This window comes from Burkholderia sp. TSV86 (assembly GCF_001522865.1).
Taxonomy (GTDB): domain Bacteria; phylum Pseudomonadota; class Gammaproteobacteria; order Burkholderiales; family Burkholderiaceae; genus Burkholderia.
In genome coordinates this window covers 57,672-284,457 of record NZ_LOWB01000109.1, presented here as the reverse complement: position 1 = coordinate 284,457, position 226,786 = coordinate 57,672, and the positions used below count along the sequence as shown (strand labels likewise).

Annotated in this window: 212 protein-coding genes, 2 tRNA genes and 3 pseudogenes (1 of these 217 running past the window's edge); 106 read left to right on the top strand and 111 right to left on the bottom strand. The window is 65.5% G+C overall.

Going from position 1 to position 226,786, the window contains the following annotated elements:
* Positions 1-973, top strand: partial view of an enolase C-terminal domain-like protein gene (locus tag WS68_RS20745; RefSeq protein WP_059572513.1) — the 3' portion only. It extends 113 nt beyond the left edge of the window; only the last 973 of its 1,086 coding nucleotides appear in the window; its start codon lies beyond the left edge, outside the window; its stop codon occupies positions 971-973.
* A 290-nt stretch (positions 974-1,263) separates the two neighbouring features.
* Here WS68_RS20745 and WS68_RS20740 read toward each other — a convergent pair whose 3' ends face one another.
* From WS68_RS20740 to WS68_RS20730, 3 genes are all read right to left on the bottom strand, one after another.
* Positions 1,264-1,656, bottom strand: coding sequence for a response regulator transcription factor (locus WS68_RS20740; protein WP_059572512.1), 393 nt, complete (start codon positions 1,654-1,656; stop codon positions 1,264-1,266).
* Positions 1,657-1,721: 65 nt separating this feature from the next.
* The gene (locus WS68_RS20735; protein ID WP_059572511.1) at positions 1,722-3,068 is read right to left on the bottom strand and encodes a 3-phosphoshikimate 1-carboxyvinyltransferase; all 1,347 of its coding nucleotides are present in this window, start codon (positions 3,066-3,068) and stop codon (positions 1,722-1,724) included.
* Positions 3,069-3,218: 150 nt separating this feature from the next.
* Complete coding sequence (locus WS68_RS20730) at positions 3,219-3,968, bottom strand: hypothetical protein (protein WP_059517161.1); 750 nt, start codon at positions 3,966-3,968, stop codon at positions 3,219-3,221.
* A gap of 545 nt (positions 3,969-4,513) precedes the next feature.
* Here WS68_RS20730 and WS68_RS20725 point away from each other — a divergent pair.
* Positions 4,514-5,119 carry a flavin reductase family protein gene (locus tag WS68_RS20725; protein ID WP_059572510.1) on the top strand — a complete coding sequence of 202 codons (606 nt, stop codon included), beginning with the start codon at positions 4,514-4,516 and terminating at the stop codon, positions 5,117-5,119.
* Positions 5,120-5,218: 99 nt separating this feature from the next.
* Here the strand turns inward: WS68_RS20725 and gyrB are convergent, their stop codons facing one another.
* The 3 genes from gyrB to dnaA all read right to left on the bottom strand — a co-directional run bounded on the left by gyrB (position 5,219) and on the right by dnaA (position 10,656).
* A complete protein-coding gene (gene gyrB, locus WS68_RS20720; RefSeq protein WP_059572509.1) occupies positions 5,219-7,690 on the bottom strand; it encodes a DNA topoisomerase (ATP-hydrolyzing) subunit B in 2,472 nt (823 codons plus the stop codon).
* A 113-nt stretch (positions 7,691-7,803) separates the two neighbouring features.
* Complete coding sequence (gene dnaN, locus WS68_RS20715) at positions 7,804-8,907, bottom strand: DNA polymerase III subunit beta (RefSeq protein WP_059572508.1); 1,104 nt, start codon at positions 8,905-8,907, stop codon at positions 7,804-7,806.
* 165 nt (positions 8,908-9,072) lie between these two features.
* Complete coding sequence (gene dnaA, locus WS68_RS20710) at positions 9,073-10,656, bottom strand: chromosomal replication initiator protein DnaA (protein ID WP_059572507.1); 1,584 nt, start codon at positions 10,654-10,656, stop codon at positions 9,073-9,075.
* A gap of 451 nt (positions 10,657-11,107) precedes the next feature.
* Here dnaA and rpmH point away from each other — a divergent pair, with 451 nt between their 5' ends.
* The 4 genes from rpmH (at position 11,108) to yidC (ending at position 13,881) form a co-directional block, all read left to right on the top strand.
* Positions 11,108-11,242 carry a 50S ribosomal protein L34 gene (gene rpmH / locus WS68_RS20705; RefSeq protein ID WP_004198824.1) on the top strand — a complete coding sequence of 45 codons (135 nt, stop codon included), beginning with the start codon at positions 11,108-11,110 and terminating at the stop codon, positions 11,240-11,242.
* Between the two features lie 73 nt (positions 11,243-11,315).
* Complete coding sequence (rnpA, locus tag WS68_RS20700; RefSeq protein ID WP_082710189.1) at positions 11,316-11,726, top strand: ribonuclease P protein component; 411 nt, start codon at positions 11,316-11,318, stop codon at positions 11,724-11,726.
* A gap of 203 nt (positions 11,727-11,929) precedes the next feature.
* On the top strand, positions 11,930-12,202 hold the full coding sequence (gene yidD / locus WS68_RS20695) for a membrane protein insertion efficiency factor YidD (protein WP_059517169.1): 273 nt from the start codon (positions 11,930-11,932) through the stop codon (positions 12,200-12,202).
* 8 nt (positions 12,203-12,210) lie between these two features.
* Complete coding sequence (gene yidC, locus WS68_RS20690) at positions 12,211-13,881, top strand: membrane protein insertase YidC (RefSeq protein ID WP_059572505.1); 1,671 nt, start codon at positions 12,211-12,213, stop codon at positions 13,879-13,881.
* A 140-nt stretch (positions 13,882-14,021) separates the two neighbouring features.
* Here the strand turns inward: yidC and WS68_RS20685 are convergent, their stop codons facing one another.
* A complete protein-coding gene (locus WS68_RS20685; protein WP_231753073.1) occupies positions 14,022-14,390 on the bottom strand; it encodes a helix-turn-helix domain-containing protein in 369 nt (122 codons plus the stop codon).
* Here WS68_RS20685 and WS68_RS29055 point away from each other — a divergent pair.
* The 3 genes from WS68_RS29055 (at position 14,316) to WS68_RS20675 (ending at position 18,518) form a co-directional block, all read left to right on the top strand.
* A complete protein-coding gene (locus WS68_RS29055; protein ID WP_231753072.1) occupies positions 14,316-14,501 on the top strand; it encodes a hypothetical protein in 186 nt (61 codons plus the stop codon). The genes WS68_RS20685 and WS68_RS29055 overlap by 75 nt on opposite strands.
* A 279-nt stretch (positions 14,502-14,780) precedes the next feature.
* Positions 14,781-16,184, top strand: a complete 1,404-nt coding sequence (gene mnmE, locus WS68_RS20680; protein ID WP_059572504.1) for a tRNA uridine-5-carboxymethylaminomethyl(34) synthesis GTPase MnmE — start codon at positions 14,781-14,783, stop codon at positions 16,182-16,184.
* 591 nt (positions 16,185-16,775) lie between these two features.
* Positions 16,776-18,518, top strand: coding sequence for a ShlB/FhaC/HecB family hemolysin secretion/activation protein (locus WS68_RS20675; RefSeq protein WP_059572503.1), 1,743 nt, complete (start codon positions 16,776-16,778; stop codon positions 18,516-18,518).
* A gap of 355 nt (positions 18,519-18,873) precedes the next feature.
* On the opposite strand, the gene WS68_RS20670 is transcribed toward WS68_RS20675, so the two are convergent.
* Positions 18,874-19,053, bottom strand: a complete 180-nt coding sequence (locus WS68_RS20670) for a hypothetical protein (protein ID WP_059572502.1) — start codon at positions 19,051-19,053, stop codon at positions 18,874-18,876.
* 170 nt (positions 19,054-19,223) lie between these two features.
* On the opposite strand from WS68_RS20670, the gene speG reads away from it, so the two are divergent.
* From speG to WS68_RS20655, 3 genes are all read left to right on the top strand, one after another.
* Entirely contained in the window at positions 19,224-19,757 is a 534-nt protein-coding gene (speG, locus tag WS68_RS20665) for a spermidine N1-acetyltransferase (protein WP_059572501.1), read from the top strand.
* Positions 19,758-20,248: 491 nt separating this feature from the next.
* Positions 20,249-20,593, top strand: a complete 345-nt coding sequence (gene sap1 / locus WS68_RS20660; protein ID WP_059572500.1) for a surface attachment protein Sap1 — start codon at positions 20,249-20,251, stop codon at positions 20,591-20,593.
* 208 nt (positions 20,594-20,801) lie between these two features.
* The gene (locus WS68_RS20655; protein WP_059572499.1) at positions 20,802-21,356 is read left to right on the top strand and encodes a YaeQ family protein; all 555 of its coding nucleotides are present in this window, start codon (positions 20,802-20,804) and stop codon (positions 21,354-21,356) included.
* Positions 21,357-21,441: 85 nt separating this feature from the next.
* On the opposite strand, the gene WS68_RS20650 is transcribed toward WS68_RS20655, so the two are convergent.
* Complete coding sequence (locus WS68_RS20650; protein WP_059572498.1) at positions 21,442-21,858, bottom strand: VOC family protein; 417 nt, start codon at positions 21,856-21,858, stop codon at positions 21,442-21,444.
* 405 nt (positions 21,859-22,263) lie between these two features.
* Here WS68_RS20650 and ada point away from each other — a divergent pair, with 405 nt between their 5' ends.
* The 3 genes from ada (at position 22,264) to gshA (ending at position 26,104) form a co-directional block, all read left to right on the top strand.
* The gene (ada, locus tag WS68_RS20645) at positions 22,264-23,361 is read left to right on the top strand and encodes a bifunctional DNA-binding transcriptional regulator/O6-methylguanine-DNA methyltransferase Ada (RefSeq protein WP_059572550.1); all 1,098 of its coding nucleotides are present in this window, start codon (positions 22,264-22,266) and stop codon (positions 23,359-23,361) included.
* Positions 23,362-23,390: 29 nt separating this feature from the next.
* The gene (locus tag WS68_RS20640) at positions 23,391-24,317 is read left to right on the top strand and encodes a DNA-3-methyladenine glycosylase family protein (protein WP_156429590.1); all 927 of its coding nucleotides are present in this window, start codon (positions 23,391-23,393) and stop codon (positions 24,315-24,317) included.
* Positions 24,318-24,490: 173 nt separating this feature from the next.
* Positions 24,491-26,104, top strand: a complete 1,614-nt coding sequence (gene gshA / locus WS68_RS20635) for a glutamate--cysteine ligase (RefSeq protein ID WP_059572549.1) — start codon at positions 24,491-24,493, stop codon at positions 26,102-26,104.
* 729 nt (positions 26,105-26,833) lie between these two features.
* Here the strand turns inward: gshA and WS68_RS27885 are convergent.
* Both WS68_RS27885 and WS68_RS20630 read right to left on the bottom strand, forming a co-directional pair.
* On the bottom strand, positions 26,834-27,013 hold the full coding sequence (locus WS68_RS27885) for a hypothetical protein (protein ID WP_156429588.1): 180 nt from the start codon (positions 27,011-27,013) through the stop codon (positions 26,834-26,836).
* Positions 27,014-27,979: 966 nt separating this feature from the next.
* A tRNA-Lys gene (locus WS68_RS20630) sits at positions 27,980-28,055 on the bottom strand.
* A 192-nt stretch (positions 28,056-28,247) separates the two neighbouring features.
* On the opposite strand from WS68_RS20630, the gene WS68_RS20625 reads away from it, so the two are divergent.
* Both WS68_RS20625 and WS68_RS20620 read left to right on the top strand, forming a co-directional pair.
* Positions 28,248-28,652: a PaaI family thioesterase gene (locus WS68_RS20625; protein WP_059572496.1), complete on the top strand. Its 405-nt coding sequence runs from the start codon at positions 28,248-28,250 to the stop codon at positions 28,650-28,652.
* Between the two features lie 32 nt (positions 28,653-28,684).
* Positions 28,685-29,557 carry a patatin-like phospholipase family protein gene (locus tag WS68_RS20620; protein WP_059572495.1) on the top strand — a complete coding sequence of 291 codons (873 nt, stop codon included), beginning with the start codon at positions 28,685-28,687 and terminating at the stop codon, positions 29,555-29,557.
* Between the two features lie 277 nt (positions 29,558-29,834).
* On the opposite strand, the gene WS68_RS20615 is transcribed toward WS68_RS20620, so the two are convergent.
* The gene (locus WS68_RS20615; protein WP_059572494.1) at positions 29,835-30,851 is read right to left on the bottom strand and encodes a D-2-hydroxyacid dehydrogenase family protein; all 1,017 of its coding nucleotides are present in this window, start codon (positions 30,849-30,851) and stop codon (positions 29,835-29,837) included.
* 433 nt (positions 30,852-31,284) lie between these two features.
* Between WS68_RS20615 and WS68_RS20610 the strand changes: the two genes are divergently transcribed.
* Positions 31,285-32,343, top strand: a complete 1,059-nt coding sequence (locus tag WS68_RS20610; RefSeq protein ID WP_059572493.1) for a LysR family transcriptional regulator — start codon at positions 31,285-31,287, stop codon at positions 32,341-32,343.
* Positions 32,344-32,699: 356 nt separating this feature from the next.
* On the opposite strand, the gene WS68_RS20605 is transcribed toward WS68_RS20610, so the two are convergent.
* The 3 genes from WS68_RS20605 to dprA form a co-directional block, all read right to left on the bottom strand.
* Positions 32,700-35,303 carry a DNA topoisomerase III gene (locus tag WS68_RS20605; protein WP_059572492.1) on the bottom strand — a complete coding sequence of 868 codons (2,604 nt, stop codon included), beginning with the start codon at positions 35,301-35,303 and terminating at the stop codon, positions 32,700-32,702.
* Positions 35,304-35,512: 209 nt separating this feature from the next.
* A complete protein-coding gene (locus tag WS68_RS20600) occupies positions 35,513-35,884 on the bottom strand; it encodes a thioredoxin family protein (RefSeq protein ID WP_059572491.1) in 372 nt (123 codons plus the stop codon).
* Between the two features lie 53 nt (positions 35,885-35,937).
* Positions 35,938-37,188, bottom strand: a complete 1,251-nt coding sequence (dprA, locus tag WS68_RS20595; RefSeq protein WP_059572490.1) for a DNA-processing protein DprA — start codon at positions 37,186-37,188, stop codon at positions 35,938-35,940.
* Positions 37,189-37,428: 240 nt separating this feature from the next.
* Between dprA and def the strand changes: the two genes are divergently transcribed.
* The 12 genes from def to queD all read left to right on the top strand — a co-directional run bounded on the left by def (position 37,429) and on the right by queD (position 48,550).
* Positions 37,429-37,932, top strand: a complete 504-nt coding sequence (gene def, locus WS68_RS20590) for a peptide deformylase (RefSeq protein WP_059572489.1) — start codon at positions 37,429-37,431, stop codon at positions 37,930-37,932.
* 42 nt (positions 37,933-37,974) lie between these two features.
* Positions 37,975-38,958: a methionyl-tRNA formyltransferase gene (gene fmt / locus WS68_RS20585; protein WP_059572488.1), complete on the top strand. Its 984-nt coding sequence runs from the start codon at positions 37,975-37,977 to the stop codon at positions 38,956-38,958.
* A gap of 124 nt (positions 38,959-39,082) precedes the next feature.
* Complete coding sequence (locus WS68_RS20580; RefSeq protein WP_059572487.1) at positions 39,083-39,721, top strand: LysE family translocator; 639 nt, start codon at positions 39,083-39,085, stop codon at positions 39,719-39,721.
* A 110-nt stretch (positions 39,722-39,831) separates the two neighbouring features.
* Complete coding sequence (gene htpX / locus WS68_RS20575; protein WP_059572486.1) at positions 39,832-40,689, top strand: zinc metalloprotease HtpX; 858 nt, start codon at positions 39,832-39,834, stop codon at positions 40,687-40,689.
* A 346-nt stretch (positions 40,690-41,035) separates the two neighbouring features.
* Positions 41,036-42,466 carry a 16S rRNA (cytosine(967)-C(5))-methyltransferase RsmB gene (gene rsmB, locus WS68_RS20570; RefSeq protein WP_059572485.1) on the top strand — a complete coding sequence of 477 codons (1,431 nt, stop codon included), beginning with the start codon at positions 41,036-41,038 and terminating at the stop codon, positions 42,464-42,466.
* On the top strand, positions 42,463-43,056 hold the full coding sequence (locus tag WS68_RS20565) for a DUF4390 domain-containing protein (RefSeq protein ID WP_059517930.1): 594 nt from the start codon (positions 42,463-42,465) through the stop codon (positions 43,054-43,056). The genes rsmB and WS68_RS20565 overlap by 4 nt, the downstream gene beginning before the upstream one ends.
* Positions 43,046-45,466, top strand: a complete 2,421-nt coding sequence (gene esaS / locus WS68_RS20560; protein WP_059572484.1) for a sensor histidine kinase EsaS — start codon at positions 43,046-43,048, stop codon at positions 45,464-45,466. Before WS68_RS20565 ends, esaS begins: the two co-directional genes overlap by 11 nt.
* On the top strand, positions 45,467-46,150 hold the full coding sequence (gene esaR / locus WS68_RS20555; RefSeq protein ID WP_059572483.1) for a response regulator transcription factor EsaR: 684 nt from the start codon (positions 45,467-45,469) through the stop codon (positions 46,148-46,150).
* A 59-nt stretch (positions 46,151-46,209) separates the two neighbouring features.
* Positions 46,210-46,285, top strand: a tRNA-Phe gene (locus WS68_RS20550).
* 337 nt (positions 46,286-46,622) lie between these two features.
* Positions 46,623-47,357 (top strand): 7-cyano-7-deazaguanine synthase QueC, encoded by a 735-nt coding sequence (gene queC, locus WS68_RS20545; protein WP_059572482.1) that lies wholly within the window; start codon positions 46,623-46,625, stop codon positions 47,355-47,357.
* A gap of 88 nt (positions 47,358-47,445) precedes the next feature.
* On the top strand, positions 47,446-48,078 hold the full coding sequence (gene queE, locus WS68_RS20540; protein ID WP_059572481.1) for a 7-carboxy-7-deazaguanine synthase: 633 nt from the start codon (positions 47,446-47,448) through the stop codon (positions 48,076-48,078).
* 19 nt (positions 48,079-48,097) lie between these two features.
* Complete coding sequence (gene queD, locus WS68_RS20535) at positions 48,098-48,550, top strand: 6-carboxytetrahydropterin synthase QueD (RefSeq protein WP_059572480.1); 453 nt, start codon at positions 48,098-48,100, stop codon at positions 48,548-48,550.
* A gap of 229 nt (positions 48,551-48,779) precedes the next feature.
* On the opposite strand, the gene rodA is transcribed toward queD, so the two are convergent.
* From rodA to WS68_RS20510, 5 genes are all read right to left on the bottom strand, one after another.
* On the bottom strand, positions 48,780-49,928 hold the full coding sequence (gene rodA, locus WS68_RS20530; RefSeq protein ID WP_059572479.1) for a rod shape-determining protein RodA: 1,149 nt from the start codon (positions 49,926-49,928) through the stop codon (positions 48,780-48,782).
* Between the two features lie 11 nt (positions 49,929-49,939).
* Positions 49,940-52,306: a penicillin-binding protein 2 gene (gene mrdA / locus WS68_RS20525; protein ID WP_059572478.1), complete on the bottom strand. Its 2,367-nt coding sequence runs from the start codon at positions 52,304-52,306 to the stop codon at positions 49,940-49,942.
* A 123-nt stretch (positions 52,307-52,429) separates the two neighbouring features.
* Complete coding sequence (gene mreD, locus WS68_RS20520; protein WP_059572477.1) at positions 52,430-52,942, bottom strand: rod shape-determining protein MreD; 513 nt, start codon at positions 52,940-52,942, stop codon at positions 52,430-52,432.
* A complete protein-coding gene (gene mreC, locus WS68_RS20515) occupies positions 52,942-54,081 on the bottom strand; it encodes a rod shape-determining protein MreC (protein WP_059572476.1) in 1,140 nt (379 codons plus the stop codon). Before mreC ends, mreD begins: the two co-directional genes overlap by 1 nt.
* A gap of 117 nt (positions 54,082-54,198) precedes the next feature.
* Positions 54,199-55,242, bottom strand: coding sequence for a rod shape-determining protein (locus WS68_RS20510; RefSeq protein WP_059517226.1), 1,044 nt, complete (start codon positions 55,240-55,242; stop codon positions 54,199-54,201).
* 356 nt (positions 55,243-55,598) lie between these two features.
* Between WS68_RS20510 and gatC the strand changes: the two genes are divergently transcribed.
* The 5 genes from gatC (at position 55,599) to WS68_RS20485 (ending at position 60,718) form a co-directional block, all read left to right on the top strand.
* Positions 55,599-55,898 carry an Asp-tRNA(Asn)/Glu-tRNA(Gln) amidotransferase subunit GatC gene (gene gatC / locus WS68_RS20505; RefSeq protein WP_059572475.1) on the top strand — a complete coding sequence of 100 codons (300 nt, stop codon included), beginning with the start codon at positions 55,599-55,601 and terminating at the stop codon, positions 55,896-55,898.
* Between the two features lie 43 nt (positions 55,899-55,941).
* Positions 55,942-57,513: an Asp-tRNA(Asn)/Glu-tRNA(Gln) amidotransferase subunit GatA gene (gene gatA / locus WS68_RS20500; protein ID WP_059572474.1), complete on the top strand. Its 1,572-nt coding sequence runs from the start codon at positions 55,942-55,944 to the stop codon at positions 57,511-57,513.
* Positions 57,514-57,515: 2 nt separating this feature from the next.
* Positions 57,516-58,988, top strand: coding sequence for an Asp-tRNA(Asn)/Glu-tRNA(Gln) amidotransferase subunit GatB (gatB, locus tag WS68_RS20495; protein WP_059572473.1), 1,473 nt, complete (start codon positions 57,516-57,518; stop codon positions 58,986-58,988).
* Positions 58,989-59,066: 78 nt separating this feature from the next.
* Positions 59,067-59,906, top strand: coding sequence for a PPK2 family polyphosphate kinase (locus WS68_RS20490; protein ID WP_059572472.1), 840 nt, complete (start codon positions 59,067-59,069; stop codon positions 59,904-59,906).
* 41 nt (positions 59,907-59,947) lie between these two features.
* Positions 59,948-60,718: an exodeoxyribonuclease III gene (locus WS68_RS20485; protein WP_059572471.1), complete on the top strand. Its 771-nt coding sequence runs from the start codon at positions 59,948-59,950 to the stop codon at positions 60,716-60,718.
* A gap of 159 nt (positions 60,719-60,877) precedes the next feature.
* Here the strand turns inward: WS68_RS20485 and WS68_RS20480 are convergent, their stop codons facing one another.
* Positions 60,878-61,942 (bottom strand): NAD(P)-dependent alcohol dehydrogenase, encoded by a 1,065-nt coding sequence (locus tag WS68_RS20480; protein WP_059572470.1) that lies wholly within the window; start codon positions 61,940-61,942, stop codon positions 60,878-60,880.
* Positions 61,943-62,431: 489 nt separating this feature from the next.
* Between WS68_RS20480 and WS68_RS20475 the strand changes: the two genes are divergently transcribed.
* Entirely contained in the window at positions 62,432-63,379 is a 948-nt protein-coding gene (locus WS68_RS20475) for an AraC family transcriptional regulator (protein ID WP_059572469.1), read from the top strand.
* Positions 63,380-63,501: 122 nt separating this feature from the next.
* Here the strand turns inward: WS68_RS20475 and WS68_RS20470 are convergent, their stop codons facing one another.
* The 7 genes from WS68_RS20470 to argB form a co-directional block, all read right to left on the bottom strand.
* Positions 63,502-64,551 carry a M48 family metallopeptidase gene (locus WS68_RS20470; protein ID WP_059572468.1) on the bottom strand — a complete coding sequence of 350 codons (1,050 nt, stop codon included), beginning with the start codon at positions 64,549-64,551 and terminating at the stop codon, positions 63,502-63,504.
* Positions 64,541-65,851, bottom strand: coding sequence for an AmpG family muropeptide MFS transporter (locus tag WS68_RS20465; RefSeq protein ID WP_059572467.1), 1,311 nt, complete (start codon positions 65,849-65,851; stop codon positions 64,541-64,543). Before WS68_RS20465 ends, WS68_RS20470 begins: the two co-directional genes overlap by 11 nt.
* A gap of 21 nt (positions 65,852-65,872) precedes the next feature.
* Positions 65,873-66,487 (bottom strand): methionine biosynthesis protein MetW, encoded by a 615-nt coding sequence (gene metW / locus WS68_RS20460; RefSeq protein WP_059572466.1) that lies wholly within the window; start codon positions 66,485-66,487, stop codon positions 65,873-65,875.
* Positions 66,484-67,629, bottom strand: a complete 1,146-nt coding sequence (gene metX / locus WS68_RS20455) for a homoserine O-succinyltransferase MetX (RefSeq protein WP_059572465.1) — start codon at positions 67,627-67,629, stop codon at positions 66,484-66,486. The genes metW and metX overlap by 4 nt, the downstream gene beginning before the upstream one ends.
* Positions 67,630-67,981: 352 nt before the next feature.
* A complete protein-coding gene (gene slmA / locus WS68_RS20450; protein WP_059572464.1) occupies positions 67,982-68,680 on the bottom strand; it encodes a nucleoid occlusion factor SlmA in 699 nt (232 codons plus the stop codon).
* Complete coding sequence (locus tag WS68_RS20445) at positions 68,647-69,468, bottom strand: HAD-IA family hydrolase (RefSeq protein WP_059572463.1); 822 nt, start codon at positions 69,466-69,468, stop codon at positions 68,647-68,649. Before WS68_RS20445 ends, slmA begins: the two co-directional genes overlap by 34 nt.
* Complete coding sequence (gene argB / locus WS68_RS20440; protein ID WP_059517251.1) at positions 69,465-70,364, bottom strand: acetylglutamate kinase; 900 nt, start codon at positions 70,362-70,364, stop codon at positions 69,465-69,467. The genes WS68_RS20445 and argB overlap by 4 nt, the downstream gene beginning before the upstream one ends.
* A gap of 362 nt (positions 70,365-70,726) precedes the next feature.
* Here argB and WS68_RS20430 point away from each other — a divergent pair, with 362 nt between their 5' ends.
* The 3 genes from WS68_RS20430 (at position 70,727) to WS68_RS20420 (ending at position 72,932) form a co-directional block, all read left to right on the top strand.
* Positions 70,727-70,960, top strand: a complete 234-nt coding sequence (locus WS68_RS20430; protein WP_059572461.1) for a cysteine-rich CWC family protein — start codon at positions 70,727-70,729, stop codon at positions 70,958-70,960.
* A 20-nt stretch (positions 70,961-70,980) separates the two neighbouring features.
* A complete protein-coding gene (locus WS68_RS20425; RefSeq protein ID WP_059572460.1) occupies positions 70,981-72,321 on the top strand; it encodes an ATP-binding protein in 1,341 nt (446 codons plus the stop codon).
* Between the two features lie 68 nt (positions 72,322-72,389).
* Positions 72,390-72,932 carry a response regulator transcription factor gene (locus tag WS68_RS20420; RefSeq protein WP_059517258.1) on the top strand — a complete coding sequence of 181 codons (543 nt, stop codon included), beginning with the start codon at positions 72,390-72,392 and terminating at the stop codon, positions 72,930-72,932.
* 311 nt (positions 72,933-73,243) lie between these two features.
* Here the strand turns inward: WS68_RS20420 and hslU are convergent, their stop codons facing one another.
* The 9 genes from hslU to WS68_RS20375 all read right to left on the bottom strand — a co-directional run bounded on the left by hslU (position 73,244) and on the right by WS68_RS20375 (position 82,394).
* Positions 73,244-74,587: an ATP-dependent protease ATPase subunit HslU gene (gene hslU, locus WS68_RS20415; RefSeq protein ID WP_059572459.1), complete on the bottom strand. Its 1,344-nt coding sequence runs from the start codon at positions 74,585-74,587 to the stop codon at positions 73,244-73,246.
* Positions 74,588-74,596: 9 nt separating this feature from the next.
* A complete protein-coding gene (gene hslV / locus WS68_RS20410) occupies positions 74,597-75,133 on the bottom strand; it encodes an ATP-dependent protease subunit HslV (RefSeq protein WP_059572458.1) in 537 nt (178 codons plus the stop codon).
* 304 nt (positions 75,134-75,437) lie between these two features.
* A complete protein-coding gene (dksA, locus tag WS68_RS20405) occupies positions 75,438-75,854 on the bottom strand; it encodes an RNA polymerase-binding protein DksA (protein ID WP_006024133.1) in 417 nt (138 codons plus the stop codon).
* A gap of 386 nt (positions 75,855-76,240) precedes the next feature.
* Positions 76,241-77,299 carry a CobW family GTP-binding protein gene (locus WS68_RS20400; protein WP_059572457.1) on the bottom strand — a complete coding sequence of 353 codons (1,059 nt, stop codon included), beginning with the start codon at positions 77,297-77,299 and terminating at the stop codon, positions 76,241-76,243.
* 162 nt (positions 77,300-77,461) lie between these two features.
* Positions 77,462-78,826, bottom strand: a complete 1,365-nt coding sequence (locus WS68_RS20395) for a class I SAM-dependent rRNA methyltransferase (RefSeq protein WP_059572456.1) — start codon at positions 78,824-78,826, stop codon at positions 77,462-77,464.
* A gap of 66 nt (positions 78,827-78,892) precedes the next feature.
* The gene (gene xerC / locus WS68_RS20390; protein ID WP_059572455.1) at positions 78,893-79,813 is read right to left on the bottom strand and encodes a tyrosine recombinase XerC; all 921 of its coding nucleotides are present in this window, start codon (positions 79,811-79,813) and stop codon (positions 78,893-78,895) included.
* Positions 79,814-79,847: 34 nt separating this feature from the next.
* Entirely contained in the window at positions 79,848-80,570 is a 723-nt protein-coding gene (locus tag WS68_RS20385) for a DUF484 family protein (protein ID WP_059572454.1), read from the bottom strand.
* A gap of 34 nt (positions 80,571-80,604) precedes the next feature.
* Entirely contained in the window at positions 80,605-81,474 is an 870-nt protein-coding gene (gene dapF / locus WS68_RS20380) for a diaminopimelate epimerase (RefSeq protein ID WP_059572548.1), read from the bottom strand.
* 35 nt (positions 81,475-81,509) lie between these two features.
* Positions 81,510-82,394 (bottom strand): lipid A biosynthesis lauroyl acyltransferase, encoded by an 885-nt coding sequence (locus tag WS68_RS20375; RefSeq protein ID WP_059572453.1) that lies wholly within the window; start codon positions 82,392-82,394, stop codon positions 81,510-81,512.
* Between the two features lie 258 nt (positions 82,395-82,652).
* Here WS68_RS20375 and metK point away from each other — a divergent pair, with 258 nt between their 5' ends.
* Entirely contained in the window at positions 82,653-83,840 is a 1,188-nt protein-coding gene (gene metK, locus WS68_RS20370; protein WP_059572452.1) for a methionine adenosyltransferase, read from the top strand.
* A 232-nt stretch (positions 83,841-84,072) separates the two neighbouring features.
* On the opposite strand, the gene WS68_RS20365 is transcribed toward metK, so the two are convergent.
* Positions 84,073-84,429 carry a hypothetical protein gene (locus WS68_RS20365; protein ID WP_059572451.1) on the bottom strand — a complete coding sequence of 119 codons (357 nt, stop codon included), beginning with the start codon at positions 84,427-84,429 and terminating at the stop codon, positions 84,073-84,075.
* Between the two features lie 364 nt (positions 84,430-84,793).
* Here WS68_RS20365 and WS68_RS20360 point away from each other — a divergent pair, with 364 nt between their 5' ends.
* Complete coding sequence (locus WS68_RS20360; RefSeq protein ID WP_059572450.1) at positions 84,794-85,564, top strand: phytanoyl-CoA dioxygenase family protein; 771 nt, start codon at positions 84,794-84,796, stop codon at positions 85,562-85,564.
* A gap of 46 nt (positions 85,565-85,610) precedes the next feature.
* On the opposite strand, the gene WS68_RS20355 is transcribed toward WS68_RS20360, so the two are convergent.
* The gene (locus tag WS68_RS20355) at positions 85,611-85,817 is read right to left on the bottom strand and encodes a DUF3185 family protein (protein WP_059517282.1); all 207 of its coding nucleotides are present in this window, start codon (positions 85,815-85,817) and stop codon (positions 85,611-85,613) included.
* Between the two features lie 177 nt (positions 85,818-85,994).
* On the opposite strand from WS68_RS20355, the gene mgrA reads away from it, so the two are divergent.
* Positions 85,995-87,041: an L-glyceraldehyde 3-phosphate reductase gene (gene mgrA / locus WS68_RS20350; protein ID WP_059572449.1), complete on the top strand. Its 1,047-nt coding sequence runs from the start codon at positions 85,995-85,997 to the stop codon at positions 87,039-87,041.
* Positions 87,042-87,140: 99 nt separating this feature from the next.
* Here the strand turns inward: mgrA and WS68_RS20345 are convergent, their stop codons facing one another.
* The 3 genes from WS68_RS20345 to WS68_RS20330 all read right to left on the bottom strand — a co-directional run bounded on the left by WS68_RS20345 (position 87,141) and on the right by WS68_RS20330 (position 90,172).
* On the bottom strand, positions 87,141-87,326 hold the full coding sequence (locus WS68_RS20345; RefSeq protein ID WP_059517286.1) for a hypothetical protein: 186 nt from the start codon (positions 87,324-87,326) through the stop codon (positions 87,141-87,143).
* A gap of 326 nt (positions 87,327-87,652) precedes the next feature.
* Complete coding sequence (locus tag WS68_RS20340) at positions 87,653-88,513, bottom strand: DMT family transporter (RefSeq protein WP_059572448.1); 861 nt, start codon at positions 88,511-88,513, stop codon at positions 87,653-87,655.
* 372 nt (positions 88,514-88,885) lie between these two features.
* Positions 88,886-90,172 carry an MFS transporter gene (locus WS68_RS20330; RefSeq protein ID WP_059572547.1) on the bottom strand — a complete coding sequence of 429 codons (1,287 nt, stop codon included), beginning with the start codon at positions 90,170-90,172 and terminating at the stop codon, positions 88,886-88,888.
* Between the two features lie 326 nt (positions 90,173-90,498).
* On the opposite strand from WS68_RS20330, the gene WS68_RS20325 reads away from it, so the two are divergent.
* Genes WS68_RS20325 through WS68_RS20315 form a run of 3 tightly spaced genes read left to right on the top strand, consistent with a single transcriptional unit; the run spans position 90,499 to position 92,072 of the window.
* Positions 90,499-90,711 (top strand): hypothetical protein, encoded by a 213-nt coding sequence (locus tag WS68_RS20325; RefSeq protein WP_059517290.1) that lies wholly within the window; start codon positions 90,499-90,501, stop codon positions 90,709-90,711.
* A gap of 45 nt (positions 90,712-90,756) precedes the next feature.
* A complete protein-coding gene (locus tag WS68_RS20320; RefSeq protein WP_059572546.1) occupies positions 90,757-91,788 on the top strand; it encodes a serine/threonine protein kinase in 1,032 nt (343 codons plus the stop codon).
* On the top strand, positions 91,776-92,072 hold the full coding sequence (locus WS68_RS20315; protein WP_442857179.1) for a hypothetical protein: 297 nt from the start codon (positions 91,776-91,778) through the stop codon (positions 92,070-92,072). The genes WS68_RS20320 and WS68_RS20315 overlap by 13 nt, the downstream gene beginning before the upstream one ends.
* A gap of 103 nt (positions 92,073-92,175) precedes the next feature.
* Here WS68_RS20315 and WS68_RS20310 read toward each other — a convergent pair whose 3' ends face one another.
* The gene (locus tag WS68_RS20310; RefSeq protein WP_059572445.1) at positions 92,176-93,594 is read right to left on the bottom strand and encodes a coniferyl aldehyde dehydrogenase; all 1,419 of its coding nucleotides are present in this window, start codon (positions 93,592-93,594) and stop codon (positions 92,176-92,178) included.
* 21 nt (positions 93,595-93,615) lie between these two features.
* Positions 93,616-95,295 carry an isovaleryl-CoA dehydrogenase gene (locus WS68_RS20305; RefSeq protein WP_059572444.1) on the bottom strand — a complete coding sequence of 560 codons (1,680 nt, stop codon included), beginning with the start codon at positions 95,293-95,295 and terminating at the stop codon, positions 93,616-93,618.
* Between the two features lie 226 nt (positions 95,296-95,521).
* Between WS68_RS20305 and WS68_RS20300 the strand changes: the two genes are divergently transcribed.
* On the top strand, positions 95,522-97,162 hold the full coding sequence (locus tag WS68_RS20300) for a GMC family oxidoreductase (RefSeq protein ID WP_059572443.1): 1,641 nt from the start codon (positions 95,522-95,524) through the stop codon (positions 97,160-97,162).
* A gap of 65 nt (positions 97,163-97,227) precedes the next feature.
* Here WS68_RS20300 and WS68_RS20295 read toward each other — a convergent pair whose 3' ends face one another.
* From WS68_RS20295 to fliF, 6 genes are all read right to left on the bottom strand, one after another.
* On the bottom strand, positions 97,228-98,673 hold the full coding sequence (locus WS68_RS20295; protein ID WP_059572442.1) for a flagellar hook-length control protein FliK: 1,446 nt from the start codon (positions 98,671-98,673) through the stop codon (positions 97,228-97,230).
* A gap of 35 nt (positions 98,674-98,708) precedes the next feature.
* Entirely contained in the window at positions 98,709-99,161 is a 453-nt protein-coding gene (gene fliJ / locus WS68_RS20290; RefSeq protein ID WP_059572441.1) for a flagellar export protein FliJ, read from the bottom strand.
* A gap of 237 nt (positions 99,162-99,398) precedes the next feature.
* Entirely contained in the window at positions 99,399-100,898 is a 1,500-nt protein-coding gene (fliI, locus tag WS68_RS20280; protein ID WP_082710176.1) for a flagellar protein export ATPase FliI, read from the bottom strand.
* Positions 100,892-101,575 (bottom strand): flagellar assembly protein FliH, encoded by a 684-nt coding sequence (fliH, locus tag WS68_RS20275; RefSeq protein WP_059572438.1) that lies wholly within the window; start codon positions 101,573-101,575, stop codon positions 100,892-100,894. Before fliH ends, fliI begins: the two co-directional genes overlap by 7 nt.
* Entirely contained in the window at positions 101,568-102,563 is a 996-nt protein-coding gene (gene fliG, locus WS68_RS20270; protein WP_059572437.1) for a flagellar motor switch protein FliG, read from the bottom strand. The genes fliH and fliG overlap by 8 nt, the downstream gene beginning before the upstream one ends.
* On the bottom strand, positions 102,553-104,337 hold the full coding sequence (gene fliF / locus WS68_RS20265) for a flagellar basal-body MS-ring/collar protein FliF (protein ID WP_059572436.1): 1,785 nt from the start codon (positions 104,335-104,337) through the stop codon (positions 102,553-102,555). The genes fliG and fliF overlap by 11 nt, the downstream gene beginning before the upstream one ends.
* A 264-nt stretch (positions 104,338-104,601) precedes the next feature.
* Here fliF and fliE point away from each other — a divergent pair, with 264 nt between their 5' ends.
* The 6 genes from fliE (at position 104,602) to WS68_RS20230 (ending at position 109,171) form a co-directional block, all read left to right on the top strand.
* Positions 104,602-104,934, top strand: a complete 333-nt coding sequence (fliE, locus tag WS68_RS20260; RefSeq protein WP_059517307.1) for a flagellar hook-basal body complex protein FliE — start codon at positions 104,602-104,604, stop codon at positions 104,932-104,934.
* Positions 104,935-105,120: 186 nt separating this feature from the next.
* Positions 105,121-105,555 (top strand): flagellar export chaperone FliS, encoded by a 435-nt coding sequence (gene fliS / locus WS68_RS20255; RefSeq protein WP_059572435.1) that lies wholly within the window; start codon positions 105,121-105,123, stop codon positions 105,553-105,555.
* Positions 105,552-105,878 (top strand): flagellar protein FliT, encoded by a 327-nt coding sequence (locus WS68_RS20250; protein WP_059572434.1) that lies wholly within the window; start codon positions 105,552-105,554, stop codon positions 105,876-105,878. The genes fliS and WS68_RS20250 overlap by 4 nt, the downstream gene beginning before the upstream one ends.
* Before the next feature lie 436 nt (positions 105,879-106,314).
* Positions 106,315-107,892 carry a flagellar hook-length control protein FliK gene (gene fliK / locus WS68_RS20240; protein WP_059572432.1) on the top strand — a complete coding sequence of 526 codons (1,578 nt, stop codon included), beginning with the start codon at positions 106,315-106,317 and terminating at the stop codon, positions 107,890-107,892.
* On the top strand, positions 107,889-108,224 hold the full coding sequence (locus WS68_RS20235; RefSeq protein ID WP_059572431.1) for an EscU/YscU/HrcU family type III secretion system export apparatus switch protein: 336 nt from the start codon (positions 107,889-107,891) through the stop codon (positions 108,222-108,224). The genes fliK and WS68_RS20235 overlap by 4 nt, the downstream gene beginning before the upstream one ends.
* Before the next feature lie 227 nt (positions 108,225-108,451).
* Entirely contained in the window at positions 108,452-109,171 is a 720-nt protein-coding gene (locus WS68_RS20230) for a PepSY-associated TM helix domain-containing protein (protein ID WP_059572430.1), read from the top strand.
* Between the two features lie 58 nt (positions 109,172-109,229).
* Here the strand turns inward: WS68_RS20230 and WS68_RS20225 are convergent, their stop codons facing one another.
* The 5 genes from WS68_RS20225 to WS68_RS20205 all read right to left on the bottom strand — a co-directional run bounded on the left by WS68_RS20225 (position 109,230) and on the right by WS68_RS20205 (position 115,602).
* Complete coding sequence (locus tag WS68_RS20225) at positions 109,230-110,081, bottom strand: carbohydrate ABC transporter permease (protein ID WP_059572429.1); 852 nt, start codon at positions 110,079-110,081, stop codon at positions 109,230-109,232.
* 9 nt (positions 110,082-110,090) lie between these two features.
* Positions 110,091-111,074, bottom strand: a complete 984-nt coding sequence (locus WS68_RS20220) for a carbohydrate ABC transporter permease (protein WP_442857178.1) — start codon at positions 111,072-111,074, stop codon at positions 110,091-110,093.
* Between the two features lie 52 nt (positions 111,075-111,126).
* Positions 111,127-112,386 (bottom strand): ABC transporter substrate-binding protein, encoded by a 1,260-nt coding sequence (locus WS68_RS20215; protein ID WP_059572428.1) that lies wholly within the window; start codon positions 112,384-112,386, stop codon positions 111,127-111,129.
* A 90-nt stretch (positions 112,387-112,476) separates the two neighbouring features.
* Positions 112,477-114,459: a beta-galactosidase gene (locus WS68_RS20210; RefSeq protein ID WP_059572427.1), complete on the bottom strand. Its 1,983-nt coding sequence runs from the start codon at positions 114,457-114,459 to the stop codon at positions 112,477-112,479.
* 9 nt (positions 114,460-114,468) lie between these two features.
* Positions 114,469-115,602, bottom strand: a complete 1,134-nt coding sequence (locus tag WS68_RS20205) for an ABC transporter ATP-binding protein (RefSeq protein ID WP_059572426.1) — start codon at positions 115,600-115,602, stop codon at positions 114,469-114,471.
* A gap of 182 nt (positions 115,603-115,784) precedes the next feature.
* Between WS68_RS20205 and WS68_RS20200 the strand changes: the two genes are divergently transcribed.
* Positions 115,785-116,840: a LacI family DNA-binding transcriptional regulator gene (locus WS68_RS20200; protein WP_059572425.1), complete on the top strand. Its 1,056-nt coding sequence runs from the start codon at positions 115,785-115,787 to the stop codon at positions 116,838-116,840.
* Positions 116,841-116,847: 7 nt separating this feature from the next.
* Here the strand turns inward: WS68_RS20200 and WS68_RS20195 are convergent, their stop codons facing one another.
* The 8 genes from WS68_RS20195 to WS68_RS20160 all read right to left on the bottom strand — a co-directional run bounded on the left by WS68_RS20195 (position 116,848) and on the right by WS68_RS20160 (position 125,015).
* Positions 116,848-117,666 carry a class I SAM-dependent methyltransferase gene (locus tag WS68_RS20195; RefSeq protein ID WP_059572544.1) on the bottom strand — a complete coding sequence of 273 codons (819 nt, stop codon included), beginning with the start codon at positions 117,664-117,666 and terminating at the stop codon, positions 116,848-116,850.
* A 136-nt stretch (positions 117,667-117,802) separates the two neighbouring features.
* Positions 117,803-118,828, bottom strand: coding sequence for an XdhC family protein (locus tag WS68_RS20190; protein ID WP_059572424.1), 1,026 nt, complete (start codon positions 118,826-118,828; stop codon positions 117,803-117,805).
* A gap of 206 nt (positions 118,829-119,034) precedes the next feature.
* Complete coding sequence (locus WS68_RS20185) at positions 119,035-120,438, bottom strand: amino acid permease (protein WP_059572423.1); 1,404 nt, start codon at positions 120,436-120,438, stop codon at positions 119,035-119,037.
* 162 nt (positions 120,439-120,600) lie between these two features.
* Entirely contained in the window at positions 120,601-121,257 is a 657-nt protein-coding gene (gene rqpR / locus WS68_RS20180) for a response regulator transcription factor RqpR (protein ID WP_059572422.1), read from the bottom strand.
* Positions 121,254-122,096, bottom strand: coding sequence for a sensor histidine kinase (locus WS68_RS20175; protein WP_059572421.1), 843 nt, complete (start codon positions 122,094-122,096; stop codon positions 121,254-121,256). Before WS68_RS20175 ends, rqpR begins: the two co-directional genes overlap by 4 nt.
* Positions 122,097-122,507: 411 nt before the next feature.
* A complete protein-coding gene (locus WS68_RS20170) occupies positions 122,508-123,278 on the bottom strand; it encodes a ferredoxin--NADP reductase (protein WP_059572543.1) in 771 nt (256 codons plus the stop codon).
* A gap of 217 nt (positions 123,279-123,495) precedes the next feature.
* On the bottom strand, positions 123,496-124,305 hold the full coding sequence (locus tag WS68_RS20165) for an endonuclease/exonuclease/phosphatase family protein (RefSeq protein ID WP_059572420.1): 810 nt from the start codon (positions 124,303-124,305) through the stop codon (positions 123,496-123,498).
* Positions 124,306-124,310: 5 nt separating this feature from the next.
* Complete coding sequence (locus WS68_RS20160) at positions 124,311-125,015, bottom strand: hypothetical protein (RefSeq protein ID WP_059572419.1); 705 nt, start codon at positions 125,013-125,015, stop codon at positions 124,311-124,313.
* 356 nt (positions 125,016-125,371) lie between these two features.
* Between WS68_RS20160 and WS68_RS20155 the strand changes: the two genes are divergently transcribed.
* From WS68_RS20155 to WS68_RS20110, 10 genes are all read left to right on the top strand, one after another.
* Positions 125,372-126,352 carry an AAA family ATPase gene (locus WS68_RS20155; RefSeq protein WP_059572542.1) on the top strand — a complete coding sequence of 327 codons (981 nt, stop codon included), beginning with the start codon at positions 125,372-125,374 and terminating at the stop codon, positions 126,350-126,352.
* Positions 126,353-126,467: 115 nt separating this feature from the next.
* Positions 126,468-127,580: an NAD(P)/FAD-dependent oxidoreductase gene (locus WS68_RS20150; RefSeq protein WP_082710173.1), complete on the top strand. Its 1,113-nt coding sequence runs from the start codon at positions 126,468-126,470 to the stop codon at positions 127,578-127,580.
* Positions 127,581-127,873: 293 nt separating this feature from the next.
* Positions 127,874-128,188, top strand: coding sequence for a high-potential iron-sulfur protein (locus WS68_RS20145; RefSeq protein ID WP_059572418.1), 315 nt, complete (start codon positions 127,874-127,876; stop codon positions 128,186-128,188).
* A gap of 191 nt (positions 128,189-128,379) precedes the next feature.
* Entirely contained in the window at positions 128,380-129,675 is a 1,296-nt protein-coding gene (locus WS68_RS20140; RefSeq protein WP_059572417.1) for an MFS transporter, read from the top strand.
* A gap of 160 nt (positions 129,676-129,835) precedes the next feature.
* Complete coding sequence (locus WS68_RS20135) at positions 129,836-131,464, top strand: ABC transporter substrate-binding protein (protein ID WP_059572416.1); 1,629 nt, start codon at positions 129,836-129,838, stop codon at positions 131,462-131,464.
* 112 nt (positions 131,465-131,576) lie between these two features.
* Positions 131,577-132,587 (top strand): ABC transporter permease subunit, encoded by a 1,011-nt coding sequence (locus WS68_RS20130; protein WP_059572415.1) that lies wholly within the window; start codon positions 131,577-131,579, stop codon positions 132,585-132,587.
* 97 nt (positions 132,588-132,684) lie between these two features.
* Positions 132,685-133,602, top strand: a complete 918-nt coding sequence (locus WS68_RS20125; RefSeq protein ID WP_059572414.1) for an ABC transporter permease subunit — start codon at positions 132,685-132,687, stop codon at positions 133,600-133,602.
* An 82-nt stretch (positions 133,603-133,684) separates the two neighbouring features.
* Positions 133,685-134,677, top strand: coding sequence for an ABC transporter ATP-binding protein (locus tag WS68_RS20120; protein WP_059572413.1), 993 nt, complete (start codon positions 133,685-133,687; stop codon positions 134,675-134,677).
* Positions 134,674-135,690 carry a peptide ABC transporter ATP-binding protein gene (locus tag WS68_RS20115; protein ID WP_059572412.1) on the top strand — a complete coding sequence of 339 codons (1,017 nt, stop codon included), beginning with the start codon at positions 134,674-134,676 and terminating at the stop codon, positions 135,688-135,690. Before WS68_RS20120 ends, WS68_RS20115 begins: the two co-directional genes overlap by 4 nt.
* A 40-nt stretch (positions 135,691-135,730) precedes the next feature.
* The gene (locus tag WS68_RS20110; RefSeq protein ID WP_442857180.1) at positions 135,731-136,831 is read left to right on the top strand and encodes a TraB/GumN family protein; all 1,101 of its coding nucleotides are present in this window, start codon (positions 135,731-135,733) and stop codon (positions 136,829-136,831) included.
* Between the two features lie 212 nt (positions 136,832-137,043).
* Here the strand turns inward: WS68_RS20110 and WS68_RS20105 are convergent, their stop codons facing one another.
* The 5 genes from WS68_RS20105 to pxpB form a co-directional block, all read right to left on the bottom strand.
* Positions 137,044-138,000, bottom strand: a complete 957-nt coding sequence (locus WS68_RS20105) for a DUF979 domain-containing protein (protein ID WP_059572410.1) — start codon at positions 137,998-138,000, stop codon at positions 137,044-137,046.
* Positions 137,997-138,809, bottom strand: coding sequence for a DUF969 domain-containing protein (locus WS68_RS20100; protein WP_059572409.1), 813 nt, complete (start codon positions 138,807-138,809; stop codon positions 137,997-137,999). The genes WS68_RS20105 and WS68_RS20100 overlap by 4 nt, the downstream gene beginning before the upstream one ends.
* A 308-nt stretch (positions 138,810-139,117) precedes the next feature.
* The gene (gene pxpA / locus WS68_RS20095) at positions 139,118-139,864 is read right to left on the bottom strand and encodes a 5-oxoprolinase subunit PxpA (protein WP_059572540.1); all 747 of its coding nucleotides are present in this window, start codon (positions 139,862-139,864) and stop codon (positions 139,118-139,120) included.
* Between the two features lie 56 nt (positions 139,865-139,920).
* On the bottom strand, positions 139,921-140,997 hold the full coding sequence (locus tag WS68_RS20090; RefSeq protein WP_059572408.1) for a biotin-dependent carboxyltransferase family protein: 1,077 nt from the start codon (positions 140,995-140,997) through the stop codon (positions 139,921-139,923).
* Entirely contained in the window at positions 140,994-141,650 is a 657-nt protein-coding gene (gene pxpB, locus WS68_RS20085; protein WP_059572407.1) for a 5-oxoprolinase subunit PxpB, read from the bottom strand. Before pxpB ends, WS68_RS20090 begins: the two co-directional genes overlap by 4 nt.
* Before the next feature lie 652 nt (positions 141,651-142,302).
* On the opposite strand from pxpB, the gene WS68_RS20080 reads away from it, so the two are divergent.
* On the top strand, positions 142,303-144,060 hold the full coding sequence (locus tag WS68_RS20080) for a type III effector HrpK domain-containing protein (protein WP_059572406.1): 1,758 nt from the start codon (positions 142,303-142,305) through the stop codon (positions 144,058-144,060).
* 22 nt (positions 144,061-144,082) lie between these two features.
* Positions 144,083-144,544 (top strand): GNAT family N-acetyltransferase, encoded by a 462-nt coding sequence (locus tag WS68_RS20075; RefSeq protein ID WP_059572405.1) that lies wholly within the window; start codon positions 144,083-144,085, stop codon positions 144,542-144,544.
* A 287-nt stretch (positions 144,545-144,831) separates the two neighbouring features.
* Here WS68_RS20075 and WS68_RS20070 read toward each other — a convergent pair whose 3' ends face one another.
* The gene (locus WS68_RS20070) at positions 144,832-145,431 is read right to left on the bottom strand and encodes a 5-formyltetrahydrofolate cyclo-ligase (RefSeq protein ID WP_059572404.1); all 600 of its coding nucleotides are present in this window, start codon (positions 145,429-145,431) and stop codon (positions 144,832-144,834) included.
* A 21-nt stretch (positions 145,432-145,452) separates the two neighbouring features.
* Between WS68_RS20070 and WS68_RS20065 the strand changes: the two genes are divergently transcribed.
* The 4 genes from WS68_RS20065 (at position 145,453) to WS68_RS20050 (ending at position 150,616) form a co-directional block, all read left to right on the top strand.
* Entirely contained in the window at positions 145,453-147,408 is a 1,956-nt protein-coding gene (locus WS68_RS20065; protein WP_059572403.1) for a lytic transglycosylase domain-containing protein, read from the top strand.
* Between the two features lie 256 nt (positions 147,409-147,664).
* A complete protein-coding gene (locus tag WS68_RS20060) occupies positions 147,665-148,624 on the top strand; it encodes a complex I NDUFA9 subunit family protein (RefSeq protein ID WP_059572539.1) in 960 nt (319 codons plus the stop codon).
* Positions 148,625-148,730: 106 nt separating this feature from the next.
* Complete coding sequence (locus WS68_RS20055) at positions 148,731-149,378, top strand: glutathione S-transferase family protein (protein WP_059572402.1); 648 nt, start codon at positions 148,731-148,733, stop codon at positions 149,376-149,378.
* A complete protein-coding gene (locus WS68_RS20050) occupies positions 149,375-150,616 on the top strand; it encodes a multifunctional CCA addition/repair protein (protein WP_059572401.1) in 1,242 nt (413 codons plus the stop codon). The genes WS68_RS20055 and WS68_RS20050 overlap by 4 nt, the downstream gene beginning before the upstream one ends.
* 235 nt (positions 150,617-150,851) lie before the next feature.
* Here WS68_RS20050 and WS68_RS20045 read toward each other — a convergent pair whose 3' ends face one another.
* From WS68_RS20045 to flgA, 3 genes are all read right to left on the bottom strand, one after another.
* Complete coding sequence (locus tag WS68_RS20045; RefSeq protein ID WP_059572400.1) at positions 150,852-151,292, bottom strand: flagella synthesis protein FlgN; 441 nt, start codon at positions 151,290-151,292, stop codon at positions 150,852-150,854.
* A 76-nt stretch (positions 151,293-151,368) separates the two neighbouring features.
* Complete coding sequence (gene flgM / locus WS68_RS20040) at positions 151,369-151,692, bottom strand: flagellar biosynthesis anti-sigma factor FlgM (RefSeq protein ID WP_059572399.1); 324 nt, start codon at positions 151,690-151,692, stop codon at positions 151,369-151,371.
* 133 nt (positions 151,693-151,825) lie between these two features.
* Positions 151,826-153,208 carry a flagellar basal body P-ring formation chaperone FlgA gene (gene flgA, locus WS68_RS27880; RefSeq protein WP_059572398.1) on the bottom strand — a complete coding sequence of 461 codons (1,383 nt, stop codon included), beginning with the start codon at positions 153,206-153,208 and terminating at the stop codon, positions 151,826-151,828.
* Positions 153,209-153,436: 228 nt separating this feature from the next.
* Here flgA and flgB point away from each other — a divergent pair, with 228 nt between their 5' ends.
* The 13 genes from flgB (at position 153,437) to WS68_RS19965 (ending at position 167,535) form a co-directional block, all read left to right on the top strand.
* Positions 153,437-153,922, top strand: a complete 486-nt coding sequence (gene flgB, locus WS68_RS20030) for a flagellar basal body rod protein FlgB (RefSeq protein ID WP_059572538.1) — start codon at positions 153,437-153,439, stop codon at positions 153,920-153,922.
* 139 nt (positions 153,923-154,061) lie between these two features.
* Positions 154,062-154,487, top strand: coding sequence for a flagellar basal body rod protein FlgC (gene flgC / locus WS68_RS20025; RefSeq protein WP_059517386.1), 426 nt, complete (start codon positions 154,062-154,064; stop codon positions 154,485-154,487).
* Positions 154,488-154,555: 68 nt separating this feature from the next.
* Positions 154,556-155,365, top strand: coding sequence for a flagellar hook assembly protein FlgD (locus WS68_RS20020; protein WP_059572397.1), 810 nt, complete (start codon positions 154,556-154,558; stop codon positions 155,363-155,365).
* A 27-nt stretch (positions 155,366-155,392) separates the two neighbouring features.
* Complete coding sequence (gene flgE, locus WS68_RS20015; protein WP_059572396.1) at positions 155,393-156,637, top strand: flagellar hook protein FlgE; 1,245 nt, start codon at positions 155,393-155,395, stop codon at positions 156,635-156,637.
* A gap of 27 nt (positions 156,638-156,664) precedes the next feature.
* On the top strand, positions 156,665-157,426 hold the full coding sequence (gene flgF / locus WS68_RS20010; RefSeq protein ID WP_059572395.1) for a flagellar basal-body rod protein FlgF: 762 nt from the start codon (positions 156,665-156,667) through the stop codon (positions 157,424-157,426).
* A gap of 41 nt (positions 157,427-157,467) precedes the next feature.
* Complete coding sequence (gene flgG / locus WS68_RS20005; RefSeq protein WP_059572394.1) at positions 157,468-158,256, top strand: flagellar basal-body rod protein FlgG; 789 nt, start codon at positions 157,468-157,470, stop codon at positions 158,254-158,256.
* A 199-nt stretch (positions 158,257-158,455) separates the two neighbouring features.
* Positions 158,456-159,127 carry a flagellar basal body L-ring protein FlgH gene (gene flgH, locus WS68_RS20000; protein ID WP_059572537.1) on the top strand — a complete coding sequence of 224 codons (672 nt, stop codon included), beginning with the start codon at positions 158,456-158,458 and terminating at the stop codon, positions 159,125-159,127.
* Between the two features lie 86 nt (positions 159,128-159,213).
* Complete coding sequence (locus WS68_RS19995) at positions 159,214-160,485, top strand: flagellar basal body P-ring protein FlgI (RefSeq protein WP_231753071.1); 1,272 nt, start codon at positions 159,214-159,216, stop codon at positions 160,483-160,485.
* A gap of 11 nt (positions 160,486-160,496) precedes the next feature.
* Positions 160,497-161,441, top strand: a complete 945-nt coding sequence (gene flgJ / locus WS68_RS19990; RefSeq protein WP_059572393.1) for a flagellar assembly peptidoglycan hydrolase FlgJ — start codon at positions 160,497-160,499, stop codon at positions 161,439-161,441.
* 213 nt (positions 161,442-161,654) lie between these two features.
* On the top strand, positions 161,655-162,413 hold the full coding sequence (locus WS68_RS19985; protein WP_059572392.1) for a flagellar brake protein: 759 nt from the start codon (positions 161,655-161,657) through the stop codon (positions 162,411-162,413).
* A gap of 280 nt (positions 162,414-162,693) precedes the next feature.
* A complete protein-coding gene (gene flgK, locus WS68_RS19980) occupies positions 162,694-164,685 on the top strand; it encodes a flagellar hook-associated protein FlgK (RefSeq protein WP_059572391.1) in 1,992 nt (663 codons plus the stop codon).
* Between the two features lie 16 nt (positions 164,686-164,701).
* Entirely contained in the window at positions 164,702-165,934 is a 1,233-nt protein-coding gene (gene flgL, locus WS68_RS19975) for a flagellar hook-associated protein FlgL (protein ID WP_059572390.1), read from the top strand.
* A 293-nt stretch (positions 165,935-166,227) separates the two neighbouring features.
* On the top strand, positions 166,228-167,535 hold the full coding sequence (locus WS68_RS19965; protein WP_059572388.1) for a solute carrier family 23 protein: 1,308 nt from the start codon (positions 166,228-166,230) through the stop codon (positions 167,533-167,535).
* A gap of 144 nt (positions 167,536-167,679) precedes the next feature.
* Here the strand turns inward: WS68_RS19965 and WS68_RS19960 are convergent, their stop codons facing one another.
* Positions 167,680-168,561, bottom strand: coding sequence for a transcriptional regulator GcvA (locus tag WS68_RS19960; RefSeq protein WP_059572387.1), 882 nt, complete (start codon positions 168,559-168,561; stop codon positions 167,680-167,682).
* 97 nt (positions 168,562-168,658) lie between these two features.
* On the opposite strand from WS68_RS19960, the pseudogene WS68_RS19955 reads away from it, so the two are divergent.
* A pseudogene (locus WS68_RS19955) lies at positions 168,659-169,240 on the top strand (chromate transporter); the annotation flags it as partial.
* Between the two features lie 134 nt (positions 169,241-169,374).
* Complete coding sequence (locus WS68_RS19950) at positions 169,375-169,905, top strand: chromate transporter (RefSeq protein WP_059572386.1); 531 nt, start codon at positions 169,375-169,377, stop codon at positions 169,903-169,905.
* Positions 169,906-169,954: 49 nt separating this feature from the next.
* Here the strand turns inward: WS68_RS19950 and WS68_RS19945 are convergent, their stop codons facing one another.
* Positions 169,955-170,296, bottom strand: a complete 342-nt coding sequence (locus WS68_RS19945; RefSeq protein WP_059572385.1) for a hypothetical protein — start codon at positions 170,294-170,296, stop codon at positions 169,955-169,957.
* Positions 170,297-170,387: 91 nt separating this feature from the next.
* On the opposite strand from WS68_RS19945, the gene WS68_RS19940 reads away from it, so the two are divergent.
* The 4 genes and pseudogenes from WS68_RS19940 to WS68_RS19925 all read left to right on the top strand — a co-directional run bounded on the left by WS68_RS19940 (position 170,388) and on the right by WS68_RS19925 (position 173,273).
* A complete protein-coding gene (locus WS68_RS19940) occupies positions 170,388-170,741 on the top strand; it encodes an alkylphosphonate utilization protein (protein ID WP_231753070.1) in 354 nt (117 codons plus the stop codon).
* Complete coding sequence (locus WS68_RS19935) at positions 170,738-171,433, top strand: YoaK family protein (RefSeq protein WP_059572384.1); 696 nt, start codon at positions 170,738-170,740, stop codon at positions 171,431-171,433. The genes WS68_RS19940 and WS68_RS19935 overlap by 4 nt, the downstream gene beginning before the upstream one ends.
* Positions 171,434-171,552: 119 nt before the next feature.
* Positions 171,553-171,923: pseudogene (locus WS68_RS19930) on the top strand (glyoxalase superfamily protein).
* A gap of 216 nt (positions 171,924-172,139) precedes the next feature.
* Entirely contained in the window at positions 172,140-173,273 is a 1,134-nt protein-coding gene (locus WS68_RS19925; RefSeq protein ID WP_059572383.1) for a porin, read from the top strand.
* A gap of 137 nt (positions 173,274-173,410) precedes the next feature.
* On the opposite strand, the gene WS68_RS19920 is transcribed toward WS68_RS19925, so the two are convergent.
* The 4 genes from WS68_RS19920 to hpnI all read right to left on the bottom strand — a co-directional run bounded on the left by WS68_RS19920 (position 173,411) and on the right by hpnI (position 177,481).
* Positions 173,411-174,223 carry a hypothetical protein gene (locus WS68_RS19920; RefSeq protein WP_059572382.1) on the bottom strand — a complete coding sequence of 271 codons (813 nt, stop codon included), beginning with the start codon at positions 174,221-174,223 and terminating at the stop codon, positions 173,411-173,413.
* A gap of 44 nt (positions 174,224-174,267) precedes the next feature.
* Positions 174,268-174,831 carry a hypothetical protein gene (locus WS68_RS19915; RefSeq protein WP_059572381.1) on the bottom strand — a complete coding sequence of 188 codons (564 nt, stop codon included), beginning with the start codon at positions 174,829-174,831 and terminating at the stop codon, positions 174,268-174,270.
* A 321-nt stretch (positions 174,832-175,152) separates the two neighbouring features.
* Positions 175,153-176,193 carry a lysylphosphatidylglycerol synthase domain-containing protein gene (locus tag WS68_RS19905; RefSeq protein ID WP_059572379.1) on the bottom strand — a complete coding sequence of 347 codons (1,041 nt, stop codon included), beginning with the start codon at positions 176,191-176,193 and terminating at the stop codon, positions 175,153-175,155.
* Between the two features lie 28 nt (positions 176,194-176,221).
* Positions 176,222-177,481 (bottom strand): bacteriohopanetetrol glucosamine biosynthesis glycosyltransferase HpnI, encoded by a 1,260-nt coding sequence (gene hpnI, locus WS68_RS19900; RefSeq protein ID WP_059572378.1) that lies wholly within the window; start codon positions 177,479-177,481, stop codon positions 176,222-176,224.
* 674 nt (positions 177,482-178,155) lie between these two features.
* On the opposite strand from hpnI, the gene WS68_RS19895 reads away from it, so the two are divergent.
* Positions 178,156-179,427 carry an NADH:flavin oxidoreductase/NADH oxidase family protein gene (locus WS68_RS19895; protein WP_059572377.1) on the top strand — a complete coding sequence of 424 codons (1,272 nt, stop codon included), beginning with the start codon at positions 178,156-178,158 and terminating at the stop codon, positions 179,425-179,427.
* Positions 179,428-179,813: 386 nt separating this feature from the next.
* On the opposite strand, the gene WS68_RS19890 is transcribed toward WS68_RS19895, so the two are convergent.
* Entirely contained in the window at positions 179,814-181,391 is a 1,578-nt protein-coding gene (locus WS68_RS19890) for a carbohydrate porin (RefSeq protein WP_059572535.1), read from the bottom strand.
* Positions 181,392-181,491: 100 nt separating this feature from the next.
* Entirely contained in the window at positions 181,492-181,752 is a 261-nt protein-coding gene (locus WS68_RS19885) for a hypothetical protein (protein ID WP_059572376.1), read from the bottom strand.
* Positions 181,753-182,804: 1,052 nt separating this feature from the next.
* On the opposite strand from WS68_RS19885, the gene WS68_RS28490 reads away from it, so the two are divergent.
* The 4 genes from WS68_RS28490 to gorA all read left to right on the top strand — a co-directional run bounded on the left by WS68_RS28490 (position 182,805) and on the right by gorA (position 186,827).
* A complete protein-coding gene (locus tag WS68_RS28490) occupies positions 182,805-182,945 on the top strand; it encodes a hypothetical protein (protein ID WP_173678686.1) in 141 nt (46 codons plus the stop codon).
* A 113-nt stretch (positions 182,946-183,058) separates the two neighbouring features.
* A complete protein-coding gene (locus WS68_RS19875; RefSeq protein WP_059572374.1) occupies positions 183,059-184,708 on the top strand; it encodes an NRAMP family divalent metal transporter in 1,650 nt (549 codons plus the stop codon).
* A 369-nt stretch (positions 184,709-185,077) separates the two neighbouring features.
* Positions 185,078-185,302 carry a hypothetical protein gene (locus tag WS68_RS19865; protein WP_059572372.1) on the top strand — a complete coding sequence of 75 codons (225 nt, stop codon included), beginning with the start codon at positions 185,078-185,080 and terminating at the stop codon, positions 185,300-185,302.
* Between the two features lie 163 nt (positions 185,303-185,465).
* A complete protein-coding gene (gene gorA / locus WS68_RS19860) occupies positions 185,466-186,827 on the top strand; it encodes a glutathione-disulfide reductase (protein WP_059572371.1) in 1,362 nt (453 codons plus the stop codon).
* 234 nt (positions 186,828-187,061) lie between these two features.
* Here the strand turns inward: gorA and WS68_RS27875 are convergent, their stop codons facing one another.
* Positions 187,062-187,232: a hypothetical protein gene (locus WS68_RS27875; RefSeq protein ID WP_156429585.1), complete on the bottom strand. Its 171-nt coding sequence runs from the start codon at positions 187,230-187,232 to the stop codon at positions 187,062-187,064.
* Between the two features lie 182 nt (positions 187,233-187,414).
* Here WS68_RS27875 and argG point away from each other — a divergent pair, with 182 nt between their 5' ends.
* The 4 genes from argG to WS68_RS19840 all read left to right on the top strand — a co-directional run bounded on the left by argG (position 187,415) and on the right by WS68_RS19840 (position 190,616).
* Positions 187,415-188,758: an argininosuccinate synthase gene (gene argG, locus WS68_RS19855; RefSeq protein ID WP_059572370.1), complete on the top strand. Its 1,344-nt coding sequence runs from the start codon at positions 187,415-187,417 to the stop codon at positions 188,756-188,758.
* Between the two features lie 152 nt (positions 188,759-188,910).
* On the top strand, positions 188,911-189,414 hold the full coding sequence (locus tag WS68_RS19850) for a hypothetical protein (protein ID WP_059572534.1): 504 nt from the start codon (positions 188,911-188,913) through the stop codon (positions 189,412-189,414).
* Positions 189,415-189,506: 92 nt separating this feature from the next.
* Positions 189,507-190,211, top strand: coding sequence for a hypothetical protein (locus WS68_RS19845; protein WP_059572533.1), 705 nt, complete (start codon positions 189,507-189,509; stop codon positions 190,209-190,211).
* A gap of 204 nt (positions 190,212-190,415) precedes the next feature.
* Positions 190,416-190,616: a cation transporter gene (locus tag WS68_RS19840; RefSeq protein ID WP_059572369.1), complete on the top strand. Its 201-nt coding sequence runs from the start codon at positions 190,416-190,418 to the stop codon at positions 190,614-190,616.
* A gap of 138 nt (positions 190,617-190,754) precedes the next feature.
* Here WS68_RS19840 and glmS read toward each other — a convergent pair whose 3' ends face one another.
* The 6 genes from glmS to WS68_RS19810 form a co-directional block, all read right to left on the bottom strand.
* The gene (gene glmS, locus WS68_RS19835; RefSeq protein WP_059572368.1) at positions 190,755-192,593 is read right to left on the bottom strand and encodes a glutamine--fructose-6-phosphate transaminase (isomerizing); all 1,839 of its coding nucleotides are present in this window, start codon (positions 192,591-192,593) and stop codon (positions 190,755-190,757) included.
* Positions 192,594-192,664: 71 nt separating this feature from the next.
* Positions 192,665-194,026, bottom strand: a complete 1,362-nt coding sequence (glmU, locus tag WS68_RS19830; RefSeq protein WP_059572367.1) for a bifunctional UDP-N-acetylglucosamine diphosphorylase/glucosamine-1-phosphate N-acetyltransferase GlmU — start codon at positions 194,024-194,026, stop codon at positions 192,665-192,667.
* Positions 194,027-194,345: 319 nt separating this feature from the next.
* On the bottom strand, positions 194,346-194,750 hold the full coding sequence (locus WS68_RS19825) for a YybH family protein (protein ID WP_059572366.1): 405 nt from the start codon (positions 194,748-194,750) through the stop codon (positions 194,346-194,348).
* A 211-nt stretch (positions 194,751-194,961) separates the two neighbouring features.
* Positions 194,962-195,990 (bottom strand): tRNA 2-thiocytidine(32) synthetase TtcA, encoded by a 1,029-nt coding sequence (ttcA, locus tag WS68_RS19820; protein ID WP_059572365.1) that lies wholly within the window; start codon positions 195,988-195,990, stop codon positions 194,962-194,964.
* Positions 195,987-196,391 (bottom strand): dihydroneopterin aldolase, encoded by a 405-nt coding sequence (locus WS68_RS19815; protein ID WP_059572364.1) that lies wholly within the window; start codon positions 196,389-196,391, stop codon positions 195,987-195,989. The genes ttcA and WS68_RS19815 overlap by 4 nt, the downstream gene beginning before the upstream one ends.
* Positions 196,392-196,474: 83 nt before the next feature.
* Complete coding sequence (locus WS68_RS19810) at positions 196,475-197,260, bottom strand: short-chain dehydrogenase (protein WP_082710170.1); 786 nt, start codon at positions 197,258-197,260, stop codon at positions 196,475-196,477.
* Positions 197,261-197,273: 13 nt separating this feature from the next.
* Here WS68_RS19810 and WS68_RS19805 point away from each other — a divergent pair, with 13 nt between their 5' ends.
* Both WS68_RS19805 and WS68_RS19800 read left to right on the top strand, forming a co-directional pair.
* Positions 197,274-198,464, top strand: a complete 1,191-nt coding sequence (locus tag WS68_RS19805; RefSeq protein ID WP_059572531.1) for a class I SAM-dependent methyltransferase — start codon at positions 197,274-197,276, stop codon at positions 198,462-198,464.
* A 21-nt stretch (positions 198,465-198,485) separates the two neighbouring features.
* Positions 198,486-198,680 (top strand): DUF2905 domain-containing protein, encoded by a 195-nt coding sequence (locus WS68_RS19800; protein ID WP_059572363.1) that lies wholly within the window; start codon positions 198,486-198,488, stop codon positions 198,678-198,680.
* A 36-nt stretch (positions 198,681-198,716) separates the two neighbouring features.
* Here the strand turns inward: WS68_RS19800 and WS68_RS19795 are convergent, their stop codons facing one another.
* The 6 genes from WS68_RS19795 to WS68_RS19770 form a co-directional block, all read right to left on the bottom strand.
* A complete protein-coding gene (locus tag WS68_RS19795) occupies positions 198,717-198,941 on the bottom strand; it encodes a hypothetical protein (RefSeq protein ID WP_059572362.1) in 225 nt (74 codons plus the stop codon).
* A 413-nt stretch (positions 198,942-199,354) separates the two neighbouring features.
* Entirely contained in the window at positions 199,355-200,263 is a 909-nt protein-coding gene (locus WS68_RS19790) for a carbohydrate kinase family protein (protein ID WP_059572361.1), read from the bottom strand.
* On the bottom strand, positions 200,260-201,744 hold the full coding sequence (locus WS68_RS19785; RefSeq protein WP_059572360.1) for an AGE family epimerase/isomerase: 1,485 nt from the start codon (positions 201,742-201,744) through the stop codon (positions 200,260-200,262). The genes WS68_RS19790 and WS68_RS19785 overlap by 4 nt, the downstream gene beginning before the upstream one ends.
* Positions 201,741-202,760, bottom strand: coding sequence for a LacI family DNA-binding transcriptional regulator (locus tag WS68_RS19780; protein ID WP_059572359.1), 1,020 nt, complete (start codon positions 202,758-202,760; stop codon positions 201,741-201,743). The genes WS68_RS19785 and WS68_RS19780 overlap by 4 nt, the downstream gene beginning before the upstream one ends.
* Positions 202,761-202,939: 179 nt before the next feature.
* Positions 202,940-204,499, bottom strand: a complete 1,560-nt coding sequence (locus WS68_RS19775; protein ID WP_059572530.1) for a methyl-accepting chemotaxis protein — start codon at positions 204,497-204,499, stop codon at positions 202,940-202,942.
* Positions 204,500-204,936: 437 nt separating this feature from the next.
* Positions 204,937-205,980, bottom strand: coding sequence for a bile acid:sodium symporter family protein (locus WS68_RS19770; RefSeq protein WP_059572358.1), 1,044 nt, complete (start codon positions 205,978-205,980; stop codon positions 204,937-204,939).
* A gap of 383 nt (positions 205,981-206,363) precedes the next feature.
* Here WS68_RS19770 and WS68_RS19765 point away from each other — a divergent pair, with 383 nt between their 5' ends.
* The 3 genes from WS68_RS19765 to WS68_RS19755 all read left to right on the top strand — a co-directional run bounded on the left by WS68_RS19765 (position 206,364) and on the right by WS68_RS19755 (position 209,627).
* The gene (locus WS68_RS19765; protein ID WP_059572357.1) at positions 206,364-206,867 is read left to right on the top strand and encodes a hypothetical protein; all 504 of its coding nucleotides are present in this window, start codon (positions 206,364-206,366) and stop codon (positions 206,865-206,867) included.
* Positions 206,868-207,229: 362 nt separating this feature from the next.
* Complete coding sequence (locus tag WS68_RS19760) at positions 207,230-208,306, top strand: porin (RefSeq protein WP_059572356.1); 1,077 nt, start codon at positions 207,230-207,232, stop codon at positions 208,304-208,306.
* 358 nt (positions 208,307-208,664) lie between these two features.
* Positions 208,665-209,627 (top strand): LysR family transcriptional regulator, encoded by a 963-nt coding sequence (locus WS68_RS19755; protein ID WP_059572355.1) that lies wholly within the window; start codon positions 208,665-208,667, stop codon positions 209,625-209,627.
* A 178-nt stretch (positions 209,628-209,805) separates the two neighbouring features.
* Here WS68_RS19755 and WS68_RS19750 read toward each other — a convergent pair whose 3' ends face one another.
* Positions 209,806-210,765: an NAD(P)H-dependent flavin oxidoreductase gene (locus WS68_RS19750; protein WP_059572354.1), complete on the bottom strand. Its 960-nt coding sequence runs from the start codon at positions 210,763-210,765 to the stop codon at positions 209,806-209,808.
* A gap of 380 nt (positions 210,766-211,145) precedes the next feature.
* On the opposite strand from WS68_RS19750, the gene WS68_RS19745 reads away from it, so the two are divergent.
* Complete coding sequence (locus WS68_RS19745) at positions 211,146-212,039, top strand: alpha/beta fold hydrolase (RefSeq protein WP_059572353.1); 894 nt, start codon at positions 211,146-211,148, stop codon at positions 212,037-212,039.
* Between the two features lie 16 nt (positions 212,040-212,055).
* On the opposite strand, the gene WS68_RS19740 is transcribed toward WS68_RS19745, so the two are convergent.
* Positions 212,056-212,544, bottom strand: coding sequence for an Lrp/AsnC family transcriptional regulator (locus WS68_RS19740; RefSeq protein ID WP_059572529.1), 489 nt, complete (start codon positions 212,542-212,544; stop codon positions 212,056-212,058).
* A 110-nt stretch (positions 212,545-212,654) separates the two neighbouring features.
* On the opposite strand from WS68_RS19740, the gene WS68_RS19735 reads away from it, so the two are divergent.
* Entirely contained in the window at positions 212,655-213,557 is a 903-nt protein-coding gene (locus WS68_RS19735; RefSeq protein WP_059572352.1) for a DMT family transporter, read from the top strand.
* Between the two features lie 272 nt (positions 213,558-213,829).
* On the opposite strand, the gene WS68_RS29640 is transcribed toward WS68_RS19735, so the two are convergent.
* The 5 genes from WS68_RS29640 to WS68_RS19710 form a co-directional block, all read right to left on the bottom strand.
* Positions 213,830-214,150, bottom strand: a complete 321-nt coding sequence (locus WS68_RS29640) for a DUF1289 domain-containing protein (RefSeq protein ID WP_442857177.1) — start codon at positions 214,148-214,150, stop codon at positions 213,830-213,832.
* On the bottom strand, positions 214,042-214,548 hold the full coding sequence (locus tag WS68_RS19725) for a YbaK/EbsC family protein (protein WP_059572350.1): 507 nt from the start codon (positions 214,546-214,548) through the stop codon (positions 214,042-214,044). The genes WS68_RS29640 and WS68_RS19725 overlap by 109 nt, the downstream gene beginning before the upstream one ends.
* A gap of 87 nt (positions 214,549-214,635) precedes the next feature.
* Positions 214,636-215,571 carry a hydroxymethylglutaryl-CoA lyase gene (locus WS68_RS19720; protein WP_059572528.1) on the bottom strand — a complete coding sequence of 312 codons (936 nt, stop codon included), beginning with the start codon at positions 215,569-215,571 and terminating at the stop codon, positions 214,636-214,638.
* A gap of 89 nt (positions 215,572-215,660) precedes the next feature.
* On the bottom strand, positions 215,661-216,602 hold the full coding sequence (locus WS68_RS19715; protein ID WP_059572349.1) for a 2-hydroxyacid dehydrogenase: 942 nt from the start codon (positions 216,600-216,602) through the stop codon (positions 215,661-215,663).
* A gap of 4 nt (positions 216,603-216,606) precedes the next feature.
* The gene (locus WS68_RS19710; RefSeq protein WP_059572527.1) at positions 216,607-217,044 is read right to left on the bottom strand and encodes a VOC family protein; all 438 of its coding nucleotides are present in this window, start codon (positions 217,042-217,044) and stop codon (positions 216,607-216,609) included.
* Positions 217,045-217,193: 149 nt separating this feature from the next.
* On the opposite strand from WS68_RS19710, the gene WS68_RS19705 reads away from it, so the two are divergent.
* Together WS68_RS19705 and WS68_RS19700 are read left to right on the top strand one after the other, a co-directional pair.
* Entirely contained in the window at positions 217,194-217,841 is a 648-nt protein-coding gene (locus WS68_RS19705; RefSeq protein WP_059572348.1) for an RBBP9/YdeN family alpha/beta hydrolase, read from the top strand.
* Positions 217,842-217,939: 98 nt separating this feature from the next.
* A pseudogene (locus tag WS68_RS19700) lies at positions 217,940-218,155 on the top strand (HAD family phosphatase); the annotation flags it as partial.
* Between the two features lie 145 nt (positions 218,156-218,300).
* Here WS68_RS19700 and WS68_RS19695 read toward each other — a convergent pair.
* The 11 genes from WS68_RS19695 to WS68_RS19645 all read right to left on the bottom strand — a co-directional run bounded on the left by WS68_RS19695 (position 218,301) and on the right by WS68_RS19645 (position 226,619).
* Positions 218,301-220,418, bottom strand: coding sequence for a phosphocholine-specific phospholipase C (locus WS68_RS19695; RefSeq protein ID WP_059572346.1), 2,118 nt, complete (start codon positions 220,416-220,418; stop codon positions 218,301-218,303).
* A gap of 49 nt (positions 220,419-220,467) precedes the next feature.
* Positions 220,468-220,761: a hypothetical protein gene (locus WS68_RS19690; RefSeq protein ID WP_059572345.1), complete on the bottom strand. Its 294-nt coding sequence runs from the start codon at positions 220,759-220,761 to the stop codon at positions 220,468-220,470.
* 300 nt (positions 220,762-221,061) lie between these two features.
* Positions 221,062-221,190 carry a hypothetical protein gene (locus WS68_RS29305; protein ID WP_269434554.1) on the bottom strand — a complete coding sequence of 43 codons (129 nt, stop codon included), beginning with the start codon at positions 221,188-221,190 and terminating at the stop codon, positions 221,062-221,064.
* A gap of 121 nt (positions 221,191-221,311) precedes the next feature.
* On the bottom strand, positions 221,312-221,644 hold the full coding sequence (locus WS68_RS19685) for a RebB family R body protein (RefSeq protein WP_059572344.1): 333 nt from the start codon (positions 221,642-221,644) through the stop codon (positions 221,312-221,314).
* A 97-nt stretch (positions 221,645-221,741) separates the two neighbouring features.
* Complete coding sequence (locus WS68_RS19680) at positions 221,742-222,074, bottom strand: RebB family R body protein (protein WP_059517518.1); 333 nt, start codon at positions 222,072-222,074, stop codon at positions 221,742-221,744.
* A gap of 106 nt (positions 222,075-222,180) precedes the next feature.
* Entirely contained in the window at positions 222,181-222,939 is a 759-nt protein-coding gene (locus tag WS68_RS19675) for a hypothetical protein (RefSeq protein ID WP_059572343.1), read from the bottom strand.
* A 202-nt stretch (positions 222,940-223,141) separates the two neighbouring features.
* A complete protein-coding gene (locus WS68_RS19670; protein ID WP_231753069.1) occupies positions 223,142-223,522 on the bottom strand; it encodes a hypothetical protein in 381 nt (126 codons plus the stop codon).
* A 658-nt stretch (positions 223,523-224,180) separates the two neighbouring features.
* Positions 224,181-224,420: a RebB family R body protein gene (locus WS68_RS19660; RefSeq protein WP_059572340.1), complete on the bottom strand. Its 240-nt coding sequence runs from the start codon at positions 224,418-224,420 to the stop codon at positions 224,181-224,183.
* Positions 224,421-224,489: 69 nt separating this feature from the next.
* Positions 224,490-225,131 (bottom strand): hypothetical protein, encoded by a 642-nt coding sequence (locus tag WS68_RS19655; protein WP_059572339.1) that lies wholly within the window; start codon positions 225,129-225,131, stop codon positions 224,490-224,492.
* A 118-nt stretch (positions 225,132-225,249) separates the two neighbouring features.
* Entirely contained in the window at positions 225,250-225,819 is a 570-nt protein-coding gene (locus WS68_RS19650) for an RNA polymerase sigma factor (protein WP_059572338.1), read from the bottom strand.
* Positions 225,820-225,929: 110 nt separating this feature from the next.
* Complete coding sequence (locus WS68_RS19645; RefSeq protein ID WP_231753068.1) at positions 225,930-226,619, bottom strand: Crp/Fnr family transcriptional regulator; 690 nt, start codon at positions 226,617-226,619, stop codon at positions 225,930-225,932.
* Positions 226,620-226,786: the final 167 nt, after the last annotated feature.

The window sequence follows — 226,786 nt, the reverse complement described above, 5'->3', positions numbered from 1 at the left end:
CGATCTGCACACCGAGCAGGGCGTAACGGGGCATGCGTATCTGTTCGTATTCACACCGCTCGTTCTCAAACCGCTGTCGACGCTGATCGCATCGTTCGGCGAGCTGCTGGAAGGCAAGCAGCTTATTCCGCTCGATACGCGCGATCTGCTCGAATCGCATTTTCATCTGGTCGGCAATACGGGGCTCATCAGCATGGCGGTGGCCGGTGTCGAGATGGCGCTTTGGGATGCGCATGCTCGTGCATTGGGCGTTCCGTTGTCCCGCGCGCTCGGCGGCGCGCCGCAGCCGATTCCTGCGTATTCGAGTATCGGGATGCTCGGTGTCGACGCCAGTTGCCGGCTCGCGGAGCAATCGCTGGAGCGCGGCTTTCGGGCGATGAAAATCAAGCTCGGCCATATTTCGCTCGAACAGGATCTCGAGGTGGTGGCCGCGGTGAAATCCGTGCTCGGCGCGAAGTCGATGCTGTGCGTTGATTACAACCAGGGGCTGACGGTGGACGAGGCGATTCGCTGCTGCAGGGCGCTCGATTCGTTCGGTCTGGGCTGGATCGAGGAGCCGACTCGGCAGGACGACTACGCGGGACATGCGCGCATTGCGCGCGAGACAATCACGCCGATTCAGATGGGCGAGAATTGTTTTGGGACGAACGAGCTTGGCAAATGCATTGCAGCCGGCGCATCCGATCTGTTGATGTTCGATCTGATGAAGATCGGCGGCGTCTCGCGCTGGATGCAAGGCGCGGCGTTGGCCGATGCGGCGTCGTTGTCAGTGAGCACGCATAACTATCAGGAATTCAGCGCGCATCTGATGGCGGTTACGCCGACCGCGCACTGGCTGCAGTATTACGATTATGCCGATCTCGTGCTGGCTGAGCCGATGCGGATCGTCGACGGCAACGCGGTGCCGAACGACACACCGGGCAGCGGCGTTGAATGGGACCAGGCGGCGCTGGCTCGTTATCGGATCGCCTGAAGCCGCGCGCCACGCCGGGCAGCGGCGGTACCCGCGATCGTTGATATCGGATGCGGCTTGCGCGGCCGCTTCCGGTCCGCTCAGGCCGCTGCGGCGAAGCAACCGGTGGCCGGGCCTGTGTGCCGTCGATATCCGCCATTCATGGCGCCGGAACGGACGCACCCAGGCGCGCCCATTCCGGCGATATGGCGCAAAGCCGGGCAGTGACGCGGGCAATTTGTTTTTTTCGAAGAAATGCGCGGAACCGCATGCGCTGCCAGCAGATGACGCGAGATGCCCCTGGCAGCAGTTCAATATACGTTTGTCGATGCTTTGTCCGCTCTTTCGCGGATCAGATCGATGCCGCGCACGGCCGCCGTGGTGCGGTTTCGGACGCCCAGCTTTTTGAACAGTACGCCGATATGCATCTTGACCGTGACGATTTCGATGCCGAGCAAATGGGCAATCGCTTTGTTTTGATAGCCACGGATGATGTAAATCAGGATTTGCTGCTGCCGGGACGACAGTTTGGGAGGCGCGTGGCCGGATTCGTTATCCAGCATCGGCTGTAAAGTGGATTGCCAGATGGGCTTGGCAGGCGTGCACGAACTTTCCAATGGCATCGTGCGGGATTGCGATCGAGCACGATTGCCGGCCTGCGACGCTTGCGTACCGCTGCTTTCGAGTTTGAATCGCTTGTCCACTGGAATCTCCAAGGTGGTGGGAAGGAAGTATGACGACGCGCGAGGCGTCGTCCGACGACTTCGATTCATTCGTCCGCGGCTGCAACGTAGTAATGGTTTGCAGCAAGACTTTCCACGCCGAGTTCGCGGAACTGATCGATGAAATCCGGAAATGAGCACGACACGTCGGCATAGCCGTCGAGGTTGCACGCATTGTCAAAACGCAATGCCGCGACGAACAGCGACATGAAGTTGCGGTGATCGCCGCAACTGCTGAGCGAAATCCCGCCCGCATAACGATCCCTGCCGCGTGTGACGAAGCCGTCCGTGTGGCCGTTCGGATGCCGGATGATCTCGATGTCCGCGCCGAGCTTGCGGACTTCGCCAACCATCGATTCGATGCGCGACGATTTGTGAAACCGCGTGACCGAGCCGCCCCGCACGGTCAGCTTGCCTTTGACGAAAAGGCTCAGCGCGACGAGTGTCGGAATGATGTTGGGGCCACTGCTGACGTCAAACTCGAAATTGCCCTCGAGGCCGGCATTCGAGCTGTCGACTTCGAGTATGTGGCCGGGCGCGTAGCGCAGCCGCACGCCGAGCGCTTCGACGATGTCGATGAAAAGTTTTTCGCCTTGCAGTGTTTCTTGCTGGATGCCGGCAATCCGATAGGCGCCGGGAAAAAGCGCGCAAGCCAACAGCAGATAGGAAAGCGAAGTGAAGTCGGCATTGATATGCGTGTCGAATGCCCGGTACGCTCCGGGCGACACGCGGTAGGCGGTGTAGTCGGGGCTGGTTTGCACGTCGAGCCCCGCGAGCTTCATGAAATCGAGTGTTTGATCGATATACGATTGGGATAGGACAGGCGGCGTCATCCGGATGTCGATGCTGCGTTGCGCGAGCGGCGCAGTCATGAGCAGCGCGGTGACGAACTGCGAGCTGATGTCGCCCGCCAGCGTGCAGTGCGAGCCGTCGAGCGCCTTACCCCAATTGATCACGGGAGCCTTGCCTTCGTCGCCGAGATAGGTGAAGTTCGCCCCGAGCACATGGAGCGCATCGAACAGCGGTTTCATGACGCGCCGGCGCAGCGTGGCATCGCCCGTGAGAATCGTCGGAATGCCGCGCATGCTGCTCAATGCCATCATCGTGCGGAATACGAGCCCGGAGCCTTTTGCGTCGATGACGTGGACGTCGTTGCTGAAGCGGCCGCCGGTGCCGGTGATCGTCAGCGCACCGGCGGTTTCGTCGATCGTCGCGCCCAGCTTGCGGCAAGCGGTTTTCATGGTTTCCGTTTCCACGCAGCGCAAGTCGTTGCGCACGGTTGAGATACCCTGGGCGAGACTCGCGGCGATGATTGCGCGCTGCGTTTCCGGTTTCGAGGCGGGAACCCTCATATCCCGCCCCAACGTCTTAATCGGTTCGACACGCAAATACATATTCCCTCCAAATGATCTGAATTCTGCGGATCGTGAAATGAGGAATCGGTTCCGGGGATACATACATGATCCGCCTGCCGAACCATCGGCAGGCGGCAAAAACGGCGCTGGCACGTTGGCATCCGGGATGCCGCGCGTCGGCGCTGGCGCTCACGCAGCGGATTTTTGCGGTGCCAATACCGTGTCTTCGTAGATTTCGCGGAAGAACATGGCGAGGATTTCCTGTACATCGTCGATGTACTTGAACACAGCCTCGTAATCCTCCTCGCTGAGAATGAGTTGATTGAGGATCTTCCACATTTCCAGCGAATGATCGTCTCGCGTGTCGACGACGAGATGCGCCTCCTGCCCCTTGATCAGATCGTGGCCAAGCGTGGATTTGAGATTCTTTACGATGTCCGGTTGCAGCTTGGCCTGTGTATATTCGACGAGGTAGTTCGATACCACCGGCGCCATCGGGTGTTCATGTTCGAGGGTGTAATAAAAGAAGCCTTCAAAAAGTTTGGTCGACAGATAAGGCTCGGTATTCAGGATTTCCTCGATCGACACACCGGCTGCTTCGCAATCGCGGATGTAGAGCTTGTCATGCAGCATTTCGTCGGCCTGATAATGCGCATAGTCTTGTGCGGCAGCCGGCGAGATTTGCGCGATCTTATAGATGGCCTTGGCCTGGCTCGCTCGTGACAGGCGAATGCGCCACACGTGCTCGATCAGCGTGCGGCGGTAGTAATTCATGTTGATATTTTTGTCTTTCATGTGCGACGCATAGGGAATCGACTGACGCCATTCCTCCATTTTTTTATCGAGATATCGGTCGATTTTCGCTTTGCGTTCCAGGCTTTCCGATTCGGAGAAGAACGGTGCGGGATGCGTGATGCCGGAATTGCGGACTCGGTTCATGGATGCCTCCAGAGACGATCGCGGGAAAATGAAACTCGGTGAAATGGATAAACGGTCGACGACCGCGCTATTGCAGGGACAATTCGAATAGAAATACCTCGCTTATGGAAGTGTGGCTGGCTGATGTATCTGGTCTCTTTCGAGGGTCTCGATATGTTTTTTTGTTTGGTTTGCACACTCGCCAAAATTGGAGCAAATACGAGAATTGCTCGTTTCAATACGAGTTTGCGTTATTGCTCTTATCTGTTGGTGTTGGTGAAACCATATCGCTCATAATATTCATTTGAACGACTTGGTGAAGATATCCGAAGGTATATGGCGCCGTCGAATCGGCGTGTTGCCGGATATGCCAATTTATTTTGGCAGCCATTTAAGATTTAGATTGAATGGTGACATGAAACTTCGATGAATTAGTCCGTTTGCACCAGAGTGGAGCGTATGCGTCATGCAAAACGATATAGACCGGCGTGCAATAATGAAAGGCTGAGGGCGCGCCGATTAGCTGGATGTTTATCTGAAAAGCGCCTCGTTCTTGAGGAGTGTGAATGAACAACCATATCGCCCGAGTCGAGTTGGCCAAAGCCTACCGGCTCATCAATCACGGGCCGACCGTGCTCGTATCGGCCCGTCACGAGGGCGTGGACAACGTGATGGCGGCAGCATGGGTGTGCGCACTGGATTTCTCTCCACCCAAGCTGACGGTCGTGCTGGACAAGGCGACAAAAACGCGTGCGCTTATCGAGCAGAGCGGCTTGTTCGCGATTCAGGTGCCGACGGTGGCGCAATTACAGCTGACGCATGAAGTCGGCACCGTGAGTGCAGTGGACGAGCCGGGTAAGCTGCAACAGGCGGGTGTGACGCTGTTCGACATCGACGGTTATGCGTTGCCGTTCGTTGCGGGCTGCTCGGCTTGGCTCGCATGCAAGCTTATTCCCGAGCTTCATAACCAGCAGGCTTATGACTTATTCATTGGCGAGATCGTTGATGCATGGTCCGACACGCGCGTATTCCAGGGGGGCCACTGGCGCTTCGAGCGCGCGGGCCCGGCATGGCGGAGTCTGCATCATGTCGCGGGCGGCCATTTTTATGCGATCGGCGAGCCGCTGTCGGCCCGTGCGAACGAGGCGGCCGGGTTGGAGGGAGAAGCGTAGCGAGGGTTGATCGAAAAACAAAAAGCGCGGGTTGCGCGCTTTTTGTTTTGTGGAGGGCCGAAGGGATCAGTTGGGATGCTTATGGGCAAAACACCCCCCTCAAACATCAATATCCCCCGCCCGCAACGCATTCGACTCGATAAACGCGCGCCGCGGCTCGACTTCATCGCCCATCAACGTCGTGAAAATTCCATCGGCCGCGATCGCATCCTCGATCTGCACGCGCAGCAAGCGCCGCACATTCGGGTCCATCGTGGTTTCCCACAGCTGCTCGGGATTCATTTCGCCGAGCCCCTTGTAGCGCTGCTTCGACATATTGCGCTCCGCATCGGACATCAGCCATTGCATCGCGCTCTTGAAGTTCGACACCTCGGAGCTGCGCTCGCCGCGCTTGATCAGCGCACCGTTGCCGATCAACCCCTTGAACGTATTCGCGGTATTCACGAGCTGCTGGTAATCGGCGGTGATAAGAAATTCCTCGTCGATCACCGACACGCGAACGTTGCCATGGTGCGGCCGCTCGATCCGCAGCGACCGGTGCTCGCGCACTTCGTCATACGCCGGCAGAACCCGCACTTCGTTCTTGTGTGCGTCGTCCTCGAGCGCGGCCTGCAACGCTTTCGCGGACGCTTGCATTGCCGTGTCGTTCGACAGATCGATCGATACGCCGTCCATGATCGCCTCGAGCGCCGCCGGGTCGTACAGCCGTCCGAGCCGCTCGATCACGCCGCGCGACAGCAGATACGAGCGCGCCAACTCGCCGAGCGCATCGCCCGAGATGGAGGCGGCGTTTTCCTGCGGCACGAGTTCGGAGTTCTGCAGCGCGAGCCGCAGCATGTGCGCGCTCAGCTCCGCGTCGTCTTTCAGATAGCGCTCGTCCTTGCCAGCCTTCACTTTGTAGAGCGGCGGCTGCGCGATATACACGTAGCCGCGCTCGATCATCTCCGGCATCTGCCGGTAGAAGAACGTGAGCAGCAGCGTGCGGATGTGCGCGCCGTCGACGTCCGCGTCGGTCATGATGATGATCCGGTGGTAGCGGAGTTTGTCGAGATTGTAGTCATCCTTGCCGATTCCGCAGCCGAGCGCGGTTACGAGCGTGACGATCTGTTCGGATGACAGCAGCTTGTCGTAGCGCGCCTTCTCGACGTTCAGCACCTTGCCGCGCAGCGGCAGGATCGCCTGGAATTTCCGGTCGCGCCCCTGCTTGGCCGAGCCGCCGGCCGAGTCGCCCTCGACGATGTAGATTTCCGACTTCGCCGGGTCTTTCTCCTGGCAGTCGGCGAGCTTGCCGGGCAGGCCGACGCCGTCGAGCACGCCTTTGCGGCGCGTCATCTCGCGCGCCTTGCGCGCGGCATCCCGCGCGCGCGCCGCCTCGACGATCTTGCCGCAGATGATCTTCGCGTCGCTCGGTGTTTCGAGCAGGAATTCCTCGAGCGCCTTCGCGACCACTTCTTCCACCGGCGCGCGCACCTCCGACGAAACGAGCTTGTCCTTCGTCTGCGAGCTGAACTTCGGCTCGGGCACTTTCACCGACAGCACGCACGACAGCCCTTCACGCATATCGTCGCCGGTCGTCTCGACCTTCGCCTTCTTCGCGATCTCGTTGTCGGCGATGTACTTGTTGATCACGCGCGTCATCGCCGCGCGCAGGCCGGTGAGGTGGGTGCCGCCGTCGCGCTGCGGGATGTTGTTCGTGAAGCACAGCACGTTTTCGTTGTAGCTGTCGTTCCATTGCATCGCGATTTCGACGCCGACGCCGTCCTTCTCGCCGTTGATGTGGAAGATGGTTGGATGCAGCACGCTCTTCGTCTTGTTGATGTACTCGACAAAGCCCTTCACACCACCGACGAACGCGAAATCGTCTTCCTTGCCGGTGCGCTGATCGGTCAAACGAATGCGCACGCCATTGTTCAGGAACGACAGCTCGCGGATGCGTTTCGCGAGGATGTCGTAGTGGTATTCGACCGTGCCGAAGATCGTCGGATCGGCCATGAAGTGCACTTCGGTGCCGCGGTTTTCGGTGTCGCCGATCAATTGCATCGGCGAGACTTCGACGCCGTCGCGCGTTTCGAGCACGCGGTTTTGCGCGACGCCGCGCTGAAATTCCATGAAGTGCTTCTTGCCGTTGCGGCGCACGGTCAGGCGCAGCCAGCTCGACAGCGCGTTCACGCACGACACGCCGACGCCGTGCAGCCCGCCCGACACCTTATAGCTGTTCTGGTCGAACTTGCCGCCCGCGTGCAGCTCGGTCATCACGATCTCGGCGGCCGAGCGCTTCGGCTCGTGCTTGTCGTCGAGCTTGACGTCGGTCGGAATGCCGCGGCCGTTGTCGGTGACGGAGATCGAGTTGTCCGCGTGGATCGTCACGTGGATATCGTTGCAATGGCCGGCGAGCGCCTCGTCGATCGAGTTGTCGAGCACTTCGAACACGAGGTGGTGCAGACCGGTGCCGTCCGACGTGTCGCCGATGTACATCCCGGGACGCTTGCGCACTGCCTCCAGACCCTCGAGAATCTGGATCGACGATGCGCCATAGCTGTTTTCGGGCTGCGAATTGTGCTGTTCAGTCATGGATTTCTTCCGGTTCTGCTGGCCGCCGGCAAGGCAGCGCGGTACTTCTCAAATCGCCATAAAAACGCCAAAGGGGCTTGCCGCCCCTTGGTATATCGGTCAGTCGCGCGCGCTCAAATGCGCATCGGCATCACGACGTACTTGAATTCGTCGTTCTCAGGCACGGTGATGAGCGCGCTCGAGCTTGCGTCGCCGAGGCTCACCTGCACGGTGTCGACCTTCAGGTTCGCGAGCACGTCGAGCAGATACGTGACGTTGAAACCGATGTCGACCGTATCGCCCTGGTAGGCGATTTCCAGTTCTTCCTGCGCTTCCTCCTGGTCGGCGTTCGTCGACATGATTTTCAACTGGCCGGGCGCGACGATGCAGCGCACGCCCTTGAACTTGTCGGACGTCAGGATGGCCGCGCGCTGCAGCGAGCGCTGCAACTCCTCGCGGCCGATCTCGAACGTGTTCTTGTGGGCCTTCGGGATCACGCGCTGGAAATCGGGGAACTTGCCCTCGACGAGCTTCGAGACGAGTTCGACTTGGCCGAACGTGAATTTCGCCTGCGTCTGCGCGATGTCGATCTTGACGGTGTCGTCGATATCCTCGAGCAGGCGCTGCAGTTCGAGAATCGTCTTGCGCGGCACGATCACTTCCTGGCGGCCGAACGAGCCTTCGATCTTCATTGACGAATATGCAAGGCGGTGGCCGTCGGTCGCCACCGCCATCAGCCGGTCGCCGTCGACGACGAGCAGCATCCCGTTCAGGTAATAGCGAATGTCCTGCTGCGCCATCGCGAAATGCACCATCCCGAGCAGCTGACGGAATGCTTTTTGCGGCACGCTCAGGCTCGCGCCGAAATCCTTCGCTTGCGCCACGGTTGGAAATTCGTCGGCGGCGAGCGTTTGCAGCGCGAAGCGGCTCTTGCCGGATTGCACGGTCAGGCGCTTGTCAGCGAGCGTCAGCGTGACCTGGCCGTCCGGCATCGCGCGCAGGATGTCGAGCAGCTTGCGCGCCGCGACGGTGGTCGCCACCTGATCACCGCCGACGCCGAAATCGGCGCGCGTGGTGATCTGGAGTTCGAGGTCGGTCGACAGAAACGACACGTCCGAGCCGCTCTTCGTGATCAGCAGATTGGCGAGGATCGGCAACGTGTGGCGGCGTTCGACGATACCGCTCACGGTTTGCAGCGGCCTTAGGAGGGTGTCTCGTTCGGTCTTGACCAGTTGCATAGAGTTCCTTCGTTCAAATAACGGCCTGCAAGCCCCGCAGCGCCTGCCCGGACGGGCGGGCGGCCCGCCGCCGGGAGGCGGTCAAACCAGTATTGTGCCTCAAAACCGAACCGCCCCTTTTAAATTGGGGCGGTTTTGCGCTTATCAAGCCAAGCGATCCGAGCATCATCCCTTCAGCGTCTGCTCGAGCACATGCAGTTCGTGATTGAGTTGCGCGTCCTTGCCGCGCTCGTCGGCGATCTTGCGCACCGCGTGCAGCACGGTCGTATGGTCGCGCCCGCCGAACAGCTCGCCGATTTCGGGCAGGCTCTTCTGCGTGAGCTCCTTCGCGAGGTACATCGCGATCTGCCGCGGCCGCGCGATGTTCGCTGGGCGCTTTTTCGAATACATGTCGGCGACCTTGATGTTGTAGAAATCGGCGACGGTTTTCTGAATGTTCTCAACCGAAATCTGCCGGTTCTGCACGGTGAGCAGATCCTTCAGCGCTTCCTTGGTCAGCTCGATCGTGATCTCGCGGCCGTGGAACTTCGAATACGCAAGGATCTTGCGCAGCGCACCCTCCAGCTCGCGCACGTTCGAGCGCAGATGCTTCGCGACGAAAAACGCGACGTCCTCCGACAGGCTCACGCCCTCCGACTGCGCCTTTCTCATCAGGATCGCGACGCGCATTTCGAGTTCGGGCGGCTCGATCGCGACAGTCAGCCCGGAGTCGAAGCGCGAGATCAGGCGATCGTCGATGCCGGAGATTTCCTTCGGGTACGTATCGCTCGTGATGATCACCTGCGCCTTGTTCGCGACGAGCGCTTCGAACGCGTAGAAGAACTCCTCCTGCGTGCGCGATTTTCCCGAGAAGAACTGAATATCGTCGATCAGCAGCAGGTCGAGCGAATGGTAGTAGCGCTTGAAATCGTCGAACGCCTTGCGCTGGTATGCCTTCACGACGTCGGACACGTATTGTTCCGCGTGGATGTAGCGAATGCGCGCGCCGGCCTTGTCGAGCAGCAATTGGTTGCCGATCGCATGGATCAGGTGGGTCTTGCCGAGGCCGACGCCGCCGTACAGGAACAGCGGGTTGTACGAGACGCCGGGATTGTCGGCGACCTGGATCGCCGCTGCCCGCGCGAGCTGGTTCGCCTTGCCGGTCACGAAATTGTCGAACGTGAGCACCGGGTTCAGTTTCGAGCGTTCGTACATCGAATCGGCTTCGCCGTTCGTCGGCGCGCCCGAGCCGGGGCGCCAAGTCCGGCGGCCGGCCGCTGCCTCGTGCGCGGTCAGGCTTGGCAGATCGAGATCGGCATCGTCGGCGGCGCTCAATGCGGCGGCGTTCGCTTGCGCGGCATGCGCGGCGGCCACGGCGGCAGCGGCGGCAGCGGCCGCCGCGCTGGCGCCGGCGGACGGGCTCGTGTCGGCGGCGCTCGGCGAAGAGGCGGGCTGTATCGCAGCTGCAAGCGGCGCGCGGGGGGCGGGCGCCGCCGCGGCCGGGCCGGCGGCGCGCTGGCCCGCTTTCGGATCGAGGACGAACTGGACTTCGATCGGCGCGTTCCAGAAATCCCGGGCCAGATCGGCGATGCGGCCTGAAAACTGGCTCTTGACCCAGTCGAGCTTGAAGCGGTTCGGCGCGGCGATCGACAGCGTGTTCGCGGCGGCATCGAATGCGATCGGGGCCAGGGGTTTGATCCACGTCACGTACTGCTGAGGCGTCAATTCACGCTCCAGCAGGGCGGAACAGTGTTGCCAAAAATCGTTCATCGAAGAAGCGGTCGTTTTTTCGGTTGCACGCACAGGCGCCGCAGCCCTTGTCGCGGATGCGCAACATGCGCAAGCGGACCGGCGCGGCCGTGCGGATATGCCCCGGAGGCTTGCGCAGCAAGGGTTCGAGCGCGGGCGCGGGCCGAGGCGGTGTGTCGGATGGATGGAGATAAGGCGAGATTCTACCGCCAAACGCGTCGCGAGCGGGAGTTATCCACAGGGCCGGGTGATGGGTGGCGCGCATCGCGGCGGCTGGTGAAACCGCGGGGCGCTGCCGCCGTCGCGGCCCGTCTGGTCGTCTAAAGTATTGACCGCCAAGAGAAAAACGGTTTAAATAGCGGGTTCCGCGAAAACCAATCCTTTTTCCGGCGATTGCGTTCGCCCGGTTGCCTCGAAAGAGAGGGCGCGCGGTCCCGTATTCCCGACATTCTCGAACTTCAGTGAGAGCAACATGAAACGTACCTACCAACCTTCCGTGACGCGCCGCAAGCGCACCCATGGTTTCCGCGTGCGCATGAAGACGGCGGGCGGCCGCAAGGTCATCAACGCCCGTCGTGCGAAGGGCCGCAAGCGCCTCGCCATCTAAGGGCGGGCCGCGCGCTGTGTCCGCCGTCCGCAGCGATGCGGGCAAGGCTGCCGCTATTGCGGGTTCGATTCCGTTGCCAGCGTCCGCCGTCTTTCCCAAAGCTGCGCGACTTCTGAAAACGGATGAATTCTCATCCGTTTTTCGTTTGTGTCCGTGGCGGCGCACCGCGCATTTCGTGATCTACGGCAAGCCGACGGGGCGCGACGCGCGCCTTGGGCTCGTGGTCGGCAAAAAGCATGCGCCGCGTGCGGTGACGCGCAACTTGGTCAAGCGGCTCGCACGCGAGGCGTTTCGCGTGCGGCGCGCCGAGTTCGCGGGCTGGGACATTTTGCTGCGCCTGCATGCGCGCTTCGATACGAAAGCGATGCCGAGCGCGGCATCCGCGCCGCTCGCGGCGTTATGCGCGGGCGAGATCCGCGAGTTGCTCGATCGGGCTGCGCGGGAGGTTGCGCGTCGCAATGCGGCCGCGTCTGCGTCAGATTGACGAATGCGCCGGCTTGGATGCGCGCGTTGTTCACGGCGGCCGGTTGGCCGGATCGGGTAGCCGGGGTAGCGCGGCCTGGGCAGGCGAAACGGCCGGACCCTGCCGGCCCGATCGGTTCTGTCTGCTCAGCCAGGCTCGACCGGGCAGAGATCAGGGTAGTCAGGTCGTCGGCTCGAATGCGGCGCATCGGCGCCGCCATTGCTATGCAAACGGTATTGTTCGCGTTGCTGCGCTTCTACAAGCTTGCCGTGAGCCCGCTGCTCGGCAGCCGATGCCGTTTTTATCCTTCTTGTTCGGATTACGCGCGCGAGGCAATCCAGTATCATGGCGCCGCGCGTGGCACTTATCTCGCCGCCAGGCGGCTGTGCCGATGCCACCCTTTCTCCGCGGGCGGCATCGACCTCGTTCCGCCGCCGCCCAACTCCGACGCACGCAGCGCGCCCCGCGAAGCTGACGCGTCGTCCCATCGATTCTGAGACTACGCATGGATATCAAACGCACCGTCCTATGGGTGATCTTCTTCATGTCGGCTGTCATGCTGTTCGACAACTGGCAGCGATCCCACGGGCGCCCGTCGATGTTCTTCCCGAACGTCGCGCAGACGCATACCGCGGCGAACGCGGCTGACGGCGCGCCGGCCGCGAGCGGCGCAAGCAGTGCGGCGGCGGCGGCGTTGCCGGCCGCGGCCGGCGAGGCGCCCGGTTCCACGGCGCCCGCCGCGCAGGCGCAGCTCGTGCGCTTTTCGACCGACGTCTACGACGGCGAGATCGACACGCGCGGCGGCACGCTCGCGAAGCTGACGCTGAAGAAGGAGGGCGACGGCAAGCAGCCCGATCTGTTCGTCACGCTGTTCGACCATACCGCGAACCATACGTATCTCGCGCGCACCGGCCTGCTTGGCGGCGATTTCCCGAACCACAATGACGTGTTCACGCAGGTCGCCGGCCCAACGGCACTGACGAGCGATCGGAACACGTTGAAACTGTCGTTCGAATCGCCGGTGAAGGGCGGTGTGAAGGTAGTGAAGACCTACACGTTCACGCGCGGCAGCTACGTGATCGGCGTCGACACGAAGATCGACAATGTCGGCACCGCGCCCGTCACGCCGACCGTGTACATGGAACTTGTGCGCGACAACTCGTCGGTCGAGACGCCGATGTTCTCGCACACGTTCCTCGGGCCGGCGGTCTACTCCGATCAGAAGCACTTCCAGAAGATCACGTTCAGCGACATCGACAAGAACAAGGCCGAGTACGTCCCGTCTGCCGACAACGGCTGGATCGCGATGGTTCAGCACTATTTCGCGTCCGCATGGATTCCGCAGCAAGGGGCGAAGCGCGACATTTATGTCGGCAAGATCGATCCGTCGCTGTACCGCGTCGGCGTGAAGCAGCCGGTTGCGGCGATCGCGCCGGGGCAGTCGGCGGATGTGTCCGCGCGCCTGTTCGCCGGTCCGGAAGAGGAGCGCATGCTCGAGGGCGTCGCGCCGGGGCTCGAACTCGTGAAGGATTACGGCTGGGTGACGATCATCGCGAAGCCGCTTTTCTGGTTGCTCGAGAAGATTCATGGCTACGTCGGCAACTGGGGCTGGGCGATCGTGCTGCTCACGCTGCTGATCAAGGCCGTGTTTTTCCCGCTGTCGGCGGCGAGCTATAAGTCGATGGCACGGATGAAGGAAATCACGCCGCGGATGCAGGCGCTGCGCGAGCGCTTCAAGAGCGATCCGCAAAAGATGAATGCGGCGCTGATGGAGCTTTACAAGACCGAAAAGGTCAATCCGTTCGGCGGCTGTTTGCCGGTCGTGATCCAGATTCCGGTGTTCATTTCGTTGTACTGGGTGCTGCTCGCGTCGGTCGAGATGCGCGGTGCGCCGTGGATTCTGTGGATTCACGATCTGTCGCAGCGCGATCCGTACTTCATCTTGCCGGTGCTGATGGCCGTATCGATGTTCGTGCAGACGAAGCTGAACCCGACGCCCGCCGACCCTGTTCAAGCGAAGATGATGATGTTCATGCCGCTTGCGTTCTCGGTGATGTTCTTCTTTTTCCCGTCGGGCCTCGTGCTGTACTACGTGGTCAACAACGTGCTGTCGATCGCGCAGCAGTATTACATCACGCGCACCATCGGCAACGCACCGAAGAAAAAGACGAGCTGACGCGGCTGCGTGCAGCGCGGCGAGCGCACCGCTCGCCGTTGCGGCCGTTGCGTCTTGGCGGACGATGTAAAAAAACCGCCCGGTTTGCGCCGGGCGGTTTTTTTTATGGAAACCGTTCGATCGGACGGATGGCCGCGCAATCAGCGCTTGGGCGTTTCGCCGCCGTAGAACTGCTCGATTAGTTCCTGCACCAGATAACGATGATGCGGCGACAGTGCTTCGATTTTCGACGCGAGTTCGATCGTCTCGGGCGTCGGAGGATATTTTTCGTCGCGCGGCAGCGGCTGCGGCGTCGCGCGCGCGGTGCTCGGCGGCGGACCGTAATGCAGCCAATGCAGATCGACGCGCAGCCATTCGGCAAGCGTTTGCAGTTTGTCCTGCGTCGGAATCGTGCGGCCCGTTAGCCATTTGTGCGCGGTCTGTGGAGACACCGGATGCTCGCCGCGATGACGCAAATTGAAATGCAAAGCGAGTTCCGTCGCGCCGGTTACTTTTTCTGGGCTGCGCAACAGGGCGAATTTGAGACGTTCGGTGAACGCCGCTTTTTCTTCGAGTGTCGGCATGGCCAGATTGTGCAGTTCGACCACCGCCAAGAAGACAACCAAATGGGCTATATTTAGCTTAACTGAGCGATTATTTAACTGGCAGGCGTGGGATGTAACGTGTTCATCTGTGAGAACCCCCGCTTTTCACGCGGCGATCAGCGGCGGTTTTTCGATGCCAGATCGCGTATTTGTCGGACAAATTGATTAGCTCAGCTAAGATAAGTGTGGGCGGACGGAAAGCCATCTTTCGATTTCTGCGTGGCCAAGTAGTATAGCGCCGTCAAGCTACAATTCGACATACGAACCTATTTGCCGCTTGCTGATTTCCCGTTCATTTATCGCTGATTGACTGCCATGCTCGCTACCGATTCCGATCCGATTGTTGCCATTGCCACCGCGTCCGGGCGGGGAGGGATCGGTGTCGTGCGCATGTCGTTCGGGCGCGCGGGCGAAGCGGCTGCGTTGGCGCTCAGCGAAGCATTGTGCGGTACGCGGCTCACGCCGAGGCACGCGAGCTATGTGCCGTTTCTCGACGGCGACGGCAATCCGCTCGATCGTGGCATCGCGCTCTATTTTCCCGCGCCGCATTCGTACACCGGCGAGCACGTGCTCGAATTACAGGGGCATGGCGGGCCGATCGTGCTGCAGCTCGTGCTGCAGCGGTGCATCGATGCCGGGCGCGCTTATGGCTTGCGGCTTGCCGAGCCGGGCGAATTCACGCGTCGCGCATTCTTGAACGACAAGCTCGATCTTGCGCAGGCCGAGGCGGTGGCCGATCTGATCGAGGCGAGCACTGAGGCGGCCGCTCGATCGGCCGGCCGCTCGCTGGACGGCGCGTTTTCTCGCGATATTCATGCGCTCGTCGATGACGTGATCTCGCTGCGGATGCTCGTCGAGGCGACGCTCGACTTCCCGGAAGAGGAGATCGATTTCCTCGAAGCCGCGGATGCGCGCGGCAAGCTTGCGCGTATTCGCGAGCGGCTCGCGCAAGTGCTGAACGACGCGCGGCAGGGCGCGCTGCTGCGCGAAGGGCTGTCAGTCGTGCTCGCCGGGCAGCCGAACGTCGGCAAATCGTCGCTGTTGAATGCGCTCGCAGGCGCGGAGCTGGCGATTGTCACGCCGATTGCCGGTACGACGCGCGACAAAGTCGCCCAGACAATCCAGATCGAAGGCATTGCGCTGCATATCATCGATACGGCAGGGTTGCGCGAGACGCAGGACGAGGTGGAGCAAATCGGCATTGCGCGCACGTGGGGCGAGATCGAGCGTGCCGATGTCGTGCTGCATCTGCTTGATGCGAGAAGCGGCCTGGGAGCCGACGACGAGGCGATCGCGGAGCGCTTTCCGGCGAACGTGCCGGTCGTGCGCGTGCTGAACAAGACGGATTTGACCGGCGCGCCAGCGGCGGTTGAGCGCCTCGCCGCGCGCTCGGGCGGCTCGGATCTGTGCGAAGTGCGGTTGTCGGCAAAGCGCGGCGACGGAATCGATTTATTGCGTGGCGAGTTGCTGCGGATCGCGGGCTGGCAGGCGGGCGCGGAGAGTGTTTATCTTGCGCGCGAGCGGCATTTGATCGCGCTGCGAGCAGCGCGGGAGCATCTCGCGCAGGCGGCGGAGCATGCCGAGCAGAATGCCCACGCGCTGGATCTCTTCGCCGAGGAATTACGCCTTGCGCAAGAGCAGTTGAATTCGATTACCGGAGAATTCAGTTCCGATGATTTGTTGGGCGTGATTTTTAGCCGGTTTTGCATCGGGAAATAATCGATCGAATACAAGTGAAGAAAGGCAATTGCTGAACCGATGAAGGTTTCGCCGTCCAGCGAAACTGCCTTGTTGCGCCACCCTCTATCAGTTGGCTGAAGCCAAGGCTAACGCACAATGGCCGAATCCGGTACCGCAACGGATTCGGCCTTTTCATTCGGCTCGAATGCGGCGCTCGCCCGGACGATGGCGGTGAACCGTACAAGAGTCTCATAGGAATGTAGGGAATCGTACATTCGGTATTGATGCGATTTATTACGCTCGCGCTTCAGTGTGGCGCCCGATCCGATTCGACGAATGCATTGCGATAAGCCGACATTTCCACCAGGCCGACGCAAGAGGTAAAAGCATTCGCGCGCCATATTTGGATCTCATTCGTTGGCTCGTTCAACGCCATCCTGACCATTCTGACCATTGCGCGGGGAAGTCATGGCTTTTGCATATCGCCGCCGCGCGCTGTCGTATCCAGAGACCCTGCGATTTGCCGCACGCGCTATCCCCACACGGGCGGCAAACGCTGCTATTTGTTAGCCGCGTTCCGTGATTTTCCACATGATCTTTCGTCAATTCGTGTCACGAGCGGCAACTGCCATGCACTGCGTGTTGCTATGCGTGACAGTGTTAGCCGGTACGCGTCACGCTCACGCGCAATCCTACCGTGACGTCGCGCCGTTGCCGCCGCCTGCCGCCGCCAAGCACTCGTCTCCTGCATTGCCCGCCGAGCCCGAAGACCGTTCGACGGCCGTCGCGATTACGCAACTGCGCGGCATTAAGTTCATGCGTGCGGGCGTTTCATCGTCCGAAGGCGGCGCGCATAGCGGCACATCGAGCGCTGACGGCAGCGTGCGCGAGACCGGCCTGCCGTTGCTGAACACAGCGTTTCTCGGCCGTCTCGCGGCCGATATCGGCAAACCGCTCACCTTCGCCCGTCTGGCCGAAATCCGGCGCATGGTCGTGCAGGCGTATCGCGACGCCGGGCGGCCGCTCGTCGATGTTTATGTGCCTGAACAAGACGTGAGCGGTGGCGAGGTGACGATCGCGGTCGCGGAATTCCGGCTCGGCAACGTATCGGTGCAGGGCAACCGCCATTTCTCGACGGCGCTGCTTGAGCGCGAGATGCCGCTGTCGGCTGGCAAACCGATTCGCGCAGACGACATCGATGCCGGACTCGCGTTGCTGAACGAGAATCCGTACCGTCGCGTCGATGCGGTCTATGCGCCTGGCGTCGCGCCCGGCACGACCGACGTCGTACTGAACGTCGACGATCGTCTGCCGCTGCGCATCTACGGCGGTTACAACAACGCTGGCGTCCGGCAGCTCGGCCGCGACCGGGTGCTCGCGGGCCTCGATTACGGCAACCTGTTCGGCGCCGACATTCGCTTCGGATACCAAATGACCGCGAGCAACGATTTGTTGAGCGGCAATCCGGCGATCGAGGGCCGCCCGAACCGCCCGCGCTTCATCGCGCATGCGATGAATCTCGTTGTACCGCTGACGCCCTTCGACAGCATCGAGCTATTCGGCGTGTTCGCACGCAGCACGCCGAGGCTGCCGGACAGCTATCGGCAAGACGGGATCAGCTCACAGATCAGCTTTCGCTACGGCCGCCGGCTGCCGTCGCTGGCTGGCTGGCAGCAGCGCACGCAGTTCGGCTATGACTTCAAGCGCTCGAACAACAATCTGGAATTCGGCGGCTTTCAGGTGTTCAACGCGAATACGCACGTTCATCAATTCGTGTTCGCGTATGACGCGTCGAAGAGCGACGCATCCGGCGACACGCGCGTCAATGCGTCGCTGATGCTAAGCCCCGGCGGTTTCGACGGCAACAACCGCGATGAAGCGTTCGATGCGGCGCAGCTTGGCGCGAAGGCGCGCTACCAGTATCTTCAACTGTCCGCTCAACGCGACACGCTGCTCGGCGCATCGAAATTCATCTGGTCGATGCGTGCGCAGATGCAATGGACGAACAGCACGCTATTGCCGAGCGAAAAACTCGGCCTGGGCGGCGATGCGACGGTGCGTGGCTACGAGCCTTATGCGGCACAAGGGGATCGCGGTTGGAATATTCAATCGGAGTTGCGTTCGCCTTCGTTCGGCCTGGGCGCCGTCGCGCTACAGCCGTTCTTGTTCTTCGATGCCGGGCGCGTGTGGAACCGCACGCCGCAGCCGGCAGATATCAACAGCGCGTCGCTGGCGAGCATCGGTGCGGGCTTTCGGTTGCAGGCCGCGCGCTTTGTCAGCGTGCGCGGCACGCTGGGATTCCCGCTGCGCTCGGTCGTGCCGAACGGATCAAAGGCGCCGCAAGGCGAGCTTTTTGTCGTTTTCGGCAGTTAAGCGGGAGCAGGATTGCGCGACTGGCAGGAGCACGGTCTCGAAGATCGACGGGTAACGCCCGGCATCGTGGTGCCCAGGCTTGCAGTCCTTGCGGCCAGTTGGTGCGCCGGAGTCCGACGCGAGTGCTGGGCGAGCGCAGCGTTTTGCGACGTGGGTTATGTATGCGTCCGACCCTTTGGAATGGGAAACAAGGGTACGACGCACATACCGGCCAAGCACCCGACGGGTTAAGCGACGTCACTGGCTGGCCGAGCGTCGGCGCGCACACCGAGTACGCGCGATGCGGCACGACGCGCGCATGAGATGATAAAACTTCTGTCGGAGAGCGGTGAATCAGTGCGTGGGAACGCCGCGCTCAATGCCGCCGCAGCAGACGCCACGGATGACGCCAATCGGCATGCGCGTGCGCCACGTGTTCATCGCGCGAATGCTTCTGGCGGTGCTGGTGCTCCTGCCATAGTTCGTCGGAATACAGCACCGCCACGATGAGCAGCGGCAATACGAGAAAAACGCCCAATATCAGTTGCTCGATCACGATCGCCTCCGTCGTGCGGCGGGAACCCTCGATTCATTTTAGGCTCTGTACTGGAGCCCGCAGTCATTTTCAGTTGACGAATTTTCCGGCATCTCCGGCATCTCCGGCGCACCGGCGCACCGGCGTCCATGCCGTCCGTGCGCAGCGAATCAAATGACTCAAGGACATCCATGCAAATTCAGAATGAACAGCACACGCTCGCGCTAAGACCGCTCGAGCGCCAGGATCTGCGTTTCGTTCACGGCCTCAACAACGACGCAAAAATCATGCGTTACTGGTTCGAGGAACCATACGAAACCTTCGCGGAACTGTCGCAACTGTACGATCAGCATGTGCACGATCAGCGCGAGCGCCGTTTCGTCGTGGCGGACGCGGATGGCGAGCTTGTTGGCCTCGTCGAGCTGATCGAACTTGACTATATTCACCGGCGCGGCGAGTTTCAGATCATCATCGCGCCGAACCAGCAAGGCCGCGGTTACGCGACGCACGCGACGCGGCTGGCGGTTGCCTATGCGTTCAAGGTGCTGAACCTGCGCAAACTGTATTTGATCGTCGACAAATCGAATGTCGCGGCGATTCACGTGTACGAGAAATGCGGTTTCAGGCATGAAGCCGAGTTGATCGAAGAATTTTTTGGTAACGGCCAATATCACAACGCATTACGGATGTGCATATTTCAGCGCGATTATTTCGCGGCTCAGTAGCGCGCCGAGGAATTGCGCGGTCGCGAATAAAGCCGGCTGGCGTGTATGCCGGCGTGCGCAATCGGTGACAGAGTGCCGGCGGCATGAGCCGCTGGCATTTTTTTTGTATTCGGCATATCAGAAAGACTTTGTGCGGCACTGCGAAATTTTTTGACGACTTTATGTGCGGCGCATCAAATAGACCGGCAACGCGAATTGAATTATCCAACTCGTTCATTTGCGTCGCGAGCATGGAACGGAAAGTCTTGCAGAATAAGACTTTGGTAGATTATGAAAATCCGGAGTGCGTATTTTCCCCGAAATGGCACACGATGCTGGAACCGGTATGCATGGGTCGTGACGGGGTGCGGCAATACGTCGCTATTGCAATCGCACAACGATTGTGCTTGCAGTCGCCGTTGGTTCTCCTAGCATGAACAAGTGCGGGCCGACGCATGCCTTTAAATACATAGCTAATGAGCGTATCGGCGCGCGAGTATGGGAGACACGATATGAAACGAACTGGTCTTTTGCTTGCGTTGATAAGCGGCATCGTTGCGTTTTCCGTTGCGCAGGCAGGCGGCGATGCGTCGCTCAAGCCTCGACAGGAAATCCAGCTCACCAAGAATGCGTGGGGATGTCTGTCAAAAGATAATTTGGATTCCGTACTGAGCCATGAGCGCGACGGACGCTCGCAAGCGCGGCAGCAGTATTTCGATGACTTCCGCTGCCTGTCGGTGCCGGAAGGTCAGCGCTTCCGGGTGGTCAGCGTCGACAAGGGCGACGTGCAGTTCGTGAGCGCCGAGAATAGCGACCAGCAAGGTCTCTGGACGGACGCACGCTTCATCAAGCAGTAACGGCAGGGCTCCCGCGCGGCCGTCTTGCGGCGGCGTGCGGGCGTCGGCCGGGGTGACATGGTTGCTGCGTATGGCCTGGGCGGCGCCCGGGCCGCTTTGCGTTTAGCCCGGCCGTCCGATCGTTTTATGCTTGCCGCGCGTGTATCGCGCATTCTGTATCATCATGCCCCGACTCGAATCAACGGCCTGTATGGGGCACGATGCTGGAATGGCGCTCAAATCGACGATCTACAAGGCGGAGCTGCAAATCGCCGACATGGACCGGCATTACTATGCCGATCATTCGCTCACCGTCGCACGTCATCCGTCCGAGACGGACGAACGGATGATGGTGCGCATTGCCGCGTTCGCGCTTTTCGCGGATGAACGGCTCGAATTCTGCAAGGGTCTGTCGGATACCGATGAGCCCGATCTCTGGCAAAAAGATCTGACGGGCGCGATCGATGCGTGGATCGACGTCGGCCAGCCTGACGAGCGGCGCATTGCGAAAGCGAGCGGGCGCGCGGGGCGGGTAGACGTGATCGCGTATGGCGGCCGCGCGTCCGATATCTGGTGGCAAGGCGCGCGCGCGAAGGTGGAGCGGCTGCGCAATGTGCGTGTGGTGTCGCTGGTGGACGGCGTGGCCGCTGCGCTGGGCGGGCTTGCACAGCGGACGATGCGCCTGCAATGCACGGTGCAGGACGGCGCGGCGTGGCTGTCGAGCGCAACGCATGACCCGGTGGCGATCGAATGGACCGTGCTGAAGGCGCGGGACGACGTGTGAGCGTGGACGGCGCGTGCCGCAAGCTCCGTGCTCCAGGATAAGGCCGCAGGCTGCGCTGTGCACTGAAGCTCCCGCCGCTTTCGCGTCAGTGCGCGGCGGCTTGCGGCGGCCCCTTGAGTTCAACCATATTGCCTTCGGGGTCGTATAGATAGATCGACGGCCCGTAGCCATCTGCGCCGTAACGCCGCTCGGCATCACCCGGCCGTGCACCGTGTGCGGCAAGATGAGCGCGCAACGCGGCAGCGTCGAACGGTTCGACGCGCAAGCATAGATGATCCATGTTGTGGCCCTGTCCGGGCGCGCAGTCATGTGGCGAACCGCCTGACGCGCCGAGCGCTAATAGGTCGATCAGCGATTTGCCGGCGCGCAACTGAACGAGCCCCAAGTCCGGCTGCACTTTCTCGACGTGGCAGCCGAGCGCGTCGCAATAGAAGCGCGTCATGGTCTCCAGATCGGTCACGCGCAGTACGACGTGATCGATCTCGCGGATATGGGGTTTCATCAAGAGCGTTTCCTGTCCGGGGAGTCTTACCGAGTGTAGACGGTCCGGGCGGGCGGCGGAGGGCCGGTGCAAAATCGATGGACGAAAAAAAGCCCGTTCGTATTTGAACGGGCTTAATCCATATCAGGAGGAGACATGGAGGAGACAGTTCCCACTATACACATCCGGATGGTGCAATGCAATATTCGATGTGCAAAAAACATCAGAACAGCAATCTGTCGCAGCCGCACTGCGTCAGTCAAAATGGGGCCGAAGCCGATATGGAGGCGTGGTGGCGGTGAGGCGAGCAGCGATCTGCGTCGATTGTGTAAACCATGGGACGAATGAGAGCGCAAGATTCAGCGCGTGACCGGATGCGGCGGCGTCTACAGTGGCACGCATCCGTTCCGCTTTTGCGAGGTCATGATGAAAAAGCTGGATTATTCGACTGACGACGCGCGCTGGGCCGCGCTCATTGCGCGCGACGCCCGCGCCGACGGCGCGTTTTGCTATGCAGTCAGGACAACGGGAGTGTTTTGCCGTCCGTCATGCGCGTCGCGGTTGCCGCTGCGCGAGAATGTCGCGTTTTTTGCCGATGCGGTCGCGGCGCGCGCGGCGGGCTATCGCCCATGCAAGCGCTGCCGGCCCGAAGGGCTGCCGCGCGAGCTTGAGATCGTCAATCGCGCATGCGCGGTGCTTGACGCGCATCGCCAGGATCGTTTCACGCTCGCGCAACTGAGCGACGCCGTTCACCTGAGTCCGTTTCACTTGCAGCGGCTGTTCAAGCGCGTGGTCGGCGTGTCGCCGCGCCAGTATCAGGCTGCGCAGCGGGGCGCGGCGTTGCGCGAGGCGTTGCAAAGCGGCGCGGCCGTCACGCGGGCGGCTGTCGATGCGGGCTTCAATTCGTCGTCGAGGCTCTACGAATCGGTGCCGCGTGAGCTTGGCATGCTGCCGTCGGCGTTTCGCCGCAAGGGCGCGGGGTTGACGATCGCGTATGCGACGGCCGATACGCCGCTCGGTATGGTGCTCGTCGCGGCTACGGACAAGGGGATTTGCAAGATTGCGTTTGGCGACGCAGCCGAGCTGCTCGTCGACGAGCTGCGGGCGTCATTTGCGAATGCGGCGCTGGTGGAATCGCCTGAGCGGATCGCGCCGTTCGTCGAGCAAATCAACGCTTATCTGAGCGGCACGCGCGAGCGTTTCGATCTGCCGCTCGATATCGCCGCAACCGCGTTTCAGCAACGCGTATGGGACGCCTTGTGTCGGATTCCTTACGGCCAGACACGCAGCTATACAGAGATCGCCGAAGCGCTTGGCGTGCCGCGCGCGGTGCGTGCGGTCGCGAGCGCTTGCGCGTCGAATCCGGTCGCGCTGGCGATCCCGTGTCATCGCGTCGTGCAAAAAAGCGGCTCGCTCGCCGGTTATCGGTGGGGGCTGCCGCGTAAGGCAGCGCTGATCGATGCCGAGGCGCAGCGCGCGGGCGGCGAGTTTGCCGCCGCGCTCGCCGTGGACGACGCGACTTGAGCGCCGGCGCACAAGCCGCAGCCGCTGCGTTGCTCGCCGCTCAGCCAGGTGGCGTCACGTTCGAGTTGCCCTTCAAATCTCCATACGATTGGCCGCGCGTGCTGCGCTTTCTGGCGGGGCGCGCGATTCCCCGCGTCGAGGCAGTCGAGGGCGGCGCGTATCGGCGCACGATCGAATATCGTGGCTCGGCGGGCATGCTCGTGGTGCGTAAGCATCCGCGCAAGCGCTGTCTTGTCGCGCTTGTTGAAGGCGAGGCGGCGCGCTGCGCGGATGACGCGCTCGCCGTGCGTTTAGCGATGATGTTCGATTTGCGCGCCGATCCCGCCGTGATCGGCGCGCATCTCGCGCGTGACGCATGGCTCGCGCCTCTTGTCAGCGCTGCGCCGGGCTTGCGCGTGCCGGGCGCCTGGTCGAGCTTCGAGCTGATCGTGCGCGCGATCGTCGGCCAGCAAGTGAGCGTGAAGGCGGCGGCGACGATCGTCGGGCGGCTTGTCGAGCGTGCGGGCGAGCCGCTTGCCGACAAGGCGCCGCATGCGGCAACCAGTTGGCGTTTTCCGGAACCGGCCGAGCTTGCCGCGTGCGACTTGTCGAATGTCGGGATGCCGGGCAAGCGCGTTGCCGCATTGCAGGGCGTCGCGCGCGCGGTCGCGGCGGGTGACGTGCCGATCGACGCCTATGCCGACGACCCGGCCGGCGTGCGCGCCGCGCTGCTTGCGCTGCCGGGCATTGGGCCGTGGACAGTCGAATATGTCGCGATGCGCGCTTGGCGCGACGCCGACGCGTGGCCAGCGACCGATCTCGTGCTGATGCAGGCAATCGCCGCGTGCGATCCCGCGCTCGACCGGCCGGCCAGCCAGCGTCTGCGTACCGAGTCGTGGAGGCCGTGGCGCGCTTATGCGGCGATGCATTTGTGGAACGAGATCGCCGACCGGGCGGGCGCGGCGCGCGGCGGATAGTGGCATAAGCAACGGATAGCGGCTGGCAGGCCCCGCGCGCGCATAAACGGGCGGGGCGGTGCCGAGGGCGGGTCAAGCGAGCGGCGCGGCGAGATGTTAAAGTGCCCGCTACCATTTCATTCCCACAACTGATCCGCGCATGCCGCGCGGCGTTGAGCCATCCTTGCGCATCGATGCTGAACAACATGACTCCCCGCCAGACTGACCGGCTGCTGCAACGCCTCGCCGTGTTGAGCACGAATCCGACACGCGAGCAACTGCCTAACGGGCTGCGCGGCATCGAAAAGGAGAGCCTGCGCGTGACGCGTGACGGAATGATCGCGTTCACGCCGCATCCGCGCGTGCTCGGCTCGGCGCTGACGCATCCGTCGATTACAACCGACTACTCGGAAGCGCTGCTCGAACTGATCACGCCCGCCGAACGCGACGCCGCGACGACGCTCGCGCGGCTCGACGAATTACATCGCTATGTCTATGCATTGATCGGCGACGAGATGCTGTGGACGGATTCGATGCCGGGCCTGCTGCCCGCCGACGACGAAATCCCGATCGCGAATTACGGCGTGTCGAACATCGGCCGCCTGAAAACGGTCTACCGGCGCGGTCTCGCATATCGCTACGGGCGCACGATGCAGTGCATCGCAGGCATCCACTACAACTATTCGTTGAGCGAAGAAGTGTGGCGGCGGTTACATGCGGAAGAGGGCTCCACCGCGAACCTGGTCGACTATCAATCCGAGCGCTATCTTGAGTTGATTCGTAACTTCCGCCGCACGAGCTGGCTGCTGATGTACTTGTTTGGTGCGTCGCCCGCGCTCGAGCTGGGTTTTCTGCGCGGACGTGCGCACAAGCTCGATGCATTCGACGCCACGACGCTGTATCGCCCGTATGCAACTAGCTTGCGCATGAGCGATCTCGGCTACTCGAATACAACCGCGCAGGCCGCGCTCGAAGCAGACTACAACACGTTACAGGGTTATCTCGACGCGCTGTCGAAGGCGGTCAGCGATCCATATCCGCCATACGAGGCGATCGGCACACATCGCGACGGCGAATGGATTCAGATCAACACGAATGTGCTGCAAATCGAGAACGAGTTTTACTCGACGATTCGGCCGAAGCGCGTCACCTATTCGGGCGAGCGGCCGCTGCATGCGCTGGCGTCGCGCGGCGTGCAGTACATCGAAGTGCGGTGCCTCGACATCGACCCGTTCGAGCCGGTCGGCATTTCGCTCGAAACCGCGCGCTTTCTCGATGCGTATTTGCTCGTTTGCGCGCTCGATGCAAGCCCGCCGCTCACATGCGACACGTATCGAGAGTCGGATGCGAATTTTGGCCGCGTAACGCTGGACGGGCGCCGGCCGGGGCTTGAATTGATGCGCGACGGCGTGAGCGTGCCGATGCGCGTGTGGGCCGACGAAATGCTCTCGAAGATCGATGCCGCAGGCTCCGTGCTGGATGCGATTCGCGGCGATGATGCGCACGCGCGCGCGATTGCTGCGCAGCGCGCGAAGCTCGACGATCCGGAGCTTACCCCGTCGGCGCGCGTGTTGCGCACGATGCGCGAGCGGAGCCAGTCTTTCATGGAATTCGCGCGTGCGCAAAGCGAAGCGCATGCATCGTATTTTCGCGCACGGCCGCTCGACGATGCGGCGATGCAGGAAGCGCAGCGGCTCGCACAGCGCTCGCTCGATGAACAGGCGGAACTCGAAGGAAAGAATGCAGGGTCGTTCGATGCGTTCGTCGCCGCGTATCGCGCTTATACGCTGAATCGGTTCAGCGTTTGATGGCGCGAGGATAAGGAGGCGGGCTGGCAGGAGGCGGTAGCCTTGCGCGCGCAGCGCGCCGCCCGTGCGGGGCGTTTGCTGGGCGTCGAAAGCCGTTCGAGTTGGTGCGCGCGAGGCGTGCGTTTGGCATCGGCCGGCGGTGTTGCGTGCGACCCGTTTGCCGGCTCGGGGAGGTTTCTGGCCGCAGTGTGCGAAGCCGGCTTGCACCGAGTCGTGCGAGACGAATCCAGCCTGTCATGCTGCCGCATTAGTGAAATTGATCGCGGCGAATGCACTTGAACGGCTCAAGTCAGCGAGCCACGAGACGCGCGTGAACTGAGGCTTCTGAGAGGCCAAGTGCCTTGAGGCGCGGATGTTGCGCCGAAGGTATTAAGGATATAGCCAGATTTGTCTCGCATTATCACTACCGGTTGGCGTTGAACATCCAATCCAAACCTTTCGGCCGGTTGCATACGCGGTCAGGGCTACCGCCAATATTGCCCGCCCATAAGGTTTATTCACCCCATTGTCGTAAGCAAGATATGCCCAACTGCCACCTTTTATGTGAACGATTGGTATATATTCGGAATCCGCGTATGCCAAGCCATCAATGTAACCGTAGTCTTGCTTGCAAGACAGGGTGACGTTGTAATTGCTTGCATGTGAATGGTTGGGAGCCGATCAGGCCAGCTAGAAGGAAGGCGCTATAAATCAGCGATTTATTCACGATTCACTCCGTTGTGGGATGATTCAAGAAGGGGTGAAAATTTTAAAAGCGCGCCCTTTTTTCAATTTGTTATTTTTATCATCCTTGCCGTCGCCGGAAATTTTTTCGAATGGCAATGTTTCTATTTCGGAAATCAATGGCGACACGTATGGGCCTGGTATTCGGGCGTTCAGTAAAGAGTTGTCGCAATTTAAATTTTCCATCTTTGCATCGAAATAATTTTCATCGCGCGCGTTGTTTTATTTGGTTTTGCAATCTTGTATTTAGGGGGCGTTCGGCGTCGTTCCTGACTGAATCCAATCTTTGGCCCGCAGCGGGTAAATGAGTTTCCTATTATTGGCAACTAATATTAAATTTCTTGCAATCCTTTGTGGCGCCGAAATGTCGCGATTTTTTTGTGGGTGAGCATATCATTGTGGATCGATTGAAGTCGGCCAAAGGCAGTTTGGCCGGCAATTCTTGCGACATTTATTTAAAATTCATTTCTTACCGGATCGTTATGAAGCTGAGTTGATGGGTCGAGGAAAATATTTCCTGGTAACCAAGTTTGTCAGACTGCGGCACTTCAAATAATTTGATCGTATTTGAAGTGCTTGAATTTATGCTGTATTGAATTGGCGATAAAAATGCAATGCCATTCGGTGACTTGAATAATGCACCAGTCAGTTGCATGCAAGCCCACGATTTCCCTTGGTGACGTCAAGCGCAATACGAACCGTGCGCTGCACAAGTGACTCGCTTGGCTCGACCGGCACTTTCCGGCCTCGTTGGTAAACGCGGAAGATGCACGGCGGACGGTTATCGAAGCCGATCGCGAATGGATAAATGAATCTGAATTGTCGTTGCTGTTCTTGCAGAATTACCACGAAAACGGCAATCGCGCGGACTTTATTGTGTAGATGGCTGACACGGCGCAGAGTTGGGAAGATGTCGGCAATAAGCGGGCGGTGCTGAGGAACGCGAAGGGCTGAGCAATTTCCGCGACGTGTTCATGTACACGCCGAACGGGACGAAGGGCGGCATCAGCGTATTCCGGTGTCGCAAGCCGCTGCGAACGACGAATTCGTCAACGTCGAAAGCGTGATGCGCGATATTAAATATCGTCCAATATCGGCAGGAGGGTGGAAAAGAAAAAGGGCTTAGCAGCGATGCTAAGCCCTTGAATTCTTTGGTGGGGCGTGAGTGACTCGAACACTCGACCTACGGATTAAGAGTCCGCTGCTCTACCAACTGAGCTAACGCCCCAACAGAAGCGAGATTATGCGCAAACTTTTCAGGATTGTCTAGCCCTTTTCCGCATTTTCAACAAAAATTTTTTCGAGCCTTCCCCGCGCCTGTCCGATTCCTGACGGCGCGTCGCATTGCGCGCGCTCCCGGTATGATGACGCCGAAACCTTGTCGCGCGGCGGTCGCGCGGCTTTTTCTGGGCTGACGATGATGGACGAAAATACTGTCCGCGATTTGCTGGACCGGCTCCTTGCTCCGTGGGTCCGTTCCCTTTCCCTGACTCCCGTGACAATCTCGGAGGAGGGCGTCACGCTCCGCTTGCCGTTTTCCGGCGAGCTTCGCCATTCGGGAGGCGTCATCTGCGGTCAAGTGTTCATGGCGGCCGCCGATACCGCGATGGTTGTCGCGATCTCCGCCGCGCTTGGCGAATTCCGGCCGATGACTACGGTGGCGTTGAACACGCATTTCATGCGCCCGGTGCGCAAGGGTGACGTGCTCGTCACGGCGCGCGTGCTGCGGATGGGCCGCAATCTCGTGTTCGGCGAGATCGAGCTGTTCGACGAGGACGGCAAGATGGCTGTCCACGCGACATCGACCTATGCGCTTGTTTCCTGAGGGCGCTTCGCGGATACAGGGGCGCTAATTCGATGTTCGAGCAGATCGTTTTTGCGGGAGGCGGCAATCGTTGCTGGTGGCAGGCCGGATTCTGGGATGTCGTGCGTCCCGCGCTCGACTTGTCGCCGCGTGTGATCGCCGGAATCTCGGCGGGAGCGGCCACGGCCTGCATGCTCTATCTGCGCGATTCGCAATGGGTGATGCGCTATTACGAGGCGGCGCTCAAACACAATCGGAAGAATGTCTATTGGGGCAACCTGCTGCGCGCCGAGCCGATATTTCCACATTATCGAATTTACCGGCAGGCGCTTCTCGACATTTACGGCGAGCCGTTTGCGAGGCTTGCCGCCGCGCCCGAGATTCGCGTTGGCGTGTCGCACCTGCCGCGCTGGCTCGGTGCGCGTAGCGCGGTGGCGGCGGGGCTGGTCGCGTACAACCTCGAGAAATACGTGCGCAAGACGCTGCATCCGACGTTTGGCCGTTCGCTCGGTTTTCTGCCGGAGTTCGTGCGCGCGCAGGATTGCGCAGGCGTCGACGAACTTGCCGACTTGATCCTGCAATCGTCGTGCACGCCGCCATTTACGCCCGTCCTGCGCCGCAATGGCCGGCCGGTGCTCGACGGCGGCATGGTCGACAATGTGCCCGTCGGCGCGCTCGATGCATCGCCGGGGCCGGTGCTCGTGATGGTCACGCGCCGCTATCCACGGCCGCAGATGTTCGCGGTCGACCACGGCGGCCAGCGGCGCATCTATGTGCAGCCGTCGAACAAGGTGCCGATCTCGAGCTGGGACTACACGAGTCCGCACCAGATGCAGCATGCTTACGATCTTGGGCGGCGCGATGGCGAGCGTTTTGTGATGGCGGCTGCGTGCATTGCCGGCGGGGCTGCCACGCGAAGCCGCTGAGTCGGGCGGGCCCGCTTTCCGGGGTTCGCTCGCAGGCGTCGATGCCCACGTCGGTCTACGCAGATTGGAAAACGCGCGCAGGCCCACGGCAGGCGACCTAAAATTTTGATCGACGGATCGACGGATCGACGGATCGACGGATCGACGGATCGACGGATCGACGGATCGACGGATCGACGGATCGATTCCGGCCGCCGCTCCCGCGTCACCATCGCCGCGCGCGTCGCATATCGCGATAGCGTCATGCCGCCGTCGGCTCAGCCGGCCAGGGCCGAGGTTATCGCCGCGACCGCCCCGGCGTCAGCGCGTCCGGATTGACGACGCTCGAGATGTCGCCGGCGTCGAACGCGAGGATGTTCTTGAACGCGGCGCTGAAGTAAAGCTCATAGCTTTCGCGCTCGACATAGCCGATATGCGGCGTACAGATCACGTTTTCCATCCGCAGCAGGCTGTAGCCCTGCAGAATCGGCTCGCTTTCGTAGACGTCGATGGCGACCATCCCCGGCCGGTTGCGCGCGAGCGCGTTGACGAGCGCGTTTTCCTCGAGCAGCTCGGCGCGGCTCGTGTTGACGAAAAGCGACGTCGGTTTCATCCGCAGCAAATCGTCCAGCTTGACGATGCCGCGTGTGTCGTCGTGTAGGCGCAGATGCAGCGACAGCACGTCGACTTGCTCGAAGAACGCCTCGCGGCTTGGTGCGACCGCATGGCCGTCTGCGCGCGCGGCTTCGAGCGAGTGCTCGCGGCCCCAGATCATTACGTTCATCCCGAACGCCTTGCCGTAGCCGGCGACGAGCCGGCCGATCTTGCCGTAGCCCCAAATGCCGAGCGTTTGCCCGCGCAGAACTTGACCGAGCCCGAAGTTCGGCGGCATCGCCGAAGTTTTGAGCCCCGATTGCTGCCATGCGCCCTGTTTCAAGTTCGCGACGTACTGCGGAATGCGGCGTTGCGCGGCCATGATGAGCGCCCAAGTCAGCTCGGCGGGCGCGATCGGCGAACCGGTGCCCTCCAGCACGGCGATGCCGCGCTCGGTGCAGGCGTCGAGATCGATGTGCGACGAGATGCGCCCCGTCTGGCTGATCATTCGCAATTGCGGCAGCTTGCCGAGCAACTGCGATGTGATGTGCGAGCGCTCACGGATCAGCACGAGCGCCTCGACTTCGGCCAAGCGGCTTGCGAGCTGTCCGAGGCCGCGCACCGTGTTGTTGAAGACCTTGACCTCATGGTCGGCGAGCATGTCGAAGCAATCGAGCTTGCGGACCGCGTCCTGGTAGTCGTCGAGGATGGCAATTTTCATGGCGTGTTTCAGGGTTCGCGCGGCTTGTGGAAGTGGGCGGCCGTTTGGCGTCGGCGTGCCCGGATCCGGCCCGGTTTTGGGGTCGTCATGATCCTATGACGGCGCGGGAACAGGTGTATCTCTTTTTAACAGCTTGTTACGTAACGCGACAAGTTGTCGCACATGGGCGGCGCCTAGGATGCTGTGCTCCTGCTTTATATCGGTCAGATCGCGGTTTTTGTGCGTCTCAATTGGCGGGTTCGCTCGCCATGCAGACCAAATTATCTCTTTTGTCAGAACAATTGGCCTATCCTGAGGGCTGAGCTAAACAAGTTTGAAGGTTTTCTCAGAAATTTCGTCAGGAATTGAGCAACTCTGCATTTTTTTCGCTGTCGTAGGAAAATTACCCATTTGCTTCACATTTTTGAAGCTGTAACAGCGGTAGGAGTGGAGTATGGATCATTTGCAGTCGATGCGAGTGTTCGTGAAGGTGGCGGATCTCGGCAGCTTCGCGCGAGCCGCAAGCGCGATGGATATTTCGAACGCCGTCGCGACGCGTCACGTCGCCGACCTCGAAAGCCGGCTTGGCACCCGCCTTCTGAACCGCACTACCCGCAGTCTTTCGCTGACCGAGTCCGGCCAGGTTTACCTGGAACGGGCGCGCCAGATTCTCGACGAGTTGGAAGACGTCGAGCAAATGGTGGTCGCGCGTAACCATGAGCCGGTGGGCACGCTACGGATCGTCGCGCCCGTCGTTTTCGGCCTGCACAACCTTGCGCCAGTGCTGCAGTCATATACGCAGCGCTATCCGAAAGTCGTGCCTGACCTGACCCTTGTCGACCGTCAAGTCGATCTCGTCGAGGAAGGCTTCGACGTCGGGGTCGTGATCACGCGCCAGATGCGCAGCGCAAGCATCGTCACGCGCCGGTTGACGACCGGCTGCATGGTGGTTTGCGCGACCCCCAGTTATCTGGAGAAGCACGGCGTGCCGACCCATCCGGAACACCTGAGCGAGCATCCGTCGCTGAGCCTGCCGGCCGAATACTGGGGCGACGAGCGAGTATTCACCGGGCCGGATGGCGAAGTGCGCGTGCGGCCGGCGAACATCATCGTCGCGAACAACACCGAAATGCTGCGTCAGTTCGCGATGCTCGGCATGGGTATCGCGATCCTGCCGAGCTACCTGATCGGCAGCGACATTGCGCGCGGCAAGCTCGTGCGCCTGTTGAGCGATTACCGGTTGCCGCAGGTCGAGATCAACATCGCGTATCCGAGCCGCCGTCACTTGCCTGCAAAGGTCCGCACGTTCATCGATCATCTCGTCGAGTACTTCAGTCAGTCGCCCGACACGACGCTGGGCGAGCAGTGGGCTTCGCAAGGCGGTTTGGGACAGCCTGTCGACGTGCATGCCGAAACGCACGCCGAGCACCCGGACGCCAACAACGGGCCGACGCTTGCGCCGCGGTTGCCGCGCTCGCCACGCCCGCGCGTCGTCGTGCCTTCGCCGCTGTAATGCCGCAGTAATAGCGCTCGGCAATACGATACGCAGCGGCGGTTGGTTTGGCGCGATTGTGGCGCGGCGCCACGCTCATTGATTGGCGAGCGGTTTGTTACTTCGCATTGAACGTGATTGAAGGAAAAGGCGTGGGCTCATTGAGCGCCGCGCTTTTTTTTTGTGAGTATGCCGATGCGGCGTGCGCGGATTAAATTGCGGCGTATGCGGCGTACCGCGCGTGCTACGTGACCTCCGTTGTCGAGCAGTGCCACGCAGGCCCGCGGCGAACCAAGGCTGGCGAACCAGCCTTGGTCGGTTGGGCGCGAACCCGGCGCGCGGCCAGGGGCCGAGCCGGGCGCTCCCGATGCGGTGAATCAGGAACCCGTTTTGCGCGCCGGTGTCTTGCGGGCTGCGCTCTTGCGGGCCGGCGCAGCTTTCTTGCCGCTTTGCTCCGCTTCTTGCGGTGCGTCGTCGGACGGCGCCGATCCAGCCGCGCTCTTTTTCGCCGCAGCGGCTTTGGGTTCCTTTTTCTCGAACTCGAAGCCGATCTTGCCATCCGTCTGTTTGACGAGATAAGCCTTGAAGTTACGCTCCGTGCGCGACGATTTGAAGTTCGGCAGCAGATCGGTGCGGCCTTCTTCGAGCAGCTTCGCCATTTGCTCGCGAGTGATTTCTTGTTGCAGGATCACCTTGCCTGAGCGGAAATCGCAAGTCTTCGGATTCGCGACCGAATGCTCGCAGACATAGCTCATCCCGTGCTCGAACACACGGGCCTTGCACTTCGGACACACGCCGACGGGTTCCTGCGCGGAGAAGTCGGGCGCTTCGCCGTCTTCGCTGCCCTGTTCCTGGCCGAAATCAAACTCGAGCTTGTAGTTTTTCGTCTCGTCGTCGAACGTAAGCTTGAGGATGGCCGAGAACGGCCGCCCCATCTTGCTGCGAAAGCCGGACAACGGACCGATTTCCTTCTTCTGCAGCAGTTCCTCGACCTCGGCGATCTCGAATTGGCGGCTGCCCGGAATCTTGGAAATCGAGAACTCGCATTTCGTGCATGCGAAACGCCGATAGTTCTCCTTCACCTGGCCGCCGCAATTCGGGCAAGGCGTTTCGAGCGTTGCGTAATCGCCGGGGATCGTGTCGGAGTCGTACTCCTTCGCCCGCTTGACGATTGTCTGCGTCATCCGTGCGATTTCCTGCATGAACGCATCGCGTTGCAGGTTGCCGCGCTCCATTTGCGCGAGCTTGTATTCCCATTCGCCGGTGAGCTCGGGCGCGGTCAACTCCTTCACGTCCAGGCCGCGCAGCAGCGTCATGAGCTGGAATGCCTTCGCGGTTGGAATGAGTTCGCGGCCCTCGCGGACGAGATATTTTTCGCCGAGCAACCCTTCGATGATCGCCGCGCGCGTCGCCGGCGTGCCGAGCCCCTTTGCCGCCATCGCTTCGCGCAATTCGTCGTCTTCGACGAGCTTGCCCGCGCCTTCCATCGCAGACAACAGCGTCGCTTCCGAATAACGCGCGGGCGGTTTCGTCGTCAGGCCATGCGCGGCGATCTTGTCGGTCTTGACTTTCTCGTCCTTCTGCACCGGCACGAGGTTCGCGTCCGCGCCCTCGGCGTCGCGGCCGTACACTTGCAGCCAGCCCGGCTCGATGAGCACCTTGCCTTCCGTCTTGAAGTGATGGCCGACCACTTCGGTGATCCGCGTCGTGACCCTGTATTCGGCGGCCGGGAAGAACACCGCCAGAAAACGTTTAACCACGAGGTCGTAAAGTTTCTGCTCGGGCTCCGACAGCGATTTTGGCGCTTGCAGCGTCGGGATGATCGCGAAGTGGTCGCTGATCTTCGAATTGTCGAAGATCCGCTTATTCGGCTTCACCCAGCCCTTGTCGAGCACCTGCTTCGCGTGCGGCAGGTAGTTGTTGCTTTCCTTGAGCATCTCGAGCGTGCTCTTTACGGTGCCGAGGTAGTCCTCCGGCAGCGCGCGCGCGTCGGTACGCGGGTAGGTGAGCACCTTGTGCTTTTCGTATAGCGCCTGCGCGAGCCCGAGCGTGTTCTTCGCGGAGAAGCCGAAACGGCTGTTGGCTTCGCGCTGCAGGCTCGTCAAGTCGTACAGGAGCGGCGAGAGCTGCGTCGACGGCTTTGATTCCTCGCTGACGATGCCGAGCTGATCGCGGCAGGCGGCGACGATCGTCTCGGCGGCGGGCAGGCTCCAGAGGCGCGAGTCGCGCTTCTCGGGATCAAACTCGTCTTTCTTGAACTTCGGATCGAACCAGCGGCCTTCATAGAAGCCGCCCGCGCAGACGAACTCGGCTCGCACTTCCCAGTAGTCGCGCGGCACGAAGCGTCGAATCTTTTCCTCGCGCTCGACGACGATCGACAGCGTCGGCGTTTGCACGCGGCCAACCGTCGTCAGGAAGAAACCGCCACCCTTGCTGTTGAACGCGGTCATTGCGCGCGTGCCGTTGATGCCGACAAGCCAGTCGGCCTCCGAGCGGCAGCGCGCGGCGTCGGCGAGCGGCTGCATTTCGTTGTCGCCGCGCAGATGGGCGAAGCCGTCGCGGATTGCCGCGGGCGTCATCGATTGCAGCCACAGCCGCTGAACCGGTTGTTTCGCCTTGGCGTGTTGCGCGATCAGGCGGAAGATCAGCTCGCCCTCGCGCCCCGCGTCGCAGGCGTTGATCAGACGGTCGATGTCCTTGCGCTTGATCAGCTTGGTCAGTACCTTCAGGCGCGACTCGCTTTTCGCGATCGGATTCAGATCGAAGTGCGGCGGAATGACCGGCAGATGCGCAAAGCTCCATTTGCCGCGCTTGACTTCGTATTCTTCCGGCGCGGCGATTTCGAGCAGGTGGCCGACCGCCGACGACAGCACGTACTCGTCGCTTTCGTAATATTCGTCATGCTTGGTAAAGCCGCCCAAAGCTCGCGCGATGTCGTTCGCGACAGAAGGCTTTTCCGCAATGATGAGTGCTTTCGACATGACAATGTATATGGGTGGACCGGGCGAACCCGGTTACAGGCTCTTTTACGACGGCTTTATAGCACACAGCGCCGCATTGGGAGCCTGCACAGCAAAAAGCGGGTCATCATAAGTGGGGGCAAGGGCGGCGGCAAGCCTGACGCGTGCATCCCGGCGTAAACAGGTGGAAAAATTTTCTTCGATGCTCATTTTTTGAGGGCCGGACAATTTTATTCGAACAAATTGCGAAGCTTGGGCGCGTGCGGCACGCCCGGCAGCGCGGTCAGGTCGGACAGCATGCGATCGACGATGCCCGCGTGCGGCAGCACGGTGCCGAAGAAGCGCACGGCGCTAGCGTCTTCGATCAAAAGGGTCGGAAAATTCTCGACGTCGAGTTCGTCGAGCCGGTCGGCGTGCGTTTCGATATCGATCCACGCGAAGCAGGCTTCGGGGTGGGCGGCGGCCAGCGTGTCAAAAGTGGTTTGGTATTCGCGGCACGTGCCGCACCACTCGGCGCATAGGCAGGCGACGAACAGCGTGTCCGGATTCCGGAGGCGCTCGGCGATCCGATCCTCGTCGGTGTCGAGATTCAGCGCGGGCATGGTTTTCCTTGTTTGGTCGGGCGGCGGTGCGGGAAGCTCCCGCGCTCACGCCGCTATTGGCCGGAATTTAGCACGGCGCTCGTCCCGCGCGCTTGCGGGTGCTGCGGCGAGCTGTCGACGCGGGTATAGCGGCCGCCCGGCAGCGCCGCGATGCGGCCGGCCAGCTCGAGTTGCAGCAGCAGACGGTGCAGCGCATCGGCCGGCAGCGCCGCGCGCTGCGCGAGCAGTTCGAGCGGCACGGGGCTGTAGCCGATTGCATCGAGCAGCCGGCGGGCGTCGGTGCCCGGCTCCTCCTGTTCGATCGGCGCGCCGGGCTGGGCTGAGCCGGCCGAGCCGACTGACGCGGCCGGTTCGGCGGGCGCAGTGGCCCGCACTGCCGCTGCCCGGCTCGCGGCCGCTGGCCGCGCGGGGGCGGGACCAAATTCATCGAGCACGTCCGAGGCTGTCTCGACGAGCTTCGCGCCATCGCGGATCAGCGCGTGACACCCCTGCGACAGCGGCGCGTGAATCGAGCCGGGAATCGCAAACACGTCGCGGCCCATGTCGTTTGCGAGCCGCGCGGTGATCAGCGAGCCGGATCGCAGCGCTGCCTCGACGATCAGCACGCCCCCCGCCAACGCGGCGATCAGCCGGTTGCGTTGTGGAAAATGCGCGGAGCGGGCTGGCGTGCCGAGCGGCCATTCGGAAACGAGCGCACCGCGCTCGGCGATTTCGTGTGCAAGCGCATGATGCCGGGCCGGGTAGACGAGGTCCGCGCCGGTGCCGATCACGGCGACCGTGCTGCTCGCGCCGTCGAGGCCGCCGCGGTGCGCGGCGCCGTCGATGCCCAGCGCGAGGCCCGATACGATCGCAAGCCCAGCATCAGACAACTCGCGCGCGAAGCGGGTTGCGTCAGCAAGCCCTTGCGGCGTCGCGCTCCGGCTGCCGACGATCGCGACAGCGCGCGCATGGAGCAATTCGATCCGCCCTTTTATATATAGCAGCGGCGGGGGATCGTGCAGCGCCGCGAACGTGCCGGGATAGGCCGGATCGCGCTGCGTGACGAGCGCGTTGCCTGGCTCGTCGATCCAGGCGAGCGTTAGGTCGACACGGCGCGCAAAATCGTCGGCGGGCGGCATGAGCACGGCGCGCGCGGCCGCCTCGCCGACGAGTGCCGCCAATTCCGCATGGGACGCGTCGAAAAGCGCAGCCGGCGACGCAAATGCGTCGACGAGTGCCGTGCGCGCCGCCGAAGGCACGCCGGATAACGCCGCGAACCGCACCCACGCGGCGAGTTCGGCGCGCGTGAGCATCAGCGGCGGCATGAGTTGATCCTCGAGAGGCGTGGCCTGCGATACGTGTCATGCCGTGATAAAATTTTCATCATCCGAAATAAAACGAAGAACGAAGTGCCGTGCGCGCGGAATCACGGCGCTGTGCCGGCCGTCTCGACGCACGGGCTATGCTACGGCGTCGGCTCCATCTTGACGCCGGGGAGCGCGTCGCGGCAGTCTGCCGGACGGCTAACGCAGGCAGATCGCTCGTTCCTCCCAAACCTGAACATCATGGCTTTGCTGAACATCCTCCATTACCCCGACAAGCGGCTGCACAAGGTCGCCAAGCCGGTCGACAAGGTTGACGACCGGATCCGCAAGCTCGTCGCCGACATGGCCGAGACGATGTACGCCGCGCCTGGCATCGGCCTGGCGGCAACGCAGGTTGACGTGCACGAGCGCGTGATCGTGATCGACGTGTCCGAAGAAAAGAACGAGCTGCGCGTCTTCATCAATCCGGTAATCATCTGGTCGAGCGACGGTAAGCAGGTGTATGAGGAGGGCTGTTTGTCGGTGCCCGGCATCTACGACGAGGTCGAGCGGCCCGAGCGCGTGCGCGTGCGCGCGCTGAACGAACATGGCGAGACGTTCGAGATTGATTGCGAAGGGCTCCTCGCGGTGTGCGTGCAGCACGAGATGGATCACCTGCTGGGGCGCGTATTCGTTCAATATCTGTCGCCGCTCAAGCAAAGCCGGATCAAGACGAAGATGAAGAAACTCGAACGCGCGATGTAATGCGCGCGGCCGCAGCACTGTCTGCTTCCCGATTCATTTGCTATGACACATTCACTGCGGGTCGTTTTTGCCGGTACGCCGGAGTTTGCCGCGGCGGCGCTTGCCGCGATCCATGAAGCCGGTTTCCCGGTGCCGCTCGTGCTCACCCAGCCGGATCGCCCGGCTGGACGCGGGATGAAGCTGCAGGCGAGCGCAGTGAAGCGCTACGCGCTCGAGCGCGGCATTGCCGTTGCACAGCCCGCGTCGCTGCGCCGCGCGGGCAAGTATCCGGCCGAGGCGGCCGCCGCGCTCGAGCTGCTGCACGCGACGCCGCACGATGTGATGGTGGTCGCCGCGTATGGCTTGTTGCTGCCGCAGGAGGTGCTCGATCTGCCGCGCCACGGCTGCATCAATATTCATGCGTCGTTGCTGCCGCGCTGGCGCGGCGCCGCGCCGATTCACCGCGCAATCGAGGCGGGCGATGCGCAAACGGGCGTCACGCTGATGCAAATGGACGCCGGGCTCGATACGGGTGCGATGCTTTACGACGCGCGTGTCGCGATCGCGCCCGACGATACGACGGCTACGCTGCACGATAAGCTTGCCGCGGCCGGCGCGCGGCTTATCGTCGACGCGCTTGCCGAGCTGGAGCGCGCCGGCTCGCTTGCGTCGACGCCGCAGCCCGCCGAAGGCGTGACGTATGCCGAGAAGATCGCCAAGCACGAGGCGGCGCTTGACTGGCGCAAGCCGGCGGCAGCGCTCGCTCGGCAAGTGCGGGCGTTCGACCCGTTTCCGGGCGGCATTGGCACGCTCGATGGCGTGGCGCTCAAACTTTGGGCCGCCGACGCAGTGGCCTCGCGTGGCGACGCGGTGCCCGGCACGATCGTCGACGCCGGTCCCGATGGCGTCGTGATCGCCTGCGGCGAAGGGGCGCTGCGCGTCACGCAGTTGCAGAAGCCCGGCGGCAAGCGCTTGCCTGCCCGTGAATTTCTCGCCGGCTCGCCCGTGGCGGCCGGGCAGCGCTTCGAGCTTCCCGGCGTTGCGTAGCCGCGCCGCCGCCGGATACGAGTTCAACGCAATCGCGCGCGCGACGCAATCGGCTGAACGACCAGGTCGCTATGCGCGGCGCGCGCACGTAGAATCTCTTCGCTAATCCGTTTCGAGGAATCGCATGTTCGGCATTACTCATTTCGGCTTGTTCGTTGCGGCAGTTTTTTTGTTGAATATCACGCCGGGGCCTGACACCGCCTACGTTGTCGGCCGCAGCATCGCGCAGGGGCGCGGCGCGGGCCTCGTGTCCGCGCTGGGCATTTCGGCGGGCTGCTGCGTCCACGCGCTGGCGTGCGCATTCGGCTTGACGGCCGTGTTGGCCGCGTCGGCCACCGCGTTTACCGTCATCAAGATCGTGGGCGCGGCTTATCTCGTCTATCTGGGTGTGCGTCTCATCTTCGCGAAGCACGAGCCGCAGGCCACTGAAGGCGGCGCGTGGCTGGGCGCCGATAAATCGTTGCGCCAGCTTTTCATGCAAGGCTTCCTGACCAACGTGCTGAATCCGAAAGTAGTGCTCTTTTTCGTGTCGTTCTTTCCGCAATTCGTCGCGGCCGACAGCGACCATAAGGTGCTGGCGTTCTTGACGCTGGGCGCGGTGTTCGTCGTGATGGGCACGACGTGGTCGTGCATCGTCGTTTGGGTGGCGGCCGGCGTCACGCAGCGCTTCGCGGGCAAGCCTCGTGTGAAGAAATGGCTCGATCGGGGCATTGGCAGTGCGTTTATCGGTCTTGGCGTGAGGCTTGCGGCGTCGCAGCGCTGAGGGTTGAATTTTCTCGACAAGCTCTTATCTAACAGATCGCTTACAATCAAGCGCTGTTGCCGATATCGGTGCGGCGAGATCCCCGCAGACGAGAATAAGGAGTGGGAAATATGTTTAATTGGGTCAAAACGGCGATGCTGATGGCCGCGATCACGGCCCTCTTCATCGTAATCGGCGGCATGATCGGCGGATCGCGCGGCATGACGATCGCGCTGCTGCTTGCGCTCGGTATGAATTTCTTTTCGTACTGGTTCTCGGACAAGATGGTTCTGCGCATGTACAACGCGCAGGAAGTCGACGAGGCGACGGCGCCGCAGTTCTACCGGATGGTGCGCGAGCTGGCGACGCGCGCGAATTTGCCGATGCCGCGCGTCTATTTGATCGACGAGGATCAGCCGAATGCGTTTGCCACCGGCCGTAACCCCGAGCACGCGGCGGTTGCCGCGACGACGGGCATTCTGCGAGTGCTGTCGGAGCGCGAGATGCGTGGTGTGATGGCCCATGAGCTTGCGCATGTCAAGCATCGCGACATCCTGATCTCGACGATTTCCGCGACGATGGCGGGCGCGATTTCCGCGCTCGCGAATTTCGCGATGTTTTTCGGCGGGCGCGACGAGAACGGCCGTCCTGCGAATCCGATCGCGGGTATCGCGGTCGCGCTGCTCGCGCCGATCGCAGGCGCGCTGATCCAGATGGCGATTTCGCGGGCGCGTGAGTTCGAGGCCGATCGCGGCGGTGCGCAAATTTCGGGCGATCCGCAGGCGCTCGCATCGGCGCTCGACAAAATCCATCGCTATGCGTCCGGCATCCCGTTTCCGGCGGCGGAACAGCATCCGGCCACTGCGCAGATGATGATCATGAATCCTCTGTCGGGAGGCGGTTTGCAGAATCTGTTCTCGACGCACCCGGCCACCGAGGAGCGGATTGCCCGCTTGATGGAAATGGCGCGCACGGGCCGCTTCGACTGACAGGCAGCGCAGGTGCGGGCGCGGCGCCGTTGATGCCGGCTGGTCGAGCAATGGCGACGTTTGAGCATTAGCGCCGCGTCTTTCGAATGGCGCCCGATTGCCGGATGGCCGAACCCCGGGCGCATTCGAATCCTGTCGCACGAGGCATCGTTTCGGGCCGGCGCGCGAGTGAGCGTCCGGTGGACGGCCGGACGAGGCCGGCAATCATTCGGTCGTCCGGCTGAACGGGTCATCTGGCAATCTCGCTACAATATCCCCCTTCGCTTGGGCCGTCAGCCGGCCCTTGATGCCTTCCTATCTTCGCTCGGCGCGAGTTCGTATCCCGCGCCGCGCGCACTGAGTTCCAATGACCCAGATTCGCCGTCCCCGATCCCGTACATCCGATGCGCCCGCGCGTTCGCGCGCGCCGCGCCTGTCGGCATTGCATCTCAGTGCCGATTCGCTCGGTTTCGCGCTCGATGGCGCAGCCCAGGCGGTCGACGCAGTCGCGCGCGGTGTGGCATTGCCCGCTGCGCTTTCGGCCGTGCAGGCAGAGTTGTCCGCTGGCGTGCAGACGGCTTCGCGCGGCGCGATCCAGGATATCGCGTATCGCGCGATGCGTCGGCGCGGTACGGCGCAATGGCTGATCGCGCAATTCGTCGCGAAGCCGCCGCCCGCGCACGTGCAGGCACTCCTCGTCTGCGCGTTCGCGCTGCTCGTCGACGATGAAGCGCATGCGCCGTATGCGCCCTTCACCGTGGTCGATCAAGCGGTGAGCGCGATCGGTGCGCGCCGCGAGTTTGCATTTGCGAAAGGGCTCGTCAACGCGGTGTTGCGCCGTTTTTTGCGCGAGCGGGCGGTTTGGCTGGAGCGCGTGCAAGCCGATCGGCGCGCGCGGTGGAATTACGACGCGTGGTGGATCGACGCGGTGACGCGCGCATGGCCCGACGCGTGGGAGCGCGTGCTCGCGGCGGGCGACGCGCCGGGGCCGCTGACGTTGCGCGTGAATGCGCGCCGCATGACGGCTGGCGCTTATCTCGAAAAACTGCGTGTTGAACAGATCGACGCCGAGCAAATTGGCTGTCATGCGGTGCGGCTCGCGTCGCCGCTGCCGGTCGATCGGATTCCCGGTTTCGCGGAAGGGGCTGTTTCGGTGCAGGATGCGGGCGCGCAGTTCGCGGCTCAATGGCTTGGCGCGCGCGACGGCATGCGCGTGCTCGACGCATGCGCGGCGCCCGGCGGCAAGACGGGCCATATCCTTGAGTTGGCCGACGTCGAAGTCGTCGCGCTCGAAAGCGATCCGCAGCGCGCGCAGCGCATCGGCGAGAATCTCGCGCGGCTTTCGTTGCCGGCCGGCCGGGGCGGGTGCGACGTGCGCGTCGGCGACGCGGGCGAGCCCGCGCAATGGCACGACGGCCGCGCGTTCGATCGTATTCTCGCGGACGTGCCGTGCTCCGCGTCCGGCATCGTGCGCCGCCATCCCGATATTCGCTGGTTGCGCCGCGAGGCCGATATTGCGGCGCTGGCCGCCGAACAGCGCCGCATTCTCCGCGCGCTCTGGCCGCTGTTGAAGCCGGGCGGCGAACTGCTCTACGTCACGTGCTCGATCTTTCCGGAGGAAGGCGAGTTGCAGGCGCGCTGGTTTGGAGACGCCTATCAAGATGCGGTACGATTGGACGCGCCCGGGCAATTGCTGCCGCGGAGCACGTCAGGCGGGGCGCCGGTCGATGAGCCGGGCGGCTTGCGCCGGCATATCGATCACGACGGATTTTTCTACGCGCGCTTTCAGAAACGGTGACGATCAAACGCTTCTTTCCACTTCGGCTCGCGGCCGTGCTTTGGGTCGCGTTGACGCTGTGCCTTGCTGCCGTTCCCGTCGCGCATGCCGATACGATCGCTGTGCAACGCGCGTCGCTGCAGTCCGACGGCAGCGGCTGGAGTCTCGATGCGAAGTTCGATTTCGAGCTGAACAGCAGCCTTGAGGATGCGGTCAACAAGGGCGTTCCGCTCTATTTCACGACCGATTTCGAACTGAGCCGCGCGCGCTGGTATTGGTTCGACGAGCAGCCGGTCTCGGTATCGAAGACGATCCGGCTGTCGTACCAGCCGCTCACGCGCGACTACCGCGTGTCCACGGGCGGCCTGCAGCTCGTCGGTTTCACGACGTTGAAGGAGGCGCTCGCGATCGTCAAGCATGTCACGTCATGGCACGTGATCGACAAGAGCCAGGTGAGTCCGGGCGAAACCTATACCGCATCGGTGCGCATGCAGCTCGATACCGCGCTGATGCCGAAACCGTTTCAGGTGGACGCGGTGAACAACCGCGATTGGAATCTCGCCTCCGACTGGAAGCGCTTTACCTTTACGGTGGCCGAACGTGCTAAATAAAGTACGGGTGCGCCGCGCGGCGAGCGGCAAGAGCCTTCTGGTGCGCGTGATCGTGTCGACTGTTGCGATCACGGCGTTGCTGCTGCTCGTGCTGCTTGCGGCGGCGAGCGCGAACACCGAGTTTTTCGATCGCTACTACTCGTGGCTCTATTCCGCGAACATCGTCGTCGCGCTGGTATTCCTGCTCGTCGTGCTCGGGCTCGTGGGGATGATCGTCGTGCGGCTGCGCAAGGGCAAGTTCGGCACGCGGCTGCTCGCGAAGCTCGCGGTGTTCTTCGCGCTCGTCGGCGTCGTGCCGGGCGGGATCATTTATATCGTGTCGTATCAGTTCGTGTCGCGCAGCATCGAGTCGTGGTTCGACGTCAACGTCGAGACGGCGCTTACCGCCGGCCTGAATCTCGGCCGCGGGATGCTCGATACGTCGCTTGCGGATCTGCAGACGAAAGCGAAGCTGATGGCCGAGCAACTCTCGAGCGCTGACACGCACACGAACGGCACGACGTTGACGCTATTGCGCCTGCGTGACCAGTTCGGCGTGCAGGATGCCACGATCCTCGAGCCGGGCCGCAGCACGGGCGCGTCGCCCGATGTGCATATCGTCGCGCAGGCGTCGGGCAATTTCGCCACGCTGATTCCGGACGACATGCCGACGCCGCTGATGCTGAGCCAGGCGCGCGAGCACGGCGGCTATGCGGTGATCGAGGGGGAGGTGGACGGCGATCCGCACGCGCACGGCTCGAAGGGCGCGCTCAGGCTGCGCGTCGTTCAGCGGATTCCCGATTCGTCGATGGCGCTGCTACAGCCCGGCGAGCGCTATCTTCAGCTCACGCAGCCGGTGTCGCCGGTGCTCGCGCGCAACGCCGACGCCGTGCAGCGCGCATATCGCGAATATCAGGAGAAGTCGCTCGGCAGAAGCGGCTTGCGCAAGATGTATATCGGCACGCTGACGCTTGCGCTTTTCCTCGCGACGTTCATCGCGATGATGATCGCGCTCGCGCTCGGCAATCAGCTCGCGCGGCCGTTGTTCCTGCTCGCGCAGGGGACGAAGGAGGTTGCGGAGGGCGACTATACGCCCAAGCGCGAGATCAAGACGCGCGACGAGCTGGGCTTTCTCACGCAATCGTTCAACGCGATGACGCGCCAGCTTTCGGAGGCGCGGCTCGCGGTCGAGAAGAACCGGGTCGCGCTCGAGCATTCGAAAACCTATCTCGAAAGCATTCTCGCGAACCTGACGGCGGGAGTGTTCGTGCTCGACCGGCAATTTCGCCTGACGACCGCCAACCGCGGCGCCGAGCGGATCTTCCGGCAGCCGTTCAATTCGCTGATCGGCACGACGCTCGATCAGATTGGCGTTGTCGCGGAATTCGGCGCGATGGTGCGCAAGGCGTTTGCCGATCGCGAGGCGGCGGGCCAGGGCAGCGGCGACGATCGCGGCCACTGGCAGCAGCAGTTCGCGGTCGACGTGCCGGGCGAAGCCGATCCGCTCACGCTGCTCGTGCGCGGCACGCGGCTTGTGTCGACGGCGAGCGTGGCGGGCGTCGCGGACGATCCGCAAACCTCCGGCTACGTCGTCGTGTTCGACGACATCTCCGACGTGATCTCCGCGCAGCGCTCGGTTGCATGGGGCGAGGTCGCGCGGCGGCTCGCGCACGAGATCAAGAATCCGCTCACGCCGATCCAGCTATCGGCCGAGCGCCTGCAGATGAAGCTGTCCGACAAGCTCGCGCCGCCCGATGCCGAAGTGCTCAAACGCGGCGCGACCACGATCGTCAACCAGGTCGCCGCGATGAAGCGGATGGTCGACGATTTCCGCGAATATGCGCGCACGCCGCCCGCGATGCTCGCCAATCTACAGTTAAATGATCTGGTGAGCGAAGTGTCGACGCTGTACGGTGTCGGCGAGGGCAAGAGCATGATCGTCGTCGAGCAGGCGGCGCTGCCGGTGATTCGCGGCGACGCGACGCAATTGCGGCAAGTGATTCACAACCTGCTGCAGAACGCGCAGGATTCAGTCGCGGATGTCGAGCATCCTCGTGTGTTGCTCGAAACCAAGACAGTAGAATATGGCGATCCCGACGCAAACGGCAAAGCGCGCGTCGCGGTACGGCTGACTGTCTCCGACAATGGTCCGGGTTTTCCGGCGCGCATTCTGACGCGCGCATTCGAGCCCTACGTGACGGCAAAAGCGAAGGGTACGGGACTCGGTCTCGCGACGGTGAAGAAGATCGTCGACGAGCACGGTGCGCGGATCGATCTGCGCAACCGGATGCATGGCGACGTCGTGGAAGGCGCGCAGGTCTCGATTCTGTTCCTGCAGCTTGCCGATGACGCGACGGGCGCCGGGGGCGGAGCAAATGGCGGCGCCGCACCCGCGAAGACAAAAGCAACTGTGCAGACAAAGGCAGCGTAAATGGCGACCATTCTGGTGGTGGATGATGAAATGGGCATCCGGGAATTGCTCTCGGAAATTCTCAGCGACGAAGGGCACGTCGTCGAGGTCGCGGAGAACGCGCAGGCCGCGCGCGATTACCGGCAGCAGCAGGCGCCCGATCTCGTGCTGCTCGACATCTGGATGCCTGATACCGACGGCGTCACGCTGCTCAAGGAGTGGGCGGGTCAGGGGCAGCTCACGATGCCCGTCATCATGATGTCCGGCCACGCGACGATCGATACGGCCGTCGAGGCGACGAAGATCGGCGCGCTCGATTTTCTCGAGAAGCCGATCACATTGCAGAAGCTGTTGAAGTCCGTCGAGCACGGCCTCGCGCGGGGCGCGGCGCCGTTGCCGGCCAATGCCGCGGCCAAGCAGGCGCCGGGGCCTTCGACGATCGCATCGGCGGCGGCGTTGCCGGCGCTCGACGACGCGGGCGCGGTGCTCGCGGGCCACACAACGGCCGCGATCCCGTTTGACATTCCGTTGCGCGAGGCGCGCGATGCATTCGAGCGCGCCTATTTCGAGTACCACTTGGCGCGCGAGAATGGCAGCATGACGCGCGTCGCGGAAAAGACCGGGCTCGAGCGCACGCACCTGTATCGCAAGCTCAAGCAGCTTGGCGTGGAATTGGGCAAGAAGCCGGCCGAAGGCGCGGCATAAAATTTCCGCCAAGGGGCTTGATCACTGCTTCGCTTCTGGCTATAATCTTTTTTCTTCGTGGCCCGGTAGCTCAGTTGGTAGAGCAGCGGATTGAAAATCCGCGTGTCGGTGGTTCGATTCCGCCCCAGGCCACCAGCAGTATCCCACCCCAAGAATCGCCAGATTCTTGGGGTTTTTCGTTTGGGAAGCACTGCATTGTAGTGTGGCGATTTTCGGCCGGGTTGGGGTGGCGTGATAAAATCTTCGTCGACTCAAAGACTTAGGATCTGGCGAGGCTGCTCGACACCGTCCGTTCGAAGCCGTCGCAGATCCTTTTTCGTTTCGGCGCTCGCGCACGGCTGAGCCCGTGCGCCGCAAGCGTTCACGACGCCCGCCCGCCGTGCGCGAGATCGGCGCCCCCGGCCGTGCGGCTGCCTATACTGGGTAAGCTGGCGCTGTCGGCGAGCGCGCTCATCATTCACGGAGTATCGAGGTGATTCGGACAGATGCTAAAGACGGCGCGCTCGTGCTGTTTTCCGGCGGCCAGGATTCGGCCACCTGTGTTGCATGGGCGCTCGAGCGTTACGAGACCGTCGAGACGCTCGGCTTCGATTATGGCCAGCGGCATCGTGTCGAACTCGAATGCCGCGAAGGGGTGCGCGACACGCTGAAGCGCGATTTCCCGCAGTGGGCGGGCCGGCTCGGCGACGATCACATGATCGATCTGTCGGTGCTCGGCGCGATCAGCGATACCGCGATGACGCGCGCGATCCAGATCGAGACGGCCGCGAACGGCTTGCCGAACACGTTCGTGCCGGGCCGCAATCTGCTGTTCATGACGATCGGCGCGGCGATTGCGTATCGCCGCGGGTTGCGCGCGCTTGTCGGCGGGATGTGCGAGACCGATTTCTCCGGTTATCCGGATTGCCGCGACGACACGATGAAGGCGCTGCAAGTCGCGCTCAATCTCGGGATGGACACGCGCTTCGTCGTCGAGACGCCGCTGATGTGGCTCGACAAGGCCGACACGTGGCGGCTCGCCGAGCAGTTGGGCGGCACGCGGCTCGTTGATCTGATTCGTGTCGAGACGCATACGTGCTATGTCGGCGAGCGCTCGGAATTGCACGATTGGGGCTTCGGCTGCGGCGAGTGCCCGGCGTGCAAGCTGCGCAAGCGCGGCTATGAAGCGTATCGGTGCGGCGAGCACGTGACGCAGGCGCCGGCCTGACGCAGCGGCGCGGTGCGCGCGGTCAAGCTGGCGGCATCGGCCGGTTTCAACAAGTAACGAAAGCGAGTGGCGGGAGCCGGGCGAGAGTATGACGTACACGGTCAAGGAAATCTTCTACACATTGCAGGGCGAGGGCGCGAACGCTGGGCGGCCGGCCGTGTTCTGCCGGTTCGCCGGCTGCAATTTGTGGTCGGGGCGTGAAGCGGACCGTGCGAGCGCCGTGTGCCGCTTTTGCGATACCGATTTCGTCGGCACCGATGGTGAAAACGGCGGCAAATTCGGCGATGCTGAGGCCCTGGCGGCAAAGGTCGCCTCGCTATGGCCGGCGGACGGCGCGCACCGCTTTGTCGTGTGCACGGGTGGCGAGCCGATGCTGCAACTCGATCAGCCGCTCGTCGACGCACTGCATGCGGCTGGCTTTGAAATTGCGATCGAGACGAACGGCTCGCTGCCCGTGCTCGATTCGATCGATTGGGTCTGCGTGAGCCCGAAGGCCGGCGCGCCGCTCGTCGTCACGAAAGGCAACGAGCTGAAGGTCGTGGTGCCGCAGGACAACCAGTGCCTGGCCGATTACGCGCAGCTCGATTTTGAGCATTTCCTTGTGCAGCCGATGGACGGCCCCGCGCGCGATTTCAACACGAAGCTCGCGATCGACTGGTGCAAGCGCCATCCGCAATGGCGGCTGTCGATGCAGACGCACAAATACCTGAACATTCCCTGAGCCTGACGCTTCATTCATCGTGCTGATTACCCGAAAACTCGAATTCGACGCGGGCCACCGCATCCCCGACCACCGCAGCCAATGCAGGAACTTGCACGGGCATCGTTACGTGCTCGAAATCACGCTGCGCGGCGATCTTGTCGAAACCGAGGGCGCACCCGATCGCGGCATGGTGATGGATTTCGCCGATGTGAAGGCGCTGGCGATGGAGCACCTCGTCAACCAGTGGGACCACGCGTTTCTCGTCTATGCGCGTGACGAGGTCGTGCGTTCGTTTCTCGAAAAGATGGCGGACCACAAGACGGTCGTGCTCGACCGGATTCCGACCGTCGAGAATCTTGCGGCGGTGGCGTTCGACATACTCGCGAACGTCTACGATTCGCATTACGGCGTCAATTTGCGGCTCGAGCGCGTGCGGCTTTACGAGACGCCGAATTGCTGGGCCGACGTCGAGCGCGAATCACGCGGATGACGGATGCCGGCACGTGATGCGCCGGCGGCATGCGCGGGCGTGCTGGCCGGCCATCGCGCGGCCGATGTCGCGCGCGCCGGCGGATGTGAAGGCCGGCGTGGACGGGCGCATTAGGTGTGCGCCGTGCCGAATGCATAAGCGGATCGGCCCAGGTCGCGCCCGTCGAAACGTGGATCGATGTGTAGATTGGTGCGAAGCGGGCGGTCAACGTGCGCGCGTATCACCGCGCTCAGCTCTTCATCAACCGCCTCTGCCGTCCGACGCTCATGATGAGCCCGACGGCGATGCCCAACGTCGTCAACGCGGTGCCGCCGTAGCTCATGAACGGCAACGGCACGCCGACAACGGGCAAGACCCCGCTCACCATCCCGATATTGACGAACGCATAGACGAAGAAGGCGAGCGTGAGCGAGCCGGCGAGCAGGCGCCCGAACACCGTCGAGCCTTGCGCGGCGATATAGAGACCACGCGAGATCAGCGCCATGTAAAGCGTGAGCAGCACGAGTCCGCCCGCGAGCCCGAACTCCTCGGAAAACACCGCGAAGATGAAGTCGGTGTGCTTTTCCGGAATGAACTCCAGGTGCGCTTGCGTGCCTTTCAGATAGCCTTTGCCGAGCGGGCCGCCCGAGCCGATCGCGATCACCGCCTGGATCGTGTGGAAGCCCTTGCCGAGCGGGTCGGAAGTCGGATCGAGCAGTGTGCAGACGCGGTGCTTCTGATAGTCGTGCATCAGCGGCCAGACCACCTCGGGCTGGCAGATGCGATCCTCGAACACGGCGATCGAGCCGATCGCGATCACCCCGGCGACGAGCACCGGCACGATCAGCTTGAACGACAGCCCCGCGAGATAGATCACGAAGAGCCCCGCCGCGAACACGAGCACGGCCGTGCCGAGGTCCGGCTGTTTCGCGATCAGCCCGACAGGCACGAGCAGGATCACGAACGCGACGGCGAAGTCGTACCAGCGCAGGCTGCTTTCGCGCCGCTGGTAGTACCACGCGAGCATCAGCGGCGTCGCGATCTTGAGGATCTCGGACGGTTGGATCACGACGCCGACGTTCAGCCAGCGCTTGGCCCCTTTCTTCGTCATCCCGAATAGCGCGACCGCGACGAGCAGCGCGACGCCGAAGGTATAGAGCGGCACCGCGAAGCGCATCAGCGTCTGCGGTGGGATATTGGCGATGCCCCACATCAGCGCGAACGTCAGCATGATGTTGCGCAACTGGTCCTCGACGCGGCCGGGCATGTCGATGCTTGCGCTGTACAGCGTGACGATGCCAACGCACAGCAGCAGGAATACGATGAGCGCGAGCGGCCGGTCGAAGCCCGCGAACATTTGCTTGATCTTGTCGAGCCAAGCGCGCTTGTCGAATTGCATGCGTGCCTCCGTTATTCGTCGATGCCGCCCTGCGCCGGCTTGGCGGCGGGCGCGCCGCGGTTGTCGTCACGCGGCACGGCGGCGGGCGGCGACGCGTCGCTTGCGGGCGTGCGGCGGGGTTTGCGAGGCGGCGCATGGCGGCGCGCAGCGGCCGCGCCGGCTTCGGAGGGCGCGGCCGATGTCGAGCTTGCCGCCTGCGTGCCATCCTGCGATCCGGCGGCCGCACCGCCTTGCGCGCGCCCGTCCGCCTGGGCGGCGGCATTGGCGTTCGATGCGGCGCTCGCTTCGCTCGCCGCGTTGCCGGATGCGCCCGCGCCGGACGCGCCGCTCGCGGCCGCCGGCTGCGTCGGCTGCGCCGGCAGCGGCAGCGCCTTGAAACCGGCCGCGATCGCGACCGCTTTGGTCGCATCGCCGATCACGGGCGCGTTGACCGGCTCGGTTGCCGATGCGGCGGCCGCCACCGCCGCCGCCTCCGTCGCCGGATTTTTGCGCTCGACCAGATAGAAATCGAGCACGCGGCGCGCGATCGGGCCTGCCGACTGCGCGCCCCAGCCGCCGTTCTCGACGATCAGCGCGAGCGCGATCTGCGGATGATCGACGGGCGCGTATGCGATGAAGAGCGCGTGGTCGCGCAGATGTTCGGCGAGCAGATGGCCTTTGTAGTTGCCGCCTTGCAGTGAGAACACCTGCGCGGTGCCGGTCTTGCCGGCCGCGAGGTAGGGCGCGCCGCGGAACACTTTGTACGCGGTGCCGGACGGATTTTCGATCACGTTTTCCATCCCGCGCTTCACGACGTCGAGGTCGGCCTGCTTGAGCGGGATCGTGCCACTCTCCTTCGGTACGGTCAGATGCCGCTCGCGCGAGATCGGATTCTCGATTTCCTTCACGAGGTGCGGCTTCATGATCACGCCGTCGTTGGCGATCGTCGCCGTCGCGTGCGCAAGCTGCAGGATGGTGAACGAGTTGTAGCCTTGCCCGATCCCGAGGCTGATCGTCTCGCCGTCGAACCATTTCTGCTGCGCCGCTTTCTTGAAGGTCTTCTTCTTCCACTCGGGCGACGGCAGGATGCCGCGTGCCTCGCCCTGAATGTCGATGCCGGTGAGCTGGCCGAAGCCGAACGGCTTCATGAAGTTGGCGATCGCGGTGACGCCGAGGTCGCGCGCGAGCATGTAGAAATACGTGTCGTTCGACACCATGATCGCGCGATTCATGTCGACCCAGCCCTGGCCCGAGCGCACGTCGTTGCGGAACGTATGGCCGCCGAACGTGAAATAGCCGGGGTCGTGGAAGCCCCAGCCGGGCGTGCGCTTGCCGAGCGTCAGGCCCGCGAGCGCCATGAATGGCTTATACGTCGAGCCGGGCGGATAGGTGCCGTGCAGCGGCCGGTTCAGCAGCGGCTTGTCGGGCGAGTTGTTCAACTCGTCCCAGGTTTGCTGGTCGATGCCGTCGACGAACGCGTTCGGATCGAAGCTCGGCGACGACACGAACGCCAGCACGTCGCCCGTTTTCGGTTCGATCGCGACGAGCGCGCCGCGTTTGCCCGCGAATGCCTGCTCGGCGATCTGCTGCAACCCGATGTCGACCGACAGCACGAGATTGTTGCCGGGCGTGGCCTGCGTGCGCGACAGCGTGCGCACGGGCCGCCCGCCCGCCGTCACCTCGACCTCCTCGAAGCCGGTGAGCCCGTGCAGATCCGTTTCGTAGCTTTGCTCGACGCCCGTTTTGCCGATGTAGTCGGTGCCTTTGTAGTTGTTCGCGTCGCGGCGGGGGTCGTAGTTGTCCGATTCGCTGTCGTTGTCGTCGCTCATCGCGTCGATCCGGTCCTGGTCGCGCTTCGAGATCCGGCCGATATAGCCGATCACGTGCGCGGCCGTCGGCCCGAGCGGATATTGGCGGAACAGCCGCGCGCGCACGTCGACGCCCGGAAAGCGCCAGCGCTGCGCGGTAAAGCGCGCGACCTCGTCGTCGGTCAGCCGGGTGCGGATCGGCAGACTCTCGAAATTCTTCGAATCCTCCTGCAGCTTCTTGAAGCGGCGGCGGTCGCGCGCGTCGATCGGCACGACTTCGGACAGCGCGTCGATCGTGTTTTCGAGCGTGTCGTTGAGCTTGGACGGCGTGATCTCGAGCGTGTACGCGGAGTAGTTCTTCGCGAGCACGACGCCGTTGCGGTCGGTGATGATGCCGCGGTTCGGGACGATCGGCGCGACCGAAATCCGGTTTTCCTCGGCCTGCAGCGCGTATTTGCCGTGCTGCCAGACCTGTAGATAAAAGAATCGCGCGGCGAGCAGGCCAAAACAGACGAACACGAACACGCCCGCCGCCGCGACCCGCAGGCGGAATGTCGAGAGCTGCTGCTGTGTGTCCTTGAATTCGGTCATGCGTTTACGGATGAAGGGGCGCGCGCGGCGGCGCGCCCGCCCGTGCTTCCCGCATCGGCGGGCAAGCGGCTGGCGGCAGGCAGGCGGCGGACGTTCGACGCGTTCATCCTCGGGCGCCGTGCGTCAGATCGGCCGCGTGTCGTCCGGATCGACCGGGCGGCGTTGCGGCATCAATAGCAGATGGCTGGCGACGGGCCACAACGCCGCCTCGACGAACCCATCGACGAGATAGCTCCAGCCGGGAAATGCGGCGCCCATCAGCAGGCGGATCACGAACGGCACGAGCTGCGCGATCACGAGCAGCGGCGCGACATAGAAGATCTGCACGCCGAGCGGCAGCCACAGCACGCGGCGGTGAATCGTGATCGCGCCGTATGCGAGCAGCGTGTAGGCGAGCGCGTGCTCGCCGAGCAGGCCCGCGTCGTGGACGTCCATCAGAATGCCGAGCAGGAACGCGACGCCCATGCCGACCTTGCGCGGCTGGTGGACGTTCCAGAACAGCACCACGAGCGCGACGAAATCGGGGATGCCGGGAGTGCGGCCCCACGGCATCAGATTCAGCAGGAACGCGGCCGCGAGACTGAAGACGATGAAATACGGGTTGACCGGCTGCAGGATGTATTGCGGACGGTTCATCACTGCGCTCCTTGCGGCGGCGCGGCCGCGGGCTTGGGCGGCGCGGCAGGTTTCGCCGGGCCCGCGGCGCGGTGGGGCGCGGCCGGCTTGGCGGGCGCCGCAGGCTGCTTGGCGGGCGCCGCATCGGCAGGCTTGCCGGCGGGCGCGCCGGATTCTGCTTGCGCAGCCGGTTTGGCGTCAGCCGCGGTGTTCTTGTTCGCGTCCGGTGCGGCTGTTTTCTGCTTATCGGCGCTCTTCGCGGGCTTTTTGCCCTTGGCGGCCTTCGCATCGCTTGCGGCATCGTCGGTGGCGGGCCGCGGCGGGATGTCGTTACGATAGTGCAGCACCAGCATGGTGCGTGCGCCGCGCACCGCGGCGATCGGCTCGCAGACGACGTGCGCGAACGCGGTATCGGCGAGCTTATCGACGCGCACCACCTTCGCGACAGGCAGCCCCGGCGGATAGACGCCGTCTAGCCCGCTCGTCACGAGTTCGTCGCCCGCCAGCAGATCGGCGCTCGTCGGCACGAAGCGCAGATCGAGCGAATCGCCCTTCGGCGTGCCGTAGATCACGCTGCGCAGCCCGGTGCGCAGCACCTGGACGGGAATCGCGAGGTCGCGGTCGGTGATCAGCGTGACTTCGGCTTGCAGCGGAAATACGCGCGTGACCTGGCCGACTACGCCGTCCTCGTTGACGACGGGCGCGCCGTTCTGCACGCCGGTTTGCGAACCGTGGCCGATGACGATTTTTTGCGAGAATGGGTCGCCCGTGTCGTACTGAATCTCGACCGGCGTCGCCTGCGCGGCGATCTGCTCGCGCAGCCCGAGCACCGCGCGCAGATGCGCATTGTCGGCGGCAAGCTGATTGGCCCGGTTTGCCTGCAGCGAGAGCTGCAGGTTGCGCGCATGCAGCTGCTGATTCTCGCTGCGCAGCGCGGTGCCCGTCACCGCGAATTCGGCTGCGCCCATCAACAGATCGCGCGGCACCAGTGCCGCGCGCTGCAGCGGGTAGAGAGCGGTGCCGAGCACGCCGCGGACGATCTCGAGCGTTTTGAAGCGCGCATCCGATACGAGGAGCGTGATCGCGAGCACGACGAAGAAGATCAGCCGCACCAGGGCGGACGGACCTTGCTTGAAGAGGGGCGGCGGACTGTATTCCATGGTCGGCGCCGGACGCGCGATCGGTTAGATGTTGCTCAGACGCGCGAAACGCGCGACGGTTCGGCGATAGCCTGGCCGTGGGCGCCGCGCGTGTGACATCGCTGGCCGATGGGACGGTTATTCGTAAGAGAAGATGCTGCCGAGCTTGTCCATCCGCTCGAGCGCCATGCCGGAGCCGCGCACGACGCAGGTGAGCGGATCTTCGGCGACGAGCACGGGCAGGCCGGTTTCCTCGGCGAGCAGGCGGTCGAGGTCGCGCAGCAGCGCGCCGCCGCCCGTCAGCATCATTCCGCGCTCGGCGATATCCGCGCCGAGTTCGGGCGGCGTTTGCTCGAGCGCGATCTTCACCGACGACACGATCTGGTTCAGCGGATCGGTGAGCGCTTCGAGGATTTCGTTGCTGGAGATCGTGAAGCTGCGCGGAATACCCTCGGACAGATTGCGGCCCTTCACTTCCATTTCCTTGACTTCGGAGCCGGGGAACGCGGAGCCGATTTCCTTCTTGATCGCCTCGGCGGTCTGCTCGCCGATCAGCATCCCGTAATTGCGGCGGATGTAGTTGACGATCGCTTCGTCGAACTTATCGCCGCCGACGCGCACCGAGCCCTTGTAGACGATACCGCCGAGCGAGATCACGCCGACTTCCGTCGTGCCGCCGCCGATATCGACGACCATCGAACCCGTTGCTTCCGACACCGGCAGCCCGGCGCCGATGGCGGCCGCCATCGGCTCCTCGATCAGATAGACCTGCGAGGCGCCCGCGCCGTGCGCGGCTTCCTTGATCGCGCGGCGCTCGACCTGGGTCGAGCCGCACGGCACGCAGATGATGATGCGCGGCGACGGCGAGAACATCCGCGATTCGTGCGCCTGCTTGATGAACTGCTTGATCATCTGCTCGGTGACGGTGAAGTCGGCAATCACGCCGTCTTTCATCGGACGGATCGCCTCGATGTTGCCGGGCACCTTGCCGAGCATCTGCTTTGCTTCCTTGCCGACCGCCTGGATCGTTTTCTTGCCGTTCGGGCCGCCTTCCTGGCGGATCGACACGACGGACGGCTCATCGAGCACGATGCCCTTGCCGCGCATGTAGATCAGGGTGTTTGCGGTGCCGAGATCGATCGCGAGATCGTTGGAGAAATAGCTGCGCAAAAAACCGAACATTCAGAATCCTGTCTCGCTCTGAGGCCGGCCCCGTGCGGACATGGCGCGAAGGGCGGCAGCGGAAAAAATAACAGCCTCGGATCGGGCGGACGAGGCCGCTCGGAAGCGCGAAGCTGCGAGTGAAATCCTCCGGACCGGCACGCGGCGCCCGCGCGGCGTGGCCGTGGCGCGGCAAAGGCAGTCCTGGTCTGGGTCGAACGCGTAATGATACCTTATAATTTCGCAGTATTTGAACCGAAACGGGCGGTATTTTCGCCGCTTCGCCCCCGATTTTCGAGGGCTCGATCCAGCCCTCCAACCCCCTGGCGCGGCGCGCTCCGTCTGCCGCGCCAAGCTCTTGTTTTTCCGGTGATCGCATGGCCTTGACCCTGACCGATGTGAAACGCATCGCGCATCTTGCGCGGCTCGAAATGACCGATGCCGACGCCGAGCACACGCTCGGCCAGCTCAACGAATTTTTCGGCCTCGTGGAGCAGATGCAGGCAGTCGATACGACGGGCGTCGCGCCGCTCGCGCACCCGATCGAGCAGATCCAGGAAGTCGCGCTGCGGCTGCGCGACGACGCCGTCACGGAAGCGGTGAACCGCGACGACAATCAGCGCCCGGCGCCCGCCGTCCAGGACGGGCTGTACCTCGTGCCGAAGGTGATCGAGTAAGCGCCCGATGCGGGCCCCATCGTCAATCCATGAAATTCACGCAATGCACGCAAAAAGCCTGATTGAACTGCGCGCCGCGCTCGACGCCAAGCAATACTCGGCCGTCGAACTCGCGCAGCACTATTTGAAGCGGATCGACGCCGCGCGCGATCTGAACGCCTTCATCCACGTCGATCCCGAACTCACGCTCGCGCAGGCGCGCGCCGCTGATGCGCGGCTTGCCGGCGGCGACGCCGGCCCGCTGACGGGCGTGCCCGTCGCGCACAAGGACGTGTTCGTCACGCGCGGCTGGCGCTCCAGCGCCGGCTCGAAGATGCTCGCGAGCTACGCGAGCCCGTTCGACGCGACGGTGGTCGAGCGCCTGGCGGCGGCCGGCATGGTCACGCTCGGCAAGACCAACATGGACGAATTCGCGATGGGCTCGTCGAACGAGAATTCGGCGTTCGGCGCGGTGAAGAATCCGTGGGACCTGAACGCCGTGCCGGGCGGCAGCTCGGGCGGCAGCTCGGCGGCGGTCGCCGCGCGCCTGGCCCCCGCCGCCACGGGCACCGATACGGGCGGCTCGATCCGTCAGCCGGCGTCGTTCGCCGGCGTGACCGGGATCAAGCCGACTTACGGCCGCGTGTCGCGTTACGGGATGATCGCGTTCGCATCGTCGCTGGATCAGGGCGGCCCGATGGCGGCCAGCGCCGCCGATTGCGCGCTGCTGCTCAACGCGATGGCGGGCTTCGACGAGCGCGATTCGACCAGCCTGGAGCGCGCCGACGAGGACTTCGCCCGCCATCTCGGCCAGCCCTGGACGCCGCAGGCGGACGCGGGCAAGCCGCTCGCGGGCCTGCGCATCGGCCTGCCGGACGAATACTTCGGAGCGGGCCTTGCCGACGACGTGCGTGCGGCGATCGACGCGGCGCTCAAAGTCTACGAAACGCTTGGCGCGACGCTCGTGCCGGTGTCGCTGCCGAAGACCGAACTGTCGATTCCGGTCTATTACGTGATTGCTCCCGCCGAGGCGTCGTCGAACCTGTCGCGTTTCGACGGCGTGCGTTACGGCCATCGCGCGGCCGAGTACCGGGATCTGCTCGACATGTACAAGAAGTCGCGCGCGCAGGGTTTCGGCCCCGAGGTCAAGCGTCGGATTCTGGTCGGCACATACGTACTGTCGCACGGCTACTACGACGCGTATTACCTGCAGGCGCAGAAAATCCGCCGCATCATCGCGCGGGATTTCCAGGAGGCGTTCAAGCAGTGCGACTTGATCATGGGCCCGGCGTCGCCGACGGTCGCGTGGGATCTTGGCGCGAAGGGCGACGATCCCGTCCAGATGTATCTCGCGGATATCTACACGCTGTCCGTGAGCCTCGCCGGCTTGCCCGGCATGAGCGTGCCGTGCGGCTTCGGCGCGGGGGCGAACGCGCGGCGTCCGGTTGGCCTGCAGATCATCGGCAACTATTTCGACGAGGCCCGGATGCTGCAGGTCGCCGATGCGTTTCAGCGCGCGACCGATTGGCACCAGCAAATTCCGGCGTGGGGGCACGGTGAGCCTCCACGCTCACCAGGTTCGTTGCCCCCCGGGGGGGCGGATGCCTCCGTTGAGGCAGCTCGGCGGGAGGCATGAGCATGACGCAATGGGAAGTCGTTATCGGTTTGGAGACGCACGCGCAACTGTCGACCGTCTCGAAGATTTTCTCCGGCGCGCCGACGCAGTTCGGCGCGGCGCCCAACACGCAGGCGTGCGCGGTCGATCTCGCGCTGCCGGGCGTGCTGCCTGTCGCGAACCGCGGCGCGGTGGAGCGGGCGATCCGCTTCGGTCTGGCGATCGGCGCGACGATCGCGCCGCGCAGCATCTTCGCGCGCAAGAATTATTTCTACCCCGATCTGCCGAAGGGCTATCAAATCAGCCAGTACGAGACTCCCGTCGTTCAGGGCGGGCAGATCACGATTCAGGTGAGCGCGAATGAAAAGGCCGGCCAGCAGGCGTATGCGAAGACGATCAATCTGACGCGCGCGCACCTCGAGGAGGACGCTGGCAAGTCGTTGCACGAGGATTTCGCGGGAATGACGGGCATCGATCTGAACCGCGCGGGCACGCCGCTGCTCGAGATCGTCACCGAGCCCGAGATGCGCAGTGCGGCCGAGGCGGTGGCATATGCGAAGGCGCTGCATGCGCTCGTCGTATGGCTTGGCATCTGCGACGGCAACATGCAGGAAGGCTCGTTTCGCTGCGACGCGAACGTATCGGTGCGGCCGCTCGGCCAGGAAAAGTTCGGCACGCGCGCCGAAATCAAGAATCTGAATTCGTTCCGCTTCCTCGAAGAGGCGATCAACTACGAAGTGCGCCGCCAGATCGAGCTGATCGAGGACGGCGGCGAGGTCGTGCAGGAAACGCGCCTGTACGACCCGGACAAACGCGAGACGCGCTCGATGCGCAGCAAGGAAGATGCGCACGATTACCGCTATTTCCCCGATCCGGATCTGGTGCCACTCGTGATCGGCGCGGATTGGATCGAGCGCGTGAAAGGCGAGATGCCCGAGTTGCCCGCCGCGATGCAGCAGCGCTTCGTCGATCAGTACGGCCTGACGTCGTATGACGCGAGCGTGCTGACGTCGAGCAAGGCAATGGCTTCCTACTTCGAGGCTGTGGTCGCGAAGGCCGGTGCCGCGCAGGCGAAGACGGCCGCGAACTGGCTGATGGGCGACGTATCGTCGCAGCTCAACCGCGACGGCATCGACATCGACGCGAGCCCGGTGTCGGCCGCGCAACTCGCGCTGCTGTTGCAGCGGATCGCCGACGGCACGATCTCGAACAAGATCGCGAAGGAAATCTTCGTGACGATCTGGGACGAGAAGGCAACCGACGAAGCCGCGGCCGACCGCATCATCGACGCGAAGGGCTTGAAGCAGATCTCCGACACCGGCGCGCTCGAAGCGATCATCGACGAGGTGCTTGCCGCGAACGCGAAATCGGTCGACGAGTACCGCGCGGGCAAGGAGAAGGCGTTCAACGCGCTCATCGGCCAGGCAATGAAGGCGACGAAGGGCAAGGCGAACCCGCAGCAGGTCAACGAGCTGCTGAAGAAGAAACTCGGCTGAGCGGGCGCGCGGTGCCGGCGCGCCCGGCACCGCGCGCCTGCGATTTGCCGATTCCCGCATCGATTTCAGGAGGTGCCGATGGCCAAGCAACCGTCGCTCGACGATTACCGCGTGCCGTACCACACGCGCGAAAAGGAGGCCGCCGCATTCGCGCTCGATGCTTTCGATCCGGCCGCCAAGCCGTTCTCGGCGGGCTCGAAGGAGGCCGATCGAGAGCGGCTGTCGACGGTGTCGCTCGAGCTTGACGCGCAGCAGGAGCGTTTGCATACGCAAAACCGCAAGCGCGTGCTGCTGGTGCTGCAAGGAATGGACACGAGCGGCAAGGACGGCACCGTGCGCGCGGTGTTTCGCGAAGTCGATCCGCTCGGCTTGCGCGTCGTGTCGTTCAAGGCGCCGACACCCGTCGAGCTTGCGCACGATTTTCTTTGGCGCGTGCATGCGCAGGCGCCCGCGGCGGGAGAGTTGGTGATCTTCAACCGCAGCCATTACGAGGACGTGCTCGTGCCGCGCGTGCTCGGCGCGATCGACCGGGACGAATGCGAGCGGCGCTACCGGCAAATTCGCCAGTTCGAGGAGATGCTGGTCGAATCGGGCACGACGATCGTCAAGTGCTTCCTGCACATCTCGAAGGACGAGCAGCGCAGCCGGCTGCAAGCGCGTATCGACGATCCGACCAAGCATTGGAAGTTCGACGTGTCCGATCTCGACGCGCGCAAGCATTGGGATGCATACCAGGCCGCGTATCGCGACGCGCTTGCCGCGACGTGCGCCGAGCACGCGCCGTGGTACGTGATCCCGGCCGATTCGAAAACGCATCGCAACGTGATGATCGCCGAGCTGCTGTTGCGCGCCCTGACCGGCATGAAGCTCGATTATCCGCCCGCGAAGCAGGAACTCGCTGGCGTCAAGATCCAATAAGCCGCAACGGAAAACGCATTTACTGGACGGAATCCATCATCATGCTGCGTGTCATTACCGCGAATCTGAACGGCATCCGATCGGCCGCGAAAAAAGGTTTCTTCGATTGGCTCGGCGAGCAGAGCGCCGATTGCGTCTGCGTGCAGGAAATCAAGGTGTCGGCGAACGATCTGCCCGCCGAATTCGTCGAGCCGCACGGCTTCAAAAGCTACTTTCACCATGCTCAGAAGAAAGGCTACAGCGGCGCGGGGCTCTATTCGCGCCGCGAGCCCGATGACGTGATCATCGGTTACGGCAGCAGCGAATTCGACGCGGAGGGCCGTTACGTCGAGGCGCGGTTCGGCAAACTGTCGGTGGTGTCGGTGTACGTGCCGTCCGGTTCGAGCGGCGACGAGCGTCAGCAGGCGAAATACCGCTTCATGAAAGAATTCATGCCGCATCTGGCCGAGCTGAAGAAAAAGCGCGAAGTGATCTTGTGCGGCGACGTGAACATCGTCCACAAGGAAATCGACATCAAGAATTGGAAGAGCAACCAGAAGAATTCCGGATGCCTGCCCGAAGAGCGCGCATGGCTGACGGCGTTGTTCGACGATGTGGGCTATGTCGACGTGTTCCGCACGCTCGACCCGCGGTCCGAGCAATACACGTGGTGGAGCAATCGCGGCAATGCGTATGCGAACAACGTCGGGTGGCGGATCGATTACCAGATCGCGACGCCGGGCGTGGCGAGCACCGCGAAACGGACGTCGATCTTCCGCGACATCAAGTTCAGCGACCATGCGCCGCTGACGGTCGACTACGATTACAAATGAGCGGCCCGCGCGCCTGACGCGCGCGGGCCGCGCGATGCGCGGCCGCGCGGTTTGCAAACGTATTGGCGGATTCGAGATATCCGGTCGCTTCCTGTCCGAACCCGCCGTTGGGCCGACGAATCGGCCAAGGGCGTATTCGGTGCACAGCCGCGGCAGCCGTCAGGCTGCGAGCTTCGGCTTCAGCGACGCAATGTCGATCACGAAACGATACTTGACGTCGCTCTTCAGCATCCGCTCATAGGCAGCATTGATCTGCTGCATCGGAATGATTTCGATGTCCGACGTGATGCCGTGCTGCGCGCAGAAATCGAGCATTTCCTGCGTCTCGGCGATGCCGCCGATCAGCGAGCCCGCCAAGCGGCGGCGCTTGAAGATCAGGTTGAACACCTGCGGCGACGGATGGTCGTGCTCCGGCGCGCCGACGAGCGTCATCGTGCCATCACGCTTGAGCAGGTGCAGGAACGGATTCAAGTCGTGCTGCGCGGCAACCGTGTTCAGGATGAAATCGAAGCTGTTCAGGTGCGCGCTCATCTGCGCGGCGTCCTTCGAGATCACGACCTCGTGCGCGCCGAGCCGCTTGCCATCGTCGATCTTGGACGGCGACGTCGTGAACAGCACGACGTGCGCGCCCATCGCGCGCGCGAGCTTCACGCCCATATGGCCGAGGCCGCCGAGCCCGACGATGCCGACTTTCTTGCCCGGCCCCGCGCCCCACTGGCGCAGCGGCGAGTACGTCGTGATTCCCGCGCACAGCAGCGGCGCGGCGCCGGCCGGATCGAGCGTGTCGGGCACGCGTAGCACGAACGCCTCGTCGACGACGATTTGCGTCGAATAGCCGCCGAACGTGACGTCGCCCGTCACGCGGTCCTGGCCGTTATAGGTGCCGACGAAGCCGTTTTCGCAATATTGTTCGAGCCCTTCGGCGCAGCTTGCGCACGTGCGGCACGAATCGACGAGACAGCCCACGCCGACCAGCTCCCCCGTCTTGAAGCGCGTGACGTGCGGGCCCACGGCCGTTACGCGGCCGACGATCTCATGCCCCGGCACGACCGGATAGAGACTGTTTTTCCATTCGTTGCGGGCTTGATGGAGATCGGAGTGGCAGACGCCGCAATAGAGGATGTCGATCTGCACGTCGAGATCGCGCAGCGTGCGGCGCTGGAATTCGAACGGCGCGAGCGGCGTGGTGGCGCTCGACGCCGCATAAGCATAGGTCGTGCTCATGGAAGCTCCTCGGTGTCGACCGGAGCAAGAGGCTTGGCGCCTATTCCGGTCGGATGTAAAACAGTCAGTCGATCCGGGCAATGGCTTCAGCCGTCGCCCTTACCCTAGGTAAAAACCATCAATGGGAACGGGCGCTTTACCGCTCCCTCGCCGTCATCTCGGTTCCGGCCGAAGGAATCGGCTGAAGTCGACGCTTCGGCAGCGATGCCGGCCGGGCAAACGCTCGAATTCCTGCGCTGATCCGATACTGCGCACGCCGAACCAATAATGCCCGGCCGGCCGAAAAGACGGGTGCCGCGCGTGGCGCGACGCACGAATGCGGCGATGCGGCAGCACGGGTGCACATCGTAAGCACGCGTCCAAGCCGGCGGAATACCTGAAGGTCCGCAATGCTTGCCTATTTCTCTCGAATTGCACCGTGCGCAGCGCGCCGGTGCGGTTCCGATGCTAGATTGCAAGCCTGATTCTCTTGTGTGCGCATCTTGTTCAATGAGCTTCGAACCCTTTTTAGACGACGCCGGCGCGCGCGTGCAGCGCCGCATGGTCGAGTTGCTCGGCTGCCTTGCTCCCAATGAAGGCTCGACGTGTGCCGCTGTCGAAGGCGTGCGCTTCATTCGCGCGAATCGGCCGGTGCCCAGGGTGCCGGTGCTGTACGAGCCGAGCATCGTCGTCGTGTGTCAGGGCCGCAAGCGCGGCTATCTGGGCGAGGAGACCTTCGCTTATGACGCGCAGCAGTACCTGGTGCTGTCGGTGCCGATGCCGTTCGAATGCGAAACCTATGCAACGCGCGCCGAGCCGTTTCTCGCGATCTCGATCCGCATCGATCTCGCGGTGATCGCCGAGCTTGCGATTTTGCTGAACGAAACGCACGGCGCGGCGGCGAGCGAGCCGCGCGGCATTTATTCGACGCCGCTCGACATGCCGCTCGCCGATGCGGTGCTGCGTTTGCTCGAAGCGCTGGTGTCGCCGCTCGATACGCGCGTGTTGGGGCCTTCGATCATGCGCGAGATCGGCTATCGAGTGCTGACGGGCGCGCAAGGCGACGCGATTCGCGCGGCGCTCGCGCAGCAGCATCAATTTGGGCGGGTCGCCAAGGCGCTGAGGAGGATTCACGCGAATCTAAGCGGCGATCTCGATGTCGGGACGCTCGCGAGCGAGGCGGGCATGAGCGTTGCCGCGTTTCATGCGCAGTTCAAAAGCGTGACGGCGACGTCGCCGATGCAGTACGTGAAGACGACGCGGCTGCATCACGCGCGGCTGATGATGGTACAGGACGGATTGAGCGCGGGCGCGGCGGCGGCGCGTGTCGGTTATGCGAGCGCATCGCAGTTCAGCCGTGAGTTCAAGCGTTTATTCGGGCGCAGCCCGAGCGACGAAATCCGCTGGATGCAACTGCCGGCGGGCCAGCAGCCCACCGGACTCGACGCGGCGGGGTGACACAGGCGTGCGCACGCCGGGCGGCAGCGAGCGGGGAACGGCGAGCGGGGAACGGCGAGCGGGGAACGGCGAAATCCAACCACAACGGACGCGCGCAACGAGCGGCCGTGCACGGCGCGCCTTCAGCGTCCCGCTGCCACCTCACGTGCCTTCGTATTGTCCGCCGTGCCGGTTTTAGCGTCGTCCGCACGCTTCGTGCTCGTCTTGTCGAGCGCCTTCTTGTAGAGCGGCATCAGATCGGCAAGCCGCTTGCGCAGATCGTTCCGGCGCCGCGCATCGTAGGGGTGCGCGTGGATGAGGCCGTTGTCCTGGTCGCCGCGGGTCGCGGCGGCGAGCTTGTCCCACAGCGGCAGCGCCGCGCGCGGATCGAAGCCCGCACGCGCGGCGATGTCGCCGCCGATCACGTCGGCCTCCGTTTCATCGGTCGGATCGTAGCGGACCGACGCGAATCGCTCGATGGAGCCGATCGGTTCGGGCACCGGCTCGGACAGCCCGAACAGCGGCGGCAGCCGCGTTGCCCCGAATGGCGCGGCCTGCTGCTCGCCGAGGCTCGCGCGCACATGCTCACGCAGCGCGTGCGCGATCTCGTGCGCGAACAGCACGCCGAGTTCGTCGTCGGCAAGGCGCAGTTTGTCGAACAGCGCGCTGTCGACGAGCACCTTGCCGCCCGGCAGGCAGAACGCCCGGATCTTGTCTGAACGCAGCACCGCGACTTCCCAGTTCCAGCCCTTCACGCGTTCGTTCCATTTGACCGCGTAAGGTGCGAGCCGCGTGACGATCATGCGCAACCGCTTCACGCGCGGATTGTTCGGCGGCAACAGCCGGTTGCGCTGGGAGGCGTCTTGAATGGTTTGCCGGAACTCGGTGCCGGTCAGTTGCTCGAGGAGCGGCGACGGAATCAGACTGCGAAATGTGAGCGCGTTGCCGTAGCGCACTTGCGGCTCGGCGTGGCCATATCGCCACGCACCATTTGCGGCAGCCGTCGCGACCGATGCAGGCGCGCTGGCTGTCGGCTGCGCGCCGGGCGCCGAAGGCGCCGCAGGGACGGCTCCGTCGGCGATGATGGCCGCTTCGGCCGCGCATGGCCGAACGCCAGCCGGACCGATTGCGCCGAACGCGATCCCGCCCGCGATCGTCAGCGCGAGCCGGGCGGCGTGCAGCCTAGCTGGCACGGGCGGCCTCGTCGCGGGTGGCGCTGCTCCACGGCGCGATTTTGATGAGCAGCAGCATGCCGGGAATGCCGAGCGCGGTGCAGACGAGGAAGTAGTCGAACCAGCCGATCTGCGACACGATGAAGCCGCTCGACGCCGACGCCAGCGTGCGCGGCACTGACGCGAGACTCGTGAACAACGCGAACTGCGTCGCCGTATAGCGCGGATCGGTGGTGCTCGCGATGTACGCGGTGAACGCGGCGAGTGTAAGGCCCGTCGAGAACGTCTCGAAGCCATAGATGAGCGCCATCAGCGCCGGCTGCGGGCCCGCTTTCGCGAGCCACGCGAAGCCGAGCGTCGAGACGAGCTGCACGATACCGAAGATCCACAGCCCGCGCGCGATGCCGATCTTCACGAGCCAGACGCCGCCGATAATGCCGCCCGCGAGGCTTGCCCACAGCGCGGTGGTTTTCGCGATCACGCCGATTTGCGTCTTATTGAAGCCGAGGTCGAGGAAGAACGATGTCGACAGCGTGGTCGCCATCGTGTCGCCAAGCTTGTAGAGGAAGATGAAACCGAGCACGAGGAGCGCGCCGCGCCAGCCGTCCCGGCTAATGAATTCGCGAAACGGCAGGATCACCGCATCCGTCAAACTTTTCGGCGGCGTGCCGCGGACTTCGGGCTCGCGCACGACGAGCGTCATCAGGATGCCGGGCAGCATGAACGCGCCGGTGACCGCGAACACGACATTCCACGGCAGATGGTCGGACAGGATCAGTGACAGCGAGCCCGGCACCAGCGCGGCGATCTTGTACGCGTTCACGTGCACCGCGTTGCCGAGGCCCTGCTCGGTGTCGCGCAGCAACTCGCGGCGATACGCGTCGATCACGATGTCGGCGCTCGCGCCGAAGAATGCGACGAGCGTCGTCAGCGCGGCCACCGTCCAGATCGAATCGCGCGGCGATACGAAGCCGAGCGCCGCGATCGCGAGCGCGACCAGCAATTGCGTGACGAGCATCCAGCCGCGCCGCCGCCCCGGGCGCCAGCCCGGCAGGCGCGGAACGAAGCGGTCCATCAGCGGCGCCCACAGGAATTTCCATGTGTAGGGGAACTGAATGAGCGCGAAGAGGCCGATTTCCTTCAGGTTCACGCCTTCCGAGCGCAGCCACGCCTGCACGAGATAGACGAGCGTGAAAAGCGGCAATCCCGACGTGAAGCCGAGAAAGACGCAAATCAGCATGTGTGTGTTCAGATAGGCGCGCCAACCTGGGTGGTCCTCATGGGCGTTGAGGGCGGGCGCGTCGTGCGGCGGCTTGGTCATCGAGCTACGAAGATGGTCGAACTAGGGTTGTATCCGCTTGACGCGGTAGACCGCAAGACTACCACGCCAGTTCACTCCCCACCGAATCGGCTGCCCTTCGTGCAGCACCGCGCGGTCGAGAATCTCGACGCCGACCTCCGGCGCGAGCGCTTCGAAATCCTTGATGGTGAGCACCCGCACGTTCGGTGTGTTATGCCATTGATAAGGCAGCGATTTCGACACCGGCATGCGCCCGCGCAACACCGACAGCCGGTGCGCCCAATAGCCGAAGTTCGGAAACGACACGATGCATTCGCGGCCGACCCGCGCCGTCTCGCGCAGGATCGCGGCCGTTTGATGGATCGTTTGCAGCGTCTGCGACAGGATCGCGAAATCGAAACTATGGTCTCCGAACAGACGCAGCCCATCCTCGAGGTTTTGCTGGATCACGTTGATGCCGTTTTTCATCGACGCCAGCACGCCCGCGTCGTTGATTTCGACGCCGTAGCCCGACACCTCCAGCTCCTCGGTCAGCAGCGACAGCAGCGATCCGTCGCCGCAGCCGAGATCGAGCACGCTCGCGCGCGGCTCGACCCAGCGCGCGATCGTGCGAAAGTCCGGCCGCGCGGACAGCGTATTCAATGCTTGTGGATTCATGCGCCCACCTCGTCGGCAATGCGTTCGTAATAGGCTCGCAGCAGGTTGTGATAGCGCGCGTCGTCGAGCAGGAACGCGTCGTGACCGTGCGGCGCGTCGATCTCCGCGTAGGACACCTGGCGGCGGTTGTCGAGCAGCGCCTTCACGATTTCGCGCGAGCGCTCGGGGGCGAAGCGCCAGTCGGTCGTGAAGCTGACGACGAGATATTTTGCCGTCGTATGCGCGAGCGCCGCGGTCAGATCACCGCCGAACGCCTTGGCCGGATCGAAGTAATCGAGCGCGCGCGTGATCAGCAGATAGGTGTTTGCGTCGAAGTAGTCGGCGAATTTGTCGCCCTGATAGCGCAGGTACGATTCCACCTCGAACTCGACGTCGAAATTGAAGTTGTACGCATCGAGCGCGCCGTCCGCGCGGCGCAGCGCGCGGCCGAATTTTTCGGCCATGTCGTCGTCGGACAGGTAGGTAATGTGCCCGATCATCCGCGCGACACGCAGGCCGCGCTTCGGCTTCACGCCGTGTGAGTAGTAGTCGCCGCCGTGGAAATCGGGGTCCGACAGGATCGACGAGCGCGCGACTTCGTTGAACGCGATGTTCTGCGCGGACAGCTTCGGCGTCGACGCAATGTCGATGCAATGCGCGATGCGCTCCGGATACAGCAGGCTCCACGCGAGCGCCTGCATGCCGCCGAGGCTGCCGCCCATCACCGCGGCGAAGCGCTCGATGCCGAACGCATCGGCGACGCGCGCTTGCGCATGCACCCAATCCTCGACCGTGACAACCGGAAAGCGCGCGCCGTAGGGCGTGCCCGTTGCCGGATCGATGCTCATCGGGCCGGTGGAGCCGAAGCACGAGCCGAGATTGTTCACGCCGATCACGAAGAAGCGGTTCGTGTCGAGCGGCTTGCCCGGCCCGACCATGTTGTCCCACCAGCCGATGCTGCGCGGATCGTCCGCGTAGACGCCCGCGACGTGGTGCGACGCGTTGAGCGCGTGGCAGACGAGCACCGCGTTCGAGCGTTTGGCATTGAGCGTGCCGTAGGTTTCCACCACGAGCTGATAATTGCCGAGCACGTTGCCGCTTTGCAAGCGCAGCGGTTCGGCGAAATGCAGGGTTTGTGGCGTGACGATGCCGATCGATTCCATTCTTTGCGCCTGATGACTGGGCGGCTAAACGGTGTCCGGCATGCGCGAGAGGCTAGGGAGCGCGGCTGACGACCTCTTTAGCCGCATTTGTAGTGAACCGGCGGGAGGCAAGCCTCTGCCGGTTCGCGCGCCCGCAATCGAGTCAGCAAATCGGCGCGCTTTCCGGGCGCCGCTGCAAGAAGCGCAGCGACGACAAGTCGGGCAAGTATAACGGAAAAAGGGCGACGGCAATGCTCGGCTGAGCGCTCGGCTTGCGTGCGGCCGCCGGCCCGGTTGCGCGCTTCGGCACCGCGCGACCGGATTTGCCGGATGACAAAGGCGTGACGCGCGTGCGCCGCCGCGCGCGTTGCCGCTACTGCAAAATGAGCTGCAACTGCGCGTCGGCATGCTCGGCGGGCGCTTTCGTGAAACCGCTTTTCGCATAGCGATGCCAGCGGCCGAGCACGTAGCTGATCAGCAGGCTCGCGCGCAGCGTCGGATCGTAGCCGTCGGGCAGCGGCAGCGCATTGCTGGCGTGTGTGGCGGGAGCGCCGTTGCCGGCGCGGGCTTCGGCGAGTGCGACGCGCAAGCTTTGCTTGACCGATGCCTCGATGCGCTCGAGCATTTGATCGATGCGCTCGGCGAGGCGCTCATCCTCGCCGACGAGCGCCTCGCCCGTCAGCACGCGCGTCATCCCAGGGTTTTTCGCCGCGAAATTGAGCAGCATCAGCGCGATCGAGCGCGCCTGCAGCACGCCGTTCGGCTCGTTCGCGGCAATCTGGTTGATGAGCCCGAAGAATGTTTCCTCGATGAAGGCGATCAGCGCTTCGAACATCTGCGCCTTGCTCGAGAAATGGCGGTAAAGCGCGGCCTCCGAGACGTCGAGGCGCGCGGCGAGCGCGGCGGTCGTGATTTTTTCGCGCTTCGGCGCTTCGAGCATCGAGGCGAGCGTCTGCAGGATGTGAATGCGGCGCTCGCCCGGCTTCGGGCGCGTGCGCGGGCGGTAAGCCGCGGGGTGTTCGCCGTCGGCCGCTGTGGTTACTGCCGGATCTTGCGGGTGAGTCGGCTGCATTTTCGTCGCCCCGATCGAGAGCCCAGTCTCAGCGATTTTAGCGAACCAATGCGACGGTCGATATAGTGCGGCCGGCCGTGGCGCGGTAAGTGCCCGGGCAGATGTCCGGTGATCCAGACCGTGCCGATGCCGAGCCGCTTGTAGCGTTTCAGGTGGCCGCGCGTGTCTTCGACGAGGATGGCGTCCGACAGGCGCGCGCGCGCGTCGCGCAGCGCGCGGCGCAGCATGGCCGCGTCCGGTTTCGCGCGCCAGCCGCGGCGATCGCGCATTTGCTCGATCGCGATCACGCGCTCGAACAGCCGCTCGATGCGCAGCTCGCGCAGCACGTCGCGCGCATAGGTTTCGGGCGCGTTCGTCAGTACGATCTTGCGCCCGGGCAGCCCGGCGACGAGCCGGGCGAGCCCGCGCTCGGCGCGCACCATCGCCGGCAGATCGGCGAACGTGTGGACGGCTTCCAGAAAATCGGTCAGATCGATCGGATGGTGGCGGGCCAGGCCGATCAACACCGCGCCGTAGCGGTGCGTGTAATGCTTGCGCAGATGGTCGGCGCGCGCATGCTCGATTTGCAGCGCGTCGACCAGATATTGCGTCATCGCCTGGTTGATCGCCGGGAAGATCGCGTGCGTCGCATGGTGCAGCGTGTTGTCGAGATCGAACAGCCACACCGGGCCGCCCGCGAGCGGCCGGATGCGCCGCGAGCGACGCCCGGACGGCCGCTGCCGGCCGGCAGGCTGTATCCCGCCGGCCGGCAGCGGCGCGTCGTGAGCAGGCTTGCGGCGCGCGTTCAATGCGAGCGGATCATCGTGCCGAACGGCTGTTCCGTCAGGATTTCGAGCAGCACCGAGTGCTCGATTCGGCCGTCGACGATATGGACCGATTTCACGCCGCTCTTCGCCGCGTCGAGCGCGGACGAGATCTTCGGCAGCATTCCGCCCGAGATCGTGCCGTCTTCGAAGAGCGCGTCGATCTCGCGCGCTGACAGGTCGGTGAGCAGCTTGCCCTGCTTGTCCATGACGCCGGGGATGTTCGTCATCATCACGAGCTTCTCGGCGTTCAGCACGGTCGCGAGTTTGCCCGCGACGAGATCGGCGTTGATGTTGTACGACAGGCCTTCCTCGTCGAAGCCGATCGGCGAGATTACCGGGATGAACGCATCGTCCTGCAGCGCCTTCACGACAGCCGGATTGATCGCCTCGACTTCGCCGACCTGGCCGATGTCGACGTATTGACCGGGGTTGTCGCGATCCGGCATCAACAGCTTGCGCGCGTGGATCAAGCCGCCATCCTTGCCCGTCAGGCCGACCGCGTGGCCGCCGAAGTGATTGATCAGCATCACGATGTCCTGCTGCACCTCGCCGCCGAGCACCCATTCGACGACTTCCATCGTCTCCTCGTCGGTCACGCGCATGCCTTGGATGAACGTGCCCTGCTTGCCGATCTTGCGCAGCGCATGGTCGATTTGCGGGCCGCCGCCGTGCACGATTACCGGGTTGATGCCGACGAGCTTCAGCAGGATCACGTCGCGCGCGAAGCCTTGTTTGAGCCGTTCTTCCGTCATGGCGTTGCCGCCGTATTTGATGACCACGGTTTTGCCGTGATATCGGCGGATGTACGGCAGGGCTTCGGCGAGGATTTCGGCTTTCAGCGTGGGCGAGATCTGCGACAAATCGAGGGGATCGGACATGGCGGCGACTCTGGGTGCGAAGCGGTTGAAACGGCAGGCAGTCGAAACAGGCCGAATTGTACAGGAGTGTCGCAGTGCAACATGCGGTTTTTGGCCGTTCGGCCGAGGTGGCCCGCGTGTGGGCGGACGGAGCGAACAAGGTGCGCGAACGGGTTTTTCGAAGCGGCGCACATGCATTTTTCGTGTGCGGCGCTTATGCTTGGGAATGGCGTAGCGCTTACGCGGTCTGGCGGCGGCATCGGGCGGATCGTATTGCGGCGTTCGGCATGGCCGGCGGCCGCCGCGTTTGCCGCTGATTTTGCCGGCGTCTCGCCGTGTTTTTTCTATTCCACCTCGCCTGACCGACCGATTCCCGTTTAGCGATGACCAACCCAGCCGCTTCATCCGATCTTGTCAGCAAGCGCTGCCCGCACTGCGGCAGTGCGTTCGACTGCGGCGTGCGCATGCAGCCGTTTGCCTGCTGGTGCGCGGCGATGCCGGCGCTGCCACCCGGCGCTCAGCCCGCCACGGGCGGGCGCTGTCTATGCCCGCAATGCCTTGCCGACCGGCTCGCGCCGCGCGTGTCGTCGGGCGTTGGCGCAACACGCGAAGGCTGAGCGGCGGTTACACTGCGCGGATGCAACGAAGAATCACGATCACCACCGCCAGCGGCCGCGTCAACCTGAGCCATCTGTTCTGGCTGCGCAATCTCGCAATCATCGGTCAACTCGTCACGATTGCCGTCGTTCAGGCTTATTTCGGCGTGCATCTGCCGCTTCCCGCGATGCTGATGGTGATTGCGCTGGAGATCGTCTTCAATGCGCTGACCTGGGTGCGCGTATTGCGTGCGCGCCCCGAGACCAATTTCGAGTTGCTCGGCCAGCTCTGGGTCGATCTGGGTGCGCTGTCGGCGCTGTTGTTCCTGTCGGGCGGAACGACCAATCCTTTTGTGTCGCTGTATCTACCGTCGCTCGCGATCGCGGCCGCGGTGCTGCCCTGGCATTTGATGATCTGGCTCGCCGCGTTCGCGGTCGCGTGCTATCTGGCGCTCGGCTTCGATTCGGTGCCGCTCAATCTGGACAATCCGGCGAATCTGTTCGACTACTTTCGCGCGGGCATGTGGGTGAACTTCATGGTGAGCGTTGGGCTCATCGCATGGTTCGTCGCGCGCATGTCGAGCGCGCTGCGGCAACGTGACGCGGCGCTCGGCGAAGCGCAGCAGGCACTCTTGCGCGACGAGCGGGCGGTCGCGCTCGGCGTGCAGGCGGCGACCGTCGCGCACGAGATGGGCACGCCGCTATCGACGATCGCGATGCTGACCGAGGAACTGCGCGAGGCCGCCCGCACCGATCCCGGCCTTGCGCGCTACGACGCCGATCTGAAGGTGCTCGAAGAGCAGATGTCGCAGTGCACGTCGGCGCTCGCGCGGCTGCGCAGCCGCGCGTCCGAGCGGCCGAACCGCCAGTCGGTCGCCGCTTGGCTCGGCACGTTCGTCGAGCACTGGCGGCTGCGCCATCCGCACGTGAGGTTCGAGCAGCTCGGGCCGCAGCCGCGCGGCGTGGTGCTCGACGACACGGTCGCGGTCGGCCAGATCCTGACTATCCTGCTCGACAATGCCGCCCGCGCGAGCCGCGATCGCGTTACGCTGGCGGCGGCGATCGTGCATGACGGCGCGCGCGATGAAATCGTATTCGAGGTTTGCGACAACGGCGCGGGCATTCCGGCCGCGCTGCGCGATGCGCTCGGCTCGATGCCGGTCGACAGCACGCAGGGCGGCCATGGCGTCGGCCTGTACCTTGCGTTTAGCGCCGCGGCGCGCCTGGGCGGCTCGATCGAGCTTGCCGATGCGAAGCCGCGTCCGGCGGGCGCGGCGCCGGGGCGTTCGGCGCAGGCCGCCTCCGGGCGCGGCACGCGGGCGATCTTGCGCGTGCCGGTCGAGCGCGAGAGCGGCGCCAGCCCGGGCGCGGACGCAGCTTGAGCACGCACGGGCCCAATCGCGCGGGCCGAATGATGAACGCAAACCGCTGGAAAGATGGAGCAATGTCAATGAGCGACAAGAATTTTCTCGTGATCGACGATAACGAAGTATTCGCCGGCACGCTCGCGCGCGGCCTCGAGCGCCGCGGTTACACGGTGCGTCAGGCGCACGGCAAGGACGATGCGCTCAAGCTCGCCAGCGCGGAGAAATTCCAATTCATCACCGTCGATCTGCATCTCGGTGACGATTCGGGACTGAGCTTGATCGCGCCGTTGTGCGATTTGCAGCCGGACGCGCGGATTCTCGTGCTGACGGGCTACGCGAGCATCGCAACCGCGGTGCAGGCGGTGAAGGACGGCGCGGACAACTATCTTGCGAAGCCCGCGAACGTCGAATCGATTCTTGCCGCGCTGCAGACGAACGCGAGCGAACTGCAAGCCGAGGAGGCGATCGAGAATCCGGTCGTGCTATCGGTCGATCGGCTCGAATGGGAGCACATCCAGCGTGTGCTCGCGGAGAACGGCAACAACATTTCGGCGACCGCGCGTGCGCTCAACATGCATCGGCGCACGCTGCAACGCAAGCTCGCGAAGAAGCCGGTGCGGCAGTGAGCGGCTGTGCCGGCCGCCTCGGCGCGGCAGGCGGTTCGTTCGGCAGGCGTGGTGATCGCGGCGGCCCGCCCGGCAAGCGCCGACGAATGGATCACGGATATTTTCGAGGCCGCGCGACCGAGCCGCCTCGAACGCCGCCGCCGATGCATAACCGGCCCGGCTCCGGCTCGCACGATGGGCGATTTTCGGGCTACGAGTGAGCCCCGCGATGCGTCTTAGCGAAGCGCGCCGCAAAAAACGGGCAGCCCCGCCAAGGGCTGCCCGTTCTTCGTTGATGCGCGGCGTTGCCGGCTGCCGCGATCGTCAGGTCGTCACAACACGTAGCGCGACAGATCCTCGTTCTTCGATACCTCTCCGAGCGCGTGATCGACATAAGCCGCATCGATCGTCACTTGCTGACCGGCGTGATTGCCGGCCGAGAAAGACACTTCCTCGAGCAACTTCTCGATCACCGTATAAAGGCGCCGCGCGCCAATGTTCTCGGTTTTCTCGTTAACCGCACAGGCGATCTCGGCAAGCCGCCGGATGCCGTCATCGGCGAATTCGAGCCGCACGTCCTCGGTGGCGAGCAGCGCCTGATACTGCTTGACGAGGCTTGCATCGGTCGCGACCAGAATCGCTTCGAAGTCCTTCACGGACAGCGAATCCAACTCGACGCGGATCGGAAAGCGCCCTTGCAGTTCGGGAATCAGGTCGCTCGGCTTGGCGAGATGAAACGCGCCGCTCGCGATGAACAGGATGTGGTCGGTCTTCACCATCCCGTACTTCGTGTTGATCGTCGTGCCTTCGACGAGCGGCAGCAGATCGCGCTGCACGCCCTGCCGCGATACCTCGCCGCCGCCGCCTTCGTGGTTGCGCGACGTGATCTTGTCGATCTCGTCGAGAAATACGATGCCGTTTTGCTCGACGTTCTGCACGGCCTTCGTCTTCACTTCCTCGTCGTTGAGCATCTTCGCCGCTTCCTCGTCGATCAGCAGCTTCAGCGCTTCCTTGATCTTCAGCTTGCGGCGCGTCTTCTTGCCGCCGCCGAGGTTCGAGAACATTGAGCGGATCTGCTCGGTCATCTCTTCCATTCCCGGCGGCGCCATGATGTCCATGCCGAGCGTTGGCTGCTCGATGTCGAGTTCGATTTCCTTGTCGTCTAGCTGCCCTTCGCGCAGGCGTTTGCGAAACGTTTGGCGGGTCGCGTTGTTGTCGTCGTTCGCATGCTCGGCGCTCGCGCCGAAGCCCACCGCGCGCGGCTGCGGCAGCAGCACGTCGAGAATCCGGTCCTCGGCCTGGTCCTGTGCCTTCGAGCGCACCTTGCGCATCTCGAGTTCGCGGGTTTGCTTGACCGAGATCTCGATCAGGTCACGCACGATGCTATCGACGTCGCGGCCGACGTAGCCGACTTCGGTGAACTTGGTCGCTTCGATCTTGATGAACGGCGCGTCGGCGAGCTTGGCGAGGCGGCGCGCGATCTCGGTTTTGCCGACGCCCGTCGGCCCGATCATCAGAATGTTCTTCGGCGTGATTTCCTGGCGCAACGGCTCGGCCACTTGCTGGCGGCGCCAGCGATTGCGCAGTGCGACCGCGACAGCCCGCTTCGCCTTGTTTTGCCCGATGATGTGCTTGTCGAGTTCCGAAACGATCTCGGCAGGGGTCATGGTGCTCACGGCTTCTCCTTACTCGATGGTCTCGATGACGCGATTGTGGTTCGTATAGATGCACATGTCGCCCGCGATTTCGAGCGCTTTTTCGACGATATCGCGCGCAGACAGATCGGTGTTCTCCACGAGCGCGCGCGCGGCCGCTTGCGCATAGGCGCCGCCCGAGCCGATCGCGCAGATTCCCTCTTCGGGGTCGAGCACATCGCCGTTGCCGGTGATGACGAGCGTCGTGTTCGCGTCGGCCGTGATCAGCATCGCTTCGAGCCGGCGCAGCATCCGGTCGGTGCGCCAGTCCTTCGCAAGCTCGACGGCCGCCCGGGTCAGGTTGCCCTGATGCTTTTCGAGCTTTGCCTCGAAACGGTCGAGGAGCGAGAACGCGTCGGCGGTGCCGCCCGCGAAACCGACGAGCACCTGGTCGTTATAGATACGGCGCACTTTGCGCGCGCCGCCCTTCATCACGATATTGCCGAGCGTCACCTGGCCGTCGCCGCCGAGCGCAACCTTGCCGCCGCGCCGCACGGAAACGATCGTCGTGCCGTGAAATTGCTCCATCTGTATTCCTTCAGAAAGGCCGGGGGAGGCGGGGCGCCCAGCGCCGCCGCTTGATGCGACGCGCGGCAAGCACCGGCCCCGCGGGCCGGTTCACCGCGCATTGTTCTCACATCTTAGGGCAGGCGCCGCAATATCAAGAGCGGGGCGCGAACGAGCCGTGCCGAGCGACGAAAAAGCGCGGGGAAAAGCCGGTAAAAAGGCGGGGGCGCGGACGCGTAGCGGGAAAACAAAAGCGCGCGGCAGGCCGCGCGCTTTGCTGTAAAGCGTGTTGGGGGCGCAAGGCAAGCCCGCGCCGCAGCAGGGGTCAGTCGCCGAACAGCTTCTGCCGCAACTCGCGACGCTCCTGCGCCTCGAGCGAAAGCGTGGCCGTGGGGCGCGCGAGCAGACGCGGAATGCCGATCGGCTCGCCCGTTTCCTCACACCAGCCGTATTCGCCCGATTCGATCCGGGCGAGCGACTGCTGGACCTTCTTGAGAAGCTTGCGCTCGCGGTCGCGTGTACGCAATTCGAGCGCATGCTCTTCCTCGATCGTCGCGCGATCGGCAGGATCCGGCACGATTACCGTTTCGCGCAGATTCTCGGTCGTCTGGCCCGCGTTGCGGAGAATTTCCGCCTGCAATTGTTCGAGCCGATTTTTGAAGAAGGCGAGCTGGTCCTCATTCATATAATCCTTGTCGCTCATCTTCAGGATTTCGGCTTCGGTCAAGAGTTTCTTCGTCATCTGCTTGCTTCTTCAATGTGCGGCGAACGATAGATATTGCCCGCACTTTGGGATTACCCGCAACAGCCCTTGCAATTCTTTGCCATTCGCTGCGGCGGGGCCGAAAGCCTCCGGATACCGGCGCCCCTCTCGTTCAGGATTCCCCCGCGCGCCGGATTGCGCATTGACCAGCAGGTGGACCGCGCCGCGCTGGCGGGCCCAGGATCGATCGTTTACTCCGTGGCCCCGAGCGGGCGAGTATTGTAACTGAATCGCAAGCCACTGCTGTATCGGGTCGATCCCCCGCCGGTCAAGCGGCATCCTGAAAATATAACCCGCAAATCGAGAAAAAGCGATGACGAGCGCGTGCCCCGCCTCATGCGCGCCGCGCGCAAAGCACGCACACTTTACGCGAGGCAGGCGTCCAACCCGTCGGTGATGAGCTCGCGCGGCAGATCGATGCCGATGAACACCATCTTGTTGGTTTTCTTCTCGGCCGGCAGCCACTTCGCCGCGAGATCGCTGCCCATCATCTGATGCACGCCCTGGAACACCACCTTGCGGTCGACGCCCTTCATATAGAGCACGCCCTTGTAGCGCAACATCCGCTCGCCATAGATCTGCAGGATGCCGCCGAGGAAATCCTCGAGCTTGTTCGGATCGAATGGACGGTCGCTGCGGTAGACGAACGACTTGATCTTGTCGTCGTGATGCGCGTGGTGGTGATGGCCATGATCGTGCGCGCAATGGCCGTGATCGTGGTCGCAATGCGCGTGATCGTGGTCATGATCGTGCGCATGGTCGTGATCATCCTCCGCGAGGAAATCCGGGTCGATTTCGAGCTTCGCGTTCAGGTTGAAGCCGCGCAGGTCGAAGATTTCCTTGATGTCGGCATCGCCGAAATTCACCATCTTGACCGTCGCTTTCGGGTTCATGTGCAGCAGCCGGTGCTTGAGCGCCGCGAGCGTCGCATCGTCGACGAGATCCGATTTCGTGATGAACAGACGGTCGGCGAAGCCCACTTGACGCTGGACGACCTCGTGCTCGTCGAGTTGCGCGCCGGCATGCTTTGCGTCGACGAGCGTGATGATCGCGTCGAGCAGGAAATCGTCAGCGATCTCGCTGTCGATGAAGAACGTCTGCGCGACGGGGCCGGGGTTTGCAAGCCCGGTGGTTTCGATCACGACGCGCTCGAAATCGAGCTTGCCGTCGCGTTTTTTGGCGGACAGGTCGGCGAGCGCGCGGGCCAGATCGCCGCGGATCGTGCAGCAGATGCAGCCGTTGCTCATCTGGATGATCTGCTCGTTCGAATCCTGCACGAGAATCTCGTTGTCGATGTTTTCTTCGCCGAACTCGTTTTCGATCACGGCGATCTTCATGCCGTGCTGTTCGTTCAGGATGCGCTTGAGCAGGGTCGTTTTGCCGCTGCCGAGAAAGCCGGTGAGGATGGTGACGGGAATGGCCATGTCAGTCGCCTGTGGTTCGTGAAACGGGGTCGAAACTGGGAGGGGCGGCGTGCGATGCTCGCCTGGGTGCCAACTCTTTATTGAAACATACCTGTCAAGCCCCTGCCGCCTGTCCGTTCGGGCGGCGGGGGCGCGCTGCGCAGACCGCTCAGATCGGGGCGCTCACGCGATTTGCAACAGCAGCCCTTTCAGATACTCGCCTTCGGGGAATGCGCTGAGGAGCGGATGATCGACGCCCGCGCCGAGGCGCTTCAGGATCCGCGCGTCGACGCGCGCGTCGGCGGCCGCTCCCGCGACGATTTTCTGGAACAGATCCATGTCGATCGCGCCCGAGCACGAGTAGGTGAACAGCAGGCCACCCGGGCGCAGCAGCTTGAAGCCGCTCAGGTTGATGTCCTTGTACGCGCGCGCGGCTCGCTCGACGTGCTCGCGTGACGGCGCGAATTTCGGTGGGTCGAGCACGATCAGGTCGAAACGCTCGCCGTCGTCCGCCAGGCGGCGCAGCGTCTTGAACGCGTCGGCGTCGAGCCATTCGGCGCGCGCGGCGTCAAACCCGTTCACCGTCACATTGCGTTGCGCGAGCGCGAGCGCGTCGCCCGACGAGTCGATCGATACCACCCGCTTCGCGCCGCCCGCGAGCGCGGCGAGCGAGAAGCCGCCGGTGTAGCAGAAGCAGTTCAGCACGTCGCGCTCGTGCGCGTATTGCGCAACGAGCGCGCGGTTGTCGCGCTGGTCGACGTAAAAGCCCGTTTTGTGGCCGTGGCGAACGTCAACGTGATAGCGCACGCCGTTCTCGGTCGTGATCAGCGTATCGGGCGGTGCGTCGCCGGCCAGTACGCCGGTCTTCTGCGCGAGCCCTTCCTTTTCGCGGATCGATACGTCCGAGCGCTCGTAGACGTTCGGGCAGCCGGTCGCTGCAACGAGCGCCGCGACGATCGCATCCTTCCACGCTTCGACGCCCGCCGCCATGAATTGGCAGACGAGCTGGCCACGCTGCGCGCCGGCCTCGGGTTGCGCCGTGCCGGCTGCCGGCGCGGCCGCATGGGCGGGCGGCGCCGGTCGGGCGGCGTGTTCGGCGCCGTGGCTGGCCGCCGTGTGTTCCGGCAGGGCCGGCTTTGCCGTGTCTTGCGACGAGGCGGGCACCGCGGTGCCGCCCAGGAGAGCGTGCTGGGCGACGTAATAATCGACGATCAGCCCCGGCAGCCCGTCCGCCTCGCCGAATACGAGCCGCACTGCGCCGGTATCCGAGACGAATGCGCGCCGATGCGCGATCGCGCGCTGCACGCGGCGCTTGAAGAACGCATGGTCGATCGGCTCGGCTTCGTCGAAACTCCACACGCGCAGCCGGATCTGCGAGTGCGGGCTGTACGCGGCGCGCGCGAGAAAGCGGCCGTCATGCGCGCGCACGACGACCGTCGCGCCCGCCGCCGGCTTGCCGTCGACGCGCTCGATCGCGTTCGCATAGACCCACGGATGGCGGCGCAGCAGGGATTTGTCCTTCGACGGTTTGAGCGTAACGGTATGCATGTCGGAATCGAAAAGGCCGCGCTGGACGCGGCGGGAAGGAGTTCGGAAAAACAGGCGCGGCGCGTATCAATCGCGTTTTTTCGCCCGCGGATGCGCGCTATCGTAAATCTTCGCGAGATGTTGAAAATCGAGCGACGTATACACTTGCGTCGCCGAAATGCTCGCGTGGCCGAGCAGTTCCTGCACCGCGCGCAGGTCGCCGCTCGATTGCAGCACGTGCGTCGCGAACGAATGGCGCAGCACGTGCGGATGCACGTTCGCTGGAATGCCGGCAGCAAGCGCCGCGCGCTTCACGCGCTCGCGCACGACGCCCGGCGACATCCGGTTGCCGCGCACCGACAAAAAAAGCGGATGCGGATCGTGCTTGACGAACTCGCCACGCACCGCGAGCCATGCGTTCAGCGCATCGATCGCCTTGCGCCCGACAGGCACCTTGCGCTCCTTGTTGCCTTTGCCCCGCACCGTGACTTCCGCCTCGGCGAGATCGAGCCAGCCCTCGGACCGGTGGCCGCCTTCGTTCACGTAGCCGACATCCAGGCCGATCAATTCGGCCAGCCGCAGACCGGACGAATAGAACAGCTCGAGGATCGCGCGGTCGCGCACGCTCTCCGGCGTGCCGGACACCGGCGCATCCATCAGCGCGGCCGTATCGTCGACGGACAGCGCCTTGGGCAGCGTCTTGCCGCGCTTGGGCGCGCGTACCGTCGCGACCGGGTTCGCCGGCATTTCGACGCGCTGCGCGAACCAGCGGTAGAACGCGCGCCATGCCGACAGCCGGTGCGAGATCGAGCGCGCGGACAGCCCGCCCGCGTGCGCGCGGGCCACGGCGCCGCGCATGTCGACGGCGCTCAGGCTCGCGAGCGGCCGGCCGTTCGCGAGCTTCCTCAGTTCGTCGAGTTCGTGCGTGTACGCGCGCAGCGTGTGATCCGACAACTGCCTGACGTGCCGCAGGTTCGACAGGTACGCGGCGATCGGATCGTCGGTCATCGTAGTGGGTGGCGTGCGGTCGCGGGCGCGGCCGTCAATGCGGCAGCAGGCGCGTGAGCGCCGCGCTCGCGAGCGTGCCGATTTGCGTGAGGAAATCGGTGCCCATGCCGTCGTGAAAGCGCCGCGGGTCCGGCGAGCCGAGCACGAGCAGCCCGAACGCGCCCGCGCCGTCGGTGTCGCCGGCCGAGGGCGCGCGCAGCGCGATCAGCGCGATCGATTCGGCCGCGCCGGCCGCCGCCGTATTGCCGCCGCCGTCGGCGGGCGCCGCGGCCGCCGCGACGGGCGCGAGCCACTGCGCGGCTTCGAAGCCGGTATTGGCGCCGCAATAGGGGGTCGCAAGGCTGTTGGTGAAAAGCCGCACCTCCTCGCCGACATTGCGGGCGAAATCCGCGTGCGCGTAGGTATCGGCGACGTCCCAAAGTCTGAGCGCCGTTTGCGGCACGTCGAACACGTCGGCAAGGCCGGCCGCGATCGAGCGCGGCAGTGCATACGGGTCGCGCTCGGCGATCACGCGCGCGGTCCAGCGGCTGAACTTCGCGGCGAGCCCGTCGTTCTCGTGGCCATAGCGCACCAGCTCGGCCAGACGCCGCTCGAGATGCTTGTTCTTGTCGCGCAGCATCTCCATCTGCCGCTCCTGCAGCGACACCGCGGCCTTGCCGTGCGGATTCGCGAGCTTGATCGTCGCGAGCAGTTCCGCGTGCCGCGTGAAGAATTCGGGGTTGGCGAGCAGGTAGTCGGCGACTTCGCGATCGTTCATGGGCTTCTTGGGCAGAGGTTCAGCAGATAAAAAGTCAGGCGGGCAGGTCGATCACGCCTTCGAAGACGGTTGTCGCGGGACCGGCCATCGCGAGCGGCGCGGCTTCGTCGCGCGCGCCGTCCCACGAGATCGTCAGCGTGCCGCCGTGTGTATGGACCGCGACCGGCGAATCGAGCGCGCCGCACCGGATGCCCGCTGCGACCGCCGCGCATGCGCCCGTGCCGCATGCGAGCGTCTCGCCCGCGCCGCGTTCGTAGACGCGCAGCCGCACCTCGTTGCGCGACACGATCTGCATGAAGCCCGCGTTCACGCGCTGCGCGAAGCGTGGATGGCGCTCGATCGCCGGCCCTTCCATGGCCACCGGATACGCTTGCACGTCGTCGACGATCTGCACCGCGTGCGGATTGCCCATCGACACGACCGAGATCCAGCGCGTCGCGCCGTTCACGTCGAGCGGCCACAACGTGTCGGCGCCGTCGCGGCGGCCTTCGAGGCCGTGCGCGTCGAACGGCACGCGCGCGGGTTCGAACACCGGCGTGCCCATGTCGACGACGACCTCGCCGTTATCCAGCATGGTCAGCGTGATCACGCCGTGCTTGACCTCGACGCGCACGCTTGTTTGGCTGGTGAGCCCGCGATCGCGGACGAATTTCACGAAGCAGCGTGCGCCGTTGCCGCAATGCTCGACTTCACCGCCGTCGCAATTGAAGATCCGGTACTTGAAATCGGCGCCGTCGACGCTTGGCCGTTCGACGAGCAGGAGCTGATCGGCGCCGATCCCGACATGGCGGTCGGCGAGCGCGCGCACCTGCGCGCCCGTGAGCGGCGGCAGCGCGCGGGTGTAGCCGTCGAGCACGACGAAGTCGTTGCCCGCGCCGTGCATTTTGGTGAACGAGAGTTTCATGGACGCTATTGTATGCGGCGTATGCGGCGGCGCGGTCAATAGAAGCCCGGCTCGCCGGGCGGGCGCGTCTTGAAGCGCTTGTGCACCCAGTAATACTGTTCGGGCAGCTGCGGAATCTGCTCTTCGAGGAACGCGTTCATGCGGCGCGCGTCGAGCGCGTCGTCGCCTGTCGGATAGTGGTCCCACGGCTTGAACACCTTCAGCCGATAGCCTTTGTAGCCGGGCAGCACCTCGCCGATGAACGGCACCACTTGCGCGTGGCCGGTCTTTGCGAGGCGGCCGACGGCAGTCAGCGTGCACGCGGGCACGCCGAAGAACGGCACGAACGTCGAATTGCGCAGCCCGTAATCCATGTCCGCGCCGAGCATCACGGGCTTGCGGTCGCGCAGCCAGCGCAGCACGATCCGCGCGCTGTCGGCGCGCCCCGCCATTTCCGCGTCGAAGCGCCCGCGCGCGGCTTTCGCGACGGCCTCGAGCGTCGGGTTCGAGAACGGCTGGTACAGCGAGCCGCAGCGGCGTTGCAGCGAACGGTTGAGCCAGATCGAGCCCGCCTCGATGCCGACGAAGTGCAGGCCGAGAAACAGCGTCGGCGGCAGGTTCGGGTCGGTGAGGTCGATTTCGCTGTCGACTTCGATCAGCTTGTCGAGCTTTTTCTCGGAGCCGAACCACTGGACGCTGCGCTCGACGTAGCTGCGGATCGCATGCCGGAAGTGCTTGCCGGCCACGTCGTTGCGGTGCGCGTCGCTCCAGTCCGGAAAGCAGAGCTTCAGATTGGTGTGGACGACGCGCTTGCGCCGGCTCGGGATCTGGTAGAGCAGCCAGCCGAGGCCGTCGCCCAGGCGCGCGGTGAAGCCGTATGGCAGGATCGCGAGGAATTTGAGCAGCGCGACGGCGAGTTGGGTGCCCAGGCGGCTCAGCATGCGGCGCCTCCGTCGGTCGGCGGCAGCCTCGCGGGGAGGCGGGACGGTGAGAGAAACGGCACGATCAGCGGCCTGTGAGAATTTGAGAAAGCCGCTATAATAAGGGCTTCGCCGAGTTAACTGACAACTTGCGGGGCGAAGCCGGCTGGCGCTGCGAGCGCCGACGGCGCAGGAAATCCGCTAAAGCGTCGCCGCTTCGGGCCTCTGGAAGCTGGCTACGTGAACTTTTAACCGTAACCACCATAGGAGCCAGAGACCGTGGCAAACGATTATCTCTTTACGTCCGAATCCGTCTCCGAAGGCCACCCGGACAAGGTTGCCGACCAAATCTCCGACGCGATCCTCGACGCGATCCTTACGCAAGACAAATATTCCCGTGTTGCCGCCGAAACGCTGTGCAACACCGGTCTCGTCGTGCTGGCGGGCGAAATCACGACGACGGCCAACATCGACTACATCCAGATCGCGCGCGACACGATCAAGCGCATCGGCTACGACAACACCGATTACGGCATCGACTACAAAGGCTGCGCGGTGCTCGTCGCATACGACAAGCAATCGCCGGACATCGCGCAGGGTGTCGACCGCGCGCACGACGACAATCTCGACCAAGGCGCGGGCGACCAGGGCCTGATGTTCGGCTATGCGTGCGACGAAACGCCTGAGCTGATGCCGCTGCCGATCTACCTGTCGCATCGCCTTGTCGAGCGCCAGGCGAACCTGCGCCGTGACGGCCGGCTGGCGTGGCTGCGCCCGGATGCGAAGTCGCAGGTGACAGTCCGCTATGTCGACGGCAAGCCGCACGCGATCGATACCGTGGTGTTGTCGACGCAGCATGCGCCCGACATCGAACTGCCCGCGCTGCGCGAGGCCGTGATCGAAGAAATCATCAAGCCGACGTTGCCCGCCGATCTGATCAAGGGCGACATCAAGTTCCTCGTGAATCCGACCGGCCGTTTCGTGATCGGCGGCCCGCAAGGCGATTGCGGGCTGACCGGCCGCAAGATCATCGTCGATACCTACGGCGGCGCGGCGCCGCATGGCGGCGGTGCGTTCTCGGGCAAGGACCCGTCGAAGGTCGACCGCTCGGCCGCATATGCGGGCCGCTATGTCGCGAAGAATATCGTCGCGGCGGGCTTGGCGTCGCGCGCGCTGATTCAGGTGTCGTATGCGATCGGCGTGGCTGAGCCGACGTCGGTGATGGTCAATACGTTCGGTACCGGCCGCGTGTCCGATGAAACGATCACGAAGCTCGTGCGTGAGCATTTCGACCTGCGTCCGAAGGGCATCATCAAGATGCTCGATCTGCTGCGCCCGATCTACGAGAAGACCGCCGCTTACGGCCACTTCGGCCGCGAGGAGCCGGAATTCTCGTGGGAAGCGACCGACAAGGCAATCGCGCTTGCCGAAGCGGCCGGCGTCGAGCCAGCGGTGCAAGTGGCCTGAGCCGCGGGCTTGCCGCGCCGTTACGGCATGAGCGATAGGATGCCGCCCGGTTGAGCGCCGGGCGGCATTTTTTTGATTATCTCAATGTGATCGGACGCAAAGACATGATCGGCTGCGCCGCGTGAGCCGGTTTCGGAGGCGAAACGCAGGCGGCTAATCGAAGCCCGCCCGCGCGGGCCATGCGCGCGGCGTGTGCCGTCCGCCGCGCTGCGGCACGGACCGCGTTAGCGCGTCAGCGGGCAGCGAATGCGAACCAGCCGGTGCTCGTCGCCAGACGGCGCGGCCGGTTGATGCGGCGTGCCGCCGCGCTTGCGCGACGCGCCGGCTGCGCGTTCGGGCGCAGCGACGAAGGCTTGGGCAGCAGCGAACGCAGCGCGGTGCGGCGGGCCGCTGCCTGCGCGCGCATCATCGACAGCAATGCATGCAGCCACGTGCGCAAACCATCGAGCCGCGGCTGATGCCAGCGCGCGCGCTCGGCGAGCACGTTGGCCCGGGCGCTGTGGTGACGCAACGCACGCGTGATCCGGGGCGACGCGAACCGCGCGCCCTTGGTGGTGCGATGAAGATAGGAAGGCAATCGAAAAGGCATGACGGAATAGTGACTTGCTTGGCGCGCCCGTGAGGGGGCGCGAATTCAAAATGGCCGTGACGGCACGGGATTGGGTCGGATCGTACCGAAAGCGCGGGTGCTCCGCTGCCTGTCAGAAGCGGCAGGTATGATCAGACTATAGACGGTTCATGACGCCAGAAAGTCATGGCATGTCGTGCCAGTCGAGCGTTCCGGCGATGCGTCGTTCATCGTTAGTGATATGAATGAGGCCGGCAGTTCCTTTGCGCCGCGTCAAATTTTGTGTGGCGATCGAGGTTCGCTTTCAACAGATCGTCAGATTGCGCTGCACGCCGGTTGGGACCGTTTTACAATCAATGATTCATCACAAATATGTGAATGTCCCATGCCGTCATTGCACCCGGAGTCGATCCACACGCAAATCCAGACGCTGCGCGAACGCGGTTTCGTGGTGGCGCCGGCGCTTGTCGCGCCCGAGCGGTGCAAGCAGCTGAGAGCGATTGCCGAGCGGCAGCTGGCCGATGCCGCGCAACCGCTCGAGTTCGAAGCCGATCTGCGCTATCCGGGCGCGCCCGAATCGCGGCATGCGCCTGGCGGCCATACGGTGCGGCGTCTGCTCGACGCATACGCGCGCGATACGGCGTTCGCCGAGCATGCGACGGCGCCGGAGATCAGCGCATGGATGCGCGCCTATTTCGGCGAGACGCCGGTGCTCTCGCGCGCGCATCACAATTGCGTGATGACCAAGCATCCGGCGTATGGCAGCCTGACCGGCTGGCATCGCGATGCGCGCTACTGGTCGTTCGAGCGGGCGGATCTTGTGTCGGCCTGGCTCGCGCTCGGCCCGGAGACGGACGAGAACGGCGCGCTGTGGCTTGTGCCCGGCTCGCATGAAACGGCGCTCGGGCCGGAATGCTTCGATGACGCGAAATTTTTCCGCAGCGACATGCCCGAAAACCGGCGGCTCATCGAGCAGGCGGTGTGCCCGCCTCTCGCGGCGGGCGACGTCGTGTTTTTCCATTGCAATACGCTGCATTCGGCGGGGCAGAACCGGACCGATCAGGTGAAATTCTCGCTCGTGTTCACCTATCGCGGCGACAGCAACCCGCCGGTGCCAGGTTCGCGTTCGGCGTCGAAGCCGGAAGTGCGCCTTTGAGCGTGCGGGCGGCCGAAGCGGCGCGGCCCGCGCTCGCGGGCTACGCCTAACGCTTGCCGCTTGGCGTCGATAGGCCGATCAGCCCGACGAGCGTTGCCACGATACCGCCCGCAATCAGCATGATCGTCTTCGTCGACGGCGAGCCGGTGAAAAAGCGCGCGACGCCGTCGTTGATCGAGTGGAACGACTGGCCGCCGAAATACAGCAGGACCACGCCGCCCGCGATGAGCGCAACGAAAATCGCTCGAACCATGAAAATCCTCGTTGAAACGGATAGTGAAGACGCCGCAGTGTAGGGGAGTGCCGCGCCGGCGTCCATTCGCGCGCAGTTTTCTGCACGGCCGGCGATCGTTGATTAACATGGCGGCTTCGGCGCTTTCATATCGCCGGACGGCGTCCGGCTTTGTTCAATGTCTTGACAGGAATTGTGATGGGCTACGAAGCAGCTTCCGATCGTTATGCGGACATGCAGTATCGCGTCAGCGGCAAATCCGGGCTCAAATTGCCGGCGCTGTCGCTTGGGCTGTGGCACAACTTCGGCGATACGACGCCGATCTCGACCCAGCGTGACATTCTGCGTACCGCGTTCGATCTCGGCATCACGCACTTCGATCTCGCGAACAATTACGGGCCGCCCTACGGCAGCGCCGAAGCGAATTTCGGCCGCCTGCTGCGCGAGGATTTCAAGCCGTACCGCGACGAATTGCTGATCTCGACGAAGGCGGGCTGGGACATGTGGCCGGGCCCGTATGGCAGCGGCGGCGGCTCGCGCAAATATGTGCTGGCGAGCTTGGATCAGAGCCTCAAGCGAATGGGGCTCGATTATGTCGACATCTTCTATTCGCACCGCTTCGATGCGCACACGCCGCTCGAGGAAACCGCGGGCGCGCTCGCGTCGGCCGTTCAGCAAGGCAAGGCGTTGTATATCGGGATTTCGTCGTATTCGGCGGCGAAGACGCGTGAGATTGCGAAGCTGCTCGCCGAATACAAGGTGCCGCTGCTCATTCACCAGCCGGCTTACAACATGCTGAACCGCTGGGTGGAAGAGCAGAAACTGCTCGACGCGCTCGACGACACCGGTTCGGGCTGCATCGTGTTCACGCCGCTTGCCCAGGGACTGCTTACGTCGAAGTATCTGAACGGCGTGCCGGCCGACGCGCGCGTCAACAAGCCGGGCGGCGGCTCGTTGCAAGAAAGCCACCTGAGCGCGCAGAACCTTGAGCGTGTGCGCAAGCTCAACGAGATCGCGCAGCGGCGCGGTCAGAGTCTTGCGCAAATGGCGCTCGCCTGGACGCTGCGCGATGCGCGCGTCACGTCGGCGCTGATCGGCGCCAGTCGCGCGGAGCAGGTGCGCGAAAACGTCGCCGCGCTCAAGCAGCTTGCCTTCAGCAACGAGGAACTCGTGGAGATCGACCGCTATGCGACGGAAGGCGGGGTCAATTTGTGGGAAAAGCCATCCACCGATCAGGCAATCTGATCGGTGATCGGCCGCGATTCTGACGAGCGGCGCGCGGCACGCCGCGCTGGTTTCGGCGCACCGGCTTCGAAACTAGCGTGGGCGGCGAAAGCGGTGCGGCTAGATCAGCGCGGGCAGCCCTTCGACCAGCAATACGGCAACCACGACCCCGAGCATCGCGCCGAGCACGCGCAGCACGTTATGGCGGAACTCGGTCGCACAGGGAACCGCGCCCAGAAACAACGCGCCCGCCAGTGCCATCGGGATCAGCAAAATAAAGTCGCCGATTGTGAAGTAAGTATCCATGCCAGTCTCCTGTTTTATCTGACCGGCCTGCGTGCGATCGCGGCCGGTTGCTTCGAGTATAGGAAACGGCTCGCGGTTTTTCGTTGTTCCGGCGGGGTTGCGGGCGGAAAATCGCCGATTGTTGGGTTTACCGCAAATAAACCGACGAAAAGCTTTCGTTCGATCTTTCTTGATGCTTTCCCGTTTGCGGTGGGGCAATGCGCCGACGCGTCGAATGAGGCAGTCGCTCGGCAGGGTTCGTTCATATTTCTCGACTCGGTGGCGCGGTGCAATAAGCAAGGCGCCCGCTCTTGCCGCGCGGCGGACGCCTTGCGATCATGCGGCCGTCATCCGTGAGCGGTGCGGCGCAACGCCAGCGCGAGCCCCGCGACGATCGCGATCATGCCGATGATCTCGAGCGGTGCGAGCCGGTTGCCGAGCCATACCGCATCCATCAGCGCGGTCACGACCGGGACCAGATAGAAGAGACTCGTCACATTGACGAGATCGCCTCGCTGCATCAACAGATAGAACAACAATTGCGCAGCCACCGAAATGACAATGCCGAGCCACGCGAGCGGTAGCGCGAGCGACCAGCTCGCTTCGAACCGGAGCGGCTCGAACGGCGCGATCAGCAGGCACAAGCCCAGCCCGAGCGCGTTCTGCAGCGGCAGCACGTCGATCGGCGCGGCGTGCACGCGCTTTTGCAGCAGGGTGCCGGTGGTGATCGCGAAAAGTGCGCCGAGCGCGCAGGCGATGCCCGATAGCGTTGCGCCGCCCGAGAGGCTGCGATAGACGACCAGGCTCAGGCCCGCCAGCGCGAGCGCGAGTCCCGCGAGCCGAGTGCCGGACGCGCGGCGCTCGAGTACGGCGAGCGTGAGGATCGGCTGCACGCCGAGGATCGTCGCGAGGATGCCGGGTGCGAGCCCGCGCTCGAGCGCGAGCAGATACAGGATCGAATAACCGCCCGTGAGCAGCAGCCCGGTGGCGACTGTCGCGCAGCGTGTGCCGGACGGCGGCAGCCAGCGCCGTCGCGCGAGCGACAACGCAAGCAGGACGAGCGACGCGAGCGCGAAGCGCGCGCTCAGGAAAGCGACTGCGGACGCGTGTCGCAGGCCGAGTTCGGCGAAGATCGCGCCGCTGCTCCATAGCAGGACGAACAGCGATGTCGCCCCGTGCGCGGTGAGCGCGGGTCTGAATGAAGCCATCTGGAATCCACCTGTCGATCGGATCGATACGCTCCGTCCACGAGTGCCCGCGCGCCGCACCGCGCGGCATATCAGCGTGCGGTGCGAGGCGGTTCGCGGTGAACGGAGAGCGAAAAGAGGGGCGCGGCGTTCAGCCGGGCAGCGCCACCGAAGGCGGCGCGCCGACAGGCGGCGGAGCGGCAGGCGGACGATGCACACACGCGAGCCGTGCAGTCGACGGCTGGAAAACGGCGCGGGCGGGCAACGACGGATTCATCGCGATGAGTGCGAATGAGGTGAATGGACTGGCGTCAAAGGTAACGCATGTGCGCGCCGCTTGGCAATCGCTTGGCATGCGTATCGAGGCGAATTCCGACGATCCGATAACGCCTCTCACGCCGCGCCGATGCGCTCACGCGCACGCAGCCAAGCCGCGGCCACGATGCCGAGCGCGAGCAGCGCGCCCACCAGCGCCGCGATGCCCGGCCAGCCGAGCGCGCTCCAGCAGCGCCCGCCAAATGAGCCGACGACGCTCGATCCGACATAGTAGGCAAGCAAATAAAGCGCCGCTGCTTGCCCCTTGCCTTGTTGCGCGAGCCGCCCGACCCATCCGCTCGCGACCGCATGTCCGGCGAAAAAGCCGAATGTCACGCAGGCGATGCCGGTTGCGATCGCGGCGACCGGATGCAACAGTGTCAGCGCGACGCCGGCGAGCATGATGACCAAGCTCGCGATCAGCACGCGGCCGCGCCCGAACATATCGGCGACGCGCCCCGACAGCGGCGACGCGACAACGCCGACCAGATACACGACGAAGATCGCGCTGATCGTCGCCTGCCCCATCGCGTATGGCGGCGCGAGCAGCCGATAGCCGATGTAGTTGTAGAGCGTGACGAAGCTGCCCATCAGCACGAAAGCCATCAGGAACAGCACGGGCAACTCACGCCGCTTGCCGAGATGATGCGCGAGCGAAGCGCGATGATGCGCGAGATTGAGACCACGGCGCGGCGTGAAATGCCGAGACGGCGGCAGCAACGCGCGAAACGCGAGCATCGACGCGAGGCCGAGCGCGCCGATCATGCCGGCGGCGATGCGCCATGTGGACAGATCGGTGACGATGCCGGTGATCACGCGCCCCGCCATGCCGCCGATCGCGGTGCCGCCGACGTAGAGCCCCATCGCGAGCCCGAGCCCTTCGGGATGCACCTCCTCCGCGAGATACGCCATCGCCACTGCCGGCACGCCGCCGAGCGCGAGCCCGGTCAGCGCGCGCAGCGCCAGCAGCTGATGCCAATGCGGCGCGAACGCGGCGCCGAGCGTGAAGAGCGACGATGCGGTGAGCGACGCCGTCATCAGCGCGCGGCGGCTGAGCCCTTCGGACACGAAGCCCGCGATGAAGACGGCGAGCGCGAGCGCCGCGGTCGAGAACGACAACGCGAGGCTGCTCTGCGCGGGGCTCACGCCGAACGTCGTCGAGAATTCGGGCAGAAGCGGTTGCACGTAATAGAGCAGCGAAAACGTCGCGAACCCGGCAAACAGCAGCGCGATGCTTGCGCGCCAATAATTGCGCGAGCCGCGCTCGAGGTAGGCGGGGCCGGAAGCGGCGGGCGCGGCGTCGGCCGTTCCGGTTGGCTTGGCGCGGGGCGCGGGCTGCTGCGGGGCGCCGGACGATGCACTCACGCGGTTGTTCTCCGTGCGGGACAAACCACCACGATACGCCGGTTGCGCATGTTATGGCGCCGCGGTGGAGGACGCCGTCGCATTTGGCGCGGCTGGCGCGTCATTCGCGTGACGGTAACGATCGTCGGGGTATGATGCTGCGAAGCGCCATCGCGAAAGCACGGCGGCGCATCCTGGGAATGGGCGGGGCGTTTGCCGCCGGTTCCGCTGTCGGCGGTTCTCCAGACGGTGAACCGCGGGATGCGCGCCGCTGTGGCAAGAGGGCGGCGCGATCGGGATATTTCGGCCGGGCGGTAGGCGGCCGGCTTTCACAGCGGGGAAACATCATGCATGTCGGTTCGATTGTCTGTACCACCCATATCGCGGTGCCAAAGGGCGCGCGCGGGATCGTCCAGCGCATTCTCGGCAACATGGCGATGGTGACCTGGTATGCGGGCGTGCCGGGTGAATCGAAGGAGCTCAATACCGAGCCGTTTTTTCTCGAGGATCTGATCGATACCGGCGAATCGGTGCTGCCGGCAGGTGCTGCGCTGCACTGAACCGAACGCTCGTCTTTCGGCTTCGCGCGCGGCACAATGCGCAGCATGAACGACGCTACTTCTGAATCCACGACAGCCGGCGCGAGCGCCGGCTTGCCTTTTGCCGGCCTCACGCCCGAGCGCGTGCTGGATGCGCTCGACAGCGTGCTGATTCCCGCCGGTTCGCGCACCGACGGGCGTCTGCTCGCACTCAACAGTTATGAAAACCGCGTCTATCAGGCGGGCATCGAAGACGGGCCGCCGATCGTCGCGAAGTTCTATCGTCCGCATCGCTGGTCGAGCGATGCGATTCTCGAAGAGCACGCGTTCGTCGCCGAGCTTGCCGCGCGGGAGATTCCCGCGGTGCCCGCGCTCGAATTCGACGGGCGCACGCTGCACGAATTCGGCGGTTTTCGTTTCGCGCTGTTCGAGCGGCGCGGCGGGCGGCCGCCCGAGCTAGATCAGCGCGATACGCTCGAATGGCTCGGCCGCTTCATCGGCCGCATTCATGCGGTGGGCGCGATGCAGCCATACGCCGAGCGGCCCGCGCTTGATATCCAGACCTTCGGCTATGAGCCGCGCGATTTCCTGCTGTCTCGCGATTTCGTGCCCGGCGACGTTCGCCCCGCTTATGAAGCGGCGGTGACGCTCGCACTTGATGGCGTGGCCGACGCATACGCGCGCGCGGGCGGCGTGCGGATGCTGCGCGCGCATGGCGACTGCCATCCAAGCAACGTACTGTGGACCGATGCCGGCCCGCATTTCGTCGATTTCGACGATAGCCGGATGGCGCCCGCGATACAGGATCTGTGGCTGCTGCTGCCGGGCGACCGGCCGGGCGCGTCGCGCGCGCTCGCCGATCTGCTCGCCGGCTACGAAGACTTCTGCGAATTCGATCCGCGCGAGCTGCATCTAGTCGAAGCGCTGCGCACGCTGCGCCTGATTCACTACGCGGCATGGCTCGCGCGCCGCTGGGACGACCCGGCGTTTCCAGCCGCGTTTCCGTGGTTCAACACGCATCGCTATTGGGAAGAGCGTGTGCTCGAACTGAGGGAGCAGATCGGTGCGATGCAGGAAGGGCCACTGTGGCCGGTATGAGGGACGGCGTTGCGCCGCGTGGCGGCCGTCAGTGTGCGCGGCGCGAGGTTGCGGCGGCAACGGGGCTGGCGGGCATGTCCGGTTATCTCGGCGCGACGTTGTTCTCGCTCGCGGCCGGCGCGCTGGTTGCGGTCGTCGGCTACGATCCGCTATTCGTCGCGCTTGCCGCGTTCGACGTGCTCGGCGCGATCGTTGTATGGCGGCGGCTGCCTGACGGACAGAGGCGGCTGCATGCGCCGCCGGGCGCGGCGCCCGGGCACGCGAGCGCGGCCGCGGGCGGTTGAGGCAGCGGGCAAATCTCGGCTGTGTGCCGAGGCGACGCGGCTGCGATTGGCGCAACGGGCGCAACGCGGCGGATAAGGCCGATGCCCGTCACGTTTTCGGCAGTCAGAGCTTCAACATCATGCTGATGACGGCCGCGAAGCGCTTGCCATACGGCGGTGCGATCAGGCCGCGTGTATTGAGGCGCGATTGCGTGAACACCGGCTTCATCTTCGAGAACGTCACGAAGCCTTCGTAACCGTGATACGAGCCCATCCCGCTCGGGCCGACGCCGCCGAACGGCAGCGTGCCGCATGCGATGTGCGCCAGCGTGTCGTTGATCGTCACGCCGCCCGAGATCGTGTCGTGCATCACGCGCTCGATCGTCGCGCGGTCGTCGTCGAACAGGTAGAGCGCGAGCGGCCGCGGGCGCGCGTTCACATAGGCAATCGCGTCGTCGAGCGTGTCGTATGGCACAAGCGGCAACAGCGGCCCGAAGATCTCTTCCTGCATCAGCTTCGCTTCGTCCGGCGCTTGCGTGACGATCACGGGCGGCAGGCGGCGCAGCGCCGGATCGGGCGCTGCATCGGTGAGCGGATGCAGTTGCGCGCCGCCGTCGCGCGCTTCGTCGGCGAGCCGCTGCAATCGCGCGAAATGACGCTCGGAGATGATCGACGTGTAATCCTGGTTGGCCGCCAGATTCGGATAGAGCTTGGCCATCTTCGCCTTCGCACGCGCGACGAACTCGGCCTCCTTGCCGCGCGGCACGAGCACGTAATCGGGCGCGATGCAGGTCTGGCCGGCGTTCAGCGTCTTGCCGGTGACGATCGAATCGACGGCCGCGTCGAAGCGCGCATGCGGCCCGACGATCACGGGCGATTTGCCACCCAGCTCGAGCGTGACGGGCGTCAAATGCTCGGCGGCTGCGCGCATCACGTGGCGGCCGATCTGCGTCGAACCGGTAAACAGCAGATGATCGAATGGCAGCCCGCTGAACGCGGCGCCGATTTCCGCATCGCCGTTGACGACCGCGACGTGATCGCGCGAGAAGGTTCTCGCGATCAGCTCCTCGAACAGTTGCGACGTGCGCGGCGTCAGTTCGGACATCTTGATGATCGCGCGGTTGCCGGCGGCGAGCGCGCAGATCAGCGGCCCGGCGGCGAGATAAATCGGATAGTTCCACGGCACGACGATGCCGACCACGCCGAGCGGTTGCGGTATCACCTTCGCGCGCGCGGGGCGCAGCCACTTGTTCATCGCGCGGCTTTGGGGGCGCATCCAGCGCTTGCCGTGCTTGAGTGCTTCGTTGATCTCCTCCTTGGCCAGAAAGATTTCGGCGAACAGGAATTCCTCTTTCGCGCGATGCGCGAAGTCGGCGTTGACCGCGGCCGCCAACGCGTCGCGGTTGTCGAGCAGCATCGCGCGCAGCGCGCGCAAGTGGCCGGCGCGGGTCTCCCACGTCGGATACGGCGCGCGCAGGTAGGCGGCGCGCTGGTCGCGCAACAGCGCGTCGAGCGTGGCCAGGCCGGGCAGATCGTTCTTCATGGCTTCTCCTGTTCGATACGGTCATGCCGGAAATGCTCGATCGACGAGCGCGGCGTGGTCGAAGGTGGCCGGCAGCGTACCGTAGGCGCGTCCGGTTTCGGTGCTGGCGCCGCCGATGCGTGTGGCGATGAACGCGTCGGCGACGGCGGATGGAGCGTCGCGCAACAGCAGCGTGGCCTGCGCGATGACGGCGATGCGTTGTGCGATGCGGCGCGCGCATGCCTCGCGCGGCTCGGATTCGAGTGCAAGCAGGCGGGCGAGTTCCACAAGCGCGGCGGCAAGCGGCGCACTCGCCGCCGCGGCGTCCCGCCACTCGGCGAACAGCGCGGCGGCGGCGTCGGGTTCGCGCTCGATCGCGCGCAGCACGTCGAGACACATCACGTTACCCGAGCCTTCCCAGATCGAATTGACGGGCGCTTCCCGATAAAAGCGCGCCATCGGCCCGGTCTCGACATAGCCGTTGCCGCCCCAGACTTCCATCGCCTCGCCGGTGAACTCGACCGCGCGCTTGCAGACCCAGAATTTCGCGGCCGGCGTGACGATGCGGCGCCAGCCGCGCGCCGCGGGCGAGCGTGCCGCGGCGTCTTCCTCGAATGCGTATGCGAGCCGCATGAACAACGCGCTGGCGGCTTCCGATTCGAGTGCCAGATCGGCTAGCACGTTGCGCATCAGCGGCTGTTGCGCGAGCCGTCGGCCGAACGCCGAGCGGTGCCGCGCATGATGGATCGCTTGCACGAGTGCGGCGCGCATCAGCGCTGCGCTGCCGATCACGCAATCGAGCCGCGTGTAGTTCGCCATCTCGATGATCGTCGGCACGCCGCGCCCTTCGTCGCCGATCATCACGCCGTATGCGTTCAGGAATTCGACTTCGCTGCTTGCGTTCGACCGGTTGCCGAGCTTGTCCTTCAAACGCTGCACGTGCACCGCGTTCTTGCTGCCGTCGGGCACGAAGCGCGGCACGTAGAAGCACGAAATACCCGCATGATCAGCCGTGCGCGCGAGCACGAGATGCGCATCGCATTGCGGTGCGGAAAAAAACCATTTGTGCCCGACGAGGCGATACGCTTCGCCTCGCCCGCCGGCGCCGAGCGCATACGCGCGCGTTTCGTTGCTGCGCACATCCGAGCCGCCCTGTTTTTCGGTCATGCCCATGCCGACCATCATCGAGCGCTTTTGTGGCAGCGGCGCGTCGCGCGGATCGTGTTCGCGCGCATAGAGCCGCTCGCGCAGCGACGCGAACAGCGCAGGCTCGCGTTGCAGCACGGGAATGCTCGCGAAAGTCATCGTGATCGGGCATAGCGAGCCGGATTCGAGTTGCGCATGCAGAAAATAGCTCGCGCAACGCGCGGCCATCGCGCCTGGTTGCGGATCGGAGAACGGCAGCGCCTGCAAACCGTCGCTGCGTAACAACAGTAGCAATTGGTGCCAGCTCGGATGAAACTCGAGTGCGTCGATACGCTCGCCGCGCGGGCTGTGCGTCGACAGCTCCGGCGCATGGCGGTTCGCGAGATCGGCGAGCGCGAGCGCATCGGGTGTCGTGAGCGCGGCGCCGGTATGCGAAAGCGCCGTTCGATACCAGCCTGCTTCGTATTGCTGGAGAGCGCGAACGAGCGCAATGTCGGTTTCAAACGCGTTGTAATCGTGCAGCGGCGGCGCCTGGTTCGTCACTTGGTGAGTCGCCGTCAGAAGGTATTCTTGCATGCCCTGTCTCCCATTTCGCGTGGTCCGGCTTCTGTCGAGCGTAATCCGACGCGCGAGGCGAATCTGGACATCTTAAATTTAGTTGACGATGGCGTTTAGAGTAATCGCTCTTGAATCGACGCATCGGAATTCGATTTGCGTTCCTAAAATGATGCGCAAATATCATAAGCGTGTTGCTGCATCGGGGCGAAAACTCGGCCGATGGTGAGCGCAAGGGAGACGGAGAATGCAGTATGACTACATAATTGTTGGCGGGGGTTCCGGTGGGGCGAGCTTGGCGGGGCGTCTGGCCGATGCGTGCCCGGATGCGACGATCGCGCTGATTGAGGCCGGCGGCCACACGGAGCGCAATCCGCTCGTCAACATTCCCGTCGGGATCGCCGCGCTCGTTCCCTTCAAGCTAGGCACGAATTACGGCTACGAGACGGTTCCGCAGCCCGGGCTCGGCGGTCGGCGCGGCTATCAGCCGCGTGGCCGCGGCATGGGCGGCTCGAGCGCGATCAACGCGATGGTTTATACGCGCGGTCATCCGCTCGATTACGACGAATGGGCGCAACTCGGCTGCACCGGCTGGGGCTGGCGCGACGTGCTGCCGTATTTCCGGCGCGCGGAAGGCAATCAGCGCGGCGCGAACGAGTGGCACGGCGCGCTCGGGCCGTTGACGGTGTCGGATCTGCGCTTTCGTAATCCGTTCTCCGAACGATTCATCGCGGCCGCGCACGAGGCAGGTTATCCGCTCAACGACGATTTCAACGGCGCTGACCAGGAAGGCGTGGGTTACTTCCAGGTCACGCATCGCGACGGCGCGCGTTGCAGCGTCGCGCGCGCTTACGTGTACGGCCGCATTCGGCCGAACCTGCATGTGATTGTCGACGCGATGGCGCTGCGCGTCGTGTTCGACGGCAAGCGTGCAACGGGCGTCGAGGTGGCGCGCGGCGGGCGTGTCGAGACGCTCGGCGCGCGTGCGGAAGTGATCCTGTCCGCGGGCGCGTTCAATACGCCGCAGCTTTTGATGTGCTCGGGCGTGGGCTCCGCAACGCAATTGCGCCGGCACGGCATCGCGCTCGTGCACGATGCGCCGGAGGTCGGCGAGAACCTGATCGATCACATCGATTTCATCATCAACAAGCGCGTGAACTCGTCGGATCTAGTCGGCATCTGCGTGCGCGGCTTCGCGAAGATGGGCATGCAGCTGTTCCGCTATCTGGCTAAACACGACGGGATGTTGTCGAGCAACGTTGCCGAAGCGGGCGGTTTTATCAAGAGCGAGCCGGGCCTCGATCGGCCCGATCTGCAACTGCATTTCACGACGGCGCTCGTTGACGATCACAACCGCCGCATGCACTGGGGTTTCGGTTATTCGCTGCACGTGTGCGTGCTGCGGCCGAAGAGTCGCGGCAACGTGACGCTCGCGAGCCGCGATGCGCGTGTCGCGCCGCTCATTGACCCGCGTTTCTTCAGCGACGAGCGCGATCTCGAAGCGCTGATTCGCGGCGCGAAGGCGGCGCGCAAGATCCTGGACGCCGCGCCGCTTGCGTCGCAGGGCGGGCGCGAGCTTTATACGAGCCCCAACGATACCGACGCGCAGTTGCGCGCGGCGATCATCGCGCACGCGGACACGATCTATCACCCGGTCGGCACCTGCCGGATGGGCAGCGATGCGCGCTCGGTCGTCGATACCGAGCTGCGCGTGCGTGGCGTCGAGGGGTTGCGGGTGGTCGATGCGTCGGTGATGCCGACGCTCATCGGCGGCAACACGAATGCGCCTACCGTGATGATCGGCGAGCGCGCGGCGGATTTCATCGTGGCCGCGCGCAAGGGGCGTGCCGTGCCCGCCGTCGAGGATTTGGCCGCCGTGGGGCGCTGACCGGCACGCGGGCGCCGCGTCTGCGATGCGGCGGCGGCGGGCATGCCGCGCGGCGATTCTGGGTATCAGGCGAACGTATCGATCATTCCGGCGCTGCGCCGGAGCACGCCACTCGACGCGGACGCAGCTTCTTCCACGACGTCTTCACCGGCCAACGCGCCGAATTCGCGGTGCAGCGCGCGGCCGCCTTCCGCCGATTGCCGTTGCGGCGTGTGCTGCTGAGCGAACGCGAAGCCGCCGTCGCCGACACTCGCGCTGCCGAGGCCGAGCCCGTTCGCCTCCATCGCTTCGCGCAGCTTCGGCAGCGCGGCTTCGAGCGCATCGCGCACCTGGGCGTGCTGCGATACGAAAAGCGCGTGCGCGTGATTGTCCGCCACGCGCAGCACGACTTGAAGCGGCCCGAGATCGGGCGGATTCAGCGTGAGTTCCGCGCTTTGCTGATGCGCGTTCGACAGGAAGACGACCTTTTGACTCAAAGCTTCGGTCCAATCTGGCGAGCCGACGACGGGCGTGAGCGACGGCGTGGCCGACGCGGCCGCATGCGTGCTTGCGGCGCTGGCCGGTGCGGCGGATTGCACGGCGGCCGGCGCGGCTGACGCCGCGAGCGTTGCCTGTGCGGCATCCGATGTGTCCTGTTGCACGATCGGCGATGCGCCAGGTTCTTGCGGCGCGACCAGCGCGGCTGGCGCGCTTGCGCCGGCCGCGCTGGTCGCGCCGGCCGGGTTCGCTGCATCGCCAAGCGCCGCGGCATGCGAAGCGGGCTGCTTGGCACTGGCGAGCAGCGTGCCGAATGTCCCGCTATCGGCCGCAACGGGCATGCCGGTTTCCGCGCGCGGCGGCGCGGTGTTGGTGATGCTGGAGATGCCCACGGCATTGGCGTTCGCCGGAGCGTTCGAGGCGGCACTCAGCGGCGGTTGAGCGCCGGCGCGGCGGGCCAAGCTCTGCTGAGCCGATGCATCGGCCGTGCCGGCCTGCGCGTATGCGGCCAACGCGCCGTGGCCGTCGGTTTCAGCGGGGTTCGTGGCGCTCGTCTGCGAGCCGGGTGCGCTGGACGGCGGCGGCGTTTGCGGCAAGGCGGCCGTTGCGAGCGATGCCGCATCGGCGAAAGCGCCTTGCGCGGCAGGGGAAGCGTCGTCCTGATCGGGGCCGCTGGAGGTGCCGGTTCCTTTGGCGCGCGGCGCGCCGCCCGCCGCTTGCGTGCTTGCGCCGCCGGTCGAATCAAGCGCGTTCGGCGCAGCGGCGGCGTTGGCCGCATGGTCGGCGCCCGGCCCATTCGATCTGTTCGGCCCGTTCATCGCCGCGCCCGTCAACGCATTGCGCGCGCCCGCTTTCGTATTGGCCGTTGCGTTCGTGGCGGAATTCGCTTGTTGCTGCGACTGCACGCTTTGCTTGAGCGTCTGCGCGAATGTTGCGGCGCCGGCCGTATCGCCCGGCACCGTGCCCGGGCCGGACGATTTGGCCGCGGCGCCTGCCGCGCGGGACAGCGCGCCGATCAAAGGAAGTGAAGGCATGGGAGATCTCGCATTCGAATGGATAGGCGCGGCGCTTATTTCACCGTGTCCGCGCGCATGCGCAGCACCTTGGCGGCGTGTTCGTCGGCATCGCGCTGCTCGCGCTTCGCGGCGCGGGCCGCTTGCTGCCGCGCGCCGCGCGCTTGCAGGATTTCATACGAGCCGAGCGTGCGTTTCTTCAACTGCCAATCCGGGCGCGCCATATCGATGCGCGCCTGCGCGGCGGCAAGCACGCGCCGCTGCTGATCGATCGCCGCATCGAGCGTATCGAGAAACGCCTGGAAGTTGCGCCATTTGCCGGCGGACATGCCGGATTGCGCCGATTCGGCGAAGCGCTCGCGATACTCGTCGCGATAGCGCAGCAGCGCGTCGAGTTGCGCTTGCGCGTCGGCGCCTTCGCGTTGCGCGTGGCCGAGCTGCTTCGTTGCGGCGTCGAGTTCGTGTTGCGCGCGATCGAGCAGGATTTGCAGCGGAAAGTGTTGGGCCATGTCAGTCAGCGCCGCACGAAACGGCATGCGCCGGTGCGCTGCCGCGTGACAGACGAAGAAGCGGGCGCGGCACGTATTTCCGGCGTGCGCGGGCCGATGCGCATCGTGCCGACGGCGCATCGCCTTGCGGTGAACGATGCGAATGCGGCGGGTGTTTGCCGCACGCGCTGTGCCACCACGGGCAACGCGCGGAGGTTGCGCCGGGCTTTGGCCAGCCGCGCAGGCGTGCAAGCAGTGTCATTGCGGTAAGCCTCCTTCGGTGTCGAATAGCGCGGCGAGCGCCGCGACGCTCGGCTCGTAGGGCGCGCATTCGCGAAAGCCCTGCTGCAGGAACGCCTCGATCTGCGGGTACAGCGCGATCGCGCGGTCGAGCTGCACGTCGCGGCCCGCTGCGTAGGCGCCGACCGCGATCAGATCGCGGTTGCGCTGATAGCGCGACAGCATTTGCTTGAACTCGCGCACGCGATCGAGATGCGCATCGTCGATCAGCGCGGTCATCGCGCGGCTGATCGACGCCTCGATGTCGATCGCCGGATAATGGCCCGCCTCGGCAAGCGAGCGCGACAGCACGATATGGCCATCGAGAATCGCGCGCGCCGAATCGGCGATGGGGTCTTGCTGGTCGTCGCCTTCGGTGAGCACCGTGTAGAACGCGGTGATCGAGCCGCCGCCCTCGCGGCCGTTGCCGGTGCGCTCGACCAGGGCGGGCAGCTTCGCGAATACGGACGGCGGATAGCCCTTGGTCGCGGGCGGCTCGCCGATCGCAAGCGCGATCTCGCGCTGCGCCATCGCGTAGCGGGTCAGCGAATCCATCAGCAGCAGCACGTGCTTGCCCTGGTCGCGGAAATATTCGGCGAGCGTCGTCGCATACGCGGCGCCCTGCATGCGCATCAGCGGCGATACGTCGGCGGGCGCCGCGACGACGACCGAGCGGGCGAGCCCGTCGTCGCCGAGAATCTGCTCGATGAATTCCTTCACTTCCCGGCCGCGTTCGCCGATCAGGCCGATCACGATCACCTCCGCGCTCGTATAGCGCGCCATCGTGCCGAGCAGCACGGATTTGCCGACGCCGGAGCCCGCGAAAAGGCCCATTCGCTGCCCGCGGCCGACGGTCAAGAGCGCGTTGATCGCGCGCACGCCGACGTCGAGCACCCGGTGGATCGGCTCGCGCTCGAGCGGGTTGATCGACGGTGCGCTGAGCGGCGCATCGAGATCCGATGCGAGCGGGCCGAGATTGTCGAGCGGCTGGCCTGACGCATCGACGACGCGCCCGAGCATCGGCCAGCCGACGGGCAGGCGTTTCGCGCCCGCGAGCGGATCGGCGACGGGCGTGCGTTCGAGGGGCCACACGCGCGCGCCGGGCAGCACGCCCGCGACCGCCGTGGTCGGCATCAGGAACAGGCGTTCGCCGGCGAAGCCGACGACTTCCGCTTGCGCATACGGCAACGGGCTGCCGGCGGGCAACTCGATCATGCATTCGGCGCCGACCGCGACGCGCAGCCCGATCGCTTCGAGCACGAGGCCGGCCGCGCGCGTCAGGCGCCCGCACGCGCGCAACGGCAGCGCGCGCGCGTTGAGGCTGCGCAGTGTGTCGAGATGGGCGCGCCAGCGCGTGACGAACGGGTTGGCGAGCGCCGCGCGCGGCGCGAGATGATCGGCCGTGTCTGCATGCAGGCGCGTGTGCGGATCAGCGTGCCCGCGCGCATCGCCCAAGCCGGCCGCCGCCGTACTCACCATGGCCCCGCCTTGCCGAGCGCGGTCGCGACGCGTTCCCAGCGGGTCGGCAGCGTCGCATCGATTTCGCCCGTCGATGCATGCGCGCGGCAGCCGCCACGCGCGATCGCCGGATCGGTGCGGACCTGGTAGCCGAGCGCGTCCAGTTCGTCGCGCAAGTAAGCGTCCACGACCGGTAGATCGGCCGGATTGACGATGAGGTGCGGCGCGCCGGCGAGCGCGGGTTCGGCCGCGAGCACTTCGCGCGTGGCCGCGATCAAGGCGGCGGGGTCGTGCTGCACGTGCTGGCGCACCACTTGCTGGGCGATTTCGAGCGCGAGCGTGGCGATATCGTCGGCCAGATCGCGCTCGATGCTGTCGAGCGCCTCGCGAAACGAAGCGGCGAGCGCGGCGAGCTGCACGCCTTGCTCGCGCGCGTGGGCTTGACCTTCTTCGAAACCCTTCGCATGCCCCTGCTCATAGCCGGCGCGATAGCCGAGCGCCTGCCCCTCGACATGGCCGGCCGCGAGCCCCTCGTCGCGCGCGGCGTCGCGCACGCGCTGCAACTCGGCGGCGAGCGCGGCGGCGGCCGCTGCGCCGCCATCGCTGTCGGGCTCGGGCGGCGGCGGATCGAACGACGCCATCTCCCACCGCTGATATGCGGTGACGGGCTGCGCCGGCGCGCGCGCGGGATTAGACATAGGCGTCTTCCGCCTTGCCGCCGATCACGATCTGACCGCTCTCGGCGAGATTGCGCACGATTTGCAGAATCTTGCGCTGCTGCGTCTCGACCTCGGACACGCGCACCGGGCCGCGCGCGTCCAGATCCTCGGCGAGCAGCTCGGCCGCGCGCTGCGACATGTTCGACAGAAACTTCTGCCGCAGCGCGGGCGGCGCGCCCTTGAGCGCAACGATCAGTGCCTCCGATTCCACTTCCTTCAGCAAAAGCTGGATCGCGCGATCCTCGAGGTCGAGCAGGTTTTCGAACACAAACATCTGGTCGATGATCTTCTGCGCGAGATCGGGATCGTATTGCTTGACGTTTTCGAGCACCGCTTCTTCGTGCGTGCTCGTCATGAAGTTCAGAATTTCGGCCGCCGTGCGGATGCCGCCCATCGGCGAGCGCTTCAGGTTGTCGCTGCCGGACAGCAGGCCCGTGAGCACGTCGTCCAGCTCGCGCAGCGCGGCGGGCTGAATGCCGTCGAGCGTCGCGATGCGCAGCAGCACGTCGTTGCGCAGCCGCTCGGCGAAGCACGACGCGATCTCGGAGGCCTGGTCGCGGTCCAGATGCACGAGGATCGTCGCGATGATCTGCGGATGCTCGTTCTTGATCAGCTCGGCGACGGCCGCCGAATCCATCCACTTGAGCCCTTCGATGCCGCTCGTGTCGCTGCCTTGAAGAATCCGGTCGATCAGCACGCCGGCCTTGTCCTCGCCGAGCGCCTTCGTGAGCACCGAGCGGATGTACTCGCTCGAATCGAGCGACAGCGCGGTGTGCTTCTCCGCCTCCTGCACGAAATCGGCGAGCACGTCCTCGACCTGCTCGCGCGTGACGTTCTTCAGCGCGGCCATCGCCGCGCCGATCTTCTGCACTTCGCGCGGCGCGAGAAACCGGAAAACCTGCGCGGCTTCCTCCTCGCCGATCGACATCAGCAGCAGCGCGCTCTTGTTCAAGCCATCAGCGTTCATCGGACACCCAATTCTTGACGACGGTGGCGACGATCTTCGGGTCCTGCCGCGCGATCGTGCGCGCATAGTCGAGATTGCGTTCGTGGCGGTTCTTCTCGCTTTCGAACGCGAGCAGCGCGGCGTGCTCGTCGTCGGCGGCGAGTTGCGGCGCATCGGGCGCGGGCAGCCCGTCCAGCACGACGGCGTCGCCCGGGCCATCGAGAGCGGGCACGGCCGCGACGTTGGGCGGCGGCGACGCGCGGCGCAGCGCCGGGCGCACGAACATGAAATACAGCGCAGCGGCGGCCGCCGCGATGCCGAGCCATTTCGCGATTTCCTTGCCCAGCTCGATCATGTCCGGCTGACGCCACCACGGCAGGCCGGCGAACGGATCGGCGGCCGCCGAGAATGCGCTGTTGACGACGTTGACCGAATCGCCGCGCTTCGCGTCGTAGCCCATCGCGTCCTTCACGAGCTGCTCGATCTGCGCGAGCTTGTCGGCTGCGAGCGGCTGCATCGTCACATGGCCTTTCGCGTCGGCCTTCGGCTGATAGTTGACGACCACCGCGACCGACAGACGCTTGATCTTGCCGAGCGACTCCTCGACGTGACGCACGGTCTTGTCCAGCTCGTAGTTCGTCGTCGCGTCCTTGCGGTCGCTGACGGGCGTGACTGCCGGGGCGGCGTTCTGGCCGCCGGCGGCGACGATCGGCGCGGAGGCTGGCTGCGGCGGCGTGTTCGACAGCGCGCCCGGCACGTCCGACGCGCCGCCTTGCGCAAGCTCGGTCGAGGTGCTGGTCTGCTGGCTGCGGATCGCGGCCTGCTGCGGCGAGCCGTTCGGGCCGTAGCTCTCCGAGGTCTGCTCGATCCGCGAGAAATCGACGTCGGCGCTTACCTGCGAGCGTGCGTTGCCGGCGCCGAACAGAGGCGTGAGGATCGCGTCGATCCGCTTCTGCGTGTTGCGCTCGATTTGCTGCACGTATTTGAGCTGGCTCGCGTCGAGGCCGGACGCCGGCGCGGCTTGCGTGAGCAGGTTGCCGTCCTGATCGACGATCGTTACATTGTGCGCGGGCATATCAGGCACGCTCGACGACACCATTCGCGTGATCGCGAGCACTTGGCCTTCATCGAGCACGCGGCCCGGATACAGATCGACGAGCACCGATGCCGACGGCGCCTCGCGCTCGCGCACGAATACCGACGGTTTCGGAATCGCGAGATGCACGCGCGCGGCGCGCACGGCGTTGACCGCTTCGATCGTGCGCTGCAATTCGCCTTCGAGCGCGCGCTGGTAGTTCACCTGCTCGGCGAACTGGCTGATTCCGAATTTCTGGTTGTCCATCAGCTCGAAGCCGACCGAGCCGCCTTTGGGCAGCCCGAGCGCGGCGAGCTTCAAGCGCGTTTCATGGACCTGGTTCGCGGGCACGAGGATCGCGCCGCCGGCGTCGGCGAACTTGTACGGTACGTTCGCCTGCTGGAGCGCGGCGATGATCGCGCCGCCGTCGCGGTCGGACAGATTGCTGTATAGCACCCGGTAGTCGGGCGCGCGGCTCCACAGCACGAGCGCGACGATGGCGGCCACAGCCAGCGCCGCGGCAATCAGCAGCGGCACGCGCGGACTCGTCGTGATCCGCGCGAAGCCCGGAATGCGCTCGGCGAAGCCGGCCAAGCCGAAGTCCGCGCCGCCCGCCGCCGCGCCCGGCAGCGCACCCGCGCCGCCCGCCGCTTGCGGCGCCGCGCCGCTCACGCTGGTACGGGCGTCGGGATTGATCAGCGAGTTGGCCTGCGAATCCATGCGTCGGGTATCTCCACAGCGGGCTTGGCGCCCGCTCGGCGGAGCAGGCGGACATTGACACGATCCGATTATCCCGAGCGCGCGCGGATGCGATCGGGCGAATAGAGCCGGGTTTTCCCCGCACTTTCGCGGCTTTGCCGATGCACCCGCTGCTATGCTCGTCGACATCCGGATCGTGCCTGCGCTCCACGCGTCGTTCGCGCGCACGGGCCGGACTTCCCCTGATGCCGGGCCTGCATGGCCCGGCCTTTTCGCGGAGATTCCATGGTTGCCCCCGTCAACGGTATCGCTTCGGCGCTGCAGCAGATGCAGGCGATGGCCACGCAGGCGGCGAGCCCGGCGGCGGCGCTCGCGGGCGCCGGCGCGGCCGGCGCCGGCTCGTTCGCGAGCGCGATGAAGGCGTCGCTCGACAAGATCAGCGGCGATCAAACGCGCGCGCTCGGCGAGGCGCAGGCGTTCGAGCTTGGCGCACGCAACGTGTCGCTCAACGACGTGATGGTCGATATGCAAAAGGCCAATATCGGCTTCCAATTCGGCCTGCAGGTGCGCAACAAACTGGTGAGCGCTTACAACGAAGTCATGCAGATGTCGGTGTGAGCGAAGCGCGCCCGCGCTGTTCGACCCTTCCTGCCGCCGGCGGCGCGCGTTCGCCGGCCCGCGATCAGCATGAACAAGCGTTAGGCCGGTTAGCTAAAGCTTGCGCGCCTTTGCGCCGATAACTCGGGAACAGAGCCGCGCGCGGCGCGGCGGTATTGGATCGAACGCACCAAATAGGAGAGCGCCATGTTGACCCCAGGCCACGCTGGAGCCAGTGCCTATGCGCGCGTCGGCGTCGAGACGGGGGTGATGGGCGCGTCCCCTCACCGGCTCGTCGCGATGTTGTATCAGGGCGCGCGCCAGGCGATCGCGCACGCGCGCATGCACGTGCAGCAGCATAACGTCGCCGCGCGCGGCGAGGCGATAGGCAAGGCCATCCGTATCGTCGAGAGCGGGCTGCAGCAGTCGCTGAATCTCGAAGCCGGCGGCGAGATCGCCGCGCGCCTCGATGCGCTCTATGCGTACATCTGCCGGCGTTTGCTGCAGGCGAACATCGACGCGAGCGAGGCGATGCTCATCGAGGCCGACGGCCTGCTCGCGACGCTCGAGCAAGCATGGACGGGGATCGGCCCCGAAGTCGCGAGGATGGCCGAGCAGGCGAGAACGGAACAGCCCAGATGAACCGGAAGGACGAGTATTTTGCCCGCTATGAGGCGATTGTCGACGTGTCCGGGCGGATGCTCGTCGCGGCACGCGACGCGGCGTGGCATTCGCTGTCCGGATTGCAGGCGGAGTATCTGCGGCTTGTCGACGGGCTTCGGCAGGCGGAGGAGGGCGTGCTGCTCGACGACGCGGAACGCCGCCGCAAGTTCGAGCTGATCCGCCGCATCCTCGCCGACGATGCGGCGATTCGCGATCTCGCGGCGCCCGAAGTCGCGCGGCTCGCGGTGCTGATTCATGCGGGCCGTTCGACGTTGAACGATTTGTATCGGGCGCGGGGCTGACGGGCGAGGCGAGCGGTGCGCGCCGCGTTGCCCGGCCGCCCGGTTGCGTGGCCCGCGGTGCCAGTTCACGCAAAGCGCTCGTTTCCAAGCGGTTTGTATTAGGCGGCATGGAGCCTGGCCGGCAGCGGTTGCCACGTCGCCGTTCGTTGTATTGCGCGCCGCTCGGTGATGCGATTTGCGATGCGGGCTGGCGCGGGGGCTCGATGCCGAATGTTTTTGTATCGAGCGTTGGGCCGACGGCACGCGTATCGCGTGCCGGTATCCAATGCGCTTTGCCGTGCCGCTGGCTGACGGTCGCGGCCGTTTCGAGCCACGGCCGGCGCGAAGCGTCGGCCGCAGGCGTCCTTTCGTTCGATGTATTCGACGCGTTCGACCGGGTCGCGCGGAGCGCAGCGATTGCTCCGATCGCGGCTCGGTGCGCCATCCAGGATTCACGATGACCGGTATCGATACCGTTGCCGCCGCCATACTGGCGAGCCGCGTCGACAGTCTTTTCGACGCCGTCCAGCCTTCGTCGGGCAGCGCGGTCGCGCCGCAGGCCGGTGCGTCCGGTGCGGCGGCGGCAGCCGCATGGCCGGGCGGCGCAACGGGCGGCGGTCCGCCCGCCGCGTCCGCGCAGGCCGTGCTATCCGAGCTTGGGCTCGTGCTCGACGCGATTTCCCGCCTGGGCGGCGATGCGACACCGGCCGTCATCGGCGCTGCGCCGTTGTTGAGCGCCGCGCAGTTGGCCGGGCTTGCCGTGCCGGGGCGTGCCGTGCCGAACGCCGGGGCCGGCACGGCAACGGGACTGGCCGGCGCGGGTGTGCCGCAACCCCCGCAAACCCCGCAAGCCGCGCCGGCGGCGCAGACGTCCCAAGCGGCGCAGGCGGTATTCCCAGTGGCGGCGCTGAGCGTCGCGCTTGTACGGGCGGTCGACGAAAGCGGCCTTTTTTACGAATCTCATCTCGTGCAGTGGCTGGCTGGCCAGCGCACGGCGGCCGAGTTGGCGCGCGAGCCGCAGGCCCGGCTGGTGAGCGGCTGGCGCCGGGCAGCCGAACTCAATCCGGCGGCCGATGCGCTCGCCGATTGGTTTGCCGCGCGAATGCCGTTGCCTTCCGGCGCGCGCAGTGGCAACGCACCGCCGGCGGCGGGCGAACCGTGGCGGGCGGCGGGCGATACTGCCGGCCGCGCCGTCGCGCCGGGGCGTGACGCGCCGAACTTGGCGCCGTCGCCGCGCGCCGTCGACGCTTATGCAACGCTTGTCGGTGCGAACGCGTCACTCGCGCCGCAATCCGCGCCGGCAACCGGCGCGCGGTTCGCACCGGCATCGCCGCTTGCAGTGCCGTTCGCGTCGCCGCCGGGCGATGCCGATGCGCAGGCGACGGTTGCCGCAGCGTTGAATCCGGCGACGTTGCCGCTCGTGCGCCAGCAACTCGATCTGCTCGCGACCGGCCAATTCCGTTGGATCGGTGATGCGTGGCCCGGTGCGCGGCTCGACTGGACCATCGAGCCCGACGCCGAGCAGCGCGGCCGCGATCGCGCCGCGCTTGGCATCGAGGCGGCGGATGCGGGCGGGTGGCGCACACGGTTGACGCTTGCGTTGCCGTCGCTCGGCACGGTTGCCGCGGAACTGGTGCTCAGCGGCGAGTGCCTCGCCGCGCGGTTGAGCGCGAGCGGCGCGAGCGCTGTGCGGCTCGCATCGCAGGGCGATGCGTTGCGCGCGCGCCTGGAGGCGCTTGGCTTGCGGGTGAGCGACATGTCGATTCGCGCCACCGACGGCCCGCACGCGGGTCACGACGCAACGGCGGCGCGAGCGACGGCGTCGGCGTATGCCGCGGCGGCCGATGACGCAAGCCGCAACGACGGGGCCAGCCTGCCGGCGAGCCGCGTTGAGCAACCGGCCGCCGATCCGCTTGCGCCGCGCCTGCCGTGCGCAATGGTTGGGTCGATTGCAACGGCTGCAACGGTTGGATCGTCCGCACCGCCCACCCCGCTTTTGCCGGACATTACCAACGGCCGGGAGTCGTTGCGATGAGCGGCCTGTTCTCCAAGCGCGCCGCGGTGCTCGCCTATGACGCGAAGGGCGGCGATGCCGCGCCGCGCGTCGTGGCGAAGGGTTACGGGCTTGTTGCCGAGCGCATCATCGAACGTGCGCGAGATGCCGGGCTTTATGTGCACACTGCGCCGGAGATGGTGTCGCTGCTGATGCAGGTGGATCTCGACGCACGCATTCCGCCGCCGCTTTATCGGGCGGTCGCCGAGTTGCTCGCGTGGCTGTACGCGCTGGACAGGGGCAGCAGCGCCGGCGATGCGCAAGGAGCCGACGATACCGCGCCTGCGCCTTTCCCCAGGCTGCCGAAGCGTTGAGCGAATTGCCGCGCGGCCTGCTCAGGCGGCGCGCCGCGCCAGCCGCACCAGTAAATTTGCCTTGCGCCGATACGCGCCAGCCGCCGCGCGTAACCAGCGCATCCGCGCTTTACGGATTGAACCTCGCGTCATTTTATGTAATGATATCCATTCTCATTTAATTCAAACGGGCGGCACGCGATTCGATTGCGCGCCGCCCGCTGTTTTGTGCGAATGGAATCCGAAGCGTGAACGCGCCTGACTCGATCGAAAAAAACGCCCGCGTCGTCGTGCCGTATCCGGGGGCGGCGCGCCGTCTGGACGCCGATGCGTTGGCCGAGCGCCGGCGCCGTTCGCGTCGCGCGACGTTCATCAAATGGCTGCGCAAGGTACACGGCTGGATCGGCCTATGGGGCGCGGCGCTGGGCCTGCTGTTCGGCATAACGGGCGTGCTGCTCAATCACCGCGCGCCGCCGATGAAAATTCCGACCGGCGAGCCGCAGGTCACGCAATTGCAGCTCGCGCTGCCGTCACCCGCGCCCGCGACGCCTGCCGCGCTGGCCGATTGGGTGCGGCGCGAACTCAAGGCCGACGGCCGGCTCGGCCGGGTCCGCAAGGAGCCGGCGCAGCCCGTTGCATGGGGCGAGCGGCGCATCAAGCAGCCCGAGCGCTGGCAGTTCGGCTTTTTCGGCCCAAGCGGCAACGTGCAAGCCGAATATTGGGTGGGCAACGGCTACGTGTCGGTGAAGCGCACCGAGAACGGCTTGCTCGCGACGATGAACAACCTGCATCGCGGCACCGGAATGAATCTGTTCTGGATTCTGCTGACGGACACGATCGCCGGATCGATCATGCTGCTGTCGTTGACGGGCGTGCTGCTGTGGACCGAACTCAATAAGCGCCGCACGATCGGTGTCGTGCTGGTAGCGGGCTCGATCGCGGCGGCGTTGGCGGCGGGGTTCGCGTAAGCGCCGCCGGTTGGGCGGGCGCGATGCGCATCGCCCGATGCGGGCGCACCCAATCCGCTCACCCCTTCGTCGCGCCGAACGTGATGCCCGCGACGAAATTCTTCTGCATCGCAAAGAACATCGCCACCGACGGCAGCGCGGCGAGAATCGAACCCGCCGACACCAGGTTCCACGATGTCGTCCATTGCCCCTTGAGCGCCGCGACGCCCGCCGTGATAGGCGCCGCGTCGTCACCCTGCGTCAAGCACAGCGCCCAGAAATAGTCGTTCCAGACGAACGTGAACACCAGGATGGCGAGCGCCGCGAGCGCGGGCCGGATCAGCGGCAGCACGATCCGGTGAAACACGGTCCATTCGCCCGCGCCTTCGACGCGCGCCGCCTCGATCAGCTCGAACGGCAGTTGCTTGATGAAGTTGCGCAGGAACAGCGTGCAAAAGCCGGTCTGGAACGCGACGTGAAATAGAATCAGCGCTTCCACGGTGTTGAAGAGCCCGAGCCTGAGCGACAGATCGCGCACCGGAATCATCAGCACCTGCACCGGCACGAAATTGCCCGCGACGAACGTGCCGAACAGCGCCGTGTTGCCGCGAAAACGGTAGGTCGCGAGCGCGTAGCCGGCCATGGCCGCGAGCGCGATCGAGCCGAGCACCGACGGCACGGTGATTTGCACGCTGTTCCAGAAGTAATGCAGCATCGGCGAACTCGTCAGCGCGTCGCGATAGTTGTCGATCATCGAAAAATGTTGCGGCCAGCCCCAGTAATGGCCTTGCGCGAGTTCCTCGGTCGAGCGTACCGACGTGATGAACACCGCGAGCATCGGCAGCAGCCACAAGACGAGCGCCACGGGCAGCGACAGCTTGTACAGGCCGCGCGACACGGGCTTCCATTGTTGAACCGGCATCGGAAACATCGCGGCACCTCACTGTTCGTTGCGCAGCATGCGGCGCAGTTGGAAGACGATATAGACCAGCATGATCGCGAACAGCACGACGGCGATCGATGCGGAATAGCCGACGCGGTAGTACTTGATCGCCTGGTCGTACATGTAATACGCGAGCACGGTCGAACTTTCGAACGGCCCGCCGCCCGTCATCACCGAGATCAGATCGAAGCTGCGCAGCGCGCCGATCACGGTGACCACGATCGCCATGAAGGTGGTCGGCCGCAGTTGCGGAAGCACGACGTGCCAAAACAGCGTGAAACCGCGCGCGCCCTCCATCCGCGCGGCCTCGATCTGCTCGGCGTTGAGCGTGGTGAGGCCCGTCAGGTAGAGGATCATGCAATACGCCGTTTGCGGCCACAGCGCGGCGAGCACGATGCCGAGCGTCGCGTAGCGCGCATCGCCTAGCACGGGCACACCGTGCCCGACGAGCAGCGCGAGCAGGCCGAAGGTTGGATCGTAGAACCACGAGAAGATCAGCCCGACGACCACGCCCGACAGCACGAACGGCGCGAAGCACAGCGATTTCACGAGCCGGATGCCGCCGACCGATTGGTTCAGATACAGCGCGAACGCGAGGCCCGCCGCCGGCGCGAGCATGAAAAGCGCGAGCCAGATCAGGTTGTTTTTGAGCGCGGTGTAGAACGTCGGCGCGTGCAGCAGCTCGACATAGTTCGCGATGCCGACGAACGTGCGCTCGGTCATGCCATCCCAGTTGTAAAGGCTCAGCCATGTCGTCGACAGGATCGGCCAGATCACATAGACAGCCACCATCGCGCAAGCGGGCGCGAGAAAGAAGCAGGCCGCGCGCCGCTGCGCGCGCGCGGCGCGCGAGGGCCGCCGCCGTGCGGGCGCACCGGCGGCGCCGAAAGCGGCGGGGCGCGCCTCGGTTGCGGCGGCGTCCCGGCTCGGTGAGGCGGCTGAATGAGCGTCGGTTTTCGGGGAGGCGATCGATCGGGTCACGGCGGGCTCCTGAACCGGGGCGCGACGGCGCGTGGCCGCCGCATCGTCACTGTCACTTGTTGTAGATCCGCTTGCGCACCTGCTCGAGCTGCGCGAGCACGGTATCGAGCTGCGCCGGATCGGCGACGAACCGTTGCATCGCCTTCATCCCTTCGTCGGCCATTTCCTTCGTCATGTCGCGATCGTAGAACTGGGCGACGCCGCCCTGGGTGTTCGCGAGGATTCGGAAGCCGATGCGCGAGATCGGGTCCTCGGGCTCCGGCGACTTGCTGTTCGCCGACAGCGAGCCGAGCCCCTGCGCAAGCTTCGCGCCGATCTCCGGCGTTTCGGCGAACGCGAGAAACGTGCGCGCGTCGGCCTTGTTCCTGGCCTTGGCCGGAATGTGCAGCGATTCGACGGGGCCGTCCTCGGCGCCCGGCACCTTCGGATCGATGGTCGGGAACTGGAAATAGCCGATTTGCTGTTTCATGCCGGACGGAAAGCCCGCCGCGATGAACGTGCCCATCAGCATCATCGCCGCCTTGCCTTGAAACAGGAATGGCTGCGCGCCGTCGAGATCGTAGGACAGCGCGTTGTCGATGAAATAGCCGGCGTCGATCAGCGATTTCCATGTCGTATAGACCTTTTTCACGCGCGCATCAGTGTAAGACACGTCGCCTGCCATCAGCCGCTGATGGAATGCGTTGCCGTTGATGCGCAGGTCCAGATAGTCGAACCAGCCGGCGAGTGTCCACGCGTCGCGCCCGCCGACGGCGATCGGCGCGATGCCGGCCGCCTTCAGCTTCTTGCACGCGTCGATAAACGCGTCCCACGTCTTCGGCTCGTCGGCGACGCCGACTTTGTGCAGCAGATCCTTGCGGTAGAACACGCCCCACGAGTAGTAGACGGTGGGCGCCGCGTATTGCTTGCCCCGATACGACGACGCATCGCGCGTGGACGCGTACATCGTGTTCCAGCCGTGGCTTGCCCAATCGGCGCTGAGATCCTCGAACAGGCCGCGCCGCGCGTAATAGGCCATCCGCTCGCCCGCGTGCCAGTTGACGACGTCCGGCGCGACAGTCGTGAGCCACGCCGGCAGTTGGACCTTGTATGCCTCTTCATCGACGAACGTCGCTTTCACGTCGATATCGGGGTGCGCGCGGTGGAACGCGTCGAACGTCGCCTGCCATACCGCGCGCTGGCTCGCCCCCTTGAACGCGACGTTGATTGCGAGCGTGCCCGCGTGCGCGGGCGGCGCCGCGCCGGGCGCGGTCATCGCGACGGCGGCCGCGGCGGCGAGCCCGGCGGCGAAACGGATGGGGCGATGGGGCATGGATTGTCTCCGATGTCGTTGGTGTGAATGAGCGGCTCGGCGTCTCGGCGGCCGGATGCGTGGGAGCGGGCGTCGATATCGATCCGGGTATCAGTGCCGAAAAACGGCGACGCCGCGCGGCTCGACTTGCGCCGTACCGAGCACGAACGCGCCTGGCGCGACGGAGTCGAGCGCGTAGGGCGCGTCGCCGTAGTTGAAGACGTAGGTGAGCCCGCCGCGGCGGCTCATGCGCACGCTGTCGCCAAGCGGCACGGGCGCGAGGCCTGCTTCGGCGGCCGCATCGGCGAGCAGGCGCTCGGTGGTCGTATCGTCAAAGAGCGCAGCCCAGTACTGAAGGCGGCCGGATGCGATGCACGCCGGATGACCGTCGGCGAAGCGCGCGCGCACGTCGGCGCGCGCTTCGTCGCGCAGCTCGACGAGATCGCGCCAGCAGCGCGCAGAGCCGGTGAACGCGGAGCCGTCGTGTGCCGTGCCGGCCACGCGCTCGGCCACGTTCGGCCGCAGCGATTCGACCCGCCACACGCGGATCGGCATCAGCGGCGCGAGCGGGCCGGGCGGCAGCGTCGGCGGGATTTGCAGATCGCGCGTCTTCGAGCCGGTGCGCGGCCCGAGCACGACGTGCGCGCTCGACGCCGCGAGCCGGGCGGCGAAATCGTCGGGCACGATGGGCAGCGGCGGTACGATCACGAGCCGGTAGCCGTCGAGCGGCGCATCGGCTGGAATCACGTCGACATCCAAGCCGAGTGCGCGCAGCGCCGAGTAATACTCGAACGCGATGCGCGGATAGTGGAAGTCCGCGCCTTGCGGATGCACGTCGAACAGCCACTTCGCTTCGTAGTCGTAGATCAGCGCGACTGGCGCGCGAACCGCGCCGTCGGCGCTGCCGTCGGTGGCGGCGCGCAGCGCGGCGATCTCCTGCGCGAGCTGCGCCGCTTCGCGGCCGCCCGCGTCAAGCTGGTTGTCCGGCGTATTGAGGCCCGCGTGCATCTGTTCCTGCGCGAACGGCGCTTGCCGCCAGCGAAAGTACGACACGCAGCCCGCGCCGTGCGCGAACGCCTCCCAGCTCCACAACCGCACCATTCCCGGCAGCGGCGCCGGATTCCAGCTTGCCCAGTTGACGGGGCCCGGCTGCTGCTCCATGACCCAGAACGGCCGCTTCGACATCCCGCGGTAGACGTCATGATTGAACGAAGCGAAATCCGGATGTCCGGTGCGCAGCCAGCGCGCCTTGACCTGCGGCGCGAACCATTGCTCCTCGAGCGCGCCGAGCGGATAGCTGTCCCAGGCGGCGAAGTCCAGATCGCGTGCGACCTGGTAATGATCGAATTCGGTGAACAGTTGCATGAAGTTGTGCGTGATGGCGCGCCCCGGCGAGTGCGCGCGGATCACGTCGACCTGCATCCGGTGATAGCGCGCAAGCTCGTCGGACGCGAATCGCCGGTAATCGAGACGATGCGACGGATGCGCCTCGGTCACCGTGCCGATGGGCGCGTCGATCTCGTCGAAGCTGCGGTATTCCATGCTCCAGAACACCGTGCCCCATGCGCGGTTCAGCGCGTCGACCGTGCCGTAGCGCGCCTTCAGCCATTCGCGAAAGCGTGCTAGCGCCGCGCTCGAGTAGTTGACCACGGTCAGGTGGCAGCCCAGCTCGTTGTCGGTCTGCCAGCAGCGCACGGCCGGATGCCGGCCGTAGCGCTCGGCGATCGCCGTGCAGATGCGTTTCGATTCGCCGTAATACGCCGGCGACGAGAAATCGTAATGCCGGCGCGAGCCGAACCCGCGCGGGCGGCCGTCGGCGCCGATCGGCAGGATGTCCGGATGGCGGTCGATCAGCCATTTGGGCGGCGTCGCGGTGGGCGTGCACATTACGACATCGAGCTGCGCCGCGCCGAGCACGTTGATCGCGCGATCGAGCCAATCCCAGTCGTATTCGCCCGGCGACGGCTCGATGCGGCTCCACGCGAACTCGCCGATGCGCACCTGCTCGATGCCGAGCGCTTTCATTCGGCGGGCGTCGTCCGCCCACATCGATTCGGGCCAGTGTTCCGGGTAATAACAAACGCCGATGCGCATGCCGAGTCCTCAAACGTGATGATGGTGAGCGTCGGCGCGTGCGGGCACCGCGCGGCCGTTTTCGGTGAACAGATGCAGCGCGCTCGCATGAAGCCGCACGCGCTCGCCCGCGCGCAACTGCGCATCGCCGGGCACTTTCGCGATGATCGGCGCGCCGTCGGGCGTGTCGAGATGCACATAGCTCAGCTCGCCGAGCGGCTCGACGAGCGCGACGGTGCGCGTGAGCGTGGCCGGCCGTTCACCGGCGAGCGACAGATGCTCGGGGCGCACGCCGAGCGTCACGGTCTCGCCTGCGCGCAGCGCACGGCCATCGCACGGCACCGTCAGCGTTTCGCCACCGGCAAGCGTGACGGCCGCGCCGTGCGCATCGTGCGCGGCAACGATGGCCGGTAGGAAGTTCATTTGCGGCGAGCCGAGAAAACCGGCGACGAACCGGCTGTTCGGACGGTGATAAAGCTCAAGCGGCGTGCCGATCTGCGCGATGCTGCCGTATCGCGCGGCGTCGTCGCCGGCGTGCAACAGCACGATCTTGTCCGCGAGCGTCATCGCTTCGGTCTGGTCGTGCGTCACGTAGACGACGCTCGCGTTCGCGAACTGCTGATGCAGCCGGGCGATCTCGATGCGAGTTTGCACGCGCAACGCCGCATCGAGGTTGGACAGCGGCTCGTCGAACAGAAACACGCCGGGCTCGCGCACGATCGCGCGGCCGATCGCAACGCGTTGCCGCTGGCCACCCGATAGCGCCTTCGGCTTGCGTTCGAGAAGCGTGTCGAGCTGCAGGATGCGCGCGGCGTCGCGCACTTTGCGGTCGATCTCGGGTTTCGGCATGCGCTTGAGCTTCAGGCCGAACGCGATGTTCTCGTAGACCGTCATATGGGGAAATAGCGCGTAGCTCTGAAACACCATCGCGACGCCGCGCTCGGCGGCGGGCACGTCGTCGACGCGCCGGCCGTCGATCCACAGCTCGCCGTCGCTCGGCTCCTCGAGCCCGGCGATCATCCGCAGCAACGTCGATTTGCCGCAGCCGGACGGCCCGAGGAATACACAGAATTCGTGCTCGGCGATGTCCAACTCGACCTCGCGAATGACGGGCGTATTGTCTCCATAAGCTTTCTGCACGCGTCGCAACGAAATGCTCGCCATTGTCTCCGTCTCCATGCTCTAATACGCGCATGATTAAGCGCTTAATCTCTTATCTCAAAATAGCGCGCCAAATTTGCGCATGCGTGTTGCCCCTGTTGCGGCGACCCGATGTGCGACGATGGTGGGCCAGTTTCTGGCGCGAATCAAATATTGGATAGTTTTCCCAAATAATAGGATGCCGAATGGCGACATTGAGCGAAGTCGCGCGGCGCGCGGGCGTGACTGCCGCAACCGTATCGAACGTGCTGCGCGGCCGCGGCCGCGTGGGCGCCGACACGCGCGAGCGCGTGCTGGAAGCGGTCCGCGCGCTCGGCTACCGGCCGCATCTTGCCGCGCGCGCGCTGGCCGAGGGGCGCGCGCCAACCGTCGCGCTGATGGTATCGAGCATTGCGAATCCGTTCTATCCGGAATTCGCGCTGGCGGCCGAAAAGGCTGTGCGGCGCAACGGGCAGTTCCTGATCGTCTGCAATACGAACAATGATCCGGCGCAAGGGCGGGCGTACCTCGATCAGATCGCCGGCACGATTTCCGAAGGCATGCTCGTGACGAATGCGAACCTGCATCTGCCGGATTTGCTCGACGTGTTCCGGCGCGGTGTGCCGGTGGTCCTGTGCATGTGGGAGCGCCCGGATGCGCCGCCGCACGCGCTGCCGTGCGTGGCGGTCGATTTCCGGCTGGCGGGACGGTTGGCGGCGCAGCATCTGATCGCGCTCGGGCATCGCGAGGTGGGCGTGATCGTCGGTGGCGGCTCGCAAACGGGCGTGCACGCGGCGCGATTCGACGGCTTTGTCGACACGATGCGCGAGCACGGCCGGCCGATCGCGGCCGTCGAATGCGCGCCGGACACGATCGACGGCGGCGCGTGCGCCGCGCACCGTCTGCTTGAGGCGAAGCCGCGTTTGACCGCGCTGTTCGCGACGAACGATCTGCCCGCGATCGGCGCGCTGCATACGGCGGCCGAGTGCGGCAGACGGGTGCCGGACGATCTGTCGGTCATCGGCATCACGAACATTCATCTGGCGAGCGACGTGCGCCCCGCGTTGACGACCGTGGCGATTCAGATCGACGAGGCAGCGGATCTGGCGGTCGAACTGCTGAACGAGTTGCGCGAGGAGAGCGGGCGGATTGACGACAGGCCGCGCGGCGGCGCGCGCGTGCGCACGACTCGCGCGCCGCAGTTGCTGGTGAGGGGATCGACGGCGAAGGCGCGGCCGGCGCTGCGGGGGGCGCGTCAATGAAGGCGGGCTATACGTTGCGCGCCAGCACGCGGCGCAGCCCCCATCCGGTGTGAATCGTGCCGTCGCGATGGCAAAGCGGCGCCAGCGCCGGTAGCAATGCGTGGCGCAAGCGTTCTTTTGTGCCGGTGGGCAACTGATCCACATCGTAGGTTTCGGTCAGCGACGTCCATAACTCGTCGGGCGTGGGTCGCCAGTGCACGTCGATGTCGTCGAAGTGCAACTCGCCGAATCCGGCTCGGAGCAATTCCGCCCACCCGGCTTCGTTTCGTGTCCTCCGGTCGCCGAACGATAGCGGCGGCGTATCGGTTTTAGCTACCGTGCGCAATATATCGGCAAAGATCTCGTTCGCTGGGCCAAGCAGGAACGTGCGTCCGACGATCGCGGCGAACCGGCCGCCGGGGCGCAGGATTCTGCTCACCTCTCCCAGCACTTGTTCGACATCGTCCATCAGCATGATCGCCATGTGGCACAGGACCCAGTCGATCGATGCATCTTCGAATGACAAATGCTGCGCGCGTTGCTGTGACAGCAGGACACTGGACGGAAGGGTGGCTCTTGCTGCATCCAGTTCGTGCTGGCTGATGTCGATGCCGGCCAGACGCAGCCGCGGTGGATGGCGGTCGCAAAGTATTCGGAGCAGCCGGCCATCGCCGCAAGCGAGATCGAGAACCGATTGGCGTTCGTGCGAGTTTGGCACCAACGTAGCCAGCGCGTGATACGACGATTCGTATTCCGTCTGACGGGAACGCGCGGCGAGATGGCCGAACGCGGTGCGTGTTGCGCCGGTGTGACGCCGGTGAAAATCCCGCAAATAAGTTTCGGTCACGGACGCGGTTGCCGGATGGGTTACGCGATCGCTCACGGAATTTGTCTCACGCGCGCAAGCAGCGTGAACGAAGCGGCACGCGCTGCCTGAAATTTGCATTTGGACATAGCGTTGCCCGCCTTATGCACGGCGCCGATCAAATTCCGCAAACCGCTCCGTTGGCCGCATCGCGTTCGCGTGCCGCTTTTGCCCCTTCGACTTGCAGGATCGTCGGCAGTGACACACCGTTCTTCGCTGCCGTGACCTCGGCAAGGATCGACACCGCGATCTCCGGCGGCGTGCGGCTGCCGATGTAGATACCCGCCGGCCCATGCAGCCGCGCCAGTTCCCCGGTGCTCAAATCGAACTCCCGCAGCCGCTCGCGCCGTGCCGCGCTGTTGCGCCGCGAGCCGATCGCACCTACGTAGAACGCCGGCGTTTTCAGCGCTTCCATCAGCGCCAGATCGTCGAGCTTCGGATCGTGCGTGAGCGCGACCACTGCCGAGCGGGCGTCGAGCCGCATGTCGAGCACCGTGTCGTCCGGCATCGTGCGCACGAGCTGCGTGCCCGCCACGTCCCACGCGTGCGTGTATTCGTCGCGCGGATCGCACACGGTCACCTGGTAGTCGAGCCCGACCGCGATCTGGCACAGATACCGCGACAACTGCCCCGCGCCGATCACGAGCATCCGGTAGCGCGGGCCGTGGACCGTCACGAGGCGCGCGCCGTCGAATGCAAGCCCGTCGCTCGCGAGCGCGGGCGCGAGCGTTACCGCGCCCGTGGCCAGTTCGAGCGTGCGGGTGACGAGCCCGCCGCGCGCCAGCGCGTCGCACAGTGCCGAGATGCCGGACGCGTCCGACAGCGGCTCGAGCACCAGCTCGATCGTGCCGCCGCACGGCAGGCCGAAGCGGTGTGCCTCCTCGGCCGTCACGCCGTACTTGATCGCCTCGGGCCGCACGAACGACGCAATTCCCGATGCCTGCACGCGCGCGATCAGATCATCCTCGATGCAGCCGCCCGACACCGAGCCGGCGACGAGGCCGTCGTCGCGCACCGCGAGCATCGCGCCTTCGGGGCGCGGCGACGAGCCCCAGGTGCGCACCACCGTCACCAGCAGCGCGCGGCGGCCGTTGGCGAGCCAGCGCGCGCTCGTGCGCAGTACGTCGAGATCCATGCTTTCCATGATCCGGTTCCTTCGATGGCGCGGCCGCCGGCAGGCGGCCGCTCGATGGCGCGATTATGGCGTGTCCGGAAAAAGCGTGCAGATGCCGGCGTGCATGCCAAAAAACAAACCCCTCGTTCCGGAAAACGAGGGGTTTGCCGGCGATTGCCGGAAGCGGCGAGGCCGCCGCGCGGATGCCTCGCGAAGCGGCGGCGGGCACCGCCGCTTCAGTCCGTCTGCACGCCTTGCCCGAGCTTCGAATGGCGGCGCGAGTACGCGAAGTACACCACCAGGCCGATCACGAGCCACACGACAAACGCGATCCACGTCGTCGGTTGCAGGTTGAGCATCAGGAACAGGCACGCGGCCACGCCGAACAGCGGCACGACGGGCACGCCCGGGCAGCGGAACGCGCGCGGCAGGTGCGGGTGCGTGCGGCGCAGCACGAGCACCGCGACCGATACCATCGAGAACGCGGCGAGCGTGCCGATGTTGATCAACTCGGCGAGCACGTTGAGCGGGATCAGCGCGGCGATCAGGCCGAAGAACAGGCCGACGAGCCAAGTCGTGAGGAACGGCGTCGCGAAGCGCGGATGCACGCGCGACAACGCGGCGGGCAGCAAGCCGTCACGCGACATCGCATAGACGATCCGCGTCTGGCCGTAGCTCATCACGAGAATGACGGTCAGCATCCCGACCACCGCGCCAAGATCGATGAAGCCCGCGACCCATTTCTGGCCCGCCACCTGCAGCGCGTATGAGATCGGATGCGAGACGTTCGCGTAGTTCGACCACGGCACGATGCCCGTTGCGATCGCCGCGACCGATACGTACAGGAACGCGCACACGGCGAGCGACGCGATGATGCCGATCGGCAGATCGCGCTTCGGATTCTTGACTTCCTCGGCCGCCGACGACACCGCGTCGAAGCCGATGAACGCGAAGAACATCACCGCTGCCGCGCCGAATACGCCCGACAGGCCGTGCGGCATGAACGGCTTCCAGTTCGCAGGCGTCACGTGGAACGCGCCTACCACGATCACGAGCAGCACGACCGCGACCTTGACGAACACCATCAGGTTGTTCACGCGCGTCGATTCACGAATGCCGATCGACAACAGCGTCGTGATGACGAGCATCACGGCGAACGCGGGCAGGTTGAACCATGTGACGACGCCCGGCAGCGCGCCCGGCGCGGCGGTGAGCGCGGTCGGCAGCGAGAGCCCGAAGCCTTGCAGCAGCGACTGCAGATAGCCGGACCAGCCCACCGACACCGCGGACGCGGCGAGCCCGTATTCGAGCATCAGATCCCAGCCGATGATCCACGCGGCGAGTTCGCCGAGGGTGGCATACGAATAGGTATAGATCGAGCCGGCGACGGGGATCGTCGACGAGAATTCGGCATACGACAGCGCGGACAGCCCGCACGCGATCGCCGCGATCACGAACGACAGCATCAGCGCGGGGCCGGCCTGCACGGCGCCCGTGCCAGTCAGCACGAAAATGCCGGTGCCGATGATCGCGCCGATGCCGAGGAAGGTGAGGTCGACTGCGCCGAGGGCTTTTTTCAGGCCGGCTGCCTGTGCGCCGGCGATCATCCGGTCGACGTTTTTCTTGCGAAAGAGGGACATTACGGGAAAAAGTGCCTGCGGCGCGCGGGGCACCGGACGAGTGGAAAACCCGCTATCTTAACGGATACGGCGCGTCTGCCGATGCATCGCGTTACGCGTGCGTATTGCCGGAAGAAAATGAATCGCTCAATGAAAACAACCGGTTGCGCATGGCGGCGCGCGCTACGCGCCGATCGCGGGATTCATATCGACGAGCCGGTTGCTCATCACATAGAACGTCAGTTCCGCGTTGTTCGACAGCTTCATCTTTTCCAGCAGCCGGGTGCGGTACACGCTGACCGTCTTCACCGATAGCGACAGCGTATGCGCGATATCGGTCAGGCGCTTGCCCGACGCGATCATGCAAAGCGTCTGATACTCGCGGTCGGACAGCTTTTCGTGCGGCAGCGGCTCGTTCTCGAACGACACATATTCGGCCAGCGCCTCGGCCATCGCCGGGCTCACGTATTTGCGGCCCGACGCGACCTGGCTGATCGCCGACACCATCTGCGACGCATTGGCCGTCTTCGACAGATAGCCCGCCGCGCCCGCCTTCAGCGCGCGCACCGCGTACTGATCCTCGCGGTACATCGAAAACATCAGCACCGGCGTGCGCGGCAGCTTGCGCTTGAGGCGCTTGAGCACTTCGAGCCCATTGATGTCGGGCAGCGAGATATCGAGAAGGATCACGTCGAAGCCGGTCTTCTCGACCGCGGCGAGCGCGTCGGCGCCGTTTTCCGCCTCGACCACGTCGCGCGCGATGCCGCGGTCGATCAGCAACTGGCGCACGCCCTGGCGGACGATCGCATGATCGTCGATGAGCAGAATATTCAGACTCATCGCGCCTCCTGCCACGGACTTTCGGCCGGCGCGTCGACGAGCGCCGGCCACGCGAAGCGTGCGCGCAGCGTGGTGCCGCCGGTGTGCGGTACGCTGAGCGTGAGCGTGCCGCCCGCTGCTTCGCAGCGCGCGCGCATGCTGCCGATTCCATAGCCGTGGCGGCACGCGCGCGGGATGCCCGCGCCGTCGTCTGCGACGGTGAGGATCAGATGCGTGGCATTGGTGTCGATGCGCACGTCGACCGCCGAAGCGCGCGCGTGCTTTGCAACGTTTGCGAGCGCTTCCTGCGTGACGCGAAAGACGGCGAGCGCGCCGTCGGCGCTCAATCGCGCGATGCGTGCGTCGGCGGCGCAGACGAAGCGGGTGCGCAAGCCGGTGCGCCCGCCGTGCGCGCCGATCCACGCAGCGAGCGTGCGGGCAAGCCCGAGGTCGAGCGCCGGCGTGCGCAGCGTGTCGATCAGGCGGCGGTTCGTTGCCGTTGCGGCGTCGAGCGCCTGCTGCGCGAGCGCGAGCGCGCGGCGGCACGCGTCGGGCGAATCGGCGGGCAGCCAGGTCTCGACGTTCGCGAGCGCGAAGCGTGCGGCGGTGAGTTCGGCGCCGAGTCCGTCGTGCAGTTCGCCGGCGAAGTGGCGGCGTATGGATTCGTCGGCGGCGGTATGCTCTGCGGCCGCGCGCTCGGCATGCGTGCGCGCGCCGCGCGCGCTGGCGCGGCGGCGCGCGACCGGCACGGCGTGATGCTTGGCGGGACGGGAAACGAAGGGAAAGGCGGCATCGGCCTGCGCATCGATCGATGGCGCGGCGGCGTGGGCCTGGGACGGCGCAATAGACGGCGTATCCATGACTCTCCCTTTCGGTCAGAAAGCTATTCAGACACACAATGGGACGGCCGCCGACCCAGTCAACCGGCGCGGCCTTACCGGATCGAGTCAGCGATGTGCCCCGGAAATATTATTTACAACTAGTAACATTTGGTCTGGCACTGTAACAGTGCATGGGACCGTTTTCACGCGCCGCGCATGATATCTCAGAATACCGCTACGGTCATGCCAGATGGACGTTCCCAGTCGGGTAACGTGACTCGCCGGCATTTCCGGTGTAGGAATAATACCGACAAGCGGTTTCTGAAACGCGACGCAAACTTGTAACTATTTTGAGATAAAAATATGACGTTTTGTAACTATGTTGCCAAGAGCTGACATAAAAAAACCGGAGCCTGAGGCTCCGGTTCTTGACGTGAGTCGAAAAAAAGATCAGTCGACGAACGCGCGTTCGATCACGTAATGGCCAGGAGCGCTGTTCTTGCCTTCGACCAAGCCCGCTTGCTTCAGCAGCTCGGTCGTGTCGCGCAGCATGGCGGTGCTGCCGCACAGCATCACGCGGTCATGCTCGGGCGAGAACGGTGCGATGTCCAGATCGGAGAACAGTTTGCCCGTCGCGATCAGATCGGTGATCCGGCCTTCGTTCTCGAATTCCTCGCGCGTGACCGTCGGGTAGTAAACGAGCTTCTCCTTGATTACGTCGCCGAGGTATTCGTGGCCCGGCAGGTCATGCTTGATGAAGTCCATGTACGCGAGTTCGCCCTTCAGCCGGCAAGTGTGCGTGAGAATCACCTTGTCGAAGCGCTCGTAGATATCCGGATCGCGGATGATCGACATGAACGGCGCGAGACCCGTGCCCGTCGACAGCAGCCACAGCGTCTTGCCGGGCAGCAGATTGTCGGCGACGAGCGTGCCGGTCGGCTTTTTGCCGATCAGCACGCTGTCGCCCACCTTCAGGTGCTGCAGGCGCGACGTGAGCGGGCCGTTCTGCACCTTGATGCTGAAGAACTCGAGATGCTCCTCGTAGTTCGGGCTGACGATGCTGTACGCGCGCGCGAGCGGCTTGCCGTCGACTTCGAGGCCGACCATCGTGAATTCGCCGTTGTTGAACCGCAGCCCTTGATCGCGGGTGCAGGTGAAGCTGAACAGCGTATCGGTCCAGTGATGGACGGACAGGACGGTAGCGATGTCGTATTTGCTCATGGATTCGAAAACGGCGAAAAACGAGAGCACCGGCGCGTGATCCGCGGACCGCGGCCGACAGGCGGGCGCGAAGCGCGCGCCTACTCGATATAACTGACGATTGGAAGACCGGCTATTTTACCTTGCTTGCGCGAATCGCGGGTCTGATTGCCGGGACGGCGTCAAGGCTTTGGGCGGCGAGGCCGCGCCCGCGTGCGCCGGAGGAGGGCGGGCGCGCCTAGTCGAAGCGCAGCCGCGCAACATACGGCAGATGGTCGGACAGCCACGCCGCCTCGTCGGCCGGCGCGCGCCATTCGAGCGGCGTGAGCCCGCGCACGAACATCTTGTCGAGCGCGAGCGCGGGCGAGAATGCGGGAAACGTGCGCCCCGATTCGCCGAGCAGCGTCGCGACTTCGGATAAGCCGATCTCGTTGAAAAGGGGGATCGAATCGTTGCGCCAGTCGTTGAAATCGCCCGCGAGGACGAGCGGCCCGGTGTTCGCGTTGCGCTCGATCCAATGCGCGATCCAGTTCATTTGCCGCAGGCGCGCGGCGCGCGTGAGCGCGAGGTGCGCGCACATCAGCGTGACGGGCTCTGCCGCGCCAGCCAGCGTCGCGCGCGCGACGAGCAGGCCGCGGCGCTCGAAACGGTGCGCGGAGATGTCCCAGCGGCCGCCGAGATCGAGCGGATGCGGTGACAGGATCGCGTTGCCGTGCCGCCACGACGGTTTGAAGACGTTCAGGCCGAGCGCGATCTGCCAGTCGAGCGAGCGCGCGATCTCGGTGGCCTGGCAATGCCAGACATCGTCGACCGGCTCCTCGATCTGCGCGCCGAAGCCCGGCGCGAGCACGGGCCGCGGCATGCGCCGCGCCATCGCCTCCTGCAGGAAATAGATGTCGGCGTGCGTTGCCTGTACCCAACTGCGCATCGCATGCCATGCGGTAAAGCCGAGCGGCGAGCGGCCCTTGTGCAGGTTCCAGCTCACCGCGGTGATTTCGTTGGCGACAGGCTGCGGTTCGGCGAGCGCGAGCGGTTTGGGCACGTGCATATCGGTCAATTCTCGACGACGCGGGCGCGTATGCGGTAGACGAGTCGCGGATCGCGCTCGGCGAGCGTCCAGTCGGTCCACTGGGCGGCGCGCGCGTTCAGGCCCGGATGGCTCGCGACAATGCGTCGCGGTGAAGCGGAGCACGGCGCGCTGCTTGCCGTGCGCGCGGTGTCGCTGTCGGGGAACGTTTCCTGCACGTCGATCGCGAGCGAGACCGCATCGTCCTCGACGTAGAGCGGCGCGACCGTGATCGTTCGTGAAGGCGCGGCGGCGGGGTGGGCGGACGATGTGTCCTCGGTTGCGGCCGGCGCCGACGCGGATGCCCCATCGGCGCTCGCTGCGTTCGACAGGCTGGCGGATGCGCCTGATGTACCCGACGCCGCAGCCCCGCCCGACGCCCCCCATGCGCCGGCCGTGTCCGCCGTGCCGCAACCGCCGCCGGACGCGGCGGCAAAGCGGTGCGTATCCGAGCGCGCTTGGCCGACCGTGGTTTTCTGCTTGAACGTGTCGACTGTTTGACCGTCGCGCACGACTTGAATCTCCCAATCGATAACGGGCTGCGAACTGGGCTGAAACGCGGGCGATGAAGCGGGCTGAGAGGCGGGTTGCGAAGCGCTCTGCGCATACGCGCCACCGGCGGCGGCGCCGAGCGCGGCCGCCGCGCCGGCGTCGAGCAGCAATTTTCTGGCGAGGGCGAGGCAGGCAGGCATCTTGCGTCTAAACGAATGAACCAACTTCAGACCGTGCGGGTTCGGGCGCGGTTCATCTTTTTTCCGCGCCGCCGCGATCGGCCGCTTTAACGGGATGAGTGCGCCGCGCGGCGCTGCAAGCGCGCGTGCGCGGCAAACCAACGAATGGGCGCGCCGCGAACAGCGCATGCCGCGAACGCACGGACGGGGTGTCCGGCACGATATCGGCGCGAATTGACGATGATACGCGCGCCGCGCGGCGCTTGCATGTTAGCAGCACCCTGCGGCGGCTGCTCGCTTGCGTGTGTGTTTCGGCTGGATACACTGAAGTCGTGAAAGTTAAGGGCCGCATGGCGGTAAGCAAGACGAGGTGGGCAATGACGACGGCAATGGTGAAACAGGAACTGGCGGTGGCGTCGTTCAGCACGGTCTACGATATGGAGCGCGTCGAGACGGCGTTGAACGACTTGAACGAAGGCGCGAGCGACGCATTGCGCGCGACCTACGAGAAAATGCTGAAATCGGGGAACCTGCGCTTTTGCGTGAAGCCGACACGGATGCCCGCGTTCGATTCGCTTGCCGAGGCGTTGCCGAATTTCGCCGAACCGCTCGACGACGTGCGCAAGCAGGTCGCGCTCTGTCTGGAAACCGACGACCGCCTCGAATTGATGCCGATTCTGCTGCTCGGCGCGCCGGGCATTGGCAAGACGCATTTCGCGAAGGCGCTCGCGAGAATGCTCGGGACCGCTTACCACTACGTGCCGATGAGTTCGCTGACGGCGGGCTGGGTCTTGTCGGGCGCCTCGTCGCAGTGGAAGAACGCGAAGCCGGGCAAGGTGTTCGATGCGCTCGTCAACGGTTGCTATGCGAACCCGGTGATCGCGATCGACGAAATCGACAAGGCGGGCAGCGACGCGCAATACGATCCGCTCGGTGCGCTGTACGCGCTGCTCGAGTACGACACCGCGCGCGCGTTCGTCGACGAGTTCGCCGAGGTGCCGATCGACGCGGGCAACGTGATCTGGATCGCGACCGCGAACGACGCGCATGCGATTCCCGAGCCGCTGCTGAACCGGATGAACGTCTACGAGATCGAGCCGCCCGATCCGGCGGGCGCGCGCCGGATCGCGCAGACCATTTACATGGAGATCCGTAACGCGCACGCGTGGGGGCGGCGTTTTCCCGAGACGCTCGGCGACGATGCGCTCGACGTGCTTGCCGCGATGCCGCCGCGCACGATGCGCCGCACGCTGCTGCACGCATTCGGTGCGGCGCGGCTCGACGGGCGCGACATCATCGTGCCATGCGACATCGACGTCGATGAAAGCGCAGGGCGGCGCCGGTCGATCGGGTTTTAGCGCGCTGGCGGGCGTGCTCGCGTTTGCGATCGGCGCGCGCATTTTCACATCGCGCATCCATCGCGGGCGCGACGTACAATCGAAAATCCTGCTTTCAAGCGCGTGAGCGACGCGAATGACGATGGAGCGGATAGATTGTGTGGTGATCGGCGCGGGGGTGGTGGGCCTTGCGATCGCGCGCGAATTGGCCGCACGCGGGCGCGAAACGCTGATTGTCGAGGCGGCCGATGCGATCGGCACCGGAATGAGCGCGCGCAACAGCGAAGTGATACACGCGGGAATCTACTATCCGCGCGGCTCGTTGAAGGCGTCGCTGTGCGTGCATGGGCGCGATCTGCTGTACGATTTTTGCGAAACTCACAACATTCCTCATAAGCGTTGCGGAAAGCTGATCGTTGCGACGTCAGCGGGACAGGCAAAGCAGCTGAAGGCGATTGCCGCGCGCGCCGAGGAAAACGGCGTGCTTGATCTGCTGACGCTGTCGCGCGACGAAGTGCAGGCGCTCGAGCCCGCGCTCGAATGCGTCGAGGCGCTGTTCTCGCCGGGCACGGGCATCGTCGACAGCCATCAACTGATGCTTGCGCTGCTGGGCGATGCCGAGCGTGAAGGCGCCGTATGCGCGCTGCGCTCGCCGGTCGAATCGGTCGACGCGGCGGGCGGGCGCTTCGTGGTGCGCGTCGGCGCAAGCGCGCCTGCCGAGATTGACGCCGCGTGCGTGATCAACAGCGCGGGGCTCGGTGCGCAGGCGCTCGCGCGGCGCATCGGCGGGTTCGATCCGCGCTGGGTGCCACCGCTTTATTTGGCGCGCGGCAATTATTTCAGCCTGTCGGGGCGCGCGCCGTTCAACCATCTCGTCTACCCGGTGCCGGACCGGGCCGGGCTTGGCGTGCACCTGACGCTCGATCTGGCGGGGCGCGCGCGTTTCGGGCCCGACGTTGAATGGATCGATACGTTGCGCTACGACGTCGATCCGCGCCGCGCCGGAGCGTTCTACACGGCGATTCGCACTTACTGGCCCGGCCTGCCCGACGGCGCGCTGCAACCGGCATACGCGGGCGTGCGTTCGAAGGTGGCGGGGCCCGGCGAGCCGGCCGCCGATTTCGTGATCCAGGGCGCTGCGCAGCATGGCGTGCGCGGGCTCGTGAACCTGTTCGGCATCGAATCGCCGGGGCTGACGGCGTCGCTCGCGATCGCGCAGCGCGTCGGCGAGATGATCGCGCGCGCTTGAGCGTGGCGGGTGCGCGGCCGATGCGGCGCGGGTGCGCCGGCTGTTGGCGAATCCTTTATCTCCGGCATCACCCGTGCCACAGCCGGGTGCATGAAGCGTATGCTTACTTGTGCTGACGAGGGCCTGTTCACGCTAAACCCGAGCGGGCAGGCGAGTGCGGCCAGCCACATGGCACGCAGCCACGCTCATGGCCGCGACCTTGAAAACTGCGCGGCGGCGGGCGCAGCACGTGATTAGCGTGAGCAGGCCCCGGAGGCGACAACCCCACAATATATATGTTGGAGCGAATTCCCATGAAGACGTCTCGCAGGGTTTTCCTGATGACGAGTGTCGGCGCGCTGTCCGCACTCGCGTTGACGCGCGAAGCGTTCGCCGCCGATCTGCCGATGCTGGCCGAAACCGATCCGACCGCTGGCGCGCTCGGCTATAAGGCCGATGCTGCCAAGGTCGACAAGGCGAAGTACCCGAAATACGCGGCCGGCGAGACATGCTCGGGCTGCATGCTGTATCAGGGCAAGAAAGGTTCGGCGTCTGGGCCGTGCGGCGCGTTCCCCGGCAAGCAGGTCTCGGCGAAGGGCTGGTGCAGCGCGTTCACCAAGATGGCCTGACGGTCGCGTGGCGCGTCGCGCGGCAATCCCGCGGCAGCGCCTTTCGGCCGTGCAAACGCCCGCTGTCCGTCGACACTGGGCGTTTTTTTTATCGCTTGAAATCGGTTCCTCCACTTTCTACACTCGCTGACGGCGGTACGCACGGCAGGCGCGCGGCATGGTCCGGCGCGCGACGGCAACGAGGGGCGGGGATGGCAACGGTTGCGGCTTCGACGAAATCGGCAGGGCACGCGTTGAACCGGCGTGCGGTGGCGGCGGCCGTGATCGGCAACGCGCTCGAATGGTACGACTTCACCGTGTTTAGCTTCATGGCGGTTGTGATCGCCGAGTTGTTTTTTCCAACGTCGAACGAATATTCGGCATTGCTGCTCACGACCGCGACGTTCGGCGTCGCGTTCTTCATGCGGCCGATCGGCGGCATTGTGCTCGGGCTCTACGCGGATCGCGCGGGGCGCAAGGCGGCGCTGTCGCTCGTGATCCTGCTGATGACGGCGGGCATCTTCCTGCTCGCGTTTGCGCCGACTTATGCGGCGATCGGCATCGGCGGGCCGCTGCTGATCGTGCTCGGGCGTTTGCTGCAAGGGTTTTCCGCCGGGGGCGAATTCGGCAGCGCGACCGCGCTGCTGATCGAGGCGGCGCCCCTGTCGCGGCGCGGCTTTTACGGCGGCTGGCAAATGTCGAGCCAGGCTGCGGCGTTGCTCGTCGGCGCGCTCGCCGGCGCGGCGGTGACGCGCGGGCTGTCGGCCGACGCGCTGCACGCATGGGGCTGGCGCGTGCCGTTTCTGCTCGGGCTGCTGATCGGGCCGATCGGGTTTTATCTGCGCCGGCATCTGGCCGATTCGGAGGCGTTCGTGCACGCGCGCGAGCGTGCGCCGCGCGTGACGCTGCGCGAGGTGCTCGTGCGCCACGGGCGCGCGGTCGCGTGCGGGCTCGGCTCGGTGATCGCGCTCACGGTGACGATCTACGTGCTGATCAGCTATCTGCCGACGTTTGCGGTGAAGCAGCTGAAGCTGCCGTATGCGCAGTCGTTCTATGCGGTGATCGTCGGCAACCTGCTGTTGACGGTGCTCTCGCCGCTCGCGGGCGCGTGGTCCGATCGGATTGGACGCAAGGGCTTGTCGCTGTGGGCGCTCGGGCTCACGCTCGTGCTGATTTATCCACTTTTCATCTGGCTCGACGCGCAGCCGAGCATCGCGCGGCTCATACTCGTTCAGGCGATTCTGTCCATTACGCTGGCGGGCTATTACGGGCCGTTCGGCGCGATGATCGCCGAGTCGTTTCCGCCCAATGCCCGCTCGACCGGGTTGTCGATCGCGTATAACGTCGCCGTGATGCTGTTCGGCGGCTTTGGTCAGTTCATCGTCACATGGCTCATCAAGGCGACAGGTACGCCGCTTGCGCCCACTTATTATGTGATGACGGGGCTTGCGTTATCGTTCGTCGCAATCGCGTGCGTGCCCGACAAACGCGCCGATCCGGACTGGTAGCGCGCACGCGCCGGGGCTTCGCCCGGCGCGCCGAACGATGTGGCGAGGGCGTTTCGCCGCCGCACCGGTATTTTTCTCCAGCTTGTTGCCGTTACGAAAGCTCAAGTAATATCCGGCTACGCCGGCCCAGCCGGCCCTGAACTGGAGACTGGAGGAAATAATGGAACATAAACGACTGCTGCGCGCCCTGCGTGTTACCGCCACGGCGAGCGTCGCAGCGGCATCGCTCGGCATCGCGGGCTCTGCATTCGCGCAGATTCCGAACAAAACGCTCGTCTACTGCTCAGAAGGCAGCCCGGCGGGCTTCGATTCCGCGCAATTTACCACCGGCGTCGATTTCACCGCGGCGACGTTCCCGATCTACAACCGCCTCGTCGAGTTCGAGCGCGGCGGCACCAAGGTCGAGCCCGGCCTCGCCGAGAAATGGGATATCTCCGCCGACGGCAAGGTTTATACGTTCCATCTGCGCCACGGCGTGAAGTTCCACACGACCGAGTTCTTCAAGCCGACGCGCGAATTCAATGCGGACGACGTGGTGTTCACGTTCGAGCGCATGCTCGATTCGAGCCAGCCGTTCGCGAAGGCGTACCCGGTGTCGTTCCCGTACTTCACCGACATGGGGCTCGACAAGCTGATCGCGAAGATCGACAAGGTCGATCCGTACACGGTGCGCTTCACGCTGAAGGAGCCGAACGCGCCGTTCATCCAGAACATGGCGATGGAGTTCGCGTCGATTCTGTCGGCTGAATATGCGGACCAGTTGCTCAAGGCCGGCAAGGCCGCCGACATCAATCAGAAGCCGGTCGGCACGGGCCCGTTCATCTTCCGCAGCTACACGAAGGACGCGACGATCCGCTTCGATGGCAATCCTGACTATTGGAAGAAGGGCGCGGTGAAGATCTCGAAGCTGATCTTCTCGATCACGCCGGACCCCGGCGTGCGCGTGCAGAAGCTCAAGCGCAACGAGTGCCAGGTGATGAGCTATCCGCGCCCGGCCGACATCGCCACGCTCAAGAGCGATCCGAACATCGAAATGCCGTCGCAGGCGGGCTTCAATCTCGGCTATCTCGCCTACAACGTCGAGCACAAGCCGCTCGACAAGCTCGAGGTACGCGAGGCGCTCGACATGGCGATCAACAAGAAGGCGATCCTCGAGTCGGTTTATCAAGGCGCGGGCCAGGCGGCATCAGCGCCGATGCCGCCCACGCAGTGGTCGTATGACAAGAATTTGAAGACCGCCGCCTACGATCCGGCGAAGGCGAAGGCGCTGCTCGCGAAGGCGGGCTTCCCGAACGGCTTTTCGATCACGCTGTGGGCAATGCCCGTGCAGCGCCCGTACAACCCGAACGGCAAGCTGATGGGCGAGATGATCCAGGCCGACTGGGCGAAGATCGGCGTGCAGGCGAAGATCGTCACCTACGAATGGGGCGAATACATCAAGCGCGCGCACGCGGGCGAGCAGGACACGATGCTGATCGGCTGGACGGGCGACAACGGCGATCCGGACAACTGGCTCGGCACGCTGCTCGGCTGCGACGCGATCAAGGGCAACAACTTCTCGCGCTGGTGCTACAAGCCGTTCGACGAGCTGGTGCAAAAGGGCCGCGTGACGTCGGGGCAAGACGCTCGAACGAAGATCTACACGCAGGCGCAGCAGATCTTCGCGCAGCAGGTGCCTTTTACGTCGATCGCGAACTCGACCGTCTATCAGCCGGTGCGCAAGAACATCGTCGATATGCGCATCGACCCGCTCGGCTATGCGCGCTTTGACGGCGTGAGCGTGAAATAACGGCTAAAACGCGCCGCCGGCAGGCCGATGCACGATAATGACCGGCGACGAGGGGCCATGAGCCCCTCGTCGCCGGTCGCACATTTCCCACAAGAAAATATCGAGAAGCGTCATGTTCCGATTCGTTCTGCGCCGCGTGGGCATGGTGATTCCGACTTTCGTCGGCATTACGGTGCTCGCGTTCGCGCTGATTCACCTGATACCGGGCGACCCCATCGAAGTGATGATGGGCGAGCGCGGCGTCGATCCCGCGATGCACGCGCAGGCAATGCACCGCCTCGGGCTCGACGAGCCGCTGCCCATCCAGTACCTGCATTACGTCGGCCGTGCGCTCAACGGCGACCTCGGCACGTCGATCATCACCAACACCAGCGTGATGAGCGAATTTCTGGCGCGCTTTCCCGCCACCGTCGAATTATCGATCTGCGCGCTTGTCTTCGCGCTCGCCATCGGGCTGCCCGCCGGCGTGTTCGCGGCGCTCAGGCGCGGCACGCTCGTCGATCACGGCGTGATGGGCACCGCGCTTGCCGGCTATTCGATGCCGATCTTCTGGTGGGGCTTGATCCTCATCATGGTGTTCTCCGCGTATCTCGGCTGGACGCCCGTGTCGGGGCGCCTCGCGGTCGAGTACGAGATTCCTCACACGACAGGCTTCATGCTGATCGACACGCTGATTTCCGGCGAGGAAGGCGCGTTCGCGTCGGCGGTGAGCCATCTGATCCTGCCGTCGATCGTGCTCGGCACGATTCCGCTCGCGGTGATCGCACGGATGACCCGCTCGTCGATGCTCGAGGTGCTGCGCGAGGATTACATCCGCACCGCGCGCGCGAAGGGCTTGTCGCCCGCGCGCGTCGTCGTCGTGCACGCGCTGCGCAACGCGCTGATTCCGGTCGTCACCGTGATCGGCTTGCAGATCGGCACGCTGCTCGCGGGCGCGGTGCTGACCGAGACGTTGTTCTCGTGGCCGGGCGTCGGCAAATGGCTGATCGACGCGATCGGCCGGCGCGACTATCCGGTCGTGCAAGGCGGGATTTTGATGATCGCGACGCTCGTGATCGTCGTGAACCTGGCCGTCGATTTGCTGTACGGCGTGCTCAATCCGCGCATCCGCCATACGAGGTAATCGATATGCATTTTCCTACTCGTATCCGTTCGTTGCCCCGGCCGCCGGCTGCGGCGGCGGCACTCGGCCGCGCGTGCGCGGCATCGCGGGAGGCGTAATGAGCGATATTCAAAACGCGATGCCGCAGCAGGCGGCCGCAGTCGGCGGGCGCGCGCTCGCGCTGCGCGAATTCTGGGCGAACTTCTCGCGCAATCGCGGTGCGGTCGGCGCGGGCGTGATCGTGCTCGCGCTCATTGTCGTCGCGCTGTTCGCGCCGCTGATCGCGCCGCACAGCCCGATCGAGCAATACCGCGACTACGTGAAGATTCCGCCCGCATGGCTCGCGGGCGGCAACTGGCAATTCGTGCTCGGCACCGACGAAGCCGGCCGCGATATTCTGTCGCGGCTGATGTACGGCGCGCGGATGTCGTTCTGGATCGGCTTCGTGTCGGTCGTGCTCGCGCTGATTCCGGGCATCGTGCTTGGCCTCGTCGCCGCGTTCTTCCAGAAATGGGCCGATACGCCCGTGATGCGCGTGATGGACGTGCTGCTCGCGCTGCCGTCGCTGCTGCTCGCGGTCGCGGTCGTCGCGATCATCGGGCCGGGGCTCACCAATACGATGTTCGCGATCGCGATCGTCGCGCTGCCCGCATACGTGCGCCTCACGCGCGCATCGGCGCTGGGCGAGCTGCAGAAGGAGTACGTGACGGCGTCGCGCGTCGCGGGGGCGGGCACGCCGCGGCTGATGTTCTCGCAGGTGCTGCCGAACTGCACGGCGCCGCTGATCGTGCAGGCGACGCTCGGTTTCTCGTCGGCGATTCTCGACGCGGCCGCGCTCGGCTTTCTCGGCCTCGGCGTGCAGCCGCCGACGGCCGAATGGGGCGCGATGCTCGCCTCCGCGCGCGACTATATCGACAATGCGTGGTGGATCGTCACGATGCCCGGCCTGTCGATCCTGATTTCGGTGCTTGCGATCAATCTGCTCGGCGACGGGCTGCGCGACGCGCTCGACCCCAAACTCAAACGGATGGCCTGAATGAAACGATTCCCACGTTCTCCTCGTTCGCCGCGCCGCGAACGGGCGGTCAGCACTTTTGGAGCCGCCGGCGAGCATTGATATGAGCAATCTATTGACGATCCGCAATCTGGCGGTGAATTTCAACGGGCTGCCGGCGGTGGCCGGCGTCGATTTGTCGATCGCGCGCGGCGAGGTGGTCGGCGTCGTCGGCGAATCGGGCTCGGGCAAGAGCGTGACGATGATGGCGCTGATGGGCCTCATCGACGCGCCCGGCATTGTCAGCGCCGACGAGGTCACGTTCGACGGCATCGATCTGCTGAACGCGAGCCCGAAGGCGCGCCGTAAGATCATCGGCAAGGACGTCGCGATGGTGTTCCAGGACGCGCTGACGAGCCTGAACCCGAGCTATACGGTCGGCTATCAGATCAGGGAAGTGCTGAAGCTGCACGAGGGCCTGCGCGGCGATGCGCTGAACAAGCGCGCGCTCGAACTGCTCGACCAGGTCGGGATTCCCGATGCGAAGAACCGCATCGATACATTCCCGCACCAGATGTCGGGCGGCATGAATCAGCGCGTGATGATCGCGATGGCGGTCGCATGCAATCCGAAGCTGCTGATCGCCGACGAGCCGACGACCGCGCTCGACGTGACGATCCAGGCGCAGATCATGGATCTGCTCGTCACGCTGCAAAAGGAGCGCGGCATGGCGCTCGTGCTGATCTCGCACGATCTCGCGGTGGTGTCGGAAGTCGCGCAGCGTGTGGCGGTGATGTACGCGGGCGAGATCATCGAGACGAATCGCGTGCCGGATATCTTCGCGCATCCGCATCATCCGTATACCGAAGCGTTGCTCGCGGCAATTCCCGAGCACAATGCGGGGGCGAAGCGGCTGGCCGCGCTCCCCGGCATGGTGCCGGGCCGCGACGACCGGCCAAGCGGTTGCCTGTTCGCGCCGCGCTGCAAGTACGCCGTCGACGATTGCGCGAAAGCGCATCCGGCACTCGCCGAACTGGCGCCCGGCGCCGCGATGCGCGCGCGCTGCATCCGGCCGCTGAACCTGCGGGCGGCCCACACTGAAGGAGGCGCACGATGAACGCCATTCTCGACGCGCGCGAGCCCGCCGTGCGCGATGACGTCGTGCTCGTCGCCGATCGGCTCGCGAAGCACTACACAGTCAAAAAAGGGATGTTCGGGCAAGGCACCGTGAAGGCGCTGAACGGCGTGTCGTTCACGCTCGCGCGCGGCAAGACGCTCGCGGTCGTCGGCGAATCGGGCTGCGGCAAATCCACGCTCGCGCGGCAGCTCACGATGATCGAGCCGCCGAGCGCCGGCCATCTGTCGATCGACGGCTGCGATGTGGCGGGCGCGAGCCCGGCGACGATCGCCGTGCTGCGCCGCCGCGTGCAGATGGTGTTCCAGAATCCGTTCGCGTCGCTGAACCCGCGCAAGACCGTCGAGCAAACGCTTGCCGAGCCGCTTGCGATCAACACCCAGCTTACCGTTGCCGAGCGCGCGCAACGGGTCGCGCAGATCATGCGCACGGTCGGCCTGCGGCCCGAGCACGCGAAGCGCTATCCGCACATGTTTTCGGGCGGCCAGCGCCAGCGCGTCGCGATTGCGCGCGCGATGATCCTCGAGCCGCAGATCGTCGTCGCCGACGAGCCGGTGTCCGCGCTCGACGTATCGATCCAGGCGCAGATCCTGAATCTCTTCATGGATCTGCAGGATCAGTTCAAGACGAGCTACGTGTTCATCTCGCACAACCTCGCCGTGGTCGAGCATATCGCCGACGACGTGATGGTGATGTACTTCGGCAGCGTCGCCGAGCTTGGCGACAAGAAGACGATCTATGCGCGGCCGCGCCATCCGTACACGCGCGCGCTGATGTCGGCGACGCCCGCGATCTTCGAGGCGGATCGCAAGATCCAGATCAAGCTGCAAGGCGAGTTGCCGTCGCCACTCAATCCGCCGTCGGGCTGCGCGTTTCATCAGCGTTGCCCGTATGCGGTCGAGCGCTGCCGCGCCGACGAGCCGAAGCTGCGCGACGTCGACGGCCGGCTCGTTGCCTGCCACCGCGCCGAGGAGGTGGGGGACGTGCATGCCTGAAGCGGTCGCGGCGCGCGGTGCCGTGCGCCGTCCGCGCCGGATGGGCCAGCGTGCAGCGCCGCCCGCCGGTTTGCCGATTCGATGCTGGCGCGCGCGGGCGCTCGTGGGCGCCGCGCTCGTCGGCGCATGCGTGACGGGCGGCATCGCGTGGCCGCCCGGCGCCGCGCGCGCGGCGGCCGCGGCCGCGACAGCGCCCGTGCCGCGATCGACGATTCCTTCGCCGGGCTTGTCGTTGCCGGGGTTTCACGTGCCGGCGCCGGTGTCGTCGAACGGCACCGTCGCGAGCGGCTCGGTGCGCACGCAGCCCGCGCGGATGCCGTTCTATGTCGCGACGAAGGGCAAGGTCACGCTCTATCTGCTCGGCACGCTGCATGTCGGCGATCCGGCCGACTATCCGAGCACGCAGCCGTTTCGTCAGCCGATTCTGGCGGCGCTCGCCGCGTCGCCCACGCTGGCGCTCGAATTGTCGCCGGACGATTTGCTCGAATCGCAGGACGACGTGTCGAAGTACGGCGTCTGCAATTACGCGTGCCTGCCGCGGCTGCTGCCTGCGCCGCTATGGCAGCGGCTCGCGGGCCGGCTGCGCGGCAATGCGGCCGCGCTTGCCGGCATTCGCAACATGCGGCCGTGGCTGGCGGCGCTCGTTGTCGAAACCTACGATTCGCTGTCCGCGGGGCTGCAAACCGAATACGGCACCGAGGCGCAGCTTCAGAATATCTTTTTGCGCAAGAAGGGCGGCAAGGTGGTCGGGCTCGAGACGCTTGCCGAGCAGATGCGCGCGTTCACCGGGCTCACGCTCGCGCAGCAGCGCGAGATGCTGGCGCAGGATCTTGTGCAGACGCCCGCGCAAAATGCCGACGACGTGCGTGCATTGCATCGCCTCTGGCGCATCGGCGATGCGGACGCGATCGCGGCCTGGGCGGTGGCGAAGACGGAGCGGCTCGCGCGCGTAAAACTGATTGCCGAGTCGATCGACAACAAGATCGTCTACGAGCGCAACCGCCGCTTCGTGTCGCGGATGACGGCGATCGCCGCGCCGAACCGGCCGCTGTTCGTCGCGATCGGCGCGCTGCATCTGGGCGGGCCGAAGGGCGTGCTCGAGCTGCTGCGGGAGCTGGGGTATCGGGTGGATGCGGGGTGAAAGGGGGGCGGCAGCGCGCGCAACGGTGCGCCGATGCCTGCCACCGGCTGCTGTCTGCGGCGTGGTCCATTCCGTTCCATGAAAGGAAACCGATTCGCGCCGGTTCGCATCGATTGTCCGGCCGGTTGTGGCAGGCGATTCGGACGATGGGGGCCCCGAGCCCATCGCAATATCGTGAGCGCGTGCGCTTTGAGCGTATCGCGTGCGGTCGCTCATCGAAACATCAACGCATTCAGCAACACGATATTCGTCGCGAGCAACGCGAGCGCCGTCGGAATTTGCACGCGGATCACGCCGTTCTTGTTCGGCAACTCGAGCAGCGCGGCGGGCACCATGTTGAAGTTGGCCGCCATCGGCGTCATCAGCGTGCCGCAGTAGCCGCAGAACATGCCGATCGCGGCCATCACGGCCGGATCGCCATGGAATTTGCCGACGAGAATCGGCACGCCGATTCCGCCCGTCATCACCGGAAACGCGGCGAAGCCGTTGCCCATCACCATCGTGAAGAGCGCCATGCCGACACAGTAGACGGCGACCGCGACGAACCGGTAGTCGAGATTCACATAGGCGACAGTCAGATGCGTGACCGCGCGGCCGACGCCCGCCTGCGCGAACACGAGCCCGAGCATGCCGAGCATCTGCGGCAGCACGGCCGCCCACGACAGCGCATCGACGAGGCGCCGCGCCTCGTGCAGCGACTGGCCGACGGTGTCGCGGGTGATCCGGCACGCGATGCCGAGCGCGATCACGCAGCCGATCCCGAAGCCGATCAGCGTGACGTTTTTCGGCTCGACGAGCGGTGCGCCGCCGATGTGCAGATGGCTCGCCGCGAGCGTGATCGCCACGGTCACGAACGGGATGGCGAGCGCCGGCACGAACAGCCGGTTGCCGATGCGCGCCGCGCTGGCGCGGCGCTCGCCGTCGGACGGCAGCCCGGCTTTACCCGCCGTCACGCCGCCGCAGCCGGCAATCAGGGCCATCACGATGGCGATCACGCCGACCGATTCGACGGGCAGCCGGTCGCCGGCGACGAAGACGAGCGCATACAGCAGCCAGAAGCCGCCCGCCGTGAAACGGCGCGGATGCGAGCGATCGGCGATGATCGTCGCGCTGACCGCGAGCAGCACCGCACCGGCGAGCCAGTAGAGCGCATTGATGGTGAGCGTCATGCGCGGTCTCCACGGCGGGGTGCGGCTTTCGCGTCCGCTTCGGGCGCGGCGCGCCCGGCTTGACCGGCGTGCTGCGCGCCATCGGCGGCGCGCGGCCCGTCTGCGTGCCGAGCGGCGGCGAGGCCGCCCAGTTCGCGCTCGAGTTGCCGGTCGAGGCGCCAGAGTCTGAAGCCGTGGATCGCGAGCGCGGCGAGCGCGGTCGGGATGCCCCACAACGCGACGTGCATCGGCTCGACGCTCACGCCCGCCTCCTTGAGGAACGTCACCATCAGCACGATCGCGCCGAATGCGACGAAGATGTCCTCACCGAAAAACAGGCCGACGTTGTCGGTCGCGGCCGCGTAGGCGCGCAGCCGATGACGGGCGGCGTCGGGCAGCGGGCCGAAGCGGTTTTCGGCGGCGCCTTCGGCCATCGGCGCGATCAGCGGGCGCACCATCTGAGGATGGCCGCCGAGGCCGGTGAGGCCGACGGCCGCGCTCAGTTCGCGCACGATCAGATAGACGATGAGCAGACGTCCGGCGGTGGCCGCGCGAATGCCGGCGATCCAGGCTTGCGCGCGCTCGCGCAGCCCGTGCCGCTCGAGCAGCCCGATCACGGCAAGCGGCAGCAGAATGATGAGCGGGATGTTGCGGGTTTTCAGAAAGCCCGCGCCGATTGCGGCGAGGATGCGCGCGGGCGGCAAGTGTGCGCTGGCCGCCGTTGCGATCGCGGCGAGCGCGACGATCAGCATCGGATTGAAGCGCAACGCGAAACCGGCGACGATCACGGCGACGCCGACGAGCGGCCATAGGCTGACGGTGTCCGACATGGGCATATTCTCCTGACATGGGTGGGGCGAGCGCCGTCTTTGCGCGGCGGCGGGGGAGCCGGGTGATCAGGATCGGATGCCGGAGCGTGCGCTTCATCGGCGTGGGTATGCCCGGTGTGCAAGCCTATCGAGATCCTCGTCTGGACGGGTATTGTGGCAAAGTCCCGCTGGATTTCCCAGCGCGGCCACATGCGGCGTGCGATGCGCTGGCGCGCGGTTGGGCCACAGGCGGGCACGCGCATCGCGGATGCGCCAATCGACGTGCGCGAGCGTGCGGACGTGGGCGGACGCGCGAAATGCGGCTGCGCCTACGCTGCGCTGGGCGCTTGCACGCCGATGCCGGCTGCGTCGAGTGCTGTACGGATCTGGCGCGCGAATGCGAGCGCATGCGGCCCGTCGCCGTGCAGGCAGACGGTTTGCGCGTCGAGCGGCACCCATTCGCCCGTCACCGCGCGCACGCGCCGGCCGCGAATCATCTCCAGCGTGCGGGCGAGCATCTCGCCTTCGTCGTCGACGAGCGCGCCGGGTTCGGTGCGCGGCACGAGCGAGCCGTCGGCGCGGTAGCCGCGATCGGCGAATACCTCCTCGATGGCGACGAGCCCCGCGCGTCGCGCGGTGGCGATGAAGCTGCTTTTCGCGAGCCCGAACACCGCGAGCGACGGATCGAAATCGTGGACTGCCGAGATAACCGCGTCGGCGATCGCCGGATCGCGCGCGGCCTGGTTGTACAGCGCGCCATGCGGTTTCACGTGCGCGAGACGTCCGCCTTCGGCCAGCGCGATCGCCGACAGCGCGCCCAACTGATAGAGCACGCCCGCGTAGATCTCGCACGCGGGCAGGTTCATTTCCGTGCGGCCGAAGTTCTCGGGATCGTGAAAGCTCGGATGCGCACCGATCGCGACGCCCTTGTCGAGCGCCCAGCGCACGCAGTCACGCATCGCTTGCGCGCTGCCCGCGTGCCAGCCGCATGCGATGTTCGCCGACGTGACGAGATCGAGGAGTGCCTCGTCGGAGCCGCAGCCTTCGCCGAGGTCGGCGTTCAAATCGATGTGCATGGCGTTCGCATTCCCAGGTTCGGCGCCGGTGCGCGTGCGTTCGCGCCGCCGGCTCATCAAGCGGCTGCGCCGCGTGCGGCAAGCACACGCTCGCGCGCCTCGTCGCGCATTTCGATGGCGATATCGATTTGGCGCAGATACACGCGCTCGGCGTCGAGCGCCGTGCGCGCTTCGTCTGCCGTCACGCGGACAAAGCGGATCGGCAGGTTCAGCCGCGCCTGCGCGAGTTTCCACAGATCCGCGCGGATCACCGAGCCGATCCGCGGATAGCCGCCCGTCGTTTGCGCATCGTTCATCAGCACGATCGGCTGACCGTTGCCGGGCACCTGGATCGTGCCGGGCAGCACCGCGTGCGACAGCAGATCGTCGCGCCCGTCACGCGCAAGCGCCGTGCCCGCGAGCCGGTAACCCATCCGGTTGCTGCTCGGCGTGACGATCCATTCGTCGTCCCAGAACGCCTGCTGCGCGGTCGGCGTGAAGCTCGCGTACTGCGGGCCGGGCAGCACGCGCACGGGCATCGCCCACGACGCATGCGCGTGCTTGTGGCGGCGTGCCGTGTCGACGCGCGCGAACGAACACCAGGCGGGCGCTTTCAGGCCGAATTCGGGCGCGCCGGGCGCGACGCACCCGGGCGCGTCCGGCGGCGGCGCGCCGGTCGGCAGCCGGTCGCCGTCACGCAACGCGCGGCCGCCGAGTCCGCCGAAATGCGATGCCAGATCGGTGCTGCGCGAGCCGAGCATCGGCAGCACGTCGATGCCGCCCATCACGCACAGATAGCCGCGCATCCCGCGTTTCGCGGCGGGCAGCGTGAGCGTTTGCCCGGCCGCGACGGGCACGCTCCACCACGAATAGACCGGCCTGCCGTCGAGCGTCGCGCCGAATTCGGTGCCGGTGATCGCAATGCGCGTGGCGCGCGGGAAGCGGAACGACGCGGGCCCGAGCGTGATTTCGATCGCCGCGGCCTCGGGCCGGTTGCCGACGAGGCGATTGCCGACTTCGAGCGCAAGCGTGTCGAGCGCACCGCTCTGCGCGACGCCGAGATGGCGGTAGCCGCGGCGTCCAAGATCCTGGACGCTCGAAAGCGGCCCGGCGCGCAGCACTTCAATGCCGCCCGTGGCGTGGCTCGATGTCATCCGGTATGTACCCCCGCAATGGTGAAGCGCACGCGATCGCCCGGCTGCAGCAGCGTGGGCGGCGTGCGCGCCGGGTCGAACAGTGTGAGCGGCGTGCGGCCGATCAGTTGCCAGCCGCCGGGCGCCGCGGCCGGATAGATGCCGGTCTGCTCGCCGCCGATGCCGACCGAGCCGGCCGGCACCTCGACGCGCGGCACCGCGCGTCGCGGCGTGTGCAGCGCGCTTTCGAGGCCGCCCATGTAGGTGAAGCCCGGCTGGAAGCCGAGGAAGAACACGATATAGCTGCCGCCCGCATGACGCCGCACGATTTCGTCGATGGCAAGCCCCGTATGTTTGGCAACCGCGTCGAGATCGGGGCCGAACTCGCCGCCGTAGTCGACCGGAATCTCGATTTCGCGGCCGCTCTCGGCAACGCTGTCGGCGTCGCGCCAGGCGGCTTTCATCCGCGGCGCAAGCGTGCCGGCGGTGGTCGCGAGCGGATCGAACACGATGGTCAGATTGTTCATGCCGGGTACGATGTCGACGACGTGCTGCCAGTCCGCCGCCGCGTTCGCGACTGCCCAGACGCGGCGCTGGCATTCCAGCGTCGCGGGAGGCGGCGTCTCGCAGACGATGGCGGTATCGCCGAGCGGGTAGATGCGTGGAATGATCATCGATGGGAGGCTGGCGGCATTGGGCCGTGTCACGAATAGATTACCAACAAAAGTTTGACGGCTTGCCGCCGAAGGCGGCCCGAGGGTTCCGGCACGGATTGTACGGCGCGCATGCCCATGCGATTTCCGGCGCGGGGCGCACGCTTGTCGAACCTCGTTCGAGGGCATGTTTATAACACGCTCTCACGTCCGTTCGAGCGGCAGGCACCGCCGCGCATGCCGAGCATTTCGCCGGCGCGCGCTTCGCGACGCTGGCGAATTGCGGGGCCATTGGAGATGGGCGAGAGGCGAGAGGTGAGGGGCGAAGGACGAAGAGCGGGAAGAAGGACGGAGGACGGGACGAAGCATTGATCGAGACGCCACGCTCAAAACGCGTGCCGGCAAAGCCCGGCGGATGCGGCGCGTGGAGCCGGGCGCTGCGGGCGGGCCGCCGTCGCCACGCGCGAGGCGCGCCAAGCTGCGGCGCGCGCGGATTTCGATGCCCGGCCGGCGCGCCGCATGAACCAGTTTCGCAATGCTGGATGCGGTTTCGGGCGCCCGTGGCCTGGCACAACCGGCGGTGTTTAAAGTGACAGCACAAGCCCGTGTTGAACCCCGGCTTGTCGGATGGAGTGGCCAAGCCATGCCGTTTTCTTGAAGGAGTTCGCACGCCATGGGCAGCCTATCTTTTCCTCTTTCGGCAACCGATTTGACCGCAGCGGAAGGCGGCCGCAAGCCCGCGGACAAGCTTGGACAATGCGCCGCGACGGCGTTCGCCATCGACGCGTTGCTCAATGAAAGCCTGCGTCCGCCGGCGCGCCGCCGCTTCAACGCCGCGACTGCGTCCGCGTCGCGGCGATTGAGCACTGCGCGTGCCGATCAGCCAGCCGAGCGGAACGTCCAGGCGGCGAACGACGGTTCGTATGCGCTGCTCGATGACTACAGTGCGCAAAGCGACGCGGCCGATCTCGCGCAATGGTCCGATCTGGCGGCTTACGATCAACGCGTGCCGCTCGAGCGGCCGATTGCCGCGATGCAAATTCTGGCAGGCGAGCCGAGCACTTCCGGACAACGGCCGACGGCCGGGCAGATCAGCGCGGCACTGAATTTCGTCCATGACAATCCGTCGCTGAGGACCGCGTTGCAGAATAAACACGCGCTCAGGCCGGATGGCGGCATCGATCGCGGAAGACTCGGCGATTTTCTGAAGGACGTCCGAACCAACCTCGCCCTTGCCGACAAGAACCTCAAGGAATACCAGGCAAAGCACCCGGACGCCCCGCGCGACGCGCTGAACATCGCGCGCGCGGCTGCGCTGCTTCAGGCCTACTTGCCTATCGCGGGCGAGTCGGCGGGCCACCGGTCGAACGGCAAGGACAACAACTACGCCGGTGGCAAGAACGGTGGCGGATTGACGAGCCGGCAGCAAATCGACGCGTTGCAGGATAACGAAGGCTTCAGCGCGTCGCTGAAGGCGGCGGCGAAGGCGTGGTCCAGCAAGGGTGCGTTCGATGCGATCGATCGAAGCGGCGACGATAAAGCGACCAAACCGCGCAGCGACGATCTCACGGCCAACAATGTGTCGAATTTCGTGCTGAAAGATGCGCCGTCCGACGAGGCGGCCGAGCAGGATTTTCTATGGCGCGCGAGCGTGCGCAACATTACCGCCGATACCGATATCCAGTCGCTCGGCGAGGACGTGCTCGCCCGTCCGCAGAACTATGCCGCTCGGCAGAAGGCGGCCGTGATGATCAAGCTGATGGAGACGCTGGTCGATGTCGTGGCCGGCGGCGCGGATGGTCTGCGCGACGTCCGCATCACGGTGGCCGAATTGCAGCGGGCGATCGCGGCGCTTGCGAACGATCCCGCGACGGCCGCGTATCTGCGGCAAACCGCGCCGCCGGAGATGCAGAGCCTGGGCGCGATGTTCGAGCAGGCTGGCGGCAGTGCCGGGGAGCGCGGGCTTGGCCGCGGCGGCGGCCGGCGCGTCGGCGGCGTGGCGGCGGGTTTGGCGGCAGGGGCGGCCGGCCGGACCTCGCTGCGCGATGCGGCGGGCGCAGTCAAGAACGTCACGGATAAAGTCAAAGACGCCCGGAACGCGGTCCAGGAGGCGAAGACCGCTGTCGAGCAACTGTACAAACTAACCGGCGCTGCGGGCAAGGAAATCGCCGAACGCGCGGCGTCGCGCGTGCTGGGCCTGACCATGCGCGCGGGCGTTCGCGGTGCGATGGGCGCGCTCACGGCTACGATGGGTGCGTTGGCCGGCGCGGGGCCTGCCGGATGGGTGCTCGACGCCGTGCTGGTCATTCCGGATATCGTGCTGGGCGTGCTGTGGATCGTGGAATTGATCCGAAAGCATCAGCGCCAGGCGGCCTTCGCCGATAACGTGAATCCAACGCTGCGGCAGTTCGGCATGACGTTGCCGAGTTGAGTCCGGCCGCATCGGTTCGATGATGAGCAGGCTGTTGTTCGAGCGCAGCGACGAAGTGATGCATTTCGTCGCCAGCATGACGGGTGAGCGTCGCTATGACTACTGTGCGACGATCGGGCTCGAGAACGATGGGGACATCGTCGCGGGTGTGCTTTACCAAGGGCACAACGGGCCGAACGTGCTGATGCATTTCGCGTGCCGGGGATCGCGCCATTTGATTACGCGCGCGTTTGTCTGCGCTGCGTTCATGTACCCGTTTCAGGTGCTCGGATGCAATCGGGTGACCGGGCTCGTGCGCGCGGACAACGACGGGGCGCAGCGTCTGGGCGAGCATCTCGGCTTCGTGCGCGAAGGCGTGATGCGCGAGGGCGCGGGGGATGGCACGAACTTCATTCTGTACGGCATGCTGCGGCGTGAGTGCCGTTTCTTGCATAGCTGTTATTTGAGTGCGCTGCTGGCCGAGCTGGAAGCCGGGCCGGCCTGAAACTGCGCGATGCGGCTATCGCGATATGGGTGCGTCACGCGGCTGCGATGCAGGGTGGTAATGCGCGGGATAAAGCACGGCGATAAAGTACGGGGCAAAGCGCGGGGACAAGGCACGACGGCAAAGCACGACGGCAAAGCACGACGGCAAAGCGTAGCGGCAAAGCACGGCGATAAAGCGCGGAGGCAAAGCCTGAAGGCAAAGCGCGGAAGAAAGTATGACAGCAAAGCGCAGCGGCAATATGCGCCCGCCAAGTACGCCCGCCGAGCACGGGCCGTGCCGATGCGTCAGCCAGGCATCGCCCGGCAGGTTCGCGTCTCGGTGACGATCCAGTCGAGCGGCAGGTCGTGCGCGTCGCGCGGCAGTTCGGGCACGCCGCATGCGTCGTATGCGATGCCGATCGTCATGGGCCGCCTGCCGCCCGGCCACGCGGCGAGCGTGCGGTCGTAATAGCCGCCGCCGTAGCCCAGCCGGAAGCAGGCGTCGTCGAACCCCACGCACGGGATCAGCAGCAGATCGGGCACGATCGGCGCGCCCGACGCCGGCTCGGGAATCCGGTGGCGGCCCTCGCGCATCGGCGCGTCGGGCGTCCATATATGGAAGGCGAGCGGCGCACGCGGCGTTTCGATGACGGGCAGCGCGGCTTGCCGGCGGGCGTCGTCCGCCAGCCATGCGGCGATCGTGCCGCGCGCGTCGAACTCGCCCGGCAGCGGCCAGTAGAAGCCGACCGAGCGCGGCGCGCAAGCGTCGAGCGCCGCGAGCACGCGTTGCGCGAGCGCACCGTGCGCGTGCGGCGCGCGGTGCGCATCGACGCGGCGCCGGGCCAGCGATTCGCGCAGCGTTTGCTTCGGATTCGACGCCGGGGCGCATGCTATGCTTTCGCTCACTTCCGTGCTCCGTTCACAACGATGTCAACCAGTTTTCACCGAGTATATCGCGCGGCGGCAACGCTGCTTGCCGCCGCCGCGCTGGCCGTGGGGACGGCCACCTGCGTCGCGCAGACCGCCGACGACACATCGTCTTACGACGATCAAATCTTCGTTCAGCTTCGCGAGGCCGCGCGCAAGAACGATGCGGGGCGCGCCGCGCAACTCGCCGCGCTGATCCCGAATTATCCAGCGCCGTCTTATCTCGAATATTTCCAGATTAAGCCGCAATTGTTCGATTCGGCCGGCCGTGCGCGGATCGACGCGCCGGATGCGCCGGTGCTGTCGTTCCTGTCACGCTACGACGGCCAGGCGATCGCCGACCGGATGCGCAACGATTACCTGCTCGTGCTCGGCGCGCGCCACGACTGGCGCAATTTCGACGAGCAGTACAAGCGCTTCGTGCTCGACGACGACACGCAAGTCAAGTGCTACGCGCTCGAATCGCGCGCGGCGCGCGGCGAGAACGTCGCCGATATGGCCCGCGATCTGCTCGTCGATCCAAAGGTCTACGGCGATGCGTGTGTCGACCTGATCGGCGCGCTTGCCGCGAACAAGCAGTTCTCGAGCGATGACGTATGGGCGCAGGTGCGTTTCGCGTATGAGCAGAATTACACGACGACGGGCGGCAAGATCGCCGACATGCTCGGCGAGCGCCCGGCGGGCTTCGAGCAGGTGATGAGCGCGCCGCCGCTGTTTCTTGCGCGCGGCATCGGCGCGGATGCGACGTCGCGGCAGCTCGCGCTCATCGCGATCACGCGGATGGCGCGCAACGATCCGGACGCCGCGGCGGGGCAGTTGACGTCGCTCGCGCCGTCGCTGTCCGCGGCCGAGCAGGCGGCCGGCTGGGGCGAGATCGGCTTTCAGGCGGCGCTCAAGCGCATGCCGCAGGCGGTGGTGTGGTATCGGCAATCGATGAACGCACGGCTGTCGAATGCCGCATACGAATGGCGCACGCGCGCGGCGTTGCTGGCGGGCGATTGGCCGATGGTGCGCTGGTCGATCGAACAGATGCCCGCGTCGCTGCGTGACGATACGACTTGGATCTACTGGCGCGCGCGCGCGCTGAAGGCAAGCGGCGACACGCTGAAGGCGAACCAGGAATTCGAGCGGATCGCCGGGCAATTCAATTTCTACGGGCAGCTCGCCGGTGAGGAACTGGGGCAGAAAACCGTGATTCCGCCGCGCACCCGGGTATCGGACGCGGAGATCGACGCGATGCGCAAGGTGCCGGGTTTCGCGCTCGCGCAGCGTTTCTATGCGCTCAATCTGCGGCTCGAAGGCAATCGCGAGTGGAATTGGCCGCTGCGCGGGATGACCGACAGGCAGTTGCTCGCGGCAGCCGAGTACGGCAAGCGCATCGATTTGCTCGATCGCACCGTCAACACGGCGGACCGCACGACGTCGGAGCACGATTTCATGTTGCGCTACCCGTCGCCATACCGCGATATCGTCGAGCGCTACGCGCAGCAAAATGGGCTCGACGTCGAGTGGGCGTATGGGCTGATCCGCCAGGAGTCGCGCTTCATTACGAACGCGCGTTCGTCGGCGGGCGCGGGCGGCCTGATGCAACTGATGCCGGCGACCGCGCAACTCGTTGCGAAGAAGCTCGGGCTGGGCCCGTTGTCGCGCGGGCAAATGCATGACATCGATACGAACGTGCAGCTCGGCACTTGGTATTTGTCTGACATCTACCAGAAGTTCGACAATTCGGCGGTGCTCGCCACGGCCGGCTACAACGCGGGGCCGGGGCGGCCGAGCCAGTGGCGTCAGGCGCTCGCGCGGCCGGTCGAGGGCGCGATTTTCGCCGAGACGATTCCGTTCAACGAGACGCGCGATTATGTGAAGAACGTGTTGTCGAACGAAACGTTTTATGCGGCGCTGTTCGAGAAGAAGCCGCAGTCGTTGAAGGCGCGCCTCGGGTTCATCGCGCCGTAATCGTAACGAGCCGTAACGAGCGCCGCGCGCATGCCGCAAGCGCGTTGGCGTGCATAGAGCGGCGGCGTATCCCGGCGCGGCCTCGCAGGCCGGCGCGCAACCCGCGGGCCGCCACCGCCAATATGCGGCCGGCGCGTGGCGTGCCGCGCCTGTCGGCGCGTATGCGCTGCTGCCGCTGCCCGCCGCTTGGTTGCCGCCTAGCCGCCTGGGGGCTTGGCGGCCAGGCTGCGCGGCGGAATATGGATGGGGCAAGATCATGCAGCGCCAGACCATCGCCGTCGTCGGCGGCACGGGCTTCATCGGCAGCCGGCTCGTCAATACGCTCGTCGGCTCGGGCGCGCGCGTGCGGATCGCCGCGCGCCGCCGCGAGCACGCGCGCCATCTCGCGATGCTGCCTGTCGAGATCGTCGAGCTTGGCGCATTCGACGAGCGCGAACTGGCCCGCTTCGTCGCGGGCGCTCGGGTTGCCGTCAATCTCGTCGGCGTGCTGCATGGCGCGCGGGGCTTGCCGTATGGCGAGCGCTTCGCGCGGCTGCATGTGGCGCTGCCCGCGTCGCTTGCCGCCGCGTGCATCGAGGCGCGCGTGCCGCGCGTGATCCACGTGAGCGCGCTCGGCGCCGATCCGCACGCGCCAAGCATGTACCTGCGCTCGAAAGGCGACGGCGAAGCCGCGCTCCATGCGCGGGCTGCGACGGGCGCGCTCGATGTGACGGTGTTCCGGCCGTCGGTGGTATTCGGCCCGGGCGATGCGTTTCTTACGCTGTTCGCGCGGCTGCAGCGCTTGCTGCCGGTGTTGCCGCTTGCGATGCCGGATGCGTTGATACAGCCTGTCTACGTCGGCGACGTCGCGCTGGCGCTCGCAAACGCGTGCGTGCGCGATGCGACGCGTGGCAAAACCTACGAACTCGGCGGGCCGCGCACGTACCGGCTCGAGGCGCTGGTCCGCTATGCGGGCGCGCTTGCCGGGCGCCGCGCGCGGATCGTCAGGCTGCCCGATGCGCTCGCGCGAATGCAGGCGCGCGTATTCGAACTGTTGCCGGGCGAGCCGCTGCTCACCCGCGACAATCTCGCGTCGCTGTCGGTGCCCAGCGTGATGACGGGGCCGCTCGCGCCCGAGCTGGGGATTGCGCCCGCGAGCGTCGAGAGCGTTGCGCCGACGTATATTGGCGATACGGCGCTCTATTCGCGCTTCGCCGGCTGGCGCGCGCGACGCTGACGGCTGGCGCGTCGGCGGGGCGTTTCGGAACTTCGGCGGGGGACCGCCGGCTGTGGAGATCGCTCGATCTGCGCGTGGCAGAGCAGGAATAAAGGAAAGGAATCGGATGAAACTCGTCGTCGGAGACAAGAATTACTCGTCGTGGTCGATGCGCCCGTGGGTGCTGATGCGGCACTTTGGCATCCCGTTCGACGAGGTGCCGATCGAGTTGCGCCGCGACGATACGGCGGCGCGGATTCGCGCGTATTCGCCGTCCGGCAAGATACCGTGCCTGATCGGTGATGACGGCGTGCCGGTATGGGATTCGCTCGCGATCGCCGAGACGCTCGCGGAGCGTTTCGCGCAGCACGCGCTCTGGCCGCGCGATGCGGCCGCGCGCGCGCGGGCGCGCTGTGTGTCGGCCGAGATGCACGCCGGTTTTGCCGCGCTGCGCGGCGAGATGCCGCTCGATATCCGCGACACGCCGCCCGCGCGTGAGCTGTCGCCGGCCGCGCTCGACGACGTCGCGCGCGTCGACGCGATCTGGCGCGAATGTGTGGCCGCGTCGGGCGGGCCGTTCCTGTTCGGCGCGTTCTCGATTGCCGACGCGATGTACGCGCCCGTCGTGCTGCGCTTTCGCGCGTTCGCGGTGCCGCTGTCGCCGCAAGCGCGCGATTACGCGGCGAGCGTCGCCGAGCTGCCGGCCGTGCGCGAGTGGATCGACGCCGCGCGCCGCGAGACGACCGTGATCGACGTCTACGGGCCGTCGCGATGAACATCTACGCGGTTGGCGGCGCGATCCGCGATGCATTGCTCGGCTTGCCGGTGCGCGACCACGATTACGTGGTGGTCGGTGCGACGCCCGAGCAGATGGCCGCGCAGGGCTTCAAGCCGGTCGGCAAGGATTTTCCGGTGTTCCTGCATCCGCGCACGCACGAGGAATACGCGCTCGCGCGCACCGAGCGCAAGACGGCGGCGGGCTATCACGGCTTCCAGTTCTATTTCGCACCCGACGTGACGCTCGAGCAGGATCTCGCGCGTCGCGACCTGACGATCAACGCGATGGCGCGCGCGGTGAGCCCGGACGGCACGCTGATCGGGCCGATCGTCGATCCGTTCGGCGGACAGGCGGATTTGCGCGCGAAGCTGTTCCGGCATGTCGGCGATGCGTTCGTCGAAGACCCGGTGCGGATTTTGCGCGTCGCGCGCTTTGCCGCGCGTTTTGCCGATTTTTCCGTCGCGCCGCAGACCTTGGCGCTGATGCGCGAGATGGTTGCCGCGGGCGAGGCTGATGCGCTCGTGCCCGAGCGGGTCTGGCAGGAGCTTGCGCGCGGGCTGATGGAGGACGAGCCGTCGCGGATGTTCGCGGTGCTGCGCGACTGTGGCGCGCTCGCGCGGATTCTGCCCGAGATCGACGCGCTGTTCGGCGTGCCGCAGCGCGCCGACTACCATCCGGAAGTCGATACGGGCGTGCACGTGATGATGGTGATCGATTACGCGGCGAAGCAACGCTATACGCTGCCGGTGCGCTTCGCGGCGCTCACGCACGACCTCGGCAAGGCGACCACGCCCGCTGACGTGCTGCCGCGCCATATCGGGCACGAAGCACGCAGCGTCGAGCTGATCAAGCCGTTATGCGAGCGGTTGCGGGTGCCGAACGAGTGCCGCGATCTGGCGCTGCTCGTTGCGCGCGAGCACGGCAATTTGCATCGTGTGATGGAGATGGGCGCGGCGGCGCTGGTGCGGCTTTTCGAGCGCGCCGATGCACTGCGCAAGCCCGCGCGTTTCGCCGAGGCGCTGCAAGCGAGCGAAGCCGACGCGCGCGGGCGGCTTGGATTCGGCGCGCAGCCTTATCCCCAGGCCGAGCGGCTGCGGCAGGCGCTCGTTGCGGCACGCGCGGTCGATGCGGGCGCGATCGCGCAGCAGTTCGCGGGCCAGCCGGCGCAGATCAAGGACGCAGTGCACCGCGCCCGAGTGCGGGCAGTGGCGGAGGCGATCGGAAGTGGCGAGTAAGTGACGAAGACGTGGCATGCGCTGGCGCACGGGGTTGAATCTGGCGATTGAACCTGGTGGTTGAACCCGGCAGTTGATGCCGACGGCCACCGGCCCGGTGGCCCAATTCGCGCGGCGTGCGCTTCGCGCAGCGCGCCATGCTTGTCATGCCCTCATGCGGCGCGGCCGCAAACCGCGCCGATAAGGATCGCGCGGATGCAGGCGGATCATGCAGCGCGCTGGACCTCGCGGACGGTCAGCGCGCGGCAGCCCCGAGGCGCCCGTCCGGCCCATAGAGCGCGGCGTGTTGCGGCGCCGCGCGCAGCACCGATAGCGCCTTCTCGTTGTGATCCATCCGGATCCGGATCAGCATCCCGTTGATCGCGTTTGCGTGGCGCGCGCGCTCGGCTGCCTGCTGTAGCAACTGCCAGCCGCTCGCGATGCGCACGTCGTCCTCGGCCGCGCGCTCCATTCCTTTTTTGCCGGCCGGCAAACCGAGCGACGCGAGCAGCGCGTCGCGCTCGCGTTCGAGGCGTGCGAGCTTGTTGATCAGTTCGAGCTTTCGGGCGACGAGGCCCGGCAGCGCATCGAGCGGCTCGGGCGTCGTCAGCGCTTTTTCCTCATAGGCGAGCAGCGACGCGAACGCCTCGACGCTCGCATGTTCGTCGGTGATCGTGGCCAGCAGTTCGTCTCTCATCTCGTTTCGCTCGGTTTGCCGCGCGTGAGCCCGGCGTGCCGGGTTCGCGCGGCGGGGCCGGATCGGCGCGTGGCGTCTAAGGTTGCTTGAGCAGTTCGCGGGCGGTTTGCAGGATGCCGTCGGCGATCCGGCTCGTATCGATAGACAGCGTGCCGTTGCGGATCGCCTCGCGGATCGACTCGACTTGCGCGACGTCGATATCCGCATTGCCCGATGCGGCGAGGCCGCGCAGCGTCGACGAGAGGCCGGACAGGCTCAGTTTCGCGTCGCCTTGCGCCGGCGCGCTTGCGGCGCCCGCATCCGGTCGGGCCGCGCCCGTGCCGGCCGGCGAGCGGGCCGTGCCCGTGCCGGCATTCGATAGCGTCCGGGGGTTCGACGCAGGAGGGGAATCGATTTTCACGATGGCGGTTCCTGTACGGGTTTGGCCACGATAACGGCAGCGCAGGCCCGAACTTTAGTGTTCGCTCGCGGGTAAATCCCTGAATCGATGAAACTTTGCAATTCTTGACGGTTTGCGCACGCGCGGCGCGCCGCTACAGGGAAATTTCGACGGTGGCCGCATCCTTGACGACCGCAGTGACGATCTGGCCCGCCGCCATGCGTACCCGCACCGGCTGGCCGGGCGCCGCGTTGCCGAGCGCGCTGCCCTCGGCCGAGATCGTGAACCCCGGGCCCGAGGCAATCACCCGCACGGTCTGCCCGATCGATACCGACGCCGCGCTTTTCAGCAGATCCCGGCGCAGCGGCAGTCCGGCCGCGACGCGTGTCAGCGCGCTCGCGCCGACGGCCTGCGCCGGCTCGGTGATCACGGCGAGCGGCAGCAATGTCAGGTCGCCGTCGCGCGCGACGAGATCGGCGGCCGTCAGCGTGTCGCCGGGCGCGAGCGCGCGGGCGGCGACGTAGTAGGTCGCCTGCACGGTGAGCTTGGCTTGCAGATAGAGCGTCCACGGCCGCTCGCCCGCGCAGCGCACGCCGACCGTCGTGCGGCCCCACAGGCGCGCGCCCGTCGGCAGAAACGGTTCGAGCGTCGTGCACGCGGCCAGCCCACGCGGGAGCGCGGGCGCGACGGTGATGGTGACCTTGCCGGGCAGGCCCGCCGCCTGCTGCCGCAGGAAGGCGAGCGCGGCGCTGCGGATTGCTTCGCTGTCCTGGCCCGCGGCGGTTGGCGCGGCCGGAGATGGCCGCGCGGCGGCGCAAGCCGCCTGGGACGCGTTCGCCGGTGCGGCGAGCGTTCGCGCCGCCGACGTTTGCGCAACGGCAGCGCTCGATCCCGGCGTGTCGGCGCAGGCCGGCAGCGGCGGCCTGGCGGGTATCGTGCGCGGCGCGGCCGGCGCGCCGCGCGCGGCGAGTGCGCGAGGCGCGCTGGAGGCGAGTGCGTCATCGATGCGCGGCGCGCTGGGATTGGCTGGCGCGGGCTCGATGTGCCGCGGCTGACGCGGCAAGCGCGGCGGCGCTGCGGCTGTTCGCGCGCCGGCCGTTGCCGTGACGGCGGCGGCGCCCGCGTCCTGTGCGGCGACGGGCGCAACTTGCCATGCATCTTCGCGGTCCGCGCGTGCGGCGACGGCGCGGCCGGCCGGCAGGTCCCGCGCCGCCAAGCCCAGGGAAGTGCCGCCCGTCGCCGCGGAGGGGCCGGCGCCGAGGGCAGCGCCGTCTGCCGCCCGGGCTTTTGCAGCATCGCCGCTCGCTTCGCCGCTATGCACCGCATCCGCTGCCTCCGCCGCGCGCGTGCTTGCCGTCGCGTTCGCGAGCGCCGTTTCGGCCGATTCGCCGCGTCCCGGAATCACGATCATGCCACTGTCGGCCGGTTGCGCGGCCTGCGCCGCGCAGGCCCAGCCGGCCGCCGCCAGCACCCACGCGAGCGCCGCGCGCGTGCCGGTGATGCGCGCGGCGCCGTCGGTCGTCGCGCGTTGCGTCATCGCACCCTCCTCGAAACCGGAACCGTCCAACCGTCTAATCGTCTGTCACGCGTCGCATTCTAGGGGCGGGGGCGAGCCCGCAAACCGCGAATAGAGGGCCGCTTTGCCGGTTATTCGTCCGATTGCCCGTTGCACGGCCCGTCTACGATGCGTTCCATCGGAAAAAGCCCCTTCGCCGTGCGTGGCGGCGGGGCGATGCATCTTCAGATCTTCAGACGGAGCACGCAGATGCTGGACAAACTCGACGCCGAATTCGCGTTCGGCCGCCAAGCGCTCGATGTGCGCGCGTATCGGCAGGAACTGCTGTCGTCGAACATCGCGAACGCCGACACGCCAGGCTATCGCGCGCGCGACGTCGACTTCGCGTCGACGCTCGCGCGCGCGCTCCAGCCGGCCGACGCGCGCGGCAACGCGGCGCCGCTCTCCATCGCGCAGCCGGCGGGCGTGACGCGCGCAATGGCGATGACGGCAACCTCGGGCGCGCACATGGCCGGCACGGCGAAGCTGATTCCGGCAGGCGGCCCGGGCGACGACTACGGCCGCGCGCAATATCGGATTCCACGGCAGCCGGCGCTCGACGGCAACACCGTCGATCTCGACATGGAGCGCGTGCAGTTTGCCGACAACGCGCTGCATTTCCAGTCCGGCATGACGGTGATCACGCAGCAGATCAAGACGATGATCGCCGCGATCACGTCGAACCCGGGTTCGTGACGCTCGGCCCAAAAGATTCGAGCGATTCGAGCGATTCAAGCGATTCAAGCGATTCGCGCGCGTTTTTCCGCACGCCGCGTGCCGCGCGAAACGGGTGATCGAGCGCGCCGCGCGCTCAACGCACAGTCAGGAGCATTGCATGCCTTCGTTGATGAACATTTTCGACGTCGCGGGTTCGGCGATGTCGGCGCAGTCCCAGCGCCTGAACGTCACCGCGTCGAATCTCGCGAATGCCGACAGCCTGACGGGCCCCGACGGCAAGCCGTACCGGGCCAAGCAGGTGGTGTTCGCGACCGCGCCGATCGGCCGTGCGCGCACCGCGTCGGGCCAGGGCGTCGGCGGCGTGAATGTCGCGCGGGTGATCGACGATCCGTCGCCGATGAAGACGTCCTACGATCCGTCGAACCCGGCCGCCGATCCGAACGGCTACGTGACGATGCCCAACGTCGATCCGGTGCAGGAGATGGTCAACATGATCTCCGCGTCGCGCTCGTATCAGGCCAATGTCGAGACGCTCAACACCGCCAAGCAACTGATGTTGAAAACCCTGACGATCGGCAATTGAACCGCATCGCACCGGCCTTCGATCACGCAATCACGCATATAGCAGACCCAGCAGGAGCGCGAAACCGAATGACCTCCTCTTCGACCACCATCGGCAGCAACGGCGCGAACGTGACGAACCTGCCCTACGACACGTTTAGCGCGAACGGCCAGTCGCCCTCGACGAACAGCGCGAACGGGGCAAACGGCGCGAACATCAACGCCGCCAGCTCGCTGCCGTCGTCGTCGGCAGCCGATCTGCAAACCACGTTCCTCAAGCTGCTCGTCACGCAGTTGCAGAACCAGGACCCGACGAACCCCGTGGACAGCTCGCAGATGACGTCCCAGCTCGCGCAGATCAACACCGTGAGCGGCATCGCGCAATTGAACGCGTCGCTGACGTCGCTGTCGTCGCAGCTCACCGCGAGCCAGCAGACGCAGGCGGCAATGCTGATCGGCGCGAACGTGCTCGCGCCGGGCGGCGACGTGGCGGTGAAGGGCGGCGCGGCGTCGCCGTTCGGTGTGCAATTGACGAGCGCCGTGGCGAATCTGACGATCACCGTGAAGAACGCGGCGGGCGTGGTCGTCAACACGATCAACGCGGGCGCGCAGCCAGCGGGCACCGTGCCGTTCAATTGGAAGCCGACCGACGTGGCGGGCAACGCCTTGCCCGACGGCACGTACACGATTTCGGCGAGCTATACCGACGCGTCCGGCAAGCAATATACGCCGCCCACGCTTGCCGCCGCGCGCGTGCAAAGCGTGGTCAAGCAGGCGGACGGCACGCCAGGGCTCGTGCTGTCGAGCGGCAAGACGGTGGGCCTGAGTCAAATCGCGTCGATTTTCCCGAACCCCGCGACGAGCGCGCCGAATGGCGGCGCGCCGTCCATCACCAACTGATCCAGATTCTGCGCAACGGAGACCGAGATGGGTTATCAACAAGGTTTGAGCGGCTTGGCGGGCGCGTCGAGCGACCTCGACGTGATCGGCAACAACATCGCGAACGCGAACACGGTCGGCTTCAAGGCGAGTACCGCGCAATTCGCCGATATGTACGCGAATTCAGTCGCCTCGGCTGTCAACAATCCGATCGGCATCGGCACGATGCTGTCGTCGGTGCAGCAGCAGTTCAGCCAGGGCACGATCCAGTCGAGCGCGTCGTCGCTGAACGTCGCGATCAACGGCAACGGCTTCTTCCAGATGTCGAACAACGGCGTGATCACGTATTCGCGCGACGGTACGTTTCAGCGCGATAAAAACGGCTATATCACCAATGCGCAGGGGCTGAACCTGATGGGCTATCAGGCCAACGCGAACGGCGTGATCGACATGGCCGCGACGGTGCCGCTGCAGGCGCCGACGGCCAATATCGCGCCGACCGCGACGACCAAGATCACCGGCCAGTTCAACCTGAACGCGCAGGATCCGGTGCCGGCGACATCGCCGTTCAGCTTCAGCGATTCGACGTCGTACAACTATCAGACGTCGGTGCAAGTGTTCGATTCGCTCGGCGGCTCGCAGAACGTGAACGTCTATTTCGTGAAAAGCGCGACGTCGGGCGAGTGGGAAGTGTATGCCGGCCAGCAAGGTCAGGCGCCGAGCGATCTCGGCGCGGTCAAGTTCAACACGGCCGGCGCGATCGCTGGCACGACGCAGGCGGGCAGCGGCGCGCCGACGCCCAATGTCGGCCAGTTCTCGTTTACGGTGCCGACGTCCACCGGCGCGGCCAATCCGCTGAATCTGACGCTCGATCTGTCGGGCACGACGCAATACGGTGGCAAGAACGGCGTGAACGATCTCAGGCAGAACGGCTTCGCGAGCGGCGTGCTGACGACGTTTACGGTCGGCTCCGACGGCAAGCTGACCGGCAATTACTCGAACGGCCAGACCGCGACGCTCGGCCAGATCGTGCTCGCGAATTTCAACAACCCGAACGGCCTCGTGAACGTCGGCAACAACCAGTACGTCGAGACTTCCGCATCGGGCGTGCCGCAGATCTCGGCACCCGGCAGCACGAACCACGGCACGCTGCAAGGCAGCGCGCTCGAAAACTCGAACGTCGATCTGACGGGCCAGCTCGTCAAGCTGATCACCGCGCAACGCAATTACCAGGCGAACGCGCAGACGATCAAGACGCAGCAGAGCGTCGACCAGACGCTCATCAACCTGTAACGGCATTCGCGGATTCGAGCCAGACTCATGGACCGACTGATCTACACGGCGATGACGGGCGCGACACAGGCGCTCGAGCAGCAATCCGTCGTCGCGACCAATCTCGCGAACGCGTCGACAACCGGGTTCCGCGCACAGCTCGCGACGTTTCGCGCGGTGCCGATGAATTTCGACTCCGGCGGCGGCAACGTCGATCTGGCGACCACACGCACCTACACGCTGGCGTCGACGCCCGGCGCGGACTTCACGCCGGGCCCGATCGCGCAGACGGGCAACCCGCTGGACGTCGCGGTGCGCGGCACGGGCTGGCTCACCGTGATGCTGCCCGACGGCAGCGAGGCGTACACGCGCGCGGGCAACCTGCACGTCGACGCGAACGGGCAGCTCGTCACCGCGAACAATCTGCCCGTGGCCGGCAACGGCGGGCCGCTCGCCGTGCCGCCGAACGCGCAGGTGACGATCGGCGCGGACGGCACCGTGTCGGCGCTGATGCCGGGCGATCCGCCGACGGCGGTGGCGATCGTCGATCAACTGAAGCTCGTCAACCCCGATCCTGCGGCGCTCAAGCGCGGCGACGACGGCCTTTTCCGCACCGCGGACGGCAATCCCGCCGATGCCGATCCGGCCGTGAAGGTCGTGCCGAATTCGCTCGAAGGCAGCAACGTCAACCCGGTTGCGGCGATGGTGTCGATGATCGGCAACGCGCGCGCGTTCGAATGGCAGACGAAGCTGATCCAATCGGCCGACCAGAACGAGCAGGCGGCCAACCAGTTGCTGAATTTCAGTTGATGCCGGCCGAGCGCCGAGCGCTTTCCTTCAGGAATCGATAAATGAACCGCTCTCTCTATATCGCCGCGACCGGCATGAGCGCGCAGCAGGCGCAGATGGACGTGATCTCGAACAATCTCGCGAACGTGAGTACCACCGGCTTCAAGGGCTCGCGCGCGGTGTTCGAGGATCTGCTGTACCAGACCGTGCGCCAGCCGGGCGCGAACTCGACGCAGCAGACCGAGTTGCCGTCGGGTTTGCAGCTCGGCACGGGCGTCCAGCAAGTGGCCACCGAACGGCTTTACACGCAAGGCGCGTTGCAGCAGACCGGCAACTCGAAGGACGTCGCGATCAACGGCCAGGGCTTTTTCCAGGTGCTGATGCCGGACGGCACGACCGCGTACACGCGCGACGGCTCGTTCCAGACCAATGCGCAGGGCCAGCTCGTCACGTCGAGCGGCTATCAGGTGCTGCCGGCGATCACGATACCGCAGAACGCGACGGCGCTTACGATCGGCAGCGACGGCGTCGTGTCGGTCAAGCAGCCGGGCTCGAACAACGCGATTCAGATCGGCGCGTTGCAGATCGCGACGTTCGTCAATCCGGCCGGGCTCGATGCGAAAGGCGAGAACCTGTTCGAGGAAACCACGTCGTCGGGCGTGGCGAATCTGGCGCAGCCGGGGCAGAACGGCGCGGGCACGCTCAGGCAGGGCTATGTCGAGGCGTCGAACGTGAACGTCGTGCAGGAGCTTGTCAACATGATTCAGACGCAGCGCGCATACGAGATCAACAGCAAGGCCGTGACGACGTCCGACCAGATGTTGCAGACCGTCACCCAGATGGCGCGTTGAAGTGGCTCATCATTCAGTCAGCCATGAAGCCATGATGCAGGTTCGTTTTCTTTCGCGCATGGCGAGGCGCGCCACCGCGCTGGGTTCGCTCCACACGGGGCGGCTGCGCTGGCCGCTGGCCCATGTTGGTGCGCGCCGCCGCGGTCTGGCCGGCTGCGCCGCGTCGTTTGCCGCCGCGCCGCGCCGCGCGCGATCGGGCATGAGCGCTGCCACGTTGGCGTGCGCCGCCGCTGTCGCGCTCGCGCTGGGCTCGGGCTGCGCGCAATTGCCGCGCGAGCCGATCACGCAACAGCCGATGACGGCCGCGCCGCCGATGCCGCCCTCGATGCAGGCGGCCGGCTCGATCTACAACCCCGGCTACGCGGGCCGGCCGCTTTTCGAGGATCAACGCCCGCGCAACGTTGGCGACATCCTGACGATCGTGATCGCGGAGAACATCAACGCGACGAAATCGTCAGGCGCGAACACGAACCGGCAGGGCAACACGAACTTCGACGTGCCGACGGCCGGTTTTCTGGGCGGCCTGTTCAACAAGGCGAATCTGTCTGCCGAAGGCGCGAACAAATTCACGTCGACGGGCGGCGCGAGCGCGGCGAACACGTTCAACGGCACGATCACCGTGACGGTGACGAACGTGCTGCCCAACGGCAATCTCGTCGTGTCCGGCGAGAAGCAGATGCTGATCAATCAGGGCAACGAATTCGTGCGCTTCTCGGGCGTCGTCAATCCGAACACGATTTCGGGCGCGAACTCGGTCTACTCGACGCAAGTCGCCGACGCGAAGATCGAGTATTCGGCCAAGGGCTATATCAACGAGGCCGAAACGATGGGCTGGCTGCAACGCTTTTTTCTCAACGTATCTCCGTGGTGACGGCGATGCGCGTTCCGATGGGTGGTTCGATGCGTGATCTGCTCGCGCGGGCGCAGCGCTCGCGGGTTCGGCCGGCGGCCTGCGCCATGGTTGAGATGATGATGCGTGCCGTTGCTGCCACCGCCGCCGCGCGGTCGCGATCGGTTGCCGGCGCTGCCGAAGCGGCTGCCGCTCAAACCGATCGCGCGGTGCGCGGCCGTGCGTTTGTCGTTGCCCGCCGCAGGTTCGCTGCCGCACTGCTCGCCATTGGCGCATGCGTGCTCGTCGCGCCATGCGCGGCGCACGCGGAGCGCCTGAAGGATCTCGCGCAAATTCAGGGCGTGCGCGACAACCCGCTGATCGGCTATGGCCTTGTCGTCGGCCTCGACGGCACCGGCGACCAGACCATGCAGACGCCGTTCACGACGCAGACGCTCGCGAACATGCTCGCGAATCTCGGCATTTCGATCAACAACGGCGCAACGAACGGCGGCGGCGCGTCGACGCTGTCGAACATGCAATTGAAAAACGTCGCGGCGGTGATGGTGACGGCGACGCTGCCGCCGTTCGCGCGGCCGGGCGAGGCGATCGACGTGACGGTGTCGTCGCTCGGCAATGCGAAGAGCTTGCGCGGCGGCACGCTGCTGCTCACGCCGATGAAGGGCGCGGACGGCCAAGTCTATGCGCTCGCGCAGGGCAATCTCGCGGTCGGCGGCGCGGGCGCGAGCGCGAACGGCAGCCGGGTGCAGGTGAACCAGCTCGCGGCCGGCCGGATCGCCGGCGGCGCGATCGTCGAGCGGGCCGTGCCGAATGCGCTCGCGCAGATGAACGGCACGCTGCAACTGCAATTGAACGATATGGATTACGGCACCGCGCAGCGGATCGTCTCGGCGGTCAATGCGAGCTTCGGGCCGGGCACCGCGACGGCGCTTGACGGGCGCACGATCCAACTGGCCGCGCCCGCCGATTCGGCGCAACAAGTCGCGTTCATGGCGCGGCTGCAGAATCTCGACGTGAGCCCCGAGAAGGCCGCGGCGAAGGTGATCCTGAACGCGCGCACGGGCTCGATCGTGATGAACCAAATGGTGACGCTGCAAAGCTGCGCGGTCGCGCATGGCAACCTGTCGGTGGTCGTCAACACGCAGCCCGTCGTGTCGCAGCCGGGGCCGTTCTCGAACGGGCAAACCGTCGTCGCGCAGCAATCGCAGATTCAATTGAAGCAGGACAACGGCGCGCTGAAGATGGTGACGGCGGGGGCGAATCTTGCCGACGTGGTGAAGGCGCTGAACGCGCTTGGCGCGACGCCCGCGGACCTGATCTCGATTTTGCAGGCGATGAAGGCTGCCGGCGCACTGCGCGCGGATCTGGAAATCATCTGAGGGGCATCCGGGTGACGAATTTCACGAAGGCAAACGATCTGTCGCAGCGCTTCGCGCTCGACATGCAGGGGTTCGACGCGATGCGCGCGAAGGCCGCGACGGCGGCGCCGCGCGACGGCGTGAAAATGGTCGCGGGCCAGTTCGACGCGATGTTCACGCAAATGATGCTCAAGAGCATGCGCGACGCGACGCCGTCCGGCGGGTTGCTCGATTCGAGCGCGTCGAAAATGTATACGTCGATGCTTGATCAGCAGCTTGCGCAGCAGATGTCAGCGAAGGGCATCGGCGTTGCCGATGCGCTGGCCAAGCAGCTTCTGCGTCAGACGAACGGCGCATCCGGCGCGCCGGATGCGCGGGACGAAGGCGGCCTCGCGGCGATGAGCGCGCTCGCGGCCGCCTATGCGGGCGCGCCATCGCGCCGCGGCGCGCTCGCGAGCCGCGGCTATTCGGCGGCAAGCGCGCTGATGCCGCCGAAGGGAAGCGGCATCGGCGGCGACGGCTCGGCGCAGGTGGACGCATTCGTCGACAAGCTGGCCGGCGCGGCACAGGCGGCAAGCGCCGCCACGGGCGTGCCGGCACGTTTCATCGTTGGCCAGGCGGCGCTCGAATCGGGCTGGGGCAGGCGCGAGATTCGCGGCGCGGACGGCGCGGCGAGCTACAACGTATTCGGCATCAAGGCGACCAAGGGCTGGCGCGGGCGCACGGTGTCGGCCGTGACGACCGAATACGTGGATGGCCGGCCGCGCCGCGTCGTCGCACAGTTCCGCGCATACGATTCATACGAGCATGCGATGACCGACTATGCCAATCTGTTGAAAAACAATCCGCGTTATGCCGGCGTGCTGAACGCCGGGCAAAGCGTCGAGGGTTTCGCGCACGGCATGCAGAAGGCGGGCTACGCGACCGATCCGGCTTATGCGAAGAAACTGATTTCGATCATGCAGCAGATCGGCTGACGCCGCCGGCCCCCGCGACATCGAACCGCGCGATGGCCGAGGATTCGCGCGGTTTTGACGTTTGCTAACAAAAATATAAAACGGATTCGATCTAAACTTTGCGCTGCTGTTGCCGCTAAATGCAAGAGACCAGTGATCGGGCGCGCTGAGCCCGGTCTTTCCGCGCCTCGGGGAAGCAGGACATGGGCGCATCAAGATAAATACCGGCAAGCCATGAACACCGAACAATCGACTCGTCAGGGCGAAGGCGCCATTGCGCCTACCGGCCATGATTTCGGCCGCCGCAATCCGCTCGAGATCGGCGTGCAGTTGCGCAATCTTGTCAATCGCAGGGATTTTTTGACCGTCGAATATCGCGGCGGCCAGCTCGTTACCCGTATTCTCGACGTCGACGTCGGCGCGCGAACCTTCGTGTTCGACTGGGGCGCGCTCGCCGAGCAAAACGCGGGCATGCTCGCCGCGCCGTGCTGCGAGTTCCGCGCGGCGCCGGACGGCATACGCGTTGAATTCTCTACCGTGCCGCCGCGCGAAACGCGCTTCGAAGGCTTGCCCGCGTTCGAAGCCGATTTTCCCGAGGTGCTTTACTGCGTGCAGCGCCGCGAGTACTTCCGCGTCAATGCGCCGCTCGTCGATCCGTTCGTTTGCCGCGGCAAGCTGCCGGACGGCGAGCATTTTCTGTTCGAAATTCATAACCTGTCGCTCGGCGGCCTCGGGTTGCGCACGGCCGACGAACGTGTTGCCGCGCTCGAACTCGGCACGACGCTGCACGATGTCGAGCTGAACCTGAACGGGCATGGGATGCTGTCGCTCGACCTGCAACTCGTCGCGCACCGCTCCACCCGCGCGCCGAGCGGCGCGTGCCGCCATCAGCTCGGGTTTCGTTTTGTGTCGCTGCCGGGCAGCACGGAGAACACGTTGCAGCGGCTCATCACGCAGCTCGAAATGAAGCGGCGGCAGCTCGCGCGCACGTAGCGCGGCGTCTGCGTGCCGCCCGCGCCTATCGGTGCGGGCGAGCGGCCGAGGCGGCGTGCGTATGCGTATGCTACGCATACGCGCGTGCCGGCGTGATCGGCGCGATGCGCGGCCGGCCGGCACGCCCGCCGTCCGTCCCGTTTCATGCGCCGGGCCGCGCCCGGCCGTTTCGGCGCGTTCGCCGCTTCGCGCGCGGCCTCAATTTTTCCGACGCGCGGCCGTTATCCCAGGAATCCACGCAACCCGGCGGCCGCGGCGCGGCCGGCTAATAGGATCGCTCATGTCCAACATCCTCATGAACCTTGGGGTCAGCGGCCTGAACGCCGCGCTCTGGGGGCTCACCACCACCGGCCAGAACATCAGCAATTCGGCGACGCCCGGCTACTCGGTCGAACGCCCCGTGTTTGCGGAGGCGGGCGGCCAATACACGTCGAGCGGCTATCTGCCGCAAGGCGCGGCGACGGTGACCGTCGAGCGCCAGTACAGCCAGTATCTGTCAGACCAGCTCAACGCCGCGCAAACGCAGGGCAGCGCGCTGTCGGCGTATTACACGCTCGTCGCGCAGCTCAACAACTACGTCGGCAGCCCGACGGCCGGCATCTCGTCTGCGATTTCGAACTATTTCAGCGGATTGCAGACGGTGGCGAACAACGCGTCCGATCCGTCGACGCGGCAAACCGCGATGAGCAACGCGCAAACGCTCGCGAGCCAACTCGTCGCGGCCGGCCAGCAGTATGCGCAATTGCGTCAGAACGTGAATTCGCAACTTACGAGCGCCGTCTCGCAAATCAACGGTTACGCGGCGCAGATCGCGCAACTCAATCAGCAGATCGCGGGTGCGAGCGCGCAAGGGCAACCGCCGAATCAGTTGCTCGATCAGCGCGATCTCGCGGTGTCGAACCTATCGCAGCTCGTCGGCGTTCAGGTGGTTCAAAGCGACGGCAATTACAGCGTGTTCCTCGCGGGCGGGCAGCCGCTTGTTGTCGCGAGCGCGAGCTACCAGCTCGCGGCTGTTGCGTCGCAGTCCGATCCGAGCGAACTCACGATCGTGTCGCAGGGCATCACGGGCACGAATCCACCGGGCGCGGCGCAGTATCTGCCCGATGTGTCGCTGACGGGCGGCACGCTCGGCGGCCTGCTCCAGTTTCGCCGCCAGACGCTAGATCCCGCTCAGGCGCAACTAGGCGCGCTCGCGGTGAGCTTCGCCGCGCAAGTCAACGCGCAGAATGCGCTTGGCATCGACCTGTCGGGCAAGCCGGGCGGCGATCTGTTCACCGTCGCGAATCCGGCCGTCTATGCGAATCAGCGCAACACCGGCGGCGCGGCGCTTGCCGCGTCGTTTGCCGACAGCACGCAGCCGCCGTCGGGCGATTACACGCTGTCGTTCGACGGCACGACGTATGCACTGACCGACCGCGCGACGGGCAACGTCGTCGGCACGTCGAATACGCTGCCGGCGACGCTCGGCGGCCTCAAGCTGTCGATCACCGGCACGATGGCCGCCGGCGACGCGTTCACCGTGCTGCCGACGCGCGGCGCGCTCGACGCGTTCGCGCTCGCCACCTCCAACGGTGCGGCGATCGCGGCGGCCTCGCCGGTGCTCGCGGCGAGCGCGGCGTCCAACAGCGGCACGGGCGTGATCTCGCAAGGCGCGGTGAGCGCGGGCTACCAGTTGCCGTCCGGCACGACGACGCTCACCTACGATGCGGCGACGAAATCGCTGACGGGCTTCCCGGCGGGCACGACGGTCACGATCGCGGGCACACCGCCGACATCGATCGACATCACGGGCCCGACCACGCGCGTGCCGTATGACGCGTCGCTCGGCGCGACGCTGACGGTGTCGAGCACGGTGCAGCCTGCGCCGGCCGGCGTGATGAACGGCGTGTCCGTCACGTTGTCGGGCGCGCCTGCCGACGGCGACCGCTTCACGATTGCCGCGAACACGGGCCTGAACGACGGGCGCAACGCGCTCGCGCTGTCGAAGCTCGTCAACGGCAAGACAATGAACGGCGGCACGGCGACGCTGACGGGCGCGTATGCGAGCTACGTGAACGCGATCGGCAATGCGGCGAGCCAACTGAAGGCGTCGAGCGCCGCGCAGACAGCGCTGGTCGGCCAGGCCATGGCCGCGCAGCAGTCGGTATCCGGCGTGAACCAGAATGAGGAGGCAGCGAACCTGATGCAATATCAGCAGCTTTATCAGGCGAACGCGAAAGTGATCCAGACGGCGAACTCACTGTTCCAGACCGTGCTCGGTCTGTTCAATTGAGCGGGGAGGACGAGCGATGCGTATTTCCAGCGCCCAGCTATACAGCCTGAACGTCGGCATGATGAACGACCAGCAGGCGCAACTCGCGCAGCTTTACCAGCAAGTCTCGAGCGGCATCAGCTTGACCACCCCCGCCGACAATCCGCTCGCGGCCGCGCAGGCGGTGCAGTTGTCGGCGGCGTCGGCGGCGCTTGCGCAGTACACGACGAACCAGGCAAGCGCGCTGAGCGCGCTGCAAACGGAGGACGCGACGCTTGCCAGCGTGAACACTCAGTTGAACAGCGCATACAGCCTGCTGATGCACGCGGGCGACGGCGGGCTGTCCGACACCGACCGCGCCGCGCTCGCCGCGCAGCTCCAGGGCGTGCGCGACCATCTGCTGACACTCGCGAACACCGCGGACGGCGCGGGCAACTATCTGTTCGCGGGCTTTCAGACCACAACGCAGCCGTTCTCGAACAAGCCGGGCGGCGGCGTCACGTATAGCGGCGATCCCGGCGCGCGTACCGTGCAGATTGCCGACACGCGCACGATCGCGCAGGGCGACGACGGCGCAAGCGTGTTCCTTTCGGTGCCGTTCGCGGGAAGCCTGCCGGTGCCGGCCGCCGGCGCGGCCAATGCCGGCTCGGGCACGATCGGCGCGGTGAGCATCACGAGCGCGTCCGATCCGGCCAATGCGCACCAGTTCACGATCACGTTCGGCGGCACGGCGGCCGCGCCGACCTATACGGTCACGGATAATACGGTCGTCCCGCCGGCCACCGGCGCGGCCCAGCCCTATTCGCCCGGCGCGGGCATCGATCTCGGCGGCCAGACGGTGGCGGTGTCGGGCAAGCCCGCGCCTGGCGACACGTTCACCGTCACGCCCGCGCCGCAGGCGGGCACCGACGTGTTCGCGACGCTCGACACGGCGATCGCCGCGCTGAAGGTGCCTGTCGGCAGCGATCCGGTCGCGTCGACCGCGCTGACGAACGCGCTCGCGACCGCGTCGACAAAGCTGACGAATACGATGACGAACGTGCTGACCGTGCAGGCGTCGGTTGGCGGCCGCGCGCAGGAGGTAAAGGCGATGCAGGCGGTGACGTCGACGAACTCGCTGCAAACCGCGAACAACCTGTCGAATCTGACCGATACGAATCTGCCGGCCGCGATCAGCCAGTTCTTGCAAGTGCAGAACGCGCTGTCTGCCGCGCAGAAGACGTTTGTGCAGATGCAGAATTTATCGCTGTTCCAGTATTTGAATCCGTAAGCGGCACGCGGCGGCGTGCCGCGCCGTCTCGTATCGCTTCTTTTGGGCCGGTTGCTGGATGTTGCGGCATTTTTTGCCGCGGCGCCGGCGTTTGCGCCATCGCTCGCGCTTGCCGCACAACGGATTCGCCGCTTCCGCGCGGTGGCCGTTCCACCGTTCGTGCGGCCGTGCGCTTTGCCGTCCGCGCCGCGCTCTCTTGTCATCGCGTTTGCCGCTCCGTACACTCCCGCGTGATTTTTCGCGCGGCGCGCCATTTCCCGCGCGCCGTACCCGGACCAGAGGAGAGCCCCGCGATGACCGATTCCTATTTTCCGCGCTGGCGGTTGCAGCCGCGCGCCGATGCAACCCAGGTCGTCGCGCCCGATGAGCGGCTGTCCTGGCCGCAAATGGCCGCGATGGGCGTGCAGCACGTCGTCGCGATGTTCGGCTCGACCGTGCTCGCCCCGCTGCTGATGGGCTTCGACCCGAACCTCTGCATCCTGATGTCCGGCGTCGGCACGCTGCTGTTCTTCGTGCTCGTCGGCGGCCGCGTGCCCAGCTATCTCGGCTCGAGCTTCGCGTTCATCGGCGTGGTGATCGCGGCGACCGGCTACGGCGGCGCGGGGCCGAACGCCAACGTGCCGGTGGCGCTCGGCGGCATCATCGCGTGCGGCGTCGTCTACGCGCTGATCGGCGCGATTGTCGCGGTGATCGGCACGCGCTGGATCGAGGCGCTGATGCCGCCTGTCGTCACCGGCGCGATCGTCGCGGTGATCGGGCTGAACCTCGCGCCGGTCGCGGTAAAGAGCGTCAGCGCGTCGGCGTTCGATTCGGCGCTCGCGCTCGTGACGGTGCTGTGCGTCGGCGGCGTGGCGGTGTTCGCGCGCGGGATGCTGCAGCGGCTCTTGATTCTCGTTGGCGTGCTGATCGCCTATGCGATCTACGCGGTGGCGGCCAACGGGCTCGGGCTCGGCAAACCGATCGATTTCGCGAGCGTCGCGCATGCCGCGTGGTTTGGCATCCCGGCGTTTCGCCGGCCGGCATTCGATCCACACGCGCTTGCGCTGATCGCGCCCGTCGCGGTCATCCTCGTCGCGGAAAATCTCGGCCATATCAAGGCGGTGAGCGCGATGACGGGGTGCAATCTGGACCGCTACGTCGGCCGCGCGTTCATCGGCGACGCACTTGCAACGATCGTGTCAGGCAGCGCGGGCGGCACGGGTGTGACGACCTACGCGGAGAATATCGGCGTGATGGCGGTTACCCGGATCTATTCGACGCTCGTGTTCGTTGCCGCCGCGCTGATCGCGGTCGCGCTCGGCTTCTCGCCGAAATTTGGCGCGCTGATCCAGACGATTCCGCAGGCGGTGCTGGGCGGCGTGTCGATCGTCGTGTTCGGGCTGATCGCGGTGACGGGCGCGCGGATCTGGGTGGTCAACCGCGTTGATTTCTCGGACAACCGCAATTTGATTGTCGCTGCGGTCACGCTCGTGCTGGGCGCGGGCGATTTTTCGGTCAAATTCGGCGGCTTCGCGCTCGGCGGAATCGGCACCGCGACGTTCGGTGCGATCGTTCTTTACGCGCTGCTGCGCAAGGAGAAGGAGCCGGGGCCGGTGGTTTGAGCGTGCGCGCGCTAGCGCGGACGCATGCTTCACGCAGTGGAGGCGCTCCAAGCAATGCGTCATCCGCTCGCCGCTTCGCGCCGCCGGCTGCCGACGCAGCCGGGCTGCGGCGGGCCGTGCGCCAGATCGCCGTCGCGCCGGCGTTCAGCCGGCATCGGCCTGCGCTTCGAGCCACGCGCAAAACCGGTTGACGAGCGCTTCACCGGACGCCTCGCGCGGCGCGATCCACCAGTAGCTGCGCGCCGCGATCCTCGGGCCCGGCAGCGGCGTCACCAGCCGGCCGCTCGCGAGTTCGTCGGCCATCAGCGGTAGCGGCCCGAGCGCGACGCCGAGGCCATCCACCGCCGCTTGCAGCGCCAGATAGAAATGGTCGAACGACTGTTTCTTGCGGTTTCTCATCGGCACGCCCGCCGCGGCGAACCATTCGCGCCATGCGCCGGGGCGCGTATCCGAATGCAGCAGCACGTGGCGCGCGAGATCGTCCGCGCTTGCGATCGGCGCACGCTTGAGCAGCGCCGGGCTGCAGACGGGAATCAAGCTTTCGTCGAGAAAGCGGCCGCTTGCGCAATTCGGCCAGCGGCCGGGCCCGCGGCGGATGGCGACGTCAAAACCGTCTAGCGCGCCAAGCGGCGCATTTGATGTCGACAATTTGAGTTCGACGTTCGGTGTGTCGCGCTGGAACCGCGACAGGCGCGGCAGCAGCCATTTCATCGCGAAAGTAGGCAGCGCATCGATGCGCAGCACGCGCGCCGCGCCGGTGTGGCGCAGTTGCTCGGTCGCAAGCGCGATGCTGTCGAATGCCGCCTCGACTGTCACGAGATAGCGGCGCCCTTCGTCGGTGAGCTTCACGCGTTTGCCGTGCCGGTGGAATACCGGCTTGCCGAGCCACGCTTCGAATGCGGCGATTTGACGGCTGATGGCACCGTGAGTCACATGCAGTTCTTCGCCTGCGGCACTGAAACTTTCATGTCTTGCAGCAGCCTCGAAGGCTTTCAATGCAGGAAAAGGGGGGAGATCGCGTGCCATGCTTGTGATTTTAGATCACAAGCGCATGTCGGCAAAATCGTTTTGCACGCGCGATGAACGGGCGTAATCTCCGCACATCGAAATCGCGAGGGTCCCTATGCAATCTCCGCTCGAACCTGTTTCCGGCGCGCGGGCGATCAGCGTTGCCGATTTATTCATCGGGTTTCTCGGCCTTGGGCTGATATCGTTTGGCGGTGCGCTGCCGTTTGCGCGGCGCGCGCTTGTCGAGGAGCGCCGCTGGCTTAGCGCCGACGAGTTCACTGATCTGCTCGGCTTGTGCCAGTTTCTGCCCGGCGGCAACGTGATCAACCTGTCGGTGGCCGTCGGGATGCGGTTTCGCGGCGTGCCGGGTGCGCTCGCGGGCCTGATGGGCCTCGTTGCCGGGCCGACGCTCGTGGTTGTCGCGCTGGGCGTGCTGTATGCGAAGACGCAGCAGCATCCGCAGGTACAGCATTTATTCGGCGGCCTGGCGGCCGCGGCGGCGGGCCTGTTGATCGCGATGGCGGGGAAAGTGGCGAAGCCGCTGCGTCATGCGCGCCAGGCGGCTTGTATTGCGGCGCTTGCGGTCGTCGCGATCGCCGGGCTGCGCATCGCGCTGCTGCCGACGATGCTGGTACTGACGCCGGTGAGCATCTGGCTTGCATCGCGCGCGCAGCGCGGTACGCGCGGGAGCGAAGGCGGCGCCGCCGCGAATGCCGCGAATGCCACAAACGGCACGAACACCACGAACACCACGAACGCCACGAACGCCACGAACGCCACGAACCCGCGCTCGGCCGCCAACGTTGACCCCAACCCGCCGGGAGCACACCAATGAGCAGCACGCTTGCCGCGCTCGCGACGATTTTCGCCCAGCTTTCGCTGCTCGCGTTCGGCGGCGGCAACACGATCTTGCCGGAGATGCAGCGCCAAGTCGTCGACGTGCATCACTGGATGAGCGCGCAGGCGTTCTCCGCGCTGTTCGCACTTGCCCAGGCCGCGCCGGGCCCGAACATGATGATCGTGCCGCTTGTCGGCTGGCATGTCGCGGGATGGCCGGGGCTTGCCGTGTCGTCGATCGCGAAATTCGGGCCGTCGTCGGTTGTGACCATGCTCGTGCTGCATGCATGGGAGCGCTTCAAGGACAAGCCGTGGCGCCGCTATGTTCAGCAAGGGATGATGCCGGTGACGGCCGGCCTCGTTATCGCGAGCGCGGTGTTGATTACCGAAGCCTCGAACCATTCGGCGCTGCAATGGGGGATCACCGCGGCAAGCGCGGCGCTCGCGTACCGCACGCGTGTGCATCCGCTTTGGCTGCTGGCGGGCGGCGCGCTGCTGGGCGTGGCGAGCGGTTTCGTCGCTTGAGCAGGGGCGCTGCCACGACGCAGAGGTATTCATGGCGCGCTGCGCGTGCTCAGGGCGCCGTATCGTGCGCGTCGCCCTTCACGAGGCCGAGCAGCCGGGCGCGCTCGGCTGCGAGGCCGGCGCCGGGTGCGGACCAGTCGAGCACGAAGCCGTGGTTCAGCGAGTCGCGCACGATCGACGCGTAGTCGGATTTCGTCAGCTTGCCGTCGCGCATCGCCTGTCCAACTTCATCGCGCAGATCCGGCGTGAAGCCGGGATAGGCGGCGGCGAGCGCCGCGTACTGGCGCGCATCGATCTCATCGGCTTCGCGGTTGAGCGCCCACACGACGACGAGCACGATGGCGATGAACGGCACGGCGGTATAGCGCAGAAAGAATTGGACGGCAGTCATGACAAGGCAAAGTGTTGAGACGTGATGGGAGGGGCCGGGGGCGGCGGGTATACTGGCGCGCATTCGACCAATCGGAAACCAGGCTGCGCCTATGAAGCCGACACCTTTCGCGTGCCCGCCATGCGCGATGGACAACACCTGCACCGACGGCGGTCATTATATTTGCGCGCACTGCGCATATGAATGGCCGGCTGCCAACGCGTCGACTGCCGCGGCTGCGGATGCAGCAACGGCAATCGTCAGGGACGCGAACGGCAACACGTTCGCCGGCGCCGGCACGGCCGCGAGTGGCAAGGAGCTGGCGCTCAACGGTTTGTCCATCACGTTCAAGATGGACCCGACGGTGAAGCGTATCCGGCTCGCCGGCGGCAGGATAGAGGCATGCGGGTGGTTTCGTGCGCAAGGTGTGCTGTCTGAAGCAAGTATGAGCGGCGTGCGGTCATGAACCTCGATGCCGCCAGCCGCAACCTGAGCGTCGCAGCGCTGCTGACACTGTCGGGCGGCTTTCTCGACGCGTATACGTATGTCGGTCATGGCCGTGTGTTCGCGAATACGATGACGGGCAATGTCGCGCTGCTCGGCATCAACGTATCGGCGGGCGACTGGGCGCAGGCGCTGCATCATGTGCCGCCGCTCGGTGGATTCGTGCTCGCGGTGTTCGTCTCGCATTTGCTGGGGCTCGCTGCGCAAAAGGGCTGGGTCCGGCACACGGCATTCGTTGCGCTGTGCGTGGAGATCGTGTTTCTTGCGCTCGCTTCGTGCGGCTGGCCTGAGTGGTCGAGCGCGTGGCTGATTCCGGGCATCTCGTTCGTCGCGACGCTGCAAACGTTGTCGTTTACTCAGTTGGAGAGCCTGTCCTATACATCGGTGATGACGACGGGCAATCTGCGCCGCGCCGCGCAATTGCTGTTCGCCGGCCTGATTCCCCGCTACGACGCACGGGTGCTGCACGACTCGGCGTTGCTTGCGATCATCAGTTTCTGTTTCCTGTTCGGCGCGGTGCTGGGCGGCCTGCTGACGCGCTTGACCGGCGGCAATGCGCTATGGGGCGCGGTGCTGCTGCTGATTGCGGCATTCGCGGAGATCATCCGGCGTGCGCGGCGCGGCGCGCGCGCGCCCGCGCAGGACGGCGAATGACGCACGGCGCACGGTGCATGCGCGCGCGCATGCGCACGGTGGGCCACGCATCCGCTGCCGCATCCATGCATACCCGATACGCGCGGGCGTCAGCGAATCCCGACAGAAAGGGTGCCTCGATGCAATTTTCATCTGCGATTCCTGTGCTGCGAATCTTCTCCGAACCGAAGGCGAAGGAGTTTTACGTCGATTTCCTCGGTTTCGCGCTCGAATGGGAGCATCGCTTCGAGCCCGGCTTGCCGCTTTACGCGCAGGTGCGGCGCGGCGATCTGATCCTGCATCTGAGCGAACACCACGGCGATGCGACGCCGGGCTCGACGGTCTTCGCGCCGCTCGAAGGCATCGATGCGCTGCGCGACGAGCTTCACGCCAAGCGCTACGCCTATGCGCGCCCGTCGGTCGAGCGCCACGACTGGGGCGAGTGATGGAGATTGCCGATCCGTTCGGCAACCGCCTGCGCTTTTGCGAGCGCGACGCCCGGCGTGGCTGACTGCCTGAGCGCCCGAGGGCCGGCCGAACGTCGCGGCGAACCGCCGGCCGCCGCCCACCGTTGCGCAATGACGACAACGCCGCCCATCCGGCATGGTCTTTTTTTGGCCGGAGCCGACATCGTCATATGATTTGCGGGCTCGTCGCGCGTGACGGCGAAGCCTGCTGCGGCCATGGCCGAGTGCGGGAGACGGAGACAGTTCATACAGGACAATCAATGAAACCAATGACTAGAATCGCGGGGGGTGCAGCAGGGGCGATGCTGGCGCTCGCAAGCCAGCAAGCCATCGCGCAAAGCTCGGTGACGCTTTGGGGCGTTGCGGATGTCGGCGTGCGCTATCTGACCAATTCGAACGCCAATAACGATGGCCGCGTGTTCATGACGAACGGCGCGATCACGAACAGCCGCATCGGCCTGCGCGGCAACGAGGATCTCGGCGGCGGCTTGAAGGCGATCTTCAATCTCGAAAGCGGCATGAACCTGCAGGACGGATCGTTCTCGGACCGCCACCGGATGTTCAACCGCGCCGCCTATGTCGGCCTGTCGAGCCAGTACGGCACGCTCACGCTCGGCCGCCAGAAAACTGTGTTGTTCGATCTGCTGAGCGATACGTATGATCCGTTGACGGTCGGCAACTATCTCGAGAACGCATGGCTGCCGGTCGCGCTCGGCGCGGGGCTCTATGCGGATAATTCGATCAAGTATCGCGGCACGTTTGGCGGCCTGACGCTCGGCGCGATCTACTCGTTCGGCACCGATTCGACGTCGACCGGCACGGGCGGCTTCTCTGGCCAGATTCCGGGCCATTTGGGCGCGGGCAATATGTACGGCTTTTCGCTGTCGTATGTGGCGGGGCCGATCAGCATAGCGGCGGGCGTTCAGCAGAACAGCGACAATTCCAGCCGCAAGCAGACGATCTATCACGCGAACGTCGTCTACGCGTTCAGCACCGTGAAACTCTACGCGGGCTATTTACGCTCGAAGGACGATACGGGTTTTGTCGACGGCTTGCTCGTGCAACAGCAGGGGCTGTTCGCGAACGGCGCGCCGAAGGGCACGGGCCGGATCGACGACGGCCCGTTCGCCGGCGTGAGCTGGCAGGCAACGCCTGCGCTTACGTTGACAGGCGCGTTCTACTATGACCATATGCGCAATGCGACGAACGCGAGCGGCCAGCTCGCGAGCGGCAACCGCTATACGGGCGTTGCGCTGGCCGAGTATGCGTTGTCGAAGCGCACCGAAATTTACGGCACGGTAGATTTCAGCAAGGTGACCGGTGCGGCGACGGTCGAGCTGCCGGGACGCAACAACCAGACCGGCGTGTCGATCGGGCTGCGCAACATCTTCTGATGGCGGCGCGGCATCCCGTTTGATTCGAGCGACAAAGAAACGGCCCGCGCAAATGAATGGCCGTCCCAAAGTTGGATTGGCCTCCAACTTTGGGCATGCAGTTCAAAGCGGGCCGTTTTGCTTCGCGCCGTTTCGCTTCAGCGCGCGGCGAGTGCCGGGCTGTTCGCTTGTTGCGATACCTGCGTGAGAATCTGCTTGGCTGCCGCGAACGACTGGTTCATATAGATTTGCACGAACGAGTGGCCGAACGGGTCGGTGAGCAGATGCGGGCCCATCGAGAAATTCGCGGGCATGACCGTCTGCACGATGCCGAGGCTGCCGATCACCGTATCGGACGTGGACGTCAGATAGCTCGAGCCCGGCAGCAGATAGCGCGCCGCATTGCCGACGTTGACCGTCGTGATCTTGCCCTGCGCCCGTTCCGGCCCGGTGATCAGGAGGTTCGTCTCGAAGTTCGCATACAGCGAACCCTGCGAATGGCCAACCAGCACGACCTTGCGGTTCTGCTGCAAGTACGTGCGATATTGATTCAGATGATCCGGCAATTCGGGGATATTGTTTTGCGTCAGGATCGACACGTATTTCTGCTCGAGTGCGGCGTCCATGCCGCTCGACGGGACGCTGCCACCGTCGATCGCCCGCCAGAAGTCCGCCGGACTGGACCCTTCGACCGACTTTTGTTTGAACACCTGATAAAGATCGCCGAGGGTGCCTTGTGTTGCGTTGTAGGCGTTGCCATACACGTACGTGTTGCCCGCATCGCGCGTGTTCAGTTCGTTTTTCAATACTTGCAGGCTCGCGAGCGCATCGTCGAATGTGTTGTTGATGCCGTTGACGAACACGATTGCCGAACCGGGCGCAGCCGTCGCGGCCCGTGCCGCGTTCAGCAGCGGCACATACGGCAGCGCGAGCAGCGAGCCGGCGATCATCAGCGTTGCTAACTTTTTCATCGGACAGCTCCTCCTGGGTAGGGGAAAACATCAGGGCGGTGAATTCAATTCGGCAGCGACGCCGGATTGAAACTGCATGACGCGGGGCCGGGATCATTGAAATACTGGCCGCCCGCGAGCGATTGGAAGCGAATGTAGGCAAGCGTGTCGGCTTCGGTGTCGAGCATGATCGCGCGCGTGCTCTTGATCCGATCGAGCATCGTTTGCGGATCGACGCCCGCCTTCGTCAGCACGCCCGGGCTGAGCGCGCACGCGATGCCCTGGGCGATTGCGTTGCCCGCGACCTTGGCGTCGTCGGGATTGTGGACGTTGTTGACTGCCTGGCTCCAGCCATGGGCGATTTGCGTGAGTGCCTCGCGCGTGCTGGCGGAGTTCGCGTATTCGTGCGCGATGTATTCGGTCACGCGTGGGGGAAGCGGTGGCGGCGGCGCGCCGCGCGACGCGGCCGCCGAGGCCGCGGAGAATGCGTTGGCCACTTGCGCGGGGGAGGCCGGCTGCGGATGCCCTGCCGGCCCGGTGGAAGACGCCGCATCGGTCGATGCGATGCGCACGCCAGTCCATACGAGCGCGGCGATCGCGAGCGCCGCGACGGGATATTGCCAACGCATGCCCTCTCTCCTGGTTATCTCGAATTTTCTTGTTCGTTTGCCGGTAAGCCACGGCTGGCAGTGACCGCTGCATGCCGCGCCGGGCAGCAGCTTGGCAACCTTACTTGAATTTGGTGTGAACGGAAAGAGGGGTAGCGCACACCGCGTAGCGCGTCGGCAGGCCGGCCATGTGGCTGCGTGAGTTCCGCGACTCGGCGCTGAAGCTACCTGTCGCAAAATAGTACGCATTCCAGATCGAATACGGCCAAGCCTGATTATGCGCGCGGAAATTGAAGATCGCGTGACGTGCGCGCATTCGCGGGCCGCGCGCGGGGATGACACTCAGGATTTGCGTGCCGTGACCGCCGCCTCGGCGAATTGCCACGCGAAGAGCCCGGGTACGAAGATCAGCAGATCGCGGATGCGCCGCGCTCCCGCGAGCCCGAGGCAGGTTGCCGGATCGAGCCCGAGCGCGCCGCCGATCAGCACGAAGCCGCCTTCCTGCACGCCGAGCCCGCCCGGCACGAAGAACGCGGCGCTGCTGACCGCCTGGATCAACGCCTCGATCGCAAGCGCATCGACGAGCGACGGATGCGCGCCGAGAAAATGCAGCGCGAGCCAGATTTCGAGCGACGTCGCTAAATGCTGCAGCGGCTGCCAGACGAACAGATAGCGCACCACGGCGCCGCGCTGCCGCCAGATCGCCTTGAGCGCGTCGTCGACCTGGGCGGAGCGTTCGACGAGCGACGTGAGTTGGCCGCCGGCGACGCGATTGAGCGCCTGCATCGCGCGTTCGAATGGCTTCGCATGCTGGACGAGCGCGAACAGGATCACGAGCGGCGCGAGCGCGGCAAGCCCCCACGCGAACATACCGGCGACGTGCAGCGTGCTCGACGCCGTGCGCGTCAGCAGATAACCGACGCCTGCGAGCGCGAACAGCGCTTGGCTGATCAGCGTGAGCTGGATATCGGCGACCAGGCTTGCCGCCGATGCCGGCGCACTGATGCCGAGCGCGCGCAGCAGGCGGAACGACACGAATTCGCCGCCGATCCGCGCAACAGGCAGCAGCCCGTTGATCGATTCGCGAATCCACACGAGCCGCAGCATCGCGGCGAACCCCGGCCGGCTGGCCGGGGCGAACAGCGTTTGCCAATCCTTGGCGTTGGCGAGCATCGGCAGTAGATGCGCGGCGGCGGCGATGACGAGCCCGGCACCCGCGGCACGCATCAACGCAAGCACAGCAGCGGGATTGTCGCGCGCGACGAGCCAGAGCGACAGCGCGAGGCCGGCGAGCGCTGCGATACGCCCGGCATGCTTGAGCGCGCGCCGGCGCGGCGCGTGCGGCTGTATCGGCGTTTGCTGCGGGATCGATTCGTTTTGCATGACGAAGTAATGCGGCGGGCCGGCGGCGCTATGTGTTCGGGCGTTTTTCGGGGGCGGGGCACAAGCGGCCGTCGCGATCGACATCGAAACTCAAGCCGCGCCAGATCACGCGTGACGACGAGAAGCTCGCGACGAAGACGCCGAATGCGACCAGATCGGCGAGCGGCAGTAGCCACGGGTCGCGCACCGGCTGCCGCACGGCGCGATCGGTTGCGTATTTGGCAGCCAAGCGCGCGGCCAGCGCGATCGGCACGAGCGCCCAGGACCACCACGCGCCGTTGGACAGCACGGCGCTCAACAGCGCGAGCGCGAACGGATGCGTGACGATCAGGCCGAGATGGCCGAGCGGATCGACGGCGCGAATCGTGCGGCTCCAGCGCAGTTCGTGCGTGGCGAGCCGTTTCGCGCTCGTTTCGACGCAGCCATGCTCGATGACGAACGGCGGCACCGATACGCGTTCGCCGTGCGCGCGCACCGCTTCGCCGATCGCATGATCCTCGGCGAGATGGTGTGCGAATTGCGTGAGACCGCCGATTGCGTCGAGTGTGGTGCGGCGCATCGCGATGGTCTGTCCGAAGCACGGCCGCGCGAGCTTGAGCGCGAGGCCCGTGACGACGCCGGGCAGGAAATGATGATTGGTCACGAGCGATTCGATGCGCGGCCAGAACCCCGGATCGGGCCGGCCGCGGTACGCGCAGGTCACGAGCCCGACGCCGGGCTGTTCGAGTTCACCGACGACGTGGCGCACGTAATCGGGGCCGACACTCACGTCACTGTCCGCGAAGATCAACAAATCATGCGTGGCAGCCGGCAGCATGTTGACGAGGTTGGCGATCTTGCGGTTCGGGCCGTATAGGCGCGCGTCGGCGATCGTCGTCACGCGTGCGTGCGGAAAGGCGCGGCATAGCGCTTCGACTGTGCGCAGCGCGGGGTCGTTGCGGTCGTGCACGCCGAACAGGAATTGGATCGGGCCGTCATAGCGCTGCTCGCAGAAGCTCGCGAGATTCGCGAACAACGCTTGCTCGGTGCCATGCAGCGGCTTGACGATCGTCACGGGCGGACAATGTCGCGGCTCGCGTGGCGCGCGCGCGAAGAAGCGCCGCGTGAGCGCGCCCGCCAGCAACGTGTAGACGCAGCCGAGCAGCGCGCTCAGCGCGCAGAGCGCCGCGAGCATCGCAGCGAGCTGCGAGGCAATGCTCGCGGCGGTGTGCCGGATATCGCCGAACGAGAACAACTCAGCCGCAAGCAGCGCGGCAATTGCCCCGGTGAGCCACGCGCGCGTCTTCATCGTGCGGTCCCCCGTGCGAATGGGCGTGCGTGGGCGGTGGCATGCGTGTCTGGGCGGCTGGGACGGCGAACGGCGGTGGTGACGGGGACCAAGCTGATAGCTCCGCGTGAATGCGACTCTCATCGGCAGGGGCCGGGCAGAACGGCTGAGCGTATCGAGCGTTCGTCCCAGCATGCCGTATCCGGCCATGCGAGGCAATGGCGACGCTTCGCGGTGATGGCGCGCATCGCTTGCACGAGACCGAAGGGACCACGATAAAACGCGGAGCCGACTTTCCGATGACGCGCGAATGACAAATTGCTTCGGATTGCCTGACAAATCGTCGATGCATGCTGCGTCGGCTGCGCTTGTTCATGCCGCGGCGTGACGAGTTCGCCGGCACGCCGAGGAGCGGGGGCGGATCGGCGGATTGGCGCGGACGGGAGCGAGGGCCAGCCGAAGACAAGCGCCAAGCCGAATTTCTCATCGCCAGATCGCGGCATACAGTGACTTACCGTGACATACGCGACGCGCACGGCCCAAACGCACGCGGGCCAATCTTGTTGCTGCGGTCAAACGGTTTGCCGTTTTACTTCGCTTGCAAAGTTCTTTTTTAGAACCTACGATGCCGATTCCGCCATTGAAGAATGATTCGTTTTTTGATGGTTTTGTCTGTTTAACCGGAGAGTTGCAACATGTCAGATCCTGCCCCGGATATGAGCGCGGTCCTGTCGCAGCCGCTCACGTTGCCCAACGGCACGGTGTTGAAAAATCGTCTTGCGAAATCGGCGCTCACCGAGACGCTCGCTAATGCCGACGGCTGCGTGACGCCGGAGCTGATCACGCTGTATCGGCGCTGGTCGTATTCGGGCGCGGGGGTGCTGTTGACCGGCAACGTGATGATCGACCGCCACGCGCTCGGCGAGCCGGGCAACGTCGTGATCGAGGACGAGCGCGATCTGCCGCGCCTGCGCGAGTGGGCGGCGGCCGGCACCGCGCATGGCGGCGAATTGTGGATGCAGCTCAACCACCCCGGCAAGCAGGCGATGCGCGGGCTCAACCGCGAAACCGTCGCGCCTTCGGCGATCGGTTTCGGGCCGAAGCTCGCGCCGTACTTCCCGGTGCCGCGCGCGCTGACGGCCGCGCAAATCGACGACATCATCACGCGCTTCGGCACGGCCGCCGCGATCGCCAAGCAGGCGGGCTTTACCGGCGTGCAACTGCACGGCGCGCATGGCTATCTGATCAGCCAATTTTTGTCGCCGCATCACAATCAGCGCGATGACGATTGGGGCGGCAACGCCGAGAAGCGCCGCCGCTTCGTACTCGCGGTGTACCACGAAGTGCGCCGACGCGTCGGCCCGGATTTTCCGGTCTCGATCAAGCTGAATTCCGCCGATTTCCAGCGCGGCGGGTTTACCGAGGAAGAGTCGCTCGACGTGATCCGCGCGCTCGCGCAGGCCGGTATCGATCTCGTGGAAATCTCCGGCGGCACTTATGAGGAACCGGTGATGCAGGTCGGCCAACGTAAGGCGTCGACGGTCGCGCGCGAAGCGTATTTTCTGGAATTCGCGGAGAAGGTGCGCGCCGAGGTTCGCGTGCCGCTGATGGTCACGGGCGGATTTCGCAGCCTTGCCGGGATGACGGCGCCATTGCACGCCGGCGCGCTCGATTTGATCGGCCTCGGCCGTATTTTCACGATCGAGCCCGATGCGCCGGCGCGGCTGCTGCGCGGCGAAGAAACGCTTCATCGCATCAAGCCGCTTACCACGGGCATCAAATATTTCGACAGTCTCGGCTCGCTCGAAATCACGTGGTATTCGCGACAAATGCATCGGATTGCCAAGGGCCGCCGTCCGATTCCGGACGAAAGCGGATTGAAGTCGTTTCTGATCGAGCTTGCGTCCAGGGGGTTCCAGATCTGGAGGACGCAGCGGCTGCGCGCATCGTCGGAGGAGGCGGCATAAAGGGGCGGCATAAAGGTGTGGCGGGCACGGTGGCAGCGCCCAGCGCGCGCGATGTGCACTGATTGTGGAGGCAGGCTGAAGCGCACGCCGGTCGAGCGCAAGGTGCGCGGCTATTCGGGCGAATGGCCGGTTGCGCGGTTCGACCTGCGCCCGGGGCGTGACGCGTCGCGGGGAAGAGAGGCCGGGCGCGGCTTGTGCGGCCGCTGCGAACGTTGGCCGAGGCCGGGTTTGCGCGGTGTTGGCGGCCGTGTTGCTCGCTTAGCCTGCTGATGCGGCGCCGGCGCGGAATTTCGCCATCGGTCAAACCGGCCTTGCCAATTGGAACCGGCGCTGCGTCACCGTCGCGCTTACCCAACCGCTCCACGGCGAGCGTCCCGCCGGCGGGATCAGAACAAAATCGTCGTGCGCAGCCCGATGATCGCCTCGTCGCCGATCCGCGCGCCCGGCTCGTTCGGATTCGGGATGCCGCCGCCCGGCCGGAATACATACTGAAAGTCGGCTTGCAATTGCCACCACGGCGTCACCTGATATTGGTAAGTCGCTTCGAGCAGGGTCTCGGCGCGGCGCACCGGATAGCCGGGCGTCGAGTAGACACCGGTATCGCCGTCGAATCCGCGCGCGCGCGCGCCGAGTTTGGCGTAGCCGATCGCAACGCCGGCCGTGTCGTTGTCGCGGCCCGCAAACGGCGCCTTCAGCGTGACGCCGGCATTGAATGCGAAATCGACCTGATTGCGATCGCCCGGCGCGCCCATGACGCGCGCGAACACGTTCAGCGAGCGCGGGCTGTCCGCGTTCGGCCGCCACACCATCTGATCGGCAAGCGCATAGAAACCATAGTTGCCGCGATGCGTCGCGGGCGCGCCGCTGCTTGCCGGACTCGCGAGCGGCACGCCGTTCGTGTCGTAGCGCGGATCGTCGAAACGCTCGGTGTTATACCAGAAGCCGAGTTTATACATGCCGGGCAGGCCGGCGGGCGGCGGCGTCTTCGGGGCGGCGGGCGGCGCGTTGAGCGCGTACTGCAACTCGCCGATGAAGAGCGCGCCATTACCCAGGTTGAAGTTCGTGCCGTGACGGTTGAGCTGCTGGGGATCGCCCGGCCCGCCTGCCGGATTACCGTCGAACACGCCCGCCATCACCGTCCATGCATCGGACGGCTTCACGCGCAGCCGCACGCCGAGCGACGACAGCGGATAGGCGGGGCCGCCCGCCGGCATGTCGGCGGACGGCAGCACCGGCCAGCCGAAGGTCGCGTTGATGAAGGTGCTGGCGTACTGGCTCACCATGAATTCCTGGTCGAGACTCTGCAGGCCGATCTTCACGTCCGTGCGGCCGCCCGCGAACGCTTGCTGATACCACAGCTCCCAGAGGCGGGTCGTCGATTCCGCCTCGATGCCGGTTGCCGTCTGCAGCAATTGCAAGTTGCGCTGCGTCAGGCTCGTGCCGTGGATCTGCAGCGCGGAGACGTTGAACGTGCCGCCCGGCAGGCCGAACGCCTTGTCGGTATCGAGACTGAAACCGAATTGCATGAGGCCGCCGTAGGCGCCGCCGCGTTTCGTGCCGCCCGACAGGTTGTTCAGATATTCGCTGGTTTCCTGCACGCTGAGCGTGATGCCGTGATCGCCGAGCTTACTGCGCAGGCCGCCCATATCGCCGAGCAGATTCGAGCGTTCCCAGAAGCCGGTTGGCGCAGGCGCTTCGGCGGGCTGATCGCCTGGCGCGGGTGCGGAGTGCGCTTCGGGTGCGGCTTGCGCGCGTTGCGCGGCGGATGAGCCGTCAGCGGCCCCGGCCGTTGCAGCCTGAGCCTGATCCGCAGCGGCTGGCGCAGGCGCGGCGCTTTCAGATGTTGCCGGCGTGGCGGTTGCCGTCTGCGCGAGCGCCGGCTGCACGACGCCGAGCGACAGCAGCAACGGCAGGCTGGTGACGGCGCCGGATTTTGCGAGCATGTGATGAATGGTTTTCTGCATGACGAATCGTTGCTTGTTGAGCTGAAGCGCCTGGGCATGGCGGCCGCCTGCTGCTTGGAAAAACCCGCCGGCCGCGGCCAACCGGCGGTTGGCTGGCGGACTAGGAGAACCACCAGCTCATGCGAATCGATTGATGCAGGCCGATGCGAAAACTTGCTTGAATCAGCAGCGCCGCGAGCGCGATGGCGAATGCGGCGGCCGCGACGATCGCCCACGTCGCGGGCCCGACGCGATGATCGGCGCGTTGCGGCGAGTCGGGGCCTACGGCTTGCGCAAGCGGCGGGATGGCCGAAATGCCGTGCTGGCGGGTGGACGGATCGGCATATTGCCTGAGTTTGGCGGCAACGAATGGAACAAGCATGACTGCGCTCCCGTGCGCTACGGCGCACGTCGGACGACACGCGACGTCGTGCACACGTCCGGCGGAACGCTGACGACGACGAAACAGAGCAAGCGTGCTGCGTGCGGCCGGACAGGCGAAAGCCGTCGGCGATGAAGCGCGCTAACTCGACTGGCGCGAGTTAGCGGCGAAGGAAACCCCAGCGGCTATCTCGCGATGGCGCGGCCGGCATGAGCCGGCTTCAGACTTTCACTACTAGGGCACGTGTCCACGTGGGACGCTCCTTCGATAAAGAATTGCGGCGGATTGTATGCGGCCTATCGATACGCATGCAAGTAAAAATACGAATAAAAATGCCGAGCCGGCCGGTATGCGGGCCGGCACGCATTCGCGGTGCCAGCGTTTTGGGCCGGGCTTGCATGCGACACGGCGTGCGCGACATTGAAAGCATCGGGCTCGATTTCATTGCGCCAAAACTTACAGCCGGCGCGCGGCCGAAATTTTTTTTGCGATACCAATCATTGGCGATTGACTTTCGATCCGCCGCCTACCTAGAATCCGGCCATCTCCACAGATGGGGCCGATGCCTTGGACACTGGCAGTAGTCGACCTTCGAGCAATTTCTCCGCCTGAACGGCAAGACGTCCGCGCCCTCTTTGCGCCGCCGTCCTGCCGATCTGGCAGACGGTGCGCGCCGTAGTACTCCCGTTTCCTTCGTCCGTGCACCCTTGATTCGCGCCGCATGAGCGCGCTGCCTTTGCACGCGCGCATTCGGCAACGCCGCGAGCTGCCCGCCCAAGCAGCGCGCGTTCGCCCGACACTGCTTCGGCTGCGTCGGGCGTCGCGCACGCGCGCGCATGGCGTATTCGCATCGCGCGCATGCGCCCGACGATGCCCTTTTGAATACAAGGAGCCGACATGCCGGACAGTGACAGTTATCCCATACGCCCAATCCTGAATCGTTTCGATTTCGACCATTAAGGGAAGCGCGTGGGGCTCGACCGATCGCGCATCGCGCATGCACCGGGCACCTGGCTTTCCTCGACGCGAGAACACTCGCCCGGAGCCTCGTCATGCAATTCGGTCTGCTTCTGTCACAACTGCCGCACGTTGAAGAATCGCGCCTTCACTACGACGCGATGCTGTCGCTCGATGCCGCAGGCAAGCCGGCACACGCCACATTCTGGCAGCGCCTGAAAACATTGATTTTCTGAGCCCGCTGCGCGTTTCGACATAGGCAAGCGATGCCGCCGCCCGGCGGTGCGCGCGTTTGCCTATGTCGGCTCGATGCGCGGCTTAACGACTACACGCTTATCGGAGCAAACACATGTCCACGCCAACCGATCTCTCTCCACCGATTGCGCTGGAGCCCAGCGCCGTTCTCGATCACGCGCATCTGGGCGACATCAAGGGCGCGCTCGGCACGATCGCGCACCACGACACCGCGCCGCGCAGCGGCTGGTGGGCGCGCTTGCGCACGCTGCTCGCCATTCTCGGGCCGGGCCTCATCGTGATGGTCGGCGATAACGACGCAGGCGCGTTCGGCACTTATACGCAGGCAGGCCAGAACTACGGCACGTCGCTGCTCTGGACGCTGCTGCTGCTCGTGCCCGTGCTGTTTGTCAATCAGGAGATGGTGCTGCGTCTTGGCGCGGTCACGGGCGTCGGCCACGCGCGGTTGATTTTTGAGCGCTTCGGCAAGTTCTGGGGCGCGTTTAGCGTGATCGACCTGTTCATCCTGAACGCGCTGACGATCGTCACCGAATTCATCGGCATTACGTTCGTGCTCGATTTCTTCGGCGTATCGAAGATCGCGGGCGTGTGCATCGCGGCGGCGCTCACGATGGCGGCCGTCAGCACCGGCGATTTCCGCCGCTTCGAGCGCTTCGCGATCGGGCTGTGCTTGGCGAGCCTGCTGCTCGTGCCCGTGCTCGTCACGATCCACCCGCCCGTGCATCAAATCGCGCGCGATCTGGTCGTGCCGAGCTGGCCCGCGCACGCGAAGCTTTCCGACGTGATGCTGCTGGTGATCGGCATCGTCGGCACGACGATCGCGCCGTGGCAGCTCTTCTTTCAGCAGAGTTACGTGATCGACAAGCGGATCACGCCGCGCTTCATGAAATACGAGAAGGCCGACCTGTGGATCGGCATCGTATTCGTGATGATCGGCGCGATCGCGATGATCTCGTTTTGCGCAGCGCTTTACGCGGGCAAGCAGGAATACGGCAACTTCAGCGATGCAGGCGGCGTGATCGCGGGCCTGGCGAAGTACGCCGGCCACACGAGCGCGACACTGTTCGCGGTCGCGCTGCTCGACGCGTCGATCATCGGCGCCGCGGCAGTGTCGCTCGCGACGGCCTATGCGATCGGCGACGTGTTCAAGATCCGTCATTCGCTGCATCGCAGCGTGTCGGATGCGAAGGGGTTCTATTTCGTCTATTTCGGCATCGTCGCCGCGGCGGCCGCGCTCGTGCTGATTCCGGGCAGCCCGCTCGGGCTGCTGACCGAAGCGGTGCAGACGCTCGCGGGCGTGCTGCTGCCGAGCGCGACCGTGTTCCTGCTGCTGTTGTGCAACGATCGTGCGGTGCTCGGGCCGTGGGTCAATTCGACGAGATTGAACCTGTTCACGGGCGCGGTGATCTGGATGCTGGTGATGCTGTCGATCATTCTGACGGCATCGGTGCTGTATCCGGACATCAGTGGCGAGACGATGCTCGAAGTGCTCGCGGGCGGCACGCTGCTCGCGGTGCTCGGTTATGCCGCGACGCTCGCGCTGCGCAAGCGCGGCGGCGCGCGGCCGGCTGCACCGGTGGAGCGCAGCCTGCGCGACACGTGGCGGATGCCGCCGCTTGACGCGTTGCCCGCGCCGCGAATCACGCTGTCGACGCGCATTTGGATGGGCGTGCTGCGCGGCTATCTGGTGCTTGCGGTCGGGCTCGTGATCGTCAAGGTCGTGCAGATGACGTTCTTAAAATGACGTATCGGCTGAAAGCCGATGCTGTTTCGACGACGCTTTTCGAAGGGCGCGACGCAGTGAAGCGATACGCATGCGCCGCAGCGGCCATCGCCGTGCTGCTGCTATCCGGATGCACGAAGCCGGACGGCGACGATGCCGTGAGCAGCAACGAAAGCCATCTGGCATCCGCGCCGGTGGCAGCGTCCGGCGGCGGTGTGGCGGCGAGTGGATTAAGCTTGGCTCGCGGCATCGTGAGCGTCGTCGGTCGCGCGCCGGCTCGCGGGAGGTCGTGCCGGACGTAACGGGCGCTATCGAATGTTACAACCGTGGTGGAGCGTCGATGCCGGTGCAATCATGCACGCTCACGTTCAACCATAAACGGTGAGGGCGATGGGAATCTTGAATACGGCGGGTGAGACTGCGGGTGCGGTTGCGGCGGTTGCGGCGGTCGAGAAGTTCGATCCGGATGCCGGTTTGCTGACGAGGGCCGCAGCCGCGGTCGCGGGCTTCAAGGGAGCCGAGGCGCTTGAAAATTTCGTCGAGAAGAAGGAAGGCGAAGCGGCCGAGGATGGCGACAATACGGCCGCGCCGGACAGCGACGCATCGCAGGCGTAACGCGCGGCAGGCGAGCATTGCGGGCGCGCAGCGCGCCCGCCCGAAGCGGGGGGCAAGCGAAAGACGGGTCTCCCGTTTTCTTTGCGCGCGGGCCGTGCGCGCTCCGCGAGAAAGTCGAAATCTTGTTATCGTCCGGTCATCCGAACTTCGATGGAGCGATGCGATGGAATTCGACTACGACCTGTTTGTGATCGGCGCGGGCTCGGGCGGTGTGCGTCTTGCGCGGATCGCCGCATCGTATGGCGTGCGTGTCGGCATCGCCGAGTCGGAGCAGATTGGCGGTACCTGCGTGCTGCGTGGCTGCATTCCGAAGAAACTGCTCGTCTACGCGTCGCACTACAGCCACGAAGTCGAGGATGCGGCCGGCTTTGGTTGGGTCTTCGGTCGCGGCGTGTTCTCGTGGCCCGCGCTCATCGCCGCGAAGGATCACGAGATCGCGCGGCTGAGCCGTATTTATGTCGATCTGCTGATGAAGGCCGGCGTCGATATTCACGAAGGGTGTGCGACGCTTGCCGGTGCGCACACGGTCGAACTCGCGGGGCGCCGCATCACCGCGCGGCACATTGGCATCGCGACGGGCTCGCGGCCGACGCTGCCGGCGATTCCAGGCATCGAGCATGCGATCACGTCGCGCGACGCGTTGAGCCTGCCCGAGCTGCCCGGCCGGATCGCGATTGTCGGCGGCGGTTATATCGCGGTCGAGTTCGCGGGCATTTTCAACGGGCTGGGGGCGCACGTCGAGCTGTTTTATCGCGGCGACGAAATCCTGCGCGGCTTCGACGACGACGTGCGGCGTTTCCTGCACGACGAGATGGCCAAACAGGGCGTCGCGATTCATACGCGCGCGAGCATCGGCGCGATCGAGCGCGATGCGCACGGCGAACTGATGCTGCAGCTTGCGCACGGCGCGAGCGGCCCTTACGGCGCCGTGCTGTATGCGACGGGCCGCGCCGCGAACTGCGACGGGCTCGGCCTGGAAGCGCTCGGTGTCACACGCGATGCGAACGGGGCGATCGAGGTCGATGCGTATTCGGCAACGCGCGTGCCGTCGATTCATGCGATCGGCGACGTTACCGCGCGGCCGCAACTGACGCCTGTCGCGACGCGCGACGGCGCGCTGCTCGCGGCGAATCTGTTCGGCGGCAAGCGGATCGCGGCCGATCATCGCTACATTCCGTCCGCCGTGTTCAGCCAGCCCGAGGTGGCGACGGTCGGGCTGACCGAGGCGCGCGCGCGTGCCGAGCACGGCGGAGTCGATATCTACAAGACCGCGTTCAAGGCGTTGCGGCATGCGTTGTCCGGGCGCGACGAAAGGACGTTCATGAAGCTCGTCGTCGCGCGCGACAGCCAGCGTGTCGTGGGCGCACACATGGTGGGGCGCGATGCGGCGGAGATCATTCAGGGCGTTGCGATTGCGATCCGCGCCGTCGCGACGAAGGCGCAGTTCGACGAGACGATCGGCATTCATCCGACCGCGGCCGAGGAGTTCGTCACGCTGCGGCAAAAGGAGCCGGACGGCGCGTGAAAGAGGCGCGGCGCGCGGCTTGGGCGCGGGCAAGCGCACGGCGGCCGGATTGGGCTTTTTCAGCGCGTGGCCACATCACCGGCGCAATTGGCGCATCAGAAATCATCGATAAAAAAATTCGTCCGCACGCCAGGCCGGATTGAGCCGCACGCGTAGCCAGCGATCGCCGCTGGCAGGGCAGCGCTTGCGTGTGCGCGGCGGGCTTTCGATGCTGGGGCGCCGCGCGGGTATCGCTCACATCACCCACATCACCCACATCACCCACATCACCCGCAGCGCCCGCAGCGCCCGCAGCGCCCACAGCGCCCACAGCGCCCACAGCGCCGCCATTGAGCCGCGCCGCTTCGCGGCCGGTGGCGCCGTCGTCGCCCGCCCGAGGCGTTCGCGGCGTATCCCGATGCTCATCGGGCGTTTTATCGCTGACAACGCGGCCGTATGCGCGGCCGAATCCTCGAATCGGGCCGCGCGAAGCGCCGCCCGATTCGATCCCGCGTGGCCGGCGGACGAAATTTCGTTTAAAGAGGCCCGCCCGATATACTCTTAAATTCCGCGAAATTCCCTGTCCACTTGATTGAACGGTTTTCCTCATGACCACGATTCTTGAAAGTCTCCCGGCCGGCCAGAAGGTCGGCATCGCGTTCTCCGGCGGCCTCGATACGAGCGCCGCGCTGCACTGGATGCGTATCAAGGGGGCCGTTCCTTATGCGTACACGGCGAACCTCGGTCAGCCCGACGAAGACGATTATGATTCGATCCCCAAGCGCGCGATCCAATACGGCGCCGAAGGCGCGCGCCTGATTGATTGCCGCGCGCAGCTCGTCGCGGAAGGCATTGCGGCGCTCCAATGCGGTGCGTTCCATATCTCGACGGCCGGCGTCACCTATTTCAATACGACCCCGATTGGTCGTGCCGTGACGGGCACGATGCTCGTCGCCGCGATGAAGGAAGACGGCGTGAACATCTGGGGCGACGGCAGCACGTACAAGGGCAACGACATCGAGCGCTTCTACCGCTACGGCCTGCTTGTGAATCCGGATTTGAAGATCTACAAGCCTTGGCTCGATCAGCGCTTCATCGACGAGCTGGGCGGGCGCGCGGAAATGTCCGAATTCATGCGCAAGTCGGGCTTCGAGTACAAGATGTCGGCGGAGAAGGCCTATTCGACCGATTCGAACCTGCTCGGCGCGACGCATGAGGCGAAGGATCTGGAGAGCCTCGAAAGCGGCATCCGGATCGTGAATCCGATCATGGGCGTCGCGTTCTGGCGCGACGACGTGAAGATCGATCGGGAAGAAGTGACGGTGCGCTTTGACGAAGGCCGCCCGGTCGCGCTCAACGGCGTCGAGTTCAAGGATCAGGTCGAGCTGCTGCTCGAGGCGAACCGGATCGGTGGGCGTCACGGCCTTGGAATGAGCGATCAGATCGAGAACCGGATCATCGAGGCGAAGAGCCGCGGCATTTACGAAGCTCCGGGGCTCGCGCTGCTGTATATCGCATACGAGCGGCTCGTCACCGGCATTCACAACGAGGATACGATCGAGCAGTACCGCGAGAACGGCCGCCGTCTAGGCCGCCTGCTGTATCAGGGCCGCTGGTTCGATCCGCAGGCGATCATGCTGCGCGAGACCGCGCAGCGCTGGGTCGCGCGCGCGATCACGGGTGAAGTGACGGTCGAGCTGCGGCGCGGCAATGATTATTCGATCGTCCGCACGCGCTCGCCGAACCTCACGTATCAGCCGGAACGGTTGTCGATGGAGAAGGTCGCATCGACGTTCTCGCCGCGCGACCGGATCGGGCAGCTGACGATGCGCAATCTCGACATCACCGATACGCGAGACAAGCTGCGGATTTATTCGCAAGTCGGTCTGTTGACGCCGGCGGAGGCGTCGGCGCTGCCGCAACTGAAGGACGACAAGAACGGCGGCGAGTAACGCGCACTCGCGCGGCGGGCCGTTCGTGCCCCGCCGCGCCTGCTGCACCGGCCGCCGCAACGGCGCTTTTCTGGTGGACGCCGTCTTACGCATCAATCGTCGCGGGCCGCATCCGCGCCATCGTAGAATCGATAATAAGAATGGAGATTGATATGTTCGAGATGCTGCCGCCGATGGGGTTCGTTCGGCGTTTGTCGGTGTGGTGGTCCTGTTTTTGGCGCCAGATGGCAGCCACGCTGCCGATATGGCTGATTGACATCGCCGCGTCGGTTTTCTGGATGGCTCGGATGCGCTCGGCCGCCGGCCATCTGCCGCTCGGGCCGACGCTCGCGTTCGGCTTGCTGGTGATCGTCAGTACCCTTTTATATCTGCCGATCAGCGGGTATATGACTCGCAAGGGCTTCGCGGCGCACGCGCTGAGCGTGCCGGCCACGCAGACGCTCCAGCAGGCGACGATGCTCGCGTTGACCGGCGCTGGCTGGGGGCTGCTGGTGTCGGTGTTGATCAGCATCGCCGTGCAATGGCCGCTGCGGCATGCCGGCCATCCGGTGCCCGGCCAGGCGCTCGGATTTGCGTTGAATGTCGCCGGTGCGTTGTACGTCGTGCTGCCGCGGCAGGCGCGGCGCCTGAGGCTGCAGGCTCAGGCGGCGGCCTGAGGGCGGTGGCGCGGGCGTCGCACGGCACTTCGCATTTTCCCACTTTCAATACCGCGACGCAGCGACGAGGGCGTATGAGCTTCGGAATCCGGATGATCCGCGCGGCGGCCGCCGCGAGTTTGTCGGTGGGCGTGTGCGCGAGCGTGGCTGGCCCGGCAATCGAGCCAGGCCAATATGTGTATGTCGAGGGCGGCAGCGCGCACGGCGTGCTGAGCATCCACGCAAACCGCTTCACGCTGCAGACGATCGGCGGCAACTGCCACACTTGCTCGCTGAGCGGCACTCTCGACGGGCGCGCGGCTGTCGCGACGGACAGCGGCGGCATGTGCCGCATCGCACTGTCCGGTGACGGCCGGCGCGTGCTCAAGCTCGATTCGGCGGGTGCCGATGCTTGCCGTGACAATTGCGGCGCACGCGCCAGTTTCGACGGCGAGTATCGCCGCCCGCCGGCTGCCTGCGCCGATCGGCAGCGCGCGGCGCGCATCGAACAATCGCACCGGCAATATGCGGCGCAGGACTACGCCGCCGCGCGCGCGACGTTGACCGCGGTGTTGTCGCAATGCGCGGCGTTCATGGATTGGATCGAACGCGATAAGGTGAAGAGCGATCTCGCCCTGGCTGAGTATCACCGCGGCGACCGCGCGCGGTGTGCGGCGGTGCTGGCCGATACGGTCGCCGTACAACGGCAGAAGGACGACGCGTTCGGCTTGCCGCCATGCGATGCTGAAAATTACCAATCGACAGGCAAGGCCATACTGCACAATCTCGCGCTGTGCCGGGCGGCCGCGAAGCCTTGATGGCGCCCGCCACGGCGGGGCTCAGGCTGGCGTGCCACGGCGGTTGACACGTTCATCCGCGTGACTGCCGCGTATTGCGTCCGGGTATCGCGGGCATCGTCCGTGTGTGTATTGCCGCGACGGAATCGAAAATCTGCTTGACCTTCCCACCGTGGGAAGATGCACGCTTCAGCCACGTTCACACACTGGGACAGGAGAAAGCAGATGAAGCTCGAAGTGAAAGACATGTCGTGCGGCGGTTGCGCGAATGCGATCAAGCAGGCGATCACGGCCGCGGACCCGGCCGCGACCGTCGCGGCGGACGTCGAATCGAAAATCGTTAGCGTCGGCTCGACGCTGGGTGTCGAGCGTGTGGTCGAGGTGGTCGAGGCGGCGGGGTTTCATCCGGTCATCGTCGCGTCGTAAGCGGCGCGAGCGCATTGCGGCGCGCACGCATTGCGCGGCGGATGCCGCCGGCGGCGAGGCCGGCACGCTGCCGGCGGTGCCGAACCGCCCGCACGAACTCGGCGCGTGCGCTGTGCGCCGTGCGCCTGACGCCGCTGCTTACTCCACCGTCACCGATTTCGCCAGATTCCGCGGCTTGTCCACATCCGTGCCTCGCGCGCATGCCGTGTGATACGCGAGCAATTGCAGCGGCACGACGTGCAGGATCGGCGACAGCAGCCCGTAGTGCTCCGGCATCCGGATCACATGCAGCCCTTCGCCATTGACGATGTGCGTGTCCGCATCGGCGAATACGTACAGCTCGCCGCCGCGCGCGCGCACCTCCTGCATGTTCGATTTCAGCTTCTCGAGCAGCGTGTCGTTCGGCGCGACGGTTACCACCGGCATCGCTTCGGTCACGAGCGCGAGCGGCCCGTGCTTGAGTTCGCCCGCCGGATACGCTTCCGCGTGGATGTACGAAATTTCCTTGAGCTTCAGCGCGCCTTCGAGCGAAATCGGGTAATGCAGCCCGCGGCCGAGGAACAGCGCGTTTTCCTTGCGCGCGAACTCTTCGGACCACGCGATGATCTGCGGCTCGAGCGCGAGCACGCTGTTGAGCGCGGCGGGCAGATGGCGCAGTTGCTTCAGGTAGTCGGCTTCGCGCGCGGCGTCGACGTGCCCGCGCAGCTTGCCGAGCGTGGCCGCGAGCACGAAGAGCGCGACAAGCTGCGTGGTGAACGCCTTGGTCGATGCAACGCCGATCTCGGTGCCCGCGTGCGTGAGGAATTGCAGCCCGGTTTGTCGCACCATCGCGCTCGTCGCGACGTTGCAAATCGCGAGCGTGTGCGGGTGGCCGAGCGCCTGCGCATGCTTGAGCGCGGCGAGCGTGTCCGCCGTCTCGCCCGATTGCGAGATGACGACGACCAGCGCTCGCGGATTCGGCACCGATTCGCGGTAGCGGTATTCGCTCGCGATTTCGACTTGCGTCGGAATTTTCGCGATCGATTCGAGCCAGTATTTCGCGGTCAGCCCCGAGTAGTAGCTCGTGCCGCACGCGAGGATCAGCAGGCTGTCGATGTCGGCAAACACGCCGGCCGCGTGCTCGCCGAACAGCGACGGGCCGAACGCGTCGGTTTGCGGGATCGTGTCGGAGATCGCGCGCGGCTGCTCGAAGATCTCCTTTTGCATGAAGTGCCGGTACGGCCCAAGCTCGACCGCGCCGCCGTAGGCGGCCACCACGCGCACGTCGCGCTCGGCGTGCGCGCCGTCGCGATCGGCGATGCGCACGCCGTCGAGCGTCAGCTCGCATACGTCGCCTTCGTCGAGGAACGTGAAGCGATCGGTGCTGCCCGCGAGCGCGAGCGCGTCGGACGCGAGAAAGTTCTCGCGCTTGCCGAAGCCGACGACGAGCGGCGAGCCCTGCCGCGCGCCCACCACGGTATGCGGCTCGTCCCGGTGGATCACCGCGATTGCGTAGGCGCCGTGCAGTTGCCTGACGGCCTGCTGCACCGCGTCGAACAGGTTGCCTTGATACAGGCTATGGATCAGATGCGCGACGACTTCTGTGTCGGTCTGCGACACGAACTCGTAGCCTTTCGCGCGCAATGCATCGCGAAGCGGCTCGAAGTTCTCGATGATGCCGTTGTGCACGAGCGCGAGCGCGTTGGACGAGAAGATCGGATGCGCGTTGTGCGTGACGGGCGCGCCGTGCGTCGCCCAGCGCGTGTGCGCGATGCCCGTCACGCCTTCGAGGCGCGACTCGCGCACTTGCGCGTCGAGATCGGCAACGCGCTCGACGCTGCGCGCGCGCTTCGGCGCGCCCGGCGTGGAGCCGCCCGCGCCGGCTTCGAGCACCGCGACGCCGCACGAGTCGTAGCCGCGATATTCCAGACGGCGCAACCCCTCGATCAGCACCGGAACGATATTACGTTGCGCAACCGCGCCGACAATTCCGCACATGATTCTTGTCCTAAAAATGATGCGGGCGCATTCGGCGCGCCCGCGAAGCCCCGTTCTTCAACGCCCGTTCTCTAGCTCTTTTTCTTGACCGGCCGCACGTAGCCGCTCTTTTGCGTCTGCGTCTTGTCGTTCAGCGCGAGCATGCCTTCGGCGACGTCCTTCCAGATCGTCGTGCCGGCCGCGATCGTCACGCCGCGGCCGACGCGTACCGGCGCGACGAGCTGCGTATCGGAGCCGACGAACACGTCGTCCTCGATGATCGTGCGGAATTTGTTCGCGCCGTCGTAATTGCAGGTGATCGTGCCCGCGCCGATGTTCACGCGCGCGCCGATGTCGGCGTCGCCGATGTACGTGAGGTGGTTCGCCTTCGAACCGTGGCCGATCACCGCGTTCTTCACCTCGACGAAGTTGCCGACGTGCGCGTCATCGGCGAGCGCCGCGCCCGGCCGCAGCCGCGCATACGGGCCGACCACCGCGTGCGCGCCGATCGCCGCGCCGTCGATGTGCGAGAACGCGTCGATGCGCGCGCCCGCGCCGATCGTCGCGTTGCGGATCACGCAGTGCGCGCCGATCGTCACGTCATCGGCGATCGTCACGTCGCCCTCGAACACGCAGTTCACGTCGATCGACACGTCGCGGCCGCACGCGAGCCTGCCGCGCACGTCGATGCGAGCGGGATCGGCGAGCGTGACGCCATCGGCGAGCAGCGCATCGGCGAGCTGGCGTTGATGGATGCGTTCAAGCCCGGCAAGCTGCGCCTTGCTGTTGACGCCGAGCGTTTCCCATTCTTCGTCGGGCTGCGTCGTGACGATCTCGAAGCCCGCCTCGATCGCCTGCTCGACCACGTCGGTCAGGTAGTACTCGCCCTGCGCGTTGTCGTTGCCGAGCGCGCCGAGCCACATCGCGAGCTGAGCGGTCGGCGCGACGACGATGCCGGTGTTGATTTCGGCGATCTTCAACTCGTCGGCGCTCGCGTCCTTTTGCTCGACGATGCGCACGACGCAGCCCGCCTGGTCGCGCACGATGCGCCCGTAACCGGTGGGATCGTCGAGCGTGACGGTGAGCACGCCGTAGCGCGCATCGGTTGCGGCATCGACGAGGCGCTTGAGCGTGGCGGTGCGCGTGAGCGGCACGTCGCCGTACAGCACGAGCGTCGGTTGCGCGGGATCGAGCAGCGGCAGCGCCTGACGCACCGCATGGCCGGTGCCCAACTGCTGCTCCTGCAGCGCGAACTGGACGTCCGGCGCGGCGACGGCGGCGCGCACCTGATCCGCGCCGTGGCCGATCACGACGACGAGCCGCGACGGCGCAAGCGCGCGGGCGGTATCGATCACGTGGGAGAGAAGCGGCCTGCCGGCCAGAGGATGAAGCACTTTAGGCAGCGCCGAACGCATGCGCTTGCCGGTGCCTGCCGCCAAAATCACGATATTCATGGCGCCAGCGTCGTAGGGAGAGTTCGAAGCTGGCCATTTTAGCATGCGGCCCCCTGCCGGCGCGTATGCGCGGCAGGGGGCAAACCGGCGGCGCGGCGGGGTTGCGCCATGCCGGGCAACGGTTTGCGGCGTGCGGCGGCGCCGGGCGGGCCGGCGGTTCGTCGAGGTGCGCGGCGCACGGTGGCCTCGCGCCTTGCCGGCTGGCGGCCGGCGCTCGCGTGCACTGCGCGGGGCCGGCTCGCACGGGCGCCGCATGTTCGCGCGCGCGGGCCGTTCGGTGGCCCCTCACGCGGCGATTTCACAGCTCGACGCGCAACGGCTATGCCGATTCGGGCGGTACCGGCATCACGAGATTGGCATCGCGCGCGAGCCGCCAGCGGCCGTCGGCCTCTTTGCGCAGGATCGTCAGCGTGCGGCCTTGCCGGCGCACCGGCGCCGCGCCGCCGGGGGCGCGTATCGTCATGTCGATGCGGTTGCGCAGATAGGCCCAGTCGCCGAGTACGCAAATCTCCTCGATTTCGCTGCCGCCTTCGATATCGAGCCCGGCGCCTTTCATCGCGCCGGCCGATGCCTCGAATTCACGTTTGCCGAACGGCGCGTGGCCGGGGACCAGGAAGACCACGTCGTCCGTCATCAGGCTTAGCACGGTTGCGATATTGCCGCTTTGGCTGGCCGATATCCAGGTGTCGATCAGCTCGCGAATCGCGCGTTCGTCTTCGGTCATGCCGTTCTCCGTTTCGATCGTGTGATCGATTCTGGCGCGTATGCGCCGCGTGGTCATGAAGCCGCCCGAGCCGCTTGCGCCGCGCGTGGCCGGGGCGAGGCGCGCGGCGCAAGCTGACGCCGAAGCGAGCCGCGCAGCGCCGCCGCGCGGCTCGAGCGGCGCCCGGATGCCGCCGGATCGCCGCGTGCGCCGGTCATGTGCGGCCCGCGTTTTACAGGTCGCCGAACTGAACGATCGAGATCGGCTTGAGCGAGCCGCTCGAGGGTGTGTCCGCATCGGCGCCGCACGGTTGCTCGTCGAACGCGATGTCGCCGCCGGGGTCGGCGCGGCCCGTCGCGTGCAGGCCGGCGAACGGGAACAGCGTCGCGTCCATCAAGTGCGACGGCACGACATTGGCGAGCGCGTTGAACATATTGTCGACGCGCCCCGGGAAGCGCTTGTCCCATTCGCGGATCAGCGCCTTCATCTCGGCGCGCTTCAGGTTCGGCTGGCTGCCGCACAGGTTGCACGGGATGATCGGGAATTCGCGCAGCTGCGCGTACTGTTCCAGATCGGTTTCCTTCACATACGCAAGCGGCCGGATCACGATGTTCTTGCCGTCGTCCGATTGCAGCTTCGGCGGCATGCCCTTCAGCTTGCCGCCATAGAACAGGTTCAGCAGCAGCGTTTGCAGGATGTCGTCGCGATGGTGGCCGAGCGCGATCTTGGTCGCGCCGAGTTCGCCCGCGACGCGGTACAGGATGCCGCGGCGCAGCCGCGAGCACAGCGAGCAGGTAGTCTTGCCCTCGGGCACGAGGCGCTTGACGATGCTGTAGGTATCCTGGTTTTCGATATGGAACGGCACGCCGATTTGCGTCAGGTATTCGGGCAGCACGTGCTCGGGAAAGCCCGGCTGCTTCTGGTCGAGGTTGACCGCGACGATGTCGAAATCGATCGGCGCTCGCTCGCGCAGCCGCAGCAGGATATCGAGCAGCGCGTAGCTGTCCTTGCCGCCCGACAGGCAAACCATCACCTTGTCGCCATGCTCGATCATGTTGTAATCGCCGATCGCCTGGCCGACCTGGCGCACGAGCCGCTTGAACAGCTTGTTGTTCTCGTAGGCCTCTTTTTGTTCGCGGCGCGTCAGTGCGCGGCGGCTGAATTCGGCTGCCGGGGCTTCGACGCCGGCGGCCGCGCTGGCCTCGTCCGGCGTGCCGGGGTGGGGCGTACCCGACGGGTACGTGCTTTGGCGCGCATTCATGCTCGCTCCTCGTCGTTGATACGGAAAACCTCGACGCCGACGGCGTCGCAATCGGAATAAGCGTCCGGCTTTTCGGTGCAGACGCGCACCGCGCGCACGGCGCCGTGCGCGAGCAGATTCGCCGCGATCGCGTCGCACAGCGTTTCCTGCAAATGAATGTGGCCGCGCGCGACGCATTGCGCGACGCTTTGCTTCAGCAGGTCGTAATCGACCACTTCGCGCAGCCGGTCTTCGACAGGCGTCGTCAGCGCGAGCGGCACGAACACGTCGACATTGATGACGACACGCTGCTCGCCGCGCTTCTCGTGCTCGAACGCGCCGATGTTGATATACACCTCGTAGTTGCGCAGATACAGCCGGCGGCAATCGGCGAGCCTGGGGTGCAGGAGGGCGGCAAACATGGTCGATCCAGTCACAAAGGGTGATGCACGTAAAGCGGCGCGGCGGCGCGCGGCGTCGGAATGCCCGCGCGCGGCCGCGCCCGTCAATTTTTGCCGCCGGCCGGCGGCTCGAGATGCTCGCCGCCGTCGACGGTCAGCGTCGCGCCGGTCACGCCGGACGCCTCGGCAAGATAGCAGGCCGCATCGGCGATTTCATCCACGCGCGGCGCGCGCCCGCGCACGAGGCCGACCACGCGCACCTTAGGCGCGAGCGCTTGCGCCTGCGCGGCGGTCGCGCGGTGTAGCGCGGCTTGCGCGAGCGAGTGCGACAGGCGCTCGGGCGCCGGATGAAACACGGTCTCGTCCAGCAGGTGAATCATGACGGCGCGCTCGCGCTCGTCGTCGAGCGCGGCCTCGGGCGTCGCGGCGGCGAGCGTGCGCGCGAGCACGAGCGGCGCGGCGACTTCGCGGGCGATCGTCTCGGCAAGCGATGCATAGCCGATGTCGCGCGCGTTGTCCGCGCGGCCCGCCGCCTGGACGATCACGCAGCTCGGGCGGCCGAGCGCCGCGCCGCACGCGTCGACGAGCCGCGCGACGTCGTGTTCGGCGGCGAAGTCGGCCGCCAGCGCCGCTGCGCGGCGGCCGAGCGATTCGACTTCGGCGGCGATCGACGCGGCCGCGCGGGCAGTGCCGTGCGTATTCGCGTTCGCGCCCGGTTCCGTGCTTGCGGCGATCGCCACATCCCAGCCGCGCTGCGCGAAGCCGAGCGCGAGCGCGCGGCTGATCGCGCTCGCATCGTCGGGCACGGCGAGCGCGATCAGCACGACCCGCGCGCGCTGCGCCACGCGCGCATCGGCCAAAGCGTCCCGGAGGTCGGCGGAAACGGTCATTTACAATGCCGGGATGAACCCGAAAGCTCACGAACCCGCTAGTTTACCCGTTCCCGGCCCGGACGCGCTCGCGCAGTCCGAATCGGTCGCAGCCGCGCTGCGCGCGCAGATCGTGTCGGCGGGCGGCTGGATTCCATTCTCGCGCTATATGGAGCGCGCGCTGTACACGCCGGGTGCCGGCTATTACAGCGGTGGCGCGCGCAAGTTCGGCCGGCGCGCGGACGACGGCAGCGATTTCGTCACGGCGCCCGAACTGTCGCCGCTTTTCGCGCGCACGCTCGCGCGCCCGATCGCGCAGGCGCTCGAGTTGAGCGGCACGCGGCGCGTGATGGAGTTCGGCGCGGGCACGGGCAAGCTGGCCGCGGGCCTGTTGAGCGCGCTCGCGGCGCTTGGCGTCGAGCTTGACGAATACGCGATCGTCGATTTGTCGGGCGAATTGCGCGCGCGCCAGCGCGAGACGCTCGAGGCCGACGCGGGCGCGCTGGCCGCGCGCGTGCGCTGGCTCGACGCGCTGCCCGAGCGGTTCGACGGCGTGGTGATCGGCAACGAGGTGCTTGATGCGATGCCGGTGCGGCTTTTCGTCAAGCGCGCGCACGGCTGGCACGAGCGCGGCGTCGCGGTGAGCGGCGCGGGCGCGTTCGTGTTCGCCGAGCAGCCGCTCGCGCAGGCCGGCGATACCGCGCGTCTTGCCGGGATCGACGCCGATGACGGCTACGTGACGGAAACGCACGACGCGGCCGCGGCATTCGTTGGCACGGTCTGCGCGATGCTCGCGCGCGGCGCGGCGTTTTTCATCGACTATGGCTTTCCGTTTCACGAGTATTACCACCGGCAGCGTGCGCAGGGCACGCTGATGTGCCATTACCGGCACCACGCGCACGACGATCCGTTCGTCTATCCGGGGTTGCAGGACATTACCGCGCACGTCGAGTTCAGCGCGATCTACGAGGCGGGCGTTGGCGCCGGCGCGGATCTGCTCGGCTACACGTCGCAGGCGCGCTTTTTGCTGAACGCGGGTATGACCGACGTGCTCGCCGAAATCGATCCGTCCGACGTGCAGCGTTTCCTGCCTGCCGCGAATGCGGTGCACAAGCTGATTTCGGAGGCGGAGATGGGCGAGCTTTTCAAGGTGATCGCGTTTTCGCGCGGCATCGACGGCACGCTCGATGCGTTTGCGCGCGGCGACCGTTCACATACGCTGTAAGCGCCGACAAGGAGAATTGCGATGCTGCGCTGGCTGCTCACCACGTTCATCGCCGTGATGGTGCTCGCGCGTGCGTGGCCGTGGCTGTCGAAACTCGGCGTCGGGCGCCTGCCCGGCGACGTGACGCTCAAGCTCGGCTCGCGCGTTTATCCGTTTCCGCTCATGTCGACGCTCGTGATCATGGCGATCGTGTCGGTGATCGCGCGGCTTTGGTGAGCATGACGCCCGCGCGGCATGCCGCAGCGCGCGCCGTCACAGCGCCAGTTCGCCGAGAATCCGGTGGGCGAGCGCCTTCGCTTCGTCGAACGCCTCCGATTCGCTGACGCTCGTCGCGCCGACTTCATAGATCGTATTGTCGGGCGTTTCGCCATCGTCCCTGGAGAGGATCACATATCCCTGATAGCGCCCGTCGTTCGTCTTGTGGGTGTGCGCCTTGGCCGTGTAGATGCCCTTTGTGTAGGTGTTGCCGCCGTCCATGATGCCTCTCCCGTGTTGGCCGCAGAAGTGCACGAGCACTTACTCCGGTTCGATGCAAAGCAGAAACGACGCTTCATCCTAACATCCCGATGCCGTGCTTTCAGCGGCTACGCGACGATGCCGCGGCGGCAACGGTTGCGGCGCTGACGCGAGCCGGCCGGGCGTATGGCGCTGGCGGGGCGGTGGCCATGCGTGCCGTGGAGGCTGGCCGCTTCGGCAGCCAACGCGGCGACCGGGCGCGGCGCAGCCTGCCGCGCGCGCCCGTCAAACGCCGGGCGCGCGCGGTGACGGCAACGAACGGCGTGCGCTTGGCGCCGGTGCGCAGGTTCGAACGTTTGCGTCGCCAGCGTGCGCGGCTTGGCCGACCGCCGCGCCGCTTGCCGCCTGCTTTCCCGTGCACGGCGGGCGGTGGCTTACGACTCGACGAGCGCGAGCACCTCGTCGAGCGTCGGCGCGTGCGCGCCGGTGTGCTGGCAGGCCGCCGCGCCTGCCGCAAGCGCGAATGCGAGATGTTCGTGCCAGCCGCGGCTTTGCATCGTCATCAGGCTGAACAGCAAGCCGCCGATCGTCGCATCGCCGGCGCCGACCGTATCCGTCACGTCGACGCGCGGCGGTTGCGCGTCGAATGTCTGACCGTCGGCGTGGAGCGTCGCCGTGTGCGCGCCGCGCGTGACCAGCAGCGCCGCATGCGGATTGAGCGCGCGCAGCCGCGCGATCGCGCGCGGTTCGTCGTCGCCCGCGAACAGATGCCGCAGGTCTTCGTCGGAGACCTTGATCACGTCGGCGAGCTTCGCCATCTTCTCGAGCGTCGGCTTGAAGCCGTCCGTCATCAGGTTGCGGTAGTTCGGATCGAAGCTGATCGACACGCCCGCTTCGCGCAACTCGGCGGCGAGCGCGACGAGCGTCGACGCGAGAGGCTCGCGCACGAGGCTGATGCAGCCGAAATGCGCCCATTTCACATGCTGGCGCCAGCCCTGCGGCAGGCTTGCCGGATCGAAGGCGAGATCGGCGCTGTTTTCGCCGATGAAGAAGTACGCGGGCGGATGCGTTTGATGCACGACCGCGAGAAGCGGCGCGCACTCGACGCGCTGCAGGAAGCGCAGATCGAGCCCCGCCGCTTCGCTTTCGCGCCAGAGTTCATCGGAGAAGCAGTCGCGGCCGAGCGCGCCCGCGCATGCGGTCGCCACCCCGAGCTTCGCGACCGCGCGTGCGACGTTCCAACCGGCGCCGCCCGGGCGCGAGGCCCAGTTCGCGCTGCCGGTGCGGACCAGGTCGGTGAGGATGTCGCCGGCAGAGACGAATTGCGGAAACGTCGCGCTCATCGCAGGTTGCCTCCGTTGTGGCGGGGCGGCGCGCCGGCGGGGCTGCCGTGGCCGGCGTGCTGCGCGTGCGTGCCGATGCGGCCGCCGTTGCCGGGCGCGGCCAGCGCCGCGTGATCGGCCGCGGCAGCCCCGCCGGCGCGACGGCCGCCGTCGTTGCCGCCATCCGCCGCGCGCGGCGCCGGCAATGCGTTCAGGACTTCATAGCAGGCGCCCATCGTGTGGTAGTCGGTTTTGCCGGCCGGGCTCTTCTCGTCGCTGTACTTGCGGTTGTCGCAGGTGAGGATTCGGTACCACGCGCCGTAGCGGTGATCGACGAAATGCGTCCAGCTATAGCGCCAGATCTCGTCGTACCAGTCCCAGAAGCGCTCGCTGCCGGTGCGCTGGCCGAGCAGCGCGGCGGCGGCGAGGCTTTCGGCCTGCACCCAGAAATACTTGTCGTGGTCGCACACTTTGTAGTCGGGGTCGAAGCCGTAGCAGAGGCCGCCGTGATCGGCGTCCCACGCGTGCGCGAGCGCCGCGTCGAACAGCGCGATCGCGCGCGGCAGCAGCCAATCGAGCGGGCGGTGCCGTTCGAGAATCAGCAGCAGCTTCGCCCATTCGGTCTGATGGCCTGGCTGGAACCCCCACGGGCGGAAGATGTTCGAGCTGTCTTCCTTGTTGTATTCCCAATCGACCGACCAATCGGCCCGGAAATGCTCCCACACGAGACCGTTCGACAGCGCGGCCTGGCGCTGGACGATATGCGTGGCGACCTTTTCCGCGCGGTCGAGATACGTCAGATGGCCGGTTGCCTCGTAGGCGGCGAGGAGCGCCTCGGTCGCGTGCATGTTCGCGTTCTGGCCGCGATAGCTGGAGACGCGCCAGTCGGGCGTGGCGTCGTCCGCGTAGAGGCCCGCCGCGGCGTCCCAGAAACGATGCTCCATCAGCTCGAAGGTCTGGGCGATCAGCGGCTTGGCTTCGTCGATGCCCGCCATCGCCGCATGCGCGGCGGCAAGCAGAACGAACGCGAGTCCGTAGCAGTGGCGCGTGCCGTCGCGCGTCGCGCGCTTTGCGCCGTCACGCCACTCGATTTCCCAATCGTAGCCTTCGTGCGCCGTGTCCCAGTGCGCGTCGCGCAGGAAGCGCAGCCCGTGGCGTGCGTAATCGAGATCGCGCGGATTGCCGAAGTGGCGGTATGCCATCGCGTAGTTGAAGACGAAGCGGCAACTGCTGACGAGGTGGCGTGTCGTGCGATCGTAGACGGTGCCGTCGTCGCGGAAGAAGTGGTAGAAGCCGCCCGACGGGTCGAGCACGTTCGGCGCGTAAAAGCGCAGCGTGTGCTGCACGTGCGACAGCAGGAATTGCCGGTCACGGAAGCTTGCGACGCGCGGCGCGGCGGGCTCGCCGCATCCTGCGTGCGCGCCGGCTGCCGGGGAAGGCGGCGCGCTGGCTTGCGGTGCGTCGATGGCCGCGTGGGGCGCGGGCGTGGCTGAAGTCGTCATGATCCAAGTACCGAGGTGAGGGAGTGCGGCGCGTGCGTCGCGCCTGCGCTGCTGGCCCGTGCAATCAACTGCACGGGAACGCTGAGTTCGGTTTGCTCGGGCGCGTCCGCGAGCAGCAATTCGATGCCTTGCTGGCCGAGCGTTTCCTTGTCGATGGCAAGTGTCGTCAGCGGCGGGCTCGCGTGGGCGGCGGCGGGGATGTCGTCGAAGCCGACAAACGCGATGTCGTCCGGCACCCGGACGCCGTGCGCCAAGCACTCGCGCATCGCGGCGAGCGCGGCCGCATCGTTGTAGGCAAACACCGCGTCGGGAAGCGGCCCGCCGGCATCGAGCAATTGCCGCATGGCTTTGGCCGCGCCGACGTCGGGCCCGAGGTTCGGGTCGATCGATAGTTCGAGCGACGGGTCGAACAGCATTCCGGCGTCGAAGAACGCGCGCCGATAGCCCAACGCACGCTGCGCGATGCTGTAGTGCGCAAGCGAGCCGCCGATGAACGCGATGCGCCGGCGGCCGGTGTCGAACAGATGCCGCATCGCGAGTGCGGCGCCGCCGGCATTGTCGACGTTGATCGAGCGCAACCCCGGCGCGCGGATATCGATGAGCACGAGCGGGCGGCCCGTCGCGGCGAGCGCTTCGAGCGTCTCTGGCTCCATGAAGCCCGCGACCGCGATCGCGTCGGGCGCATGAGGGCGCATCTGGCGGAGCACGTCGTCGTTCGGCCCGGTCGTCAGCAGCGACGGCACGATGCCGCGCGCGCGGCACGCGTCCTCGACGCCGTGCAACACGTGCGAGAAAAACGGCGTGGACGCGAAGTGATTGTGCTGGCGGTGCAGCAGGAACGTGAGTCGCCTGATTCGCGGGCGTAGCTGCGCCGGGTCGTAATTCATCTGGCGCGCGATCTCGACCACGCGCGCGCGAGTGGTTTCGGACAGGCCGGGTTGATTCTTCAGCGCGCGGGACACCGTGCCGATCGACACGTTGGCAGCCTGCGCAACATCGCGAATGGTGGTGCTCATCGTTAGGCGTGACAGGTGTTTAGTGTGACTGGGATTTTATGGCGGAATTTTTAGTAAAACGCTCAGGGATTATGCTGATGGCGCTTGATTTGTCTTGATTTAATGGGGCTTTATGGCAGCCTTTTGTTTACTAAAAATAGTAAACGCGGCTTGAAATGCCGATGCTCACCGCTCCCGCATCACGCCGTCACCCGGAAAATCGCCGCCGCCTCGCGCAATGTGGCCGCTTCGTCGGCGAGCGCGCCCGCGGCGCCGGCCGCCTTCTGCACGAGCAACGCGTTGTGCTGAGTCATCTGGTCCATTTGCGCGACCGCGCGGTTGATCTGGTCGATCCCCGAATGCTGCTCGTCGCATGCATGCGAAATCTCGTCGACGAGCGTTGCAACCTGGCGCACCGACGCGAGCATATCGACGATCGTGCCGCCCGCAGCCTTCACCGTGTCGGTGCCGCGTTCGACTTCGTCCGTCACGCCGGCGATCAGCGCTGAAATTTCCTTTGCCGCTTGCGCGCTGCGATGTGCGAGGCCGCGCACCTCCTGGGCGACTACCGCGAAGCCTCGGCCTGCGTGGCCCGCGCGCGCCGCCTCGACGGCCGCATTGAGCGCGAGCAGGTTGGTCTGGAACGCAATGCCTTCGATCGTCGACGAAATGCTGCGAATTTGCTGCGAACGCACTGATAACGCCTCCATTCGCGCCATCGCGTCGCGTGCCGCCGCGCCGCCTTGTTCGGCTTGCGCCGATGCCGCCGAGGCGAGCGAGCTGGCCTGCCGTGCATGGTCGGCGTTCGCGCGTACTGTCGCGGCGAGTTGCTCCATGCTGCTGGCCGTCTGTTGGAGGCCGGCTGCGTGCTCGTCGGTTCGGCGCGACAGGTCGTGGTTGCCGTGCGCGATATCGGCCGTTGTGTGCGCAATCGCGTCGGCCGCGCGTTGCAATGTGCCGATCGTCGCGGCAAGGCGTGCGCGCATCGCGTGCATCGCATGCAGCACGCTGCCGGGCGCGGCGTCGGCGGCGTGCACGTCGAGCGCGAGATTGCCGGCCGCGATGCCGCTGGCAACGGCGGCCGCTTCATGCGGTTCGCCGCCGAGCTGCCGCGCAAGCGCGCGCGCCATCGTCGCGCACAGCGCGGCGACGCCCGCGACGCCCGCCAACACGCAGCCCACGACCGCCCACTGGACGAGCCGAGCAATGCCCCGTGCGCGGTCGTATGCGCGTTGCGCCGCTTCGAGCTGGGCTTGCCGCAATTGCGCGCTCTCGGTCTTGACGCGCTGCGCGGCTGGCTCGAGCGTCTGCGTGACCACCCATTGCGCTTCGGACAGATTGTTCGCCTTCAGCAATGCGATTACCGGCCGAATGCCCTGGTCGCGCAGCGCCGCCCAATCGGCGGCAAGACGCTCGGCCTGCGTGCGCTCGGCGCCGGCGAGCGGCATCGCGCGATGCTCGGCAAGCAGGCGGTCGATCGCCGCGACGTCGCGCGCCGACGCGCTGGCGAGCGCACCGGTTTTGGCGGCGGACGGATCAAGCACGGCGTCACCGATCGCGTAGCGGGTTTGCGTGACGGTCTCGTCGAGCGACGAGATCCGCTGCAGAGCCTTCACGCGATCCTCGAAGACATGCGCAAGCGCGTCGCCGATGCGCGCAACGCCTGCAAGGCCGATGCCGCCAACTGCGGCAAGTACCAGGACGACGAGCGCGACAAGCAGGCGCAGCCGGGTTTTGACGGTGAGGCGGGTGGTGTTCATCAGGAGTGCTTTCCGAGGGCGGCGCGTCGCGCTCGTGACATGGAGCGCCGTGACGAGAAGCCGGCTTAACGGCGCCGGCGCGGGCAGATTGAATGAATTTTTCGTGAAGCGATGCCCGTTTTTGGCGCATCGGGCATTTGGCCGCGAACGCGTCCCGGTGCCGGCCTGTTCTACGACGGGCAGCTTATTCGACAAAATATCCGCAACGGGCGTCATTTCATCGACGCGGCGGCTAAAAGCCGGCCTGCCGATATTCAATTGCTCCGGATAAAATTGCGCTCCTGCGCCGCCGTGCGTTTGCCTTCGTGGCGGCAGCCGCGTGAATCGGCAACGAGGCGGCCTAGCGCCAGCACTGGACCGCCTCGAGCACGGCTTGGCCACACGGGACGCGCCCGCGTGGGGGGGGCCGCTCGGCATTCAGCGAAATTCGACGAAGCTCAACGCTTCGCGGCGATGCCCGCCTTCGCTGCGCCCATTGCATCGTCGCGCGCGGCGGTTTGCCGCTCGCGGCTCGTGTCGCGGGCGCCCCAGCGCTGCGCGAGCGCCGCGCAGGTCATCAACTGGATCTGATGGAACAGCATCAGCGGCAACACGACCGCGCCGACCGCATGCGCCGCGAAGATCACCTTCGCCATCGGCACGCCGGCCGCGAGGCTCTTTTTCGAGCCGCAAAAGATGATCGTGATCTGGTCCGCGCGATTGAAGCCGAGCCGCTTGCTCGTGAACGCGGTGATGCCGAGCGCGATCGCGAGCAGCACGACGTTGACGACGACGAGCCCGCCGAGCGCGGCGGGCGGAATCTGATGCCAGAGCCCTTGATTGACCGCTTCGCTGAACGCGACGTAGACCACGAGCAGGATCGAGCCCTGATCGACGAAGCGCAGCACGCCGCGATTGCGCTCGATCCAGCCGCCGATCACGGGCCGCAGTAACTGACCGGCGATGAACGGCACGAGCAACTGCATGACGATCGCGCCGATCGTGCTCCACGGCGACGTAGCCGCGCCAGTTCCTTGCGACGTGATCAACAGGCCGACAAGCGCGGGCGTGACGAAAATGCCGATGAGGCTCGACGCGGATGCCGAGCAGACCGCCGCCGGCACGTTGCCCTTCGCGATCGACGTGAACGCGATCGACGATTGCACGGTCGACGGCAGCGTGCAGAGGAACAGCACGCCCGCATAAAGCGCGGGCGTGATGAGCGGCGTGAGCACGGGCTTGAGCGCGAGGCCGACGAGCGGAAACAGCGCGAACGTGCTGACGAGCACGACTAAGTGCAGCCGCCAATGCGTCGCACCGGCGATGATTGCCTCGCGCGAGAGCTTCGCGCCGTGCAGGAAGAACAGCAGCCCGACCGCGATGTCGGTGGCCCAGTTGAACGCGTGCGCGGCGGCGCCGCGGCAGGGCAGCGCGCTCGCGAGCACGACGGTGCCGACGAGCGCGAGGGTGAAATTGTCGGGGATGAATCGTGAACGCGCCATTTCGGATCTCGATTGAATGCAGGGCGAACGGCACGGGCGCTCAACGCGAACGCCGGCCGTTGTTGGTCCGGCTATTGTCACGGCTGCCTATTGAATAGGCAAATTCATTCAGAGAATCGATTAATGATTCGAACGCATTTCAACGGACCACCCATTGCCCATTCGATGGTTTTTGTTCGGTTATCGAAATGTTAAAAATCAGTCTGACAAAACGGGTGGAATAGGTGAAAAACCTAGCAGTAACATGGTGTTACACCGATGCCTGAGGTCTAACACTTTTTGGCTCGACACGCTTTCACGGCGCCCATAAATTACCGTTGAAAGTCTTGGGCGATGTATGTGTCGCGCGAACTTGAATAGACAAGGCATGTAGTGGGCCAGTGATGAAGACGGAACGGGTAAAACGGATGATCGGGCAATGGGCGGTGAGCGCGTTCGGCGTGCTCGCGGCATCGCTCGTCTTCGCGCAGCCGCCGCACAGCGGCAGGCCCGGATTCGGCGGCGGCCCGCGCGGCGGCGCGCCGTCAGCGTATGCCGCGGAAGATAACGGCGGCGGCTGGCGCGGCGGTGCCGGCTATCTGCAAGCGGCACCGCCGCATGGCCGGGATACCAGGATCGGCGTCAGCGGCTACGGCCCCCGCTGGGGCTTGCGCCCGACGCCGTCCTACGGGCGCTACGCGGCGCAAAGCCCGTACCGGCCGATCAGTGCCGATGCGCGGCAGGTGCCGCATGCGCCCGGCTCGGTCAACCTGCCAATGCGCGCGGGCTCGATTCGTGCCGATGTCGCGCGCTACAACGAGGAACGCGGCGGGCGCACCGCGCCCGCGCCGCGCGGGCAGAACGGTGCGGCGCGCGAACCGTTTCTCGCGCCTTTTTCCCGCAACTGACACATTCGTCTAATGCGGCGGCACGCGCCGTGTGCTGATGCAAATTCGCCACACTCGCGCGAAATCCCGCCGCGCATCTCATTGATTACGCTATCTTTCGCGCCTCATCGCGGGCAACGCGCTCGGCCAGGTGCGATGCATTGCGCCGGGAGCCGGCCTTTGGCCGCGGACGCCCGACAAATCGCCGGGAAATTAATGCAGACGGTATATCCGCAATAAGTCTCTTCTTTTTTGACCGTAAAAATGGCCATTGGAAGATGGACTGCGTTCGAGCGCCCGCATTCCGCCGCCGCGCTCGTGCGCGCCGCTTCATTTCCCAAGACCGTTCGTCAAGACCGACAGATAGACAATTTGGAGATCTTATGAAATCAACCGCCAGCCGTGCGTTGAAAACCACTTGTATGTGCGCCGCCGCCGTGGCGCTCGCCGGGGGCGCAACGCTTGCCCGGGCGCAGTCGAGCGTTCAACTGTACGGCCAGGTCGACGAGTGGATCGGCGCGCAGAAATTTCCCGGCGGCCAGCGGGCGTGGGGCGTGCAGGGCGGCGGGATGTCGACGTCTTACTGGGGGATTCGCGGCACCGAGGATCTCGGCGGCGGTTATCAGGCAATCTTCACGCTGGAGGATTTTTTCCGTGCGCAGACCGGCCGCTACGGCCGCTTCGACGGCGATACGTTTTTCGGGCGCAACGCGTATGTCGGGCTCGCGACGCCGTATGGCACGGTGACGGCCGGGCGTCTGACGACCCATCTGTTCGTCTCGACGATCCTCTTCAACCCGTTCATCGATTCATACGTGTTCTCGCCGATGGTCTACCACGTGTTCCTCGGCCTTGGCACGTTCCCGACGTATACGACCGATCAGGGCGTCGTCGGCGATTCGGGCTGGAATAACGCGGTCGGTTATACGAGCCCGTCGTTTGGAGGATTAAGCGGGGGGGTAATGTATGCGTTCGGCAATTCGGCGGGGGAAAACCGCTCGAAAAAATGGAGCGGACAACTGAATTATGCAAACGGCCCGTTTGCCGCGACGGCGGTTTATCAGTACGTGAACTTCAATAACGATCCGGGCGATCTCGGCGCGCTCGTGTCGAGGATGAAGAGCCAGGGCGTCGCGCAAGTCGGCCTGTCCTACGACTTCAAACTCGTCAAGCTCTACGGGCAATATATGTATACGCACAACGAGCAGGACACCGGAAGCTGGCACGTGAATACCGTGCAAGGCGGCGTGGCGGTGCCGCTTGGGGCGGGCAGAGCGCTTGCATCGTATGCGTACTCGCACGGATCGGGCGGTCTCGAGCAGACCCACCGCACTTGGGCTGTCGGCTACGACTATCCACTGTCCAAGCGCACGGATTTGTATACCGCGTACATGAACGACCGTTTTTCGGGCATGGGCAGCGGCGATACGTTCGGCGCGGGAATTCGGGCGAAATTCTGACGGAGGCTCTTGGCGCAGGCAATCCGTGCGCCGCGTATATGGATAGCTGCGATATGAATATGGATAGCTGCGATATGAATATGGATAGCGGCTGGTCCGGCGTGGCGGCGGGGCTGCATTCGGTATGAGCTTTTGCTCCGGTTGTGGCCCGTCAGCCGGCCGCGCCGGCTGCGCAAACGCCTCGAATCACGACGAAAAAGCGGGCTAGGACGCGCACTATCCGGCCGATCCCTTGAGATAAGTTAGCGGCGTTACATTACTCGCTGTCATTTTTCCTTTCTTGACGTTTCGGGCCCATTAGCTTTGTTACAGTTGCTTGCGACTAGACAAATTTTTAACAGTTGCGAGCACTATTTCGATGGACACCCTCGTCAGCATGAATGTGTTCCGGTACGTCGTCGAAGTCGGCAGCTTCGTCGGCGCGGCGGAACGCATGGAGATGTCGGCTGCGATGGCGAGCAAGCACGTGATGCATCTCGAGCACCAGCTCGGGGCACGGCTCTTGCATCGCACGACGCGCCGCGTCGCGCCGACGGAGGCGGGGCGCGAATATTACGAACGGCTGGTACAGGCGCTGACCGAACTCGACGAAGCCGGTCAGGCAGTCGGCGCGTCGAGCGTCGTGCCGCAAGGGCGTCTGCGCCTGACGTCGCTATCGGCATTCGGGTTGCGGTACGTGATGGACGCTGCGTCGTCGTATGCCGAGCGCTACCCTGATGTGACGGTTGAGATTACGTTGTCCGACCGGGTCGTCGAGTTGATCGACGAAGGGTATGACGTCGCGGTTCGCGCGGCGGCCACGGGCATGAAGTCGTCGTCGCTCGTCGCGCGGCAGATCGCCACTGCGCACATCGTGCTCGTCGCGTCGCCCGAATATCTCGAAAAGCGCGGCACGCCGACGACGGTTGCCGATCTCCAGCATCACAACTACATCCGCCGCGAGTCGAACGACACGTTGTTCGACGCCGCGCTGGCCGACGTCGCCACAGCTTCGCGTGCGCCGCTGTCGGGCAACATGATCGTCAATCACCTCGAAGGATTGCGCGTCGCGGTGCTGGGTGGCGCGGGCATTGCGCTGCTCGGCACCGAAGTGGTCGGCGAGGATATCGAGGCCGGGCGTCTTGTGCCGCTGCTGCTCGACGTGCTGCCGCCGCGGGAGTTGCCGATCTACGCGGTATACGCGAGCCGGCGGCACGTGTCGGCGAAGGTGCGCACGTTCGTCGACTTCGTCGCCGACCGCTTCTCTGGGCAATCGCTGTGTCCGTCGATCGACGAGCGGCTACGGCAGTATTCGATGCCGCGGATGAAGCGGCTCGGTTGACGGCGTGGTTACCGGCGCGGCTCGCCGGTTCAGCGTGGCGGATGTTTAGGCGTGAGCTTCGCAGCGGCGAGCGGGCCGCGTGGACCGCGCCTGCCGCGCGACGCCGTTCGCGCGCCACGCTGCGCGGCTGCTGTCGCGGCGCGCCGTATGGCGCGGCCATGAATCTTCCATCAGCCCGTTAAGCGCGAATTCCCAGGCGGGCTTTCGCGTCGTCGTACTCGCGCTTCAGGCGCCCGACCAGTTCCGCGACGCTCGGCACGTCGTCCATCAGGCCGACGCCTTGCCCCGCACCCCAGATGTCTTTCCAGGCCTTCGACTTGTCGTTGCCGAAATTCATCTTCGATTTATCGGCGACTGGCAGTGCTTCCGGATCGAGGCCCGCGCTCACGATGCTCTCGCGAATGTAGTTGCCGTGCACGCCGGTGAAGAGATTCGTGTAGATGATGTCGGCGGATTTCGCATTGATGATCGCGCGCTTGTAGTCGTCCACCGCGTGCGCTTCCTGCGTCGCGATGAAGCGCGTGCCTATGTACGCGAGATCGGCGCCCATTGCCTGCGCGGCGAGGATCGAGCCGCCGTTGGCGATCGAGCCGGATAGCACGATCGGGCCGTCGAAGATCTTGCGCACTTCGCCGACGAGCGCGAACGGCGACGTCGTGCCCGCATGGCCGCCCGCGCCTGCCGCGACGAGGATGAGACCGTCGACTCCCGCTTCGAGCGCCTTTTGGGCGTGCCGCAGATTGATGACGTCGTGCAGCACGATGCCGCCGTAGCTGTGCACGGCGTCGACGATTTCGCGTGCGGGCGCGCGCAGGCTGGTGATGAAGATCGGCACTTTGTGATCGACGCAGACGCGGATGTCATGCTCGAGCCGCGCGTTCGACTGATGGACGATCTGGTTGACGGCGATCGGCCCGATTACTGCGTCGGGGTGCGCGGCCTTGTGCTCGGCGAGCTGCGCTTGCAATTGCGTGAGCCATTCGTCGAGCAATTCGGCGGGCCGGGCGTTGAGGGCGGGAAACGAGCCAACGATACCCGCCTTGCATTGTGCTAGCACGAGTTCAGGATAGCTGACGATGAACATTGGCGAAGCGATCACGGGCAGCGCGAGTTGTTGCAGAACGGCAGGCAGGGCCATATATGTCTCCGGTGTCGACCAGAGTGAGCGCTTTAGCGCTGACTCCGGCTCCATGCCGCGAGCCGAAGGTAGCGCTTCGGCACTCACCTCCGGCCCGCGGCGGTTGTTGTTGCGCGTGCGATGGCAAAGCGCATCGTATCGTCGTGACGCACGGGCATTCCGGCAAGATCAGGCGGATCGAACGCGGTCCGGCCGGATATGCCGTTTGCGGCGAATTAACACGAACGGTCGTGCCATTATAGGCATGCTTAACAAAATGCGCTGACGCCGGGGCCCTGTCGAATGAGTGCTCAGTTTCTATGTTTTGCGCACCGGCGCGCGCGATGCGCGACAACCGCACTTCTACAATATCAAGCACAACGATTCTAGAGAACAAAACCATGTCGTTTGAGGCGTTCGCACCGTTTCGCGTGACGGTGCAAGATGTCGATATTTTCGGCGTCACAGGAGGCACTGGGCCGCCCCTTTTGCTGCTTCACGGGCATCCGCAGACACATTTGATCTGGCATCGTGTCGCCGTGACGCTCGCCAGGCACTTCACCGTAATCGCTACCGATCTGCGCGGCTACGGCGCCTCGAGCAAACCGGCGGGCGATGCGCGGCATGCGTGTTACTCGAAGCGCACGATGGCGGCCGATCAGGTGGCCGTGATGCGTCACTTCGGCTTTCCACGCTTCTATGTGTGCGCGCATGATCGCGGCGCGCGCGTCGCGCACCGGATGGCGCTCGATCATCGCGACGCGGTCGAGCGCATGCTGCTGCTCGACATCGCGCCGACGCTGGCGATGTACGAGCGCACCGATCGTGCGTTTGCGAGCGCTTATTTTCACTGGTTCTTCCTGATACAACCCGAGCCGTTGCCCGAGACGTTGATCGGCGGTCATACCGATGCGTATATCGACGCGGTGATGGCGCATCGCTCGGCCGGGCTCGCGCCGTTCTCGCCGCAGGCGCTGCAGGCGTATCGCGAGGCGTTGCGCCAGCCGGGCGCGGTGCATGCGATGTGCGAGGACTACCGGGCGTCAGCGACGATCGATCTCGAGCACGACCGCGCGGATCTCGAGCGCGGCAACAAGCTCGCATGTCCGCTGCGCGTGTTGTGGGGCGAGGAAGGCGTAGTCGGACGTTTGTTCGACCCGCTCGACGAATGGCGGCGTGTGGCGCGTGACGTGAGCGGCCGCGCGATCGCGTGCGGCCACTACATTCCGGAAGAAGCGCCCGTCGCGTTGATCGACGAGGCGCTGGCGTTCTTCGAGGCAAGCGAGCCCGAGTGACGGGGCGCGGCAAGCGTCAATCTCCGTCGGTCGAGAGCGGCGGCAGACGCCGCGCAACGGGCGTCGACTTGACGATCGCCGTGCTCGTTTCCGCCCGCTCGGTCACCTTCGCGAGTATTTCGTCGAGCTGCTCGATCGAGCGCAGATAGAGCCGGCAGACGAAGCAGTCGTCGCCCGTGACCTTGTCGCATTCGACGAACTCGGGAATGCGGCGCAGCAATTCCTCCACCAGATGAAGCTGGCCAGGCAGCGGTTTCACGCGCACGATCGCTTGCAGCGTGTAGCCGAGCGCGCGCGGATCGAGCTCGACCGTGAAGCGCGTGATCACCCCTTGCGCGTCGAGCCGGCGCAGACGCTCGGTCGTGCTCGGCGCGGACAGCCCGATGCGCCGCGCAAGCTCGCTGACGCTCTGGCGCGCATCGTCGGCGAGCGCGCGCAGCAACTCGCGGTCGAGCGCGTCGAGCGGGCTCGACGGATGCGCGGGCGATGAAAGGCGTTTTTGCATATTGACCTTCATTTCAAAGGCAGAGCGGCGTTTTCTTCTCAGTTTAGCGATAGAGATACGCGATGCAAGTCTCTAAAATCGAAGCCAGACTTTTCGTTGGGTGAATTCAAATGGCTTCGAACGAAATGCGCCGCGGTGCGCTCGAAATGGTGCTCGCGATGCTGATGTCCGGGACGATCGGCTGGCTGGTCGTGTCGTCGCAGCAGCATCTGATGAACGTCGTGTTTTTCCGTTGTTTGTTCGGTGGGGCGACGATGCTGGTCGTTTGCGCGGCGCTTGGCCTGTTGCGCCGCGAGCTGTTTCGCGCGCGCACGGTCGCGCTCGCTGCGCTCAGCAGCGTCACGATCGTCGCGAACTGGGTGCTGCTGTTCGCCGCGTATTCGCGCGCGTCGATTTCGATGGCCACGGCGGTCTACAACACGCAGCCGTTCATGCTCGTTGCGCTCGGCGCGCTGATCTTCCGTGAGCGTCTTACCGCGTCGATCATCGCGTGGCTTGCGATCGCATTTGCGGGCCTGGTGTGCGTCGTGCGGGTCGAGCCCGCGGTGCTCGCGCTGCCCGGCCAGTATCTGGAGGGCGTTGCGCTCGCGCTCGGCGCGGCGTTTCTCTACGCGGTGTCGTCGATCGTCACGAAGCGCCTGAAGGGCACGCCGCCGCATTTGCTCGCACTGTTCCAGACGGGTGTCGGCATGCTGATGCTCGCGCCGTTTGCTCACTTCGACGCGTTGCCCGCGACGCCGATGCAATGGTTCGATCTCGCCGTGCTCGGCGTCGTCAACACGGGTGTGATGTACGTGCTGCTGTACGGCGCGATTCAGAAGCTGCCGACCGCGACCATCGGCGCGCTGTCGTTCGTCTATCCGGTTGTCGCGATCGTCGTCGATCGGTTCGCATTCGGGCAGACGCTGGCGTGGAGCCAGGTATTCGGCGCCGTGTTGATCCTGCTCGCGGCGGCTGGCGTGAATCTCGGATGGCGCATCGTGCCGGCGCGGCGTGTTGCGGTGCGCAACTGACGGCCCGGCAAAGGGCGGGACAGCGAAGCGCAAGCAGCGCGGGACGGCGCAAGAAAATCGTAGGGAAACTCCTGATGCGGTGCAGCGAGTGGGCGTCGTATCATGGAGCATGACGTTGATCACGTCGACAGAATTCTCTTATGCATGCCGTTCGCCTGTTGGGGCGAACGGCTTTTTTTTCGAATGCCGTGCGTGCGCCGTCCTGTTGACACACGATGCCCAGCCGCGTGCCGCCCGCGCGGCCATTGCATTCGGATCGGCCGCCGGACCGGTTACTCCCGCGCGGCGAGCCGGGCCAGCACCGCGCGTTTCGCGTCGTCGTCGAAGCCGCGCCAGCCGGCAATCTCGTCGCGCGTGCGGCGGCAGCCGGCGCACCAGCCGGTCAGCTCGTCGATCCTGCATACGTTCGTGCACGGCGACGGCACGCCGGCATTGACTGCTTGCGCGTGCGGGCCGCCGGCGCGGCATTGTGTCGTGGTTTCGCTCATGCTTGGCCGCGCACGGCGATCTCGGCTACGGGCGCGCCCGTCAGCGCGACGAGCTCTTGCGGCGACAAATTGAACACCGCATGCGGATGGCCGGCCGCCGCCCACAGGCTGTCGAGTTCGAGCAGATCGCGATCGATCAGTGTGACGGGCTCGACGAGATGGACGACCGGGCACACGCCGCCGATCGCGTAGCCGGTGTGATCGCGGACGAACTTCGCATCGGCGCGGCCGATGTCGCCAACATGCGCGGCGACCTTCTTCTCGTCGACGCGGTTCGCGCCGCTCGCGACGACGAGCACCGGCGCGCTGTCGGCACGGCGGCGAAACAGAATCGATTTCGCGATCTGCGCGACCGAGCAGCCAAGGCCTGCGGCCGCTTCGGCCGAGGTCTTGCCGGTTTCCTCGAGCATGACGATGTCCTTCGCATGTCCGCGCTCACGCAGCAAAAGCGCGACGCGGCGCGCGGAATCGGGAAGCCGGTCGATGGGGGCTGGATGTGGCATGACGATGGCTTGGTTTGGCTTGAGTGGTTGGAGCGGTTCGATCGGTCCGGGTCATGGGGTAACGGGGCACTGACGGCGCCGCGCGCGTCATGCGCACGCGGGCGGCTCGTCGGCGCTCGCGCGTTGCTTGGCGAGCAGCGCGCGGCCGGCGCGCGACACGTTCGCCCGGCCGATTGCGTTCGAGATGAAATCGCCGGTGGCGACCACCGAGTCGAGATCGACGCCGGTATCGATGCCCAGGCCGCGCATCAGGTACAGCACGTCTTCCGTCGCGACGTTGCCGGTCGCGCCCTTCGCGTAGGGGCAGCCGCCGAGGCCCGCGACCGACGCGTGGAAGATCGTGATGCCTTCGAGGAGCGCCGCGTAGATGTTCGCGAGCGCTTGCCCGTAGGTGTCGTGGAAGTGGCCCGACAGCCGCTCGCGCGGGAATACCTTCGCGACCGCGTCGAGCACGGCGCGCGTGTGCGCCGGCGTGCCGACGCCGATCGTGTCGGCGATGTCGATCTCGTCGCAGCCGAGCGCAGCGAGCCGCTCGACGACGCCGACGACCGCCGCGACCGGCACATCGCCCTGGTACGGACAGCCGAGCGCGCACGATACGCTCGCGCGCAGCCGCACGCCCGCCCCCTTCGCCGCGCGCGCGACGGGCTCGAAGCGCGCGATGCTCTCGGCGATGCTGCAGTTGATATTGCGTTGCGAGAACGCTTCGCTTGCCGCGCCGAAGATCACCACTTCGTCGGCGCGCGCGGCGAGCGCGTTCTCGAAGCCTTTGAGGTTCGGGGCTAGCGCCGAGTAGATCGTGCCCGCGCGGCGCTCGATGCCGGCCATCACGTCGGCGCCGTCGGCCATCTGCGGCACCCATTTCGGCGATACGAACGACGCCGCCTCGACATTGCGAAAGCCGGCACGCGAGAGCTGGTTTACGAGTTCGATCTTGACGTCGGTGGGGACGAACGCCTTTTCGTTTTGCAGCCCGTCGCGCGGGCCGACTTCGACGATCTTGACGGAAGAGGGCAGCGTCATGCGAATCTCCTGATGTGGGGGCGCCCCGGCATCGAGATGCACGAGGGCGGGGCTGTGCATGGCGTGGTCGCGCTCGTGCGGCTGCACGCTCAGTAGCCGCGCGCGCGATCGACCATGCCGCTGACAGGCTCGCCGCGTTCGAGCGCGGCGATCTTCGCGGCGATTTGCCGCACGGCGTCGGCGCGCAGCGTTTGCGCGGCGCAATGCGGCGTGATGGTGATGCGCGGCTCGCGCCAGAACGGATGGTGCTGCGGCAGCGGCTCGTCGGCGAAGACGTCGAGCGTCGCGGCGGCGACGCGGCCGCTCGCGAGCGCGCCGAGCAAGTCCGCTTCGACGAGATGCGCGCCGCGCGCGGCGTTGACGAGGTACGCGCCGCGCGCGAGCTTCGAGAACGTGTGCGTGTTCAGGATGCCGGCGGTGTCGGCCGTGCTCGGCAGCAGGTTCACGAGCAGTTTCACGCCGTCGGCGAATGCGTCGAACTGCGCATGGCCGGCGAATGTCGCGATGCCGCCGAGCGTTTTCGCCGTGCGGCTGTAGCCGCGCACCGGCAAGCCGAGCGCGGCGAGTGCGTGCGCGACCTGCCGGCCCAGCGCGCCGAGGCCGAGTACGCCGATGACGAACGTGTCGCGCGGATGCGGTTCGAGCACCTGCCAGCGGCACTCGCGCTGCAACAACGCGTATTCGTCGAAGCGGCACAAATAGCGCAGCGCCGCATGCGCGACGTAGTCGATCATCTGCCGCGCCATGCCGGCGTCTTCAAGGCGCACGAGCGGCACGCCGCTCGGCAGCGTGCACGGATGATCGTGTTCGAGCGCGAGCATCGCATCGACGCCCGCGCCCAAGTTGAAGATCGCCTTCAGGCCCGCGCGCGGCGCGAAGAACGCGCGCGGCGCGTGCCAGACGAGTGCGTAATCGGCGGGCGCGTCGTCGCCCGGTTGCCATGTGCGCAACTGCGCGCCGGGCAGCGCGCACTCGAAATCGCGTCGCCAGTCGTTCGCGTCGCCGTTCGGCGTATGGAGCAGGATGCGCATGCGGCTATTTCGCGAAGAGCTGGCCGATGTCGGCGAATGCCTTGAACTCGAGCGCGTTGCCGCATGCATCGGTGCAGAACATCGTCGCTTGCTCGCCGGCTTCGCCCTTGAAGCGGATATGCGGCTCGATCAAGAAATGCGTACCGGCCGTCTTGAGCTTGTCGGCAAGCGCATGCCATTCGTCCATCGACAGCACGACGCCGAAATGGCGCACCGGAACCTCATCGCCGTCAACCGGGTTGACGGCCGAATTGCCTGCCTCGCCGGGCGCGAGATGTGCGACGAGCTGGTGGCCGAAGAAATCGAAGTCGACCCAATGCTCGGAACTGCGGCCTTCCGGGCAGCCGAGCAGCTCGCCGTAGAAGCGGCGCGCCCGCTCGAGGCTCGTGACCGGAAAGGCGAGATGGAACGGGCGCAACGCGCCAGATCGCGTAGCGGACATGCGGTGTCTCCTCATCGGAAGCTGACATTCTACGGTTTTGTCGCGCCGCGCGTCGCGGGCCGTCGAAATGCAAAGCACAAAAAATTGGTTCGCCGCGCGCGTGACGCGCGTGAGAATCGTCTCCAAGCTCCTAGTTTGGCGAGGGACACATGCGCTCATGCAGCAAATCGACTTGGCCGCCGCGCCTTGTCACGGTGCCCGGCCTGCACGGCAGCGAAGGCGCGCACTGGCAGACCTGGCTCGAGCGGCAGTTCGCACGCTCGTTGCGTGTCGAACAGGATGATTGGGAGGCGCCGCATCTCGCGCGCTGGGCGCAAAAGGTCCGCGATCTGCTCGCGCGCGAGCGTGGGCCGTTCGTGCTCGCCGCGCACAGTTTCGGCTGCTTGGCGGCCGCGCATGCGCTCGTGCAGTCTGCATCGGCTGCCGAGATGTCAACGGTGGATGTGATCGGCGTGCTGTTCGTGGCGCCGGCGAATCCGCGCAAATTCGCGTTCGCGGGCGAGTTCGACGCGTACCGGCTTGCCGTGCCGTCGATCCTGATCGGCAGCGAGACCGACCCGTGGATGACCCTCACGGACGCGCGCGAGCTTGCGCGCCGGCTTGGCAGCGCGTTCGTCAATCTCGGCGACGCCGGGCATATCAATACTGCCGCCGGCTACGGGCCGTGGCCGCGCGCGAAATATCTGGTCGATACGCTCGTGCATTGCGCGGCGCCGCTCAGATTTCAGAATGACGATGACAATGACGAGCGCATCGCCGGCGCGTTCGGGCGGAATTCGCTTGCCACGGTGATTTGAGCCGCCGAAACGGTTGCGTGCGCGCGCGATGACGCGGCAGCAGGCGGCGCGTTCGCGGCGCTTCGTGGCGCTTCGCGGCGGCCGAGGTTCGTCGATGCGCGTTGAACGAACTGGGCGGCACGGTGCAAAAAGCGGTCGCGTTCGAGGATTCGGCCTCGGGCGTGAAGTCGGCGAGTTCGGCGGGCGTCCATACATTCGGCATGCTGACGGCGCTGAGCCGGGAACAGCTCGGCGAAGCCGGCGCGCACGAATCCATCCGGGATTTTTCGGATCGGGCGCTGTGGGATTATCTGGCGCGCGTGAATGCGGCTTGACGGATGCCCAGGCGGAATGCCGCCGATTGCCGCTGACTGGCACGTCGCCTGCATCCGGCGGTGTCGCGGCGCGAGTGGTGGCCCGCTTGCGTCGCGACACCGCTCCCCGAGTGGCGGCCGTTGCGCACGCAGCCTGGGGGGGCGGTCAAGCCGTAACGGGCGCGAGCGCCGCCGGATCGGAATAGCTCGGCTTGCCATTTTCGATATGCCCCGCGAAGCGGCGCACGAACTTGCCCGTTACGCCGTCCGACACCGTCACGTCATACCAGTGATGGCTCGATGCGAGCGGCCACTGCTCGATGCGCTCGTCGCCGCCGCGCAGCGTCAACCGGCGCGCGGGCGCGCCATATGCGTTGTCCGACAGGCTCAGCTTGACGCTCTGTCCGCCGTGATTCTTGAGCTTCAAATACAGGTTGCCGTTCGCGACGTCGTAGCCCGCCTGCACTTCCGGATGCGCGGCCGCGTGCGGGCCGTGCCCGTTGGGCGCGGCGGTGCCGGCGAACGTGCGCACGAAGCCGTTCGGGCCGTACACGGTGAACGCATAGGCGCCGTTCGTTGCCGACAGGTCGAAGTCGTCGTGCAGCGTGGCGTGTGCGCCGACCGTATAGCGCCACGGGCCATCGCCGCGGTTCGCCGCGTACACGTAGAAGTGCGCTCCTTGTTTGCCGCGGTTCGCGAATTCGATGCGCAGCGTCGTGCCGCCGTGCACGCGCGCGTTCACATGCAGTTCGTAGGGCAGCGCGCGCGCCGGGCGCACGCCCGGCTCTTGCGGGTCGACCGGGCTCGGTGCGGCGGGCACGCTCGGCGCGGGCTTGGTCGAGCAGAGCTGGTCGGCGGTCGATCGATAGTTGCTGGTGTCGGGCAGCGGCGGCAGCGTCGCATCCGGCGTGCGGAAATCGAATGCCGACGTCAGATCGCCGCACACGGTGCGGCGCCACGGCGTGATGTTCGGCTCGTCGATGCCGAAGCGCGCGGCGATGAAGCGGATCACCGACGTATGGTCGAAGATTTCCGAGCACACGAAACCGCCTTTCGTCCACGGCGAGACGATGGTCATCGGCACGCGCGGGCCCAGCCCGTAAGGCAGGCCGTCAGCCGTGTATTGGCCGCCGCGCGCAGGGTTCACGACGTTATGGATCTCGCCGTCGACGGTGACGGTGGACAAGCCCTGCGCGCGCGTCGTCGGCGGTTGCGGCGGCACGATGTGGTCGAAGAAGCCGTCGTTCTCGTCGTACATGATGAAGAGCACGGTTTTGCGCCACACGTCGGGGTTCGCGGTCAGCGCGTCGAGAATGTGCGACGTGTAGTTCGCGCCATACGCGGGGGTGTACTTCGGATGCTCGGAGAACGCGGCGGGCGGCAGTAGCCACGACACCTGAGGCAGTTTGTTCGCGAGCACGTCGGCTTTCAGGTCGTCGAGCGTGCGCACGGTTTGCGCGCGCTGATACAGCGACGAGCCCGGCTTCGCATCGATGAAGTTCGCGAAGTTCTGCAGGATGTTCGTCCCGTAGTTGCCGTTCAGCGGATCGGCCCCGGTCGTGCCCTGTTGATAGATCTGCCACGAAATGCGGGCGGCCTCGAGGCGTTCCGGGTAGGTGGTCCACGACAGCAACTGGTATTGCGGCGGCACGTCTCCGTCCACGTAGTCGTTGTTGTCGAGCAGTGGGCCGCCGAACTTGCCTGTCGGATCGACCGTGCCGGTCATCAGATACGAGCGGTTCGGATGCGTCGGGCCGGGCAGCGAGCAGAAATAGTGGTCGCAGACGGTGAACGCATCGGCGAGCGCGTAGTGGAATGGGATGTCCTCGCGCACGTGATAGCCCATCGTCATGTCGGTCTTGTTCGCGGGCCACTGGTCGTAGCGGCCGCCGTCGATCGCCGCGTGCGTTTTGTACCACGAGTGATCGAGATCGCCGATGCATTGCGCGCTCGTGGTCAGCGTATTGAGGCGAAACGGCAGCACGGGCTTGCCGGGGTCGGCTTTCGATGGCTGATACCAGACCGGCTTGCCGTTGGGCAGCGGGATCGGGAAGCGGTCGTTGTAGCCGCGCACGCCACGCAAGTGCCCGAAATAATGATCGAACGAACGGTTTTCCTGCATGAACACGACAATGTGCTCGACGTCCCGGATGGTGCCGGTGCGCGATGCGGCGGGGATCGCGAGCGCGCGGCGGATCGATTCGGGCAAGACGGTGAGCGCGGCGGCGGCGCTCGTGGATTGCGCGACGGTCTGCAGGAAACGGCGGCGGCTTTCTGATGTCATGTGTTCACCTCGGGTTCTGCGGGGAAGAGGGCGCGGCGATGCCGCGCGTTCAACGTGGGCTCGATGCGGAATGCATGAGCGCGGCCTTCGCGCCGGATGCGTCTTCGTCGGCGTCTTCGGGCGGGTAGTGGATCACGGGCGGCGCGAGCGGCGCGCTCGCGGCGAGGTTGCCGCCGGCTGGCGCGCCGCCGTTGAACGCATCGGCACCGTTCTTGGCGAACGGCGGTTGCTGCGTGGCGGCATTTGCCTGCGCGCGCGATGCTTCGGACGCGTCGTCGCTGCAGGCCGTCAAGAGCGACGCGGCGCAGACGACGGCGGCGAGCATGGCTGAACGATGGCGCATCGGCAGGCTCCGGGAGGAACGCGAATTGAGCATGCTGCGAAGTATGACGAAATGATGCGTCGATTGCGTGACCCGTTTGCTACGTCAATGTGATGACGATTTTCTTTCTATTTCTGACGAATCACTGTCAATGCAAGCCGCCGTTTCGCGCGCTGAGATCGCCGGTTTGGGGCGCGGCACGCAAGCCGTCGATATAGCCTTGCCACGCGTTGAAGTAATCGCGGGATAACGGGGCGCTCTCGTAGACGAGCGCGAACTTCCGGACGGCGTTCCAGATTACGTTGGCTTCGTCGCGGCCGATCACCTTGGGGTTGGGGGATCGTCGTAGAGATCGATGCTCAGATAGCGGGCAACGAAGTCGTATTGCGCGTTGCGGATCGCGTTGGCGTTGGCGGCGCAATTCTGCACGGTGTCGAATCCGTTTGGCATGGCATGTCCTTTGATCTGTCCGGGGCGCGGCGGCCGGAGTGGCCCGCGCCAAGACGAATCGGCGCGCGGCGGCGCGTCGATTCGCGGGCGCGGACCGGCCGTATCCGGTTCGCGGGCGCGGTTACTGCGGTTGCGAGCGGAACGCCTGCAGCACGGTCAGCAGGCTCGTGAGGTTGTCGGCGATGCCGCCTTGCGCGATCTTCTCGGTGGCCGCCGCGCCGGCGGTGGTATCGACGCTGTAGATCTGCATCACGCCCATGTTGGTGGCCGCCTGCGCCGCAGTGTTCTGCTGCTGCTGCGCGGACACGGCGTTCTGGAACAGGATGCCGGTGGAATGCGCCATCGTCTGGTAGATCGTGCCCAGCGCCGTCGCGGGGCTTTCTCCCAAAACCTTGACGTTCGATTGCGTGACGGCATCGGTGATTTGCGAATTGACTGTGGTCGGAATGGTCATGGCTGATTCCTAGAAGTTGAGTCGTAGCGGGAATGGAGGCGGCGCACCGCGCTGACGGTCAGCCCGGCGCCGGCTCATGCGACGACGCCTGGCGGCGTCATTGCGGCGGCGAACGGAACGATTGCAGCACGGTTAGCAGGCTCGTGAGGTTGTCGGCGATGCCGCCTTGCGCGACCTTCTCGGTGGCCGCCGCGCCGGCGGTGGTGTCGACGCTGTAGATCTGCATCAAGCCCATGTTGGCGGCCGCCTGCGCGAGCGTGTTCTGCTGCTGCTGCGCGGACACGGCGTTCTGGAACAGGATGCCGGTGGAATGCGCCATCGTCTGGTAGATCGAACCCAAGGCCATCGCGGGGCTTTCCGCGACGACTTTAACGTTCGATTGCGTGACGGCGTCGGTGATCTGGTCGTTGACGGTGGTCGGAAAAGTCATGGTGTCGCTCCTATCATGTCATGCACGGAAAATGCCGTGCGCAGGAAAGAACGTTGGGGCGCGCGGAATGTGAGCGCAGCGTCCGATTGTTTGGCAATACGAATCATCAGGATGCCGGCGCGCATGCGCCGGCGGCCGCGTGCGTGGCGATGTCGCGCTGAATCAGATCGATCACGTAATCGGCCGCGCGCGCCAGTTGCGCTTCAGTGGGCCGCATATCCGCTTGCGCGGCGAAGCGTTGCAGCGCAGTGCGCAACTCGGCGAGCGACGTGGCCGATTGCAGCAAATCCGCGATCGGCCTGGGGTGGGCTGCGTTGGGCGGCGCCGGTACGGCGGCTGGTGGCTCGCTGGCGGCGGGCGCAGCGGGGCTCGCCGCCAGCGTTGCGGCTGGTGTGGGTGCGATTGCGGCGGGGGCGGCAGCAGCGGCAGCGGGAATGGCAGGGACGATTGCGGGCGCTGCCGCGGGGGCCGGCGCGAATGCAGCCGACGGGGCTTGACGCGATATCAGGGACGGCGCATCGCTGGGTGACGGCGCGGATGATGGCGATGGTTCCGGCGTGCTCGATGCGCGCTCGGAAACCGGTTGTGGCGAGGGCACGGCAGGTACTTGAGGCAGCGATTGCAGCAACTCGTTGATCGTCGCTTCGGCGAGATGCAGACCTTCGTCGATCGCTGCATCGGCGGCGAGCCGTGCAAGCGCAAGCGCGGTGCGCCCCGGGCGCGGCGCGCTGGCCGCGGGCGGCGTCTGTTTCAACTGCCGGTAGATCAGGCGCAGCAGCGGCACGGTTTGCGCTCTGACTTCGGTGCCGATGAAGCTTTCGACGGCTTGCTTGAAATCGTCGAACCCAGATTGGACGTCGCTCATGATGATTCTCCTTGCAAACGGATTAGGGCGGGCAACGCTGGCTCGCAGAGGGCGGCCCGCGCGGGGCGCGGGCTGCGTCACGTGTGCGCCTGCTGCGGCGGGCGCGGCCAATGGGCCCTGCGTGGCTGCGCGGGCAGGCCGCACGCCGGGCCCCGTTTGCCGACGTTGATGCTCACGCCTTGCACATGCGTGCGGCGGCCGCTTACTTGCGGTTCGCGAACAGCTCGGCGTAGGACGAAAGGCTCTTGTCGATTCGATCCAGCGCGAAGCTCGCGGCGTCGGCTTCGATCGCGCCGGCGGCTGCCGCGACCGCCGCCGCCGCGCCCACCAGCAAGTCGGCGACGAGCGCGCCCACCGCGTCCTCGGCCGCCTTCGCCGGCATGCCCTTGCCGATGTTCTCGACCATCTCTTTCATCAACACGCCCTGGCTTGCCAGCGCAATCTTGCTGACGGCGTCGAAGTAGTTCGCGGCGGACTGCGCGACGAGCCCCGATGCCTGCGAGATCATCATGTTCGGCGCGGTGGCGATCTGGGATGCCGCGTAGGAGGCACTCGCCGCGTTGGTGAACTCGACGGCCTGCACGATCTGCTGATTCAGTGCCTGAGTGGCGGGGGGCGAGCCGGCATTCGCAGTCGTGCCAGGTGAGGCTGCTCCGAATGCGGCCGCCTCAGATGCGGCCGCGCCGGGCGAAGGCGTTCGCGACGCAGAAGAGGCGGGGCTTGAGGCGGGCGTTCCGGCGGAGGCCGGCTGCGCGCCGGCTGGTGTGTTGTCTGGCCCGGTGGCGGGCGCCACGGCCGGGGCGGATGTGTCGGGCCGCGCCGGCGCAGGCGATTCGGGTGCGCTGGCGCTGACCGCTTCACTACCGGATCGCGTGTCCGCGGCGGACGATGATGCAACGATGGCCGGCCCCTCCGCCGTATGCGGTGCAGCCTGCGCAGCTCTGGCGCGCGGTGCCGAATCGGCGGACGCCGGTGCTGCCGCCGCTGCTTGCGCGTCAGCCGCCGTGGCGCGGGCGGCTGGCGTGGCTGTCGCGCTCGGCAGCGCTGCGCCGGCCGTTTGCGTTGCCGCTGGCGCAGCCGGTTGCGTGCCCGCCGCGCGCCCGGATGCAAGCGGCTCACCGGCTCGCGCCGGCGCACCGCCCGTATCTGCGTCATTGCGCTGCGGCGCGGTGGGCGGGGCCAATCGGCTTTTCAGTTTGCTCCAGAATGCTCCCATGATCGAACGCTCCTTCGGATGAGCATCATGTCGACGAGGTGCCGATCGCCATGATCAGCGCGACTGCTTTCGATACCACGGCTGTCGATATCTGATTGAGCGCCTGCTGGCTCTGCACGGCGTTCTGCAGCGACAGGCCGGCCGCGTGACTGGCGACCTGATAGAGCGATGCGATCGCCTGGGCGGGCGCTTCGGCCACGACCTTGACGTTGGTTTGCGTGACCGCATCCGTGATCTGCGTGTTGACTTGAGTGCCCTCGGCCATGACGGCTCCTTTGGATGAAAGCTGACATCACCGGCGCGCGATCCGCGCACCGGCGCTTGCTTCACGCGTTCACGACGCGAAGTTGACTTGCGTGCCTTCGTCCCAGAAGCCCGTCAACGCAAAGCGGCCATCGCTTTCGCATTGCAGCGCGAGATCGTAGGGAGTCATCGCGGAAGGTCGGAGTTGAAACACGGGCGGCGGAGGCGGCAACAGGTTCGCGCTCATATATAAATTGCCGACTTCATAGCAATTCGCGACGAACTGCGAGCAGAACGACGCGCTGCCGATATCGACCGACTCGTTGATGCGTTCGCTTAGATCGGCGCCGTAGCTGCTGTTCCTGAAGATCGACAGCATCGCCGCCCACTTGCTGTAGCGCGCCGGGATCGACGCGACCGCGCCGTTGTCGTAGAACTGCTGCGCGGCGATGACGGCCGCTTCGGCAAGGCGATCGCCGAAGCACGAGTAGATCAGCGCGCTGCGCTGCGGATCGTCGTTCAGGTTGGTCTCGACGATCCCTTCGCCGACGCTTTCGATGACGCGATCGTCGTCGATCGCGATCGACGCATGCACGATCGGCACCTCGGGATCGGCTTTGCCGAAGAAGCTGGCCTTGAGCCATTGGCCTGCCCTGATCAGCACGCGCGGCACCTTGGTGCCGACGGGGTCGTCTTGTCTTGCGACGCTTAATACGATGTCTCCGGGACGCATGAGAGGCTCCTTGCGATGTGAGGGGGGCGCCGCGCGCGGCGCGGGAGTCGCCTGGCGCGCATTGCCAGGCTCTCGTGAAGAACGCGCGCGCGCGCCGCTTGTGAGGCGGCTTTGCGCATCAATTCACATCGACCAGCTTGCGCAGCTTGCGGCGGATCGTTTCGATCCGTTTGCGTGCGAGCGCTTCGTTGATGCCGAACTCCGCCGCGATGACCGGATACGGCAGATCCTGCTGGAACCTCATGCGAAACAGCGCCTGCTCAGGCTCGGGCAGGCGATCCACCGCGCGCTCGATCATCGACAGCATTTGCGCGATCTCGAAGCGGCGCTGGATGGACGGATCGTCGCTTGCGATCGTGCGCGCGTCGAGCGAATGGCTGTCGGTCGAGTAGTCGAAGATCTGCCGGTCGCGTGCGCCGCGCCGCACGGTATCGAGAAACACGTGGTTGAGCACCATGAACATGAAGCCTTCGGGCTCGCGAATGCGCTGCGGCGCGTTGCGCATGTAGACGAACACCTTTAGCGCAGTGATCGCGAGCAGCTCGTCGGCTTTGTCGCGATCGCCTCGCGAGAGCCGGCGCGCGCGCTGCCACAGATTCGGCCGTACTTTGTCCCAGGCTTCGGCGAAACGCGCTTCGATCGATGCGGCAGGCTTGGTATTCGCCGCGATTGCGCATTGCTGCTCCATGTTCGGCCCCCGTTTGCGTTTTGATTTATCTGAAGCACATTCTGGACAGCGCTAAATACGGATGCTGTTCCCGCGGGAACAATGAGTGAAATACGGTTTGCACGCGCCGTTTAGGAATCGGCATAGGCTTTGCGCTTGAATTTTTCGAGATCTGTAATAAGAAGGCTGTTATTGGTCCATTTCACTAATCCAGTACGCCGCCATTGCTGCAATACCGCGTTGATTTTCGGCCGGCTCGCATTGACCATTGCCGCGAGCAGGCTTTGGTTGCGCGGAAACGGCACGCGGATGCCGCCGCTTTCGCTGAGCCCCTGTTCGTCGATCAGCGGAATGAAGTGGCGCGCAAGCCGTGCCTCGAGGCGATGCAGGCAGGCGGATTCGACGAAATCGGCCGTATCGCGCACGCGCGAGCAGAGCTGCGTGACGATGCGGGCGACGAAGCGCGGCTCGTCGAGCAGGATGTCGAAATGCGCGCGGGCCACCATCAGCAGGATCGTGGGGCCGCATGCGAACGCCGTGGCGAGCCGGCCGCGCGGATCGGCAAGCGCGGTTTCGCCGACAAGCTCGCCCGGCCCCGCATCGCCGATGATCAGCTCGCGTCCGTCGGGGCCGTAGAGCGTCGAATAGATCTTGCCGATGACGACGACCGCGATGAAATCGTCGGGATCATTCTTCCGGTACAGGATGTCCGCGTCACGCAGATGCCGTTCGATCGCGTGTTGTGCGACGCGCGCAATGAACGCGTCGGGCATGCCGCGGAAGACCGGCGAGCGCGCGAGCGTCGCGGCCGTGCGCAACACAGTGTTTTCCCGAACGTCCGGTGCCTTGCATTTTCCGCTTAAATTCACGGCTTTCCCCTGTCCGGTGCAATTGCTGACCAGAACGGGGGGCATATTTCTTTGTGAATCCGGAATTCAAGAATATGGATTCGTTTGTTGACTGAAAGGTAATCGGGACGCGTGAGCAG

Bases quoted from the DNA above. Each gene is read 5' to 3' on its own strand.
- WS68_RS20735 (WP_059572511.1), bottom strand. From the start codon at position 3,068: ATGTATTTGCGTGTCGAACCGATTAAGACGTTGGGGCGGGATATGAGG.
- WS68_RS20730 (WP_059517161.1), bottom strand. From the start codon at position 3,968: ATGAACCGAGTCCGCAATTCCGGCATCACGCATCCCGCACCGTTCTTC.
- WS68_RS20725 (WP_059572510.1), top strand. From the start codon at position 4,514: ATGAACAACCATATCGCCCGAGTCGAGTTGGCCAAAGCCTACCGGCTC.
- gyrB (WP_059572509.1), bottom strand. From the start codon at position 7,690: ATGACTGAACAGCACAATTCGCAGCCCGAAAACAGCTATGGCGCATCG.
- dnaN (WP_059572508.1), bottom strand. From the start codon at position 8,907: ATGCAACTGGTCAAGACCGAACGAGACACCCTCCTAAGGCCGCTGCAA.
- dnaA (WP_059572507.1), bottom strand. From the start codon at position 10,656: ATGAACGATTTTTGGCAACACTGTTCCGCCCTGCTGGAGCGTGAATTG.
- rpmH (WP_004198824.1), top strand. From the start codon at position 11,108: ATGAAACGTACCTACCAACCTTCCGTGACGCGCCGCAAGCGCACCCAT.
- yidD (WP_059517169.1), top strand. From the start codon at position 11,930: ATGCAAACGGTATTGTTCGCGTTGCTGCGCTTCTACAAGCTTGCCGTG.
- yidC (WP_059572505.1), top strand. From the start codon at position 12,211: ATGGATATCAAACGCACCGTCCTATGGGTGATCTTCTTCATGTCGGCT.
- WS68_RS29055 (WP_231753072.1), top strand. From the start codon at position 14,316: ATGCTCGCCGCGATGACGCAAATTGAAATGCAAAGCGAGTTCCGTCGC.
- mnmE (WP_059572504.1), top strand. From the start codon at position 14,781: ATGCTCGCTACCGATTCCGATCCGATTGTTGCCATTGCCACCGCGTCC.
- WS68_RS20675 (WP_059572503.1), top strand. From the start codon at position 16,776: ATGCACTGCGTGTTGCTATGCGTGACAGTGTTAGCCGGTACGCGTCAC.
- speG (WP_059572501.1), top strand. From the start codon at position 19,224: ATGCAAATTCAGAATGAACAGCACACGCTCGCGCTAAGACCGCTCGAG.
- sap1 (WP_059572500.1), top strand. From the start codon at position 20,249: ATGAAACGAACTGGTCTTTTGCTTGCGTTGATAAGCGGCATCGTTGCG.
- WS68_RS20655 (WP_059572499.1), top strand. From the start codon at position 20,802: ATGGCGCTCAAATCGACGATCTACAAGGCGGAGCTGCAAATCGCCGAC.
- WS68_RS20650 (WP_059572498.1), bottom strand. From the start codon at position 21,858: ATGAAACCCCATATCCGCGAGATCGATCACGTCGTACTGCGCGTGACC.
- ada (WP_059572550.1), top strand. From the start codon at position 22,264: ATGAAAAAGCTGGATTATTCGACTGACGACGCGCGCTGGGCCGCGCTC.
- gshA (WP_059572549.1), top strand. From the start codon at position 24,491: ATGCTGAACAACATGACTCCCCGCCAGACTGACCGGCTGCTGCAACGC.
- WS68_RS27885 (WP_156429588.1), bottom strand. From the start codon at position 27,013: ATGGAAAATTTAAATTGCGACAACTCTTTACTGAACGCCCGAATACCA.
- WS68_RS20625 (WP_059572496.1), top strand. From the start codon at position 28,248: ATGGACGAAAATACTGTCCGCGATTTGCTGGACCGGCTCCTTGCTCCG.
- WS68_RS20620 (WP_059572495.1), top strand. From the start codon at position 28,685: ATGTTCGAGCAGATCGTTTTTGCGGGAGGCGGCAATCGTTGCTGGTGG.
- WS68_RS20615 (WP_059572494.1), bottom strand. From the start codon at position 30,851: ATGAAAATTGCCATCCTCGACGACTACCAGGACGCGGTCCGCAAGCTC.
- WS68_RS20610 (WP_059572493.1), top strand. From the start codon at position 31,285: ATGGATCATTTGCAGTCGATGCGAGTGTTCGTGAAGGTGGCGGATCTC.
- WS68_RS20605 (WP_059572492.1), bottom strand. From the start codon at position 35,303: ATGTCGAAAGCACTCATCATTGCGGAAAAGCCTTCTGTCGCGAACGAC.
- WS68_RS20600 (WP_059572491.1), bottom strand. From the start codon at position 35,884: ATGCCCGCGCTGAATCTCGACACCGACGAGGATCGGATCGCCGAGCGC.
- dprA (WP_059572490.1), bottom strand. From the start codon at position 37,188: ATGCCGCCGCTGATGCTCACGCGCGCCGAACTCGCCGCGTGGGTGCGG.
- def (WP_059572489.1), top strand. From the start codon at position 37,429: ATGGCTTTGCTGAACATCCTCCATTACCCCGACAAGCGGCTGCACAAG.
- fmt (WP_059572488.1), top strand. From the start codon at position 37,975: ATGACACATTCACTGCGGGTCGTTTTTGCCGGTACGCCGGAGTTTGCC.
- WS68_RS20580 (WP_059572487.1), top strand. From the start codon at position 39,083: ATGTTCGGCATTACTCATTTCGGCTTGTTCGTTGCGGCAGTTTTTTTG.
- htpX (WP_059572486.1), top strand. From the start codon at position 39,832: ATGTTTAATTGGGTCAAAACGGCGATGCTGATGGCCGCGATCACGGCC.
- rsmB (WP_059572485.1), top strand. From the start codon at position 41,036: ATGACCCAGATTCGCCGTCCCCGATCCCGTACATCCGATGCGCCCGCG.
- esaR (WP_059572483.1), top strand. From the start codon at position 45,467: ATGGCGACCATTCTGGTGGTGGATGATGAAATGGGCATCCGGGAATTG.
- queE (WP_059572481.1), top strand. From the start codon at position 47,446: ATGACGTACACGGTCAAGGAAATCTTCTACACATTGCAGGGCGAGGGC.
- rodA (WP_059572479.1), bottom strand. From the start codon at position 49,928: ATGCAATTCGACAAGCGCGCTTGGCTCGACAAGATCAAGCAAATGTTC.
- mrdA (WP_059572478.1), bottom strand. From the start codon at position 52,306: ATGACCGAATTCAAGGACACACAGCAGCAGCTCTCGACATTCCGCCTG.
- mreD (WP_059572477.1), bottom strand. From the start codon at position 52,942: ATGAACCGTCCGCAATACATCCTGCAGCCGGTCAACCCGTATTTCATC.
- mreC (WP_059572476.1), bottom strand. From the start codon at position 54,081: ATGGAATACAGTCCGCCGCCCCTCTTCAAGCAAGGTCCGTCCGCCCTG.
- WS68_RS20510 (WP_059517226.1), bottom strand. From the start codon at position 55,242: ATGTTCGGTTTTTTGCGCAGCTATTTCTCCAACGATCTCGCGATCGAT.
- gatC (WP_059572475.1), top strand. From the start codon at position 55,599: ATGGCCTTGACCCTGACCGATGTGAAACGCATCGCGCATCTTGCGCGG.
- gatA (WP_059572474.1), top strand. From the start codon at position 55,942: ATGCACGCAAAAAGCCTGATTGAACTGCGCGCCGCGCTCGACGCCAAG.
- gatB (WP_059572473.1), top strand. From the start codon at position 57,516: ATGACGCAATGGGAAGTCGTTATCGGTTTGGAGACGCACGCGCAACTG.
- WS68_RS20490 (WP_059572472.1), top strand. From the start codon at position 59,067: ATGGCCAAGCAACCGTCGCTCGACGATTACCGCGTGCCGTACCACACG.
- WS68_RS20485 (WP_059572471.1), top strand. From the start codon at position 59,948: ATGCTGCGTGTCATTACCGCGAATCTGAACGGCATCCGATCGGCCGCG.
- WS68_RS20480 (WP_059572470.1), bottom strand. From the start codon at position 61,942: ATGAGCACGACCTATGCTTATGCGGCGTCGAGCGCCACCACGCCGCTC.
- WS68_RS20475 (WP_059572469.1), top strand. From the start codon at position 62,432: ATGAGCTTCGAACCCTTTTTAGACGACGCCGGCGCGCGCGTGCAGCGC.
- WS68_RS20465 (WP_059572467.1), bottom strand. From the start codon at position 65,851: ATGACCAAGCCGCCGCACGACGCGCCCGCCCTCAACGCCCATGAGGAC.
- metW (WP_059572466.1), bottom strand. From the start codon at position 66,487: ATGAATCCACAAGCATTGAATACGCTGTCCGCGCGGCCGGACTTTCGC.
- metX (WP_059572465.1), bottom strand. From the start codon at position 67,629: ATGGAATCGATCGGCATCGTCACGCCACAAACCCTGCATTTCGCCGAA.
- slmA (WP_059572464.1), bottom strand. From the start codon at position 68,680: ATGCAGCCGACTCACCCGCAAGATCCGGCAGTAACCACAGCGGCCGAC.
- argB (WP_059517251.1), bottom strand. From the start codon at position 70,364: ATGTCCGATCCCCTCGATTTGTCGCAGATCTCGCCCACGCTGAAAGCC.
- WS68_RS20430 (WP_059572461.1), top strand. From the start codon at position 70,727: ATGACCAACCCAGCCGCTTCATCCGATCTTGTCAGCAAGCGCTGCCCG.
- WS68_RS20425 (WP_059572460.1), top strand. From the start codon at position 70,981: ATGCAACGAAGAATCACGATCACCACCGCCAGCGGCCGCGTCAACCTG.
- WS68_RS20420 (WP_059517258.1), top strand. From the start codon at position 72,390: ATGAGCGACAAGAATTTTCTCGTGATCGACGATAACGAAGTATTCGCC.
- hslV (WP_059572458.1), bottom strand. From the start codon at position 75,133: ATGGAGCAATTTCACGGCACGACGATCGTTTCCGTGCGGCGCGGCGGC.
- dksA (WP_006024133.1), bottom strand. From the start codon at position 75,854: ATGACGAAGAAACTCTTGACCGAAGCCGAAATCCTGAAGATGAGCGAC.
- WS68_RS20400 (WP_059572457.1), bottom strand. From the start codon at position 77,299: ATGGCCATTCCCGTCACCATCCTCACCGGCTTTCTCGGCAGCGGCAAA.
- WS68_RS20395 (WP_059572456.1), bottom strand. From the start codon at position 78,826: ATGCATACCGTTACGCTCAAACCGTCGAAGGACAAATCCCTGCTGCGC.
- xerC (WP_059572455.1), bottom strand. From the start codon at position 79,813: ATGACCGACGATCCGATCGCCGCGTACCTGTCGAACCTGCGGCACGTC.
- WS68_RS20385 (WP_059572454.1), bottom strand. From the start codon at position 80,570: ATGAACGATCGCGAAGTCGCCGACTACCTGCTCGCCAACCCCGAATTC.
- dapF (WP_059572548.1), bottom strand. From the start codon at position 81,474: ATGAAACTCTCGTTCACCAAAATGCACGGCGCGGGCAACGACTTCGTC.
- WS68_RS20375 (WP_059572453.1), bottom strand. From the start codon at position 82,394: ATGCTGAGCCGCCTGGGCACCCAACTCGCCGTCGCGCTGCTCAAATTC.
- WS68_RS20365 (WP_059572451.1), bottom strand. From the start codon at position 84,429: ATGCCTTTTCGATTGCCTTCCTATCTTCATCGCACCACCAAGGGCGCG.
- WS68_RS20360 (WP_059572450.1), top strand. From the start codon at position 84,794: ATGCCGTCATTGCACCCGGAGTCGATCCACACGCAAATCCAGACGCTG.
- WS68_RS20355 (WP_059517282.1), bottom strand. From the start codon at position 85,817: ATGGTTCGAGCGATTTTCGTTGCGCTCATCGCGGGCGGCGTGGTCCTG.
- mgrA (WP_059572449.1), top strand. From the start codon at position 85,995: ATGGGCTACGAAGCAGCTTCCGATCGTTATGCGGACATGCAGTATCGC.
- WS68_RS20345 (WP_059517286.1), bottom strand. From the start codon at position 87,326: ATGGATACTTACTTCACAATCGGCGACTTTATTTTGCTGATCCCGATG.
- WS68_RS20340 (WP_059572448.1), bottom strand. From the start codon at position 88,513: ATGGCTTCATTCAGACCCGCGCTCACCGCGCACGGGGCGACATCGCTG.
- WS68_RS20325 (WP_059517290.1), top strand. From the start codon at position 90,499: ATGCATGTCGGTTCGATTGTCTGTACCACCCATATCGCGGTGCCAAAG.
- WS68_RS20320 (WP_059572546.1), top strand. From the start codon at position 90,757: ATGAACGACGCTACTTCTGAATCCACGACAGCCGGCGCGAGCGCCGGC.
- WS68_RS20310 (WP_059572445.1), bottom strand. From the start codon at position 93,594: ATGAAGAACGATCTGCCCGGCCTGGCCACGCTCGACGCGCTGTTGCGC.
- WS68_RS20305 (WP_059572444.1), bottom strand. From the start codon at position 95,295: ATGCAAGAATACCTTCTGACGGCGACTCACCAAGTGACGAACCAGGCG.
- WS68_RS20300 (WP_059572443.1), top strand. From the start codon at position 95,522: ATGCAGTATGACTACATAATTGTTGGCGGGGGTTCCGGTGGGGCGAGC.
- WS68_RS20295 (WP_059572442.1), bottom strand. From the start codon at position 98,673: ATGCCTTCACTTCCTTTGATCGGCGCGCTGTCCCGCGCGGCAGGCGCC.
- fliJ (WP_059572441.1), bottom strand. From the start codon at position 99,161: ATGGCCCAACACTTTCCGCTGCAAATCCTGCTCGATCGCGCGCAACAC.
- fliI (WP_082710176.1), bottom strand. From the start codon at position 100,898: ATGGTGAGTACGGCGGCGGCCGGCTTGGGCGATGCGCGCGGGCACGCT.
- fliH (WP_059572438.1), bottom strand. From the start codon at position 101,575: ATGTCTAATCCCGCGCGCGCGCCGGCGCAGCCCGTCACCGCATATCAG.
- fliG (WP_059572437.1), bottom strand. From the start codon at position 102,563: ATGAACGCTGATGGCTTGAACAAGAGCGCGCTGCTGCTGATGTCGATC.
- fliF (WP_059572436.1), bottom strand. From the start codon at position 104,337: ATGGATTCGCAGGCCAACTCGCTGATCAATCCCGACGCCCGTACCAGC.
- fliE (WP_059517307.1), top strand. From the start codon at position 104,602: ATGGTTGCCCCCGTCAACGGTATCGCTTCGGCGCTGCAGCAGATGCAG.
- fliS (WP_059572435.1), top strand. From the start codon at position 105,121: ATGTTGACCCCAGGCCACGCTGGAGCCAGTGCCTATGCGCGCGTCGGC.
- WS68_RS20250 (WP_059572434.1), top strand. From the start codon at position 105,552: ATGAACCGGAAGGACGAGTATTTTGCCCGCTATGAGGCGATTGTCGAC.
- fliK (WP_059572432.1), top strand. From the start codon at position 106,315: ATGACCGGTATCGATACCGTTGCCGCCGCCATACTGGCGAGCCGCGTC.
- WS68_RS20235 (WP_059572431.1), top strand. From the start codon at position 107,889: ATGAGCGGCCTGTTCTCCAAGCGCGCCGCGGTGCTCGCCTATGACGCG.
- WS68_RS20225 (WP_059572429.1), bottom strand. From the start codon at position 110,081: ATGTTTCCGATGCCGGTTCAACAATGGAAGCCCGTGTCGCGCGGCCTG.
- WS68_RS20215 (WP_059572428.1), bottom strand. From the start codon at position 112,386: ATGCCCCATCGCCCCATCCGTTTCGCCGCCGGGCTCGCCGCCGCGGCC.
- WS68_RS20210 (WP_059572427.1), bottom strand. From the start codon at position 114,459: ATGCGCATCGGCGTTTGTTATTACCCGGAACACTGGCCCGAATCGATG.
- WS68_RS20205 (WP_059572426.1), bottom strand. From the start codon at position 115,602: ATGGCGAGCATTTCGTTGCGACGCGTGCAGAAAGCTTATGGAGACAAT.
- WS68_RS20200 (WP_059572425.1), top strand. From the start codon at position 115,785: ATGGCGACATTGAGCGAAGTCGCGCGGCGCGCGGGCGTGACTGCCGCA.
- WS68_RS20190 (WP_059572424.1), bottom strand. From the start codon at position 118,828: ATGGAAAGCATGGATCTCGACGTACTGCGCACGAGCGCGCGCTGGCTC.
- WS68_RS20185 (WP_059572423.1), bottom strand. From the start codon at position 120,438: ATGTCCCTCTTTCGCAAGAAAAACGTCGACCGGATGATCGCCGGCGCA.
- rqpR (WP_059572422.1), bottom strand. From the start codon at position 121,257: ATGAGTCTGAATATTCTGCTCATCGACGATCATGCGATCGTCCGCCAG.
- WS68_RS20175 (WP_059572421.1), bottom strand. From the start codon at position 122,096: ATGGATACGCCGTCTATTGCGCCGTCCCAGGCCCACGCCGCCGCGCCA.
- WS68_RS20170 (WP_059572543.1), bottom strand. From the start codon at position 123,278: ATGAGCAAATACGACATCGCTACCGTCCTGTCCGTCCATCACTGGACC.
- WS68_RS20165 (WP_059572420.1), bottom strand. From the start codon at position 124,305: ATGCACGTGCCCAAACCGCTCGCGCTCGCCGAACCGCAGCCTGTCGCC.
- WS68_RS20160 (WP_059572419.1), bottom strand. From the start codon at position 125,015: ATGCCTGCCTGCCTCGCCCTCGCCAGAAAATTGCTGCTCGACGCCGGC.
- WS68_RS20155 (WP_059572542.1), top strand. From the start codon at position 125,372: ATGACGACGGCAATGGTGAAACAGGAACTGGCGGTGGCGTCGTTCAGC.
- WS68_RS20150 (WP_082710173.1), top strand. From the start codon at position 126,468: ATGACGATGGAGCGGATAGATTGTGTGGTGATCGGCGCGGGGGTGGTG.
- WS68_RS20145 (WP_059572418.1), top strand. From the start codon at position 127,874: ATGAAGACGTCTCGCAGGGTTTTCCTGATGACGAGTGTCGGCGCGCTG.
- WS68_RS20140 (WP_059572417.1), top strand. From the start codon at position 128,380: ATGGCAACGGTTGCGGCTTCGACGAAATCGGCAGGGCACGCGTTGAAC.
- WS68_RS20135 (WP_059572416.1), top strand. From the start codon at position 129,836: ATGGAACATAAACGACTGCTGCGCGCCCTGCGTGTTACCGCCACGGCG.
- WS68_RS20130 (WP_059572415.1), top strand. From the start codon at position 131,577: ATGTTCCGATTCGTTCTGCGCCGCGTGGGCATGGTGATTCCGACTTTC.
- WS68_RS20125 (WP_059572414.1), top strand. From the start codon at position 132,685: ATGAGCGATATTCAAAACGCGATGCCGCAGCAGGCGGCCGCAGTCGGC.
- WS68_RS20120 (WP_059572413.1), top strand. From the start codon at position 133,685: ATGAGCAATCTATTGACGATCCGCAATCTGGCGGTGAATTTCAACGGG.
- WS68_RS20115 (WP_059572412.1), top strand. From the start codon at position 134,674: ATGAACGCCATTCTCGACGCGCGCGAGCCCGCCGTGCGCGATGACGTC.
- WS68_RS20110 (WP_442857180.1), top strand. From the start codon at position 135,731: ATGGGCCAGCGTGCAGCGCCGCCCGCCGGTTTGCCGATTCGATGCTGG.
- WS68_RS20105 (WP_059572410.1), bottom strand. From the start codon at position 138,000: ATGACGCTCACCATCAATGCGCTCTACTGGCTCGCCGGTGCGGTGCTG.
- WS68_RS20100 (WP_059572409.1), bottom strand. From the start codon at position 138,809: ATGTCGGACACCGTCAGCCTATGGCCGCTCGTCGGCGTCGCCGTGATC.
- pxpA (WP_059572540.1), bottom strand. From the start codon at position 139,864: ATGCACATCGATTTGAACGCCGACCTCGGCGAAGGCTGCGGCTCCGAC.
- WS68_RS20090 (WP_059572408.1), bottom strand. From the start codon at position 140,997: ATGACATCGAGCCACGCCACGGGCGGCATTGAAGTGCTGCGCGCCGGG.
- pxpB (WP_059572407.1), bottom strand. From the start codon at position 141,650: ATGATCATTCCACGCATCTACCCGCTCGGCGATACCGCCATCGTCTGC.
- WS68_RS20080 (WP_059572406.1), top strand. From the start codon at position 142,303: ATGGGCAGCCTATCTTTTCCTCTTTCGGCAACCGATTTGACCGCAGCG.
- WS68_RS20075 (WP_059572405.1), top strand. From the start codon at position 144,083: ATGAGCAGGCTGTTGTTCGAGCGCAGCGACGAAGTGATGCATTTCGTC.
- WS68_RS20065 (WP_059572403.1), top strand. From the start codon at position 145,453: ATGTCAACCAGTTTTCACCGAGTATATCGCGCGGCGGCAACGCTGCTT.
- WS68_RS20060 (WP_059572539.1), top strand. From the start codon at position 147,665: ATGCAGCGCCAGACCATCGCCGTCGTCGGCGGCACGGGCTTCATCGGC.
- WS68_RS20055 (WP_059572402.1), top strand. From the start codon at position 148,731: ATGAAACTCGTCGTCGGAGACAAGAATTACTCGTCGTGGTCGATGCGC.
- WS68_RS20050 (WP_059572401.1), top strand. From the start codon at position 149,375: ATGAACATCTACGCGGTTGGCGGCGCGATCCGCGATGCATTGCTCGGC.
- WS68_RS20045 (WP_059572400.1), bottom strand. From the start codon at position 151,292: ATGAGAGACGAACTGCTGGCCACGATCACCGACGAACATGCGAGCGTC.
- flgA (WP_059572398.1), bottom strand. From the start codon at position 153,208: ATGACGCAACGCGCGACGACCGACGGCGCCGCGCGCATCACCGGCACG.
- flgB (WP_059572538.1), top strand. From the start codon at position 153,437: ATGCTGGACAAACTCGACGCCGAATTCGCGTTCGGCCGCCAAGCGCTC.
- flgC (WP_059517386.1), top strand. From the start codon at position 154,062: ATGCCTTCGTTGATGAACATTTTCGACGTCGCGGGTTCGGCGATGTCG.
- WS68_RS20020 (WP_059572397.1), top strand. From the start codon at position 154,556: ATGACCTCCTCTTCGACCACCATCGGCAGCAACGGCGCGAACGTGACG.
- flgE (WP_059572396.1), top strand. From the start codon at position 155,393: ATGGGTTATCAACAAGGTTTGAGCGGCTTGGCGGGCGCGTCGAGCGAC.
- flgF (WP_059572395.1), top strand. From the start codon at position 156,665: ATGGACCGACTGATCTACACGGCGATGACGGGCGCGACACAGGCGCTC.
- flgG (WP_059572394.1), top strand. From the start codon at position 157,468: ATGAACCGCTCTCTCTATATCGCCGCGACCGGCATGAGCGCGCAGCAG.
- flgH (WP_059572537.1), top strand. From the start codon at position 158,456: ATGAGCGCTGCCACGTTGGCGTGCGCCGCCGCTGTCGCGCTCGCGCTG.
- WS68_RS19995 (WP_231753071.1), top strand. From the start codon at position 159,214: ATGGTTGAGATGATGATGCGTGCCGTTGCTGCCACCGCCGCCGCGCGG.
- WS68_RS19985 (WP_059572392.1), top strand. From the start codon at position 161,655: ATGAACACCGAACAATCGACTCGTCAGGGCGAAGGCGCCATTGCGCCT.
- flgK (WP_059572391.1), top strand. From the start codon at position 162,694: ATGTCCAACATCCTCATGAACCTTGGGGTCAGCGGCCTGAACGCCGCG.
- flgL (WP_059572390.1), top strand. From the start codon at position 164,702: ATGCGTATTTCCAGCGCCCAGCTATACAGCCTGAACGTCGGCATGATG.
- WS68_RS19965 (WP_059572388.1), top strand. From the start codon at position 166,228: ATGACCGATTCCTATTTTCCGCGCTGGCGGTTGCAGCCGCGCGCCGAT.
- WS68_RS19960 (WP_059572387.1), bottom strand. From the start codon at position 168,561: ATGGCACGCGATCTCCCCCCTTTTCCTGCATTGAAAGCCTTCGAGGCT.
- WS68_RS19950 (WP_059572386.1), top strand. From the start codon at position 169,375: ATGAGCAGCACGCTTGCCGCGCTCGCGACGATTTTCGCCCAGCTTTCG.
- WS68_RS19945 (WP_059572385.1), bottom strand. From the start codon at position 170,296: ATGACTGCCGTCCAATTCTTTCTGCGCTATACCGCCGTGCCGTTCATC.
- WS68_RS19940 (WP_231753070.1), top strand. From the start codon at position 170,388: ATGAAGCCGACACCTTTCGCGTGCCCGCCATGCGCGATGGACAACACC.
- WS68_RS19935 (WP_059572384.1), top strand. From the start codon at position 170,738: ATGAACCTCGATGCCGCCAGCCGCAACCTGAGCGTCGCAGCGCTGCTG.
- WS68_RS19925 (WP_059572383.1), top strand. From the start codon at position 172,140: ATGAAACCAATGACTAGAATCGCGGGGGGTGCAGCAGGGGCGATGCTG.
- WS68_RS19920 (WP_059572382.1), bottom strand. From the start codon at position 174,223: ATGAAAAAGTTAGCAACGCTGATGATCGCCGGCTCGCTGCTCGCGCTG.
- WS68_RS19915 (WP_059572381.1), bottom strand. From the start codon at position 174,831: ATGCGTTGGCAATATCCCGTCGCGGCGCTCGCGATCGCCGCGCTCGTA.
- WS68_RS19905 (WP_059572379.1), bottom strand. From the start codon at position 176,193: ATGCAAAACGAATCGATCCCGCAGCAAACGCCGATACAGCCGCACGCG.
- hpnI (WP_059572378.1), bottom strand. From the start codon at position 177,481: ATGAAGACGCGCGCGTGGCTCACCGGGGCAATTGCCGCGCTGCTTGCG.
- WS68_RS19895 (WP_059572377.1), top strand. From the start codon at position 178,156: ATGTCAGATCCTGCCCCGGATATGAGCGCGGTCCTGTCGCAGCCGCTC.
- WS68_RS19890 (WP_059572535.1), bottom strand. From the start codon at position 181,391: ATGCAGAAAACCATTCATCACATGCTCGCAAAATCCGGCGCCGTCACC.
- WS68_RS19885 (WP_059572376.1), bottom strand. From the start codon at position 181,752: ATGCTTGTTCCATTCGTTGCCGCCAAACTCAGGCAATATGCCGATCCG.
- WS68_RS28490 (WP_173678686.1), top strand. From the start codon at position 182,805: ATGCAATTCGGTCTGCTTCTGTCACAACTGCCGCACGTTGAAGAATCG.
- WS68_RS19875 (WP_059572374.1), top strand. From the start codon at position 183,059: ATGTCCACGCCAACCGATCTCTCTCCACCGATTGCGCTGGAGCCCAGC.
- WS68_RS19865 (WP_059572372.1), top strand. From the start codon at position 185,078: ATGGGAATCTTGAATACGGCGGGTGAGACTGCGGGTGCGGTTGCGGCG.
- gorA (WP_059572371.1), top strand. From the start codon at position 185,466: ATGGAATTCGACTACGACCTGTTTGTGATCGGCGCGGGCTCGGGCGGT.
- WS68_RS27875 (WP_156429585.1), bottom strand. From the start codon at position 187,232: ATGAGCATCGGGATACGCCGCGAACGCCTCGGGCGGGCGACGACGGCG.
- argG (WP_059572370.1), top strand. From the start codon at position 187,415: ATGACCACGATTCTTGAAAGTCTCCCGGCCGGCCAGAAGGTCGGCATC.
- WS68_RS19850 (WP_059572534.1), top strand. From the start codon at position 188,911: ATGTTCGAGATGCTGCCGCCGATGGGGTTCGTTCGGCGTTTGTCGGTG.
- WS68_RS19845 (WP_059572533.1), top strand. From the start codon at position 189,507: ATGATCCGCGCGGCGGCCGCCGCGAGTTTGTCGGTGGGCGTGTGCGCG.
- WS68_RS19840 (WP_059572369.1), top strand. From the start codon at position 190,416: ATGAAGCTCGAAGTGAAAGACATGTCGTGCGGCGGTTGCGCGAATGCG.
- glmS (WP_059572368.1), bottom strand. From the start codon at position 192,593: ATGTGCGGAATTGTCGGCGCGGTTGCGCAACGTAATATCGTTCCGGTG.
- glmU (WP_059572367.1), bottom strand. From the start codon at position 194,026: ATGAATATCGTGATTTTGGCGGCAGGCACCGGCAAGCGCATGCGTTCG.
- WS68_RS19825 (WP_059572366.1), bottom strand. From the start codon at position 194,750: ATGACCGAAGACGAACGCGCGATTCGCGAGCTGATCGACACCTGGATA.
- ttcA (WP_059572365.1), bottom strand. From the start codon at position 195,990: ATGAATGCGCGCCAAAGCACGTACCCGTCGGGTACGCCCCACCCCGGC.
- WS68_RS19815 (WP_059572364.1), bottom strand. From the start codon at position 196,391: ATGTTTGCCGCCCTCCTGCACCCCAGGCTCGCCGATTGCCGCCGGCTG.
- WS68_RS19810 (WP_082710170.1), bottom strand. From the start codon at position 197,260: ATGACCGTTTCCGCCGACCTCCGGGACGCTTTGGCCGATGCGCGCGTG.
- WS68_RS19805 (WP_059572531.1), top strand. From the start codon at position 197,274: ATGAACCCGAAAGCTCACGAACCCGCTAGTTTACCCGTTCCCGGCCCG.
- WS68_RS19800 (WP_059572363.1), top strand. From the start codon at position 198,486: ATGCTGCGCTGGCTGCTCACCACGTTCATCGCCGTGATGGTGCTCGCG.
- WS68_RS19795 (WP_059572362.1), bottom strand. From the start codon at position 198,941: ATGGACGGCGGCAACACCTACACAAAGGGCATCTACACGGCCAAGGCG.
- WS68_RS19790 (WP_059572361.1), bottom strand. From the start codon at position 200,263: ATGAGCGCGACGTTTCCGCAATTCGTCTCTGCCGGCGACATCCTCACC.
- WS68_RS19785 (WP_059572360.1), bottom strand. From the start codon at position 201,744: ATGACGACTTCAGCCACGCCCGCGCCCCACGCGGCCATCGACGCACCG.
- WS68_RS19780 (WP_059572359.1), bottom strand. From the start codon at position 202,760: ATGAGCACCACCATTCGCGATGTTGCGCAGGCTGCCAACGTGTCGATC.
- WS68_RS19775 (WP_059572530.1), bottom strand. From the start codon at position 204,499: ATGAACACCACCCGCCTCACCGTCAAAACCCGGCTGCGCCTGCTTGTC.
- WS68_RS19770 (WP_059572358.1), bottom strand. From the start codon at position 205,980: ATGGCGCGTTCACGATTCATCCCCGACAATTTCACCCTCGCGCTCGTC.
- WS68_RS19765 (WP_059572357.1), top strand. From the start codon at position 206,364: ATGAAGACGGAACGGGTAAAACGGATGATCGGGCAATGGGCGGTGAGC.
- WS68_RS19760 (WP_059572356.1), top strand. From the start codon at position 207,230: ATGAAATCAACCGCCAGCCGTGCGTTGAAAACCACTTGTATGTGCGCC.
- WS68_RS19755 (WP_059572355.1), top strand. From the start codon at position 208,665: ATGGACACCCTCGTCAGCATGAATGTGTTCCGGTACGTCGTCGAAGTC.
- WS68_RS19750 (WP_059572354.1), bottom strand. From the start codon at position 210,765: ATGGCCCTGCCTGCCGTTCTGCAACAACTCGCGCTGCCCGTGATCGCT.
- WS68_RS19745 (WP_059572353.1), top strand. From the start codon at position 211,146: ATGTCGTTTGAGGCGTTCGCACCGTTTCGCGTGACGGTGCAAGATGTC.
- WS68_RS19740 (WP_059572529.1), bottom strand. From the start codon at position 212,544: ATGCAAAAACGCCTTTCATCGCCCGCGCATCCGTCGAGCCCGCTCGAC.
- WS68_RS19735 (WP_059572352.1), top strand. From the start codon at position 212,655: ATGGCTTCGAACGAAATGCGCCGCGGTGCGCTCGAAATGGTGCTCGCG.
- WS68_RS19725 (WP_059572350.1), bottom strand. From the start codon at position 214,548: ATGCCACATCCAGCCCCCATCGACCGGCTTCCCGATTCCGCGCGCCGC.
- WS68_RS19720 (WP_059572528.1), bottom strand. From the start codon at position 215,571: ATGACGCTGCCCTCTTCCGTCAAGATCGTCGAAGTCGGCCCGCGCGAC.
- WS68_RS19715 (WP_059572349.1), bottom strand. From the start codon at position 216,602: ATGCGCATCCTGCTCCATACGCCGAACGGCGACGCGAACGACTGGCGA.
- WS68_RS19710 (WP_059572527.1), bottom strand. From the start codon at position 217,044: ATGTCCGCTACGCGATCTGGCGCGTTGCGCCCGTTCCATCTCGCCTTT.
- WS68_RS19705 (WP_059572348.1), top strand. From the start codon at position 217,194: ATGCGCTCATGCAGCAAATCGACTTGGCCGCCGCGCCTTGTCACGGTG.
- WS68_RS19695 (WP_059572346.1), bottom strand. From the start codon at position 220,418: ATGACATCAGAAAGCCGCCGCCGTTTCCTGCAGACCGTCGCGCAATCC.
- WS68_RS19690 (WP_059572345.1), bottom strand. From the start codon at position 220,761: ATGCGCCATCGTTCAGCCATGCTCGCCGCCGTCGTCTGCGCCGCGTCG.
- WS68_RS29305 (WP_269434554.1), bottom strand. From the start codon at position 221,190: ATGCCAAACGGATTCGACACCGTGCAGAATTGCGCCGCCAACGCCAAC.
- WS68_RS19685 (WP_059572344.1), bottom strand. From the start codon at position 221,644: ATGACCATTCCGACCACAGTCAATTCGCAAATCACCGATGCCGTCACG.
- WS68_RS19680 (WP_059517518.1), bottom strand. From the start codon at position 222,074: ATGACTTTTCCGACCACCGTCAACGACCAGATCACCGACGCCGTCACG.
- WS68_RS19675 (WP_059572343.1), bottom strand. From the start codon at position 222,939: ATGAGCGACGTCCAATCTGGGTTCGACGATTTCAAGCAAGCCGTCGAA.
- WS68_RS19660 (WP_059572340.1), bottom strand. From the start codon at position 224,420: ATGGCCGAGGGCACTCAAGTCAACACGCAGATCACGGATGCGGTCACG.
- WS68_RS19655 (WP_059572339.1), bottom strand. From the start codon at position 225,131: ATGCGTCCCGGAGACATCGTATTAAGCGTCGCAAGACAAGACGACCCC.
- WS68_RS19650 (WP_059572338.1), bottom strand. From the start codon at position 225,819: ATGGAGCAGCAATGCGCAATCGCGGCGAATACCAAGCCTGCCGCATCG.